The organism is Amycolatopsis sp. WQ 127309 (assembly GCF_023023025.1).
Classification (GTDB): Bacteria; Actinomycetota; Actinomycetes; order Mycobacteriales; family Pseudonocardiaceae; genus Amycolatopsis.
This window is the reverse complement of sequence record NZ_CP095481.1, coordinates 7712223-7942908: the sequence shown is the minus strand read 5'-3', so window position 1 is coordinate 7942908 and position 230686 is coordinate 7712223. Positions and strand designations below refer to the sequence as shown.

General features: G+C 72.2%; 205 protein-coding genes, 7 pseudogenes and 1 riboswitch (2 of these 213 only partly in view). Of the genes and pseudogenes, 113 read left to right on the top strand and 99 right to left on the bottom strand.

Annotated elements, in window-relative coordinates:
• The 7 genes and pseudogenes from sucC to MUY22_RS35850 form a co-directional block, all read left to right on the top strand.
• On the top strand, positions 1-775 hold the 3' portion of the coding sequence (gene sucC / locus MUY22_RS35880; RefSeq protein ID WP_247051610.1) for an ADP-forming succinate--CoA ligase subunit beta. 371 nt of this gene lie to the left of the window's left edge; only the last 775 of its 1146 coding nucleotides appear in the window; the start codon falls outside the window, past its left edge; its stop codon occupies positions 773-775.
• Between the two features lie 3 nt (positions 776-778).
• A complete protein-coding gene (gene sucD, locus MUY22_RS35875; protein WP_247051609.1) occupies positions 779-1660 on the top strand; it encodes a succinate--CoA ligase subunit alpha in 882 nt (293 codons plus the stop codon).
• Entirely contained in the window at positions 1660-2085 is a 426-nt protein-coding gene (locus MUY22_RS35870; RefSeq protein WP_305879324.1) for a carbonic anhydrase, read from the top strand. The genes sucD and MUY22_RS35870 overlap by 1 nt, the downstream gene beginning before the upstream one ends.
• Positions 2085-2210, top strand: a pseudogene (locus MUY22_RS35865) (LysR family transcriptional regulator); the annotation flags it as partial. The gene MUY22_RS35870 and the pseudogene MUY22_RS35865, both read left to right, overlap by 1 nt.
• 395 nt (positions 2211-2605) lie before the next feature.
• Positions 2606-2971, top strand: a complete 366-nt coding sequence (locus MUY22_RS35860) for a LysR substrate-binding domain-containing protein (RefSeq protein ID WP_371827705.1) — start codon at positions 2606-2608, stop codon at positions 2969-2971.
• 4 nt (positions 2972-2975) lie between these two features.
• Complete coding sequence (locus MUY22_RS35855; RefSeq protein WP_247051608.1) at positions 2976-3911, top strand: LysR family transcriptional regulator; 936 nt, start codon at positions 2976-2978, stop codon at positions 3909-3911.
• Positions 3912-4013: 102 nt separating this feature from the next.
• On the top strand, positions 4014-5171 hold the full coding sequence (locus MUY22_RS35850) for an NAD-dependent formate dehydrogenase (protein ID WP_247051607.1): 1158 nt from the start codon (positions 4014-4016) through the stop codon (positions 5169-5171).
• 40 nt (positions 5172-5211) lie between these two features.
• Here MUY22_RS35850 and MUY22_RS35845 read toward each other — a convergent pair whose 3' ends face one another.
• The 3 genes from MUY22_RS35845 to MUY22_RS35835 all read right to left on the bottom strand — a co-directional run bounded on the left by MUY22_RS35845 (position 5212) and on the right by MUY22_RS35835 (position 8338).
• A complete protein-coding gene (locus tag MUY22_RS35845; RefSeq protein ID WP_247051606.1) occupies positions 5212-6507 on the bottom strand; it encodes an OFA family MFS transporter in 1296 nt (431 codons plus the stop codon).
• A gap of 700 nt (positions 6508-7207) precedes the next feature.
• On the bottom strand, positions 7208-7384 hold the full coding sequence (locus MUY22_RS35840) for a hypothetical protein (RefSeq protein WP_247051605.1): 177 nt from the start codon (positions 7382-7384) through the stop codon (positions 7208-7210).
• Positions 7385-7927: 543 nt separating this feature from the next.
• A complete protein-coding gene (locus tag MUY22_RS35835; protein ID WP_247051604.1) occupies positions 7928-8338 on the bottom strand; it encodes an Lsr2 family protein in 411 nt (136 codons plus the stop codon).
• A 208-nt stretch (positions 8339-8546) separates the two neighbouring features.
• On the opposite strand from MUY22_RS35835, the pseudogene MUY22_RS35830 reads away from it, so the two are divergent.
• Positions 8547-9260: pseudogene (locus tag MUY22_RS35830) on the top strand (class I SAM-dependent methyltransferase); the annotation flags it as partial.
• A 206-nt stretch (positions 9261-9466) separates the two neighbouring features.
• Here MUY22_RS35830 and dinB read toward each other — a convergent pair.
• Positions 9467-10657 (bottom strand): DNA polymerase IV, encoded by a 1191-nt coding sequence (dinB, locus tag MUY22_RS35825; RefSeq protein ID WP_247051603.1) that lies wholly within the window; start codon positions 10655-10657, stop codon positions 9467-9469.
• A gap of 154 nt (positions 10658-10811) precedes the next feature.
• Between dinB and MUY22_RS35820 the strand changes: the two genes are divergently transcribed.
• Both MUY22_RS35820 and MUY22_RS35815 read left to right on the top strand, forming a co-directional pair.
• Entirely contained in the window at positions 10812-11231 is a 420-nt protein-coding gene (locus tag MUY22_RS35820) for a hypothetical protein (RefSeq protein WP_247051602.1), read from the top strand.
• An 89-nt stretch (positions 11232-11320) separates the two neighbouring features.
• Entirely contained in the window at positions 11321-11833 is a 513-nt protein-coding gene (locus MUY22_RS35815) for a 2'-5' RNA ligase family protein (RefSeq protein ID WP_247051601.1), read from the top strand.
• 1 nt (position 11834) lies between these two features.
• On the opposite strand, the gene MUY22_RS35810 is transcribed toward MUY22_RS35815, so the two are convergent.
• The 4 genes from MUY22_RS35810 to MUY22_RS35795 all read right to left on the bottom strand — a co-directional run bounded on the left by MUY22_RS35810 (position 11835) and on the right by MUY22_RS35795 (position 16452).
• The gene (locus tag MUY22_RS35810) at positions 11835-12890 is read right to left on the bottom strand and encodes a hypothetical protein (RefSeq protein ID WP_247051600.1); all 1056 of its coding nucleotides are present in this window, start codon (positions 12888-12890) and stop codon (positions 11835-11837) included.
• 9 nt (positions 12891-12899) lie between these two features.
• Positions 12900-13490, bottom strand: a complete 591-nt coding sequence (locus MUY22_RS35805; protein ID WP_247051599.1) for an ImmA/IrrE family metallo-endopeptidase — start codon at positions 13488-13490, stop codon at positions 12900-12902.
• Positions 13491-13517: 27 nt separating this feature from the next.
• Positions 13518-13952 carry an XRE family transcriptional regulator gene (locus MUY22_RS35800; RefSeq protein WP_247051598.1) on the bottom strand — a complete coding sequence of 145 codons (435 nt, stop codon included), beginning with the start codon at positions 13950-13952 and terminating at the stop codon, positions 13518-13520.
• A 367-nt stretch (positions 13953-14319) separates the two neighbouring features.
• On the bottom strand, positions 14320-16452 hold the full coding sequence (locus tag MUY22_RS35795) for a discoidin domain-containing protein (protein ID WP_371827523.1): 2133 nt from the start codon (positions 16450-16452) through the stop codon (positions 14320-14322).
• 217 nt (positions 16453-16669) lie between these two features.
• On the opposite strand from MUY22_RS35795, the gene MUY22_RS35790 reads away from it, so the two are divergent.
• Entirely contained in the window at positions 16670-17602 is a 933-nt protein-coding gene (locus tag MUY22_RS35790; protein ID WP_247051597.1) for a DUF1996 domain-containing protein, read from the top strand.
• The gene (locus tag MUY22_RS35785; protein WP_247051596.1) at positions 17599-18168 is read left to right on the top strand and encodes a DUF305 domain-containing protein; all 570 of its coding nucleotides are present in this window, start codon (positions 17599-17601) and stop codon (positions 18166-18168) included. The genes MUY22_RS35790 and MUY22_RS35785 overlap by 4 nt, the downstream gene beginning before the upstream one ends.
• 237 nt (positions 18169-18405) lie before the next feature.
• On the opposite strand, the gene MUY22_RS35780 is transcribed toward MUY22_RS35785, so the two are convergent.
• Positions 18406-19455, bottom strand: coding sequence for a LacI family DNA-binding transcriptional regulator (locus MUY22_RS35780; RefSeq protein WP_247051595.1), 1050 nt, complete (start codon positions 19453-19455; stop codon positions 18406-18408).
• A gap of 165 nt (positions 19456-19620) precedes the next feature.
• Between MUY22_RS35780 and MUY22_RS35775 the strand changes: the two genes are divergently transcribed.
• From MUY22_RS35775 to MUY22_RS35760, 4 genes are all read left to right on the top strand, one after another.
• Positions 19621-20019 carry a hypothetical protein gene (locus MUY22_RS35775; protein WP_247051594.1) on the top strand — a complete coding sequence of 133 codons (399 nt, stop codon included), beginning with the start codon at positions 19621-19623 and terminating at the stop codon, positions 20017-20019.
• Between the two features lie 25 nt (positions 20020-20044).
• Positions 20045-21151 (top strand): sensor histidine kinase, encoded by a 1107-nt coding sequence (locus tag MUY22_RS35770; protein WP_247051593.1) that lies wholly within the window; start codon positions 20045-20047, stop codon positions 21149-21151.
• Positions 21148-21756 carry a response regulator gene (locus MUY22_RS35765; protein ID WP_247051592.1) on the top strand — a complete coding sequence of 203 codons (609 nt, stop codon included), beginning with the start codon at positions 21148-21150 and terminating at the stop codon, positions 21754-21756. The genes MUY22_RS35770 and MUY22_RS35765 overlap by 4 nt, the downstream gene beginning before the upstream one ends.
• A gap of 107 nt (positions 21757-21863) precedes the next feature.
• Positions 21864-22019, top strand: coding sequence for a hypothetical protein (locus MUY22_RS35760; RefSeq protein WP_247051591.1), 156 nt, complete (start codon positions 21864-21866; stop codon positions 22017-22019).
• Positions 22020-22022: 3 nt separating this feature from the next.
• Here MUY22_RS35760 and MUY22_RS35755 read toward each other — a convergent pair whose 3' ends face one another.
• The 10 genes from MUY22_RS35755 to MUY22_RS35710 all read right to left on the bottom strand — a co-directional run bounded on the left by MUY22_RS35755 (position 22023) and on the right by MUY22_RS35710 (position 34056).
• Positions 22023-22784 carry an NPP1 family protein gene (locus MUY22_RS35755; RefSeq protein ID WP_247051590.1) on the bottom strand — a complete coding sequence of 254 codons (762 nt, stop codon included), beginning with the start codon at positions 22782-22784 and terminating at the stop codon, positions 22023-22025.
• 212 nt (positions 22785-22996) lie between these two features.
• Positions 22997-24352 (bottom strand): rhamnulokinase family protein, encoded by a 1356-nt coding sequence (locus tag MUY22_RS35750; RefSeq protein ID WP_247064274.1) that lies wholly within the window; start codon positions 24350-24352, stop codon positions 22997-22999.
• Between the two features lie 44 nt (positions 24353-24396).
• A complete protein-coding gene (locus tag MUY22_RS35745) occupies positions 24397-25818 on the bottom strand; it encodes an L-fucose/L-arabinose isomerase family protein (RefSeq protein WP_247051589.1) in 1422 nt (473 codons plus the stop codon).
• 8 nt (positions 25819-25826) lie between these two features.
• On the bottom strand, positions 25827-27845 hold the full coding sequence (locus tag MUY22_RS35740) for a bifunctional aldolase/short-chain dehydrogenase (RefSeq protein WP_247051588.1): 2019 nt from the start codon (positions 27843-27845) through the stop codon (positions 25827-25829).
• Positions 27846-27847: 2 nt separating this feature from the next.
• Entirely contained in the window at positions 27848-29005 is a 1158-nt protein-coding gene (gene rhaI, locus MUY22_RS35735) for an L-rhamnose isomerase (RefSeq protein WP_247051587.1), read from the bottom strand.
• A 14-nt stretch (positions 29006-29019) separates the two neighbouring features.
• Positions 29020-29364, bottom strand: coding sequence for an L-rhamnose mutarotase (locus MUY22_RS35730; protein ID WP_247051586.1), 345 nt, complete (start codon positions 29362-29364; stop codon positions 29020-29022).
• Positions 29365-29431: 67 nt separating this feature from the next.
• Positions 29432-30493, bottom strand: a complete 1062-nt coding sequence (gene rhaS, locus MUY22_RS35725) for a rhamnose ABC transporter substrate-binding protein (RefSeq protein ID WP_247051585.1) — start codon at positions 30491-30493, stop codon at positions 29432-29434.
• Between the two features lie 5 nt (positions 30494-30498).
• Positions 30499-31512 (bottom strand): ABC transporter permease, encoded by a 1014-nt coding sequence (locus MUY22_RS35720; RefSeq protein ID WP_247051584.1) that lies wholly within the window; start codon positions 31510-31512, stop codon positions 30499-30501.
• On the bottom strand, positions 31505-32542 hold the full coding sequence (locus MUY22_RS35715; protein ID WP_247051583.1) for an ABC transporter permease: 1038 nt from the start codon (positions 32540-32542) through the stop codon (positions 31505-31507). The genes MUY22_RS35720 and MUY22_RS35715 overlap by 8 nt, the downstream gene beginning before the upstream one ends.
• Positions 32539-34056, bottom strand: a complete 1518-nt coding sequence (locus MUY22_RS35710) for a sugar ABC transporter ATP-binding protein (protein WP_247051582.1) — start codon at positions 34054-34056, stop codon at positions 32539-32541. Before MUY22_RS35710 ends, MUY22_RS35715 begins: the two co-directional genes overlap by 4 nt.
• 174 nt (positions 34057-34230) lie before the next feature.
• Here MUY22_RS35710 and MUY22_RS35705 point away from each other — a divergent pair, with 174 nt between their 5' ends.
• Both MUY22_RS35705 and MUY22_RS35700 read left to right on the top strand, forming a co-directional pair.
• Complete coding sequence (locus MUY22_RS35705) at positions 34231-35268, top strand: LacI family DNA-binding transcriptional regulator (protein ID WP_247051581.1); 1038 nt, start codon at positions 34231-34233, stop codon at positions 35266-35268.
• Positions 35269-35374: 106 nt separating this feature from the next.
• On the top strand, positions 35375-37765 hold the full coding sequence (locus MUY22_RS35700; RefSeq protein ID WP_247051580.1) for a glycoside hydrolase family 2 TIM barrel-domain containing protein: 2391 nt from the start codon (positions 35375-35377) through the stop codon (positions 37763-37765).
• Positions 37766-37776: 11 nt separating this feature from the next.
• Here the strand turns inward: MUY22_RS35700 and MUY22_RS35695 are convergent, their stop codons facing one another.
• The gene (locus tag MUY22_RS35695) at positions 37777-38139 is read right to left on the bottom strand and encodes a DUF488 domain-containing protein (protein WP_247051579.1); all 363 of its coding nucleotides are present in this window, start codon (positions 38137-38139) and stop codon (positions 37777-37779) included.
• A gap of 71 nt (positions 38140-38210) precedes the next feature.
• On the opposite strand from MUY22_RS35695, the gene MUY22_RS35690 reads away from it, so the two are divergent.
• The 5 genes from MUY22_RS35690 to MUY22_RS35670 all read left to right on the top strand — a co-directional run bounded on the left by MUY22_RS35690 (position 38211) and on the right by MUY22_RS35670 (position 43948).
• Positions 38211-38801 carry a hypothetical protein gene (locus tag MUY22_RS35690; RefSeq protein ID WP_247051578.1) on the top strand — a complete coding sequence of 197 codons (591 nt, stop codon included), beginning with the start codon at positions 38211-38213 and terminating at the stop codon, positions 38799-38801.
• A gap of 43 nt (positions 38802-38844) precedes the next feature.
• A complete protein-coding gene (locus MUY22_RS35685) occupies positions 38845-40419 on the top strand; it encodes an acyl-CoA synthetase (RefSeq protein WP_247051577.1) in 1575 nt (524 codons plus the stop codon).
• 212 nt (positions 40420-40631) lie between these two features.
• Positions 40632-40853 (top strand): hypothetical protein, encoded by a 222-nt coding sequence (locus MUY22_RS35680; RefSeq protein WP_247051576.1) that lies wholly within the window; start codon positions 40632-40634, stop codon positions 40851-40853.
• Positions 40854-40960: 107 nt separating this feature from the next.
• Entirely contained in the window at positions 40961-43036 is a 2076-nt protein-coding gene (locus MUY22_RS35675) for a putative Ig domain-containing protein (RefSeq protein ID WP_371827704.1), read from the top strand.
• 54 nt (positions 43037-43090) lie between these two features.
• On the top strand, positions 43091-43948 hold the full coding sequence (locus MUY22_RS35670; protein WP_247051574.1) for a GNAT family N-acetyltransferase: 858 nt from the start codon (positions 43091-43093) through the stop codon (positions 43946-43948).
• Here MUY22_RS35670 and MUY22_RS35665 read toward each other — a convergent pair.
• The gene (locus tag MUY22_RS35665; RefSeq protein WP_247051573.1) at positions 43873-44253 is read right to left on the bottom strand and encodes an MmcQ/YjbR family DNA-binding protein; all 381 of its coding nucleotides are present in this window, start codon (positions 44251-44253) and stop codon (positions 43873-43875) included. The two genes, MUY22_RS35670 and MUY22_RS35665, sit on opposite strands and share 76 nt — an antisense overlap.
• Between MUY22_RS35665 and MUY22_RS35660 the strand changes: the two genes are divergently transcribed.
• Entirely contained in the window at positions 44252-45013 is a 762-nt protein-coding gene (locus MUY22_RS35660) for a fructosamine kinase family protein (RefSeq protein WP_247051572.1), read from the top strand. The genes MUY22_RS35665 and MUY22_RS35660 overlap by 2 nt on opposite strands.
• Here MUY22_RS35660 and MUY22_RS35655 read toward each other — a convergent pair.
• Together MUY22_RS35655 and MUY22_RS35650 are read right to left on the bottom strand one after the other, a co-directional pair.
• Positions 45010-45678, bottom strand: coding sequence for an HNH endonuclease family protein (locus MUY22_RS35655; RefSeq protein ID WP_247051571.1), 669 nt, complete (start codon positions 45676-45678; stop codon positions 45010-45012). The two genes, MUY22_RS35660 and MUY22_RS35655, sit on opposite strands and share 4 nt — an antisense overlap.
• Positions 45679-45767: 89 nt before the next feature.
• The gene (locus tag MUY22_RS35650; RefSeq protein WP_247051570.1) at positions 45768-46724 is read right to left on the bottom strand and encodes a hypothetical protein; all 957 of its coding nucleotides are present in this window, start codon (positions 46722-46724) and stop codon (positions 45768-45770) included.
• A 156-nt stretch (positions 46725-46880) separates the two neighbouring features.
• Here MUY22_RS35650 and MUY22_RS35645 point away from each other — a divergent pair, with 156 nt between their 5' ends.
• The 9 genes from MUY22_RS35645 to MUY22_RS35605 all read left to right on the top strand — a co-directional run bounded on the left by MUY22_RS35645 (position 46881) and on the right by MUY22_RS35605 (position 54783).
• Positions 46881-47732, top strand: coding sequence for an urea carboxylase-associated family protein (locus tag MUY22_RS35645; RefSeq protein ID WP_247051569.1), 852 nt, complete (start codon positions 46881-46883; stop codon positions 47730-47732).
• 25 nt (positions 47733-47757) lie between these two features.
• Positions 47758-48240 carry an NUDIX hydrolase gene (locus tag MUY22_RS35640; protein WP_247051568.1) on the top strand — a complete coding sequence of 161 codons (483 nt, stop codon included), beginning with the start codon at positions 47758-47760 and terminating at the stop codon, positions 48238-48240.
• Positions 48241-48343: 103 nt separating this feature from the next.
• Positions 48344-49957 (top strand): sigma-54-dependent Fis family transcriptional regulator, encoded by a 1614-nt coding sequence (locus MUY22_RS35635; protein WP_247051567.1) that lies wholly within the window; start codon positions 48344-48346, stop codon positions 49955-49957.
• A gap of 95 nt (positions 49958-50052) precedes the next feature.
• A complete protein-coding gene (locus MUY22_RS35630; RefSeq protein WP_247051566.1) occupies positions 50053-51165 on the top strand; it encodes an NDMA-dependent alcohol dehydrogenase in 1113 nt (370 codons plus the stop codon).
• Positions 51166-51188: 23 nt separating this feature from the next.
• Positions 51189-51290, top strand: coding sequence for a mycofactocin precursor MftA (mftA, locus tag MUY22_RS35625; RefSeq protein ID WP_247051565.1), 102 nt, complete (start codon positions 51189-51191; stop codon positions 51288-51290).
• Positions 51280-51576, top strand: a complete 297-nt coding sequence (mftB, locus tag MUY22_RS35620) for a mycofactocin biosynthesis chaperone MftB (RefSeq protein ID WP_247051564.1) — start codon at positions 51280-51282, stop codon at positions 51574-51576. Before mftA ends, mftB begins: the two co-directional genes overlap by 11 nt.
• Positions 51573-52748, top strand: coding sequence for a mycofactocin radical SAM maturase (mftC, locus tag MUY22_RS35615; RefSeq protein ID WP_247051563.1), 1176 nt, complete (start codon positions 51573-51575; stop codon positions 52746-52748). The genes mftB and mftC overlap by 4 nt, the downstream gene beginning before the upstream one ends.
• An 83-nt stretch (positions 52749-52831) precedes the next feature.
• Positions 52832-53926: a calcium:proton antiporter gene (locus tag MUY22_RS35610; protein ID WP_247051562.1), complete on the top strand. Its 1095-nt coding sequence runs from the start codon at positions 52832-52834 to the stop codon at positions 53924-53926.
• Complete coding sequence (locus MUY22_RS35605) at positions 53926-54783, top strand: cobalamin-binding protein (RefSeq protein ID WP_247051561.1); 858 nt, start codon at positions 53926-53928, stop codon at positions 54781-54783. The genes MUY22_RS35610 and MUY22_RS35605 overlap by 1 nt, the downstream gene beginning before the upstream one ends.
• Here MUY22_RS35605 and MUY22_RS35600 read toward each other — a convergent pair.
• The 3 genes from MUY22_RS35600 to MUY22_RS35590 form a co-directional block, all read right to left on the bottom strand.
• The gene (locus tag MUY22_RS35600; protein WP_247051560.1) at positions 54773-57139 is read right to left on the bottom strand and encodes a SpoIIE family protein phosphatase; all 2367 of its coding nucleotides are present in this window, start codon (positions 57137-57139) and stop codon (positions 54773-54775) included. The genes MUY22_RS35605 and MUY22_RS35600 overlap by 11 nt on opposite strands.
• A gap of 13 nt (positions 57140-57152) precedes the next feature.
• The gene (locus tag MUY22_RS35595; RefSeq protein ID WP_247064273.1) at positions 57153-61703 is read right to left on the bottom strand and encodes a HAMP domain-containing protein; all 4551 of its coding nucleotides are present in this window, start codon (positions 61701-61703) and stop codon (positions 57153-57155) included.
• 700 nt (positions 61704-62403) lie between these two features.
• A complete protein-coding gene (locus tag MUY22_RS35590; protein ID WP_247051559.1) occupies positions 62404-64632 on the bottom strand; it encodes a helix-turn-helix domain-containing protein in 2229 nt (742 codons plus the stop codon).
• Positions 64633-64746: 114 nt separating this feature from the next.
• On the opposite strand from MUY22_RS35590, the gene MUY22_RS35585 reads away from it, so the two are divergent.
• The 6 genes from MUY22_RS35585 (at position 64747) to hpaD (ending at position 71444) form a co-directional block, all read left to right on the top strand.
• Positions 64747-65598 carry an ankyrin repeat domain-containing protein gene (locus tag MUY22_RS35585; protein WP_247051558.1) on the top strand — a complete coding sequence of 284 codons (852 nt, stop codon included), beginning with the start codon at positions 64747-64749 and terminating at the stop codon, positions 65596-65598.
• 268 nt (positions 65599-65866) lie between these two features.
• The gene (locus MUY22_RS35580) at positions 65867-67285 is read left to right on the top strand and encodes a fumarylacetoacetate hydrolase family protein (protein ID WP_247051557.1); all 1419 of its coding nucleotides are present in this window, start codon (positions 65867-65869) and stop codon (positions 67283-67285) included.
• On the top strand, positions 67267-67935 hold the full coding sequence (locus tag MUY22_RS35575; RefSeq protein ID WP_247051556.1) for a GntR family transcriptional regulator: 669 nt from the start codon (positions 67267-67269) through the stop codon (positions 67933-67935). The genes MUY22_RS35580 and MUY22_RS35575 overlap by 19 nt, the downstream gene beginning before the upstream one ends.
• Positions 67936-67951: 16 nt before the next feature.
• Positions 67952-68899, top strand: coding sequence for a 4-hydroxy-tetrahydrodipicolinate synthase (dapA, locus tag MUY22_RS35570; protein WP_247051555.1), 948 nt, complete (start codon positions 67952-67954; stop codon positions 68897-68899).
• Positions 68896-70404 (top strand): 5-carboxymethyl-2-hydroxymuconate semialdehyde dehydrogenase, encoded by a 1509-nt coding sequence (gene hpaE, locus MUY22_RS35565; RefSeq protein ID WP_247051554.1) that lies wholly within the window; start codon positions 68896-68898, stop codon positions 70402-70404. The genes dapA and hpaE overlap by 4 nt, the downstream gene beginning before the upstream one ends.
• Positions 70401-71444: a 3,4-dihydroxyphenylacetate 2,3-dioxygenase gene (hpaD, locus tag MUY22_RS35560; protein ID WP_247051553.1), complete on the top strand. Its 1044-nt coding sequence runs from the start codon at positions 70401-70403 to the stop codon at positions 71442-71444. The genes hpaE and hpaD overlap by 4 nt, the downstream gene beginning before the upstream one ends.
• Here hpaD and MUY22_RS35555 read toward each other — a convergent pair.
• The gene (locus MUY22_RS35555) at positions 71422-73221 is read right to left on the bottom strand and encodes a prolyl oligopeptidase family serine peptidase (RefSeq protein WP_247051552.1); all 1800 of its coding nucleotides are present in this window, start codon (positions 73219-73221) and stop codon (positions 71422-71424) included. The genes hpaD and MUY22_RS35555 overlap by 23 nt on opposite strands.
• 79 nt (positions 73222-73300) lie before the next feature.
• Here MUY22_RS35555 and MUY22_RS35550 point away from each other — a divergent pair, with 79 nt between their 5' ends.
• Positions 73301-73741: an ATP-binding protein gene (locus MUY22_RS35550; protein WP_247051551.1), complete on the top strand. Its 441-nt coding sequence runs from the start codon at positions 73301-73303 to the stop codon at positions 73739-73741.
• A 40-nt stretch (positions 73742-73781) separates the two neighbouring features.
• Here the strand turns inward: MUY22_RS35550 and MUY22_RS35545 are convergent, their stop codons facing one another.
• Entirely contained in the window at positions 73782-74201 is a 420-nt protein-coding gene (locus MUY22_RS35545; protein ID WP_247051550.1) for a DUF6292 family protein, read from the bottom strand.
• 163 nt (positions 74202-74364) lie between these two features.
• Here MUY22_RS35545 and MUY22_RS35540 point away from each other — a divergent pair, with 163 nt between their 5' ends.
• From MUY22_RS35540 to MUY22_RS35530, 3 genes are all read left to right on the top strand, one after another.
• Positions 74365-75771, top strand: coding sequence for an FAD-binding oxidoreductase (locus MUY22_RS35540; protein WP_247051549.1), 1407 nt, complete (start codon positions 74365-74367; stop codon positions 75769-75771).
• A gap of 20 nt (positions 75772-75791) precedes the next feature.
• Positions 75792-77057 carry a cyclopropane-fatty-acyl-phospholipid synthase family protein gene (locus tag MUY22_RS35535; RefSeq protein WP_247051548.1) on the top strand — a complete coding sequence of 422 codons (1266 nt, stop codon included), beginning with the start codon at positions 75792-75794 and terminating at the stop codon, positions 77055-77057.
• A gap of 99 nt (positions 77058-77156) precedes the next feature.
• A complete protein-coding gene (locus tag MUY22_RS35530; protein WP_086680104.1) occupies positions 77157-77360 on the top strand; it encodes a cold-shock protein in 204 nt (67 codons plus the stop codon).
• 81 nt (positions 77361-77441) lie between these two features.
• On the opposite strand, the gene MUY22_RS35525 is transcribed toward MUY22_RS35530, so the two are convergent.
• Positions 77442-77669 (bottom strand): hypothetical protein, encoded by a 228-nt coding sequence (locus MUY22_RS35525; protein ID WP_247051547.1) that lies wholly within the window; start codon positions 77667-77669, stop codon positions 77442-77444.
• Between the two features lie 281 nt (positions 77670-77950).
• On the opposite strand from MUY22_RS35525, the gene MUY22_RS35520 reads away from it, so the two are divergent.
• The 3 genes from MUY22_RS35520 (at position 77951) to MUY22_RS35510 (ending at position 80832) form a co-directional block, all read left to right on the top strand.
• On the top strand, positions 77951-78886 hold the full coding sequence (locus tag MUY22_RS35520) for an acyl-CoA desaturase (protein ID WP_247051546.1): 936 nt from the start codon (positions 77951-77953) through the stop codon (positions 78884-78886).
• A 53-nt stretch (positions 78887-78939) separates the two neighbouring features.
• Positions 78940-79485: a polysaccharide deacetylase family protein gene (locus MUY22_RS35515; protein ID WP_247051545.1), complete on the top strand. Its 546-nt coding sequence runs from the start codon at positions 78940-78942 to the stop codon at positions 79483-79485.
• A 288-nt stretch (positions 79486-79773) separates the two neighbouring features.
• Entirely contained in the window at positions 79774-80832 is a 1059-nt protein-coding gene (locus MUY22_RS35510; protein ID WP_247051544.1) for a LacI family DNA-binding transcriptional regulator, read from the top strand.
• A gap of 34 nt (positions 80833-80866) precedes the next feature.
• Here the strand turns inward: MUY22_RS35510 and MUY22_RS35505 are convergent, their stop codons facing one another.
• Genes MUY22_RS35505 through MUY22_RS35490 form a run of 4 tightly spaced genes read right to left on the bottom strand, consistent with a single transcriptional unit; the run spans position 80867 to position 86999 of the window.
• The gene (locus tag MUY22_RS35505) at positions 80867-83896 is read right to left on the bottom strand and encodes a glycosyl hydrolase 115 family protein (RefSeq protein WP_247051543.1); all 3030 of its coding nucleotides are present in this window, start codon (positions 83894-83896) and stop codon (positions 80867-80869) included.
• Between the two features lie 15 nt (positions 83897-83911).
• Entirely contained in the window at positions 83912-84736 is an 825-nt protein-coding gene (locus tag MUY22_RS35500; protein WP_247051542.1) for a carbohydrate ABC transporter permease, read from the bottom strand.
• Positions 84736-85704, bottom strand: a complete 969-nt coding sequence (locus MUY22_RS35495; protein WP_247051541.1) for a carbohydrate ABC transporter permease — start codon at positions 85702-85704, stop codon at positions 84736-84738. The genes MUY22_RS35500 and MUY22_RS35495 overlap by 1 nt, the downstream gene beginning before the upstream one ends.
• Complete coding sequence (locus MUY22_RS35490; protein WP_247051540.1) at positions 85701-86999, bottom strand: extracellular solute-binding protein; 1299 nt, start codon at positions 86997-86999, stop codon at positions 85701-85703. Before MUY22_RS35490 ends, MUY22_RS35495 begins: the two co-directional genes overlap by 4 nt.
• A 133-nt stretch (positions 87000-87132) precedes the next feature.
• On the opposite strand from MUY22_RS35490, the gene MUY22_RS35485 reads away from it, so the two are divergent.
• The 5 genes from MUY22_RS35485 to MUY22_RS35465 all read left to right on the top strand — a co-directional run bounded on the left by MUY22_RS35485 (position 87133) and on the right by MUY22_RS35465 (position 94941).
• A complete protein-coding gene (locus MUY22_RS35485; RefSeq protein ID WP_247051539.1) occupies positions 87133-88143 on the top strand; it encodes a LacI family DNA-binding transcriptional regulator in 1011 nt (336 codons plus the stop codon).
• A 28-nt stretch (positions 88144-88171) separates the two neighbouring features.
• Positions 88172-90478, top strand: coding sequence for a glycoside hydrolase family 3 N-terminal domain-containing protein (locus tag MUY22_RS35480; RefSeq protein WP_247051538.1), 2307 nt, complete (start codon positions 88172-88174; stop codon positions 90476-90478).
• Between the two features lie 696 nt (positions 90479-91174).
• Positions 91175-93031 carry a ThiF family adenylyltransferase gene (locus tag MUY22_RS35475; protein WP_247051537.1) on the top strand — a complete coding sequence of 619 codons (1857 nt, stop codon included), beginning with the start codon at positions 91175-91177 and terminating at the stop codon, positions 93029-93031.
• The gene (locus tag MUY22_RS35470) at positions 93028-94014 is read left to right on the top strand and encodes a 3-oxoacyl-ACP synthase III family protein (protein WP_247051536.1); all 987 of its coding nucleotides are present in this window, start codon (positions 93028-93030) and stop codon (positions 94012-94014) included. Before MUY22_RS35475 ends, MUY22_RS35470 begins: the two co-directional genes overlap by 4 nt.
• Before the next feature lie 204 nt (positions 94015-94218).
• A complete protein-coding gene (locus MUY22_RS35465) occupies positions 94219-94941 on the top strand; it encodes an Asp23/Gls24 family envelope stress response protein (protein WP_247051535.1) in 723 nt (240 codons plus the stop codon).
• A gap of 42 nt (positions 94942-94983) precedes the next feature.
• On the opposite strand, the gene MUY22_RS35460 is transcribed toward MUY22_RS35465, so the two are convergent.
• From MUY22_RS35460 to MUY22_RS35440, 5 genes are read right to left on the bottom strand one after another with little or no spacing between them, the layout of a single operon-like run.
• A complete protein-coding gene (locus MUY22_RS35460; protein WP_247051534.1) occupies positions 94984-95544 on the bottom strand; it encodes a dihydrofolate reductase family protein in 561 nt (186 codons plus the stop codon).
• A 53-nt stretch (positions 95545-95597) separates the two neighbouring features.
• Positions 95598-98783: an ATP-binding protein gene (locus MUY22_RS35455; protein ID WP_247051533.1), complete on the bottom strand. Its 3186-nt coding sequence runs from the start codon at positions 98781-98783 to the stop codon at positions 95598-95600.
• Entirely contained in the window at positions 98783-99412 is a 630-nt protein-coding gene (locus MUY22_RS35450) for a hypothetical protein (RefSeq protein WP_247051532.1), read from the bottom strand. Before MUY22_RS35450 ends, MUY22_RS35455 begins: the two co-directional genes overlap by 1 nt.
• Complete coding sequence (locus MUY22_RS35445; RefSeq protein ID WP_247051531.1) at positions 99409-101043, bottom strand: KGGVGR-motif variant AAA ATPase; 1635 nt, start codon at positions 101041-101043, stop codon at positions 99409-99411. The genes MUY22_RS35450 and MUY22_RS35445 overlap by 4 nt, the downstream gene beginning before the upstream one ends.
• A gap of 3 nt (positions 101044-101046) precedes the next feature.
• Positions 101047-101631: a toll/interleukin-1 receptor domain-containing protein gene (locus MUY22_RS35440; protein ID WP_247051530.1), complete on the bottom strand. Its 585-nt coding sequence runs from the start codon at positions 101629-101631 to the stop codon at positions 101047-101049.
• Between the two features lie 263 nt (positions 101632-101894).
• Here MUY22_RS35440 and MUY22_RS35435 point away from each other — a divergent pair, with 263 nt between their 5' ends.
• On the top strand, positions 101895-102872 hold the full coding sequence (locus MUY22_RS35435; protein WP_247051529.1) for an SEFIR domain-containing protein: 978 nt from the start codon (positions 101895-101897) through the stop codon (positions 102870-102872).
• Positions 102873-102893: 21 nt separating this feature from the next.
• On the opposite strand, the gene MUY22_RS35430 is transcribed toward MUY22_RS35435, so the two are convergent.
• From MUY22_RS35430 to MUY22_RS35420, 3 genes are all read right to left on the bottom strand, one after another.
• Entirely contained in the window at positions 102894-103937 is a 1044-nt protein-coding gene (locus MUY22_RS35430) for an alcohol dehydrogenase catalytic domain-containing protein (RefSeq protein WP_247051528.1), read from the bottom strand.
• A 106-nt stretch (positions 103938-104043) separates the two neighbouring features.
• Positions 104044-104463, bottom strand: coding sequence for a cupin domain-containing protein (locus tag MUY22_RS35425; RefSeq protein WP_247051527.1), 420 nt, complete (start codon positions 104461-104463; stop codon positions 104044-104046).
• Between the two features lie 11 nt (positions 104464-104474).
• A complete protein-coding gene (locus MUY22_RS35420; RefSeq protein ID WP_247051526.1) occupies positions 104475-105017 on the bottom strand; it encodes a TetR-like C-terminal domain-containing protein in 543 nt (180 codons plus the stop codon).
• A gap of 62 nt (positions 105018-105079) precedes the next feature.
• On the opposite strand from MUY22_RS35420, the gene MUY22_RS35415 reads away from it, so the two are divergent.
• On the top strand, positions 105080-106168 hold the full coding sequence (locus MUY22_RS35415) for an amidohydrolase family protein (protein ID WP_247051525.1): 1089 nt from the start codon (positions 105080-105082) through the stop codon (positions 106166-106168).
• Here the strand turns inward: MUY22_RS35415 and MUY22_RS35410 are convergent.
• Positions 106122-106709, bottom strand: a complete 588-nt coding sequence (locus MUY22_RS35410; RefSeq protein WP_371827522.1) for a TetR/AcrR family transcriptional regulator — start codon at positions 106707-106709, stop codon at positions 106122-106124. The two genes, MUY22_RS35415 and MUY22_RS35410, sit on opposite strands and share 47 nt — an antisense overlap.
• A gap of 99 nt (positions 106710-106808) precedes the next feature.
• Between MUY22_RS35410 and MUY22_RS35405 the strand changes: the two genes are divergently transcribed.
• From MUY22_RS35405 to MUY22_RS35370, 8 genes and pseudogenes are all read left to right on the top strand, one after another.
• Positions 106809-108119, top strand: coding sequence for a cytochrome P450 (locus tag MUY22_RS35405; protein WP_247051523.1), 1311 nt, complete (start codon positions 106809-106811; stop codon positions 108117-108119).
• Entirely contained in the window at positions 108116-109006 is an 891-nt protein-coding gene (locus MUY22_RS35400) for an alpha/beta fold hydrolase (RefSeq protein ID WP_247051522.1), read from the top strand. Before MUY22_RS35405 ends, MUY22_RS35400 begins: the two co-directional genes overlap by 4 nt.
• Positions 108990-109738 (top strand): annotated as a pseudogene (locus tag MUY22_RS49840) (SDR family NAD(P)-dependent oxidoreductase). The gene MUY22_RS35400 and the pseudogene MUY22_RS49840 overlap by 17 nt, the downstream one beginning before the upstream one ends.
• On the top strand, positions 109735-111189 hold the full coding sequence (locus tag MUY22_RS35390) for an NAD(P)/FAD-dependent oxidoreductase (RefSeq protein WP_247051521.1): 1455 nt from the start codon (positions 109735-109737) through the stop codon (positions 111187-111189). Before MUY22_RS49840 ends, MUY22_RS35390 begins: the two are co-directional and overlap by 4 nt.
• A 46-nt stretch (positions 111190-111235) precedes the next feature.
• Positions 111236-112102 (top strand): NAD(+)/NADH kinase, encoded by an 867-nt coding sequence (locus MUY22_RS35385; protein WP_247051520.1) that lies wholly within the window; start codon positions 111236-111238, stop codon positions 112100-112102.
• Between the two features lie 186 nt (positions 112103-112288).
• A complete protein-coding gene (locus MUY22_RS35380; RefSeq protein WP_247051519.1) occupies positions 112289-113005 on the top strand; it encodes a DUF998 domain-containing protein in 717 nt (238 codons plus the stop codon).
• A 68-nt stretch (positions 113006-113073) separates the two neighbouring features.
• Positions 113074-114483, top strand: a complete 1410-nt coding sequence (locus MUY22_RS35375) for an MDR family MFS transporter (RefSeq protein WP_247051518.1) — start codon at positions 113074-113076, stop codon at positions 114481-114483.
• 32 nt (positions 114484-114515) lie between these two features.
• Positions 114516-115124, top strand: coding sequence for a TetR/AcrR family transcriptional regulator (locus tag MUY22_RS35370; protein WP_247051517.1), 609 nt, complete (start codon positions 114516-114518; stop codon positions 115122-115124).
• On the opposite strand, the gene MUY22_RS35365 is transcribed toward MUY22_RS35370, so the two are convergent.
• Positions 115121-115474, bottom strand: a complete 354-nt coding sequence (locus MUY22_RS35365) for a DNA polymerase ligase N-terminal domain-containing protein (protein WP_247051516.1) — start codon at positions 115472-115474, stop codon at positions 115121-115123. The genes MUY22_RS35370 and MUY22_RS35365 overlap by 4 nt on opposite strands.
• 107 nt (positions 115475-115581) lie before the next feature.
• On the opposite strand from MUY22_RS35365, the gene MUY22_RS35360 reads away from it, so the two are divergent.
• The 4 genes and pseudogenes from MUY22_RS35360 to MUY22_RS35345 form a co-directional block, all read left to right on the top strand.
• Positions 115582-116019: a Fur family transcriptional regulator gene (locus MUY22_RS35360; protein ID WP_247051515.1), complete on the top strand. Its 438-nt coding sequence runs from the start codon at positions 115582-115584 to the stop codon at positions 116017-116019.
• Complete coding sequence (locus MUY22_RS35355; RefSeq protein ID WP_247051514.1) at positions 116016-117539, top strand: catalase; 1524 nt, start codon at positions 116016-116018, stop codon at positions 117537-117539. Before MUY22_RS35360 ends, MUY22_RS35355 begins: the two co-directional genes overlap by 4 nt.
• A gap of 104 nt (positions 117540-117643) precedes the next feature.
• Positions 117644-118639, top strand: a complete 996-nt coding sequence (locus tag MUY22_RS35350; protein ID WP_247051513.1) for a YdcF family protein — start codon at positions 117644-117646, stop codon at positions 118637-118639.
• A gap of 140 nt (positions 118640-118779) precedes the next feature.
• Positions 118780-119138: pseudogene (locus MUY22_RS35345) on the top strand (transposase); the annotation flags it as partial.
• An 18-nt stretch (positions 119139-119156) separates the two neighbouring features.
• Here MUY22_RS35345 and MUY22_RS49835 read toward each other — a convergent pair.
• The gene (locus MUY22_RS49835) at positions 119157-119876 is read right to left on the bottom strand and encodes a cold-shock protein (RefSeq protein ID WP_371827703.1); all 720 of its coding nucleotides are present in this window, start codon (positions 119874-119876) and stop codon (positions 119157-119159) included.
• 30 nt (positions 119877-119906) lie between these two features.
• Positions 119907-120104, bottom strand: a pseudogene (locus tag MUY22_RS35325) (cold-shock protein); the annotation flags it as partial.
• Positions 120105-120748: 644 nt separating this feature from the next.
• On the opposite strand from MUY22_RS35325, the gene MUY22_RS35320 reads away from it, so the two are divergent.
• The 3 genes and pseudogenes from MUY22_RS35320 to MUY22_RS35310 all read left to right on the top strand — a co-directional run.
• Positions 120749-121081, top strand: a complete 333-nt coding sequence (locus MUY22_RS35320; protein WP_247051512.1) for a hypothetical protein — start codon at positions 120749-120751, stop codon at positions 121079-121081.
• A 16-nt stretch (positions 121082-121097) separates the two neighbouring features.
• On the top strand, positions 121098-122810 hold the full coding sequence (locus tag MUY22_RS35315; RefSeq protein WP_247051511.1) for a fatty acyl-AMP ligase: 1713 nt from the start codon (positions 121098-121100) through the stop codon (positions 122808-122810).
• A 47-nt stretch (positions 122811-122857) separates the two neighbouring features.
• A pseudogene (locus tag MUY22_RS35310) lies at positions 122858-124219 on the top strand (thioesterase domain-containing protein); the annotation flags it as partial.
• Between the two features lie 99 nt (positions 124220-124318).
• Here MUY22_RS35310 and MUY22_RS35305 read toward each other — a convergent pair.
• Together MUY22_RS35305 and MUY22_RS35300 are read right to left on the bottom strand one after the other, a co-directional pair.
• Positions 124319-125281 (bottom strand): alpha/beta hydrolase, encoded by a 963-nt coding sequence (locus tag MUY22_RS35305; RefSeq protein WP_247051509.1) that lies wholly within the window; start codon positions 125279-125281, stop codon positions 124319-124321.
• A 14-nt stretch (positions 125282-125295) separates the two neighbouring features.
• Positions 125296-126195, bottom strand: a complete 900-nt coding sequence (locus tag MUY22_RS35300) for an oxidoreductase (protein WP_247051508.1) — start codon at positions 126193-126195, stop codon at positions 125296-125298.
• A gap of 99 nt (positions 126196-126294) precedes the next feature.
• Here MUY22_RS35300 and MUY22_RS35295 point away from each other — a divergent pair, with 99 nt between their 5' ends.
• The 3 genes from MUY22_RS35295 to MUY22_RS35285 all read left to right on the top strand — a co-directional run bounded on the left by MUY22_RS35295 (position 126295) and on the right by MUY22_RS35285 (position 128222).
• Entirely contained in the window at positions 126295-126861 is a 567-nt protein-coding gene (locus tag MUY22_RS35295) for a TetR family transcriptional regulator (RefSeq protein ID WP_247051507.1), read from the top strand.
• A 186-nt stretch (positions 126862-127047) separates the two neighbouring features.
• Positions 127048-127869: a maleylpyruvate isomerase family mycothiol-dependent enzyme gene (locus MUY22_RS35290; protein WP_247051506.1), complete on the top strand. Its 822-nt coding sequence runs from the start codon at positions 127048-127050 to the stop codon at positions 127867-127869.
• Positions 127870-128066: 197 nt separating this feature from the next.
• Positions 128067-128222, top strand: coding sequence for a DUF6131 family protein (locus tag MUY22_RS35285; RefSeq protein ID WP_247051505.1), 156 nt, complete (start codon positions 128067-128069; stop codon positions 128220-128222).
• A gap of 98 nt (positions 128223-128320) precedes the next feature.
• Here MUY22_RS35285 and MUY22_RS35280 read toward each other — a convergent pair whose 3' ends face one another.
• Together MUY22_RS35280 and MUY22_RS35275 are read right to left on the bottom strand one after the other, a co-directional pair.
• Entirely contained in the window at positions 128321-130534 is a 2214-nt protein-coding gene (locus MUY22_RS35280) for a cation-translocating P-type ATPase (protein WP_247064269.1), read from the bottom strand.
• 125 nt (positions 130535-130659) lie between these two features.
• A complete protein-coding gene (locus MUY22_RS35275) occupies positions 130660-130773 on the bottom strand; it encodes a heavy-metal-associated domain-containing protein (RefSeq protein WP_247051504.1) in 114 nt (37 codons plus the stop codon).
• A 127-nt stretch (positions 130774-130900) separates the two neighbouring features.
• Here MUY22_RS35275 and MUY22_RS35270 point away from each other — a divergent pair, with 127 nt between their 5' ends.
• On the top strand, positions 130901-131476 hold the full coding sequence (locus MUY22_RS35270; protein ID WP_247051503.1) for a sigma-70 family RNA polymerase sigma factor: 576 nt from the start codon (positions 130901-130903) through the stop codon (positions 131474-131476).
• A 20-nt stretch (positions 131477-131496) separates the two neighbouring features.
• Here MUY22_RS35270 and MUY22_RS35265 read toward each other — a convergent pair whose 3' ends face one another.
• Positions 131497-132069 carry a sigma-70 family RNA polymerase sigma factor gene (locus tag MUY22_RS35265; RefSeq protein ID WP_247051502.1) on the bottom strand — a complete coding sequence of 191 codons (573 nt, stop codon included), beginning with the start codon at positions 132067-132069 and terminating at the stop codon, positions 131497-131499.
• A 62-nt stretch (positions 132070-132131) separates the two neighbouring features.
• On the opposite strand from MUY22_RS35265, the gene MUY22_RS35260 reads away from it, so the two are divergent.
• Both MUY22_RS35260 and MUY22_RS35255 read left to right on the top strand, forming a co-directional pair.
• Complete coding sequence (locus MUY22_RS35260; protein WP_247051501.1) at positions 132132-132869, top strand: zf-HC2 domain-containing protein; 738 nt, start codon at positions 132132-132134, stop codon at positions 132867-132869.
• 61 nt (positions 132870-132930) lie between these two features.
• Positions 132931-133080, top strand: coding sequence for a hypothetical protein (locus MUY22_RS35255; protein WP_371827521.1), 150 nt, complete (start codon positions 132931-132933; stop codon positions 133078-133080).
• Here MUY22_RS35255 and MUY22_RS35250 read toward each other — a convergent pair.
• From MUY22_RS35250 to MUY22_RS35220, 7 genes are all read right to left on the bottom strand, one after another.
• Complete coding sequence (locus MUY22_RS35250; RefSeq protein WP_247051500.1) at positions 133061-135301, bottom strand: cation-translocating P-type ATPase; 2241 nt, start codon at positions 135299-135301, stop codon at positions 133061-133063. The genes MUY22_RS35255 and MUY22_RS35250 overlap by 20 nt on opposite strands.
• A gap of 9 nt (positions 135302-135310) precedes the next feature.
• On the bottom strand, positions 135311-137230 hold the full coding sequence (locus tag MUY22_RS35245; protein ID WP_247051499.1) for a cytochrome c oxidase assembly protein: 1920 nt from the start codon (positions 137228-137230) through the stop codon (positions 135311-135313).
• Positions 137231-137311: 81 nt separating this feature from the next.
• Positions 137312-137923 carry a DUF5134 domain-containing protein gene (locus MUY22_RS35240; protein WP_247051498.1) on the bottom strand — a complete coding sequence of 204 codons (612 nt, stop codon included), beginning with the start codon at positions 137921-137923 and terminating at the stop codon, positions 137312-137314.
• Positions 137920-139251 carry a PepSY domain-containing protein gene (locus MUY22_RS35235; protein WP_247051497.1) on the bottom strand — a complete coding sequence of 444 codons (1332 nt, stop codon included), beginning with the start codon at positions 139249-139251 and terminating at the stop codon, positions 137920-137922. The genes MUY22_RS35240 and MUY22_RS35235 overlap by 4 nt, the downstream gene beginning before the upstream one ends.
• Before the next feature lie 478 nt (positions 139252-139729).
• Positions 139730-140398: an NADPH-dependent F420 reductase gene (locus MUY22_RS35230; protein ID WP_247051496.1), complete on the bottom strand. Its 669-nt coding sequence runs from the start codon at positions 140396-140398 to the stop codon at positions 139730-139732.
• A gap of 14 nt (positions 140399-140412) precedes the next feature.
• Positions 140413-141354 (bottom strand): SDR family oxidoreductase, encoded by a 942-nt coding sequence (locus MUY22_RS35225; protein WP_247051495.1) that lies wholly within the window; start codon positions 141352-141354, stop codon positions 140413-140415.
• A 47-nt stretch (positions 141355-141401) separates the two neighbouring features.
• A complete protein-coding gene (locus MUY22_RS35220; RefSeq protein WP_247051494.1) occupies positions 141402-142019 on the bottom strand; it encodes an NADPH-dependent F420 reductase in 618 nt (205 codons plus the stop codon).
• Between the two features lie 189 nt (positions 142020-142208).
• Here MUY22_RS35220 and MUY22_RS35215 point away from each other — a divergent pair, with 189 nt between their 5' ends.
• Positions 142209-143120, top strand: a complete 912-nt coding sequence (locus MUY22_RS35215) for a LysR family transcriptional regulator (protein ID WP_247051493.1) — start codon at positions 142209-142211, stop codon at positions 143118-143120.
• A gap of 34 nt (positions 143121-143154) precedes the next feature.
• On the opposite strand, the gene MUY22_RS35210 is transcribed toward MUY22_RS35215, so the two are convergent.
• Both MUY22_RS35210 and MUY22_RS35205 read right to left on the bottom strand, forming a co-directional pair.
• Positions 143155-145002, bottom strand: coding sequence for a bifunctional sugar phosphate isomerase/epimerase/4-hydroxyphenylpyruvate dioxygenase family protein (locus tag MUY22_RS35210; RefSeq protein ID WP_247051492.1), 1848 nt, complete (start codon positions 145000-145002; stop codon positions 143155-143157).
• A complete protein-coding gene (locus tag MUY22_RS35205) occupies positions 144989-145921 on the bottom strand; it encodes a shikimate dehydrogenase (RefSeq protein WP_247064265.1) in 933 nt (310 codons plus the stop codon). Before MUY22_RS35205 ends, MUY22_RS35210 begins: the two co-directional genes overlap by 14 nt.
• 131 nt (positions 145922-146052) lie before the next feature.
• Between MUY22_RS35205 and MUY22_RS35200 the strand changes: the two genes are divergently transcribed.
• The 8 genes from MUY22_RS35200 (at position 146053) to MUY22_RS35165 (ending at position 152849) form a co-directional block, all read left to right on the top strand.
• Positions 146053-146715, top strand: coding sequence for a TetR/AcrR family transcriptional regulator (locus MUY22_RS35200; protein ID WP_247051491.1), 663 nt, complete (start codon positions 146053-146055; stop codon positions 146713-146715).
• A gap of 135 nt (positions 146716-146850) precedes the next feature.
• Complete coding sequence (locus MUY22_RS35195; RefSeq protein WP_247051490.1) at positions 146851-147588, top strand: dihydrofolate reductase family protein; 738 nt, start codon at positions 146851-146853, stop codon at positions 147586-147588.
• Positions 147589-147593: 5 nt separating this feature from the next.
• Complete coding sequence (locus MUY22_RS35190) at positions 147594-147947, top strand: YciI family protein (protein WP_247064263.1); 354 nt, start codon at positions 147594-147596, stop codon at positions 147945-147947.
• Positions 147944-149155 (top strand): RNA polymerase sigma factor, encoded by a 1212-nt coding sequence (locus MUY22_RS35185; RefSeq protein ID WP_247051489.1) that lies wholly within the window; start codon positions 147944-147946, stop codon positions 149153-149155. Before MUY22_RS35190 ends, MUY22_RS35185 begins: the two co-directional genes overlap by 4 nt.
• Positions 149156-149308: 153 nt before the next feature.
• Positions 149309-150076, top strand: a complete 768-nt coding sequence (locus MUY22_RS35180; protein ID WP_247051488.1) for a glycoside hydrolase family 75 protein — start codon at positions 149309-149311, stop codon at positions 150074-150076.
• Between the two features lie 297 nt (positions 150077-150373).
• Entirely contained in the window at positions 150374-150682 is a 309-nt protein-coding gene (locus MUY22_RS35175; RefSeq protein ID WP_247051487.1) for a hypothetical protein, read from the top strand.
• Positions 150683-150699: 17 nt separating this feature from the next.
• On the top strand, positions 150700-152334 hold the full coding sequence (locus MUY22_RS35170; protein WP_247051486.1) for an alpha/beta hydrolase: 1635 nt from the start codon (positions 150700-150702) through the stop codon (positions 152332-152334).
• 104 nt (positions 152335-152438) lie between these two features.
• Positions 152439-152849: a hypothetical protein gene (locus tag MUY22_RS35165; RefSeq protein WP_247051485.1), complete on the top strand. Its 411-nt coding sequence runs from the start codon at positions 152439-152441 to the stop codon at positions 152847-152849.
• Positions 152850-152891: 42 nt separating this feature from the next.
• Here MUY22_RS35165 and MUY22_RS35160 read toward each other — a convergent pair whose 3' ends face one another.
• Positions 152892-154016: an NAD(P)/FAD-dependent oxidoreductase gene (locus MUY22_RS35160; protein ID WP_247051484.1), complete on the bottom strand. Its 1125-nt coding sequence runs from the start codon at positions 154014-154016 to the stop codon at positions 152892-152894.
• Positions 154017-154109: 93 nt separating this feature from the next.
• Between MUY22_RS35160 and MUY22_RS35155 the strand changes: the two genes are divergently transcribed.
• The 4 genes and pseudogenes from MUY22_RS35155 to MUY22_RS35140 all read left to right on the top strand — a co-directional run bounded on the left by MUY22_RS35155 (position 154110) and on the right by MUY22_RS35140 (position 160076).
• Positions 154110-154805: a TetR/AcrR family transcriptional regulator gene (locus MUY22_RS35155; RefSeq protein ID WP_247051483.1), complete on the top strand. Its 696-nt coding sequence runs from the start codon at positions 154110-154112 to the stop codon at positions 154803-154805.
• Between the two features lie 156 nt (positions 154806-154961).
• The gene (locus MUY22_RS35150) at positions 154962-156875 is read left to right on the top strand and encodes a LamG-like jellyroll fold domain-containing protein (protein WP_247051482.1); all 1914 of its coding nucleotides are present in this window, start codon (positions 154962-154964) and stop codon (positions 156873-156875) included.
• 29 nt (positions 156876-156904) lie between these two features.
• Positions 156905-157654, top strand: a pseudogene (locus MUY22_RS35145) (BTAD domain-containing putative transcriptional regulator); the annotation flags it as partial.
• 1633 nt (positions 157655-159287) lie between these two features.
• A complete protein-coding gene (locus MUY22_RS35140) occupies positions 159288-160076 on the top strand; it encodes a hypothetical protein (protein ID WP_247051481.1) in 789 nt (262 codons plus the stop codon).
• Here MUY22_RS35140 and MUY22_RS35135 read toward each other — a convergent pair.
• The 9 genes from MUY22_RS35135 to MUY22_RS35095 form a co-directional block, all read right to left on the bottom strand.
• A complete protein-coding gene (locus MUY22_RS35135; protein WP_247051480.1) occupies positions 160034-160798 on the bottom strand; it encodes an ABC transporter permease in 765 nt (254 codons plus the stop codon). The two genes, MUY22_RS35140 and MUY22_RS35135, sit on opposite strands and share 43 nt — an antisense overlap.
• The gene (locus tag MUY22_RS35130; RefSeq protein ID WP_247051479.1) at positions 160795-161748 is read right to left on the bottom strand and encodes an ATP-binding cassette domain-containing protein; all 954 of its coding nucleotides are present in this window, start codon (positions 161746-161748) and stop codon (positions 160795-160797) included. Before MUY22_RS35130 ends, MUY22_RS35135 begins: the two co-directional genes overlap by 4 nt.
• 85 nt (positions 161749-161833) lie before the next feature.
• Positions 161834-162517 (bottom strand): cation transporter, encoded by a 684-nt coding sequence (locus MUY22_RS35125; RefSeq protein ID WP_247051478.1) that lies wholly within the window; start codon positions 162515-162517, stop codon positions 161834-161836.
• Entirely contained in the window at positions 162514-162849 is a 336-nt protein-coding gene (locus tag MUY22_RS35120) for a helix-turn-helix transcriptional regulator (protein WP_247051477.1), read from the bottom strand. Before MUY22_RS35120 ends, MUY22_RS35125 begins: the two co-directional genes overlap by 4 nt.
• Positions 162850-162935: 86 nt before the next feature.
• Complete coding sequence (locus MUY22_RS35115) at positions 162936-163703, bottom strand: ABC transporter permease (protein WP_247051476.1); 768 nt, start codon at positions 163701-163703, stop codon at positions 162936-162938.
• Positions 163703-164467, bottom strand: a complete 765-nt coding sequence (locus MUY22_RS35110; protein WP_247051475.1) for an ABC transporter ATP-binding protein — start codon at positions 164465-164467, stop codon at positions 163703-163705. Before MUY22_RS35110 ends, MUY22_RS35115 begins: the two co-directional genes overlap by 1 nt.
• A complete protein-coding gene (locus MUY22_RS35105; RefSeq protein WP_247051474.1) occupies positions 164464-164832 on the bottom strand; it encodes a DUF1048 domain-containing protein in 369 nt (122 codons plus the stop codon). The genes MUY22_RS35110 and MUY22_RS35105 overlap by 4 nt, the downstream gene beginning before the upstream one ends.
• Positions 164833-164834: 2 nt before the next feature.
• Positions 164835-165164 (bottom strand): PadR family transcriptional regulator, encoded by a 330-nt coding sequence (locus MUY22_RS35100; RefSeq protein ID WP_305879322.1) that lies wholly within the window; start codon positions 165162-165164, stop codon positions 164835-164837.
• A 97-nt stretch (positions 165165-165261) separates the two neighbouring features.
• A complete protein-coding gene (locus MUY22_RS35095) occupies positions 165262-166218 on the bottom strand; it encodes an SDR family NAD(P)-dependent oxidoreductase (protein ID WP_247051473.1) in 957 nt (318 codons plus the stop codon).
• Between the two features lie 62 nt (positions 166219-166280).
• On the opposite strand from MUY22_RS35095, the gene MUY22_RS35090 reads away from it, so the two are divergent.
• Positions 166281-166841 (top strand): TetR/AcrR family transcriptional regulator, encoded by a 561-nt coding sequence (locus tag MUY22_RS35090; protein ID WP_247051472.1) that lies wholly within the window; start codon positions 166281-166283, stop codon positions 166839-166841.
• A gap of 9 nt (positions 166842-166850) precedes the next feature.
• Here MUY22_RS35090 and MUY22_RS35085 read toward each other — a convergent pair whose 3' ends face one another.
• Positions 166851-167603 (bottom strand): IclR family transcriptional regulator, encoded by a 753-nt coding sequence (locus tag MUY22_RS35085; protein ID WP_247051471.1) that lies wholly within the window; start codon positions 167601-167603, stop codon positions 166851-166853.
• 78 nt (positions 167604-167681) lie between these two features.
• On the opposite strand from MUY22_RS35085, the gene asnB reads away from it, so the two are divergent.
• From asnB to MUY22_RS35060, 5 genes are all read left to right on the top strand, one after another.
• Entirely contained in the window at positions 167682-169205 is a 1524-nt protein-coding gene (asnB, locus tag MUY22_RS35080; protein ID WP_247051470.1) for an asparagine synthase (glutamine-hydrolyzing), read from the top strand.
• Positions 169206-169265: 60 nt separating this feature from the next.
• Complete coding sequence (locus MUY22_RS35075) at positions 169266-170138, top strand: helix-turn-helix transcriptional regulator (protein ID WP_247051469.1); 873 nt, start codon at positions 169266-169268, stop codon at positions 170136-170138.
• A 22-nt stretch (positions 170139-170160) separates the two neighbouring features.
• Positions 170161-170976, top strand: coding sequence for an oxidoreductase (locus MUY22_RS35070; protein ID WP_247051468.1), 816 nt, complete (start codon positions 170161-170163; stop codon positions 170974-170976).
• Positions 170977-171309: 333 nt separating this feature from the next.
• The gene (locus MUY22_RS35065; protein WP_247051467.1) at positions 171310-172194 is read left to right on the top strand and encodes a hypothetical protein; all 885 of its coding nucleotides are present in this window, start codon (positions 171310-171312) and stop codon (positions 172192-172194) included.
• 2 nt (positions 172195-172196) lie between these two features.
• Positions 172197-172526, top strand: coding sequence for a hypothetical protein (locus MUY22_RS35060; RefSeq protein ID WP_247051466.1), 330 nt, complete (start codon positions 172197-172199; stop codon positions 172524-172526).
• A gap of 52 nt (positions 172527-172578) precedes the next feature.
• On the opposite strand, the gene MUY22_RS35055 is transcribed toward MUY22_RS35060, so the two are convergent.
• Positions 172579-173148, bottom strand: coding sequence for a TetR/AcrR family transcriptional regulator (locus MUY22_RS35055; protein ID WP_247051465.1), 570 nt, complete (start codon positions 173146-173148; stop codon positions 172579-172581).
• 78 nt (positions 173149-173226) lie between these two features.
• Between MUY22_RS35055 and MUY22_RS35050 the strand changes: the two genes are divergently transcribed.
• Together MUY22_RS35050 and MUY22_RS35045 are read left to right on the top strand one after the other, a co-directional pair.
• On the top strand, positions 173227-173844 hold the full coding sequence (locus MUY22_RS35050) for an NAD(P)-dependent oxidoreductase (RefSeq protein WP_247051464.1): 618 nt from the start codon (positions 173227-173229) through the stop codon (positions 173842-173844).
• On the top strand, positions 173841-174746 hold the full coding sequence (locus MUY22_RS35045; protein ID WP_247051463.1) for an SDR family NAD(P)-dependent oxidoreductase: 906 nt from the start codon (positions 173841-173843) through the stop codon (positions 174744-174746). Before MUY22_RS35050 ends, MUY22_RS35045 begins: the two co-directional genes overlap by 4 nt.
• 8 nt (positions 174747-174754) lie before the next feature.
• Here MUY22_RS35045 and MUY22_RS35040 read toward each other — a convergent pair whose 3' ends face one another.
• A complete protein-coding gene (locus MUY22_RS35040) occupies positions 174755-175489 on the bottom strand; it encodes an SDR family NAD(P)-dependent oxidoreductase (protein ID WP_247051462.1) in 735 nt (244 codons plus the stop codon).
• 125 nt (positions 175490-175614) lie between these two features.
• Between MUY22_RS35040 and MUY22_RS35035 the strand changes: the two genes are divergently transcribed.
• From MUY22_RS35035 to MUY22_RS35025, 3 genes are all read left to right on the top strand, one after another.
• Positions 175615-176193, top strand: coding sequence for a TetR/AcrR family transcriptional regulator (locus tag MUY22_RS35035; RefSeq protein WP_247051461.1), 579 nt, complete (start codon positions 175615-175617; stop codon positions 176191-176193).
• Positions 176194-176347: 154 nt separating this feature from the next.
• Entirely contained in the window at positions 176348-177892 is a 1545-nt protein-coding gene (locus tag MUY22_RS35030) for an alpha/beta fold hydrolase (protein ID WP_247051460.1), read from the top strand.
• A 357-nt stretch (positions 177893-178249) separates the two neighbouring features.
• Positions 178250-178990: a ribonuclease activity regulator RraA gene (locus MUY22_RS35025; protein ID WP_247051459.1), complete on the top strand. Its 741-nt coding sequence runs from the start codon at positions 178250-178252 to the stop codon at positions 178988-178990.
• An 8-nt stretch (positions 178991-178998) separates the two neighbouring features.
• Here MUY22_RS35025 and MUY22_RS35020 read toward each other — a convergent pair whose 3' ends face one another.
• From MUY22_RS35020 to MUY22_RS35000, 5 genes are all read right to left on the bottom strand, one after another.
• Positions 178999-180267 carry a mandelate racemase/muconate lactonizing enzyme family protein gene (locus MUY22_RS35020; RefSeq protein ID WP_247051458.1) on the bottom strand — a complete coding sequence of 423 codons (1269 nt, stop codon included), beginning with the start codon at positions 180265-180267 and terminating at the stop codon, positions 178999-179001.
• Positions 180264-182282: an ABC transporter permease subunit gene (locus tag MUY22_RS35015; protein WP_247051457.1), complete on the bottom strand. Its 2019-nt coding sequence runs from the start codon at positions 182280-182282 to the stop codon at positions 180264-180266. Before MUY22_RS35015 ends, MUY22_RS35020 begins: the two co-directional genes overlap by 4 nt.
• The gene (locus tag MUY22_RS35010) at positions 182279-183715 is read right to left on the bottom strand and encodes an extracellular solute-binding protein (RefSeq protein ID WP_247051456.1); all 1437 of its coding nucleotides are present in this window, start codon (positions 183713-183715) and stop codon (positions 182279-182281) included. The genes MUY22_RS35015 and MUY22_RS35010 overlap by 4 nt, the downstream gene beginning before the upstream one ends.
• Positions 183716-183810: 95 nt before the next feature.
• Positions 183811-183972 carry a hypothetical protein gene (locus MUY22_RS35005; RefSeq protein ID WP_247051455.1) on the bottom strand — a complete coding sequence of 54 codons (162 nt, stop codon included), beginning with the start codon at positions 183970-183972 and terminating at the stop codon, positions 183811-183813.
• Between the two features lie 49 nt (positions 183973-184021).
• A complete protein-coding gene (locus MUY22_RS35000) occupies positions 184022-184762 on the bottom strand; it encodes a FadR/GntR family transcriptional regulator (RefSeq protein ID WP_247051454.1) in 741 nt (246 codons plus the stop codon).
• 72 nt (positions 184763-184834) lie between these two features.
• On the opposite strand from MUY22_RS35000, the gene MUY22_RS34995 reads away from it, so the two are divergent.
• Positions 184835-185992 carry a mandelate racemase/muconate lactonizing enzyme family protein gene (locus MUY22_RS34995; protein WP_247051453.1) on the top strand — a complete coding sequence of 386 codons (1158 nt, stop codon included), beginning with the start codon at positions 184835-184837 and terminating at the stop codon, positions 185990-185992.
• A 91-nt stretch (positions 185993-186083) separates the two neighbouring features.
• Here the strand turns inward: MUY22_RS34995 and MUY22_RS34990 are convergent, their stop codons facing one another.
• A complete protein-coding gene (locus MUY22_RS34990; RefSeq protein ID WP_247051452.1) occupies positions 186084-186665 on the bottom strand; it encodes an ABATE domain-containing protein in 582 nt (193 codons plus the stop codon).
• 161 nt (positions 186666-186826) lie between these two features.
• Here MUY22_RS34990 and MUY22_RS34985 point away from each other — a divergent pair, with 161 nt between their 5' ends.
• The 4 genes from MUY22_RS34985 to MUY22_RS34970 all read left to right on the top strand — a co-directional run bounded on the left by MUY22_RS34985 (position 186827) and on the right by MUY22_RS34970 (position 190049).
• Positions 186827-188191, top strand: coding sequence for an MFS transporter (locus MUY22_RS34985; RefSeq protein WP_247064260.1), 1365 nt, complete (start codon positions 186827-186829; stop codon positions 188189-188191).
• Positions 188133-189254: an epoxide hydrolase family protein gene (locus MUY22_RS34980; protein ID WP_247051451.1), complete on the top strand. Its 1122-nt coding sequence runs from the start codon at positions 188133-188135 to the stop codon at positions 189252-189254. The genes MUY22_RS34985 and MUY22_RS34980 overlap by 59 nt, the downstream gene beginning before the upstream one ends.
• 67 nt (positions 189255-189321) lie before the next feature.
• Positions 189322-189774: a hypothetical protein gene (locus MUY22_RS34975; RefSeq protein ID WP_247051450.1), complete on the top strand. Its 453-nt coding sequence runs from the start codon at positions 189322-189324 to the stop codon at positions 189772-189774.
• A gap of 80 nt (positions 189775-189854) precedes the next feature.
• On the top strand, positions 189855-190049 hold the full coding sequence (locus MUY22_RS34970; protein ID WP_247051449.1) for a hypothetical protein: 195 nt from the start codon (positions 189855-189857) through the stop codon (positions 190047-190049).
• Here MUY22_RS34970 and MUY22_RS34965 read toward each other — a convergent pair.
• From MUY22_RS34965 to MUY22_RS34935, 7 genes are read right to left on the bottom strand one after another with little or no spacing between them, the layout of a single operon-like run.
• Positions 190027-191286, bottom strand: a complete 1260-nt coding sequence (locus MUY22_RS34965) for a 2-hydroxyacyl-CoA dehydratase family protein (RefSeq protein ID WP_247051448.1) — start codon at positions 191284-191286, stop codon at positions 190027-190029. The two genes, MUY22_RS34970 and MUY22_RS34965, sit on opposite strands and share 23 nt — an antisense overlap.
• Entirely contained in the window at positions 191283-192299 is a 1017-nt protein-coding gene (locus MUY22_RS34960) for a 2-hydroxyacyl-CoA dehydratase family protein (protein WP_247051447.1), read from the bottom strand. The genes MUY22_RS34965 and MUY22_RS34960 overlap by 4 nt, the downstream gene beginning before the upstream one ends.
• Entirely contained in the window at positions 192296-193534 is a 1239-nt protein-coding gene (locus MUY22_RS34955) for a CaiB/BaiF CoA-transferase family protein (RefSeq protein ID WP_247051446.1), read from the bottom strand. The genes MUY22_RS34960 and MUY22_RS34955 overlap by 4 nt, the downstream gene beginning before the upstream one ends.
• On the bottom strand, positions 193531-194670 hold the full coding sequence (locus MUY22_RS34950; RefSeq protein ID WP_247051445.1) for a CapA family protein: 1140 nt from the start codon (positions 194668-194670) through the stop codon (positions 193531-193533). Before MUY22_RS34950 ends, MUY22_RS34955 begins: the two co-directional genes overlap by 4 nt.
• Positions 194667-195452: an amino acid ABC transporter ATP-binding protein gene (locus tag MUY22_RS34945; RefSeq protein WP_305879321.1), complete on the bottom strand. Its 786-nt coding sequence runs from the start codon at positions 195450-195452 to the stop codon at positions 194667-194669. The genes MUY22_RS34950 and MUY22_RS34945 overlap by 4 nt, the downstream gene beginning before the upstream one ends.
• Positions 195449-196315 carry an amino acid ABC transporter permease gene (locus MUY22_RS34940; protein WP_247051444.1) on the bottom strand — a complete coding sequence of 289 codons (867 nt, stop codon included), beginning with the start codon at positions 196313-196315 and terminating at the stop codon, positions 195449-195451. Before MUY22_RS34940 ends, MUY22_RS34945 begins: the two co-directional genes overlap by 4 nt.
• 5 nt (positions 196316-196320) lie before the next feature.
• The gene (locus MUY22_RS34935) at positions 196321-197241 is read right to left on the bottom strand and encodes a transporter substrate-binding domain-containing protein (protein WP_247051443.1); all 921 of its coding nucleotides are present in this window, start codon (positions 197239-197241) and stop codon (positions 196321-196323) included.
• A gap of 209 nt (positions 197242-197450) precedes the next feature.
• On the opposite strand from MUY22_RS34935, the gene MUY22_RS34930 reads away from it, so the two are divergent.
• The gene (locus MUY22_RS34930) at positions 197451-198434 is read left to right on the top strand and encodes a PaaX family transcriptional regulator C-terminal domain-containing protein (RefSeq protein WP_247051442.1); all 984 of its coding nucleotides are present in this window, start codon (positions 197451-197453) and stop codon (positions 198432-198434) included.
• 67 nt (positions 198435-198501) lie between these two features.
• On the opposite strand, the gene MUY22_RS34925 is transcribed toward MUY22_RS34930, so the two are convergent.
• From MUY22_RS34925 to MUY22_RS34890, 8 genes are all read right to left on the bottom strand, one after another.
• Positions 198502-199707, bottom strand: coding sequence for an MFS transporter (locus tag MUY22_RS34925; protein ID WP_247051441.1), 1206 nt, complete (start codon positions 199705-199707; stop codon positions 198502-198504).
• Positions 199708-199844: 137 nt separating this feature from the next.
• Complete coding sequence (locus MUY22_RS34920; RefSeq protein ID WP_247051440.1) at positions 199845-200870, bottom strand: peptidase; 1026 nt, start codon at positions 200868-200870, stop codon at positions 199845-199847.
• Complete coding sequence (locus tag MUY22_RS34915) at positions 200867-201739, bottom strand: ECF transporter S component (RefSeq protein WP_247051439.1); 873 nt, start codon at positions 201737-201739, stop codon at positions 200867-200869. The genes MUY22_RS34920 and MUY22_RS34915 overlap by 4 nt, the downstream gene beginning before the upstream one ends.
• Positions 201736-203328 carry an ABC transporter ATP-binding protein gene (locus MUY22_RS34910; protein WP_247051438.1) on the bottom strand — a complete coding sequence of 531 codons (1593 nt, stop codon included), beginning with the start codon at positions 203326-203328 and terminating at the stop codon, positions 201736-201738. The genes MUY22_RS34915 and MUY22_RS34910 overlap by 4 nt, the downstream gene beginning before the upstream one ends.
• Positions 203325-204452, bottom strand: a complete 1128-nt coding sequence (locus tag MUY22_RS34905) for an energy-coupling factor transporter transmembrane component T (protein WP_247051437.1) — start codon at positions 204450-204452, stop codon at positions 203325-203327. Before MUY22_RS34905 ends, MUY22_RS34910 begins: the two co-directional genes overlap by 4 nt.
• On the bottom strand, positions 204452-205378 hold the full coding sequence (locus tag MUY22_RS34900) for an ABC transporter substrate-binding protein (protein ID WP_247051436.1): 927 nt from the start codon (positions 205376-205378) through the stop codon (positions 204452-204454). The genes MUY22_RS34905 and MUY22_RS34900 overlap by 1 nt, the downstream gene beginning before the upstream one ends.
• A complete protein-coding gene (locus MUY22_RS34895) occupies positions 205375-206238 on the bottom strand; it encodes a hypothetical protein (protein WP_247051435.1) in 864 nt (287 codons plus the stop codon). Before MUY22_RS34895 ends, MUY22_RS34900 begins: the two co-directional genes overlap by 4 nt.
• A 4-nt stretch (positions 206239-206242) precedes the next feature.
• Positions 206243-208753 (bottom strand): prenyltransferase/squalene oxidase repeat-containing protein, encoded by a 2511-nt coding sequence (locus tag MUY22_RS34890; RefSeq protein ID WP_247051434.1) that lies wholly within the window; start codon positions 208751-208753, stop codon positions 206243-206245.
• A 67-nt stretch (positions 208754-208820) separates the two neighbouring features.
• Positions 208821-208969, bottom strand: a riboswitch (adenosylcobalamin (AdoCbl) riboswitch).
• Positions 208970-209177: 208 nt separating this feature from the next.
• On the opposite strand from MUY22_RS34890, the gene MUY22_RS34885 reads away from it, so the two are divergent.
• Both MUY22_RS34885 and MUY22_RS34880 read left to right on the top strand, forming a co-directional pair.
• Positions 209178-210059, top strand: coding sequence for a hypothetical protein (locus tag MUY22_RS34885; RefSeq protein WP_247051433.1), 882 nt, complete (start codon positions 209178-209180; stop codon positions 210057-210059).
• 101 nt (positions 210060-210160) lie between these two features.
• Positions 210161-211021 carry a serine hydrolase gene (locus tag MUY22_RS34880; protein ID WP_247051432.1) on the top strand — a complete coding sequence of 287 codons (861 nt, stop codon included), beginning with the start codon at positions 210161-210163 and terminating at the stop codon, positions 211019-211021.
• A gap of 6 nt (positions 211022-211027) precedes the next feature.
• Here the strand turns inward: MUY22_RS34880 and MUY22_RS34875 are convergent, their stop codons facing one another.
• Together MUY22_RS34875 and MUY22_RS34870 are read right to left on the bottom strand one after the other, a co-directional pair.
• Positions 211028-211231: a hypothetical protein gene (locus tag MUY22_RS34875; RefSeq protein WP_247051431.1), complete on the bottom strand. Its 204-nt coding sequence runs from the start codon at positions 211229-211231 to the stop codon at positions 211028-211030.
• Positions 211232-211253: 22 nt separating this feature from the next.
• Complete coding sequence (locus tag MUY22_RS34870; protein ID WP_247051430.1) at positions 211254-211664, bottom strand: hypothetical protein; 411 nt, start codon at positions 211662-211664, stop codon at positions 211254-211256.
• A gap of 391 nt (positions 211665-212055) precedes the next feature.
• On the opposite strand from MUY22_RS34870, the gene MUY22_RS34865 reads away from it, so the two are divergent.
• From MUY22_RS34865 to MUY22_RS34850, 4 genes are all read left to right on the top strand, one after another.
• Entirely contained in the window at positions 212056-215469 is a 3414-nt protein-coding gene (locus tag MUY22_RS34865; protein WP_247051429.1) for a S8 family serine peptidase, read from the top strand.
• Between the two features lie 86 nt (positions 215470-215555).
• Positions 215556-215966 (top strand): VOC family protein, encoded by a 411-nt coding sequence (locus tag MUY22_RS34860; protein ID WP_247051428.1) that lies wholly within the window; start codon positions 215556-215558, stop codon positions 215964-215966.
• Between the two features lie 18 nt (positions 215967-215984).
• The gene (locus MUY22_RS34855; protein WP_247051427.1) at positions 215985-216581 is read left to right on the top strand and encodes a TetR/AcrR family transcriptional regulator; all 597 of its coding nucleotides are present in this window, start codon (positions 215985-215987) and stop codon (positions 216579-216581) included.
• Positions 216582-216627: 46 nt separating this feature from the next.
• A complete protein-coding gene (locus MUY22_RS34850; protein WP_247051426.1) occupies positions 216628-218121 on the top strand; it encodes a carboxylesterase/lipase family protein in 1494 nt (497 codons plus the stop codon).
• 9 nt (positions 218122-218130) lie between these two features.
• Here the strand turns inward: MUY22_RS34850 and MUY22_RS34845 are convergent, their stop codons facing one another.
• Together MUY22_RS34845 and MUY22_RS34840 are read right to left on the bottom strand one after the other, a co-directional pair.
• Positions 218131-220695 (bottom strand): ABC transporter substrate-binding protein, encoded by a 2565-nt coding sequence (locus MUY22_RS34845; protein ID WP_247051425.1) that lies wholly within the window; start codon positions 220693-220695, stop codon positions 218131-218133.
• Positions 220696-220843: 148 nt separating this feature from the next.
• Complete coding sequence (locus MUY22_RS34840) at positions 220844-221389, bottom strand: EF-hand domain-containing protein (RefSeq protein ID WP_247051424.1); 546 nt, start codon at positions 221387-221389, stop codon at positions 220844-220846.
• Between the two features lie 236 nt (positions 221390-221625).
• On the opposite strand from MUY22_RS34840, the gene MUY22_RS34835 reads away from it, so the two are divergent.
• Both MUY22_RS34835 and MUY22_RS34830 read left to right on the top strand, forming a co-directional pair.
• On the top strand, positions 221626-222330 hold the full coding sequence (locus MUY22_RS34835) for a DUF6218 family protein (RefSeq protein WP_247051423.1): 705 nt from the start codon (positions 221626-221628) through the stop codon (positions 222328-222330).
• The gene (locus tag MUY22_RS34830; RefSeq protein WP_247051422.1) at positions 222327-223565 is read left to right on the top strand and encodes an exonuclease domain-containing protein; all 1239 of its coding nucleotides are present in this window, start codon (positions 222327-222329) and stop codon (positions 223563-223565) included. The genes MUY22_RS34835 and MUY22_RS34830 overlap by 4 nt, the downstream gene beginning before the upstream one ends.
• A gap of 34 nt (positions 223566-223599) precedes the next feature.
• Here MUY22_RS34830 and MUY22_RS34825 read toward each other — a convergent pair whose 3' ends face one another.
• Both MUY22_RS34825 and MUY22_RS34820 read right to left on the bottom strand, forming a co-directional pair.
• A complete protein-coding gene (locus MUY22_RS34825) occupies positions 223600-224505 on the bottom strand; it encodes a universal stress protein (RefSeq protein ID WP_247051421.1) in 906 nt (301 codons plus the stop codon).
• A gap of 96 nt (positions 224506-224601) precedes the next feature.
• A complete protein-coding gene (locus MUY22_RS34820) occupies positions 224602-229275 on the bottom strand; it encodes an RHS repeat-associated core domain-containing protein (RefSeq protein WP_247051420.1) in 4674 nt (1557 codons plus the stop codon).
• Between the two features lie 304 nt (positions 229276-229579).
• Here MUY22_RS34820 and MUY22_RS34815 point away from each other — a divergent pair, with 304 nt between their 5' ends.
• On the top strand, positions 229580-230686 hold the beginning of the coding sequence (locus MUY22_RS34815; RefSeq protein ID WP_247051419.1) for a LamG-like jellyroll fold domain-containing protein. The gene runs 1995 nt beyond the window's last position; only the first 1107 of its 3102 coding nucleotides appear in the window; the start codon lies at positions 229580-229582; its stop codon lies beyond the right edge, outside the window.

The window sequence follows — 230686 nt, the reverse complement described above, 5'->3', positions numbered from 1 at the left end:
GATCGAGGAGGTCGCCGCGACGAAACCCGAAGCGCTGCTACGGGTTCCGGTGGACGCCGTGCGCGGAGTGGACGCTGCCGCGGTGGCCGAAGCCTTCCCGGCCGACGTCCGGGAGGAGGCCGCGGAGGTCGTCCAGAAGCTGTGGGACGTCTTCGTCGCCGAAGATGCGACGCTCGTCGAGGTCAACCCGCTGGCCCGCACCACCACCGGGATCGTCGCCCTGGACGGCAAGATCACCCTCGACGACAACGCGGACTTCCGCCGCTCGGTGTCGTTCGACGACCCGCATGACGGCGACCCGCTGGAACGGGCGGCCCGGGAGAAGGGCCTCAACTACGTCAAGCTGGACGGCGACGTCGGCGTGATCGGCAACGGCGCCGGGCTCGTCATGTCCACATTGGACGTCGTCGCGGCGGCCGCCGCGGACGTCGGCGCGCGCGGCCCGGCGAACTTCCTCGACATCGGTGGCGGCGCCTCGGCCGAGGTGATGGTCGCCGGGCTGACCGTGATCCTCGGCGACCCGCAGGTCCGCAGCGTGTTCGTCAACGTCTTCGGCGGTATCACCGCCTGCGACGCCGTCGCGACCGGGATCGTGCGCTCGCTGGAGGTCCTCGGCGAGCGGGCCACGAAACCGCTCGTCGTGCGGCTCGACGGCAACAACGTGGCCGAGGGCAGGCGGATCCTCGACCAAGCCGCGCACCCGCTGGTCACCGTGGTGGCCACCATGGACGACGCCGCGCGCGAAGCGGCGAAGCTCGCGATCGCGGAGGTCTGACCCGTGGCCATCTTCCTGGACGAGAACAGCCGGATCGTCGTCTCGGGCATCACCGGCACCGAGGGCGCGAAGCACACCGCGCGGATGCTCGCCGCCGGGACGAACGTCGTCGGCGGGGTGAACCCGCGCAAAGCCGGGCAGCACGTGGAGATCGCGGGTTCGACGCTGCCGGTCTTCGGCAGCGTCGCCGACGCGATGGCCGGGACCGGCGCCGACGTCTGCGTGCTGTTCGTGCCGCCGCCGTTCGTCGAAGGCGCCGTCGTCGAAGCCGTCGACGCCGGGATCGGCCTCGCGGTGGTGATCACCGAAGGCGTCCCGGTGCACGACACCGCGCGGCTGTGGGCGCACGCCGTCGCCGCGGGCGGGCGGACCCGGATCATCGGGCCGAACTGCCCCGGCGTCATCTCCCCCGGCAGGTCCAACGCCGGGATCATCCCCGCCGACATCACCGGGCCGGGGCGGATCGGGCTCGTCTCGAAGTCCGGCACGCTGACCTACCAGCTCATGCACGAGCTGCGCGACATCGGCTTCTCCACGTGCGTCGGGATCGGCGGCGACCCGATCATCGGGACGACGCACATCGACGCCGTCGAGGCGTTCGAGAAGGACCCGGACACCGACCTGATCGTGCTGATCGGCGAGATCGGCGGTGACGCCGAAGAGCGGGCCGCGGAGTACGTGCGCGCCCACGTGTCCAAGCCGGTCGTGGGTTACGTCGCGGGCTTCACCGCGCCCGAAGGCAGGACCATGGGCCACGCGGGCGCGATCGTGTCCGGCTCGTCCGGCACGGCCGAGGCGAAGAAGACGGCGCTGGAGGCGGCCGGGATCCGCGTCGGCCGGACGCCGAGCGAGACCGCGGCCCTCGCCCGCGAAATCCTCGGCTGATGTCGGCGAGACCGCGGCTCGGCCTGGCGGTGCTCGCGTGCATGGACGCGAGGATGAACGTCTACCGCCTGCTCGGGCTCCAGGAGGGTGACGCGCACGTCATCCGCAACGCCGGTGGCGCCGTCACCGACGACGCCATCCGGTCGCTGACCGTCAGCCAGCACCTGCTCGGCACCCGCGAGATCGTGCTGCTGCACCACCACGACTGCGGGATGCGCACCTTCACCGACACGGAGTTCGCGCGGCGGCTGGAAGAACGCACCGGGATCCGGCCGGGCTGGGCAGCGGAGTCGTTCACCGACCCGGCCCAGGACGTCCGCCAGTGCATCGCGCGGCTGCGGGCCAGCCCGTTCCTGCCGCACACCGGCGCGGTGCGCGGGTTCGTCCTCGACGAGCGGACCGGCGTGCTGGACGAGGTGACGTGATGGACCTGCGCCAGCTCGCGGTCGTGGTCGCGGTCGCCGAGGAAGGCGGCTTCACCGCGGCCGCGCTGCGCCTGCACACCGTGCAGTCGACGGTGTCCACCGTCGTGCGGGCGCTGGAACGCGACCTCGGCACGCCGCTGTTCCACCGCACCACGCACCGCGTGGCGCTGACGCCCGCCGGCGAGGCCTTCGTGCCCGCCGCGCGGGCGGCCCTCGAAGCGGTGGAACGCGCCCGCGCGGCGATCTCCCCCGTCCACGGCCGGGTCCGGCTGGGCCTGGTCCCCGGGTTGCTGCTCGACCTGCACCGGGTCCTTTCCGCGTTGCGGCAGGCGCATCCGGGCCTCGTCGTCGAGGTCCGCCAGCTGCCGGCGGACCGGCTGGAGTGCGCGCTCACTGAGTCCACAGTGGACATCGCGCTGGCGGTGTTCACCGGGCCCGGGTTCGCCGATCCACGGGACACGACCGCACCGGGCTCGGCTCGGGTGGGCTCGGATCCGCGTCGCCGCCGGATTCCGGCGGCCTGGTCACCACTCCCCTGGCGTGTGAAGAACTCGTCCTCGCCACCGCCCCCGGCGGCTCCCGCTCCGCGCCCGGTGACCTGTCCGGGCTCTCGCTCGTCGACTTCCCGGCCGGGTGGGCGATCCGGGAGGTCGTCGACCGCGCGTTCGCCGACCGCCGCGTCAGCCTGGAGGCCGACGACCTCACCGCCGCGGCTTCGCTGGTGCGGGCCGGGCTGGCCGCCTGCGTTCTGCCGGCGTCGGCCGCGGCGCGGTTTCCCGAGGTCACCGCGCGGCGGTTCGCCGCTCCCCCGCTCTGGCAGCTCGCCGCGACCCACCGCGAGGAGCCGCCGGCGCCCGTCGCCGCCGTGCTCGCTCACCTAGGCTGAACCCATGCTGCTGCGCCAGCTCGAATACCTCGTCGCGCTGGCCCGCGAGGGACACTTCGCCCGGGCCGCGGAGGCGTGCCACGTGTCCCAGCCGTCGCTCTCGGCCGGGATCCGGAAGCTCGAACGCGAGCTCGGCACCCAGGTCGTCCAGCGCGGCGCGCGGTACGCCGGGTTGACGCCCGAAGGCGAGCGCGTCCTGGTGTGGGCGCAGCGGATCCTGGCCGAGCGCGACGCGCTCAACGAGGACCTCTCGACGATGCGCGACAGTCTCTCGGGGGTGCTGCGCGTCGGCGCCATCCCCACCGCGCTCACCGCCATGTCGATGCTCACCGCGCCCTTCTGCGAGCGGCACCCGCACGCCCGGGTGACGCTGGAGTCGTTGTCCTCCGACGAGATCGCCCGCCGGCTGACCGCGTTCGAGCTCGACGCCGGACTGACCTATGTGGACGAAGAACCACCGCACGGGCTGCGCTGTGTCCCGCTCTACGAGGAGCGGTACCTGCTGCTGACGCCGTCCGACGGTGAGCTGGCCGGACGCCGGCTGGTGCGCTGGGCCGAGGTCGCCACGCTGCCGCTGTGCCTGCTCATGCCGCACATGCGCAACCGCCGCGTGCTCGACGCGCTGTTCGCCGAGGCCGGCGCCACCGTCGTGCCGGCGATCGAGACGGACACCGTTTCCGCGCTCTACTCCCACGTCGCCACGCACCACTGGTCGAGCGTCATCTCCCACGCCTGGCTGCACCTGTTCGGTGTGCCGCCGGGCATGCGGGTGGTGCCGCTCGAAACGCCGTCGCGATCGCACCGGATCGGCCTGGTGGTGACGGCGGGTTCGCCCGAGCCCATCCTCGCCCGCGCGCTGCTGGAGGTCGTCCGCGGCGTCGACGTCCGCGGCACCCTCGACGCGCTGCTGCACCGGCACCTCGCCGAACAGGCCCGATAGCCGGTGCCTATCCCGGGATAGAAACCTTCACGTTGACCCGCTCGCGCGCGCGGAGGACGGTGAAAGTACTTGTCCCGCAACAAAAAACTGGAGTGTGACGCCGTGGCAAAGGTGCTGTGCGTGCTCTACGACGACCCGGTGGACGGCTACCCGAAGACCTACCCGCGTGACGACCTGCCGCACCTGGACGGCTACCCCGGCGGCCAGACCCTGCCCACCCCGCAGGGTGTGGACTTCACCCCCGGGCAACTGCTCGGCAGCGTCTCCGGTGAGCTCGGGCTGCGGAAGTTCCTGGAGTCGCGGGGACACACGCTCGTCGTCACCTCCGACAAGGACGGCGAAGGCTCGGAGTTCGACCGCGAGCTCGCCGACGCCGAGATCGTGATCTCCCAGCCGTTCTGGCCCGCCTACCTCACCCCCGAGCGGATCGCCCGGGCGCCGAAGCTGAAGCTGGCCGTCACGGCCGGGATCGGCTCGGACCACGTCGACCTCGACGCGGCCATCGCCCACGGCGTCACGGTCGCCGAAGTCACCTACTGCAACAGCATCAGCGTCGCCGAGCACGTCGTGATGATGATCCTCTCGCAGGTGCGCAACTACCTGCCGGCGCACCAGGTCGTGCTGGACGGCGGCTGGAACATCGCCGACTGCGTCGCGCGCTCCTACGACGTCGAGGGCATGCACATCGGCACGGTCGCGGCCGGGCGGATCGGCACCGCCGTGCTGCGGCGGCTGGCGCCGTTCGACGTCCACCTGCACTACACCGACCGGCACCGGCTGCCGGCCGAGGTCGAGCGGGAGCTGAACCTCACCTTCCACCCGAGTGCCGCGGAGATGGTGCCGCACTGCGACGTCGTGACGATCAACGCGCCGCTGCACCCGGAGACCGAAGGCCTGTTCGGCGACGAGCTGATCGCGTCGATGAAGCGCGGCGCGTACCTGATCAACACGGCGCGGGCGAAGATCGCCGACCGCGACGCCGTGGTCCGCGCGCTCGAGAGCGGCCAGCTGGCCGGGTACGCGGGCGACGTCTGGTACCCGCAGCCCGCGCCGGCCGACCACCCGTGGCGGACGATGCCGTACCAGGGCATGACCCCGCACATCTCCGGGTCGTCGCTCTCGGCGCAGGCGCGCTACGCGGCGGGGACGCGCGAGATCCTGGAGGACTACTTCGGGGGATCGCCGATCCGCGACGAGTACCTGATCGTCGACGGCGGCAAGCTCGCCGGCACCGGCGCGCACTCCTACTCGACGCGCTGAGCCCGCGTCCGGTGGGCGGGGAGGTCCCCGCCCACCGGGCCTACGCCGCGGGCAGCAGGGACTTCGGCCGGCCGGGCTGGGTGAGACGGCCGGTGAGCAGCGCCCCGGCGAGGCTCAGCACCCCGGCGACGGCGAACGCGCCCAGCAGGCCGACCGCGGCGAGCCCGACCCCGACGACGGCGCCGACGGCCTTGGCGCTGTACAGGATCCCGAAGTTCTGCAGGGCCGACTCTTCCCCGAAGTACTCGCGGACCAGACCGACCAGCAGCGTGTAGCAGCAGCCGTTGCCGAGCCCGGCCAGCATGACGCCGAGCAGCAGGCCGACGGCGTGGCGGTGCTCGCCCGAGTAGTACAGGACGAACTGCGCGACCCCGCCGGCGAGCAGGGCCAGGCGCAGGATCCGGCGGCGGCCGAGCCGGTCGGCGAGCCGTCCGATGAGCAGCCGGCCGGACCCGGTGGCCGCGGCGAGCAGGGCCAGCGCGGCGGCGGCGAGGCCGGGTCCGCTGCGCTCGGCGACGAACGTCGCCAGGTACGCGAGGTCGAACAACAGCACCGCGGCGGCGAGCACAACGACGAGGTACAGCGCGAGGGTGGTGCCGCAGCGGAACAGTTCGGCGGGCCGGTAGTGCCGGATCGCCGGGTGCCGGTTGTGCGTCCTGTCCAGGGCCCACGCGCGCGGCTCCGGCGTCGCGGGCCACCAGTGCCGCGGCGGGTAGCGCAGCAGGGCGCCGCACCCGGCGATCACGACGAGCACCACGGCGGCGGTCGCGTCGAGCAGCACCGGGCGGACGTCCGGCAGCAGGGCGGCCAGCACGACGAAAGGCACGCTCCCCCAGGCGAAGGCGCCGCTGACGACACCCGCGCTCGGGCCGGAGCGGTCCGGGAACCAGGCCAGCACGGCGCCGACGCAGGTGGCGTAGACGAGGCCGGTGCCGAGGCCGCCGAGCACGGAGTAGCCGAGGAACACGGTGAGCAGGCTGCCGGCGTGCCCGAGGGTGACCAGCCCGGCGGCGCACAGGACCGCGCCGAGCGTCATCGCGGCGGGCGCGGGCAGTGTGCCGCGTTCGCGCAGCCACGCGGCGGGGAAGGCGATCCCGGCCTGACAGACGGCCCACAGCGCGAAGGTGAGGACGATCGCGCCGAACGTCCAGCCGTGCGCCCGGCTCAGCTCGGGCACGATCGCGCCGAAGCCGTACTGCTGCACCCCGGCGGCGAGCATCCCCGCCGCGGCGAGCCAGGTGATCCGGCCGCGCGGCCGGCCGAGCAGCTCGAGGTCGGTCTCCCCGACCCGGTACCGGCGTCCGTAGACGTCCCGGAGCTCGCGGACTTGGGACATCACGACCACCACCCGTTTCGACTGCTGATTGTATGCAGTATGGAGTAGTCCGAGTGTGCGCCCTCGACGGCGGCGATGTCCACCCACCGGACCCGTTCGGCGGTCCGCACTGCGAATTTCGCGAGCAGGAGGCGCCGCGAGCACGGGTTTCGGTGCGGTGCGGGGATTCCGGGGTGGCCCGCGCCTGGCGCCGGGCGGAAAGGCGGCCCGGTGGCCATCGAGGGAGGAGGCGGCCACCGGGCCGGTGCTCCGGCGCGGTACCGGCCGCGTTGGAGCACTGACAGTCTGGCCAGCGGAGACCCCCTCCGACAAGCCTTTGGGCACCTGGGAAGTGCCGGTTTTCCAGCCGATCATCGCAGGCCGGACCGGCAGGGGGTCCGATGTGGTCACGCCGAGGAAGCAGCAGACTTCAGTCCGACACGACGGCCGGAGCGGGGCGCCGAAAGGGGCGCGACTCAGGAGCGGGGGTTTGACGACGGTCGTCTCGGCCTGCAGCGACACTCGGTCGGCTGGGCGCTCAACCTGCCGACCGGACACCATCGCGCCGGACTCTCTCGGCCTGCAGCGGCAACTCGATCGACGGACCGCTCAGGTTGCCCACCGGACACCTCGGCCCGGGCTCTCTTCGACCTACAGCAGCAACTCGGTCGGCGGAACACTCAGCCTGCCGATCGGCACCCATGGCGCCGGACTCCTCGCCCTACAACGGCAACTCGATCGGCGAGGCGCTCAACTTGCCGACCGGGCGCCATCGCGCCGGATCCACCTCGGCCTGCAGCAGCAACTCGATCAGCGGAACACTCAGCCTGTCGGCCGGGCGCCATCGCGGCGGACCCTCCACGGCCAGCAGCAACAACTCGATCGGCAGAACGCCCAACCTGCCCGCCGAGCGCCATCGCGCCGGACTCATCTCGGCCTTACCGCAGCAACTCGGTCGACGGAGCGTTCTGCTTGCCGACCAGGCACCGTCGCACTGGACTCTTCTTAGTCTGCAGCCGCAACTCGATCGGAGGAGCCCCCAGCTCGCCTGCAGGGCGTCATCGCGCCGGACCTGCCTCGGCCTACAGCAGCACTGGTCGGCGGGGCACTCAGCTCATCCGCCGGGCGCCATCGGCCCGGACCCTCCTCGGCCTGCAGCGGCAACCCCGATCAGCGGCACGCTCAAGTTGCCTGCCGGGCGCCATCCTGCCGGGCTTTCTCGGCCGACCGGCTTGCGAGCCGGACCGAACGACTTGCCCGTTGCTCAACTCAATCATCCAGCGGGATGAGACAAGCAGTTCGCCGGGTGCCTACCGGGATCCGCGCTGCTGGCAACGCTTCTCCAGGCCGGCACCCGGCGTCCGGAACTTCCTCGACGCGACCACGCCTCGGGTGGCCGGCGCCCCAGGCGCCGGACCCCTTGCGCAGCACGGGATCCGCGTCAGGCCTTCTTGCGGGTTGCGCGCTTGCGAGCCGGCTTGGCTTCTGCCGGTTCGGCCGCCGCGGCCTGGTGTTCCTCGAAACCGGCGATGATCTCGCTGGAGAGGCGGCCGCGCTCGGCTACCTCGTAGCCGTTGTCCTGCGCCCACTCCCGGATCTGCCGGTTGCGCTCGCGGTCGGTGCCCGAGCCCGACGCGCCCGTCAGCGACTGGCCCGTCGCGAGGCGGACCTTGCGGCCGCCGATGCGCCGTGCGGCGCCGACGTAGCGGGCGAGCTCGTCCCGCAGCGCCGAAGCGTTCTCCTCGGAGAGGTCGATCTCGAAGCTCACCCCGTCGAGGGCGAAGGGGACGGTCTGGTTCGCCTCGCTCCCGTCGAGGTCGTCCACCATCTCGACGTGCACCCGTTGCGCCATGGTTCGTCGTTCCTCATCTTCTCCAGAACACGGTCGGACAGACCCTAACCTGTCGAATCCCGTCAAGCACGCGGGGCGTCCACAATGGCCGCTCGGGCGCCGGGGCCGCCCGCGTACAGACGTGATCGCAACCTAGTCGAAATGGGCGTGATCTTGTAGACTTTTTGTTTTCGTGATATGGTCGAAATCAAATCGGTACCGTTGCGGCATGACTTCGCCCGATTCCCCCGGCAATGCGCCCGGTGTCAGCCGCACGGCGTTCACGGCGGCCGCCGCACGGGCCGCACATTTGCTCGTCGACGCCGCACCGCCCCTCTTCTCGGACCCGCTCGCCGCGCCGCTGCTCGGCGCCCGCGCGGAGGAACTGCTGGCGTATCACCGGCTCCACGGCAGCCACCCGGTCCTCGCCGGCGCGCGAGCCGAGGCCGTCTGCCGCAGCCGGTTCGCCGAAGAGCGTCTTCTGCGCGCCAATTCCGGTATATACCAGTATGTGATTCTCGGCGCCGGACTCGATTCGTTCGCTTATCGGACACCGCCCGGCCGGTTCCGCGTGTTCGAGGTCGACCGGGCCGCGACCCAAGCGGCCAAACGCGCACTCCTGGAAGCCGCGGGCATCACCGAGCCGCCGTCGGTGGTCTTCGTCGCGGTCGACTTCGAAACCGACACGCTCGCCGACCGGCTCGTCCAGAGTGGACTCGACCCGCGCCGTCCCGTGTTCGTCAGCTGGCTCGGCGTCACCATGTACCTGACCAGGGCGGCGATCCTGACGACCTTGACCGAGCTCGGCGGCCTCGCCCCCGGCTCGGAAATCGTGGCCGACCACCTGCTCCCCGCGGAACTGCGCGACGCGGCCGGAAACGGTTACGCCGAAGCCGTCGCGCCGATGGCCGCGGCAGAAGGTGAGCCCTGGCGGACGTTCCTCTCCCCCGCCGCCATGGCGGATCTCCTGCGCGGCACCGGTTTCGAAGTGATCGAACAGACCGGTCAGCGCGGCAGCGTGGGCACCGATGAGTGGAATCGCGACGACGCGCTGAAGCCGAGCCGGCTTTCCCACCTGACCCACGCGCGCATTCCCGCACCGCCCCGGGAAAGCTGCACACTTTCCCGACGCACCGTCGCGCTTCTCTGTCAATCGGGCAGCAGCGGCATCTCAGGCTCGGCCGGACGGCCCAGCAGAACCGCGCGGGTGACGGCCGCTTTCCCGAACCGGTCCCGCACCGAGTCCACGGCCGTGTCGAGCTGGGTGGCCCGCCGGCGTTCGAACGGGAGGGCCAGCTGGACGTGGTCGTCACCGGTCAGGTTGGACAGGGACGCGCCGAGCAGCGTGATCCCGCGGTCGGCGATCAGCGGCAGCGCGGCCTCCAGGAGCTCGCGCGCCGCGGCGAGCAGCCGGCCGGTGCCCTCGGTCGGCTCGGTCAGCGTGCACGAGCGCGTCGCCCGGGTGAAGTCGGCGAAGCGCAGGCGGATCGTCACCGTGCGGCAGATGCGGTGGGCGGCGCGCAGCCGCCGGGCGATGCGGTCGATCAGGGCCACGAGGACGACGTCGAGCTCGGCCGGGGTCCGCCGGCCGCGCCCGAGGGCCCGCTGGGCGCCGATCGACCGGCGCCGCACGCCGGTCTCGACGACGCGCGGGTCGCGGTTGTGCGCCAGCGCGTGCAGGTGCCGCCCGGCGCCGCGGCCCAGCAGGCCGGCGAGGTCCACCGGCTCGGACGCGGCCAGCTGGCCCACCGTGGTGATCCCGCACGCCCGCAGCTTCTCCTCGGTCACCTTCCCGACGCCCCACAGCGCCCCGACCGGCAGCGGGTGCAGGAACGCCAGCTCCGCGTCGTGCGGCACGACGAGCAGGCCGTCCGGCTTCGCCACCCGGCTGGCGACCTTGGCGAGGAACTTCGTCCGCGCGACGCCGACCGTGATCGGCAGCCCGGCCCGCTCGGCGACCGCTTGCCGCAGCCGCTCGGCGACCGCGCTCGGCCGTCCGGCGATCTTGGCCAATCCGCCGACGTCGAGGAAGGCCTCGTCGATGGAGATGCCCTCCACCAGCGGGGTGGTGTCGCGGAAGACCTCGAACACCGCCTTGCTCGCGGCCGAATAGGCGGACATCCGCGGCGGCACGACGACGGCGTGCGGGCACAGCCGCCGGGCCTGCGCGCCGCCCATCGCGGTGCGCACGCCGTAGGCCTTGGCCTCGTAACTCGCCGCCAGCACCACCCCGCCGCCGACGATGACCGGCCGGCCCTTCAGTCCCGGGTCGTCGCGCTGCTCGACCGACGCGTAGAAGGAGTCGAGGTCGGCGTGGAGGATGGGGCCCTCGGCGGTCATAGAACACATGTTCGCATACCCGCGCGCCGAAATCCGCTCGTCCGTCCGCCGTCACCGTCGCGCCGTTGGGCGAAACTGAGCGTTTTCCCGGTAGTCCCCGTGCGTGACCGCGCCCACACTCGAAGACATCGACTTACCGGAACTTGGGAGCGACATGACCGAGAAGTGCCGCTGCGGCGACCACCACGCGTGGGCCGGGCCGAACCCGCAGGACAGGCCAGCCGCCCCGCGCCAGCCGCTGCTGGCCACGACGCTGGCCCGCGAGGACCGGGCAGAGGACACCGGCGGGCTCGACCCGACCGACCGGGTCACCTGCCGGACGCACCGCCGCTGGCTGCACGAGTGCGTCTCGTCCCCGGTGCACGCCAACTCCGCGATCGGCTACCGCTGGTGCCGCCGGTGCGACCACCAGGCCCTGGTCGCGGTGGACGAGCTCACCGGCGAGGTCGCCATCCGCTGCGGGCTCTGCGGCCGCAGCCCGCGCAGCCGCGCGAACGACGAGCTGGTCGCACTGTGCCGCCGCAGCCTGGCCCTGTCCCGCGCCAGCCGGTTCCCGGAAAGCGCCGCCGCCTGAGCGGGTTCCGTTCCGAGGGACCCCGCTGGTCCGCGCGCCTGTGCTGCCGCGGGCGGCGGCCCGACCGGGCGCACTGCCATGATGCGAAGGTGCCCCGACCCGGAACCACCGCGCTGGTGATCCTGCTGCCCGCCGCCGAGCCCGTGCTCGCCGCGGCCCGGCGCACCGCCCCCGAGCTGGTCCGCCCCGGCCTGCCCGCCCACGTGACGGCGCTGTACCCGTTCCTCCCCGCGTCCGAGGTGACCGACGAGGACCTCGACGCCGTGCGCGCGCTGGCCGCCGCCGTCGCACCGGTCGGCGTCCCGCTCACCGAACTGGTCACCGCGCCGGGTTTCTCCGCGATCCCCGTACCCGCGCTGCAGGCGATCGCGGACGCGGTCTGCGCGCGCTGGCCGGACGTCCCGCCCTACGGCGGCCGGTTCGGCCCGGCGCCCGACGCCCACCTGACCGTCGCGATGGGCGGCACCGACGCCGACCTCGAGCGGGTCGCGGCCGAGGTCCGGCCGCTGCTCCCGCTGGCCGCCCGCGCGGAGGCCCTGCACCTGGTCGCCCTCGACGACGAGGGCTGGGAAACCCGGCTCACCGCGCCGTTCGGCGCGTGACTCACCCGGCGGTGCCGCTCCGGTAGGCCTTCGCGATCGCCCGCAGCCGCGCGACGTCCGCGGCGAACGGTTCCGCACCGGCGACCGGCGGCGCGGTCTCCCCCGGCTCGTCCGGCAGGTCGCGCACCAGCCGCGCGGCCGCCGGCGCCGCCAGCTCCGGCGTCACCCCGGCGAGGATCAGGCCGTCGTTGGTCTCGCTCATCGCCGTCAGCAGCCGTTCGCGGCGCGATGGGCCGCCCGGGTCGATGCGGACGATCTCCGGGAACCGGCGGGTGAGGTGCTCACGCAGCGGCCGCAGCACACGCAGGGTCCGCGCGTCGCGGCGGCCGGCCGCCAGCCCCGGGATCGACGGGATCGTCAGCCCCAGCACGATCAGCAGCACCGACACCGCCGGGAAGCCGACGTCGAGCGCGCACGGCAGCGTCGAAAACGGCCCGGCGCACAACGCCTTGGCCGGGTGGTCGGCCTGCAGCGCCTTGAGCGTCGCGACGACCTTCCCGCCGAGGTAGGCGACGGCGAACGCGGACGCCAGCAGCAGCAGGGCGAGCCCGGCGCGCAACGCGCCGCCGCTCGCCCGGATCGTCACCGCCGACACGATCCCGATGTCGAGCACCGCGAACCCGAGGTAGACGGTGTAGGCGAAGACGTACACGACCAGCGTCGGGTGGGTCCGGTACAGCTCGTCGAACAACCCGATGCCGCGTGGCAGGTCCGGCGTGCTGAAGAACATCACCACCAGCAGGGTCAACGCCGTGGCCAGTGCGACGAGCCGGGTGCGCCGGCCGCGGTCGCGGGTGCCGCTGATCTCCGCGACGGTCAGCCCGATCCCGTAGGCCGCGACCATGGTCGCGAGGTTCGAGAGCAGCCGGCCGAGGCTCGGGTACAGCTCGCTCTCCAGCACCTGCGCACGATTGGAGAGGAAGCAGAACGCCGCGCCGAGCGCGATGAGCGAAACGGCCAGCCCTGCGCCGGCGCCGGTCCGCCGCGCCCGCACCGCGCGCCAGATCCCGACGGCCAGCGCGAAGAGCCCGACCCCGAGGAACAGAATGTCGATCACGGGACCGGACTATCCCAGCAGCGCCGCCAGCCGCCGCGCCTGGTCCGCCGCACGGCCGGACGCACCGGGCTGGACGGCGAGCGGTTCGCTCGTCGCCGCGCTCATCAGCAGCACGGCGATCAGTTCGGCCTCGTACTCGTCGCGGCCGCTCGTCACGCGCGTGAGCAGGTGCGACAGCGCCCGCGGCGCCAGATCGGGGGCGAGCTCGGCGGCCTCGGACTCCGACATCAGGCAGCTGCCGGTGTGCGCGCACAGCATGTGGGCGAGCTCGTGGGCGATGATGTGGTCCTGGTGCAGCGCCGACGTGTGCTCGGTGTAGGCGATCAGGTCGTACGCCGGGCGGGCCTGCCAGGCGCCGGACGGCTGGCCGGGCCGGTACTCGACCGGCACGAGGTCGATTTCGCGGCCGCGCCACGCCTCCAGGCCGTCGACCCAGCGGTTCATCGACCACGGCCGCGGCAGCGGGACGGCGGTGAGCACCGCCAGCACCCGGGCGCGGGCCCCGGCTCGCAGCTGCGTCAGGCCGTGCGCGTCGATGGGCCCTCCCCGCTGAGCGGGCGCCAGCCGGGTGCACCGGGGCGCGATCACGGACGACGTCATCGTAGCCGACCGCTCACCGCACGCACGTCACTCCGGCTTCCGGCGCCGGCCCTCGCGGCGGCGGGTCTCGTCGTAGCTGCCGAGCTGGTCCATCAGGGCGGTCACGGTCTCGCGGTCGCGCGGCGAGAGCTGCATCGCCCGCTGCGCCATCTTCCGGGCCTCGCCGTCGCGCCAGGCCACGACGTCCTCGACCTGCTGGTCGACCTCGCCGGCCACCTCGTCGTCGAAGAAGTAGGTCACCGGCACGCCGAAGAACTGGGCCAAGGCCTGGATGTGGGACCGCTTGGGGTCCTTGCGCGCGCCGACGGCGAGCTGCTGCACGTGGGTCGCCGACATCGTGACGCCGGTCTGCTCCGCCACGCCGTGCGCGATCTCCCGGTAGGAGTAGGGCTTGCGGTCCGGCGGGTGCACGGTCGCGATCAAGTGCGCCAGCCGTTCGGCGAAACTGCGCTCCTCGCTCACCGCACACCACCCTCAACCGTGAAACGTGACAACAACCAGCCTAGCTGTCCCGAAAACTTGACACAGCATGTACCGGAAAGACTACGATACCGACGGTAGGTGTTTCGGAAACGGAACACCAGCCCGGGCCGGCTCGGCGGCCGCGAGGTGACTCACGTGGCCGCTGGGGGTGGCCACGCGCCGAACCCGCGGCCCCGCGCCGGCCCTCCTCCGTTCGGTGCACGCCCACGGTACGGATCACGGTGTCCGCCACGTGGGCACTTCAGCGGTGCGCCACGCCGTGTGGGTGCGGCAAGAGTGCCGCCGTCCCAACGGATCCGACGACAATGGCCCCTCCCGGTGCGGGAGGGGCCACCACCTTCTGCCGTCAGCTCCGGTAGACGCCGAACTCGTACACCGAATACCCGTACGCCGTCCCGCGCTGGGTGGCGTTCACCCGCACGTACCGGGCGGTGGCCGAGACCGCGAGGTCGTCGGCGCCGCCGTCACCGGTCGTGGTGCCGTAGACCGAGCGCCAGTTCGCCCCGTCGTCGCTGACCTGGATCTCGTACGCCTTGCCGAACGCCGACTCCCAGACCAGCTGGACGTGGTTGAACGCCTGCCGGCTGCCCAGGTCGACCTGCAGCCACTGCGGGTCGGCCCACGCGCTCGCCCAGCGCGTCGCCTGGTTGCCGTCGGTCGCGGCCTGCGGCGGGTAGGGCGCGCCGGGGCCGTCGGCCTGGTAGGTCGACGCCGTGGTCGCCGCGCCGCGGGCCAGGTTGGTGCCCGGCACCGGCGGCGCGACCACGCGCAGCGAGCGCGTCTCGATGCCGACGTTGCCGTGCCCGTCGCGGGCGTAGAGGTAGATCTTCCAGACGCCCAGGTCCTTCGGCGCGGTGACCGTGAACGTGCCGGTGCCGGTGAACTGCGCCGGGATCAGGCCGGCCGCGTTGTTGATGTACTTGCTGTTGTAGCCCATGGTGTAGGTGATCGGGTCACCGTCCGGATCGGACACGTTCGCCGTCACCGTGAAGGTGCCGCCGGCCGGGACGTCGGTGGTGCGGCTGAGGTTCATCGACGAGATCACCGGGGGCGTGTTGCCGCCGGTCTGTCCACTGTAGATCTTGCGGACGGCGTACCAGGACAGCCGCTTCTCGTTGCCCGTCGTGATGTTGAACCAGACGCCGCCGAAGTCGCCTTCGCTGCCGTAGTGGAACAACGTCGCGCCGAGCGCCACGCCCGGGTGGGCCAGCACACAGTTCCAGGCGTTCGTGTAGCCGTCGCGCTTCTGCTGGTCGGTGGGCTCGGCCGGGACGCCGTTGACGTCGTTCGGAACCTCCCACTCGCCGGCCGGGCCGGTCTCGGTGATGATGTAGGGCTTCGTGTAACCGCCGTTGATCCAGTCCTGCTTGACCTGGCAGACCTGCGCGTAGGAGTTCACGGAGTACAGGTCGAGGTTCGGCGTGTAGGCCTTGTAGTACGGCCACGCGCCGGTCCAGGCGTCGGTCGAGGTGACCGGGTGGTTGGCGTCGATCGCGTGGATCGCCTGCGCGGCCTGGTCGACGAACCGGGCGTAGGCGATGCGGTTCTGCTCCAGCAGCGTGCCGGAGTAGCAGTTCTGCATGCCGAGGATCGACTCGTTCCCGACGTTCCACATGAGCACGCCGGCGTTGCCCTTGTAGGCGTTGACCCACTTCTGGATCTCGCCGAGCATCGTGTTCTTGTAGGTCGTGTCGGTGGTGTAGTCGACGCAGCCGCCGCTGCCCGGCCCGCCGCCGGGCTGCAGCCAGAAGCCGGCGACGACCTTGATCCCGTTGGCCGCGGCGGCGTCCAGCAGCGGCTGGCTGCTGCCGTCGGTGCCCCAGGTGCGGACGGTGTTGACGCCGATCGAGTGCAGCTCCGGCATCCGCGACGCGGCTTCGCTGACCGGCGGGCCCCACGTGAGGCCCTTGACGATCCACGGCCGGCCGTCGACGGAGAGCTGCCAGTTGCCCTGGCTGCCGGTCACCTTGGTGACGCCGGGGCCGCCCGGCGTCGTCGTGCCCGGGGTGCCGCTGACCTGGAACTCCCAGAGCGAGTAGCCGTAGCCGCCGACCCGGTGGGTGCCGTAGAAGCGCACGTACCGGCCGTGGCCGCTGACGGCGAGGTTCTGCACACCACCGGTCGCCGTCGTCGTGCTGTAGATCGACGTCCACGACGACGCGTTGTCGGACACCTGGATCTCGTACGCCGTCGCGTAGGCGGATTCCCAGTTCAGGGTCACCTGGCTGATGTCGGCGGCGGCACCGAGGTCGACCTGCAGCCACTGCGGGTCGCTCCAGGCGCTGGCCCAGCGGGTGCCCGCGTTGCCGTCGACCGCGGCGGACGCCGGCGTCGACGCGCCTTCGCTGCTGGAGGCGGTCACGGGTCTGCCTTGGGATAGCAACGTCGCGGCGTGTGCCGGGGTCGGGCCGGCTAGCAGGCCCAGTACCAGCAGGACCACGAGTGCCGGGACGGCACGAAGGGGCAACGGTCGGTCCACGATGACTCCCGCGCGAAAGGGGACGGAGGTTGGAGAGCGCTCTCCGGCACGGCCGATCGTTCGTTACGGCGGCCCGCGTTGTCAAGCTTCCCGTCTGGAAACGGACAATGCCCGTCCGCGACGGGATGCGGGTACTCCTTGACAGGGTGGCAGCACGGTGCGCATGCTCTTGGAGAGCGCTCTCCCATTCCTCAGGCACCCTCACCGTGGAGGACCCTTGGCATCGAAAGCCGCGCTCCTCGCCTGCACCGCCGCCACCGTGCTGGCAGGCGCCTTCCTGACCGCGGCGACGTCGTCGCCGGCCGGAGCCGACAACCTGGTGACGCACCACGAGTTCCAGGTCAACTGCTCCCCCAGTCACCACCAGCCGGACGACCCGATCGTTTTCCCCGGGCTGCCCGGCGCGTCGCACGACCACACGTTCATCGGCAACAAGACCACCAACGCGGCCACGACGACCCAGTCGCTGCAGGCCGCGGGCGTGGGCAACACGACCTGCCTGGCGCCCGACGACCTGTCGGCGTACTGGTTCCCGACGGTCTACAACGGCAACCAGGTGATCCTGCCGAACTTCGCGCAGGTCGTGTACTACAAGTCCGGCATCCTCGACTACACCAAGGTCGTGCCGTTCCCGCCCGGCCTGCGTTACGTCGCCGGGACGGTCACGGCGACGCAGGACCAGTTCCAGAACGCGCCCGGCGCGATCGAGGGCTGGGAGTGCGGCGACACCTTCCACAACTGGGACATCCCGGTGCAGTGCACGCCGGGCAGCCAGCTGAACATCCGGTACCAGGCCCCGAGCTGCTGGGACGGCGTCCACCTGGACTCCGCCGATCACAAGAGCCACATGGCTTACCCGGACAAGACGACGCTGACGTGCCCGGCCGACCACCCGGTCGCGGTGCCGATGCTGGAGTTCAAGATCGCGTTCCCGGTCAGCGGTGACATGTCCGGCGTCCATCTGGCCAGCGGACGCGGGTATTCGTGGCACTACGACTTCTTCAACGCGTGGGACCCGCCCACCCTCGCCGCGCTGGTCACGCACTGCATCAACGGCGGGCTCCAGTGCGACCCGCGCGGGTTCGACCTCTACAAACCGGACCGCGGCACCGTCCTCGGTCCGAACTACCGGCTGCCCGGCCGGCCGTGAGGCGGCGGGCGCCGGTGGTCGCGGCGGTGGTGGTGGCGATGTCCATGGGCGGGTGTGCCACCACCGCCGTGCCGGCGGCCCCGGCGCCGCCGCCCGGCCCCGGGGCGGGTGCCGGCTCCGGGGCGTTCAACCCGACCGACATCGCGTGGTTGCAGCTGACCGTGCCGATGACGGAGAACGCCGTCACCGCGGCCCACCTGGCGGCGGACCACGCGGCGAGCACCGCCGTGCGGTCCGCCGCCTCGGCGCTCGAGCCGGCCCAGGACGGGTTCCTGACCCGCCTGCGGGCGGCTCGTGACCGGGCGGGGTTGCCGGCCGGGAACGTCCACAGTGGACACCAGATGCCGGGGATGATCACCGAAGCCGACCTGGTCGCGCTCCGGACCAGCCACGGCGGCGACTTCGACCAGCGGCTCGTCGCGTTGCTGCGGGCCCACGCGAAGCAGATCGTGGTGCTGGCGAAGGGCGAACAAGCCGCGGGCGCCGACCCGGCGACCCAGGCACTGGCCCGGGACCTCGCCACCGCCGCGACGCGCGAAGCGGAGGTCCTGGACCGGACGAGCTGACCGGAGACCGCCGCCCGGCCCCACTGCCGGGCCCCGGCCGGCCACGGGAGCGGCTCGGCCGGGTGCGCGGACTCCGGTGCAGGTACTCGGCGACGAGTGACGACCAACCCGTCACTCGTCGCCGAGTTGCCGTCGTGCCAGGGGTTCCGGCGAGCGACCGGCGTACCCGGAAGTCGACACGTGTGATTGGAAGGACGACACGGCAAGGCGAACGCGAGCCGACTGGCTGGGTACGGGTCAGGCGGAGTCCCGGACTACCAGCTCCGGGTCGAAGATCACCGATTCCGCGCGCAGCGTGGGGTTCGCCATGCGGTCCAAGACCATCCGCGCCATCGCCGCGCCCATGGCCTCGACCGGCTGGCGGATCGTCGTCAATCGAGGGCGGCAGCTCAGCGCCACGCGGCTGTCGTCGAAGCCGATGACCGCGATGTCGTCCGGGACCCGGCGCCCGGCGTCGGAAAGCACCGACAAAGCCCCGTACGCCATCAGATCATTGGCGACGAACACGCCGTCCAGGTCCGGCTCGGCCGCCAGCAGCCGTTCCATCGCGAGCTCGCCGCCGTGCTGGGTGAAGTCGCCCTCGGCGACCGGCACGTACGCGTGGCCGTGGCGGGCCATCGCGTCGCGGAAGCCCGCCAGCCGGTCGTGGCCCGCCGGGGTGCCGCCCGGGCCGGCGATCGTGGCGACCCGCCGGCAGCCGCGGGCGACGAGCCGGTCCGCCGCGATCCGGGCGCCGTCCTGGTGGGCGACGTCGACGTAGCACACCGGTGCCGGGCGGGCGGGTCGCGCGAACAGCGCCGTCGGGACGCCCGCCTCGGTCAGCATCAGCGGCAGCGGGTCCCGGTCGGGGGCCAGCGAGATCAGCAGCACCCCGCTGACCTGCTCCTGCCGCAGCTTCGCCACGAGCGAAGCGCGCTCGTCCTCGCTGTCGACGAGCATCAGCAGCGGGTGCCGGCCGTGCGGGCGCAGGTGCGCGACGACGCCCTCGACCACCCGGCCGAAGAACGGGTCGCCGAACACGCCGCCGGTGAACGCTTCGGCGTCGATGTGCCGCTCGGGTTCGGACACCACCAGCGCGATCCCGCCGGTGTGCCGCGTGACCAGCGACCGCGCGGCCCGGTTCGGCACGTAGCCGGTGTCGGCGATGGCGCGTTCGACGGTTTCGCGCAGCTTCGGGTCGACGTTGCGCACGCTGTTCACCACCCGCGAGACCGTGGCGCGCGAGACGCCGGCGACCCGCGCGACGTCTTCGAGGGTCGGTGGCGCCGGAGGCGGATGCGTCGTCACCCGTTCTTTGTAGCACCTGTGAGAGCGCTCTCCCAGTCCTGGGCCGACAACACGATGACAAATGTCATGAGCGCCCGGTGCGGGACGGCACTGCCCGCCGGGGGCCCGCGCGACGAGCATTTCCGGGGCAAGCACCTCCGTTCCGCACTCCCCGGGGAGAACACCGTGACCGTCCAGACCACCGCGCCGGCCTTCCGCCGCGTGCTCGCCCTCATCGGCACCTACCTCGGCGTCAGCGTCCTGACGCTCGGCGTGATCGTGCTGTTCCGCGACAACCCCACGATGGTGACCGACGCCGTCTGGGTGCGCGCCACGATCGTCGTCGCCAGCGCGCTCCTGACGCTCTCCTTCGCCCGCCGGGCGGCGCGCGGCTCGAAGAAGGCGTTCCTGCGGTTGCGGATCGTCTCGGGCGTGATGCTGGTGGCGATCGCCGTCATCGTCGCGCTGCCGGGCGCGTTCCCGGTGTGGCTGCGGCTCGAGCAGGCGGTCTGCGGGCTGCTGCTGCTCGGCGTCGCCGTCCTGGTGAACGGCCGCGAGCTGCGGTCGCGGTTCGCGGCCCGCTGACGGCGAGCGCGGTAGCGTGCCGCTGATGAACGACTCGACGGCACCCGCCGACGCGCAGCGGTGGGTGCGCGGCTGGCGGCGGCTGGTCCTCGACGCGGGGCTGCTCGCCTTCCCGATCGTCACGGTGCCGGCGGTGCTGGAGCACTCGAGCGGCGCCGCCGCGGTGGCCGGCTGCGTGCTCGTGGCCGCCTTCGCCGTCGCCTACGTCGTCGGCGCGGTCGCCGCCGCCCGCCGCACCTGGCGGCGGTACTGGGTGTCCCTCGGCGTCTGCACGGTGCTCTTCGCCGCGGCGCTCCCCTTCGCCCACGGGGAGGCCTTCTTCCTCGCCGCGGTCGTCGTTTCACTGGTCGCGCCGCGCATCGGCCGCTACGCCCCGGCGCTGGGCGCCGTCGTCGCGCTGGCCGCCGTCCTGGTCCCGTGGGCCGTGCCGTCGTGGCGGGCCGAACCGGGCTGGCCGCAGGCGATCGCCCTGTTCTTCACCGTGCTCGTGGTCTACGCCTTCGCCGAAGCCATCCACGCCAACATCGCCCTCGTCGAGGCCCGCGCCGAGGTCGCGCGGCTGGCGTCGGAGGCCGAGCGCACCCGGATCGCCCGCGACCTGCACGACCTGCTCGGCCACTCGCTGACCGCGATCACCGTCAAGAGCACGCTGGCCCGGCGGCTGCTCGGCACCGAGACCGCGCGGGCCGGCGAAGAGATGGCGGCCGTCGAGACGCTCGCCCGCCAGGCCCTGACCGACGTCCGGGCCGCCGTGTCGGGCTACCGGGACGTCACCCTCGCCGGGGAGCTGGCCCGTGGCCGCGAACTGCTGCGCGCGTGCGGGGTCACCGCCGACCTGCCCACCGCCGTCGACGTCGTCGGCCCGGACCACCAGGAGCTGTTCGGCTGGGTCGTGCGCGAAGGCCTCACCAACGTGGCCCGCCACGCCCGCGCGACCCGCTGCGCCGTCACGCTTTCCGCGTCGTCGGTCGAGGTGCTCGACGACGGCGTCGGCGGCCCGGCCACCGAAGGCAGCGGGCTCGCGGGGCTGCGCGAACGGGTCGCCGACGCGGGCGGGCGCGTCGAAGCCGGGCCGGCGAGCCCGCGGGGCTGGCGGCTGGCCGTGTCCCTGACACCGGTGGAGGTGCCGTGACCATCCGGCTGCTGCTGGCCGACGACCAGGAGATGGTCCGCCAGGCCCTCGGCACCCTCCTGGACCTGGAGGACGACTTCGCGGTCGTCGCGTCCGTCGGGCGGGGCGACGAGATCGTCGCGGCCGCGCGCGAACACCGGCCCGACGTCGCGCTGCTCGACATCGAGATGCCGGGCCTCGACGGGCTGGCCGCCGCGGCCGTGCTGGCCGCGCAGGTGCCGGACTGCCGCGTCGTCATGCTCACGACGTTCGGCCGCGCCGGCTACCTGCGCCGCGCGATGGAGGCCGGGGCGGTCGGGTTCGTCGTCAAGGACGCGCCGGCCGACGCCCTCGCCGACGCGATCCGCCGGGTCGTGAAGGGCGAGCGCGTGGTCGACCCGGCGCTCGCGGTCGCGACCCTCGCCGCGGGCGAATCCCCGCTGACGGCGCGCGAACGCGACGTCCTCATCACCGCGCGGACCGGCGCGACCGTCGCCGAGATCGCGGCGCGGCTCTACCTGTCCGAAGGCACCGTGCGGAACTACGTCTCCGCGGCGATCACCAAGACCGGCGGGCGCAACCGCGTCGACGCCGTCCGGATCGCCGACGACCGCGGCTGGCTCTGATTGGCCCGGTCCGGCGGCGCGGAATCGGATCTTCTGCCGGGCCGGTCGCCGAGCGGGCGCACGGCAACGACGTCCTGCGCGGCTTCTACACGGCGTTCGGCACCCGCGTGCACCGCGACAAAGCACCGGTCGACCGCCCGGTCGTCAGCCCGGTCCCCCTCGGCGAGGCGGCGGGACGGCTCTGGGACGGCGTCGTGCTCGTGACCGGCACGGCGGGCTTCTTCGAACTGAAGCGCGGCCGCGGCCGGCCGGTCACGAGCTGAGCGTCAGGCGTTCTCGTCGAACGGGATGCCGCCCGGCTTCGCCTTGCCGAGGTTGCCGGCGAACTGGTCGTCCTTGATGCCGAAGGTCGCGCTGCCGAAGTTCGCCGCGACGAGCTTGTCGCGGAGCCCGGCCGGGTAGCCGTCCCAGCCGACCAGGGTCGGGTACTGCCAGACGCCCTTGTGGTTCTCCGGCGGGTCGTCGTTGCCGTTGGCCGAGCGGAAGCAGTGCGTCGAGCCGCCGTCCTTGTGGTAGACGACCTTCGCGTGCGTGCCCTCGAACAGCATGCTCGCGCGGTCGTGCACCGCGAAACCGCCGTGCTGCGACGTCGCCACGTACTCGACCTGGTTGTCCTTGACCCACACGACGATGTGTTCCCAGTCGTGGCGGTGCCCGGCGCTGCCGGGGCCGAGCGAGGCCTGGTCCTTCTCGAAGTAGAGCGTGTACATCACCGCGCACCAGCCGTTGTTGCACTTCTGGCGCGAGTAGGAGTTGGTGTTGTCGAGGTCCCAGGAGTCGCGGCAGTGGCCGTTGGTGTCGCCGCCGAGGGACAGGCCGGGCGCGATGGTCCCGTCCGGCCCGATCGCCGGGGTCGGGTAACAGCCGTCCTTGTCGTAGTCGAAGGCCGGCTGGAACGTCTTCTCGAAGTCGCTCGCGTTGGCGGGCAGGGCGCCGGGCGGGTCGGCGAACGCCGTCGCCGGGAAGGCCACGGCGAGGCCCAGCGCGGCGGCGGCCACAGCGGCCAGGGTGCGGGATCGGTGCGCCATTACGTACTCCCTCGGTCGCGGTCGGAAATTTTCCGACAAGAGATCCGAGGTCAGCGTCCCCACCTCACCAGAGCTCCGCAACGGTACCCACGGCGAGTCTGCCCGCCCGGAACCGTCACCAGGGCACGAACGCGCACTCCTGCCCCGGTCAGCGGCACGTCCGTGAATGCCACATTCACGGACACTATGTCCCTCGATGTGGCATTCACGGACTACCGGAGCCGGGCCTCGGCGGCGGCCCAGTCGGCGTGGGCCGTCGGGTCGTAGCGGCGGACCTCCTGGGTTTCGCGGACCAGGGCGCGCATCGACGGCAGGTCCGGGAGGTCCTCGCCCAGGGCTCGGGCCTGGACCAGGACGTTGCCCAGGGCGGCCGCTTCGACTGGGCCCGCGAGGACCGGGACGCCGCACGCGTCCGCCGTCAGCTGGCACAGGAGTTCGTTGCGGGCTCCGCCGCCGACGATGTGAACCACGTCGAACGAGCGGCCGGAGATCGCCGCGGCCGCGCGGAGGGTGCGGCGGTGGGCCAGGGCCAGACTGTCCACAATGCACCGGACGACCTCGGCCGGCGTTGACGGCGGGCGCTGGCCGGTGGCGCGGCAAGCCGCCGCGATACGGGCGGGCATGTCGCCCGGCGGCAGGAACGCGGGCGCGTCGATGTCCACGACCGCCGCGAGGGCCGGGGCCGAGGCGGCCGCCGCGAGCAGGTCCGGCAGGTCCGTGCGCGACCACGTCCGCAGGGTCTCCGACAGCACCCACAGGCCCATCACGTTGCGCAGGAACCGGATCGTGCCGTCGACGCCGCCTTCGTTGGTGAAGTTCGCGGCCAGCGCTGCGTCGCCCAGCTCAGGTTCGGACAGCTCCAGCCCGGCCAGCGACCAGGTGCCGCAGGAGATGTACGCGAAATTCGTGCCCGGTTCAGCCGGGACCGCGACGACGGCCGACGCCGTGTCGTGCGAGCCGACCGCGATCACCGGCACGCCGGACAGCTCCCGCGCCGGGCCCACCACCGTGCCGGGGTCGCGCAGCGGTGGCAGCAGCCGCGACGGGATGCCCACCCGCGCGGCCAGGTCAGCAGCCCAGGTCCGCGCGCGGACGTCGTAGAGCTGGGTGGTCGACGCGTTGGTGCGCTCGGCGCCGATCTCGCCGGTCAGCCAGTAGTTCAGCAGGTCCGGAATCAGCAGCATAGTGTGGGCCGCGGTGAGCCGGTCCGGTTCGGACACCAGCTGGTACAGCGTGTTGAACGGCAGCTGCTGCAGCCCGGTGACGTCGTACAGCTCGCGGGCGGAGATCGACGCCGCCACCTTCTCGGGCACGCCGTCGGTGCGGGAGTCGCGGTGGTGCACGGGGTTGCCGAGCAACGCGCCGGACTCGTCGAGGAGCCCGTAGTCGACGGCCCAGGAGTCGATGCCGATGCCGTCCAGCGGGCCGGCGTCCCGGATCCCGGCGAGGGTCTCCCGGTACAGCCCCAGGACGTCCCAGTACAGCGCCGGCCCCGCCCGGACGCCGCCGTTGGGGAACCGCCGGACCTCCTCCAGGCTGAGGCGGCCCGGCCCCGCGGTCCCGGCCATCACGCGCCCGCTGGACGCGCCGAGGTCGACGGCCGCGACCCGCGTCACGCCCGCACCACGGTCAGCTCCAGCCCGAGCAGGTCCGCCACCGCCGTCAGCTCGGCGACGCGGTGGCCGGTGCCCAGCGCCCAGTGGTGCGCGATGCCGCTGGCCGACCAGGCGTCGGTCCACTCCCCCGGGTCGCACCCGAAGTCGACGCGGGACGTCGTGTTGCCGATCCGCAGCAGCGGCCCGGGCACGACCGTGCCCTCGGACGCGACGAGCGAGAACGTGCCGTCGAGGCCCTGGGCCAGCCCGCAGAGCGTCACCGGCCCCTGCTTGACGTCGAACTCCACCGAGACGCCCCAGCCGCGCTTGCCGTGGTAGACACCCAGGCCGCGCAGCAGCGGCTTGCGGGCGCTGATGCCGAGGTGGGCCGGGCCGTCGTGGCCCATCTCGACCACGTTGTCGTGGAAGTTCAGCGCCTGCAGCTCGGTGAACGAGCCGCCCGCGCCGAGCCGGTCCATCAGCAGCATGGCCAGCGACGTCCGCAGCTCGTACTCGCCGACGGCGGGGATGCCGCGGGCGGTGAGCAGGGACGCGCCGAGGATGAACCCGGCGCCGACGCGCTCGTGGGTCTCGCCGTCGAGCCCGCGGTGGTAGTACGCGAGGGAGTCGAGGGAGAAGTCCTCGACGAGCCGGTCCAAAGCGACAGAAACGCGAGCACCCCAAGCGAAGTCTTCGTCCACAACGGACTCGTCCACAGTGAACACGTCGCACGCCAGGGCGACGCGGTCGGCCGTCTCGCTTTCGGTGACCTTCTCGACGCGCACGCGCAGGTCGTCGATCTCCAGGATCTCGACGTGCCCGCCGAGCTGGCCGGACACGAGCGTCGGGTCGGTCGAGACGTCCATCATGCCCGGGTAGAGGTGCCCGAGCAGGCCGTGGCGGCCGTGGCGGAACGCCGCCCGCACGCCCGCCGCTTTGATCCAGCGCTCGATCCGCGTCCAGGCGCGCGTGTCCTCCAGGTACCCGGACACCGAGCGGAACTCGACGCCGAGGCGGCGGAACGCGTTGGCCATCTCCGGCAGCGGGCAGGCGCCGCAGTAGGCCAGCCACGCGCCGGTGTCGAAGGACTCGTGGTCCATCGCCTCGGTGGGCTGCAGGTTCAGCAGCAGCACCGGCGCCCCCGACCGCTGGGCGACCGGCGCCAGCATGCTGGACGTCAGGTACGTCGTGAGGAAGCCGATGATCAGGTCGCACCCGGCGACCCTCAGCTTCTCCGCGGCCGCCGCGCTCTCCTGGGCGTCCGAGACGAACCCGACGTCGACGACCTCGCAGTCCATTCCGGACAGTCGTTCGGCGACGCGCCGGGCCGACGCCTGCAGCTGCGGCAGCAGCTTCGGGAACTGCGGCCAGTACGCGCCGAGCCCGCCCGCGACGAGCCCGACGCGGGTCTTGCGCGGCGTGATGCGGTCGAGGGTCATCGTCCTCCTTAGCGCAGGAACGCCGCGGCCACCCCGGCGTCCACCGGCACGTGCAGGCCGGTGGTGTGGGTCAGGTCGCCGCCGGTGAGGGCGAACACCGCCGCCGCGACGTGCTCGGGCAGCACCTCGCGCTTGAGGATGGTCCGCTGGGCGTAGAACTCGCCGAGCTTCGCCTCCTCGACGCCGTACACCGCGGCGCGCTGCGCACCCCAGCCGCCGGCGAAGATGCCGGAGCCCTGGACGACGCCGTCCGGGTTGACGCCGTTGACGCGGATGCCGTACGCGCCAAGTTCGGCGGCCAGGAGCCGGACCTGGTGGGCCTGGTCGGCCTTGGCCGCGCCGTAGGCGACGTTGTTGGGGCCCGCGAACACCGAGTTCTTGGACGAGATGTAGACGATGTCGCCGCCGTTGTCCTGGTCGATCATGGCCTTCGCCGCGGCGCGCGCGACGAGGAACGAGCCCTTGGCCATGACGTCGTGCTGCAGGTCCCAGTCGCGTTCGGTCGTCTCCAGCAGCGGCTTCGAGATGGACAGCCCGGCGTTGTTGACGACCAGGTCGATCCCGCCGAAGGCCAGCACGGTCGCGTCGATCGCGGCCTGCACGGCGTCGGCGTCGGTGACGTCGGCCGTCACCGCGAGACCGCCGATTTCTGCGGCGACTTCAGAAGCGGCGGAAGCGTTCAGGTCGGCGATCGTGACGCACGCGCCCTCGGCGGCGAGCCGCAGCGCGATGGCCTTGCCGATGCCCGAGCCGGCGCCGGTCACCAGCGCGATCCGCCCGGCGAGGGGTTTCGGCTTTGGCATCCGCTGCAGCTTGGCCTCTTCGAGGGCCCAGTACTCGATGCGGAACTTCTCGCTCTCGGCGATCGGCGCGTACGTCGAGACGGATTCCGCGCCACGCATGACGTTGATCGCGTTGACGTAGAACTCCCCCGCCACCCGGGCGGTCTGCTTGTCCTTGCCGAACGAGAACATCCCGACGCCGGGCACGAGCACGATCGCCGGGTCGGCCCCGCGCATCGCGGGCGAGTCCGGGGTCGCGTGCCGCTCGTAGTAGGCACGGTATTCGTCGCGGTACTCGGCGTGCAGTTCCTTCAACCGCGCGACGACGTCCTCCAGGGGCGCCGAGCTGGGCAGGTCGACGACGAGCGGCCGGACCTTGGTGCGCAGGAAGTGGTCCGGGCAGGACGTCCCGAGTGCGGAGAGGGGTGCGAGCTTCTCGCGGGCCAGGAACTCGAGGACGGCGTCGCTGTCGGTGTAGTGCCCGACGACGCGCTGGTCGGTCGACGCGAGTCCGCGGACCACCGGAGCCAACGCGGCCGCGCGCTGCCTACGTGAAGCGTCAGGCAGCGCCTCGAAGCCGGGGACGACGGGACCGAACGGCTCGGCCGAACCCCGCGCGGCCAGGAACTCCTCGGCCGTGCGGATGATGTCGAGGGAGTTGCGCTCGCACTCCTCCGAGGTCGCGCCCCACGCGGTGATGCCGTGGCCGCCGAGGATGACGCCGATGGCCTGCGGGTTGGCCGCCTTGACCGCGGCGATGTCGAGACCCAGCTGGAAGCCGGGACGCCGCCAGTCGACCCACGCGACGCGGTCGCCGAAGCACTCCTTGGTCAGGGCGGCGCCGTCGGCCGCCGTGGCCAGGGCGATGCCGGAGTCCGGGTGCAGGTGGTCGACGTGCGAGGCCTCGACGAGCCCGTGCATCGCGGTGTCGATCGAGGGGGCCGCGCCGCCGCGGCCGTGCAGGCAGTAGTCGAACGCGGCGACCATCTCGTCTTCGCGCTCGACGCCCGGGTAGACGTCGACGAGCGCGCGCAGCCGGTCGAGCCGCAGCACGGCGAGCCCGGACTCCTTGAGCGTCCCGAGGTCGCCGCCGGAGCCCTTGACCCACAGCACCTCGGTCGGCGCGCCGGTGACCGGGTCGGTGAGGTCGCCCTTGGCGGAGGTGTTGCCGCCGGCGTAGTTGGTGTTCCGCGGGTCGGCGCCGAGCGCGTTGCTGCGCGCCACCAGGTCCTCCGGCACGGTCATGCTCATGCTCCCCATCCGGCCTGCGTGCCGCCGGCGCGCTCGGCCACGATCTTGTCCTGGTACCCGCTGCGGTGGTAGGCCGCGACCGGGTCGGGGTCGAGCCCGTCTTCTTCGCGGATTTCGGCCAGCAGCGGCCTGACGTCGGTGTTGTAGGCGTCCATCAGGACGGCGTTGGCTTCGAGGACGTTGCCGGCCTGCTGGGCGGCGCGCAGGTCGTCGCGGTCGACGAGCAGCGCCTTGGCCGTCGCCTCCTGGACGTTGAGCACCGAGCGGATGATCGCCGGGATCTTGGCCTCGATGTTGTGGCACTGGTCGAGCATGAACGCGATGCCGTAGGCCGGGTCGAGGGCGTCGCCGCGGACGATCTCGTACATGATCCGGAACAGCTGGAACGGGTCGGCCGCGCCGGCCATCAGGTCGTCGTCTGCGTAGAAGCGGGAGTTGAAGTCGAACGCGCCGAGCTTCCCGGCGCGCAGCAGGAACGCCACGATGAACTCGATGTTCGTGCCGGGCGCGTGGTGGCCGGTGTCGATGCAGACCGTGGCCTTCTCGCCCAGCTCCATGCAGTGCGCGTACGACGTGCCCCAGTCCGGGACGTCGGTGGCGTAGAAGGCGGGCTCGAACAGCTTGTACTCCAGCAGGATCCGCTGGTCGTCGCCGAGCCGGTCGTAGGTCTCCTTCAGGGCCGCGGCGAGGCGGTCCTGGCGGTCGCGGATGTCGTCCTGGCCCGGGTAGTTGATGCCGTCGGAGAACCACAGCTTCAGGTCGCGGGAGCCCGTGGCGTCCATGATGGAGATCGCCTCGAGCAGGTGGTCGGTCGCCTTGCGGCGGATCCCGGCCTCGGGGTTGGTCACCGAGCCGAGCTTGTAGTCCTCGTCCTGGAAGACGTTGGTGTTGATGGCGCCGATCTCGACGCCGAGGTCGCGCGCGTACGCGGTGAGGGCGCCGTAGTCGTCGACGCGGTCCCACGGGATGTGCAGCGCCACGCTCGGCGCGATGCCGGTGAACCGGTGCACGGTCGCGGCGTCGGCGATCTTCTCTTCGGCCGTGCGCGGGACGCCGGGCTGCGGGAACACCTTGAAGCGGGTGCCCGAGTTGGCGTACGCCCACGACGGCGTCTCGATGCGCTGCGCCCGCAGGGCCTGTTTCACGGCCGTCATGTCGCGCAAGACGATCACTGTCCTTCCCGGACGGAGGGGGTTTCGAGGTGGAAGACCTCGTGCAGCAGCCGGAACCCCTCGTCGGGTGGGCCGCCGTCGAGGCCGGTGAAGAACTCCGCCATCGCCGCCTGCCAGCGGGTGTTGACCTCGGTGCGGGCCATCGCGGCCTGCGCGGCGGCGAGGTCGTCGGCTTCGACGTAGCCGATGAGCAGGCCGTCCTCGCGCAGGAAGAGCGAGTAGTTGCGCCAGCCCGTGTCGTGCAGGGCCTGGCGCATCTCCGGCCACACCGCGCGGTGCCGTTCGGCGTACTCGGCCGCGCGGTCCGGCTTCACCTGCAGGCAGAAGCAGTAACGGGGCATCTTCCGTAGTCCTTTGTGGACCCGCGGCCGGACCGGGGCGGCGATCCGGTCCGGCCGCGGGAGCTGATCAGAAGTTGAACTTGTCGATGTTGTTCGCGTCGAAGGTCGTCGGCGGGCCGAGGACGATCTCACCGCTCGCGCCGATGGTGTACTCACCGAGCTTGCCGGCCTTGAACTTCTGGCCCTCGGCGCCGGTGATCTGGCCGGAGCTGAGCGCGACGCCGGCGTACGCGGCGAGGTAGCCGATGTCGGCCGGGTTCCACAGCGCGAACTGCTTCACGGTGCCGTCCTTGACGAACGCGCGCATCTGGTTCGGCGTGCCGAGCCCGGTCACCGCGACCTTGCCCTTGTAGCTCGACGAGCTGACGTAGCGCGCGGCGGCCGCGATGCCCACGGTGGTCGGCGAGACGATCACCTTGAGGTTCGGGAACGACTGCAGCAGGCCCTGGGCCTCCTGGAACGACTTCTGGTCGTCGTCGTTGCCGTAGGCGATCTTGTCCAGCTTCAGGCCCGCGTAGTCCGGCTTGGCGAGCTCCTTCTTGAGGACCTCGATCCAGGCGTTCTGGTTGGTGGCGTTCGGCGTCGCGGACAGGACCGCGATCTCGCCGGAGCCGCCGGAGAGGTCCTTGGCCTGCTTGGCCAGCGCCTCGCCGATGCCCTGGGTGGTGGCCTGGTTGATGAAGACGTCGCGGCAGTCCTTGGCGGCGTCGGAGTCGAAGGCGACGACCTTGATGCCGGCGGTGCGGGCTTGATTGAGCGACGGGCAGACCGCGTTCGGGTCGTTCGCGGCGATGCCGATCACGTTCTGCTGCTGCTGGATCAGCGTGTTGATGTAGCTGACCTGCGACGACGCGCTCGCGTCGTTCGGGCCGACCAGCTTGTACTCGCCCTTCAGCTCGTCGAGCGCGGTCTTGCCGCCGCTGACCTCGATGTCGCTGTAGGGGTTGTTGAGCTGCTTGGGGAGGAACGCCATCTTGACGCCCTCCTTGGCCGCGGCGTTCGGGTTCGCCGCCGCCGTGGACTGCTGGGCACCGGCATCGGTGCTGTCGTTCTTCGTCGTGCCGCTGCAGGCGGCCAGGACGAGCACCAGCCCGGCCGACACTGCGCCGGTGATGAACCGTCGGGACATCTTCGTCACCTTTCTGGGGATACCGCGCCGGTAGCTGTGGCCCGGTTCCGCCGCCGGAGCGCCGTTCGGGCCGAGGACACGATGTTGGGGAGCAGGACCGACACGATCAGGAGCACGCCGGTCACGATGTTGAGCGCCTCGTTCGAGACGTCCTGCAGGCGCAGGGCGTTCTGCAGGGAGGCCAGCAGCACCACGCCGGCGAGCACGCCGGGCAGGGTGCCCTTGCCGCCGAAGATGGACACGCCGCCCAGCAGGACCGCGGCCACGACGGCGAGTTCGAGGCCGAAGCCGTTGTCCGCGCGGGCGCTGGAGTAACGCAGCGTCCACAGCACGCCGGCGACCCCGGCGACCGCGCCGCTCACGACGTAGAGCCAGAACTTCAGCCGCCCGGTGCGGATCCCGGCGAACCGCGCGGCCTGCTCGCCGGCGCCGGCCGCGAAGACGCTGCGGCCGACCGGCGTCGCGTGCAGCACCAGGCCGAACAGCGCCGCCACCACGATCAGCGGGATCAGGACGTTCGGGATCGGGCCGTCGCCGATGGTCCCGGTGACCCAGCTCGTGTAGTCGCGCGGGAAGTCGGCGACGGCGCCGTCGCCGAGGACGACGAACGCCAGGCCGCGGTACAGCGCGAGCGTGCCGATCGTGACGGCGAGGGCGGGCAGTTTCAGGACGGTGACGAAGAAGCCGTTCACCGCGCCGAGGATCGCGCCGAGCAGGATGCACAGCGGGATGATCGTCTCGATCGAGAGGCCCGCGTCCCACAGCGAGCCCATCACCGCGGACGTCAGCCCGAGCGTGCTCGCCACCGAAAGGTCGATCTCGCCGGTGACGATGATGAACGTCATCGGCAGCGCGATCAGCGCGATCGGCAGCAGGTCGAGCAGCAGGAAGGTGAAGTTGCGGCTGGTGCCGAAGTTCTCGACGGCGCCGGAGGCCACCAGCACCACGACGACCGTCACGAGCACGACCGCGGCGTCCCAGCTGAGCAGCCTGCCGAACCGGTTCCCGGTGTCAGACATGGGAATCCCTCTTCTTCAGTGCTTTGGCGACCCGGACGGCGACCAGCCGGTCGGCGCCGATCGCGAGCAGGATCAGCGCGCCGACGATCGCCTGCTGCCAGAACTGGTTGATGTCGAGCACGGCCAGGGCGCTGCCGATGACCGTGAGCAGCAGCGCGCCGAGGCCGGCACCCCAGACCGAGCCGCTGCCGCCGAACACCGCGACCCCGCCGACGACGGCCGCGGCGACGACGTTCAGCTCGTAGCCGGTGCCCGCGGCGGCGTCGACGGTGCCGAACCGCGCCGCGAACAGCACCCCGGCCAGGCCGGCGAGCGCGCCGCTGACCAGGAACGCGGCGCTGGTGTTGCGGCCGACCTTGATGCCCGCGAGCTGGGCCGCCTGCGGGCTGGAGCCCATGGCGTACAGCTCGCGGCCGGCGCGGTAGCTGCGCAGCACGATCCCGGCGAGCACCAGCACGACCACCGCGATCAGCACCAGCCACGGGATCCCGAGGATCGACGCCGTGCCGAAGTCCAGGAAGGACTGCGGCAGCTTGTCGGCGTTGATCTGCTGGCCGCCGGCCCAGAAGAAGCTGACCCCGCGGAAGGCGTAGAGCGTGCCGAGGGTGACGACCAGCGCCGGCACCTGGCCGAACCGCACGAGCACGCCGTTGAGCAGGCCGCAGACCGCGCCGACGACGATCCCGGCGAGCACCGCGACGATCACCGGCAGGCCCGGGTTGTCGCGCATCAGCGAGCCGACGGCGAACGCCGACAGGCCGAGCACGGACCCGACCGACAGGTCGATGTTGCGGGTGATGATCACGACCGCCTGCCCGACGGCCAGCACCGCGAGGATCGCCGTGCCGAGCAGGATGTCGCGGATGCTCTGCCCGGACAGGAACCGGGAGTTCTGCGTCGCGGTGAACACGACCAGCACGATCAGGGCCAGCACGATCCCGGACTCGCGGGCCTTGAAGACGTTCGCGGTCCACGACTGCCGTTCCCTCAGGGACTCCCGCGGCGGTGCGGCCACCTCGGTCGCGTTCACGCGGCGGCCCCCTGTCCCATCGCGGCGAACATGACCGAGTCTTCGGTGGCTTCGGCGCGCGGGAGCTCGGCGACGATCCGCCCCTCCCGCATCACCAGCACGCGGTCGGCCATGCCCAGCACCTCCGGCAGTTCGGACGACACCATGACGACGGCGACGCCTTCGGCCGCGAGCGACGACATCAGCCGGTGCACCTCGGCCTTCGTGCCGACGTCGATGCCGCGGGTCGGTTCGTCCACGATCAGGACCTTCGGGGCCATCGCCAGCCACTTGGCCAGCACGACCTTCTGCTGGTTGCCGCCGGACAGCGTGCCGACGGGGTCGCCGAGGCGGCGGTACTTGGTGCGCAGCCGCTCGGTCCAGTGCGCCGCCTCTTGCCGTTCGCTCCCGCCGGAGAGGAACCCGAGCTTCGCGAGCGCGCCGGAGCGCGGCAGCGTCACGTTGCGCTCGATCGACAGGTCCATGATCAGGCCCTGCTGGCGCCGGTCCTCGGGGACCAGCGCCATCCCGGCGTTCATCGCGGCCCGCGACGAGTGCGCCTTGAGCTTCTTTCCGTTGACGCGCACGACTCCGGCGTCACGTTCGTCCACTCCGAACACGGCTTGGACGACCTCGGAGCGCCCGGACCCGACGAGCCCGGCGAACGCGACGATCTCCCCCGCGCGCACCGAGAAGGAGATGTCGCGGAAGACGCCTTCCCGGGCCAGGCCTTCGACTTCGAGGACCACGGCGCCGGGTTCCACGTCCTGCTTGGGGAACAACGCGTCCAGGTCGCGCCCGACCATGCGGTGGACCATCTCGTCGACCGTGACGTCGGCGACCAGGTCGGTGGAGACGTGCTTGCCGTCGCGCATGATCGTGACGCGCTGGCAGAGCTCGGTGATCTCCTCGAAGCGGTGCGAGATGAACATGATCGCCGCACCTTCCTCACGCAGCGTCCGCGCGACCGTGAACAGCCGCTCGACCTCGACGCGGCTCAGCGCGGCGGTCGGCTCGTCCATGATCAGCACGCGGGCGTCCGCGCTCAACGCCTTGGCGATCTCGACGATCTGCTGGTCGGCGATCGACAGCCCGCGGGCCGGGCGGGCCGGGTCGATCCGGACGCCGAGCCGCTTGAACAGCCGGTCGGCTTCGGCGCGGATCGCGGCCCGGTCGATGCGGCCGAGGCTCTTGCGCGGGTGACGGCCCATGACGATGTTCTCCGCGACCGAAAGGTCGGGGAACAGCGTGGGCTCCTGGTAGATCACCGCGATGCCGGCGGCCTTGGCGTCGGCCGGGGAGCCGAACGTGACCGGCTCGCCGTCGAGCAGCAGCGTGCCGTCGTCGGGCTTGTGCACGCCGGCCAGCATCTTGACGATCGTCGACTTGCCGGCGCCGTTCTCCCCGACCAGCGCGTGGGCCTCTCCGGCGTGCAGGGGGAACGACACTCCGGCGACCGCCGCGACGGCGCCGAACGACTTGCTCACGCCGCGCACCTCCAGCAGAGGGGCTCGGCCCGGGTCCTGCCGCGTCATCGCGACCTCCGGTTCGAAGGGCTATTGAAAGGTTTCACAAACCTGGCGCGGTGACGCTACTATGCAGCCGAAGAACAAGTCAATGCATCCACCGAACCGTGGCCAAACGTCGTCGGGACCACGCAGTTGGTGGCGATGTTACGTTTCAACGGTGCGTGCTCAGGAGGGGGTCAGATGACGGTCCAGGAGTCCGGCGCCGAGCCGAGAGCGGCGGGCATGAAGGACGTCGCCGCGGCCGCGGGCGTCTCCCTCGGCACGGTGTCCAACGTGCTGAACCGGCCCGACCGCGTCAGCCCCGCCACGCGCGCGAAGGTCGAGGCCGCGATGGCCGAACTCCGCTTCGTGCGCAACGAATCCGCGCGGCAGCTCCGGGCGGGCCGCAGCCGCGTGCTGGCCTACGTGATGCTCGACGGCAGCAACCCCTTCTTCACCGACGTCGCGGCCGGCATGGAAGACGCCGCCGACGAGAGCGACCTCTCCCTGTTCCTCTGCAACAGCGCCCACCAGCCGTCGCGGGAAGAGGCCTACCTCGGCCGCCTCGAACAGCAGCGCGTGCAAGGCATCCTCATCACGCCGGTCGACCCGGACGCGCCGCTGCTGCACGAGATCGCCCGCCGCGGCACGCCGGTCGTCGTCGTCGACCGCACCCCGGACGGCACCGCGCACTGCTCGGTGGCGGTCGACGACGTCTACGGCGGCGAGATCGCCGTCCGGCACCTGATCGAGCAGGGCCACGAGCGGATCGCGTTCATCGGCAACCACACGACGGTCGGCCAGGTGCGCGACCGCCGTCAGGGCGCGCTGCGCGCACTGGCCGCGGCCGGCCTGGCCCCGGACCGCCTGGTCGACCTCACGACGACGGCGCTGACGGTCGCCGACGGCCGCGGCGCCGGCGAGCGCCTGGCGGGCCTGCCGTCGGCGATCCGCCCGACCGCCGCGTTCTGCGCCAACGACCTGGTCGCCCTCGGCCTGCTGCAGACGTGCGCCACGCTGCGCATGCGCGTCCCGGAGGACCTGGCGATAGTGGGCTACGACGACATCGAGTTCGCCGCGGCGGCCGCGGTCCCCCTCACCTCGGTCCGCCAGCCCCGCCACCGCCTCGGCCGCACCGCGGCGGAGCTGCTACTGGCCGAAACCACCGAAACCGCCCACGAGCACCGGCAGGTCGTCTTCACCCCGGAACTGGTGGTACGCACCTCGACCCTGCGCTGACCTGGCCCCCGTAATGGCGTGTTGATCAGGTGCGATGCCACAGTGGGTCCGTTGGGGACACACTGGAGCCGACGAGCGTGGTGCTCGCCCGGGCACGGAGGTCGGCATGGCGGACGGACGGCGGCTCTCGCGGCGCGGGTTCCTCGCCGCGAGCGGGGCCGCGTTCGGGGCCGCCGTCGTGGGGACCACCGTCGCCGGGTCCGCCGGGATGGGGGAACCGGACCCGGATGCCGTGCGGCTGGGCGATTTCTGGCTGTTCGGGCGGTACGAGGACGGCTGCGCCGACGCCGACTTCGACGAAGAAGACCTTTCGCCCGTGCAGCTCCCCCACTGCGTGACGCCGTTGTCGTGGACCGGCTGGGACCCGGCGTCGTGGCAGGACCGGTGGATCTACCGCAAGCACTTCACGGTGTCCCCGGCGATGGTCTCCGAGCGCGTCCGGGCTCGCTTCGACGGCGTCATGACCAACGCGGCCGTGTACCTCAACGGCACGCTCGTCACCTCCCACAACGGCGGCTATCTGCCGTTCGAGGTGGAGCTGCCGCAGGTCACCGCGGGTGACAACATCCTCGCCGTGGTGGTCGACGGGCGGTGGCAGCTCGACGTCCCGCCCAACCTGCCGCGGATGGCCGGCCCGTCGGTGATCGACTTCTACCAGCCGGCCGGGATCTACCGTCCGGCCACGATCGGCACGGTGCCGCGCACCCGCATCACCGACGTCTTCGCGTGCCCCACCGACGTCCTCACCCCGGCCCGGTCGCTGCGCTTGACCTGCGAGCTGGACACGACCGCCGCGATCGCCGAACCGCTGCAGCTCACGGCGTCGGTGAGCCAGGCCGGGCGCGAGCTGGCCCAGGCCGCCACGACCGTCGGGCCGATGCCGGTCGGGACGAAGACCGTCACGTTCGAGGTGGGCGGGCTCGGCGCGGTCCGGCTGTGGGACGTCGCGGATCCCGCGCTGTGTGACGTCACCGTGAGCGTGCGCTCCGGGCCGCGCCGGCTCGACCAGCGCGTGGTGCGCGTCGGGTTCCGCGAAGCCAGGTTCACCCCGGACGGCTTCTTCCTCAACGGCAGCCGGCTCAAGCTGTTCGGCCTCAACCGGCACCAGTGGTACCCGTTCGCCGGCGGCGCGATGCCCGACCGCGTCCAGCGGCGTGACGCCGAGATCCTGCGCCGCGAGCTGAACTGCACGATGGTCCGGTGCTCGCACTACCCGCAGTCGAGCGCGTTCCTCGACGCCTGCGACGAGCTGGGCCTGCTGGTGTGGGAGGAGATCCCGGGCTGGGGCCGCGTCGGCGACGCCGCCTGGCAGCAGCAGAACCTGCGTGACGTCTCCGCGATGGTGATCCGGGACCGCAACCACCCGAGCGTCGTCGTCTGGGGCACCCGCGTCAACGAGGCCGCCGGGACGACCGAGATGTACCTGAAGACCGGCAGGCTGGCGAAGCAGCTGGACCCGTCGCGCCCGACCAGCGGCGCGCTGGCCAGCACCACCGGCGCGCGGCTGGCGCTGCCGCCGGGCACCGACGAGCAGGTCCTCGCCTACAACGACTACACCGCGCACCGCGGCGCGCCGTTCCAGCTCAAGGCGCCGCGCCCCGGGGTGCCGTACCTGGTGACGGAGTCGATCGGCACGCTCGCCGGCGTCCGCGCGTACCGCCGGACCGACCCGAACGCCACGCAGCAGCTGCAGGCCGAGCTGCACGCGAAGGCCCACGACCTGGCCGCGGCCGACGACCACTACAGCGGGCTGCTCGCGTGGTGCGCGTTCGACTACCCGTCGGGCTGGCAGCGCTCACTGGGCGGCTCGAAGTTCGCCGGCGTGTCCGACATCTTCCGGATCCCGAAGCCGGCCGCGGCGTTCTACGCCTCGCAGGGCGACCCGCGGGTGCGCGCGGTCGTCGAGGCCGGGTTCGCGTGGGACGACGGGGTGCCGCTGCCGGGCCCGGGCGCGACGATCTGGTCGAACTGCGACCGCCTGGAGCTGTTCCTCGGCGGCCGGCACGCGGGCACGGCCCGCAGCCGCCGGGCGGACTTCCCCCACCTGGCGCACCCGCCGTTCGCGGTGGACGTCCCGCTGACCCGGGCCGAGCTGCGGATCGACGGCTACCTGGGTGACCGCCTGGTCGTGACCCGGCGCTACAGCGGCGACCGGAGCCGGGACGCGCTGAGCTGCGTCCCGGACGACACGGACCTGCAGGCCGACGGGGCCGACGCGACCCGCGTCGTCGTGGCGGTGACGGACCGCTACGGCACCCTGCGCGCGTCGGCGGGCGGCAAGGTGACGCTGGCGCTGACGGGCCCGGCCGAGCTGGTCGGCGACACCACGCTGGACCTCGCCGCGACCGGCGGCGCGGCGGCGGTGTGGCTGCGCCCGTTCGCGGGACCGGCGGGAACGCTCACGCTGACGGCCCGCCACGACACGCTGGGCACCACGACGGCCACGGTCACGACCCGCGCCCCGGGCGCGGCCCCCACCGCCGCCACCCGGCCGTGACCGCCCGCGGGTCAGGCCTCGCCGGTGAGCACGGCGGCGAGGACGGCGACCTGGCTCAGCGGCAACGTCGGGCTCGCCGTCAGCAGGGTCAGAGGGCCGCCCGCCGCGAGGTCCACCAGCCTCGCCAAGGCCGCCAGCTGGTCCGGCTCGCGCAGTTCCGCGCGGTAGCGCTGCGCGAACTCGGGGAAGCGGTCCGGGTCGTGGCCGTACCAGGTGCGCAGCTCGTCCGAGGGCGCCAGCTGGCGGTACCAGCCGTCCAGCTCGACCGCCCGGGACGCGCCGCGCGGCCAGAGCCGTTCCACGAGCACACGGGTACCGTCGGCGGGCCCGGCCGGGTCGGTCAGGCGCGCCACGCGGACCGGCGTGGGGTGCATGCGCGCATTCTGCGTCGCGCCCGCCCGCTCCGCCACTCCGGACGCCACCACCCGAGACCTGGGAGAACGCCGTGCGCAACCGCGTGACGCCGACCGGCGGGATCGTCGACGTCCCCCTGCGCGGCGCGTGGACCGGCAACCGCGGGGTGCTGCACGAGGGCCACGACATCGTCCGCTTCCACGCCGGCGACCTGTGGATCACCTGCGTGCTCGAGTTCCGCGGCCGGTGGCGCGAGCAGTGGCTGCCAGGCCGCTACACGCACCTGTACTTCCACGACGAGGCCGTCTCGTTCGCCGCCGGGCACCGGCCGTGCGGCGAGTGCCGCCGCGCCGGCTACACCGCCTACCGCGACGCCTGGGGCGGCGAGCCGTCCGCGACGGCGATGAACCGGCAGCTGCACCGCGAACGCCTCCACCGCGGCACCCACCGCCGCCGGCTGCACGAACTGCCCTGGACCGGCCTCCCGGACGGCGTCTTCGTCCTCCGCGGCGACGACCCGGAACTGGTCCTCGGCGACCACCTCACGGAGTGGACGACCACGGGCTACGGCACCCGGCGGCCGCGTCCCGCCACCGGCACCGTCCCGGTCCTCACTCCCCCGGCGACGATCGCCGTGCTGCGCGCCGGCTACCCCGTGCAGATCGACGACACCGCGCGCTGAACCGAGGCTTGCGGGCCGGACCGTCCCGACCGAGACTGCCGGGATGGATCAGGTCACCGCCGCCCTCGTCGACCGCGCCCGGCAGCACGCGCTGGGCGATCTCCTCCGCCGCACCGCGCTGCGGCTGCCGGACAAGCTCGCCGTCGTCTCCGGGGACACGCGGCTCACCTTCGCCGAGTTCGAAGCCGCCGCCAACCGCTGCGCCCACGCCCTCGCCGCGCGCGGCCTGCGCAAGGGCGACCGGCTTGCGCTGCTGAGCCACAACTGCTGGCAGTATGGCGTGCTGGCCTTCGCCACCGCGAAACTCGGCGTGCTCCTGGTCCCGGTCAACTTCATGCTCGGCGCCGACGAGGTCGCCTACATCCTCCGCCACGCCGAAGCCGCCGCCTTCGTCACCGAGGACGCCCTCGAAGCGACCGCCGCCGAGGCCCTCGAACTGTCGGGGTTGAGCGACGTCGTCCGCGGCCGGATCGGCTCCGGCGGCAGCTGGGAGGACATCGGCACGTGGCTGTCCGAAGGAGACGATCAGGCCCCGGACGTCGTCGTCGCCGACGACGACCCGCTGCGGCTGATGTACACCTCCGGGACCGAGTCGCGGCCGAAGGGCGTGCTGCTGTCGAGCCGGTCCCTGATCGCGCAGTACGTCTCGTGCGTGATCGACGGCGGGATGAGCGCCGACGACGTCGAGGTGCACTCGCTCCCGCTCTACCACTGCGCGCAGCTGGACTGCTTCTTCTCCGTCGACGTCTACCTCGGCGCCACCAGTGTCATCCTGCCCGGCCCGGATCCCGCGGCGCTGCTCGCGGCCGTCGAACGGGAGCGGGCGACGAAGCTGTTCGCCCCGCCGACCGTGTGGATCTCCTTGCTGCGTCACGAAAACTTCGACCGCACCGACCTGTCGAGCCTGCGAAATGGGTACTACGGCGCGTCGGCGATGCCGGTCGAGGTCCTGCGCGAGCTGCGACGACGGCTGCCGGACGTCGCGTTCTGGAACTTCTACGGCCAGACGGAAATGGCGCCGCTGGCCACGATCCTGCGCCCGGACGAACAGCTCCCCCACGCCGGCTCGGCCGGGCGGGCGTCGCTCAACGTCGAGACGCGCATCGTCGACGACGAGGACGTCCCGGTGGCGCCGGGCGTCGTCGGCGAGATCGTGCACCGCAGCCCGCACGCCACCCTCGGCTACTACCGGGACGAGGAGAAGACGGCGGAGGCGTTCCGCGCGGGCTGGTTCCACTCCGGCGACCTCGGGGTCGTCGACGAGGACGGCTACCTGTCCGTCGTGGACCGCAAGAAGGACATGATCAAGACCGGCGGCGAGAACGTCGCGAGCCGCGAGGTCGAAGAAGCCCTGTACCTGCTGGACGGCGTCGCCGAGGTCGCGGTGTTCGGGATCGGCCATCCACACTGGATCGAAGCCGTCACCGCGGTGGTCGTGCCACGCGAAAACGTCGAACTGACGGCGGCGCAGGTGATCGACCACGCCCGCACGCGGCTGGCCGGTTACAAATGTCCCAAGTACGTCGTGTTCGCGGACCGGCTTCCCAAGAACCCCAGCGGAAAGATCGTGAAGCGCGAACTGCGGGAGCGACACGCCGGACTGGCCAAGCAGGACTGAACGACCGAATTCCCCTTGATTGACAAGGAAAGCCACGGTTAACGCTGTACAAGAACGCGTCGGCGCGCGGGAACACCAGCCCGGCCGTCCACCAGGGCCGACCGGCCCGGGACCGGGATGTCCAAAAGCCGTGGCGCGGCCCGTCCGTCGGGTCTAGTAATGAGGCCGTCGTCGTTTCCGGCGGCGGAACCCGAGGGGAAGAGGTACAGATCGTGTCCGTTTTCATCGCCGTCCTGCTCGCGCTGGGCGCCGGGCTGCTCGTCGGCGGCCGGGTCCACCACGCCAGGGAGGCCCGCTCCAACTACTCCGCCTACCGCGCCCGGACGGCCAAGGGCTTCGGGGAGATGATCCGCAGCGTCGTCGCCGCCGGCATCGCGGTGATCGGCGCCGTCGCGCTGCTGGTCATCCTGCTCAACGTGCTCCAGCAGGCGTAACCGCACGAACCCGACTCATGGCGGGTTGTTGCCACCGGACCCGCAGAGGACGCTTTCCAAGGCTCCGAGGTGCGGGGCCGCGAAAGGACGACCTCATGAGATCGAGGGTGCTTTCCGCTGCGCTCGGTGTGGCCGCAGGCCTGCTGGGCACAGTCGCCGTCGCCGCGCCGGCGCAAGCCGCCGCCGCGGTCTGCGGCGACCAGCTCGTCGGCAACGGCGGGTTCGAGAGCGGCACCACGCCGTGGACCCAGACCAGTGGTGTCATCTCCGCGGCGACCACCGCGGAACCGGCCCACGGCGGGACGATGGACGCCTGGCTGGACGGCTACGGCACCACCCACACCGACACCCTGTCCCAGGCCCTGACGCTCCCGGCCGGCTGCGCGACGGCCAGCCTGACCTGGTGGTCGCACGTCGACACCAAGGAGACGTCGACGACGACCGCCTACGACAAGCTCGTGGTGCAGGCCGGGACCGACACCCTCGCGAGCTACTCGAACCTCGACAAGAACACCGGCTACGTCCAGCGCACCGTGGACGTCTCGCGCTACCTCGGGCAGACCGTGACCCTCAAGGTCACCGGCACCGAGGACTCGAGCCTGGCCACCAACTTCCTGCTCGACGACTTCGCCCTGACCACGACCGGCACGTCGAACCCGCAGTCCCCGGTCGTCACCTCGCCCGGCAGCCAGACCACCGCCGCCGGCCAGGCGGTGTCGCTGCAGGTCCAGGCCACCGACCCGCAGAACGACGCGCTGACCTGGACCGCGACCGGCCTGCCCGCCGGGCTGGCCATCGGCGCGAGCACCGGCAAGATCACCGGCACGCCGACCACCGCCGGCACGTCGTCGGTCACCGTCACGGCCAAGGACCCGGGCGGCAACAGCGGCAGCGCCACGTTCTCGTGGACGATCGGCTCGGCCCCCGCCGACTCGACGCGCACGCCGATCAACCCGGCCTACACCGTGAACCTGACGTCGAACACCGCCGGCGACACCTGGAACGGGCACCAGTCCGTCAGCTTCACCAACGGCTCGCCGACCGCGCTGCCCGAGGTCTACCTGCGGCTCTGGGACAACTACCACGGCACCTGCCCGACGACGCCGATCACGGTCACCAACGTCACCGGCGGCACGGCGTCGGCGCTGAGCGTGAACTGCACCGCGCTCAAGATCACGCTGCCTGCCCCGCTGGCCCAGGGCCAGTCGGCGTCGATCGGGTTCGACCTGAAGATCGTCGTGCCCAGCGGCGCCGACCGGTTCGGCCACGACGGCGCCTTCAACATGATCGGCAACGCCCTGCCGATCCTGGCGGTCCGCGACGGCGCGGGCTGGCACCTCGACCCCTACACCAACAACGGCGAGGCGTTCTACAGCCTGATCAGCGACTTCGACGTCACCCTCGTGCACCCGAGCACGGTGCTGACCCCCGCCACCGGCACGTCGACCGAGACGACCAGCGGCAGCACGACGACCACCCACGCCGTCGCGAACAAGGTGCGTGACTTCGCCTGGGGCGCCGGGCCGTTCGCGAAGATCAGCACGACGTCCGGCAAGGGCGTGCGGGTCAACGTCTACTCGGTCAGCGGGATCTCCACGAGCAGCGCGAACCAGATGCTGAGCCTGGCCGCCGACTCCATCGACGTCCACTCGGGCCGCTTCGGCGACTACCCGTACGGCGAGGTGGACGTGGTGCTGGACAACAACTTCTGGTTCGGCGGCATGGAGTACCCGGGCTTCGTGATGGACCTCGTGTCGACCACGGCGCTCCCGCACGAGCTGGCCCACCAGTGGTTCTACGGGATCGTCGGCGACGACGAGTACAACTCGCCGTGGCTCGACGAGAGCTTCACCGACTACGCCACCGACCTCTACCGCGGCGTCACCGGCAGCGGCTGCGGCATCACGTGGCAGTCGAGCGCGGAGAAGCTGACCAACTCGATGGCGTACTGGGACGCGCATTCGTCGCGGTACTCCACCGTGGTCTACAACTACGGCAAGTGCACCCTGCACGACCTGCGGCGGCTCATCGGTGACACGCCGATGGCGAACCTGCTGAAGTCGTACGCGCAGTCGCACTGGTACGGGGTGTCGACGACGGCCGAGTTCAAGGCCGCGGCGCAGGCGGCGGCCGGGTCGACCGACCTGACGTCGTTCTGGGCGTCACATCGGGTTGAGGGATAGCGCTGTGGGCTAAATCGGTTGGCTCCCCGCCCGTGCGTCCGGCACGCTGGGCGCATGGGCGGGGACCGGCTTTTCTGTGACGCCGCGCTGGCGGCGCGGATCGAACGCGCCGAGGCGCGGCTGATCGAGGCGTGCCACGAGGCCGGACGCGCACGGCGCGGCGCCGGGTTCGCGCGCCCGCTGGCCGGTGGGGTCGCGAGCCTCGCCGAAGCGGACTCGCCGTTCACCAAGATCGCCGCACTCGGTTTCGGCGGCCTGCCTGACACCGCCGAGCTGGCCGCGGTCGAGCAGGCCTTCGCGGAGCTGGGCGCGCCGGTCCAGGTCGAACTGTGCCAGCTGGCCGATTCCGCGGTCGGCGTGTTCCTCACCGAACGCGGCTACCGGCTGGAGTCGTTCGAGAACGTCCTCGGGCGGCGGCTCGGCGACACGGACGTCCCCGGGGACGTCCGGCTGTGCCGTGACGACGAGCTGGAGCGGTGGCTGGCCGTGGTCGCCGAGGCCAGCGCCGTCGCCGACACCGAGGGGCTGCCCTCGCACGAGGACTTCCCGCGAGAGGCAGTGGTCCGCGCCTTGCGGGACATGGCCGGGGTCCGGCGGTACGTCGCGGTGCGCGACGGCGAGTTCGCCGGCGGCGCCAGTTTCCGCGTCACGGACGGGATCGCGCAGTTCACCGGCGCGGCCACGCTGCCCGCGCACCGGCGCCGTGGCGTTCAGACGGCACTGCTGCGGACCCGGCTCGCCGCGGCCACCGAGGCCGGGTGCGACGTCGCCGTCGTCACCACCCAGCCGGGGTCGAAGTCGCACCAGAACGCGCAGCGGCAGGGGTTCGACCTGCTCTACACCCGGGCGATCCTGGTGAAGGGCACCTCGGCGACCAGCTCTTCGGGCGCCGAGAGCCGCCAGGCCTCGTAGATCAGCTCGGCCAGCTCGTCGGCCTCGATGCCGTCCAGGTACACGACGACCCAGCCGAAGCCGCCCGTCGTGAACTGGACCTCGAAGACGTCCGGACGCTCGGCGACGAGGGCCAGCTGCTCGGAGATCGTCTGCTTGAGGCCGACGGTCCGCGTCCGCGGCCAGTAGTAGCCGAACCGCTTGCCGCGCACGCTGAACGACGAGTAGTCGCGCGCCTCGGAGCGTTCCACGTCCGCCAGCGCGCCGAGCACCCGTTCGAAGTCCTGCACCGGCCCACCGTAGCGCGCCGGTACCGTGCGGGTCATGAGCGACCTGACCGAGGCCGTGCTGGCCGACGGCCGCGCCGTCGTGGTCAAACGCGGCGCCGGGCCGGGCGCGACGGCGGCCGAGGTGGCGGGCCTGCGCTGGCTGGCCGCGGCGGGCGCGGTGCCGGTGCCACAGGTGCACAGCCACGATGACGAGCAGCTCGTCATCGACCGCGTCCCCGCCGGACGCCCGGACGCGGGAGCCGCCGAGCGGTTCGGCCGCGGCCTGGCCCGCCTGCACGCGGCCGGCGCGCCCGCGTTCGGTGCCGCTCCCCCGGGCGGGCCGGTCGACGCCTGGATCGGCCTGGCGCCGATGGCGAACGTCCCGGGTGAGGACTGGCCGTCGTGGTACGCGGCGCACCGCGTCCTGCCCTACGTGCGGCAAGCCGTCGACGCGGGTCTGCTCGAAGCCGCGCCCTTCGAGCGCGCGTGCTCCCGGTTCACCGCTCCCGACGAACCACCGGCGCGGCTGCACGGCGACCTGTGGAACGGCAACGTCCTGTGGGACGGCCGCGACGCGTGGCTGATCGACCCGGCCGCGCACGGCGGGCACCGCGAGACGGACCTGGCGATGCTGCACCTGTTCGGCTGCCCGCACCTGGACCGGATCGTCGCCGCGTACGACGAGACCGCGCCGCTGGCCGACGGCCGGCCCGACCGGATCGGCATGCACCAGCTGTTCCCGCTGCTGGTGCACACCGTCCTGTTCGGACAGTCCTACGCCGGGCAAGCGCTGGAGGCCGCCCGGTCACTCGGTTAACACTTGGCGAGCATGGTCTCCAGGGCGGTCTTCTCCGGCACGGTGATCGTGAGGCCGTAGTTGCGCTTCACGACGATCCAGTCGGTGGCGTAGGTGCACCAGTACGACACGAGCGGCGGCTTCCAGGCGTCCGGCGCCTTGTCGCTCTTCTGCTCGTTGAGGTTGTCGGTCACCGCGTGCAGCTGCGGCCGGACGAGGTCGTTCGCGAACTGCTCGCGGCGTTCCTTCGTCCACTTCTTCGCGCCGCTGATCCAGGCCTGCCCGAGCGGCACCATGTGGTCGATGTCCACATCGGACGCCTTCGTCCAGGTCTGGCCGTCGTAGGCGCTGACCCAGGTACCGGACTTGGCGGCGCACTGGGCGTCCACCGACACGTTCTTGCCGTCCCGCTTGAGGACCTGTTCGCGGGTGTCGCAGGCGCCGTCGACCTTGTCCCAGTGCGGGAACTCGTCGCGGGAGTAGCCGTCCATGGTGCCGCGGACGGCGACCTGCAGCGCGTTCAGCTCGGTGCGGGCCTCGGCGGGCGCGACCGGCGCCGCGGCGGCCGTTCCGCCGGGTTGGCTGCCCTGGCCCCCGGCGGCCAGGTCTTCCGGCTTGCACCCGGTCAGCGCGCTGCCCGCCACGGCGGCCAGCAGGACCAAGGAGAGCGCTTTGGTGCGCGACATCGTGAGCCCCTTTCACGTCTACCGGGTGATGCCCAGGAGACGCGCCGGGGAAACGGTGCAATCGGCCTAGTTGACGCGAACCGAGCGCGTCAGCCGCCGTGGAAGACCTGCGCGACGAACACCGCGGCGACGAGACCGATCGTCACGAGCAGGCTCAGCACCACGACGAGCCCCCACGGCACCTGCCGGATCGGCCGCTGCCGGGGGAACACGGCGGAGACCGGGCCTCGCGGCCGGAGCGGCGCGGGCTCTTCGACCGCCGGCTCGGGCGGTTCCACCACCTCGGCGGCCACCTCCCGCAGCTCCGGGACCGGCTGCAGGACCCGGGCCGCGGTGGGCAGCCGCAGCGGGAACCGTTCGGCCAGCAGCGCGGCCCGCGGCGGCGCGAGGTGGGCCAGGGACAGGGCGTAGCAGGCTTCGAGGACGTCGTCGGCGGTCCAGACGGTCCGCCACCGGTTGTGCTGCGCGATGATCCGCCGCAGCCCGCGCGGATCGGCGAGCACGGTGGCGACGCCCGCTTCGGGTTCGTGCATCGGCAGCAACGGCCACGCGTGCCGGATCCCCGGGAGGCCCGCCGGTGGTGGCGGGGCGGGCAGCGTCCGCTCACCGGGGAACGCGCCGTGGCCGGGTGCCACCAGCTCGGGCCGCCGCGGTTCGACGTCGGCGGCGGCTTCGGTTGCGGCCCAGGGGGAATCCAGCTGCCGCGCCGGCGGCACCACCACGACGAGCCCGGTCACGTACTCGCCCCCGCCGAGCGCGCCCAGCGCACCTTTCACGGCCGCCACCGCCACGCCCACCTGCGGTCCCGGCTCGGCGCCCGTCACCACGCCCGGCTCGTGCGCCGCGAGCACCACCACGCCGCTGCGGGTGAACACCAGCGCGTCGATGAACCGGGGTCCGGCGCGGCTCGGCACGCTGATCCCCGCCAACGCCAGGCCCCGCAGCTGGTCCGGGCCCCAGGACCGCAGCAACCCCACGAGATGCTCCGCGGCGACGGGCAGGCCCTGGTCGCCGGTGCGCTGCTGCGCGACGAGCACGCCGGTCACACCTCCATGACAGCAACGGCGAACGGTCCCTCGACGGTAAGAGCCGGACCGCTTTCCTCCCAGGCGCCGAACGAGTGGTCGATTGCGACGAACCGGGCACCGTCCGTAGCGGGGCATGCTGGACGGGCACCCCGAAGCCAACCAGGGAGATCGCCGATGGGTTCACCGCCACCCGCCTACCGGGCCACCGCCGGCGGCGCGCTCGACGTCGACCGGCCCTTCTACCAGCGGCTCGCCGGCGAAACCGGGCGCGAGCTGGTCGAGCGCCTCGAGGTCCCGATCCGCTCGGGACGCGCGTGGCGGGTGCCGCGCGGGCACCTGTGCCGGCTGCGGACCATCAACGGCCCCCAGGTCGGCGACCTCAACCTGTGGAACGCCGACGACCCGCGCGAGCGCTTCTGGGCCGCGCGCACCCGGCAGCTGCAGCGCGCGCACGTCAGCACGTTCGACCGGCTGTGGTCGACGCTGCCGTTCCTGCGCCCGCTGGCCACCATCACGTCCGACACGCTGGCGGACTACGGCGTCGACGGCGAGGGCGGCCGGGTGCACGACCTGCTCGGCACCCGTTGCGACCCGTACGTCAACCGGATGCTCACCGGCGAGGACTTCGACTTCCACTGCCACTCGAACCTGGTCCGGGCGGTGGCGCCGTTCGGGCTCACCGAGTTCGACGTGCACGACGTGCTGAACGTCTTCCAGTGCACCGGCCTCACCGAGGACGACCGCTACTTCATGAAGGCCTGCCCGGCCCGCCCGGGCGACCACTTCGAGTTCTTCGCCGAGGTCGACCTGCTGTGCGCGCTCTCGACGTGCCCGGGCGGCGACCTGTCGATCCCGCTGTGGGGCCCGGACGCCCGCGACCCGCTGGAGGTCTGCCGCCCGATCGGCGTCGAGGTCTTCAAGCCACCGTCGCACCTGCTCGAGGGCTGGTCGTCCCCGCCGCGAGCGGCTTATCGCGGCCTGCACGGCGTCCGGCAGCCGGAATGGGGTGAACCGGGCTCGGCCTAGACCGGCGGCGGGTTACGTTGCCCGGGTGGAACTCCTGCCTTTCGACGAGTACGTCCGGTCCCTCGACCGCAAGCGGACGGCGGCCGGGGTGCTTCTGCGCGACACGGCGGATCGTGTGTTGTTCGTCCGGCCGTCGTACCAGCCCTTCTGGGAAATCCCGGGCGGCGCCGGCGAGGCGGGTGAGGCCCCGTGGCACACGGCTGTGCGTGAACTGCGCGAAGAACTCGGGCTCGACCGGCCGGCGGCCCGCCTCCTGGTGCTCGACCACCAGCCGGCGGGCCGGCTGCCCGAGGGCCTCAACTTCGTCTTCGACGGCGGCCTGGTGACCGAGGACGACGTCGCCCGCCTGACGTTCACCGACGCCGAGATCGTCTCGGCCCACCTGCTCTCGCTCGCCGACGCGACACCTGGACTCCAGCCGGTCCTCGCCCGTCGGGTCGCCGCCGCGCTGGCCGCCGTCCGATCGGGCGAGCTGCTCCTGTGTGAAGACGGCCACCCGGTCCGATGATCACCGAACCCTTGGACGGGAACGGTTTGCGCGGTTCACCCCGCGCGCGGTCCGTGTGATGATGGGCGGCGGGTACCCGATCGGCTCGACGAGGAGTGCGAAAGTGGACCTGCGGACCGAGATCGCGCAGTCGTGGCGGCGGGCCGAGCTGTCCGGGCTCTCCCCCGGGTCGGCCGTCGACCGGCTGGACGTCACCGACGTCGACAGCCGCAGCCGGCTGCTGCGTGCCGCGTCGCCGGTGCTCGACGAGCTGGCCCGGCAGCTGGCCGGCACCCGGTTCTGCGTCGTGCTGGCCGACCACGAGTGCCGGATCGTCGCGCGGCGGTTCACCGAGCGGTCGGTGGAGCTGGCCCTGGAGGACATCAGCGCAGTGCCCGGCTGCCAGTTCCTGGAGGAGCGGACCGGGACGAACGCCCTCGCGACGCCGTTCGAGACCCGCCGCGGCGTCGCGGTCGACGGCGGTGAGCACTTCCTCGAGGCGATGAAGCAGTTCACCTGCTACGGCCACCCGGTGACGCACCCGGCGACCCGGCGCCTGGCCGGCGTCCTCGACATCACCGGCCCGGCCGGCGACGCGAACCCGCTGCTCGGGCCGTTCCTGCGGCGCGCGGTGTCCGACATCGAACGGCGGTTGCTCGACGGCGCGAAGCTCGCCGAGCAGCAGCTGCTGGCGGCGTTCCAGTCGGTGCAGCACCGGGCGGGCGCGGTGCTGGCCCTCGGCCAGAACGTCGTGCTGGCCAACACCGCGGCGACCGAGCTGGTCGACACCGCCGACCACCGCCTGCTGCAGGAGCTGGGCCGCACCCGCCGCGGCGTCCGGCGGATCCTGCTCACCTCGGGCACGCCGGTCGAGGTGCGGGTCGAGGCGGTGTCGGCGAACGCCGGGCTGCTGTTCGAGCTGGCCCCGGTCCGCCCGGCGAGCCCGGTGGTGTCCCGCCCGCGCGGCACGCGCGAGCTGTTCCCGACGGCGGTGGAGGACCGCCTCCGCAACGCCGGCCGCGCCCGGCGGCGGGTCCTGATCTGCGGCGAGCCGGGCGCCGGCCGCAGCACGGCGGCGCGGGTCGTCGCCGGCGACGCACCGGTGGTCGAGTTCGACGCCTCGGACGTCGTCTCCGGAGCGGCGTCGTGGTGCGCCGGCGTGGAGGCCGCGGCCGGTACGCCCGGCCTGCTGGTGATCGACGGCATCCAGCTGCTGCCCCCCTTGGCCGCGGTGCGCCTGTCCCGGCTCCTGGACACGACCACGGCGTGGTTCGCCCTGGTCAGCGGCCCGGCGTCGGAGCTGCACGGCGAGCAGGCGACCCTCGCGGCACGCGTGCACCGGCGCATCGAGCTGCCGCCGCTGCGGGAGCGCCGCGACGAGATCCCGTCGATCGCCCGCGCGTTGCTGCGGGACTCCGGCGCGTCGCTGCGGCTGACGCCGGGCGCGCTGGAGCTGCTGGGCTCACAGCAGTGGCCGGGCAACCTCCGCGAGCTGGCCGGAGTCCTGTCAGCGGCCGCCGACCGCCGCTCGGCGGGCGACCTGACCGCGGAGGACATCGCCCCGGGCTGCGCGTCGACCGCCCCCGGCGCGGCCCTGAGCGGCTGGGAGCAGGCGGAGTACGACGTCATCGTCCGGACGCTGAGGGCGTGCGGCGGCAACAAGGTCCACGCGGCCAAGCAGCTGGGCATCAGCCGCTCGACGCTCTACAACCGGATGCGCGCGCTCCGGGTCCGCTGACCACGCACTGTCCGGGAATCGGACACTTCACGGCCCTTCCCGCTGCACACAATCGGCTGCGTAGGGGTGCACCGCCGCACGTTGAGGAGATGGCCGTGAAGACCAAGGCAGCCGTGTTGTTCGATGCCGGGAAGCCGTTCGAGCTGATGGAGCTCGACCTCGACGGGCCCGGGCCGGGCGAGGTGCTGATCAAGTACACCGCCGCCGGGTTGTGCCACTCGGATCTGCACCTGATCGACAACGACCTCGTGCCGCGGTTCCCGATCATCGGCGGGCACGAGGGCGCCGGGATCATCGAGGACGTCGGCCCCGGCGTCACGAAAGTCCAGCCCGGCGACCACGTCGTGTGCAGCTTCATCCCGAACTGCGGCACCTGCCGCTACTGCTCCACCGGCCGCCAGAACCTGTGCGACATGGGCGCCACCATCCTCGACGGCCACATGCCGGACGGCACCTTCCGCTTCCACGCCGGCGGCCAGGACTTCGGCGCGATGTGCATGCTCGGCACGTTCTCCGAGCGCGCCACCATCTCGCAGCACTCGGTCGTCAAGGTCGACGACTGGCTGCCGCTGGAGACCGCCGTGCTCGTCGGCTGCGGGGTGCCGACCGGGTGGGCCACGGCCAACTACGCCGGCGGCGTCCGGGCGGGCGACACGACCGTCGTCTACGGGATAGGCGGTATCGGCATCAACGCCGTGCAGGGCGCCGCGCACGCCGGCGCGAAGTACGTCGTCGCCGTGGACCCGGTGGAGTTCAAGCGGGAGGCCGCGCTCAAGTTCGGCGCCACCCACGCGTTCGCCACCGCCGCCGAAGCCGCGGAGAAGGTCAACGAGCTCACCTGGGGCCAGCTGGCCGACCAGGCGCTGATCACCGTCGGCACCGTCGAGGAGGACGTCGTCAGCCAGGCCTTCGACGTCGTCGGCAAGGGCGGCACCGTCGTCATCACCGGGCTCGCCAACCCCGAGAAGCTCACCGTGCACGTCTCCGGCGGCGTGATGACGCTGTTCGAGAAGACGATCAAGGGCACGCTCTTCGGCTCGGCGAACCCGCAGTACGACATCGTCCGCCTGCTGCGGCTCTACGACGCCGGGAAGCTCAAGCTCGACGAGCTGGTGACCCGCAAGTACACCCTCGACCAGGTCAACGAGGGCTACCAGGACCTGCGCGACGGCAAGAACATCCGCGGCGTCATCGTCCACGCCCAGTGAACACCCGACCGGAGGAGGACAGCGTGGCCGAGCAAACCCCGGACATCCAGGAAACCATCGAGGAGCCTGTCGAAGAGCTGCTCGTCGAAGAAGTCTCGATCGACGGTATGTGCGGTGTCTACTGAAACGTCCACAGAGGACTCGCAGCTGAACTTGGACGCCGCGTACCGGCTGAACCCGCAGGTGGCGCTGCGCCCCGAACCGTTCGGGGCGCTCGCCTACCACTTCGGGAACCGCAAGCTGTCGTTCCTCAAGTCCCCGGACCTCGTCGCGTTCGTCCGCGAGCTGGCGACCCACGCCAGCCTGCGCGACGCGCTCGACGCGGCCGAGCTCGGGGAAGCCCGCCGGGCGAGCTTTGTCACCGCCCTCGAATCCCTCGTCGCCACCGACATGATCGTGGAGGACCCGTGAGCGTCCCGGCCCTGGTCGACCAGTTCAAGTACGGCCTCACGGCACCGATCTGCCTGACCTGGGAATGGACCTACGCTTGCAACCTGGCGTGCGAGCACTGCCTCTCGTCCTCGGGGCGGCGCGACCCGCGCGAGCTGTCGACCGCCGAGATCGAGGCGGTGATCGACGAGCTGGAGCGGATGCAGGTCTTCTACGTCAACGTCGGCGGCGGCGAACCGACCGTCCGGAGCGACTTCTGGGAGCTGCTGGACTACGCGATCGCCCACCACGTCGGGATCAAGTTCTCCACCAACGGCGTCAAGATCACCCCGGCGCGGGCGGAACAGCTGGCGAGCACGGACTACGTCGACGTCCAGATCTCGCTCGACGGCGCCACCCGCGAGGTCAACGACGCCGTGCGCGGCCCGGGTTCCTACGACATGGCGATGCGGGCGCTGCGCAACCTGGCCGACGCCGGGATGACGGACTTCAAGATCTCCGTCGTCATGACCCGGCACAACGTCTCGCAGCTCGACGAGTTCAAGCGCATCGCGGACGACTTCGGCGCGCAGCTGCGGATCACCCGGCTGCGCCCGTCCGGGCGCGGCGCCGACGTCTGGGACGACCTGCACCCGGCCGCCGAGCAGCAGCTCGAGCTGTACGACTGGCTGGTGGCCCACGGCGAGGGCGTGCTGACCGGCGACTCGTTCTTCCACCTCAACGCGCTCGGCTCCACGCCCCTGCCCGGGCTGAACCTGTGCGGCGCGGGCCGGGTCGTCTGCCTGATCGACCCCATCGGCGACGTCTACGCCTGCCCGTTCGCCATCCACGACGCGTTCAAGGCCGGCAACGTCCGCGGCGCCGGGTTCGGCCCGGTGTGGCGGGACTCGGCGCTGTTCGCCGACCTGCGCCGGCCGCAGACGGGCGGCGCGTGCTCCTCGTGCGTGGCCTACGACAGCTGCCAGGGCGGCTGCATGGCGGCGAAGTTCTTCACCGGCCTGCCGCTGGACGGCCCGGACCCCGAGTGCGTCAAGGGCCACGGCGACCACGCACTGTCCACACGCGACACTGCCGGGCTGCCGAAGGCGGGCCAGGACCACTCCCGCACGGGAAAGCGGGTACTGCTGGGCCTGCCCGCGGTGCGGGTGCCCGACCGGGCGTGCGACACCAGCCCGCTCGCCGGCCGCCGCTGACCGTCCACACTGGACGGCCGCCGGAAATGTGAGAATGGCCTTACGACCACGCAAAGTGACCGGTGGTGTGACAGGGTGGAGGCATGGCCGCCCTGAGATCCTTCCTGACGTCCTGGACCTCCGTCACCCCGGTGCTGGGGGTGCTCGTGCTGGTCGTGGCCTGGGGTCGCGACCTCGGGCCGGTCTTCGTGGCGATCGTCGCGATCGCGCTCGGCGCCACTGTGCTCTCGGCGGTGCACCACGCGGAGGTCGTCGCCCACCGGGTGGGTGAACCGTTCGGGTCGCTGGTGCTGGCGGTCGCGGTGACCGTCATCGAAGTCGCGCTGATCGTCACGATGATGGTCTCCGGCGGCCCGGACGCGACGTCGCTGGCGCGCGACACCGTGTTCGCCGCGGTGATGATCACGACCAACGGCATCGTCGGCATCTCGCTGCTCGTCGGCGCGCGCCGCTACGGCTCGACGCTGTTCAACCCCGAAGGCAGCGGCGCGGCGATGGCCACGGTCGCGACGCTGGCCACGCTGAGCCTGGTGCTGCCGTCGTTCACCTCGAGCACGCCCGGCCCGGCGTTCTCGAGCGCCCAGCTGACCTTCGCCGCGCTCGCGTCGCTGGTGCTCTACGGGATGTTCGTGCTGACCCAGACCGTCCGGCACCGCGACTTCTTCCTCCCGGTGGCCGCCGACGGCGAGGTCAAGGAGGACGACCACGCCGACCCGCCGACGAGCAGGGCCGCGCTCGGGAGTCTCGCGTTGCTGCTGGTGGCGCTGGTCGCGGTGGTCGGCCTGGCCAAGGTGGAGTCCCCGGCGATCGAGGCGGGCGTGCGCGCGGCCGGGTTCCCGCAGTCGTTCGTCGGCGTCGTGATCGCGTTGCTGGTGCTGCTCCCGGAGACGCTCGCGGCGACCCGCGCGGCCCAGCGCGACCGGATGCAGATCAGCCTCAACCTGGCCTACGGCTCGGCGATCGCGAGCATCGGCCTGACGATCCCGGCGATCGCCCTGGCTTCGATCTGGCTGCCGGGCGAGCTGCTGCTCGGCCTCGGTTCGACGCAGATCGTGCTGCTGGCCCTGACCGTGGTGGTCAGCGTCCTGACGGTCGTCCCCGGCCGCGCCACCCGCCTGCAGGGCGGCGTCCACCTGGTCCTGCTGGCCGGCTTCCTGGTGCTGGCCGTGAACCCCTGATGCGGATCGTCTCGCTGCTGCCCGCCGCGACCGACATCGTCGCGACGCTCGGCCTGCTGCCCGACCTCGTCGGCCGCACCCACGAGTGCGACTGGCCGCCGGGCGAGGTCGAGCGCATCCCGGTCGTGACGCGGGCGGAGTTCGATCCGGACGCGCTGTCCAGCCGCGAGATCTCCGAGGCCGTCGGCGGCGCACGGCACAGCGGCTCGGCGCTCTACACCCTCGACAGCGCACAGCTCGCCGCGGCACGACCCGACGTCGTCCTCACGCAGGACCTCTGCGACGTCTGCGCGGTCTCCTACCAGCGCGTCTCCGAAGCGGTGCGGACATTGGACACCGGGCCGCTCGTCGTCAGCCTCGAACCGGCGACGATCGACGGCGTCCTCGACTGCCTCCGCCGCGTCGGGGACGTCCTCGGCGTCCCGGAGCGGGCCGAAGCCGAGGTCGCCGGGTTGCGGAAACGCCTCGACGCCGTCCGGAAGGCCCCCGGAACGCCCCGCGTGGCCGCCTTGGAGTGGCTCGACCCGATCTGGCCGGCCGGGCACTGGGTACCGGAGCAGATCGGCCTCGCCGGCGGCGAGCCGCTGCTGGCGAAGGCCGGAGAGCACACGCGGCCGATCGCGTGGGACGCCGTCGTCGACGCCCGGCCTGACGTGCTGCTCCTGCTCCCCTGCGGCTTCACCCCGGAGCGCACCCGCGCGGAACTTCCCGCGCTGGCGAAGCGGCCGGGGTGGGCCGAGCTGCCCGCCGTCCGGAACGGCCGGGTCCACGTCCTCGACGGGCCCGCGTACTTCAACCGTCCCGGGCCGCGGGTGGTCGACGGCGCCGGGATCCTCGCCGAAGTCTTCAGCCGGTGACCTCGATGCCGACCACGCAGGTGTCGTCGTCGGTGTCGGCCGTGCTGTAGGTGAGCAGCGTGTCGAGCTGGTGCTCCAGCCCGCCTTCGTGGCCTTCGACCAGCGTGACCAGCCGCGCCACCGACTCCTGCACGGGCGCGTCGCGGCGCTCGATCAGGCCGTCGGTGTAGATCAGCAGAATGTCGCCGTCGGCCAGCTGGACCGTTTCCTCCTGGTAGACGACGTCCCGGAGCGCGCCGAGCAGCGAGCCGCGGATCAGCGGCAACGTCGTCGCCGTGCCGTCGCGGTGCCGCACGATCGGCGGCAGGTGCCCGGCCCGCGCCCAGCGCAGCTTCCGGGTCGCCGGGTCGAACACGGCCGCGACCGCGGTGGCCGTGACGTGGTCGGTGAGGTGGTAGGCCACCAGGTTGAGCCAGGTCAGCAGCTGCGCCGGCCCGGCGCCGGTGGCCGCGAGCCCGCGCAGGGCGTTGCGCAGGCTGACCATGCCGGTGGCGGCGTCGATGCCGTGCCCGGCGACGTCGCCCACGCACAGCAGGATCTCGCCGGTCGGCAACGCGACGGCGTCGTACCAGTCGCCGCCGACCAGGTGCTCCTTCTCCGCGGGGCGGTAGCGGACGGCGGCGCGCAGGCCCAGCATGTCGAGCGGGCCCTTCGCGGGCGGCATGATCGCGTGCTGCAGCTGCAGCGTGAGCCGGTTGCGCTCGATCGCCTCCTGCTCGGTCTCGGCCAGCCTGTCCCGGGTCGCGGCCAGCGCGACCTCGGTCCAGTGCTGCGACGAGACGTCCTGGTAGGCCCCGCGCACGGCGACCAGCTCGCCGCGGCCGTCGACGACCGGCTCGGCGACCACCCGGATGTGCCGGGCGACGCCGTCGGAGCGCTGCAGCCGGAACGCCGTGGACCCCGGGCGCTTGTGGTGCAGGACCGTGCGCAGGAACCGGCCGATCGCCTGGGCGTCGTCGGGGTGCGCGTACCCGGTCAGCTGGTGCAGCGACAGCGGCGAAGCGGTGGGCGGCAGGCCGTAGAGCGCGAACAGCTCGGTGTTCCAGGTGATCGCGCCGGTGACGACGTTCTCCTCGAAGCCGCCGATGCGGCCGAGGCGCTGGGCGTGCTGCAGCAGCACCGCGAGCTTCGCGGCGTCGTCCTGGATGCGCAGGATGAGCAGCACGTTGCCGGCGAAGCGGGTGATGCTGACGTCGGTGAGCACGGTCAGCGGCACCTGGTCGACCAGCGTCGTGACGGCCATGTTGTCGGCGCGGAACGGCTCGCCGGTGGCGTAGACGCGCCGGATCTTGTCCAGCAGCCCGCTTTCCTCGGCCGCGAGCGGGTACGCCTCCAGCAGCCTCGACCCGACGAGCAGGCTGCGCGGCCGGCCGCCCGGGTCCGCGAACCGGACGTTCGCGTGGTGGATGCGGAAGTCGCTGAGCCGGTCGCCGCCGTCGAGGCACGGCGAGAGCAGCACGGCCGGGTCGTGCAGGCCGTCGACGAAGTCCACCAGCTCGCCCAGCAGGTCCCCGGCGCCGCCGGCGGCCAGCGGCGCGACGACGCCGTCCCAGGTGTCGAGGGTGTGCGCGCACAGCTCGGCCAGGGCCTCCAGCTGACGGCGTTCGCGCCCGGGCTCGGCGGGCAGCGGTTCCGGCCAGCACATCTCGACGACGCCGATGATCCGCCCGCCGGTGCCGGTGGGCACCGCGACCCGGCCGCCGCCGGCGAGGGTGTGCTGCCCGATCGACGGCAGCCCGGACGAGGCGAGCGTGGTGAACCATTCGGTGTCCCGCTCGATCAGCGCGCTGCGCGCCGGCGTCGCGACGCCGGGCGGGACGTAGCGCCAGCGCGCGGCTTCCTCGGCCGAGAACCCGGCCGAGCCGGCCAGCGTCAGCGAACCGTCGGGCCCGGCGAGCCAGACCGCGACGGCGGTCGCCCCGAGCGGCCGCAGCGCGTGCTCCAGGATCGACTCCGCGACGCGCTGGGTGTCCCCCGCCGCCAGTGCGCCGCTTTCCGCCGTGCGCAAGCGCACCGCGACGGAGTCCGCTTCCGTGCGGGCGAGGAAGTCCTGCGCCACGTCGGTGATGCGGTCCTCGGCGGCCTCGCCGACGACGTCCGCCGCGAACTCCAGCGGCGTCAGCCCGGACCGCCGCGCGAGCGACTCCAGCTGCTTCGCGGCGTCGGCGGGCGAGCAGTGCAGGCGTTCCATCAGGACGCCCTTGGCCAGCTCGATCAGCGCCCGGCCGTCGGCGACGGCGTGCGCGTGGTCGACCTCGGCGCGCAGGCGGGCGACGGTGTCGGCGAGCCGGGCGAGGTTCGCCGACACCTCGGCGGGCGGCGCCAGCACGGGCACGCCCGGTTCTTCGGAAGGCAAGCGGGCTCCCCGATCAGGCCGTCAGGTGCCGTTTGATGCGGGCGACCAGGTCGTCCGCGTCGACGGGCTTGGTCACGTAGTCGGTGGCGCCCGACGCGAGGCTCTTCTCGCGGTCTCCCGGCATCGCCTTCGCCGTCACCGCCACGATCGGGATCGTGGCGTGCTCCGGCATCGCGCGGATCTTCGCGGTCGCGGTGTAGCCGTCCATCTCCGGCATCATCACGTCCATCAGGATCAGGTCGATGCCGGGGTGCGCCGCGACCGTCTCGACGCCCTTGCGGCCGTCTTCGGCGTGCAGCACCTGCATCCCGTGCAGCTCCAGGATCCCGGTGAGCGCGTAGACGTTGCGCGGGTCGTCGTCGACGATCAGCACCGTGCGCCCGGCCAGCGTGGTGTCCACCTCGCGCGCCGTCACCGGCGCGGCCGGCTCGTCCGCGCGGACCAGCGGCAGCACCGCGCCGGGCTTCTCCGCCGACAGGTGCAGCGCGATCCGCTCCCGCAGCTCGTCGAGGCCGGACAGGACCTCCAGGGCGTGGACGTCCGCCCGGGTCTGCAGCAGCTGCTCCAGCTCGGTGTCGAGGCGGCGGCTGTTGTGCGCGAGCACCGGGACGAGCCGCAGCGCGGCGTCGCCCTGCATCGCGTCGAGGAAGCCGAACGCGGCCCGCTCGGGCAGGTCCAGGTCCAGCACCACGCAGTGGTAGGCGTCGGTGGCCAGCGCGGCCGCGGCCTCCTGGGTGCCGACCGCGGTGACGACCTCGACCTCGGCGGGCGAGATGCCGATGTCGCGACTGTCGGCCAGGTCCGCGGCGGCGCTCTCGGCCACGAGCGTCAGCAGGCCGTGCTGGCGCTCCTCGACCACCAGCAGCCGCCGGTGGGTGCGGGCCGCCGGCACCACGAGCCCGGCGCCGGTGTCCCCGGCCGTCACCGCGGCCCGGGTCTCCTCGCCCGGCGGGCGCGTCTCGAAGTCCGGCCGCGCGACCGGCAGCGAGAAGGTGAACGTGCTGCCCTCGCCGGGCGTGCTCTCCGCGGTGATGAACCCGCCGAGCAGCTGCGCGATCTCGCGGCTGATCGACAAGCCGAGCCCGGTGCCGCCGTACTTGCGGCTGGTGGTGCCGTCGGCCTGCTGGAACGCGCCGAAGATCGACTCCAGCTGGTGCTCGGCGATGCCGATGCCGGAGTCGGCGACGCGGAAGGCGACGGCGGGCCCGTGCGCGCGCAGCGGCCGGGGCAGCCGGTCGGGCTCCACCCGCTCGATGTGCAGCTCGATCACGCCGACCTCGGTGAACTTGACGGCGTTGGACAGCAGGTTGCGCAGCACCTGCCGCAGCCGGGAGTCGTCGGTGAGCAGCTCGGCGGGCGAGCCGGGCGCGACGGTGATCCGGAAGTCGAGGTTGCGCTGCGACGTCATCGGCCGGAACGTCGCCTCGACGTAGTCCAGCAGCCCGCGCAGTGACACTTGTTCCGGGCTGACGTCCATCTTCCCGGCCTCCACCTTGGACAGGTCGAGGATGTCGTTGATCAGCTGCAGCAGGTCCGACCCGGCGGAGTGGATGATGCCCGCGTACTCGACCTGCTTCGCGGTCAGGTTGCGGGTCGGGTTCTGCGCGAGCAGCTGGGCGAGGATGAGCAGGCTGTTGAGCGGGGTGCGCAGCTCGTGGCTCATGTTGGCCAGGAACTCCGACTTGTACTTCGACGCCAGCGTCAGCTGCTGGGCGCGGGCCTCCAATTCCTGGCGGGCCTGCTCGATCTCCAGGTTCTTCGTCTCGATGTCGCGGTTCTGCGTGACCAGCAGCGCGGCCTTCTCCTCCAGCTCGGCGTTGGACGACTGGAGTTCCTCCTGGCGGGCCTGCAGCTCCTCCGAACGCGCCTGCAGCTCGGCGGTCAGCCGCTGCGACTCGCCGAGCAGCTCGTCGGTGCGGGCGTTGGCGACGATGCTGTTGACGTTGACGCCGATCTGCTCCATGAGCAGCTCGAGGAACGCCCGGTGCGCCACGGTGAAGCCGTGCATCGAGGCCAGTTCCAGCACGCCGAGCACCTGGTCCTCGACCACGATCGGCAGCACGATCAGGCTGGCCGGCGCGGTCCGGCCGAGGCCCGAGGAGATCGTGGCGTAACCCGGCGGGACGTCGTCGACCGCGATCGGCCGGCGGCTGCGCGCGGCCTGCCCGACCAGCGACTGGCCGACCCGGAACCGCACCACGGGACCGGCGCCGTCGTCCGGGTGGCCGTACGCGCCGACCAGCCGCAGCTCCGGGATCTCGGCCGTGTCGTCGGCGAGGTAGAACGCGCCGTACTGGGCGTTGACCAGCGGGACGAGCTCGTCCATCACCGCGGCCGCGACGACGGCGAGGTCGCGGCGGCCCTGCATCAGCCCGGTGATCGTGGCCAGGTTGGACTTGAGCCAGTCCTGCTCCTGGTTCGCCCGCGTCGTCTCGCGCAGCGACTCGACCATCGAGTTGATGTTGTCCTTCAGCTCGGCGACCTCGCCGGAGGCGTCGACGGTGATCGAGCGGGTCAGGTCGCCCTCGGCGACGGCGCTGGTCACCTCGGCGATCGCGCGGACCTGGCGGGTGAGGTTCCCGGCCAGCTCGTTGACGTTCTCGGTCAGCCGCTTCCAGGTACCGGAGACGCCTTCGACCTCGGCCTGCCCGCCGAGGCGGCCCTCGCTGCCGACCTCGCGCGCGACGCGCGTGACTTCCGCGGCGAACGCGGAGAGCTGGTCGACCATCGTGTTGATCGTGGTCTTGAGCTCGAGGATCTCGCCGCGGGCGTCGACGTCGATCTTGCGGGTCAGGTCGCCCTGCGCGACGGCGGTGGTCACCTGGGCGATGTTGCGGACCTGCCCGGTGAGGTTGTTGGCCATCGAGTTGACGTTGTCGGTGAGGTCCTTCCAGGTGCCCGCGACGTTCGGCACGCGCGCCTGCCCGCCGAGCATCCCCTCGGTGCCGACCTCGCGGGCGACGCGGGTGACCTCGTCCGCGAACGCCGACAGCGTGTCGACCATCGTGTTGATGACGTCGGCCAGCGCCGCGACCTCGCCCTTGGCCTCGACGGTGATCTTGCGGGACAGGTCGCCGCGGGCGACCGCCGTCGCGACCTGGGCGATCGAGCGGACCTGGCCGGTCAGGTTGGACGCCATCACGTTGACGTTGTCGGTGAGGTTCTTCCAGGTCCCCGAGACGCCGCGGACCGTGGCCTGGCCGCCGAGGTTGCCCTCGGTGCCGACCTCGCGCGCGACGCGCGTGACCTCGTCCGCGAACGCGGACAGCTGGTCCACCATCGTGTTGATGGTGTCCTTCAGCTCGAGGATCTCGCCGCGGGCGTCGACCCGGATCTTCTGCGACAGGTCACCGCGGGCGACGGCGGTGGTGACCTGGGCGATCGAGCGGACCTGCGCGGTCAGGTTGTCGCCCATGACGTTGACCGACTCGGTGAGGTCCTTCCAGGTGCCGGAGACGCCCTTGACGTCCGCCTGCCCGCCCAGCCGGCCCTCGGTGCCCACCTCGCGGGCCACTCTCGTGACCTCGTCCGCGAACGCGGACAGCTGATCCACCATCGTGTTGATGGTGTCCTTCAGCTCCAGGACCTCGCCGCGGGCGTCGACCCGGATCTTCTGCGACAGGTCGCCCTTGGCCACCGCCGTCGCCACCTGGGCGATGTTGCGGACCTGGTCGGTCAGGTTGCCGGCCATGAAGTTCACCGAGTCGGTGAGGTCGCGCCAGGTGCCGGAGACGCCCTTGACGTCCGCCTGGCCGCCGAGGCGCCCTTCCGTGCCGACCTCGCGCGCGACGCGGGTGACCTCGTCCGCGAACGACGACAGCTGGTCGACCATCGTGTTGATCGTGCTCTTGAGCTCAAGGATCTCGCCCCGGGCGTCGACCGTGATCTTCTGCGAGAGGTCGCCCTTGGCCACCGCCGTCGTCACCTGGGCGACGTTGCGGACCTGGTCGGTCAGGTTCCCGGCCATGAAGTTCACCGAGTCGGTGAGGTCGCGCCAGACGCCGCCGACGCCGGGGACCTGCGCCTGCCCGCCGAGCCGGCCCTCGCTGCCGACCTCGCGGGCCACGCGGGTGACCTCGTCCGCGAACGACGACAGCTGGTCCACCATCGTGTTGACGGTGTCCTTCAGCTCCAGGATCTCGCCGCGGGCGTCGACGTCGATCTTCTGCGACAGGTCGCCCTTCGCGACGGCGGTCGCCACCTGGGCGATGTCGCGGACCTGGGTGGTGAGGTTGCCGGCCATGGCGTTGACCGAGTCGGTGAGGTCCTTCCAGGTGCCGGACACGCCGGGGACCTTCGCCTGCCCGCCGAGCTGGCCCTCGCTGCCGACCTCGCGCGCGACGCGGGTGACCTCGGAGGTGAACAGGGACAGCTGGTCGGCCATGCCGTTGAAGACGGTGGCGATCTCGCCGAGCAGGCCGTCGGTCTCGCCCGGCAGCCGGATGCCGAAGTCGCCGTCGCGCACCGCGGTCAGGCCGGCCAGCAGCCGGCGCAGCTCCTGCTCGCCCGCCTCGCCCACGCCTGCGACTGCGCCTTTGGCACCCGGGCGCACGCCTTCGACCATTGCCCCAGCCATCCGCCACCCGTTTCTCCGGTTGCCGGCGCCCCGTGCGCCGGGCCCGGCGCACGCCGGAGGGTCCAGCATAGTGCAGGGGCACTAAGCTGAGCGGCAACGGTTGAGCAACCAGCCGCGCCCGGACCCGGATGCGCAGCCGAGGCGGTGCTCGCGAGCCTTTCCCTTCCCCCGCAGGCCTTCCGGCCCGGTTGACCCGTTCGGCTGAACGCCGCGGCGACGTCCCTCCGGACGCGTCGCGGGCTTCGTCGCGCACAGGCACGCGAGTCTATTGTGGACACTCTGTGCGTCCATTGTGGAGGGTCGGCGGCGCCGCCCGGCCGGCCGCGGGGTGCTCAAGGGCGAACCACAGTTGTATAGGTGCTTTGTAGAGGTTGTCGCTGTCGCGTCCGGCGGCACGCCACGAAGATCGGCGTGCCGTGAAAGTCCCGGACGAGGAAGGCATCGGTGACGACCTCCTGGAGGCTCCTTTCGGCCGCACTGCTCGCGGCCACCTCGCTCGCCGGCGTGCCCGGAACCGCGGCGGCCGCCGCGCCATCGCAGACGCGGCTGCTGTACGTGCAGCGCGTCCGCGACACGATCCTGCTGACCTGCGCCACCGGGGGCAGCGGATCTCAGGACGTCGTCGCCTGCCACGCCGTGCACCGGCCGCGGCCGTTCCTGACCGCCGGGCTCGTCGCCGGGGCCGGCGCTACAGCCGTTCCAGGTCAGCTCGGACCGCTTCGACGCGCTCCTCGCCCCCGTACTCCCGCATCATCGCCAGCGCCTCCGTGAGCACTTCCCGCGCCTGCTCGCGGCCCCCCGACTCCAGGTGCGCGCGGCCCAGCTCGGCGAGCGCCATCGCCTCGTAAAGCCGGACACCCGCGACGCGCCAGAGCCCGGCGCTGCGGCGGAGTTCCCCGAGGGCTTCGGCCGGCCGGCCCGCCTCGCGGTGCACGATGCCGGCCCGCATGCAGCCGTAGGCCATGCCCCGCACGTCACCGGTGTCGCCGGCGACGGCCACCGCGTCGGTCGCGTAGACCAGCTCGCGCTCCCGGTCGCCCCGGCGCCCGTACAGGATGCCGAGGTTGACCAGGTTCAGCGTCTCGACGTGCCGCAGGCCCAGCGACCGGTTGAGCTGCAGGCCGCGCTCCCCGAACTCGATGGCCGAGTCCAGGTCGTCACCGAGGCCGAACACGAAGCAGAGGTTGTTGAGGCTGCTCGCGAGCTGGCGCGGATCCCCGATCGCCTCCCAGTCCGCGAGGCTGCGGCGCATGTGCGCGTGGGCCCGCCGGAAGTCCGGCGCCTCACCGCCGTGGACCAGCTCGGCCTCGGCGACGCCGAGGTCGTTGCGCAGCGTCGCGGCGGCCACCCGGTCGACGCCGTCGACCAGCTCCAGGGCCAGCTCGTCGACGTGGACGGCGTCGCGCCACCGCGCCCGCGCCCGGTGGTACTCGAACAGGCCGAGCCCGATCGCGGCGATCGACTCGGCGGGCACCCCCGGCGTCGCGGCGGCCTGCCGCACGACGGTGACCAGGTGCGGCTGGTGGGCGTCGAGCCAGCCGAACACCTCTTCCGTGGACGCCGGCGCCGGCTCGACCGACCAGCGGCCCGCGGCCCAGTCGTGTCGCTGCGAGGCCGCCGCGACCAGCGCCATGCTCCGCCAGGCCATCGCCGCGCACAGCTCGACGACCCGGGTGATCGCGCCGGCCCGCTCGGCCGTGGTCAGCCGCTCGGCGTGTTCGCGGGCGTAGAGCCGGAGCAGGTCGTGCAGCCGGTACCAGCCGGGCGCGGGCGTGGTCAGCAGGTGCTCGTCGGCGAGCCGTTCCAGCAGTTCTTCGGTCTCGCGTTCGGGCGCGTCGAGCAGCCGGCTCGCGACGGCCACCGACAGCTCCGGGACGTCGAGCAGCGACAGCAGCGGGTACGCGCGGGCGGCGGCCGGGTCACCGGCCTCCAGGCGGCCGAACGCGAGCTCGAAGCTCGTCCGGACGCCGGTTTCGTCGAGGCGGCGGCGCTCGTCGTCGAGCCGGTGCGCGAGGTGGGCGACGGGCCAGTTCGGCCGGGTCGCGAGCCGGGCCCCGGCGAGGTGCAGGGCCAGCGGCAGGTACCCGCACAGCCGGGCGACCGCGCGCGCCGCCGCGGGTTCGGCCGCGACCCGCTCGGCGCCGATCTCCGCGGCCAGCAGCCGCAGCGCGTCGGCCTCGGGCAGCACGTCGAGCAGGACCTGGTGCGCCTGCGGCAGGTCGGGCAGCGCGGCGCGGCTGGTGACGATCGCCCCCGAGCCGCCGCCCCCGGGCAGCAGCGGCGCGACGTGCGCGGCGTCCCGGGCGTTGTCGAGCAGGAGCAGCACGCGTTTCGCGGCGAGCAGCGACCGCAGCCGCGCCGTCGCGGTGTCGAGCGCGAGCGGCGTCGGCGATTCGCCGCCGAGCTCGCGGATCACGCGGTCGACCAGGTCGAGCGGGTCCGGCGGGTCGGCCGCGTGCCCGCGCAGGTCCAGGTGCAGGGAGCCGTCGGGGAAGCGCCGCGCGAGCCGGTGCCCGGCGTGCAGGGCCAGCGCCGTCTTCCCGATCCCGGCCATCCCGGCGACGGCGACCACGACCCCCGGCCGGTCCTCGCCGAAACAGGCCAGGACGCGCTCGATCTCGGCTTCCCGCCCGGTGAACGCGGCGATCTCGCCCGGCAGCTCGCGCGGGACGACGCCCGGTTCCGGCTTGGGCGTGCCGGGCCGGGCGGCGGCCGCGACGAAGGCGTCGCGCTCGTCGCCGTCGAGGTCGAGGGCGTCGGCGAGCCGGTCGAGGGTGGCACGCTGCGGGAACCGCCGGTCCCCGCGTTCGAGCGCGCCGACGGCCTGCCCGCTGAGGCCCGACTTCTCGGCCAGCGCCTCCTGGGTCAGCCCCAGGGCGCGCCGAAGACGGCGCAACCGCGCCCCGAACGAGTCCATCTCCCCTCCCCCTCCGGTACCGAGCATCACACGCGGACTCCGTGCCGCGCTACCCGTCGAATTCGTCGGTGCCGCCCGCTACGGTCGCCGCGAACCGAATTCGAGGGGGAACCGATGACCGCGCTGCAGGACGCCGCCGAACGCGGCACGCCGGAGCAGGTGGCGGAGCTGGCGCGCCAGGCCGCCGACGTCGACGCCGAAACCGGGGGCCACACCGCGTTGTGGTGGGCGGTGCACGCGCGCCGGCCGGAGAACGCCCGCGTGCTGGCCGGCGCGGGCGCGGATCCGTGGCGGCCGGACCCGGCCGGCTGGCCGCCCGGGCGGCTCGCGCTGGCCGGGCCCACCCCGGACCTGTTCGGCGCCCCACCCACCGGGATCGCGCTCAGCGACACCGAGGCCGTCATCGTGGCGGCGGCGCCCGGTCTCGGCGCCGCGCTGCACGGCTGCCTGCTGGAAGGCACCGGACTCGCGTGTGTCGCGGGTGTCGACGCGGCGGAGGCGGCGCGGCGGCTCGACGCCGTCACCGCCGATCCCGCGGTCGGCCGGGCGCTGTCCGCGGATCCGTGGGCGCCCGAGGGCACCGATCAGATCGTCGGGGTCACGGACGTGCCCGGCGGCTGCGTCGTCACCCAGCCGTGGGGTTACCTGCCGCAGACCCCGGTCGTCACCGGGCTCCTGTCGGCGGGCACGGTCTGTTACGGCGTGTACTCGAACCCGAAGAGCGGCAACCAGGGGTGCATCGTCCGCGACGGCGTCACCGAAGGGTCGGACCTGCACCCCGGCGGCGCGCCGTACGTCGACTCCTCGGCCCTGGAGGTACTGCTTTCCTATCTGTACCCGGGAAACGCGGCGGCCTACGCCTGCGCGTACGTGGAGCTGCGGCCGGTCGACGCACGCGCGATCGCCGGGCCGCCCGACACCTGGCTCGTGCCGCCCGAGCGGGACTACTGGCACCACTCAGCGTAACCGGAATGGTACCGCGGGAGCATTGCCGGACAAGATCGTATACGACACTCCCGATGCTGCGAGGTGACCCGCGCCCGCCCCCATGACCCTGATCGCCCGGGACTGCCGCTGCTATAAGGCGTCGGGCTGGGGCCGAGAGATGGGCCCGTGGGCCCTCGACGTCTACACCGAGACCAAGTCCGTGTGGCTCCACTACGGCTGTTGATCAGGCCGCAGATCGTATATTATTTGGGATATTTTCGCCCGAACCGGCAGGCAGGAACCACGGATGACCAGCATCGCGCGGCCCGGCAAGATCATCGCGCTGCACCTGAACTACCGCTCCCGCGCCGCGCAGCGCGGCCGGGTCCCCGAGCAGCCGTCGTACTTCCTCAAGCCGCCGACGTCGGTCGCGGCGAGCGGGGACGTCCTCGAGCGCCCGGCCGGCACCGAGCTGCTCGGCTTCGAAGGCGAGATCGCGCTGGTCATCGGCCGGCTCGCCCGCCGCGTCGCCCCCGAGGACGGCTGGTCGTACGTCGGCGGCGTCACCGCGGCCAACGACTTCGGCGTCTACGACCTGCGCTACGCCGACAAGGGCAGCAACCTGCGGTCGAAGGGCGGTGACGGCTTCACCCCGCTCGGCCCGGCCGTGCTGCCCGCCGCGGACGTCGACCCGGCCGCGCTGCGGCTGCGGACCTGGCTCAACGGCGACCTCGTCCAGGACGACACCACCGCCGACCTGCTGTTCGGCTTCGGCCGGCTCGTCGCCGACCTCTCGCAGCTGATCACCCTCGAACCCGGCGACGTCGTGCTCACCGGCACCCCGGCGGGCGCCTCGGTGGCCGGTCCGGGTCACGTCGTCGAGGTCGAAGTCAGCGCCGGAGAGCACACCACCGGCCGTCTGGTCACGCCGATCGCGGCCGGCACCGTCCCGTTCGGACCGTTCGGCGCGCTCCCCCGCGTCGACGAGCAGCAGCGCGCGGACGCCCACGGGACGGCCGAGCCGGAGTTCACCTTGACGCCGGAACTGCGGGCGCGGATCGAATCCGTCGGCACCGCAACGCTTTCCGTCCAGCTCCGCAAGCGCGGGTACCACGACGTCTTCATCGAGGGCCTCACCTCGACCCGGCCCGGCGCCCGGCTGACCGGCCGCGCGCGGACCCTGCGTTACCTGCCCTACCGCGAGGACCTGTTCCGCGCGCACGGCGGCGGCTACAACGCGCAGAAACGCGCGATCGACGCCCTCGGCCCGGGTGACGTCCTGGTGATGGAGGCCCGCGGCGAGCGCGGCACCGGGACCGTCGGCGACATCCTGGCGCTGCGCGCGCAGGTCACCGGCGCGGCCGGGATCGTCACCGACGGCGGCGTCCGCGACCTGGCTGCGGTGTCCGCTTTGGACATTCCCACCTACCACGCCGGGCCGCACCCGGCGGTGCTCGGCCGGCGGCACGTGCCGTGGGACGCCGACGTCGCGATCGCCTGCGGTGGCGCGGCCGTCTGCCCCGGCGACGTCATCGCCGGCGACGGCGACGGCGTGCTCGTCATCCCGCCGCACCTGGTCGAGGAGGTCGTCGACGCGGCGATCGAGCAGGAGCGGCAGGAGACGTTCATCGCCGAGCAGGTCGCCGCGGGCGAGCGCGTCGAAGGCCTCTACCCGCTCGACGAGCACTGGCGCGGGAGGTACGCCGCATGGCTCGCGCGACGGTGACCGGCGCCGCGCCGAGCAAGTCGCGCATCGCCTACGAGTGGATCAAGGCCCGCATCGGCGACGGCACCTTCTCCCCCGGCTACCGGCTGGTCCTCGGCCAGCTCGCGCAGGAACTCGGCGTCAGCGTGGTGCCCGTCCGCGAAGCGATCCGGCTGCTGGAGGCCGAAGGACTCGTCACGTTCGAACGCAACGTCGGCGCGCAGGTCGCGATGGTCGACGAGCGCGAGTACCAGCACACCATGCAGACCCTCGCGCTGGTGGAGGGCTACGCGGCCGCGCTGGCCGCGCCGCTGCTGCCGCCGGGCGCGCTCGACGAGGCCCGTGCGCTGAACGCCCAGCTGGCGGACAGCCTCGGGCACTTCGAGCCCGCGCGGTTCACCGCGCTCAACCGGGACTTCCACGCGGTGCTGTTCGGCGCCTGTCCCAACCCGCAGGTGCTCGACCTGGTCGAGCGCGGCTGGAACCGGCTCAGCGGCCTGCGGAACTCGACGTTCAGCTTCGTGCCCGGCCGCGCCCACGAGTCGGTGGCCGAGCACGAAGCCATCCTCGGCCTGCTCGACGCCGGCGCCCCCGCCGCCGACGTCGAGCGGGCCGTGCGCGACCACCGGCTGGCCACCCTGAACACCTTCCTGGCCCACCGCCACCCCTGACGCAGAAGGGAAACCCATGCGATTCCGCTCCGACCCCCAGGCCATCCGCGGGTCGATCGCGCCGCTGATGACGCCGTTCACCGCCGACGGCGCGGTGGACCACGACGGCCTCGCCAACCTCGTGCGCTGGCAGCTCGCGTCCGGCACCCACGGCATCTCGATCGGCGGCTCCACCGGCGAGCCCGGGTCCCAGACGGTCGCCGAACGCGCCGAGGCGATCCGCACGGTCGCCGCGGCCGTCGGCGACCGCGTCCCGATCGCCGCGGGCACCGGCTCCGCGAAGCTGGACGAGACCCTGGAGCTGACGGCCGCCGGGCGCGACGCCGGGATCGACGCGGCGCTCGTCATCACGCCGTACTACGCGCGCCCGACCCAGGACGCCCTGTTCGTCTGGTACCGCACGGTCGCCGACGAGGTCCCCGACCTGCCGATCGTCGCCTACAACGTGCCCAGCCGCACCGCCGTGGACCTCGCGCCGGAGACCGTCGCGCGGCTGTTCCGCTCGTGCGACAACTTCGTCGGGATCAAGGAGACGACCAAGGACTTCGAGCACTTCTCGCGCGTGCTGCACCTGTGCGGGCGAGAGCTGATCGTGTGGTCCGGGATCGAGCTGCTCTGCCTGCCGCTGCTGGCGCTGGGCGGCGCCGGGTTCGTCAGCGCGACGGCGAACATCGCCCCCGCCGCCTGCGCCGAGATGTACGAGGCCTGGCAGGCCGGTGACCTCGACCGCGCACGGGAGATCCACTACGGCCTGCACCCGCTGGTCGACCTGCTGTTCGTCGAGACCAACCCGGCGCCCGGCAAGTGGGTCCTCGAGCACCGCGGGCTGATCGGGTCCGGCCACGTCCGGCCGCCGCTGCTCCCGCCGTCCGAAGCCGGCGTCGCCCGGATCAAGGACTTCCTGGCCGAAGGCGCGAAGTACCTCTCGCCGGCCGAAGGCTTCACCGTGGAAGAAAAGTCATGAGTCACCACGTCCCGGAAGGACTGCCGGGCGAACTGAAGCACTACATCGGCGGGCAGCTCGTCGACAGCGTCTCGGGCAAGACCTTCGACGTGCTCGACCCGGTGTCGAACACGCCGTACGTCACCGCCGCCGCGGGCCAGGCCGAGGACGTCGACCGGGCGGTCGCCGCGGCGCGCGCTGCGTTCACCGAGGGCCCTTGGCCACGGCTGGCGCCGCGCGCGCGGGCCCGGGTGCTGAACAAGATCGCCGACGCCGTCGAGGCGCAGGACGCCCGGCTGGCCGAGCTGGAGACGTTCGACACCGGCCTGCCGATCACCCAGGCCCTGGGCCAGGCGCAGCGCGCGGCCGAGAACTTCCGGTTCTTCGCCGACCTCGTCGTCGCGCAGGCCGACGACACCTACCAGGTGCCCGGGCGGCAGGTGAACTACGTGCACCGCAAGCCGGTCGGCGTCGCCGGGCTGATCACGCCGTGGAACACGCCGTTCATGCTGGAGAGCTGGAAGCTCGCGCCCGCGCTGGCGGCCGGCTGCACGGTGGTGCTGAAGCCGGCCGAGTTCACCCCGCTGTCGGCGAGCCTCTGGGCGGCGATCTTCGCCGGCGCGGGCCTGCCCGACGGCGTGTTCAACCTGGTCAACGGCTTCGGCGAGGAAGCGGGCGACGCGCTCGTCAAGCACCCCGACGTCCCGCTGATCTCGTTCACCGGTGAGTCCACGACGGGTCAGACGATCTTCCGCAACTGCGCGACCGGGCTCAAGGGCATGTCGATGGAGCTGGGCGGGAAGTCCCCGGCGATCGTCTTCGCCGACGCGGACCTCGACGCCGCGCTCGACTCGACGTTGTTCGGCGTGTTCTCGCTCAACGGCGAACGCTGCACCGCGGGCAGCCGGATCCTCGTCGAGCGCCCGATCTACGACGAGTTCTGCGAACGCTACGCCGAGCGGGCACGCAACATCGTCGTCGGCGACCCGCACGACCCGGCGACCGAGGTCGGCGCGCTCGTGCATCCCGAGCACTACGCCAAGGTGATGCGCTACGTCGAACTCGGCAAGTCCGAGGGGCGCCTGCTCGCGGGCGGCGGCCGTCCGTCCGGTGTGGACAGTGGCAGCTACGTCGCGCCGACGGTGTTCGCCGACGTCGCGCCGGACGCCCGGATCTTCCAGGAGGAGATCTTCGGCCCGGTCGTCGCGCTGACGCCGTTCGACACCGAAGCGGAGGCCCTGGCGCTGGCCAACGACGTCAAGTACGGGCTGGCCGCCTACCTGTGGACGTCGAACCTGGAGCGGGCGCACACCTTCGCGCAGTCGGTCGAGGCCGGGATGGTCTGGCTGAACTCGCACAACGTCCGCGACCTGCGCACGCCGTTCGGCGGCGTCAAGGCGTCCGGCCTCGGCCAGGAGGGCGGCTACCGCTCGCTCGACTTCTACACCCACCAGCAGGCGATCCACGTCTCGCTCGGGCCGGTGCACACGGCCCGCTTCGGCAGCGTCCGGAAAGGACAGTCATGACCGTCACCCCGCCGGACGTCCTGCGCTGCGCGTACGCCGAACTCGTCGTCACCGATCTAGCCGCCTCACGCGACTTCTACGTCGGCGTGCTCGGGCTCGTCGTGTCCTATGAGGACGACGAGGCGTTGTACCTGCGGGCGTTCGAGGAGTACCTGCACCATTCTCTGGTGCTGCGGAAGGGGGCGACGCCCGCGCTGGCCGTGCTCGGCTACCGCGTCCGCGGCGCGGCCGACCTCGACCTCGCCGAGGCGTACTACCGCGCCCTCGGCTGCCGGGTCGAGCGCCGGGCGGCGGGCGCGACCCGTGGCATCGGCGAAGCGGTCCGCGTCGAAGACCCGCTCGGGTTCCCGGTGGAGTTCTTCTGCGAGGCCGAGCACGTCGAGCGGTTCACCCAGCGCTACGACGTCCACGGCGCCGGCGCGCTGGCGCGGCTGGACCACTTCAACCTCGACACCCCGGACGTCCCGGCGGCCCGGAAGTACTACGAGGGCCTGGGTTTCCGCGTCTCGGAGGACATCCAGGACGACGAGGGCACGGTCTACGCGGCCTGGATGTTCCGCAAGCCGACGGTGCACGACGTCGCCCTCACCGGCGGCGACGGGCCGCGGCTGCACCACATCGCGTTCGCCGGCCACGAGCGGACGCAGATCCTGCACGTCTGCGACCACCTCGGCGCGCTGCGCCGGTCCGGCATGATCGAACGCGGGCCGGGCCGCCACGGCGTGTCGAACGCGTTCTACCTCTACGTCCGCGACCCCGACGGGCACCGGATCGAGATCTACACGCACGACTACTACACCGGCGACCCGGACAACCCGGTGATCACCTGGGACGTCCACGACAACCAGCGCCGCGACTGGTGGGGCAACCCGGTGGTGCCGAGCTGGTACGCCGACGCGTCGGCGGTCCTGGACCTGGACGGGAAGCCCCAGCCGCTGATCGCCCGGGCCGAGGCGCGCGAAGCCGACGTCACCATCGGCGCCGACGGCTTCTCGTACACGTCGAAGGACGCCGAATTCAAGCTGGGCGAACAGGTTTGAGCCACCGGGTGAACCACTCGCGGGTGCGGTGCAGGAAATCGAGCTGGTGCTCGCGGCCGCGCAGCGAGTGGTTCTCCCCGGGGTAGACGGCGAACTCGTGCTCGACGCCGAAGTGGCGCAGCGCGCGGTGGAGGAACTCGGCCTGCGAGAGCGGGACGTTCGTGTCGTCCGCGCCGTGCAGCAGCAGGATCGGCGTCCGGATGTCGGCGGCGTAGGAGATCGGGCTGTTCCGGTCGTGCCGGTGCGGGCCCGGGCCCTCCCAGCCGATGCTGCCGCCCAGCGCCGCCTCGAACGGCGGGCCTTGCTCGCCGGTGGCGGCCAGCATGCCCCAGTCGCTGATGCCCGCGTTGACGTACGCCGCGGCGAAGCGGTCGCTGCGCGCGGCCGCCCAGGCGGCGAGGAACCCGCCGTGGCTCCCGCCGCCGATGCCGAGCCGGTCCGGATCGGCGACACCGGCGTCGATCAGCAGGTCGATGCCGGTGAGGATGTCCGTCCACTCCGCGCCGCCGACCTCACCGGCGACGGATACGGCGAACGCGTGGCCGTGGCCCTGGCTGCCGCGCGGGTTGGGCAGGAAGGCGGCGAACCCGTCGTCGGCCAGCCACCGCGCGACCCGGAACCAGCCGACCATGAAGCGGTCGGCGTAGCGGTCGTACGGGCCGCCGTGCGGCAGCGTGACCAGCGGGAACGGGCCGTCCTGGCGGGTGGTGCCGGGCGGGAGGACCAGCAGGCCGTCCAGCCCCAGGCCGTCGTCGGCGCGGTACGCCAGACGCTCCTGCGGGCCCCAGGTCCTGGCGCGCAGCTCCGGGCTGCAGTCGGTGAGCCGGGTCAGCGGGCCGCCCGGAGGTCCGACGTGGACGTCGTCGGGCTCGGTCGCGGTGCTCGCCACCACGGCGACGACACCGCCGCCGTGGCTCAGGAAGTCGAGGGAGCCCGGCGCGTGGGCGATCTCGGTGAACCTGCGGGTGGCCGGGTCGAGCCGCCGGATCGTGGTGTCGAGGCCTTCGGCGAACAGCGCGAGCGGCGGGCCGTCGTCGACCTGGACGAGTTCCACCGGGCAGACGTCCATCCCCTCGGTGAGGTCGGCGTCGTCCTCGGCGTCGAAGATCGCGTAACCGCCGACGAGCCCGGGCCGGGTCACGCCGCGGTAGAGGAGGCGGTCGCCCCACCAGGCGAGCGCGGACGCCTCGACGGCCGGGGCGGGGAGGTCGCGGCCGCCGACCAGGTGGAGCCGCGGTTCGAGCATGCCGGGATCGGGGTCGGCGACCGGCCAGGTCAGGACGGCGAGGGGGCCGCCGCCGGGGTGGGCCGCGACCTCGACGACGTGCCGGTCACCGAGGTCGCCGTGCGGCCGGACGTCGCCGGTGGCCAGGTCGAGCAGCCACAGCCGGTCGGGCGGGCTCGGCACGCGCAGGTACGGGTCTTTCGCGGGCTCTTCGCCGGGCCCGACGAGGACCACGAGGTCGCCGGGCAGCGGGACGCAGGCGGTGACGGGCCGGTCCGTCAGGCGTTCGGCGTTCCCGGTGAGCGGGACCCGGTGGAGCCGTCCGGCGGCCAGGTAGAACACCGAGCCGGAGTCCGGGGCCCACCGGGGTGCCTCGGCGGTACCGGCCAGCTCGCGCGGTGGCGTGCTGCCGTCGGCGGGGACGAGCCACAGGTCACCGGCCTTCCGGCCCCGGGTCGTCGTCAGGTACACGACCCAGCGGCCGTCGGGGGAGACCCGCGGCTCCCTCGGCACGATCCGGTCGACGACGGCTTCGGCGCTCAGGTTCCCCATGAACGCAGTCTGGCAGCCATCCGCGCGACCGGTGGCGCCGAATCTCCGGTGGGCGTGTCCGGGTGCGAGGGAGCGATGGATGGACGGCGAAGCACTGCCCCCGGGCTGGGACCTGGTCGTGGAGCGGCTCAGCCTGCGGGTCGCCACGGCCGCGGAGCTGACCGTCGACCTCACGACGCGGCCGGCGCTGCGCCGGATCCGCTCGACCGTCGCCGGCTGCCTCGGCTTCGGGCGGACGAAGGACGAGCCGCTCGGCGCGCTGCTGCTCGTGGTCGACGAGCTGGTCGGCAACGCCTACGACCACACCCCGCACCCGTCCTCGCTGCGGGTGACGCGCGAGCTGCGCGGCCTGCTGGTCGAGGTCGTCGACGAAGACCCGTCGGTCGAGCGCGTCGCGGCCGGCGGCGGCCACGGCCTGCAGCTGGTCGAACAGCTGTCGCTGGGGTGGGGCGTGCGCGCGACCGAACCGGGCAAGACGGTGTGGGCGCTCGTCCCGGCCCAGCTGTTCCGCGACCACTGACCGCTCACGGCTCGTTCCCCGGCGTGCGCGGACGGCGCGCTCAGTCCGCCGGGAGCGCGCCGAGCAGCTCCTCGTGGTGGCCCGCCGCCCGCAGGACCGGCGCGTCGAGCAGCCCCGCGGCGGGGTCGCCGGCGCGCACCGCGGCGAGGAACCGCACGACGGCGCGGGGCTCGGGCAGCACTTCGCCGCCGAGGTAGGCCAGCACGACGGCGTCGCCGCCGGAGTCCTCCAACGCGACGGCCCAGCCGTGCACCTCGTCCCAGACGAGGGCGAGATCGTGCCCGGGGAACCGGCGCAGCCGCCAGTCGAGGGCGACGTAGGCCGACACCGGGGTGTCGAGGTCGATGGTGCCGGACTCCGGCCCGACCCCCACGGCCCGGGCGACCGCCCCCAGGTAACCGCGCAACCGCCGCTCGAACGAGAACTCCGTGTCGCGCCCGAAATCGATGGAAATGCTCAACGCCGCCTCGCTTTCCCCGTCGGCGCGGGATCTTCCGCTGCCCGATCGCGGGTACCCCACGCCCCCGTGGATCAACCGCGCCGGCGGGCACCGGTGCCGGCCGATGGGACAGGGAAAGGACAGGCACGGTGCGCTGCCTTCCCCCGTGAGGCAGGATCGGGGTGTGACGATCGATCAGGCCGGTGCGCCCCAGGCCCGCCCGGGCCCGGCCTTCCCCGAACACGAATCCCGCGTCGACGACCTCAGGCGGCAGCTGGCGGCGGTCGCCGGCGAAGCCACGGTCCGGCTGGCGAAGCGGACGTCGAACCTCTTCCGCTCCCGCACCTCGGCCGGGCACCCCGGCCTGGACGTCTCCGGGTTCACCCACGTGCTGCGCGTCGACCCGGAGACGCTGACCGCCGACGTCGAAGGCATGGTCACCTACGAGCAGCTGGTCGACGCCACGCTGCCGCACGGGCTGATGCCCCTGGTGGTCCCGCAGCTCAAGACGATCACCCTCGGCGGCGCGGTCACCGGCCTCGGCATCGAGTCGAGCTCGTTCCGCAGCGGCATGCCGCACGAGTCGGTGCTGGAGCTGGAGATCATGACCGGCGACGGCGGCATCGTCGTCGCCACGCCGGACAACGAGCACCGCGACCTGTTCCACGGCTTCCCGAACTCCTACGGCACGCTCGGGTACGCGCTGCGCCTGCGGATCCGGCTGGAACCGGTGAAGCCGTTCGTGAAGGTGCGCCACGTCCGCCACCACGACCGCGAGGCGCTGTTCGCGGCCCTCGGTGAGGTCTGTACCACTCGGGCGTACGAGGGCGAGGCGGTCGACTTCGTCGACGGCACCGTGTTCGGCCCGGACGAGCTGTACCTCACGCTGGGCACGTTCACCGACACCGCGCCGGCGACGAGCGACTACACCTGGCTCGACATCTACTACCGCTCGATCCAGCGTCGCGAGACCGACCACCTCACCGTCCGTGACTACCTGTGGCGCTGGGACACCGACTGGTTCTGGTGTTCGCGCGCCTTCGGCGTCCAGTCCCGGCTGCCCCGGCTGCTGATGGGCCGCCGGTTGCTGCGCTCTTCGGTCTACTGGAAGCTCGTCGCGCTCGACCGCCGCTTCGGGATCGCCGCCAAGCTCCTCAAGCTCCGGCGGATGCCGCCCGAGGAGACGATCGTGCAGGACATCGAGGTGCCGCTGAGCCGGGCCGCGGACTTCCTCGAGTTCTTCGAGCGGGAGATCCCGATCAGCCCGGTGTGGATCTGCCCGCTGCGCCAGCGCCCCGGCGGGGTGCGCTGGCCGCTCTACGAACTGGACCCCGAGGAGCTCTACGTCAACTTCGGGTTCTGGTCTTCGGTACCCCTCGACCCGGGCGAACGCGACGGCGTTCACAATCGGATGATCGAAGCCGAGGTCACCCGCCTCGGCGGGCACAAGTCGCTCTACTCGGACAGCTTCTACTCCGAGGAAGAGTTCTGGCGCCTCTACAACGGGGACGCCTACCGGGAGCTCAAGCGGGCCTACGACCCGGACGGCCGGTTGCTCGGCCTCTACGAGAAGTGCGTCCGGCGCCGGTGAACGCCCTGAAAGGAACGAACGTGACCAAGGCAACCATCCCGGTCGGCGATGTCTTCGCACGCCTGCTCGGCCCCAGCTCCACGGTGTCCATCACCGCCTACGACGGCACCGGCACCGGCCCGGCCGACGCGCCGGTGGCCATCGAGGTCCGCTCGCCGCTCGCGCTGGACTACCTGATCTCCTCCCCCGGTGACCTCGGCCTGGCCCGCGCCTACGTCGCCGGCGCCATCGACGTCAAGGGCGACCTCTACACGGCGCTGCACGCGCTGGCGGCCCAGGTCGACCAGCTGACCCCGGCCGACCGCGTCTGGCTGCTGCGCAAGCTCGGGCCCGCCCACCTGCGCCGCGTCGAGCCGCCCGCCGAGGAGCTGCCCGGCCGGTTCCGGCGGAGCCTGTCCGGCCTGCGGCACTCGAAGGAGCGCGACAGCAGCGCGATCTCGAACCACTACGACGTCTCCAACCGGTTCTACGAGCTGGTCCTCGGGCCGTCGATGGCCTACACCTGCGCCGTGTTCCCCGAGGACGGCGCCACGCTGGAGCAGGCCCAGGAGCACAAGTTCGACCTGGTCTGCCGCAAGCTCGGCCTCAAGCCCGGCATGAAGCTGCTCGACGTCGGCTGCGGCTGGGGCGGCATGGTCGCGCACGCCGTCCGCCACTACGGCGTCGAGGCGCTCGGGGTCACACTTTCGCGTGAACAGGCGCAGTGGGCGCAGAAGAACATCGTCGCCCTCGGCCTGGCCGACCGCGCCGAGATCCGGCACCTCGACTACCGGGACGTCACCGAAACCGGGTTCGACGCGATCTCGTCGATCGGCCTGACCGAGCACATCGGCGCCCGCAACGTGCCCGGCTACTTCCGCTTCCTGGCCGCCAAGCTGAAGCCGCACGGCCGGCTGCTCAACCACTGCATCACCAACCCGGACTCGAGCGTCGCGCACCGCTCCCGCGGCTTCATCGACCGCTACGTCTTCCCGGACGGCGAGCTGGAGGCCCCCGGCGAGCTGATGACGGCCATGCACGACAGCGGCCTGGAGGTGCGGCACTCGGAGAACCTCCGCGAGCACTACGCGACCACCCTGGCCGGCTGGTGCGCCAACCTCGACGAGCACTGGGACGAGGCCGTCGCCGAGGCCGGGGCGGGCCGGAGCCGGGTGTGGGCGCTCTACCTCGCGGCCTGCCGGCTGGCGTTCGAACGGCGGGAGATCGAGCTGCACCAGATCCTCGGCGTGCGCACCGACAACCAGGGCGGAATGGGGATGCCGCTGCGGCCCGACTGGGGTGTTTGAGACCGGGCGTGCCTCTCGCGCGCACTTCTGCGAGGATGGTCACGAGACCGGGCGTCCGAACGGGGCGGCCAGGCTCACTGATGAGAAGTAGGTATGGGTATGGCTCAGGGCAGTGTCAAGTGGTTCAACGGTGAAAAGGGCTTCGGCTTCATCGCTCAGGATGGCGGGGGTCCGGACGTGTTCGTCCACTACTCCGAGATCCAGGGCACCGGCTTCAAGTCGCTCGACGAGGGCCAGCGTGTGGAGTTCGAGATCGGGCAGGGCCAGAAGGGCCCCCAGGCCCAGCGGGTCAGCGTCATCTGAACCACGCGACATTGGAATGCCCTCGCCCCCTCGGGGCGGGGGCATTCCCCTTTTTCCGGGGCTCTCCGGGGTCGGACGCCGTCAGCGGTTGGACGTCGGGAACCGGCGGCCGGGGGTGCCGAGGGCGACGAGCTCGGTGTACTGGGCCTGCCAGGACTGCTCGGTGGCCAGCAGGTCGGCCAGGCGCTGGGTCCAGCCGGCGTCGACGGTGACCTCGGCGGTGCCGAGGTGCCGGTGGGTCTCGTCGCGGGCCTTGAGCCATTCGGAGAGGGTCGGGTCCAGGGCGGGTCCACCTGCTCGTTCTGCCATCCGCCCACCGTACTGCGCCGGTGCGCCCCAGGTCCGCTCGTTCGCCACACAGCGGGCTCACACGCGGCTCAGGTAGCCTCGGAAGCACGGGAGCACCTCGTAGGCCGGCGCAGTGCCGGGCACACTCCCGTCCCTCGGCCCTTGACGGCCGGGCGCCGGCAGGAGCGGCGACCGTGCGGCGGGCCGCGCGTACACAGCTGATCGAGCCGGGTGTCCCGCGTCCCCGGCCTCCCGCGCAGGACCCCCTCCGCGCGTGGCGAAGACCTCGAAACGAGTGGTGCATGACCTCACCCACCCCGGTGAAACCCCGACCTGCCCCGAAGCCGGTCCTCTCCGGCAAGCAGACCATCCCCGAGCTGCTCACCATCCGCGCCTTCCTCCTCATCCCGTTCCTCGCGCTCGCCGCGGCGGTCCCGGTGTTCTGGGGCTGGGGCGTCAGCTGGCTGGACCTGGCGATCGGCGGCGGCTTCTTCGTCGTCTCGACGCTCGGGATCACCATCGGCTACCACCGCTACTTCACGCACGGAGCGTTCCGGGCGAAGCGGGCGCTGCGCATCGCGCTCGCCATCGCCGGCGGCCTCGCCGCCCAGGGCCCCGTGATCACCTGGGTGGCCGACCACCGCCGCCACCACGCCTTCTCCGACCGCGAGGGCGACCCGCACTCCCCGTGGCTGTTCGGCACGTCCCCGGTCGCGCTGGCCCGCGGCTTCTGGCACGCGCACATGGGCTGGCTCTTCGGCCGCGACAAGACCAACATCGAGCGGTTCGCCCCCGACCTGGCCGCCGACCGCGACATCCGCGTCGTCGACCGCCTCTTCCCGGTGTGGGTGGTGACGAGCCTGCTGCTCCCGGCGCTGCTCGGCGGCCTGATCACGCTGTCGTGGTGGGGCGCGCTGACCGCGTTCCTGTGGGCCGGGCTGGCCCGGATCTCCTTCCAGCACCACGTGACGTGGTCGGTGAACTCGATCTGCCACATGATCGGCGAACGGCCGTTCGCGAGCCGGGACCGCTCGGCGAACTTCTGGCCGCTGGCGATCCTGTCGATGGGCGAGTCCTGGCACAACTCCCACCACGCGGACCCGACGTCGGCCCGCCACGGCGTGCAGCGCGGCCAGATCGACATCTCCGCCCGGGTGATCTGGGCGTTCGAGAAGCTCGGCTGGGCCTGGCAGGTCCGCTGGCCGACGGCCAAGCGCCTCGCCGCCATGGCGCGCTGAAAGCCCGCCGAAACTCCTTGCCGGTCGTCGCGGGCGGGGTGGACCGTGAACGGATGGACACGGTCGCCCTGACCTTCGACGACGGCCCCCACCCGGAGACGACGCCGGCGCTGCTCGCCGCACTGGGCGACGCGCCGGCGACGTTCTTCCTCCAGGGGACGCACGCCGTCGATCACCCGGACCTGGTCCGGGCGATCGCGGCGGCCGGGCACACCATCGGCAACCACAGCTGGACCCACCCGCGGCTGCCGTCGCTCTCCCCCGCGGCCCGGGAGCTGGAGGTGGCGCGCACGCAGGACCTCCTGGCCGGGATCACCGGCACCCGGCCGCGGCTGTTCCGCCCGCCGTACGGCGACACGGACGCTTCGGTGGCGGCCACGATCGCCGGGCACGGGCTCACCGAGGTCCTGTGGACGATCGACACCCGCGACTGGGCCGGGGTTTCGACCGGCGAGATCGTCGACACCGCAGCCGCGGTCGAGCCGGGCGGGATCATCCTGATGCACGACGGCGGTTACGCGTCGACGGTCGCCGCCGTCCCCCGCATCCTGGCCGCGCTCGCTTCCCGGGGCCTGCGCGCGGCCGCGGTCACGGGTTGACGCGCGCGTAGTCCGTCTTCGGCTTTCGGCCTGCCCGCGTACCGTCTGGCCCGTGCCCCATTTCCTCTCGTTCTCCGGCGTCACGTTGTCGGATTCCGAGCGAGGACAGGACGAGCGCCACCAGGGCGCGTTCGACCGGAATTGCGTGCACCATCTCCTGACTCCTCGGGGAAATAGGGAGATTCGACGATAGGAGCCGCCGTCGGTGGCGGTCAAGGTACCTTTCGGAGCAATGCTCGAAAGTTTCGGGCGTGTCCATTCCGCGCCCGATGACCTAGAATCCCCGTCATGCCAGTGAAATCCGACGATCTCGAACCCGCAGCGTCGCGGGTCACCATCGCCCGGATCGCCGCCGAGACCGGCGTTTCCGTGCCGACCGTTTCGAAGGTGCTGAACGGACGTCCGGACGTCGCCGAAAGCACGCGCGCCCGCGTCGAAGCCGTCATCGGGAAATACGGTTACCGGCGGCGCGCCGACGAGCGTTCCCGCCGTTCCCGGCTGCTGGAACTGATGTTCCACGAACTCGAAAGCACGTGGGCGCTCGAAATCATCCGCGGGGTCGAGTACGTCGCCCGCGAAAACGGAATGGCGGTCGTGCTGGCGGAATCGTCGGGGCGGCACACGCCGGGGCAGAGCTGGCTGGAAAGCGTGCTCGCCCGGCGGCCGGTCGGCATCGTTTCGGTGTGTTCCGACTTCACGAGCGGGCAGCTGGCGAAACTGCGCGCGCGGGACATCCCGCTGGTGATCGTCGACCCCGCCGGCGCGCCCGGCCCGGAGACGCCCTCGATCGGGGCGACGAACTGGCAGGGCGGGCTGACCGCGACCCGGCACCTGGTGGAGCTGGGCCACCGCCGGATCGCGATGATCGGCGGCCCGGACGGCGTGCTGTGCAGCCGCGCCCGGATCGACGGTTACCGCACGGCACTGGAGACGGCGGGCCTGGCGTTCGACCCGGCCCTGGTCCGCCGGGGCGACTTCCACGTCCGGTCGGGCTACCGCGAGCTGGCATCACTGCTCACCCTCCCCGACCGCCCGACGGCGGTCTTCGCCGGCAGCGACCTGCAGGCCCTGGGCGTGTACGAGGCAGCCCGCGACGCGGGCCTGAAGATCCCCGCCGACCTGAGCGTGGTCGGCTTCGACGACCTCCCGGTGGCCAGGTGGCTGACCCCGGAGCTGACGACGATCCGCCAGCCCCTGCAGGAAATGGCGGCGGCGGGCGCCCGGCTGGCGATCGCACTGGCCCGCGGCATGGCCCCGGAAGCGAGACGGCTGGAACTGGCGACGAGCCTGGTGGTCCGCCACAGCACCGCGGCCCCGGCGGAGCACGTGATCCCCGCACCGAGATAACCGGGAGGGAGCCGGAAGGCAGCACGGCCGCCGGTCACCTTCCCAGCCTCGTGCTCTCCGGCGGTCCGAGGTAGCTCGGCCGCAGGCCGCCCGTGTCGACCACCAGCTTCTGCACCACCACCGCCGGGTCGATCATCCAGAGCTTCAGCACGTGCGGGCCCGGTGCGGCGACCACGTGCCGCGTCGAGGTCAGGTTGACGTTGTCCGATGTCGTCCGTTCCCACTGGCGGTTCATGGTCGTGTCGTCGGCGCCGGACGCCTTCGTGATGTTGACGACCTGCGGGGCCGCGTCGTCCAGTGAGACCGCGTACCGCAGACCGTCGCCCTGCAGCACGTTGCTGCGCGGGGAAAGGTACGCCCAGACCGTCAACGGCCCGGCCGTGAACAGTGTCATCCGGTACTCCAGCCGCGGGCCCGTACCTGCCGCCCGGCTCGGCGCCGTCACCGGGAACGGCGTCATCCCGGCGCCCGTGCGGCCGAGGTCCGGGATCCGCCGCCACGACACGCCCGCCGCGGGCACGGCGTCGCCGTGGTCGGCCTCCATCGAGACGTGTCCCCCGGCCTCGACGAACCCGTGCCGCCACGTCACCGGGAGCGAGCGGTTGACGACCACGGCGTCCACGACGACCGAGCGTCCGGCGCCCGACACCGTGATCGGCACCGTCGTGGTGCCCTTCGGCGCCCGGGCCCAGTCGATCCGCACCGTCATCCGCAGCTCCTCGTCCACCCGGCCGCCGCGCGGCTCGACGCGTACCCACGGCGCCCCGGCCGTGACGGTGCAGCGGAACGGCGTCCGCCCCCGGTTGAACACGTCGACGTACTGCGCCGGCGTGCTCTGGAACGGGCTGAACTCCGGCAGCACCGGACGTCCCGGCGCCGCGGGCCACCACTGCTCGGACCCGTCGACGGCCACGCCCATCTCGGCGGCGGCGGGAACGGAAACCCGCTGCACCGCCGGGAAGATGACGTCCGGCAGCGCGACGTTGTCCTTCTCCGGCTGCTGCCACGGCGCGTTCGGGCCGTAGCGCGCGACGTCGCCGTAGTCGATGTGCGGCTGCGTCTGGAACCCGTTCCACTTGCCGCCCGCGATGCCGGTGTTGTACTTCGCCGCCAGCGCGAGGTCGTCGGCGAACCGGGCCTCGGTGACGGCGGCCAGGGCGTTCGCCGACGCGCGACCCTGCGCCGCGTACAGCAGGTTCGTGAACTCGGCGCGCCGCAACGCGTACAGGTTCGCCGTCGCCTCGACCTCGTACAGCACCAGCTCGTAGTAGGCGTCGCGGTAGACCGCGGGCAGTCGCGAAGAGATCTTCGACGCACGCGCGGCCAGCGCCTGCCACTCGTCGGTGACCGTGTCCAGTTCGCGGTAGTTGACCAGGCTGAACGGCGTCGCCTGGTCGTCGTACGCGATCGTGCCGTCGGCCTGGAGCGTGATCTTCCGGTTCAGCAGCTCCGGCTTGCGACGCGACTGCAGCCGCCCGTAGTCGTGCAGCACCGACGCGATGTCCGACGCCGGCGCGGCCCCGAAGTTCGTCGCCGCGAAGTTCCGCTCCCATGTGGACAGTTGCGACGCCGGCAGCGCCGACGGATTCCAGGCGTAGTCGAGGAAGAACTGCAGCGGCAGCTCGTTGCCCTTCAGGTCGCCGACGTTCACGACCCACAGCCGGTCGTTGCCGTAGGAGACGGCCTGGTTCAGCTGCTCCCAGGTGTTCGCGATGAGGCTGGTGTCGACCCACTTGTAGTTGCGGCCGCCGCCGACGTAGTCGAAGTGGTAGTACAGCCCGTACCCGCCCGGATGCGGCGGCAACGAGAGATCCGGGTGCTTGCGGATGTTGCCCCAGTTGTCGTCGGTGAACACGACGATGACGTCGTCGGCCGGCCGCAGGCCCTGCGCCCAGTAGCGCTGGACCTCCTTGTAGAGCGTCCACACCTGCGGGACGTCCGTGGTCAGCTCCCGCGCGAGGATCTCCCGTTCGGTGGCCAGGATCTCACGCATCAGCTCGATTCCGTCGCCGTCGGGCAGGCTGACGTCGCCGTTGCCGCGCATACCGAGCGTGACGACGCCTTCGAAGTCCTCGCGGGCCATCCGGCGGATCCCGTCGGCCCAGTAGGCCTTGATCGCTTCGCCGTTGCGGCGGAAGCTCCACTCCCCCGTGCCGCCGTACGGGTCGTGGCCGGGCGTGACGATGGTGCCGGCCGCGTCGCGGACCGCGGCGACCGCGTGCCGGTTCCACTCCTCGATCCCGCGCATCATCGGCGCTTCGTGCGAGGTGCCCATGACGACGCCGTACTCCTTGGCCGTCGCGTGGTTGAGCGGGTCGTCCTCGGCGAACGCGCGGCCCCAGACCGCCGGCCACAGGTAGTTGGCCCGTAACCGCAGCATGGTCTCGAAGACCTTCGCGAAGAACTCGTGGGTGAAGCCGCCCGGGTAGCCCGGGGCCTTGCCCGGCCCGAAGTACGCCGGCGCCCAGGTGCCGAGCGCCGGGTTCTCGTCGTTGATGAAGAACCCGCGGTACTTGACGCGGGGCGTGCCCAGGCTGAACCGCTCGCCCGGCAGGTGCAGCTCCGCGCTGCGCCGCGGCGGAACGTCGGCCCACCAGTACCACGGCGAGACGCCGATGCGCCGCGAGACCTCGTAGACGCCGTAGATCACGCCGCGCTGGTCGCTGCCGGTGAGCACCAGCGTCCCGTCGACGACCTGGCTCAGCGACGTCTCCCACTTGCCCGCGACGCCGGTGACGTCGAGGCGACCCGCGCGGACCAGGTCGTCGACCAGCGGGCTGTGGCCGAGGGTGCCGACCAGCACCACCGGCCCGTGCGCGGGGACGACGTCGATCGAGACGGCGGGCCGCACACCCGTGACGCGCTCGACGTCGGCCGCGAGGTCGCCGGCGACGCGGCGCACCCCCGGCCGATCCCCGGAACCCACCACGATGGTCGCGGCTTTCCCGCGCTCCACCAGGGGAAAGCCCGTGCCGGCCGCGGCGGTTCCCGGCAGCACGGCGGTTCCGGCGCCGGCCACGGCCAGCAGCTGGAGGAAGGCACGGCGGTGTACCTCGGACGTCACGGGAGACCTCCTGAGTCAGCCCTTCACGGATCCGGTGAGCCCGCCGACGATGCGTCGTTCGGCGAGCACGAAGAACGCGAGCGCGGGGATCATCGACAACGCGGTGAACGCGAGCACCCGGGCGGTGTCCTGGGAGTACTGGGACTGGAACGTGGCGACGCCGAGCGGGAGCGTGAAGTGCGCGGAGTCGTTGAACACGAGCAGGGGCAGCAGGTAGGCGTTCCAGCTGGTGACGAAGGCGAGCACGCCGACCGTCGTCAGCGCGGGCGCCGACAGCGGCAGCAGGATCCGCCAGAAGAACCCGAGCCGGCTCGCACCGTCGAGCACCGCGGCGTCCTCCAGCTCGCCGGGGATGGCGTGCATGAACGGACGGAGGATCACGATCGTCACCGGCAGCGAGAACGCCGCCTCGGGGATCGCGACGCCCCAGAAGCTCTCCAGCATGCCGAGCTGGCGCAGCCACAGGTACAGCGGCAGCGTCGCGACGGTGAGCGGGAACAGCAGACCGAGGGTGAACAGCGTGTACAGCGCTTCACGGCCCTTGAAGTGGTACCGCGACAGCGCGAACCCGGCCATCGAGCCCAGGCCGACGGCCACGGCGGTCGCGATCACCGCGATCAGCGCGCTGTTGCCGAGGAACGTCCAGAACGCGCTCGAGCCGAGGACCGAGGCGTAGTTCTCGGTGATCCACGGCCCGGGCAGCCCCGCCGGGTCGGAGTTGATCTGCGCGTTGCTGCGGAACCCGCCGAGCACCACGAACAGCAGCGGCACGAGAGTCACACCGACCACGACGATCGCCGCGAGATACCCCATCGACAGGCCGAACCGGCGCGAGCGCATCAACCCACCATCCTCGTCAGGGCGCCCTGGGTGTCCCGGCGCAGCGCGAACCGCTGGTACAGCAGCGCGAACACGAAGCAGATGACGAAGAGGATCACCGCGACGGCGGAGCCGAACCCGAACTCGTAGCGCTTGAAGCCGTGGTCGACCAGGTAGGTCGCCATCGTCGTCGACGCGTTCGCGGGCCCGCCGAGCGTCATGATCCACACGATGTCGAACAGCTGCAGAGAGCCGATCACCGACAGGAAGATCCAGATCCGGATGGTCGGCCCGAGCAGCGGCAGCACGACGTGGCGGGTGGTCTGCCACGCCGACGCCCCGTCGAGCGCGGCGGCCTCGCGCAGCTCGGCCGGCACCCCCTGCAGCCCGGCCAGCAGCAGGATGATGCCGAAGCCGATGAACTTCCAGGTGATCACCGCGAACAGCGTGTAGAGCACGATGCCCGGGTCGGCCAGCCACTGCCGGACCAGGCCGCCGAGCCCGGCGCCTTCGAGCACCTGGTCGGCGAACCCGCTCGGCTGCAGCATGAGCACCCAGATCACCGCGGTGATCGCCTCGGACAGGACGTACGGCGCGAACACCAGGGACCGCAGCACCGCCCGGCCGCGCAGCTTCCGGTTGAGCAGCAGTGCCAAGCCGATCGACAGCGGCAGCTGCACCACGATCGACAGCCCGGCGATGATCAGGTTGTGCACGATCGCGCTCTGGAACACGTCGCCGCCGAAGGCGTCGACGTAGTTGTCGAAGCCCACGAAGTCGTCGAGCGCGCCGAACCCGTTCCAGTTGAACAGGCTGTAGAACGCGGCGATCCCGATCGGCACCAGGACGAACCCGGCGAACAGCAGCAGCGCCGGGCCGAGCAGCAGCGCCAGCTCGAGCCGCTTGCGCAGGCTCGACCGCCGCTTCCGGACCGGCACCGCCGGTGCGGGCGGTCGCGCCGCCCGCACCGGGCTGGTGGTCGTGGTCACTTGTTGCCCGCCGCGGCCTGGTTGACGGCCGCCACGATGCCTTCAGGGGTGCCCTGGCCGGCGAACATGTTGGCCACCGCGTCGTTCAGCGCGGCGCCGACCGCCGTCGGGAACGCCCGGTCGAAGTACATCTGCAGGTACGGCGACTTCGTGCCGTAGTCGTAGACGGCCTTCAGGGTGTCGGTCTTCAGCGCCTTGGCGGCAACGGTGTTGACGGGCAAGCCGGCGCCCTGCGCGGCGAGCTGCGTCTGCACCGGCTCGCTGCCCAGGTACTGCAGGAAGTCCGCGCACGCCTTCGACGCGCGGGTGGTGCAGGCGAAACCGTCACCGCCGCCGAGCACGGCCGCGGGATCGCCCGCGCCGCCGGGCACGGACGGGAACGGGAACCAGCCGACCTTGGAGTCCAGCTGCTTGTCCTCGGTCAGCGCCGACATCGTGCCGGGCTCCCAGTCGCCCTGCAGCTCCATCGCCGCCTTGCCGTTGGCGACCAGGCCGGCCGAGCTGCCCGCGCCCTGCTGGGCGGCGGTGCCGGCGAACCCGGTCTGGAACGGCTGCGTGGCCAGGAAGTTCTTCAGGTCCTGCCCCGCCTTCGTCCAGCACGGGTCCTCGAGCTTGATCGCCTTCACCGACTGCTTGAGCACGTCGACCGAGCATTCGCGGACGGCGAAGTAGTTGAAGTAGAAGGCATCCGGCCAGCGGTCCTTGCCACCCACCGAAATCGGCGCGACGCCCTTGGCCTTGAGCTTGGTGACGGCGGTGTTCAGGTCGTCGATGGTCTTCGGCGGCTCGGTGATCCCGGCGTCGGAGAACAGGTCCTTGCGGTACCAGAAGCCGACGAAGTGCTGCTCGAACGGCACGCCGTACTGCTTGCCGTCGACCTGCCAGTTTTCGCCGAACTTGCCGGTGGTCGCGGAGATCCACGACTTCGTGGCGTCGGTGATGTCGGCGACCTTGCCCGAAGTGATCTGCGAAGCCAGGTCGCCGGAGCCCCAGGACTGGTAGACGTCCGGCGGCTCGGCCCCCTGCAGGGCGAGGGGCACCTTGGTGGGGAAGTCCTCGTTCTGCAGCGGCTGGGCCTTGATGGTGACGTCCGGGTGTGCTTGGTGGTAGTCGGTGACCACCTTCTCCCAGATCGACTTGATCGGGTCGGTGGTGCCGTTGTGCCACCAGGTGAGGGTGACCGGGCCGCTCGGCTGCGCGGGCGCGTCACTCCCCCCGCCGCTGCACGCCGCGAGGGCGAGCGGTACGACGGCCGCGAGCGCGGCGACTACGGGGATTCGGCGTTTCACAAACATCTTGGGTCCACTCCTGACGACTTCGGCCGAGTTGGACGGGGCGTGACAACGCCCGGGTTGGCGAAGAGTCTGCGCCAGCGAAAAACGGATGTCAATCGTTGTCGATAACGTTTTACATGGCTAGTCTGAGCCGATGCAGCCCAGTTCCAGGGTGACCATCCGTGACGTCGCGGCCCGCGCCGGCGTCTCGGTGGCCACGGTCTCCAAAGTGATCAACGACCGCTACGGCGTCTCCGCCGCGACGCTCGCGAAGGTCCGGGCGGTGATCGAAGAACTCGGCTACGAAGCGAGCCTCGTCGCGCAGAGCCTGCGCAACCACCGGACCAACGTGATCGGCATCCTGGTCGCCGACCTGGAACCGTTCTCGACCGAGCTGCTCAAGGGAGCCGCGGACGCGATCCGCGGCAGTGGCTTCGAGCTCGTCGTCTACTCCGCGGGCGGGCGCACCGGCGACCCGAAGGGCTGGGAGAAGCGCTACCTCTCCCGGCTGAGCGGCACCCTCGTCGACGGCGCCGTGCTGGTCACGCCGGCCGTCTCGCTGGAGGCCGTGCCCGGCACGCCCGTGGTCGCGGTCGACCCGCACACCGGGCCGTCGCACCTGCCCACCATCGACTCCGACAACCTGCGCGGCGCGCAGCTGGCCACCGAGCACCTCCTCGAGCTGGGCCACCGCCGGATCGGCTTCCTCGCCGGCCGGCCCGACCTGCAGTCCGCCGAGCTGCGCAAGACCGGCTACCTGCGCGCCCTGACGGCGGCGGGCGTCGCGGTGGACCAGGCCCTGATCCGGGACGGCGCCTACGACCCGGAGATCTCCGCCGCCTCGGCCCACGAGCTGCTGACCGGGCCCGACCGGCCGACCGCGGTGTTCGCCGCGAACGACATCTCGGCCATCGCGACCGTCGGCGCGGCCCGCGAGCTGGGCCTGTCGGTGCCCGAAGACCTTTCCGTGGTGGGCTTCGACAACGTGCCGGAGTCGGCGCTCTGCAGCCCGCCACTGACCACAGTGGACCAGCCGATCCGCGAGATGGGCCACCGCGCGATCAGCATGCTCATCGCGCTGATCAACGGCGACGCCGTCGAGCGCACCCACCTCACCCTGGACACCGGCCTGGTGGTGCGGCGCTCGACCCGCGCCCTCCCCTGATCTTCTCCCCTACGAAGGGCGGACAGCCTTGACCACGCAGCCCACCGAGGCCACCGGTTCTCCGGAGCCCTGGCGTGACCCCGCCGCCGACCCGGCCGAGCGTGTCCGCGCGCTGATGGCGCGGATGACCCCGCGCGAAAAGCTCGGCCAGCTCTACGGCGTCTGGGTCGGCATCGACGCCGGCGGCGAGATGGCCCCGCACCAGCACGAGTTCGTCGACGCCGTGATCGACCTCGACGACCTGGCCCGGCACGGGATCGGCCAGCTGACCCGGGTGTTCGGCACCCGCCCGGTCGACCCGGTGATCGGCGCCCGCAGCCTGGCGCGCACCCAGCGGCAGATCATCACGAGCAGCCGGTTCGGGATTCCCGCCATGGTGCACGAGGAGTGCCTCACCGGGCTCGCCGCGTGGCAGGCCACCATCTACCCCGCGCCGCTGTCCTGGGGCGCGAGCTTCGACCCGGACCTGGTGCGCCGCATGGCCGAACGGATCGGGCGGACCATGGTGGGCCTCGGCGTGCACCAGGGCCTCGCGCCGGTCCTGGACGTCGCCCGCGACCTGCGCTGGGGCCGCGTCGAGGAGACCATCGGCGAGGACCCGTACCTGGTCGCCACGATCGGCAGCGCCTACGTCGCGGGCCTCGAGGCGGCCGGCGTCGTCGCCACGCTGAAGCACTTCGTCGGGTACTCCGCCTCCCGCGCGGGGCGCAACCTCGCACCGGTTTCCGTGGGACCGCGCGAGATCGCGGACGTCCTGCTCCCGCCGTTCGAGCTGGCCCTGCGCGCGGGCGCCCGCTCGGTGATGAACTCCTACACCGACGTCGACGGCGTCCCGGCCGTCGCCGACCGGGCGCTGCTGACGGACCTGCTGCGCGACACCTACGGGTTCACGGGCACGCTCGTCGCCGACTACTTCTCGGTGGCGTTCCTGCACCGGCTGCACGGCGTCGCCGCCGACCGCGGCGACGCCGCCGGCCAGGCCCTGACCGCGGGCGTCGACGTGGAACTGCCCACCATGGACTGCTACGGCGAGCCGCTGCTCGCCGCGGTGGAAGAGGGCTCGGTCGATGCCGCCGTCGTCGACCGGGCCCTCGAACGCGTGCTGCGCCAGAAGTGCGAGCTGGGCCTGCTCGACGCGGACTGGGCGCCCGAGGTGCCGGAGGAGATCGACCTCGACGACGCGGAGTCCCGGGACCTGGCCCGTGAAGTGGCCGAACGCTCGATCGTGCTGCTGCGCAACGACGGCACGCTCCCCCTGGCCCCCGGCCGCCGGGTCGCCGTCGTCGGCCCGCGCGCCGACGCCGCCGGCGCGATGATGGGCTGCTACTCGTTCCCGCTGCACGTCGGCGTCCACCACCCCGACGTCCCGTTCGGCGTCGAGGTGCCGACGGTCGTCGAGGCCCTGCGGGCCGACCACGACGTCACCTACGCACTGGGCTGCCCGGTGGTCGGCGGGGACGACGACGGGATCGCCGAGGCCGTCTCGGCCGTGGCGGCCGCGGACGTCTGCGTCGCCGTGCTGGGCGACCGGGCCGGACTGTTCGGCGGCGGGACGTCCGGTGAGGGCTGCGACGCGCCCGACCTGCGGCTGCCCGGCCGGCAGGAGGAACTCCTCGAAGCCCTGCTCGCGACGGGCAAGCCGGTGATCCTCATCCTGCTGTCCGGGCGACCGTACGAGCTGTCGCGGCAGGCGGACCGGCTGGCCGCGATCGTCTGCGGCTTCTACCCCGGCGAAGAGGGCGCGCCCGCGCTCGCGAGTGTCCTCAGTGGACGGATCAACCCCTCGGGCCGGCTCCCGGTCGGCTTCCCGGCGGCCGGCGCGAGCCAGCCGTCGACGTACCTGGCGGCCCCGCTGGGCCGGCGCAGCGAGGTCAGCACGGTCGACCCGACACCGCTGTACCCCTTCGGGCACGGGCTTTCCTACGCGCCGGCGACCTGGCAGGACGTCAGCGCGACGGGGTCGCTGTGGCCGACCGACGGCACCTGCCAGGTCCGGGTGACCCTGCGCAACGACCACGACCGGCCGACGTCCGAAGTCGTGCAGGTGTACCTGCACGACCCGGTCGCCGAGGTGGCCCGCCCGGAGCGTCAGCTGATCGCCGCACGCCGGGTCGACCTCGAGCCCGGTGAGGCGAAGGTCCTGGACATCGGCCTGCACGCGGACCTGACGTCCTACACCGGCCGCGCGGGCCACCGCCTGGTCGAGCCGGGCGACGTCGAACTGCGCGTCGGCACGTCGAGCGAGCAGATCGTCGCGACGTTGCACTGCACGCTGTCCGGACCGCGCCGGGAGGTCGGGTTCGATCGCGTGCTCGCGCCGGAGTTCTCAATGTGAAGCACCCCTTCGACGCTTCGCTGCGCCAGACCGCCCACCTCTCCGCGGGCGGCCCCGGATCGGCCTGCGGCTGAGCACACCCCGGAAGTCCGTGAATGCCACATCGAGGGACATGGTGTCCCTCGATGTGGCATTCACGGACTTCGGCGGGCCCTGACGGTTCTCGAACGCTTTCGGCGGCGCGGAAGCCGTCGACGACTCGCTGAGTGACGGCCGGGGCTCGACTTCGACCGCGTGGCCCGCGATCCGGCGGCGCCCGGGCAGCCGCGGCTCGCCCACGACGTCGGCGACCACCTGCACCTCGACCCGGCCGGGCGCTCGCGTCGAGTGTCCCTTTTGGACTGTCGACCACCGCTGACGCTCCCCCGCGGGGGTGAAGACGCGCTTGTGAAGCCGACCACAATCCTCTGTGGAGCGTGGCCGGCTTGATCTTCTCTCCGTCGCCCTGCGAGAGACACCGCCACTCCATCGGGTGGCGGTGTCTCTCGATCTTCATCATTCGTGGTCGTCGTCTGTGACACACCGTCAATTCTCTTGTGAGTAAAGGATTTCCCGGCTGGGCCGAGCGGGAAGATCGCCGCGGCGCACCGCCGGGCCGGGCCGTCCGCCCGCTGCTAGTGTCCCGCCTGCCCTGGTCCGGACCACGCTCGCCGCGGCCGGACAGGTCCCCCGGAACTCCTTGAGAAAAGACGGAACTTGACCGACCTGAACCACCCCGGCCCCCGCGAATCGTGGTCCCCGCAGCCCGGCTCGCCGGACTGGCACGTCACCGCGTTCCTCGGGCCACAGCCGGGCGCCGGCGACCACACCCTGATCGACGCGGTCCGCGGGCTGCGCGCCCGGATCCTGTTCGACCACGGCCGCCGCCCCGCGTTCCTCCGCTCGGACGGCTCCCACGCCGACGACCAGGACCTCGACTTCGGCGCGTGGCACTTCATCGCCCGCCGCAGCCCCGGCGGTGAGCCACTGGGCTACATCCGGCTGTCCACACCGGACTCCGGTGAGCGCTTCCAGTCCCGGGCCTACCTCGGCGACGCGAGCTACGAGGAACTCCTGGCGGCCGAAGGCATTCCGCTGTCCGAGGTGTTCGAGCACAGCCGGCTCGTCGTCGAGCACCGGGCCCGCAAGCTCGGGCTCGGGCAGTACCTCAACGCGCTGGCGATCGGCGCGGCCCACCACCTGGGTGCGCGCGCGATGATCGGTACGTCCGGCACGAAGGACGGCCAGGACCGGTTCCACGAAAGGTTCGGCTTCCGGCCGGTGCCCGGCACCCGCCGCTACGTCCCGCAGTACACCGAGGACGTCGTGATCATGTTCCACCGCGTGCTCGACGGCGCGGGCCGGCAGCACGACCTCGTGACGCGGCTGCGGGACGAGTTCCCGCTCATCGCCGCGAGCGGCCCGTCGCCGCTGCTCCCCGCGCCGCGGGCGCCCCGCGCGGCGCCGCTCACGCTGACCGAGGCCGCCGCGCCCGACCGCGACGTCTGGCGGCCAGTGCTGTTCACCGCGGCCGACCACGACGCCCTCACCCGGCTGCTGGCCTCCGGCGAGGTCCGCGAGGTCCACGACACCCTCGACGAGCAGCTCACCGAACTGGTCCGCAGCCGCGAACCGGCGTGCCGGGACGACGCCGAGATCGACCGCAAGAAGCGCGAGCAGCTGACCGGCGTCGCGGCGTGGGAGTACGGCACCTGGGTGTGGTACCCGTGGTCGGGGCGGCTGGTGCACGTGCTGCCGCGCGAGGAGTTCCGGCTCGTCCGCACCGACCGCAACCGCGGCCGGATCGAGCGGCCGGAACAGCGTGACCTGTTCGGCAAGCGGATCGGGATCATCGGCCTGTCGGTCGGCAACAGCGCGGCGCTGACGTTCGCGCTGGAGGGCATCGGCGGCGCGTACCGGCTGGCCGACTTCGACGACTTCGGGCTGTCCAACCTGAACCGGCTGCGCGCCGGCGTGCACCACCTCGGCGTCAACAAGGCGGTGCTGTCCGCGCGGCAGATGTTCGAGATCGACCCGTACCTCGACATCGAGATCGAGCGCGACGGGCTGACCGCGGACACCATCGAGGACTTCTTCGCCGGCGGGATCGACCTGCTCGTCGAGGAGTGCGACACGCCGTGGGTGAAGATCGCGGCCCGCGAGTACGCGCGTGACCTCGGCATCCCGGTGGTGATGGACTGCAACGACCGCGGCATGCTCGACGTCGAGCGGTTCGACCGGGAGCCCGACCGGGCGCTGCTGCACGGCTTGCTCGGCGACGTGAAGTCCGTGGACCTGGCGAACCTCGGCTACCAGGAGAAGGTCGACCTCATCCTGGCGATGGTCGACGCCGACCGGATCAGCCCCGAGCTGGCCGCGTCGTTCAACGAGCTCGGGCGCACGCTGAGCAGCTGGCCGCAGCTGGCGTCCGGCGTCGCGCTGGGTGGCGCGCTGTGCGCCGAGGCGGCCCGCCGCATCCTGCTCGGCCGCCCGTGCGAGTCGGGCCGGTTCTACACCGACCTTTCCCAGCAGCTCAGCCCGGCGCGCAGCGTTTTCGCGGGCGGTGCGGTGTGAGCGCGCTGGCCGTCCCGGTCACGATCACCGGCACCGGCGTCCACCTGCCGCCGGACGTCGTCACGAACGCGGAGCTGGCCGCGACGCTGGACACGTCGGACGAGTGGATCATCAGCCGCACGGGCATCCGCGTCCGCCGCCGGCTCGCGCCGGACCGCGCGACGTCGGACATGTGCGTGGCGGCGGCCCACTCCGCGCTGGCCGCGGCGGGCAGCACCGCCCGCGACGTCGACGCGATCATCGTCGGGACCTACACCTACGACCAGCCGCTCCCCTCGACGGCGTTGATCGTGAAGGAGCTGCTGGGCGCGGACCGCGCGCTGACGCTGGACATCACGCAGGCGGCGTGCGCGAACGGCGTCCAGGCGTTGTTCCTGGCGGCACACCTGCTGCAGACGTCGGCGGCGTCGACGGTGCTGGTCATCGCCGCGGACTGCGCGTCCCGCGTCACCGACCCGGCCGACCGCACGACCCGCGTGTTCTTCGGAGACGCGGCGGGCGCGGCGGTCCTGACCCGCGCGTCGTCGTCCGGCGGACTGCTGGGCTGGGACTTCGGCACGGAGCTGTCGTACGACGTGGAGATCCCGGCGGGCGGTTCGCGCCTCCCGCCGGCCGCCGCGTCGGCGTCGGACCACTACCTGAAGATGGACGGCCGCGCGGTCTGGAACACCGCGACCCGCTGCCTGCCGGACAGCATCCTGCGGGCGGTCGACGAGGCCGGGTTGTCGGTGGAGGAGATCACGCACTTCTTCCTGCACCAGGCGAACTTGAACATCATCACGGCGGCGCTGGACAAGCTGGGCGTGTCACGCTCGCGGGCGCCGATCACGGTGGACCGCCTGGGCAACACCGGTTCGGCCGGCGTGTTCACGGCGCTGCACTCGGCGTTCGGCCAGGGCGCGGTGCGCCGGGGCGACACGTACGTGGTCTCGTCCATCGGCGCGGGCTTCCAGTGGGGGACGCTGTGCTTCCGCCACGGGTGAGCTGAGCGGGCGCGGCCCCGGCTCCCGAGCCGGGGCCGCGTCACCGCCCGACCACCGCGAGTGACGTCGCGCGGATTGTGGACATCTTTGGGACACAAGGGAAACCCGACGGCGGGGTACGTGATCGGGGTCACGGTCATGCCCTATAGTGGCGCCGTCTTGTTCGTCCCCACCCGAAGTCGTCGCTCCCGAAAAGGGGAACCCATGTCCGACGTCATCAACAGCATCTTCGGCCGCTCCAACTCCGGCACCCCCGCCACCGGCGGGTACCCGCCGGCCGAATCCGCCCCCGAAGTCGTTGCCACCGAAGAGATCGAGGCCGACGCGGCCGAGACCACCGAGCCCGATGAGGACACCGCGACGGATGTCGTGACCGAGGACGCTTCGGTCTCCGAAGACGCCGAAGCCGTCGACACCGAAACCGACGAGTCGGCGGACGACGTCGAAGACGAGGCCGTCACCGAGGAGTCCGACGAGGCGGCCGCGGACTCTGTCGTCGAGGTACCCGAAGAGGAAACCGAACGGGTCGCGACGCCGGTCGAGGCCGAGGCAGTCGTGGTCGAACCCGTAGCGGCGGTCGAGGTCGTAGACGAGGCGGAGCGAGTCGTCGCGGCCGCGGCCCGCCCCGCCGCCGGCACCCGCGGCGCCACCACCATCGGCGACGACGTCGTGGTGAAGATCGTGTACCGGGTGGCCCGCAAGGCCGAGGGCGTCCACGAACTCACCAGCGACGACGTCGAGGTAGCGGTCGACGGCGACGTCGCCACGATCACCATCTCCGTGGTGATCGACTTCGGCCACGCCGTCAAGGCCCTGGCCGAGAAGATCCGCACCGACGTGATCGACGCGGTGGAGAAGTTCCTCGGCCTCGACGTCGAGGGCGTCGACGTCCACATCGCCGACATCCACTTCCCCGACGCCGACTGACACCGACCGCGTTCGGTCCCGGGGTCGTGCCCCGGGACCGGGCTAGCGGGCCACCCGGTAACGGAGGTGGGTCACGCCGTTCCCGTCCAGCCGCCGGACGACGTCCAGCTCGACCCGCTCCGATTCCGCGAACAACCGCCGGCCGCCGCCGAGCAGGACCGGGACCAGGTGGATTTCCAGCTCGTCGAGCAAACCCGCGCGCAGCAACGATTGCGCCGCCCCCGCGCCCTGCACCATGACCGGCCGGTCGCCGGCCGCCTGCACCGCTTCGGTCACGCACGCGACGACGTCCGTGTAGAACCGCGCACTCCCCGGCGGCTCGTCCCCGGGGTCCACGTGGTGCGTCAGGACGTGGATCGGGACACCGTCGTGGTGGTCACCCTGCCAGCGCCCGGCCAGCTCGAACGTCCGGCGGCCGGAGATCACCGCACCGGTGGCCAAGGCCTCGCGGTAGACCTGGCCGTTCACCCCTTCCCCCAGCCGGTCGTCCAGCCAGTCGAACAACCGCCCGCCACCACGGCCGAGCTCCTGGCCGGCCCGATCGTCCGGGCCGGCGATGAAGCCGTCGAGGGACATCGACATGTACAAGATCACCTGGGACACGGGAGAACCTCCTTCACCAAGGCGTCGAACGAGCGACGCCCGGATCGACAGGTTCAGGCTTCCCGGGCCCGGCTGATCACCTCCTCCAGGCGCAACGGGCTCGCCGGGTGGTGGGTCAGGCACAGCGGGGTCGCGACCTGGCGGAAGCCGAACGCCTCCCCCGCCACGTAGAACTGCGCGCGCTCCAGCCTGGAGATGTCCGCGACCGGGCTGCCCTTCGCGCGGGCCAGCTCGTTGGCCGCCGCGATCTGGGCCGGGCTGTTGAGGCGGCCGAAGAACTGCGTCATCGCGTTGCCGACCACCTGGTTGTGCAGCCCCTTCGGCGCCTGCGTCGCGAACAGCAACCCCAAGCCGTACTTGCGCGCCTGGGACGCGAGCACGATCGTGCTGCGCGTGCTCGCCGTCAGCGTGCCCGACGCCGCGAGCATCTGCGCCTCGTCCATCACGAACAGCGCGCCCAGCGGCCGGTCGCCCGCCGGGTTGCGTTTGATCCAGGCGAACAGCTCCATCTGCAGCTGGTTGACGAAGTTCTGCCGCTGTTCCTCCGCCGGCAGCCCGACGAAACTGATCACCGACACCCGGGCCCGGTGCCCCGGCGCCGGCGTCAGCAGCACGCCCGGGTCCACCGGCTCACCGCCGCCGGCGAACAGCGGGTCGTTGACCATCGCCGCCTTCAGCACCTCGGCCAGGTCGGCCGCGATCCGCCTGGCGTCGTTGAGGTTGCTGACGTCGTCGGGCAGGTCCGACAGCAGCTCGATCAGGTCCGGCAGGCTGCGCGACCCGGTCCGCGCGTGGTGGATCACGGCCTGGCGCAACACCGCCAGGCCGATGTTCGCCTTGACCGTGGTCCCGGTGAGCCGCGCCTGCGGCGCCAGCGTCGCCACCGCCACCTCGACGGCCGCCGTGAACTCGTCGGCGTCGTCGAGAACGCCGCCGAAGTCCGGCAGGGGCTGGAACGCGAGCGGCCTCCCGGTCGCCCGCCCGGGCGTCCAGACGACGACGTCCGTCTCCGCCAGGTACCGCTTGGCCAGCTGGGCATCATCGGGCCCCCACCCGGCCGGCGGTTCAGGCCAGGCATCACCGAGGCGGGAGAGGTCGTTGTTCGGGTCCAGAACGATCGCGGAAACCCCCAGCAGAGCGCACTCCTCCACGATCCGCCTGAGCAGCACGGTCTTCCCCGACCCGGACCCGGCGAAGATCGCGGCGTGCTTGCGCAGCGCCGAAAGCCCGATCCGCACCGGCACCCCCGACCCGACGACCGTGCCGAGCGTGATCTCCCCTTCAGCGGGCGGCGGGTGCGCTTCCTCGGCGCGCTTTCCGTTCACCGACGGCGGATGCTTTTCGTCGCCGCGCTGCTCACCCACCACCGGCGGCGGATGGGTCCCTTCGGCAGCCTGCCCCGACGACGGCCCCTTCACCTCGGAGCGCTGCCCGTTCGACGGCGGCGGCAGCACCGCCGACAACAGCTCCGAGCGGCTGGCGGGCCGTCGGTCGACGAGCCATTCGTGCAGCTCGCGACCACCGGTCTCGAGCATCCGGTCGAGCGCCCAGAACGTACGCACGTCCGGGTCGGACAACGGCTTGGTGCGTCCTCCCGCGGTCTCGAAGGCGCCGACCTCTTCCCGGGTCTTCTTGCCCTGCGACCATTTCGGAGCACGGATGATAACGAGGTGCCGGTTGTCCGCGCCCGGCCGTTGCCCTGCAGCCGACCGGGCTTTGCGGAAGCGGCTCAGCGCGGCACGGGCATTCTGGGCGGCGATCGCCCGGAACCCCCAGTGCTCCTGGAGATCGGAAGCCTCGTCGACCGTCCGGGTGAGCCAGGCGTGCAGGTCACCGCGCCCGTTCTGGCGCTCGCACACCCATTCCAGGTTGTCGTCCCCGACTTCGGTGATCCAGCTGCGCAAGGCGGCCGACAGCAGATCGGGCATGACCTTGTCTTCGGTCTTCTCGTTGCGCAGCTTCTCGGGGTCGGCCTCGGCCTTCAGCTTCTCGAACTCGGTGTCAAGCTCGGTGAACTGGTCAGATTCCACGACGATTCGCAACGGCGCCACCGGCAGCGAGGCCCGTTCGTCGAAGGAGGTGAGCTCCCGGACCTGCCCGGAGCGCAGGCACGCGTCGATGTGGGCCCCGATGCGTTTCAGCAGTTCCCGAGGGGTCCACTGTTCCCAAGCCCCGTCGAAAGCTTCCGGCGCGATCGGCCAGGTCGGGTGAGGCGGCGTGAACTCCATGGTCTGGTAGGCCGCCCCGAGCCGCTTTTCCACCAGGGCCCGGCCGAGCCGGGCGTCGGTGATCCGGCCGAGCGTCACGGACTCGCGAAAGCGATCGGGTACCGTGCCGGCCGCCTTCGTCTTGATCTGTTCCCACGTGCTGGGCAGGCAGGCCAGCACCGTCAGGGTCTTGTGGGTGACTTCGCGCAGCCCCATGAGCCCGTCGGCGATCTGCGCCACGAGAAGGTCTTCGTCGGCGCTGTCACCGACCTGCTGGGTGTGCTGCACGGACCGCGCGACGAGAGTGTCGAGCTGGTCCACGGCGATCACGACCGGGCCGGTCAAGGCGAGCAGCCGGGTGATCTCCTGCACGAGGGCGCGCGCGGGCTTCGGTCGCGGCCGGATGCCCCATTCCTTGGCGTCGGACGTGAGCTCATCGTCCCCGTCGAGGTAATCCTCGCCGACGTACCGGGCGCTGCGGTCCCGGCTCGCGAGGAGCACGAGAGCGCGGGCGGTGTCACCGCATTCGTCGGCGACCATTTGGTCGAGGTGAGCCACCCCGTCGACGAAAGCTTCGAGGTCGTCCGCGGTCACGCCTCTGCCTCGCCGGAGCCTCGTCGTGACCTCGGCGTCGACCTGGGCCCGCAGGCACACGCGCAGCAGGAAGCTCTTCAGCTGCGACTCGCCCGACTCGTCCGGGCGGGACAGTCCTCGGCGCAACGCCTCGGCTGTGTTGTCCCAGAACGCGTCCGCCGCGGTGACCTCATCGAGGAAGAAATAGCCGCGCGCCCGGTGCACCTGCCGGCGGACCAGGCCCAGCAGGTGGGTCTTGCCGACTCCTTTCAGCCCGCGCAGGACCAAGCCGATCGGGCTGGGTCCGTCGCTGGCCGCGGCGACGCGGATGCTCGTGTCGAGCGCGGCGAGGGCGTCGGCGTGCAGCCCTTCGACGTGGTACGGCGAATCCCGCCAGACGTGGTCAGGGGTGTCTGCCCAGTCGAACCCCAGCGCCGCCAACGCGGTCAGTTCGTCCATCACAGCGCCTCGATCGAGAGCAGGTGGTTGTCCTCACCACCGATGCGGATCGCCGCCTCGTGGTCGGCGGCGTTGAGGACCTTGCGGTTGTCCTCCGGCACCAAGTGGGCCTGCCCGGTCCGGCTGAGTTCCTTCAGCACGGCATCGACCTCGTCGGCGGGCGCGCCGAGCTTGGGCCGCAGGTCGACGAGCCCGACCCAGCCACGCGGTTCCCTGACCAGTTCCCCGTAGGCGACACGGATCCGCCCCTCGAGATCTTCCGGCTCGACATCGGCCTCGACGCCGAAAACGTCGGCCGGCCGGAGCTTCTCCTGACGCAAGAACCCACTGAGGCCGCCCAGGACCAGGTACAGCGCCGAACAGAGAACGCTCTGCGGTCGCGGCGGTGGCGGGGTCTGTTCCTGCATCTCCGCCTCACACCACGCCCATCCGCTGTCGGTCAGCTGGTGGACGAACGTGCGGCCGACCTTCGCGCTGGCGACGTACCCGGTGTCGTTCAGCTGTGTGCGGTCCTTGCCGGTCAGGGTGAACCCCACTCGTTCCTGCAGTTCGGGGTTGGGCACCTCCCGGCCCAGCACCATCAGCGTCAACATCGCCGCGGTCTGCTTGTGTCCCAAGCGGTCGGTCATCCGAGGTCCTTCCGGTGGTTCGTGTGCTGAAACGTGGTCTTCGCCCGGGCGTCGAGGACGTGGAGAAGCATGTCGATCGACTTGCGGGTCTCGAGGGGAACGCCGTGGTGGCGGTCGCCGTTCGGGGAACGGGGTTTGATGGCCAGGGCGAGGTCCGCCGCGAGGTCCTTGACCCGCGCGTCATCACCGCCGCCGGCGGCCGCGCGCAGGTCCTGGACCAGCTCGTCGACGAGGTCCCACAGCGGTGGGCGCAGCCACGCCTGGAGCGTCTGACGCAGCAGCGCGGCGAGGTCGGGTTCGTCCGCGTCGACGAGCGGGGTGAAGCCCTGGAGCTGGCCCACCAGGTCGCGGGCCACCTCGGCCGGGCCGCGGGACGGACCCAGACGCAGGTAGCGGAGGTTGCCGACGTAACCGGGGAGCGCGTTGGGCTCGGTGCCCGGGGTGAGCACCGGGATGACGCGGCGGTCCTGGCCGAGCGTCCGGTGCAGGAACAGCTCGATCTCCGCCGACTGCCAGCGGCTGACCTTGCCGTCGATCACCAGGCACAGGTGCCGGGCGTCGTCCTCGGCCCGGGCGAGCAGGGAACGGTCGCCCGACAACGACTTCCCGACTCGGACGTCGAGCCGTTCCAGCTCGGCGACCAGCGCGTTCGCGACCTTCACACTGGACCGCGGAATGCTGACCCGGACCTCGTGCGCGAACTCGCGCCGGACTTCGCGGACCGTCGCGACATACGCGTCGCGGTTGCCCGCCAGCAGGTCCGTGCGGTCCAGCCGGTGCCCGATCACCGCGGCCACCGTCTCCAGGGCGAAGCCGATCTGGTCGGCGCTCGGCGTCGCCTCCTCCAGGACCGGCAGCTGCTCGCCGAAGCTCCAGTACGAGACGTAGGGCAGGGTCAGGTGCCGGGACATCGTGTCGGCGTCCACGGTCTGGTCGAGCCACGTCCGGTACAGGTCCGCCGTCTCTTCGACGCAGATGCGCCGCCACTTCTCCGACCGGTCGTACTCTTCGCGGTTGTCGAACCGGGACAGCACCGGCAGCACGGTGAGCCGCGGCCGGTCGAACGGCATCCGGTCGCGGGCGACGTCCGCGCGCCGGGCGAGATCGACGGCCCCGCGGACGCTCTGCATGTTCGCGGTGAACAGGACCACGAGGTGGTCCGGGAGGTGCGCGGTGCAGATGCCACCGATGTCGGAGATCCCGGTGCGGCTGTCGATCAGGACGAAGTCGTACTCGGTCGTCCACCACTCGCGGCACCGCTCGAGGTAGTCGCCGAACCCCTCGTCGTAGAGGCCTTCCCAGTCGATGTCCTGGACCCGCCCGGCGTACCCGGCTCCTTCACGCCCGGCAGCGACGAAGTCGAGCGCGCCGACGCCGGTCAGCCGGGTGATGTGCATCGCCGGGTCGAACCGGCCGGCGCGGAAGTCGTCGACGAGGTCGACGACCCCCCGGAGGGGCGGACCGGTCAGCTTCTCCCGGAAGTAGTCGCTCAGGCCGGGGGCCTCCAGGTCCCAGTCCAGGCACAGCACCCGGTTCCCCCAGCGCGCCAGCAGCACGGCGACGTTGGCCAGGGTGAAGCTGCGGCCGACGCCGCCCTTGTAGGAGTAGAAGGTGAAGACCGACCCCGGCATGCCTCAGAACCTCGGCATCCGGGGCCGGTTCGGCGGCTCCGGCATCGGGGTGTCGACGGGCCAGTCCGGCCGCCAGTCCGGCGCGAGGTCGATCAGCACTTCGAGCTCCTCGGCGATCTTCTCGATCTGCTGGTGGAACTCCAGGTACGCCTGCGAAGCTTGGAAGTGCTCGTAGGGCAGGTTCCATTTCTTCAGGTCCCACATGCTGCGTTCGTGCGCGTACGCCGGGAAGTTCCGCGAGTCGCAGAAGATCACGGGGTAGATCAGCCGCCGCGGCCGCTCCGGCGTCGCGCGGCCGACCAGTTCCTCCCGTTTCGCCATCGAGTGCCATTCGGCGAGGCACCACTCGCTCTGGAAGTACTTCGGAGAACACACCGGCACCAGGATCCGTGTGCGCTGCAGCGCGGTCCGCAGTTCCGCCGGCCAGTGCGAACCGGTGGGCAGGGTCTCGTCGAAGAAGACCTTCACCTCACGGTCGAGATTGCTGTCCAGCAATTCCGACAGCCGCGGATGGAAATGATTCCTGACCCAGGCCGGAACCACCCGGTCGCCACGTTGGTAGCTGATGAAGACGTCGTACTGGTACACGCGTGCCGTCGCTCCTTCACCGCTCCCCACCAGGCGGATCACAGCCTAGATCGACACACCTCGCCGAGATAGACGAGAAACCTGACAGATTCTGGACATTTACTGGCCACGAAACCGGAAGGTCACCGATCAAACCTTGACAGATCCACAGAAAATAGATAGATGACTGCGTAGCGATCAAGTCCGATCGCTCGATAAATGTTTCCGGAAAGACGATGGTCCGGCTCGGTGAATCACCGACCCGCCCTTCAAGAGGAGTGTCGATGCCCGACGACGAGGCGCCGCGGGTGTTCGTCAGCTACTCCCACGACACCCCGGAGCACAAAGAACAGGTCCGGCGGTTCGCGACGTTCCTGCACGGCCGGATCGGGCTCGAAGTCGTGCTGGACCGGTGGTACGACAACGAACGCCGGGACTGGTCCCTGTGGGCGACCGAGCACCTGCGCGACGCGGACTTCATCCTGGTCGTGGCGTCGCGCCTCTACAAGGACCGGGCCGAAGGGCTGGCGCCGCCGGACGAGGGGCGCGGAGCCCAGTTCGAAACCGCGATCATCCGCGACAAGCTGACCAAGGACCTTCGCGACGGCACCAGGCGGGTCCTGCCCGTCGTGCTCCCGGGGCATTCGATCGAGGAGATCCCGACCTTCCTGAACGCCTACTCGACGACGAGGTACGAGATCGAGGAGTTCACGGAAGCCGGAGTGACCGAACTCCTGGCGGCGATCACCGGGCGGGGTCAGTACCCGATTCCCCAGCGAGGGCAGTGGCGTGGAAACGGCGAAGCGCCGGTGAAACAGGTTTCGGCCAGCGAGTTGCCATGGGTCGTGGCCAGCAACGGAATCCGCCGTGGCAGTGCGCTGATCGACGGGATCCGCTACGACAACAGCATCGTGCTGCGGCCCACCAAGCGCCCGACCGAGTCGGACGGGTACGTCGAGATGGATCTCGGCGGCCACTACCAGCGGCTGACCGCGGTCGTCGGAGTGCTCGACGATGCCGCCGACCCGTTCCAGGTCGGGCACTTCCAGGTCTTCCTCGACGGCGCCCCGCAGTCCACCCACCAGGTGGCGCTCGGGAAGCCGGCCACGATCGACCTCGACGTCACCGGGGCGCTCCGGCTGCGGCTGGAGATGTCCCGTCCCGGCGCGGGCGGCTCGCCCTTCGGCGGTGCCGCCGTTTCGGTGCGGCCCCGGGCGGGGCGGCCGGCGGAGCTGGCCTGGGGCGACCCGACGATGACCTGACGCCGAGCCGCCCACCGCGCGTCAGGGGGTGATGACCACCTTCAGCGCCGAGTTGGCGGCCGCGTTGGCGAAGACTTCATACGCCTCGTCCATCTCGGCGAAGGTGAACGTGTGCGTGCCCATCTTCTCCGCCGGGATGCGGCCCGACGACACCATCTTCAGCAGGGTCGGGATCGAGACCGTGTCCACCAGGCCCATCGTCAGCGTGACGTTCTGGATCCACATCTCCTGCATCGGCAGCTCCACCGGGACGCCGTGGACGCCGATGTTCGCGATGCGGCCGCCCGGGCGGACCAGGGACGCCGCCGTCTGCAACGTCTGGGGGTAGCCGACCGCCTCGATCGAGACGTCTACGCCCAGGCCGTCCGTCATGGCCAGGACGTCGGCCTTCGTGTCGGGGCCGGCTTCGATCGCGTCCGTCGCGCCGAAGTCCAGGGCCTTCTCGAGGCGGAACTTGTTGGAGTCCACCGCGATCACCTTCGACGCGCCCCACAGGCCCGTCGTCAGGATCGCCGACAGCCCGACCGCGCCCGCGCCGACCACCGCCACCGTGTCGCCCGGGCGGACGCGGCCGGCCAGGACGCCGACCTCGTAGCCCGTCGGCAACGAGTCGGCCAGGAAGATCGCCTGCTCGTTCGTGACGTCGTCCGGGACCGCGTACAACGACGTGTCCGCGAACGGGACGCGCACCAGCTCGGCCTGGGTGCCGTCGATGAGGTGGCCGAAGATCCAGCCGATCCCGCCCACGGTCTGGCAGTGCGACGGCATCCCGCGCCCGCAGTACTCGCAGCGGCCGCACTGGGTGATCGCCGGGACGAGCACCCGGTCACCGGTCTTGAACGCCCGGACCGCGTCGCCGACCGCCGTCACCGTGCCGACCGCTTCGTGGCCGAGGATCCGGCCGTCGGTCACCGCGGCGACGTCGCCCTGCAGGATGTGCAGGTCGGTGCCGCAGATCGTGGTCGTGTCGACGCGCACGACCACGTCCGTGGGCTCCTGGACGGCGGCGTCCGGGACGTCTTCCCAGGCCTTCGCGCCCGGACCGTGGTAGACCAGCGCCTTCATCGTCGCCTCCGGCGACCGCCCGGCACCCGCGTCCGGGCACGGCCGCCCACCGAACCTAGGACGGTCGCGGCCACCCGGCTGTCGCAATTAGAGACAGTGGCTCAGGTCAGTCGCCCTCGGCGTTGCGGGCCATGAAGCTCTTCGCGTCACCCGCGGCCGGGTCGACGAACACGATGTCGTCCGGGCGACGGCGGGGGACGTCGATCGCCAGGACCACCAACGGTTCCGCGGTGATGCTCGGGAAGCCGTGGACCTTGCGCCGCTCGAAGGCCAGGAACATGCCCGGCCTCGCCTCGAACTCCTCGCCGTCCAGGTGGAACGTGCCGCCGCCGCTGAGCAGGTAGAGGTGCTCGTCGCAGTCGTCGTGGTAGTGCAGCGGGACTTCGCGGTAGATCCGGAAGATCCGCGCGCTGGCCGAAGCCTTGTCGACGAAGTACTTGTCCACCAGCATGGTTTCGGCGGTCCCGGGCAGCGCCGCGGCTTCCGCGAGGACGTCGAACACGCTCTGGGTGTTGTCGCTCTCCATGACCCTCGAACCTAGCCGACCAGCGGCAGGAGCACCTCGTCGACGATCGCGGCGACCTCGGCCTCGGAGACCGGCCCGGACTCGATGTGCGCGACCAGGACCAGCCGCGGCCCGACGGCGGCGAGCCGCGGGGTGCCGGTCTCCCCCAGCAGCTCCAGGATCAGCTCCTGCCGCGGCCGGAACACGAGGTCGCGGACCCGCTCGAACAGCTCCGGGTGCCGACGGCGCTGCGTGATCAGCTGGACCAGCGCCCGTCCGTGCGGCTCGTCGAGGACCCGGGCGAAACCGCCGAGGAGCGCCAGCAGGTCCGTACGCAGATCGCCGGTGCCGGGCGGTGGGGTCTCGCCGAAGCCGGCGACCGGGTCGGAAAGGGCGGCCAGCACCAGCTCCGCGGGCGTCGACCAGCGCCGGTAGAGCGCCGCCTTGCCGGTGTGGGCGCGAAGGGCGATCTTCTCGAAGCTCAGCTCCCCGAAGCCGGCCTCCGCCAGCTCGGCCAGCGTCGACGCGCAGATCGCCCGCACCAGGTCGTCGCCCCGTCGCCGCGTGTCCGGCATCGCCCGCCCTTCCCGTGTACCGTGCTTAGTGAACAGTACCGTTCCTTATCGGGGAGTGTCACATGAGCAGGACCGCCGTCACGAACGTCCGGGTCTTCGACGGCGCCGGGCTCACCGAGCCGCGCACCGTCGTGATCGACGGCGGCACGATCGGCACCGACGCGGCCGGCGCCCAGGAGATCGACGGCGGTGGCGGCGTCCTGCTGCCCGGGCTCATCGACACCCATATCCACCTGCACGGCCCCGAGAACCTCGACCAGCTGGCGCACCACGGCGTCACGACGGCCCTCGACATGGCCACCTTCTCGACCGAACTGCTCGCGTCACTGCGCGACCGGCCGGGCCTGACCGACATCCGCAGCGCCGGGATCCCGGCGATCGGGCCGGGCGGGATGCACGCCCGGATCCCCGGCATGCCCGCCGAAGCCGTCATCACCGATCCCGGGCAGGCGAAGGACTTCGTCGCCGCCCGGGTCGCGGCGGGGTCCGACTACCTGAAGATCGTCCTGGAGGCGCCCGGTGGCGGCGGCCCGGAGCTGCCCGCCGCCCGCGCGCTCACCGACGCCGCGCACGAAGCCGGGCTGCTGGTCGTCGCGCACGCCACTTCCGCCGGGGCGTACACGATGGGCCTCGACGCCGGCGTCGACATCCTCACGCACGCACCGCTGGGCGCCCCGATCACGGCGGACGACGTCGCTCGCGCCCGGATCGTCGCGCCGACGCTGACCATGATGAAGGGCGTGTCCGCGACGGTCGGGCAGCCGCAGCTCTACGAAGGCGCGAAGGCCTCGGTGACTGCGTTGTACCGCGCGGGCGTGCCCATCCTCGCCGGGACGGACGCCAACACCGAGCCCGGTGTGCCGGCCACCGTCGAGCACGGCGTGAGCCTGCACGACGAGCTCGAGCTGCTCGTCGACGCCGGCCTGTCCACTGTGGACGCTCTCCGCGCGGCGACAGCGTTGCCCGCCAAGCACTTCGGCCTCGACGACCGCGGCGCCGTCCGCCCCGGCCTGCGGGCCGACCTGGTCCTGGTCGACGGCGACCCGATCGCGGACATCCGGGCCACTCGCGCGATCACCCGGGTCTGGTGCGCCGGTACCGCCGTCACGGCCCCAGCAGGGCGATGGACGCGCGGACCGCGACCTCTTTGACGTCGCCGGCCCGGCCGCCGTCCTCGACGGTCGTCGCGATCAGCTCGCGCAACCCGCCCAGCAGCATGATCGCCAGCTGCCGGGACAGCGGCCGGATCCCCGCCGCCCGCATCTCGGCCGTGCCGGTCAGCCGCAGCGTCATCGCGATGAAGCCCTCCATCGCCTCGCGCTGCAGCTCGCGGGTCGAGGCGCCGAGCGCGGGGACGTCGCGGATCCAGCTCAGGGTGATCTCCGGCTGCGACTCCGCGGCGGCGATCCACGCCTCGATCGCCTGGCGCACCTGGTCGGCCCACGGCGCGCGCGGGTCGACGGCTTCGGTGATCTGCCGGATCATCTGGCGGTTCGCTTCGGCCAGCAGCGCGACGAAACACGCTTCCTTGCTGGAGAAGTGTTCGTAGAACGTGCGGCGCGAGGTCCGGGCCCGGCGGACGATGCCGGCGACCGTCGTGTCGCGGAAGCCGTCCTCGGTGATCGAGGCGGCCAGGCCGTCGAGCAGCCGCTGCCGGAACCGGTGGGTCTCGACCGTGGTCACCGTCGTCACGCTATACCCCTTCCGCGGCCGGAGCCCCTTGAAACCGGATGGTACCCCGGCGTACCGTACCGACGGTACGTTCGCGTACCACCGAGCGGGGAGATGTCGATGACGACCGTGACACGCCCAGGGCCCGTGACGCTGCCGCCGGGGCCGGCCGCGCCCCGCGCCGTCCAGGGCGCCTACGCGCTGACCAGCCCGCTGCGCGGCATGCGCCGGCTGCGGGAGAAGTACGGGGACGCCTTCACGGTGAACGTGCCGATCTTCGGCCACGCCGTCGTGATCAGCGGCGCGGCCGAGATCAAGCAGCTGTTCATGTCCGGGGCAGACCTGGTCGACAACCAGGAGGTCAACCTCGGGCGCGTGCTCGGTCCGCGGTCGCTGTTCGCCCTCTCGGGCGAGGAACACCGCCGGCAGCGCAAGCTCCTGGTGCCGCCGTTCCACGGCCGCCGGCTCGCCGCGTACGAGAAGATCGTCGAGGAGGAGACCGTCCGGGAGCTGGCGAGCTGGCCGGAGGGCCCCGCGTTCGCGACGCTGCCGTCGATGATGCGGATCACCCTCAACGCCATCCTGCGCGCGGTGTTCGGCGCGGAAGGCGCCGAGTTCGCCGAGCTGCGCGCGCTGCTCCCGCCGTTCGTGACCCTCGGTTCCCGGCTGGCCGTGCTGCCGATCTCCAAGAAGGGCCGCCTGAACCCGTGGCGCCGCTTCGAACGGCTGCGCCGCGACTACGACGCGATCGTCGACCGGCTGATCGCCAAGGCCCGCGCCGACGAGCGTCTCGACGAGCGTGACGACGTTCTCGCCCTGATGCTGCAGAGCCGCTACGACGATGGCGCCGAGCTGAGCCGCGAAGAGATCGCCGACCAGCTGCTGACCCTGCTCACCGCCGGGCACGAGACCACCGCGACCACGCTGGCCTGGGCGGTCGAACGCCTCCGGCGGCACCCCGGCGTGCTGCGGGAACTCGCCGAAGCGACCGACAGCAAGCTCCTCGACGCGACGATCCTCGAAGTCCAGCGCACCCGCCCGGTCATCGACCTCACCGCCCGGCAGGTCAAGCAGGACGGCTTCCGGCTCGGCAAGTGGACGCTGCCGAAGGGGTACGTGGTGCTCGTCAGCATCGCCCTGATCCACGACGACGACACGCTCTTCCCGCACGCCGCGAAGTTCGACCCGCACCGCTTCGCCGGCGCACGACCGGACCTCTACCAGTGGATCCCGTTCGGCGGCGGCACCCGCCGCTGCCTCGGCGCCGCGTTCGCGACGATGGAGATGACCGTCGTCCTGCGCACCCTGCTGCGCGGCTTCACGCTCGAGCCGACCACCGAGGCGGACGAGCGCCGGCACTCCCGGGGCGTCGCCTACGCCCCGGCCAAGGGCGGGCGCGCGGTCGTGCGCCGCCGGGGAGGAATCGCGTGAACGAACAGATCGCCGACGCCGGCCGGGGGATTTCCCTGGCGTACCAACGGATCGGGGACGACGGTGCCGAGCCGCTGGTGCTCGTCGCCGGGCTGGGCCAGCAGCTGCACAGCTGGCCGGACGCCTTCTGCGCCGAGCTGGCCGGGCGCGGGTTCCAGGTCGTCCGCTTCGACAACCGCGACGCCGGCCGCTCGACGCACCCGCGGTTCCGGCCGGCGAAGCTGCCCGCGATGTTCGCCGGCCGCTTCCCGCCGGAGCAGTACGACCTGAGGGACATGGCCGCCGACACCGTGGGCCTGCTCGACGCGCTGGGCCTGGACCGCGTGCACCTCGCGGGCGTGTCGATGGGCGGCATGATCTCCCAGTCGGTGGCGGCGCTGCACCCGGCGCGGGTCCGGACCCTGACGTCGATCATGTCGACGACCGGGTCCCGGCTGATCGGCCGCCCGGCGTTCTCGACGTTGCGGCTGATGGGCGCGAAGCCGCCGAAGTCGCGCGAAGAGGCCGTCGAAAGCGCCGTGAAGATGTTCCGGCACATCAGTTCGCACGGCTTCCCCTTCGACGAGGCCTGGGTGCGTGAAACGGCCGGGGCGGGCTGGGACCGCGACCCGACGGCGGGCGGTGTGGGCCGTCAGCTCGGCGCGATCCTCAAGTCCGGCAACCGGACGGCGTGGCTGAAGAAGATCACCGCGCCCACGCTGGTGGTGCACGGCGACCGCGACCGGATGGTGCACCCGACCGGCGGCGCCGCCACGGCGCGGGCGATCCCCGGGGCCCGCCTCGAAACCGTCCGCGGCATGGGGCACAACCTGCCCGAAGGCGCGTGGCCCGCCGTGCTCGACCTGATCACCGGCCACGCGAGGAGCAGCGATGTCCCGACCACCTAGCCTCACCGGCCGCCCGGTGGTCATCACCGGCGCGGCGTCCGGCATCGGCCGGGCGCTCGCGACGCGGCTGTCCCGGCTCGGCTCCCCCGTCGCCCTCGCCGACGTCGACGAAGCCGGGCTCAAGGCGACCGCGGCCGGCCTGCGCGGACCGGTGCTCACCCGGGTCCTCGACGTCCGCGACGCCGCCGGCCAGCTCCGCTTCGCCGCTGAGGTGCGCGAGTGGCTCCCGGCGCCGCTGGCCGCCGTGTTCACCAACGCCGGCGTCGCGGTGACGTCGAGGGTTCGGGTGCCGTGGTGAACACCTCCAGCGTGTTCGGCCTGGCCGGGATGCCGCACCAGAGCGCCTACTGCGCGGCGAAGTTCGCCGTCCGCGGCTTCACCGAGTCGCTGCGCCACGAGCTGCGCGGCACCGGCGTCCGCGCGATCACCGTGCACCCGGGCGGGATCACCACGAACATCGCGCGCAACGCCCGGGTGCGGCGCGACCCCGAAGGTCGCGGCCGCACCAAGGACGAGATGGCCGCGCAGTTCGAGGCGATGACGATGACGTCGCCCGAACGGGCCGCGGAGATCATCCACACGGGCGTCGACCGCGGGAAGGCCCGTATCCTGGTCGGGCCCGACGCCCACCTGTTCGACGCGCTCACCCGCGTCACCCCCACCCACTACTACGCCGTGCTCTCCCGCCTGCGGAACCGCATGCGTGCCCGGCAGACGGAGGCCGTGAAATGACCGAGCACGTCGACGTGCTGATCGTCGGGGCCGGGCTGTCCGGCGTCGGTGCCGCCCACCACCTGCGGGAAGCGTTCCCGCGCAAGACGTACACGATCCTCGAGGCGCGCGACGCCATCGGCGGCACGTGGGACCTGTTCCGCTACCCAGGCGTGCGGTCCGACTCGGACATGCAGACGCTCGGCTACCGGTTCCGGCCGTGGACCAGCGAGAAGGCCATCGCCGACGGGCCGTCGATCCTGCAGTACGTCCGCGACACCGCGACCGAGGCGGGCATCGACCGGCACATCCGCTTCGGGCACAAGGTGGTCCGCGCGGAATGGTCCACAGAGGACGCGGTGTGGACGGTCGAGGCGACGCACGGCGGCGAGCCCGTCCGCTTCACGGCGAAGTTCCTGTACCTGTGCAGCGGTTATTACGACTACGAAGGCGGCCACACCCCGCGGTTCCCCGGCGTCGAGGAGTTCGGCGGCACCGTGGTGCACCCGCAGCACTGGCCCGAGGACCTCGACTACGCGGGCAAGAAGGTCGTCGTGATCGGCAGCGGCGCGACGGCCGTGACGCTCGTGCCGGCGATGACCGACCGCGCCGAGCACGTCACCATGCTGCAGCGCTCCCCCACCTACATCCTGTCGCTGCCGTCGGAGGACGCGCTGGCCAACCGGCTGCGCGGCCTGCTCGGGCCGAAGCTGGCCTACCCCATCGCGCGCTGGAAGAACGTCGCCGTGAGTACGCTGATCTACCAGCTCAGCCGGCGCCGCCCAGGCGTGGTGAAGGCGATGATCCGCAAGGCCGCGATGAAGCAGCTGCCGCCCGGGTACGCCATCGACACCCACTTCAAGCCGAAGTACCAGCCGTGGGACCAGCGGCTCTGCCTGGTGCCGGACGGCGACCTGTTCCGCTCGATCAAGCACGGCGACGCCTCGATCGTCACCGACCGGATCGCCTCGTTCACGATGACCGGGATCCGGCTGGAGTCCGGCGACGAGCTCGAAGCGGACGTCGTCGTGTCGGCCACCGGGCTGCGGCTGCTGGCCTTCGGCGGCATCGAGCTGGCCGTCGACGGGCACGTCGTCAAGCTGCCGGAAACGATGGCGTACAAGGGGATGATGCTCAGCGGCGTGCCGAACTTCGCGTTCACCATCGGCTACACGAACGCGTCGTGGACGCTCAAGGCCGACCTCGTCGGCGAGTACGTCGTGCGGCTGCTGCGTCACCTCGACCGGACCGGGCAGGACCAGGCCGTCCCGGTGAACGACGACCCGGCGGTCACCGAGCGGCCGCTGCTCGACTTCGACGCCGGGTACGTGCTGCGGGCGATCGACGCGTTCCCGAAGGCCGGGTCGCGGGCGCCGTGGACGCTCGGCATGAGCTACGCGCACGACGTCGTCAAGCTGCGGCACGGCCGGATCGACGACGGCGCGCTGCGGTTCTCGCGGCGGCCCGCCTGAGCGTGCAGACTGGGCGCATGACGCCTTCGCCCCGCCGGGCCCGCTGATGCACAGCGCGGGCCTGGTCCTGCACCCCCGCCGCGACTCCGCGGCCGCCGTCGAGGCGGTGCTCGGCTGGGCCGGGAACCGCGGCATCGAGATCCTCGGCATCGCCGACGAGATCGTCCGGCTGAAGTGCGCCGCCGTCGGCGTGACGTCGGAGGAGCTGGGCCGCCGCTCGGACCTGCTGGTCAGCCTGGGTGGCGACGGCACGATGCTGCGCGCCATGCGGCTGGCCGACGGGCAGCGCGCGCCGGTGCTCGGGGTGAACCTGGGCAAGCTCGGGTTCCTCGCCGAGGTCGACGTGCCGGACCTGCCGGGCGCGCTGTCGGCGATCGACGGCAACGAGTTCACGGTGGAGCCGCGCCTGGCCGTCGACGCCGTGTTCGACGGCCAGCGGATCACGGCGTTCAACGACATCGCGGTGGTCCGCGTCCCCGGCGACGGCAGCGCGGTCGTCGCGGTGCGCGTCAACGGCCAGCCGTTCGTGAGCTACTCGGCGGACGCGGTGATCGTCGCGACCCCGACCGGCTCGACGGCGTACAGCTTCTCCGCGGGCGGCCCGATCACGAGCCCGTCGGTGGAGGCCCTGCTGGTGACGCCGGCGGCACCGCACTCGGCGTACAGCCGGGGCGTGGTGCTCTCGGTGCGCGACACGGTGGCGCTGGAGGTCCTCCCGACGAGCGGCCGCCTCGCGGTGGAGGTGGACGGCCAGGTCGCGGGCTACGTCAACCCGGGCGATCGCTTGGACCTGCGAGGCCGCCCGAGCGCGGCTCGGGTGGTCCGCCTCGGCATGACGACGTTCTACCAGCGGGCGCGCCGCAAGCTGCGCCTCACGGACTCGGCGGAGATCCCCCAGGACGGCGACCACTGACGCATCTTTCCCGGGGAAAGTGCGAGTGTGCGGAACAAAGCGGCACTTTCACGTGAAAGTGCCGCTTCGGGTCGGGCCGAGGCGCCGGGAGTGGGGTCGGTCACAGCGTGGGCGCGTCTGCGATGGTCACGGAATGGTCACGGGTAGCGTCGCCGACTTCGCCTGAACCCGTTGAGCGTCCCCGGAGTGAACCTAGGCATGCTGGCCCCCGCACCGACCCACCTTTCCCTTCGCGCCCGGCTGCTCGTGCCCGGTGCGCAGGCCGCGTTCGCCGCGGCCGTCGTCCTGCTCGCCGTGCTGCACCTCGATCGGCGGCTCGCGCCGCTCGATCCGGTCACCGCGATGCTCAGTGACTACGCCCTGGTTCCCGGCCGCTGGATGTGGGACGGCGCGTTGATCCTCACCAGCACCGGCTCGGCCTTGCTGCTCGTCGCGCTCTACCGCCGCGGCCTGCTGGCCAACCCGGCGCTCGTCGCGGCGAAGGCGCTCTGGTGCGTCAGCCTGCTCACCGTCGCGATCTTCGCGAAGGATCCGCAGGGCGGGGCCATCACCACCACCGGCAAGATCCACCTCTACGCCTCCGCCGTGACGTGCCTCAGCCTGCCGGTCGTCGGCTGGGCGCTGGGGCGGCGGCACCGCGACGACCCGCGCTGGCGCCGCTTCGCCACCTGGTCGCGCCGGCTGGCGCTGGCCGCGATCCCGTTCTACCTGCCGTTCATCGTCCCGTTCGCGGTGAACGTCGTGCTCGGCGGCCACCTGCCGACCGTGGCGACCGGCCTGGTCGAACGCCTGATGATGCTCCTCGAGATCGCCCTGCTCGCCGTCCTCGGCGTCTGGGCGCACCGCGCGGCGACCACGCCCACAATGCGTAAGTCACTTTCGTTATCGCCTGCGTCACACTAGACATCCTGATAAAGCGTAAGTGAGTTACCTTTGAGCATCGCTGAAGTTCGATGCCGAAGGAGACCGCCATGCCAGACCTCGCGACCGGGAAGGGCACCCGCGTCGGGGTGCTGCTCGTCCCGCTCATGCTCGTGCTGTTCATCTCCAACCTCGACCAGACGATCGTCGCCACCGCCCTGCCGAGCATCGCCCGTGACCTGGGCGACGTCGGCGGCGCGTCGTGGATCGCCACCGCCTACCTGCTGACCAGCGCCGTCACCACGCTGCTGTTCGGCAAGCTCGGCGACCTCCACGGCCGCAAACCGGTGTTCCTCCTGAGCGTCGTGATCTTCCTGGTGGGGTCGGTGCTCGCCGGCGCCGCGAACTCCCTCGGCCTGCTGATCGCCTTCCGCGCCCTGCAGGGCATCGGTGGTGGCGGGCTGAACTCGCTGGTCATGGCCATCATCGGCGACGTCGTGCCGGCCCGGGAACGCGGCCGCTACCAGTCTTTGCTCGGCGTCGTCGCGACGCTCGCGCTGATCGCCGGGCCGTTCCTCGGCGGCCTGTTCTCCGACGCGCTGTCGTGGCGGTGGATCTTCTACGTCAACGTCCCGGTCGGCGTCGTCGCGATCATCGCCATCGCCGCGCGCCTGCACCTGCCGAAGCCGGTCGGCCGCGGCCGGGTCGACGTCCTCGGCGGGATCCTCGTCACCGTGGCGACCACGGCGGTGCTGCTGGTGGCGACGCTCGGGCCGGACCGCGGGTGGACCACCACGCCGGTGCTCGCGCTGATCGCCGTCGCCGTCGTGTCGCTCGTGGGCTACGTCCTCGCCGAGCGCCGGGCCGCGGAGCCGATCACGCCGCTGCCGATGTTCCGCAACGGCGTCTTCGTGATCTCCGCCGTCCAGTTCTTCCTCTCGACGCTGGTGCTGTTCGTGGCGATGCTCTACGTCCCGCTGTTCCTGCAGACCGTGCGGCACGCGTCGGCGTTCACCGCCGGGCTGTACGTGATCCCGCTCCTGGTCGGCCTGGTCGCGGCGACCGCGGTGGCCGGGCCGGTGATCGCGAAGACCGGCCGCTACAAGCGCTACCCCGTCATCGGCGCCCTGCTGACCGGCCCGTCGATGGCGTGGCTCGCGGCGGCGCCGTCCTCGCCGTGGCTGATCGCGCCGCTGGTCCTGGCCGGCGCCGGGATCGGGTTCTTCGTCCAGGTTTCGCTGCTGGCCGGGCAGAACGCCGTCGCCTACCGGGACCTGGGCGTCGCCACCGGCGCGCTGAACTTCTTCAAGAGCGTCGGCGGCGGGTTCGGCGCCGCGGTGTTCGGCGCGATCCTCACCTCGGCCGGCGCGGCCACCGCGCACGGCTTCTCGGTCGTCTTCCTCGGCACCGTCCCGATCGCGGCCGTGATGCTGGTGCTCGCGCTGGTCATGCGGGAGAAGCCGCTGTCGGAAGAGATGCGCGAAATCGCCGACGGCACGGCCGAAGCGCCCGAGTACTGATCGTTTCCGGCTGCCTGTGAAAGGGTGAGGGCATGACCGAGGAGCCGCGCGAAGGACTGCGGGAGCGCAAGAAGCGCCTGACCCGCGAGACGCTGGCCGCCAACGCCGAGCGGATGTTCCGGGAGCGCGGCTTCGACCAGGTGACCGTCGCCGAGGTCGCCGGGGCCTCCGACGTGTCGGTGAAGACGTTGTTCGTCTACTTCGACAGCAAGGAGGACCTCGTCTTCGCCGACGAGTACTCCCTGCTCGACCGGATCGAGCAGCGGCTGGCCGGCCGCCCGGCGGGCACCTCGCCCGCCGAGGCGGTCCGCCGCCTGGCCCACGAGCTCATCGACGGGACGCTGCCCGGCGACGACTCCGAGGGCATCGTCGCGTTCGCGCGGCTGATCGGCGAGAACCCGGCGCTGCACAGCCGGCTGCAGCTGATGTGGGAACGCTACGAGCAGCGCCTCGCGGCCACGCTCGCGACCGAGGCGGGCGGCTCCCCGTTCGACCCGGCCACGCGCGCGGCGGCGGCGTTGCTGATCACCCCGTTCCGGGTGCTGACCAGCTCCGACGTCCGCGGCCGCATCCCCGACGACGGCGCCGCGACGTGGATCGACGCCTGCTTCACGCTCATCGAGAAGGGGCTGCCGGGCTAGGCGGGCTGGTCCTTGGTCCGGTGCAGCAGCCAGTCGCGGCCCGTGTCGATCAACGCGTAACGGACGTCACCTTCCCGGCCGTGCAGCGTGAACAGCATTCGCTTGGGCGTGCGGTCGTGCTCCTCCCACCAGCCGGTGTCGGCGACCTTCTTGTGCTCGTCCTCGTAGCCGAGGTGATCCATCGCGTGGTCGGGCACGGCAACCGCGAGCCGGTTGGCGCCCGAGGTCGGCGGCAGGCCGCGCGGGACGGCCCACGACCGCAGCACGCCGTTCTCCTCCAAGCGCAGGTCGAAGTGGTGCCGGGGCCGCCAGTGCTCGTGGAGCACGAACGCCGGGCGCAGGTCTTCCATCCCGCTCACGATGCCAGAAGTTCCTGGCGTGTACCCGGTTTCACCCCTTCGAAACCGTCCTTCCGTGGACTTGACCCAGTCCAGAAACAGGCGCACGGTGGGGAGTCATGAGCGATGCGGCCGGCATGTTACGAGCGGCGGGTCTGCGGGTAACCGCGCCCCGGCGGGCGGTGCTGACCTGGCTGGCGCAGCACCCTCATTCCACTGTGGACGCCATCGGCACCGGCGTCCGCGCCATGCTGGACTCCGTGTCCACCCAGGCGATCTACGACGTCCTGGGCGCGTGCACGGAAGCCGGCCTGATCCGGCGGATCGAGCTGCCCGGGCACCCCGCCCGGTTCGAGCGGCGAGCCGGGGACAACCACCACCACGTCGTGTGCCGCGGGTGCGGGCGGACCGAGGACGTCGACTGCGCGGTCGGCGCCACACCCTGCCTCACCCCCGGCACCGGGCACGGCTTCACCATCGACGAGGCGGAAGTGGTGTTCTGGGGCTTCTGCCCCGGGTGCGCCGCGAACCACCACGCAGAAAGAGGACCGCAGTGACGCAGATCCATCCCGAACCGACCACCACCGACGCCGGCATTCCCGTCGAAAGCGACGAACACTCGCTCACCGTCGGGGCGGACGGCCCGATCCTGCTGCACGACAACTACCTCATCGAGCAGATGGCGCAGTTCAACCGCGAGCGCGTCCCCGAGCGGCAGCCGCACGCCAAAGGCAGTGGTGCCTTCGGGCGGTTCGAGGTGACCGGCGACGTCAGCGCGTACACGAAGGCCGCGGTGTTCCAGCCGGGGACGAAGACCGACCTGCTGATCCGGTTCTCCACCGTCGCCGGCGAGCGGGGCAGCCCCGACACCTGGCGCGACCCGCGCGGCTTCGCGGTCAAGTTCTACACCAGCGAAGGCAACTACGACATGGTCGGGAACAACACCCCGGTGTTCTTCCTGCGCGACCCGTTGAAGTTCCAGCACTTCATCCGCTCGCAGAAGCGCCGCGCCGACAACAACCTGCGCGACCACGACATGCAGTGGGACTTCTGGACGCTGTCGCCGGAGTCGGCGCACCAGGTGACGTGGCTGATGGGCGACCGCGGCATCCCGCGGACCTGGCGCCACATGAACGGCTACAGCTCGCACACCTACATGTGGGTCAACGCCGGCGGTGAGCGCTTCTGGGTGAAGTACCACTTCAAGACCGACCAGGGTGTCGAGACCTTCACCCAGGACGAGGCCGACCAGATGGCCGCCGCCGACACCGACTACCACACGCGCGACCTGTACGAGTCGATCGAGGCCGGCGACCATCCCAGCTGGACGCTCAAGGTCCAGGTCATGCCGTTCGAGGACGCCAAGACCTACCGGTTCAACCCGTTCGACCTCACGAAGGTGTGGCCGCACGCCGACTACCCGCTCATCGACGTCGGCCGGATGACGCTGGACCGGAACCCGACCGACCACCACACCGAGATCGAGCAGGCCGCGTTCGAGCCGAGCAACCTGGTGCCGGGGATCGGCGCGAGCCCGGACAAGATGCTGCTGGGCCGGCTGTTCTCCTACCCGGACGCGCACCGCTACCGGATCGGCGCGAACTACAAGCAGCTGCCGGTCAACGCGCCCGTGTCGCCGGTGCACAGCTACAGCAAGGACGGCGCGATGCGCTACACCAAGGTCGCCGACCCGGTGTACGCGCCGAACTCCAAGAGCGGCCCGCACGCCGATGTCGCGAAGTACGGCCGGCCGGCGGGCTGGCACACCGACGGCGACATGGTCCGCACGGCGTACACGCTGCGCGAGGAGGACGACGACTGGGGCCAGGCCGGCACGATGATCCGTGAGGTCTTCGACGACGCCGGCCGCGAGCGGTTCGTCGACAACGTCGTGGGTCACCTGCTCAACGGCGTCACCGAGCCGGTGCTGCAGCGCGCCTTCGACTACTGGCGCAACGTCGACAAGGACATCGGCGACCGGATCGAGTCGGGCGTCCGCGCCAAGGCCGACGAGAAGGACCCGAAGGCGGCGAAGCAGGCGAACCCCGCCCGGTCGAGCATGCAGAAGAAGGCCTGACGAACGGGGCGAGTCACTCTCCCGGGTGACTCGCCCCGGTTCGCGGCCCCGGAGTCCCTCGGCTACGTTGACTTCCTCGTGGGGGAACAGTCAGGGGAGGCCGGGTGAACTTCGCCGGAGCCGCGCTGCCCTTGGCCGCCGGTGTCGCGCTGCTCGTCTTCCTGATCCGGCTCGCGCGCGAACCGCGCCGGCTCGGGAACGCCGTCTGGCTCGGGGTCGCGTTGCTGCTGACCGGCGCCTGGCTGCTGCGCGAGGCCCTGCACCTCGAGTGGCTGACCCCGATCGTCGCCGTGCTGCTGGCGGCGATCGCGGTGATCGTCGCGCTGGTGCTGCCCGCCGCGCTGATCTTCAACGGCGCGCAGATGTGGCGGAAGGAAGGCCGCAGCAAGGGAAACCTGCTGTCACTGGCCCTGGGCGTCGGGCTGATCACGCTCGAAGTGCTCTTCTTCGTCCCGCTCGGCCGCTGGGGCACGGCACTGGTGGCGATCGCCATCGTGCTCACGAGTTACTTCGGGTTCCTGCTCACGTCGCTGCTGGTCTACTCCGTGCTCTACAGCCGGGTCGGGCGCCACCGGGACGTCGAGGCGATCATCGTCCTCGGCTGCGGGCTCGCCGGCGACCGCGTCCCGCCCCTGCTCGCCGGCCGCCTCGACCGCGCGATCCGGCTCTACGAACGGGAACCCGCGCACCCGCCGCTGCTGGTCGTCTCCGGCGGGAAGGGCCCGGGCGAGAGCGTCACGGAGGCCGACGCGATGCACGGCTACCTGCGCGAGCGCGGCGTCCCGGAGGACCGGATCCGCCGCGAGGACCAGGCGACGACGACCGAGGAGAACCTGCGGTTCTCGGCCGCGCTGCTCCCCCAGTCCGATCGGGCGGGCCGGGTGCTGGCCGTGACGAGCAACTACCACGTCTTCCGCACGGCGGTGGAGTGCCGCCGCCTCGGGCTGCCGATCCACGCGACCGGCTCCCCCACCGCGCGCTACTTCCTGCCGAGCGCCCTGCTGCGCGAGTTCGCGGCGCTGATCCTGCACTACCGCCGCACCACGATCGCGGCGTGCGTCCTGATCACCGGGGCGGGCGTCGCACTCGCCGTCGTCTAGGACGCGTCCGACAAAGTCCTGGTCCAAGTGATCACGGCGTGCAGCACGTCCGCTGAGGGAACCGCGGCGTTTGCGGTGCCCGACCTGAGCGGCCGGCTCGGGAATCACGGCGGGGGTCCTGGTCGTCGATCGTGAGCAGTCGTGGCGAGCTGACCGGCCGGAGCCCCACTGACCGGGGTAAAGCCGGCTCCAAGCACCACGTTCTGTGCGACGCGAACGGGCTACCGCTGCACATCATGTCGTCGGCGGCAAGCACCCGACCGTGCGCGGCCACCACGGCCGGGCGGGCCGGCCACGATGCCGACCGGACAAGCTGCATGCCGACAAGGGCTACGACTACCGCCGCTGCCGCGGCTACCTGACCCGCCGCGGTATCAAGGTCCCTATCGCCCGGCGCGGGATTGAGGGCAAGTCCCGCCTCGGCCGGGTCCGCTGGGTCGTCGAACGCACCATCTCCTGGCTGCTGCGGTTCAAACGCCTCGGGCTGCGCTACGACCGGATCGAACGGGCCGCCTCGTCAGAGGCGTTCGATGCGGTCGGCCTGCGGGCCCCGGTCGCTCTGACGCACCGCGTACCGGACCCGGTCACCCTTCTGCAGCGGCTCCGACCCCGTGATCACGGACGCGTGGGCGAAGAGATCGTCGCCGCCTGCGTCCGGGGTGATGAAGCCGAAGCCGCGGTCGTCGTCGTAGCGCGCGACGACGCCCTCGCCGCCTCGTGCGGGCACGTCCCGCGCCGCCGGCCCTGCGGCCGCGGCAGGTGCCGGCCGCTGCGGCGCCGTCTGGGGCTCGGCGCCCCGGACCAGGTGCACGTCGCGGGCCTGCGGGCCCTTGTCTCCACTGGCCACCTCGTAGGCGACGCGGTCGCCCTCCGCGAGCCACGTCAGCCCCTCCGCCAGGGCCCGGGCGTGAACGAAGACGTCCCCAGCGCCGGAATCGGGGTTGATGAAGCCGAAGCCCTTGTCCTCGTCGTACCAGGCCACCGTGCCGTCGGCACCGTCCGCGATACCGGCCGCAGCGGGTGAGCCGGCCCCTTCTCCCAGCGGGATCACGTGCCCGGCCTGCGGGCCGCGCTCGCCCTCGACGATCAGGAAGGCCACCCGCTGCCCCTCGGTGACCACGCCGCCGGTCACGATGGCGGAGCTGTGCACGAAGATGTCGGCGCCGCCGCCGTCCGGCGACGCGAAGCCGTACCCCTTGCCCGGCTCGTACCAGGTGACGGTGCCGAGCAGGCCCACGGCGCTGCCGGTGGCCGCATCGGCGGTGACGCGAACGTGCAGCGCCTGGGGCCCGCGGTCGTTCTCGCCGACCTCGAACACGACGGCCTGACCCTCGCGGAGCACTTTCGCGCCGCCGTCCCCGACGATCTCGGAGGCGTGCACGAACACGTCCGGCGAGCCGTCCTCGGGCGCGAGGAAGCCGAAACCACGTTCGGCGTCGAACCAACGGACGGTCCCTTGCGGCATCAACGGCTCCAGGTCGAGAGGGCGGGCACTGGCCCCCAGTCTCTCTGACAGACCTCCGGTCCGTCGGGCCGGGTCCACCGGCGGGCGGTGCGGAGCCAGGGGCGGGCCGTTGGCTCACCTAGCGACACGCCGCGGAACAGCGGGACACCTGGTCGGGTCCAGCCGTCCGCGGGTCACCGCCGACGGTGGTCTCGGCGGCGATTTCTGTGCGTGCGTATTCCCTTCTCCGGTCGATCGATCGAATTCGAAAAAGTGACAGCGATCACCCGAAAAACATCCGGGGCATGCGCACAAGCCAGAGGAACCCGGCCTGGAACAGCAATTGTCTTGTCCGCCACCCGGCCGGACAAAGCGAAGGGAAGAGAACAGAAAAGCGAACACTCCCCCACGCGGGTGAGCCTGCGATCACCCATCGTGATCACAGTCGTCGTACCCACGGGTAACCCTTGGGCTTCACCAGCCAAATCATGGTGATTTCGCAGGTCACCCCCAGTAGATGAAGAGCTTTTACGTTTTCTTGACACTCTTCCGGTAACCGATTACTTGTCGTAGCGTTCGCCCTGCGCCGCCGGGTCGACGGCCACCGCACACGCCGTTCCACCGCGGGACCGCGAACCCTAGAATCCACCGGAAAGGGCGGGTCCATGACTGCCCGAAATCATCGCCCGTCCCGTTTTCCGCTGGTGCGCGTCGCGGCCCTGCTGATCGTCGTGGCCGCGGCCGGCACTATTTCCGGCTCGACGGGAGAACCGGAAACAATGCGTCCGGTTTCGCTGCCGCCCGCTGTTCCCGTGGCCGTCCTGCTGCCAGCCGGCGCGGTTCCGCTCGCGCCACGCGGCACCTTCGACGTCGCCAGCGCGGAAACCCCGTCCTACCACCAGGTCCTGACACGACTGCGCACCGTCGCCGGAGCCACCGACCTCGACACCCTGGCCGTCACCGCGTGGCAGCACGCGGCGCCGCGGCCGGCCCGATAGACCGGAGGAGAACCCCATGAACCTGGCCCCGGAGAGCCCGGCGACTGACACCCTGACCGCGTGCCTGCGGCACTGGGCGAAGGTCAAGGCCGACGACCCCGCGCTGACCTTCGCCGACTTCAGCGCCGACCGCGACGGGCGGCGGCGGACCCTCACCTGGCGGGAGCTGGCCCGGCGCGTCGACGCCGCGGCGGGCGCGCTGCCGGTCCGGCCCGGCGACCGGGTGGCCGTGCTCTGCCCGCAGGGCATCGACTACGTCGTCGGGTTCCTCGCCGCGATCGCCGCGGGCGCGATCGCCGTGCCGCTGTTCGCTCCCGGCCTGCCCGGGCGCGCCGGGCGGCTCACCGCGGTGCTCGCCGACTGCGCGCCCGCGGCCGTCGTCACGACGTCCGCCGCGCGGCCCGCCGTCGAGGAGTTGCTCGGAGCCGGCGTGGCCGTCGTGGCCGTCGACCGCGTCGACGCGGTCCGGACGAGGCCCGCCCCGGAAGCGCAGGCAAGCGACGTCGCGTACCTGCAGTACACGTGCGGCTCCACCCGCTCTCCCGCCGGCGTGGTGCTGACCCACGCGAACGTGCTCGCCAACGTGCGGCAGGCCACCCGCGGGCTCGGCCTCGACCCCGAGGAGGCGACGACGGTCTCGTGGCTGCCGCTGTTCCACGAAATGGGTCTGGTCCTCGGCCTGATCACGCCGCTGGTGCTGGGCCTGCGCTCGGTGCTGATGGACCCGCTGGCCTTCATCGAACGCCCGATCCGCTGGCTGGAACTGCTCGGTGACCGGCCCGGCGCGTGGACCGCCGCGCCGAACTTCGCCTTCCGCTACTGCGCGAGCCGCGTGCGGGAAGCCGACCGCGCCCGGCTGCGCCTCGGCGGCGTCGCCGGGATCATCAACGGGGCCGAGCCGATCAACCCGGACTTCCTCGACCGGTTCCACACGGCCTTCGCCGTCGCCGGCTACCGGCCGCGGCAGACGCGCCCGTCCTACGGCCTGGCCGAGGCGACCGTCTTCGTGACCACCGCCGACGCCGCTCCGCGCGTCACGACGTTCGACCGCGACGCGCTCGGCGAAGGCGTCGCGATCGAGGCGGGTGACGGCGTCCGGCTGGTCGCCTGCGGTGCGCCGGCGGGCCAGCACGTGGCGCTCGTCGACCCGGACACCGCCGTCGCGCTCCCGGACGGGGCGGTCGGCGAGATCTGGGTCCACGGCCCCAACGTCGGCGACGGGTACTGGCAGCAGCCGATCGACAGCACGGAAACCTTCGGCGCCCGGCTGACCGGCGACCAACGTGGGTTGCCGGCCGGGCCGTGGCTGCGCACCGGCGACCTCGGCGTCCGCCACGACGGCGCGCTCTACATCGCCGGCCGGCTCAAGGACCTCGTCATCGTCGACGGCCGCAACCACTACCCGCAGGACGTCGAGGCGACCGTCGCCGACGCGAACCAGGCGATCCGCCCGGGCAGCGTGGCCGCGTTCGCCGTCGCGGCGGCCGACACCGGGGGCGCGGTCGTCGTCGCAGAGCACCGCGGCCACGCCGAGCTGTCCGAGCAGTCCGAACGGGACCTGACCGCGACGGTCCGGCGGCTCGTGGCCGCCGCGCACGGGCTGGCGCTGCGCGACGTCGTCCTCGTGCCGCGGGGCCAGGTCCCGCGGACGTCCAGCGGCAAGATCGCCCGCAGCGCCTGCCGCGACCGCTACCTCGCCCACGCGTACGGAAAGGCCTTGGTGCGATGAGAAACCTCTCGCCCGGCGGCGGCGAGCCCGACGTCGTCCCGGCCACGTGCGCGGGGATGCGGGTCACGCCGGCCGAGCCGCGTGACGGGGCCCGGCCGGTGGACGTCCCGCCGATGCGGTGGCGCCACGAGCGGCACTGGTTCACCTCGACGGCCGGGGGGCCTGCCGAGCTGAACCGCGGTTCCGGATCGGGGTCCGGAACCGTGACCGCCGTGGCGCCACCGGGCCGGCGCGGGCCGGCGCCACGCGCGGAGCCCGGCACCGGACCGGATGCCGCGACCGTCCCGCGGGGCACCACCCTCGCCGACCTCAACCGCGATCTCGCCCTCCGGCAAGGCGAGTCCCCGCGACCGGCGCGCGGGCGGGCCTGGGACGCCGCCGACCGGCTGGTCCTGCGGCTGTGGGCCGCGCACACCGGGACCGAGCCGAGCGGCACGCACGTCCTGCTGTCCGGCACCGACCGGCCCGTACGCCTCGCCCAGCTGCTCGCCGATGGGCTCACGACCGAGCTGGACACCCCGGTCGACGCCGTCGACCTGCTGCGGCACGACTCCCTGGCCGCCGTCGCCGACGTCGCGCGGGCCGTCCTCGACACCCGGGAGGAACGCGGGCCGGTCCACGTCCTCGCGCCCGGGGACGCCGGCGTCACGCCGCTGCTGCTGTTCCACCCCGGCGGGAGCACGTGCACGGTCTACCGGCCGCTGCTGGAGCGGCTGCCCGAAGCGCTGCCGTGCGTCGGCTTCGAACGCGTCCCCGGGGGCAGCGTCGAGGAGCGCGTCGACCGGCTGCTGCCGCTGGTGCGCGAGGCCCAGCGGGACGGGCCCTACCGGCTGGCCGGCTGGTCGTTCGGCGGGGCGCTGGCCTACGGCGTCGCCGCGAAGCTCGCCGAGGAGGGCGCGGACGTCGACCTCGTCGCCCTCATCGACACCACGCTGCCCCTGCCGGAACCGGACCTCGACCCGCGGGCGTCGTCGGCGCGGCGGTTCCTGCGGTTCACCGGGTACGTCGAAGGCACCTACGGCCGGGCCGTCCGCCTCGGTCACGACGAGCTCGCGCCGCTGCCCGAGGAGGAGCAGATCGAGCTGACCGTGCGACGGGTCGCCGAGGCCGGGCTGCTCGGCCCCGGCGTGCTGCGGCGCCAGCGTCAGTCCTTTTCGGACACTCTCGCCGCCGAACGCGCGGTGCCGCCGCCCTACGACGGCCGGGTCGTGCTCTACCGGGCGACCGAGCCGTACGCCGCCGGGCTGGCCATGGAACCGCGGTACTCCCGCACCGACGCCGCGGCGGGCTGGGCGGACCTGTGCCCGCGCCTGGAGATCGTGCCGGTGCCCGCGCACCACCTGTCGGTCGTGGACCCGCCGCACGTCGGCGTCATCGCGCGGCACCTGGCGGGCCTGCTGTGGTCGTGACCCGGACTGGTCCGCGCACGCTGGAGCCGCGGCCACAGAGCCCGCCGTCACGAAATTGGCCGCCGCGTTCACCTTCTCCGGCAACGCGGCGGTCGCCTCTCACTCGGCCGGTTGCTTCTCGCTCAGCAGCGCCTTCACCCATGCGTTGATCCGGTGCTGTGCCGGCAGGCCGGTCGGTGGGGTCATTCCGACGAAACCGTGTGGGGACTCCGGCCACACCGCCAGTTCGCTTCGCCCGCCCGCGGCGCGCCAGCGTGCGGCCATGAACAGCGAGTCGTCCAGCAGGGGGTCTCGTTCTCCCACGGTGAACAGGGCCGGCGGCATTCCGTGCAGGTCGGCATAGAGCGGGGAGATACCGCCGTCGCGGAGCTTCTCCTTGTCCAGCCCCGGGAACGCCAGCCCGACAAACTGGTCGAGCCAGCGCGGCGGCAGCACCGGGGTGTCCGGCGTGGCCGAGCGTGAACTCGGCGTGCGCGACAGGTCGTAGACCCCGAACACCAGGCTCGCTCCGACGACTCGTCCGAACAGCTCGGGGAAGCCGTCCCGCAGGAGCAGTAACGTGTGCGCCGCCAGGTTGCCGCCCGCCGAGTACCCGGACACCACGATCCGGTCGGTGCCGAACTCCTCCTCCACCGCGCCCGCCAGCCACACCGCCGCCGCGAGGCAGTCCTCGATCGGAGCGGGGAACGTGTGCTCCGGTGCGAGCCGGTAGCGGGTGGACACCACGGCGACGCCCGCCGTGCGCGCCAGCAGGTCGTTGATCGCGTCGTCGTCCGCGGGCGCGCCGAGCACGAAACCGCCGCCGTGCACGTGGAACACGACGCCGGTCACCGGGCCGGCCGGCCGGATGATCCGCACGGTCGCCTCGCCCGCGGGCCCGGACACCCTGCGGTCGGTCGGAACCAGCTCGGTCGCCGCCGGGACCTGGAACGTCGTTCCGCGCATCACCGCCAGCCCTTCGGCGGTGGTGGGGTCCGGGAGGTCGGCGGCGGCGAGCTGTGCGTTGATCCCGCGCATCTGGTCCAAAGTGGACTCGGACACGGATTCGAACCGGAAGGTCATGGCGGAAAGCCCTTTCACCGGAAGGAGTAGCTGACGTGCGTCAGCTGTTCGGACAGTTCCCACAGCCGACGCCCGACGGCGGGATCGGTGGCGGCCGGGGGCATCTCGGCGACGTGCGGAGCCCCGCGAAGCTCGGCGCGCCCGTCCGGCACGACGAAGTCACCCGCCTTGACGCCGGAGTTCGTCGCGGCATACAGGGACGGCCGGGCCGCGTCGGCCGGGCTCTGGCCCACGAACCGCTCGAGCACCACCGACGCCATGACCTGCATGTACTTCGGCAGGTGCTGCTGCAGCCCCGTGTTGCTCGTGCCCGGGTGCACGGCGACGGCGGTGATCCTGGTTCCGGCCGCCCGTCGCGCCAGCTCCAGCGTGAAGACCACGTTCGCCAGCTTCGACTTCGTGTACGAGGCCATCCCCGAGCCGTAGGACTGCGCGCTCAGCGGATCCTCGAGCGTCGCGCCCTTGTTCCGCGCCACCTTCGCGCTCACCGTCACCACCCGGGCCGCGGGCGCGGCCAGCAGGGCCGGCAGCAGGCGCCCGGTCAGCGCGAAGTGCCCGAGGTGGTTGGTCCCGAAGGTCAGCTCGAACCCGTCCGCGGTCTCCCGCCGCTCGGGCACGGCCATGACGCCCGCGTTGTTGATCAGCAGGTCGAGTGGCTGCCCGCCGGCGAGCACGGCGGAGGCGGCCCCGTCGATCGAGGCCAGCGAGGCCAGGTCGAGCACCAGCCCCTCCACCTTGGCGGTGCCGACGGCCTCGCGCACCGCGGCGACCGCCTGGTCGACCTTGGCCCTCCCCCGGCCGGCGACGACCACCTCGGCCCCGGCCCCGGCCAGCGCCACCACCGTCTCGAACCCGATCCCGCCGGTGCCCCCGGTGACCAGTGCACGCTTCCCGACCTGCGAAGGGATGTCCATCCCAACTCCTAAGTGAACGTTCATTCAATTCGACCCGTCCAGGTAAGCACGGTCCGTCCCAACTTGTCAAATGAACGTTCACTCAATAGCGTGGGTCGCATGACACCCCGAGATCCCGAGGCGAAGCGCCGCGCACTGCTGGAGGCCGCGCTGGCCGAGTTCGCCGAGCACGGCATCGCCGGCGCGCGGATCGACCGGCTCGCCGGCCGGGCCCGGTGCAGCGTGGGCCTCGTCTACACCTACTTCGGCGGCAAGGAGGAACTCTTCCACGCCGTGTTCGACCAGGTCGTCGTGCGGACGACGGAGCAGGCCCCGCTCTCCCCCGACGACCTGCCGGAGTACGCGGGCGCCCTCTTCGACGGGCAGACCGCTCATCCGGAGGTGATGCGCCTCGCCGCGTGGCACCGGCTGGAGCAGCCGGGTCGCCGGCCGGCGATCGAAGCCATCACCAAGGCGAACCGGGCGAAGTTCGACGCGATCCGGCAGGCCCAGGAGGAAGGCAGGCTGTCCACGCGTTTCACCGCCCCGGAACTGCTGATGCTCACCATCAACACCGCCTCGATGTGGGCCCACCAAAACCAGGAGATCAGCGACCTGGGCCCCCAGGAGCACGCGGCCAGACGCGCCACGATCGTCGACGCCGTACGCAGACTGGTCGAGCCGTAGCCGGCAGAGGGCCGCCACTTCTTCGAAAAAGCCTTATGTGGACGGCGGGTCCGTGATTGTCGGCCGAACCGTTTGCGGCAGCGCGCGGAGCGGTACACCGTCAGTCAGGACGCGGTGGCGAGTTCGGCGATCCCCGGATCGGGCGAGCCGTGAACTCGAGCTGATGAAGCACGGAAGGGCGAACACATGATTCCCGAGCTGAACGCGGAACGCTGCCGGCTGGCACTCGAGGACCACGTGCTGCGGCTGGCGAAATCCGCTGTCACGGCCGGTGCCAGGACTTCGGTGCCGACCTGCCCGGACTGGACGGTGAAAGACCTGGTCCAGCACGTCGGCCAGACGCTGCACTGGGTGTCCGAGCTCGTCGAGCGCCGGGTCAGCGACCCGACCGAGCTGCCCAGCGCCGAGAAGCCCAAGGCGCCCAAGGTCGCGGAGTGGCAGGACTGGCTGTCCGACGCCGCCGCCCGCGCGGTCGCGGCCTGCTCCGACGAGGCGCTGGCGGACTCGGTGTTCAACGCCGCCGACGACAAGCGGACCGGCGCGGAGTTCTGGCTGCACAGCCTGCTCAACGAGGCCGTCATCCACGGTTACGACGCGGCCGCGGCCGCGGGCGACGACTACGACCTCGGCTACGACCTCGACGCCGCCACCGCCGCGGATCTCATCACCAACCACCTGGCCATGCTCACCTCGCCGACGTGGGAGCAGCAGAGCCCGGTCTCGGCGAAGGCGATCCGCGGTGGCGGCGAGGTCCTGCACTGGCACGCCACCGACGAACCCGGCCTCGGCAACTCCGGCGAGTGGTACGTCGAGCGCTACGCCGAAGGCACGCGCTGGGACCGCAACGGCACGGCCGACGTGACCGTCAGCGGTCAGGCGAAGTCGCTGCTGTTCGTCATGACGCGCCGGATTCCCCTGACGGGCAAGAAGGCCGGCTACGTCATCACCGAGGGCAAGGTCGCGCTGGCCGAACACTGGCTGAAGCACACCGCCCACGTGTCGGAATAGCGGCACGGTGCGGCGGCGGTGATCCCGAGGTCGGTCGACGGCCCCTGAGCGACGTCCGTCCCGCCGGTCCGTCCCCCGTGGCCCGATGGGATGAAGACGTGTGTTTGACCGCGGAGCTCCCTGGGCACTCCGGGCCCGGGCGAGCGGCCACCACATCCGGTGCCCGGCCCTCCGCGAGCAGAAGGAGCTTCCCGACCGTGATCATCCTCGGCGTCATCCTGATCGTCCTCGGCTTTCTCATCGGCATCCCCGTGCTGTACACGATCGGCATCGTCCTGGCCGTCGCCGGCGTCATCCTCGCCGTCCTGGGTGGGACCGGGCGCAAGGTCGGCGGCCGCGGGCACTGGTACTGAGCGGATCCTCCGGTGAGGACCGGCGGTCCGCGTCCGGCACGCACTGACGCGGGGCCGGGAGCCGCAGCTCCCGGCCCCGAACGCCGGAGCGAACCGCGTCACGCCCTCGGATCGGGTACCGGTGGCCCCACCGCGGTGCCCTGGAACCGCGTCAACCGCAGGCTGTTCGACACGACCAGGCAGCTCGACGCGGCCATCGCCGCACCCGCGATCATCGGGTTCAGCAGGCCCGCCGCCGCCAGCGGCAGCGCCGCCACGTTGTAGGCCAGGGCCCAGAACAGGTTCGCCTTGATCGTCGCCAGCGTGCGGCGGGACAGCCGGATCGCGTCGACCGCGGCCATCAGGTCACCGCGGACCAACGTCAGGTCCGCGGCCTCGATCGCCGCGTCCGTGCCGGTGCCGATCGCCAGGCCGAGATCCGCCGTCGCGAGCGCGGCGGCGTCGTTGACGCCGTCGCCGATCATCGCGACGACCCGGCCCTGCGCCTTCAGGTCGGCGATCACCTCGACCTTCTGCTCCGGCGACACCCCGGCGATCACCTCGGTGATGCCGGCTTCCTGGCCGATCGCCTGCGCGACGGCCTCGTTGTCGCCGGTCAGCAGCACCGGCGTCAAGCCGAGGCGGCGCAGCTGGAAGACCGCCGGGGCCGACGTCGGCTTGACCGTGTCGGCCACCACCAGCACCGCGTGCGCGAAACCGTCCCACGCCAGCAGGACCGCGGTGTTCCCGGCCCGCTCGGCCCGCTGCTTCACCTTGAACAGCGCCGACGGCACCCGCACCGACATCTTCTGCAGCAGCTCGGGCCGGCCGACGACGACGCGGTGGCCGTCCACCCGCCCGAGCACGCCGTACCCCGCGACGGCCCGGAACTCCCGCACCTGGCCGACGTCGCCGAAGCGACGGCGGGCCGCTTCGGTGACCGCGACCGCGATCGGGTGCTCCGACGCGCTTTCCAGCGCGCCGGCCAGCTGCAGGGCCAGGTCCTGCGGCACGCCGTCGACGGTCTTCACCGCGGCCAGGGTCATCTTGCCGGTGGTCACCGTGCCGGTCTTGTCGAGCACGACGGTGTCGACCCGTCGCGTCGACTCCAGCATCTCCGGGCCCTTGACCAGCACCCCGAGCTGGGCGCCGCGGCCGGTGCCCACCAGCAGCGCCGTCGGCGTCGCCAGCCCCAACGCGCACGGGCAGGCGATGATCAGCACGGCGACCGCGGCGGTGAACGCGACCCCGGTCCCGGCGCCGGAGACGAGCCAGAACCCCAGCGTGGCCACGGAAAGACCCAGCACGATCGGCACGAACACCGCGGACACGCGGTCGGCGAGCCGCTGCACGTCGGCCTTGCCGCTCTGGGCGCGTTCCACCATCGCGGCGATGCGCGCGAGCCGCGTCTCGGTGCCGACGCGGGTGGCCCGCACGACGAGCCGTCCGCTCATGCTGACCGTCGCACCGACCACGTCGGCACCGACACCGACCTCGACCGGGACGGCTTCCCCGGTGACCAGGCTGAGGTCGACCGCGGACGCGCCGTCGACGACCACGCCGTCGGTCGCGATCTTCTCCCCCGGCCGGACCACGAAGTGGTCACCGACGCGCAGCCGGTCGACCGGGACGCGCTCCTCGCGGCCGTCGCGCAGCACGGAGACGGACTTGGCGCCGAGGTCGAGCAGCGCCCGCAGCGCCGCCCCGGCCCGGCGTCGCGACCGGGACTCGAAGTAGCGGCCCGCCAGGATGAACAGCGTGACGCCGGTGGCGACCTCGAAGTAGATGCCGTCGACGTCGTGGTCGGTGTAGAGGGTGAGCGCGAACTCGTGGCGCATGCCGATGACCCCGGCGCCGCCGAAGAACAACGCGTAGAGCGACCAGAGGTACGCCGCGGCGACGCCCATCGACACCAGCGTGTCCATCGTCGCGGTGGCGTGCCGCAGGTTCGTCCAGGCCGCGCGGTGCAACGGCCACGCGCCCCAGAGCACCACCGGGGACGCCAGGACGAGGGAACCCCATTGCCAGGCCGGGAACTGCAGCACCGGCACCATCGCCAGCAGGATCACCGGCGCGGCCAGCAATGCCGACAGCTGCAGCCGGCGGCGCAGCGCGTCGGCCGGCAACGGCTCGGCGTCTTCGACGGCTATCGGCGGTTCCGGTGGCGCGGCGGTGTAGCCGGCCGCTTCGACCGCCTGGATCACGTCGTCGACCGTCATCGACGGCGGCACCCGCACGAGCGCCTTCTCCGTCGCGTAGTTGACGCTCGCCTCGACGCCGTCGAGCCGGTTGAGCTTCCGCTCGATCCGCGCGGCGCACGACCCGCAAGTCATGCCGCCGACCACCAGCTCGAACTCCGCACCGGCCGGCGCGGGCGGGGCCACCGCGGCGCGGACGTCGACGCGGCCGAGGGCCCGGATCGGGGCGGTGACGGGGTCGGCGGGACGGCCTCCGGTGGTCATCGGACGAGCTGGCAGCCCGCGACCCGGACCAGCTCGCCGAGCTCCTCGCGGACCGAACTGGCGCAGTGCCCGCAGGTCATCCCGGTCACCGCGTACGTCGTCTGGGTCATCGTCGTCCACCTTCCCGGCCCACGGCCGTGTCGTGCGGGAAGGTCGGGTGCGGGAAGCGTTTGGTTCCCGCCGGTTTTCTTCAAGATCGTTTTCAACCGGATCGGCGTGGGCGACGTAGTAGCGGGTGTGAGGCCAGAACGCGCGAACGACGCCGACATCACGCGGTGGGCCCTGCTCGCCGGCCGCGGCGACGGCCCGGCTCTCGAGCAGTTCCTCCGCGCCACCCAGCCCTTCGTCTGGCGGTTCGTCGCCGGGCTCTGCGACGCGCAGTCGGCGGACGACCTGAGCCAGGAGACCTACCTGCGGGCGCTGGGCAGCCTGCACCGGTTCAAGGGCGACTCCTCGGCCCGGACCTGGCTGCTGTCCATCGCGCGGCGGACGGTCGCCGACCACATCCGCGCGCTGCAGGCCCGGCCGCGCCGGTCGTCGGTGACCGACTGGGAGGCCGCGGCGGAGCGCGCCGAGCCGGCCCGCGCGGCGCGGTTCGACGAGCAGGTCGTGCTCGACCAGCTGGTCCAGGCCCTCGACGTCGACCGGCGCGACGCGTTCGTGCTGACGCAGACGCTGGGACTGTCCTATGCGGACGCCGCGGAAGTCTGCGGGTGTCCCGTGGGCACGATCCGCTCCCGCGTCGCCCGGGCACGGGAAGACCTGCTGGCGGCGATGGCCGGAGTCCGGCCGGGGTATCCGGCGGTCAGCTGAGCGAGTCCACTGTGGACTCCTCAGATGACGTTGCCGCGCTCGTCGCGCGCGGTCAGCAGGTCCTCGCGGGCCCGGGCGACGCGGGAACGCACGGTCCCGATCGGGCAGCCGCAGATCTCGGCGGCCTCGGCGTAGGTGTAGCCGAGCAGCTGGGTCAGCACGAGCGCCTCGCGCCGCTCGCCGTCCAGGTCCCGCAACAACAGCCCGACCTCGACGACCTCTTCGAACCCGGCCGAGCCCGCCCGGCCGCGGGCGGACTGTTCTTCGGCCGCCGCCGTCCAGTCCTGACCGGACAGCCGCGGTCGCGCCGAGCGCGCCCGGAAGTGGTCGACCACGGCCCGGCGGGCGATCGACAGCAGCCAGGTGCGCGACGACGACCGCCCGGCGAACCGGGTGAGCGCGGTCACCGCGCGGGCGTACGTTTCCTGCGTCAGGTCGTCGGCGATCACCGAGTCGGTCAGGTGGGCCACGAACCGCCAGACGTCGGCCTGGGTCGAGCGCACCCAGTCCGCGTAGGCGCGCTGGTCACCGCGCGCCGCGGCGAGGGCGAGCGCGGTGATCCGTTCGTCGTCACGATCCCGGCTGGAGTTCACGGAACGACACCGTAACCCACACCCCCGGGAACTCCGACGGGTCTCCGCGCGACTATGTGGAGGTGAACTGCTCCGACTTCCGCGAAGCGCTCTCGGCCCGGATCGACGGTGAAGCGGGTTCGCTGCCGGACGCGGTGGTGGACCGCCACCTCGCGGGCTGCCCGCACTGCCGGGCGTGGCACGACGACGCCGTGCGGCTGCGGCGGCTGCTGCTGGTCCGCGAGGCACCGCAGGTGCCCGACCTGACCGAGCGCATCCTCACCGAGGTCCCGGCGCCCTCGGCCCAGCGCTGGGGCCTGCGGATCGCGCTGGCCCTCGTCGCGCTGGTCCAGAGCGGCCTCGGGTTCGCCGAGCTCCTCGGCGCGGACGTCGGCCACGCCGGCCACGGCGGGATGATGGCGATGGCGGTGCACCTCGGCAACGAGAGCGCGGCCTGGAACCTCGCGATGGGCTTCGGCCTGCTCTGGGCGGCGCTGCGCCCGGCGACGGCGTCGGGGCTGCTGCCCGCGCTGGCCGGGTTCGTGGCCGTCCTCGGTCTCGTGTCGGGCATCGACCTCTTCGACGGCGAGGTGACCGTGTCCCGGGTGCTGTCCCACGGCCTGCTCGTGGCCGGGGTCGGGCTCCTCTACGGCGTCCGCCGCCAGCACCGCCGCACGTCGACGCCGGGCACGGGCGCCCGCGTCGAGCCCGCGGCGCACGACGACGTCACGCTCGGCTGGGAACCCCGCGCCGAGGACGGCGGTCAGGCCCGGCGCCGCCGGTTCCCGCACCTGCCGGCCAGCCGTCGCCGCGCGGCCTGACGACCTGCGTCACATCGCGACCTTCTGCGGCCCGTGCAACTGCGGCTGCCCGGAGCTGCACGTGGCCGAAGGCGCTCCGCCGGAGCGCGCGACCGTCATCACCGACGACTTCGGCCAGCGGATCGAGATGAGCCTCGACCGGCTGGAGGTACTCGTCGCCGACGTCAAGGCGGGCGTGCTGGACGAGGTCCTCACGCCCTCGGCCGGCTGAACGACCGCAGCCGCAGGCTGTTGGAGACCACCAGGACCGACGACAGCGACATCGCGGCGCCGGCGATCAAGGGGTTGAGCAGGCCGAGCGCGGCCAGCGGGAGCGCGGCCACGTTGTAGCCGAAGGCCCACACGAGGTTGCCGCGGATCGTCCGCAGCGTGTGGTCGGCGAGCCGGATGGCGTCCGGGACGACATTCAGGTCCTCCCGCACGAGGACCACGTCGGCCGAGCGGAGCGCGATGTCGCTGCCGTGGGCCATGGCCATGCCGAGGTCGGCGGTCGCGAGCGCCGGGCCGTCGTTGACGCCGTCGCCGACCACGGCGACCCGGGAGCCCGCGGCGCGCAGCTCCTCGACCGCACGGGCCTTGTCAGCCGGCAGCACGCCCGCCCAGACCTCGTCGACGCCGATCTCGGCGCCGACGGCCCGGGCCGGGATCTCGTGGTCGCCGGTGAGCAGCACGGTCCGCAGGCCCAGCTCACGCAGCGCGGTCACGGCCGCCGCGGCCGAGGGCTTCACGACGTCGCGGACCACGAGCAGCCCGGCCACCTCGCCGTCGACGGCGACGAGCACCGGCACCGCGCCGGCCCGGTGTGCGGCGTCCACGAGCGCCTCGAACCCGGCGTCGAGGACGACGGCGCGGTCGGCGAACAGCTTCGGGCTGCCGGCCAGGACCACGCGACCGTCCACTGTGCCCTGCGCGCCCAGCCCGGGCAGCGCCGTGAACCCGGTGACGTCGGGAAGGTCGGCGAGTTCCGCGCGCGCCGCCGTCACGACGGCCGCGGCGATGGCGTGCTCGGAGCCGGCTTCGGTCGCGCCGGCGAACCACAGCAGGTCGCCGCGGCTGCGGCCGGGCGCCGGGTGGACACCGGTGACGGTCATCCGGCCGGTGGTCACGGTGCCGGTCTTGTCGAGCACGACGGTGTCGATCCGCCGGCCGGCCTCCAGCGCGTCCGGGCCCTTGATGAGGATGCCCAGCTGGACACCGCGGCCGACCCCGGCCATCAGCGCGGTCGGCGTCGCCAGGCCCAGCGCGCACGGGCAGGCGATGATCAGCACCGACACCGCCGCGGTGAACGCGTCACGCACCGGGTGCCCGGTGAGCAGCCACCCGCCGAGGGTGAGCAGCGACAGCACGAGCACGACCGGCACGAACACCGCGCAGATCCGGTCCACCAGCCGCTGCACCGACGCCTTGCGCGCCTGGGCCCGCTCGGCGAGCGCGGTCATCTGCGCGAGCTGGGTGTGGGCGCCGACGGCCGTGGCGCGCACGACCAGGCGGCCGTCCCGGTTCACCGACGCGCCGATCACCCGGTCACCCGGCCCGGCCTCCGCGGGCACCGGCTCCCCGGTGACCGCGCTGAGATCCACAGTGGACTGTCCACTGTCGACCACGCCGTCGGCGGCGAGCGCCTCCCCCGGCTTCACCACGAACAGGTCGCCGACGGCCAGCTCCCCCACCGGCACCATCCGCTCGACGCCGTCGCGCAGCACCCGCACGTCTTTCGCGGCGAGCGCGTCGAGAGCGGCCAGCAGCCCGGCGGCGCTGCGGCGTGACCGGCTCTCGAAGTAGCGGCCGGCCAGCAGGAAGGTCGTCACGCCGGCGGCGACGTCGAGGTAGATCGCGTCCGCGCCGGCCGCGGTCGGCCCGAACCCGACCCAGTAGCCGGGGTCGTGGCCGCCGGCCAAGGTCGCCCACGCCGACCACGTGAAGGAAGCCAGGACACCGAGCGACACCAGCGTGTCCATACTGGACGATCGGTGCCGCAGGTTGCGCAGGGCGGCCCGGTGGAACGGCAGCGCCGCCCAGAACACCACCGGCACCGCGAGGCCGAGGCAGAGCAGCTGCCAGCCGGGGAACCGCAGCGACGGGACCAGGGCCAGGGTGATGGAGAGGTTGCCCAGCGGCACGGCGAGCACCGCCGCGACGACCAGCCGGCGCAGCAGGTCGCGGACCCGCCGCAGCGTGAGGTCCTCGTCGTCGTCACCCCGGAGGCGGGCGCCGTAGCCCGCCTTGCGGATCCGCTCGATCAGCACGTCGTCGTCGAACTCGGCGGGCACCTGCACGGTGGCCCGCTCGGTGGCGTAGTTGACCGAGGCGCGGACGCCGTCGAGCTTGTTCAGGGTGCGTTCGACCCGCGCCGAGCAGGCCGCGCACGTCATGCCCGACACGGCCAGGTCGACCGTGCGGACCGCCCCGGTGACCGGGGTTGCGGTGGTCATGCGTTCTCCTCAGTTCCTTCGTCCCGCGAGCTGGGCGAGCATCGCGTTGTAGGCGTCGAAGTCCCCGTCGCCGCTGCGGTCGGCCCGCCGGGCGCGGCGTTCGTCGTCGCGCGACCACTGCACCAGCAGGGCGACCACCATGACGACCATCGGGATTTCCCCACTGGCCCAGGCGATGCCGCCGCCGAGGCGCTGATCGGCGAGCAGGTCACCGGCCCACGGCAGCGCGAGGTAGTGGTAGTAGGTGGAGGCGATCACGGTCTGTTTGCTCATCAGGATCACGCCGAAGAAAGCGTGGAACGGCATGACCGCGAACACCATCCCCAGCCGCGCGAGGTGCGGCAGCTGCCGGGGTGTCCGGTCCGCACCGACCACGACCCAGGCGAACAGGTAACCCGACGCCAGGAAGTGGGCCTTCATCAGCTGGTGCGCCCAGTGGTAGAGCATCGCCTGACCGAACAGGTCCGAGAAGTAGAGCACGTAGAACGACCCGGCGAACAGGATCGCGGCCACCGCGGGGTGCGCGAAGAACCGGGTCACCGGCGCGTGCAGCAACGACGTCACCCACTCCCGCGCACCGGGGACGTCGCCGTGGGCACCCGCGGGGAGCGCACGCAGCGCGAGGGTGACCGGGCCGCCGAGCACGAGCAGCACCGGCGCGAACATGTTCAACGCCATGTGCGTGACCATGTGCAGGCTGAACGTCCCGGGCGCGTAGACGCCGAGTCCCGAGGACGTCACGACGAGGACGATCGCCCAGCCGGCGAGCCAGGCGACCACCCGCCCCGGCGGCCAGTGGTCACCACGGCGTCGCAGCCGCCGCACTGCGAGCAGGTAGGCCGTCACCGCGATCAGCGCGACGGGCGCGAACAGCAGGTCCGGACGCCACTCCCCGACCAGCCGGGCGAACGTCTGCGGGGCGTCGAGGCCGTAGCCGAGCACGGTTTCCTGCACGGTCGCCGGATGGTTCGGGAAAGCCGGCGGCACGAGCACGGTCAGCGCGGCCGAGCCGCCGGTTCCCAGCGCCAGCAGGAGCAGCTCCGCCACGACCAGCCGGACGCCGCGCTGCCGCCGTCGCCACGCGGCCAGCAGCAGCCCCGCGCCGACGAGCAAAGCGGTCTCGACGGCGAGCACGAGACCGTAGCGGCCGACCAAGCCGTCCGGCCGGGTCAGGACAAGACCGGAGACCGCCCCGGACGTCGCGACCACGGCGAAGCACGTCACCGACAGCCGGTGGTAGCGGCGCAGCACCAAGTCCGGCACCGGCCCCCGGCGCAGCCGGGCCGGCAACGCCACCAGCGCGCCGAGCCAGGCACTCGCCGCCGGCACGTGCCAGAACATCGCGTTGGTCGCCACGTCGTGTCCCGCGCCGACCGACACGTGCCCGACGGCGACCAGCGGGAGCAGCCCGGCGGCGGCGACCACGGCGGCCGCGACGACGGTGCGCCAGGCCATCGCGGGCCAGGCCAGCGCGGTCACCACCGCCGCCGCGACCGCGACGCAGAGCCAGGCCTTCGGTTCCTCGGTGGCGCTGAGCGTCGGCAGGAACACCTCGGGCCGCAGCACGCGCGCGACCGGCAGCCCCGCCGCGACCGCCGCCGAGAACGGCACGGCGACCGCGGCCGCCGCCAGCCAGCACGCCGCACTGCCGGCGGCGAACCGGGAGGCCGCGAAGGCGTCGGCCGACAGGGCCCCGCCCCGTCGTCCGGGCGCGACGAACGCGGCGAACACCAAGCCACCGAACGCTCCTGCGGCCGCGGCGTCGGCCACGAACCGGACCACCGCGAAGCCGTAGGTCGTCAGCGGCCCCGGGTCGGCGTTGCCCAGCGGGCCGTACACATCGCCCGCCGTGGCGACCACGAGCAGCAGCAGCGCCAGCCCGGCCACCACCGCCGTCACGACCACGGCGCGGAACCCGGACGTCTTCACCCCTCAGACGTCGGCCGGAGACCACCCGCGGTTCCGCGTTGTGATCCAGCCCACTTCGGACGTCCACTTCGGACGGTCGTGTCAGGCCATGGTCAGCAGCATCAGGCCCATGCCGAGGGCCATCGCGCCGTCGGCGCCGCGACCCAGGAACCGCAGGGGCGGCCCCGACGCCCGCGCGTCGTCGAACGCCCGGGACAGGAAGACCAGGCCCGCCACCACGAACGCGGCCAGCAGCACGAGCGCGACGACCCGCACGTCGACCGGAGTGCCACTGCCGGAGCCGGCGACGGGCATGGTCATCCCGGGATGCCCAGGCATGTCCATCATCCCGCCGCCGGACATGCCGCTCATCGCCCGCGGCATCACGAACACCATCCACGCCATGGCCGCCATCATCACCACGTGGTAGCTCGCCGCCCGGCGGCCGCCGTGGTCGGCGTGCGCGGCGCCGGTCACCGCCACGCCGGCGAACCACACCGCCGCGAGTCCGAACAGGACGGTCTGCGGTAGCCGCGCGAAGCCCATGCCCGCAGGCCACGCCATCACCACCATCGCGACGCACATGACGACGTGGAGGACGTCGCCGACCCGCTCCGCGGCGGTCCCCTGCCGCGCGCACCGGTAGGCGCAGAACGCCCCGGTGAGCACGAACAACGCCGTCAGGATCCAGCGCAGGCCTTCAGTCGTGATCATGCGTCCACCTTCCGCCGGCGCAGCTCGAGCAGGCCGTCCACGATGACGAAACCCAGCAGTGACAACCCGAACAACGGCAGGTAGTAGCCGACGACGGCGACCACGACCACCGCCGGGGCCAGCACCCGACCCGGGATCCGCCGCCACGCTCCGCGCGCCGGCGGCCGGCCGAACCGGGCCTCGCCGCGCGTCGGCCGCCGCAGCCACCACATCCGGTAGCCCCAGACGATCACGGCGACCAGCACGACCGCCAGCAGCGTCAAGGCGATCTGGTTCCAGATCCCGAAGAGGAAGCCCATGTGGGCGTCGATCCCCCACGTGCTCAGCTTCGCCGCGAGGTTGTAGTCCGCGAACCGCAGGGTGTCGGTGACGGTCCCGGTCGCCGGGTCGACGGCCATCGAATCGGCCCGCACCGGCCAGCTCCGGCCGACCTGCGCCACGACGTAGGCCTTGCCCGGCCCGGCCGGCGGGCGGACCTCGACCGGGTCGGCCAGCCCGGCCCGCAGCGTGGCTTCGCGCGCGCCGTCGAAGCCGATGTCGCGTCCGCTCGACGCGGGGACCGTGGCCGACACCGAAGGTGAGGTCCAGTCCAGCTGCGAGCGCAGTTCGCTGATGCTGTCGCCGGCGTACTGCGACCACGTCAGGCCGGTGGCGGACAGGAACAGCAGCCCGGTCGCGAGAACCAGGCCGGTTCGGCCGTGCCAGGTCAGCAGCTTGGCCCGGGGGCTTGGCGCCGACACGCGCTTGCGGCGGCGCCGGCCGAGCCAGAGCGCCAGGCCGGCCAGCGCGACGACCCACAGCCAGCTGGCGGCCAGTTCGCTGTACAGGCGGCCGAAGTCGCCGAGGTGGAGGCTGCGGTGCAGGACGTCGATCCAGCTCCGCAACGGCATCGCCTGCCCCGAGCCGTAGGTCTCCAGCCGGCCGCGGACGTCGCCGGTGTGCGGGTCGACGAACACCGTCCAGTGGTAGCTGGCTTCCAAACCGGGCCGGTCGAAGATCACCTGCGTCGTGTCGGTCGGCGTCATCCCGGGCCGCACCCCGGTCAGCGTGCCGTCCGGCACGAGGGCCCGCGCCGCCGCGGCCTGCTGGTCCAGCGGGACGGTGCCCGGCGCCGCGGGCACGTGCAGTTCCCGGTCGTAGACGGCCTGTTCCGCCTGCGGTGCCCAGACGTAGGCCAGCCCGGTGACCGCGGCCACGAGCAGGAACGGGCTGATGAAGACACCGGCGTAGAAGTGCAGGCGCAGCACCAGCGGCCGGATCGACGCCCAGCCGGCCCGCGGCTCGGCAACCGGCTCCGGTACGAGCTTTTCGCGCTCTTCGATGGACATCGGGCTCCCTTCAGCCGCCACGTCAACAGTCGGGTCCCGGGCGGCCGGGGTTCCCGGCCACACTGTGACGCGCCTCACTGCGCCGAACCATCCACTGTGGACTTTCGCGGCGGCTCAGACCCGCGCCGAACTGACCCGTTACCTCGTCGCAGTCGTCCTCGTGGAGTAGTCGGCTGCCGGGAGGGTCGGGTTCGAGCCGGACCGGCGTTCGGCTACCGACACCGCCGGCCCGCGTCACGCAGGCCCGGCACCAAGCCGCCGCAAGCCAGCCCCGCCGCACCGGAAGCCACGCAAGCCTCGGAGTTACCGTGGGCGGCCGAAGCCGACCGGAGCGGCCAACACGGTGACCGGGGTGGCCAACACGGTGACCGGGGTTGCCGGGTGGTGGTCCTGTGGCGAGGGCCGTGGCGAGGCCGAGTCTCCCGGCCCGTCGGCCGATCCTGGCCGAGACTGACGTGACTGCCGTACGGCCTCGGCGTTACCGCGTCGCGGCGGCCAGTGCCGCGCGGATGGCGTTCTCGCCGGCCGGTGAGCCCTTCTCGTCGGGGTACGGCCCGTACGGGGTTCCCCACACCGGCGTGCCCGTCGCCTGCCGCCAGCCGTCGGGCAGCGATCCCGCGTCCACCACGCCGTACCCGATGGACTCGACGAACTCGGTCACCGCCGCCTTCGCCGGCGCGGAGTCCCCGGCGATCGGCAGGTACGAACGGTCGGCCGCCCCCACCGGGCGGGCGAGGGCCAGCAGGTGTTTGTGGAAGATGTTGTTGAACGCCTTCACGAGCAGGGCGTCCGGGAGGTACCGCAGCAACAGTTCGCTCGAGGTGAGCGACCCGCTGTCGAGCGCGGCGATGTGCCCGTCACGCTCGGGGCCGTAGTTGCACGTGTCGATGACCGTCTTCCCGGCCAGTGCCGTGGCGGGCAAGTCGGGGAACGCCGTGACCGGCACCGTGACCACCACGATGTCACCGGCCGCCGCGGCCTGCCCGCTCGTCGCCGCGGACGCCCGCGGCCCCAGCTCGGCGACCGCGTCCGCGAGCGTTCCGGGACCGCGTGAGTTGCTGAGCACGACCTGGTGCCCGGCCTCGATCGCGAGCCGCGCGACGGCACTGCCGATGTTGCCACTTCCGATGAATCCCACCGTCGTCATATCGGCGCCTTCCGTCAGCCGGCCGGGAAGTAGTGGCCGTTGTCCAGATCGGTGAGCAGGTCGGGCTCACCGGGCTCCCAGCCGAGGGTCCGGCGGGTGATGCGGCTGGACACCGGAAGGTCCAGCGTGACCACGGCCGCGAGGAACCCGAAGTAGCCCGGCAGCATCAGCTCGTCCAGTGGAATGCTCACGGCGGGCAGGCCGAGACGGCTGCCGATGGCCTCCGCGACCGCGCGGAACGGGATGCCCTCGCTCTCGACGGCGTGCCAGTACCGGCCGGCCGCGCCCTTCTCCAGCGCCAGGCGGAACACGGAGGCGGCGTCGCGGACGTGCACCGCGTTCCACCGGTTCGCGCCGTCTCCAGGGTAGCCGGCGAAACCCTTTTCCTTCGCGACGGCAATCAATGCGGTGAGGAAGCCCGCGTCGGTCGCGCTGTGCATGATGGTGGGAAGCCGCACGACCGAAGACCGCACTCCCCGCTCGGCGAGGCCGACGACAGCGGTTTCCACGACGTTGCGAGCCCGCAGGGTGCCCTGGTGCTCGTCGCCGGCCGGCAGGGCCGGGTCGTCCTCGGTGGCCGGCCGGTCCAGGGTCCGCCCGTTCCCGGGCGAGCCGATGCTCCCGGCCATGACCAGCGGCTTTCCGGTTCCCGCGAGCGCCTCGCCGTACGCGAGCACGATCGGGAGCTCCGCGGCGGCCACGGCGTCCATCCCGCCGGTCGGGAGCAGGTCCTGCCGGTGCGCGACGTGGATGACGCCATCGGAACCGGCGGCCGCCTCCTTGAGCCCGTCGAGGTCCTCGAGGCTGCCGCGGCGCACCTTCGCGCCGAGTGCGGACAACGCCGCCGCGGAAGCGTCCGACCGGGCCAGGCCGGTGACTTCGTGCCCGGCGGCGATGAGGTCCGGGACGAGGTACGAGCCGGCGTGGCCGGTCCCGCCGGTGACGAAAACGCGCATTTTCCTGGTGCTCCTTAATGGGGTTTAGGTGTGCGGTGGTGCGCCGCTCAGTCGAGGATCGTGACGCCGAGCGCGACGTCGAACCCCGCGCCGTTGCGGGCCAGGCCCATCAGCAGCAGGCCGGCGCCCTCCAGCCAGTGCGCCATCGCCAGGCCACCGGCATCCAGCGGGCGCAGCCCGAGGCTTTCGACGAACGCCGACACGCTCGCCTTGGCCACCGCGTCGTCGCCGGCGACGAGCACGTCCAGCGGACCTCCCTTGGCCAGGACGTGCCCGAAGACGGTGTTGAACGCCTTGACCACGTGCGCGCTCGCCGGGGCGGCCTCGGCGATCTCCTGCGCGCCGGAACTGCCCTCGGCGGTGACCAGCACGGTGTCGTCGGGGCCGGCGAACGTGTTGGAGATGTCGACGATGACCTTGCCGGCCAGCGCGTCCCCGTACTGGGTGACCACGGGCACGCCGCCGGCGTGCGGCACGGCGAGGATGACGAGGTCGCCGGCCGGGGTGGCGCCGAAGGTCCCGGCCGTGGCACCGAGGGCCGCGGCCACCTCCTTGGCCTTGACGGCGTCGCGGCCGATGACCTCGACGGTGTGGCCGCCCTCGACCGCGCGGGCGCCGATCGCGCGGGCCATCCCGCCCAGACCGATGATGCTGATGTTGCTCATGATGTGCTACCTCCCGGAGCCGGACAGGACACGTTGTCCCGTCGTCGTCCACTGTCGAGCCGTCGACGCCGCCGGATGACGTGCCCGAACGGCGTCCTGTTCCCGAGGCTGCCAGCGGCCCGAGTGCGTGTCCAAGACCTCTTTCAGCTGCTGCGATACCCTGGAGGCATCGCCGGACCGGGAGGTTCCATGGATCTGGACCTGCGCAAGCTGCGCTACTTCGTCGCCGTCGCCGACAAGCTGCACTTCGGCCGCGCCGCCGATGAGCTGCACATCGCCCAGCCGGTGCTCAGCCGGCAGATTCGCGCGCTGGAGAAGGATCTCGGCGCCGCGCTGCTGGCACGAGACAGCCACGGCGTCACGCTGACCGACGCCGGCCGGCAGCTGCTGGCCGACGCCGGCCCGCTGCTCGCCTCCGCGCAGGCGGCCCGCCACCGGGTGACCGTGGCCGCACGGGGCAGCCGGCGGCTGATGGTCGGCTTCCGCGCGGGTGTCGCGACGGCCCCCGCGGTGAACCTGTTCGCCGCCCGCCACCCGGACGTTCCCGTTGACGTACAACGGATCGAGAGCGACGACCAGGCCCCGATGCTGCTGGACGGCCGCATCGACATCGCCTACGTGCGGCTGCCCATCGACGAGGCAGGCTTGCGCGTCGCCCCGCTCTACACCGAACCCCGGGTGGCGGTCCTTCCCGCCGGCCATCGGTTGGCGGGCAAGGAGGAAGTCACCGAAGCCGACCTGGCCGGCGAGCCGCTGATCTGGCCGGCCGACACCAGCACGCAGCCCACCGGACGCCCTCACCCCAACGCGGGCTACGTGGTGCGCGGGGTGGACGAAACGCTGGAGCACGTCGCGGCCGGCCGGGGCATCTCGTTCCTGGCCCGCTCGGCGACGGTGTTCTACTCCCACCCGGACATCAGCTACGTGCCCATCCCGGATCTGGCGCCCGAACAGGTGTGCCTCGCGGTGGCGGCGTCCCGCACCTCACCGATGGTCGACGACTTCTTCGCCGCGGCCCAGGAGGCAGCCGACATCACGGCGGAGTGCGGCAACTACGACATGTGGCAGCGCGGTGGCGCCGCCGCGGCAAAGCAAGATTGAGCAATCCGACCACGTTCGACGCGATGAAGCCGCATCAGTCCTCTGTGGACGCTTCGCCCCTCGCGTCGCGCTGGCCGCGGTGTGCGGCCATCCGGACCGGGGAGTTCGCCGCGCCGTCGCCCGCGTAGCCGCCGATTCGTTGCACCACCTCGAAGAAGATCCGGCCACCGAGCACCAGCGTGAAGAAGTGCAACAGTTCTCCATGCTCGTCGCGGTCGTAGAGCACCGACTGCCGTCTCAAGGCCGTGAGCAGCTCGGGGTCCGGGGCCAGGCGGGCGTCGAGGTCGTCGTAGTAGTTGCCCGGGATGTCCAGCAGCGGCGCGCCCAGTTCCCGCATCCGCCGCGCGCTCGCGAGCGCGTCATCGCTGGTCAGGGCGATTCGCTGGGGCTCCCGCACGCTCGGTGCCCACTCCCCTCGCCGCAGCAGCGACGACTCCAGAGCGATGCGGACGCGGCCCGAGGCATCGGTCACCGTGCGGCTGCGCACGAGGCCGAACGGCGCCGCGAACTCCGTCACCGGCTCCGGCTCGAGGCCGAGCACCGCGCGGTAGAACAGCGTCGCCTCGTCGAAGTGGTCGAACGGCTGGGTCAGGCCGAGGTAGCCGATCCCGGTCACCCCCGCGCCCGGGCCGGGAGCGTCGGACAGCGTGAAGTCGCCGAGCCAGCTGTCGCCGGTTTCCGCGCCGGTGCGGCAGAAGAAGACCGACGTCCCGTCCGGTGCGGCGATCGCCGAGAGGTCCGCCTCGTCCGCGCGGTGGTCGCGCGGCAGGATCGGCGCCCGCAGCCGCTGGGCGCGCCGGGCCGAGGCGACCGGGTCCGCGCTTTCGACGGCGACCGCGCCGACCGACGCGCTCCCGGTGGGGCCCGGACCGTCGCCGTTGAGCAGGATCCGCGCGTCACCCTGCTGCCACAACCGGACGGGCTTGGACCGGTGCCGGCCCGTCTCGGCGAAACCCAGTCCGCGCAACGCTTCCGCCACCCGCGGCGCCGACACGTCGTCGACGGCCAGCTCGACGAACGTGTGCCCGGCCAGCGCCGGGGCGGGCGGCAGGTCCGCGACCCCGAGGTTCTCCTGCAGGGCCAGCAGGGAGCGCATCGCGTCGACGGCCGCCGGTACCGGGTCGGCCTGGCGGAAGACGTCGTTGAACACCTCGAGCGACAGCGGCCCGCGGTACCCGGCCGCGAGCACGTGCCCGGTGAAGGCGGTCAGGTCGAACGAGCCCTGGCCCGGAAACAGCCGGTGGTGGCGGCTCCACTGCAGCACGTCCATCTGCAGTCGCGGCGCGTCGGCCAGCTGCAGGAAGAACAGCTTCTCGCCGGGGATCGTGCGGATCGCGGCCGGGTCGCTGCCGCGCGAGAGGATGTGGAAGCTGTCGAGGCACAACCCCAGGGCGGGGTGGGCGGCCCGGCGCACGATCCGCCAGGAGTGCTCGTAGGTGTTGACGAACCGGCCCCAGGCCAGCGCTTCGTAGGCGATCCGCAGGCCCCGCGCGGCGGCGTGCTCGGCCAGCAGGTGCAGCTGCTCGGCGGCGAGGTCGTCGTCGTCGACCGCGTCCGGGGACACGGTCGAGCAGACCAGCATCGTGTCGGTGCCCAGCTGCTCCATGACGTCGAACTTCAGCTCCGCGCGCCGGAGGTTCCGCGCGAGCACGGCCGGCGGCACCGCCTCGAAGTCCCGGAACGGCTGGTACAGGTCGATCGACAGACCCAGCTCGGCGCAGTGCTCGCCGACCTCCTTCGCCGACCACGGCGAGGCGACGAGGTCGTTCTCGAAGATCTCCACGCCGTCGAACCCGGCCCGGGCGGCCGCGGTGAGCTTGTCTTCGAGCGTCCCGGACAGGCAGACGGTGGCGATCGAACGGCGGGAGTCAGTCGAGGACATCGGCGGGCTGCCTTTCACGTGGGGTGTCTCCGGTCAGCACGCCGAGGTGACGCAGCATCCGCCCGGCGTCGGGTTCGGCGCCGGTGAACAGGGTGAACGCCTCCGCCGCCTGGAACACGGCCATCCGGCCGCCCTCGAGCACCGGCGCGCCGAGGGCGCGGGCGGTGCGGACCAGCTCCGTTTCGAGCGGGCGGTAGACCACCTCCGCGACCCACAGGCCGGGGCGCAGCAGGCCGGCGGGAAGCGGCAGGCCGGGGTGGGCGGCCATCCCGGTCGGGGTGGCGTGCACGAGGCCGTCCGCGGCCGCGACGTCCGTCGCGAGGTCCGCGCCCGCCGACGCGCGCTCAGCCCCGAAGCGGCCGGCGAGGGCGGCGGCGAGCGCTCCGGCCCGGCCGGTGTCGACGTCGAAGACCCGGACGTGCCCCGCCCCGGCGGTGAGCAGGCCGTGGGTCACCGCGGCACCGGCGCCGCCCGCGCCGAGCACCACGACCGTGCCGAGGTCGACGTCCGGCAGCCCGGTCCGGAGCGCGCGGGCGAAACCGGACCAGTCGGTGTTGTGCCCGATCGCCCGGCCGTCCCGGAAGACGACGGTGTTGACCGCCGCCAGGGCCGTGGCGTCGGCGGACAGCTCGTCCAGGTGCTCCAGAACCAGCTGCTTGCACGGGTGGGTGATGTTGAGCCCGCGGTAGCCGGCGTCGCGGGCCGCGGCCAGCAGCGGGCCGACGGCGGTGGCCGGCACCGCGTGGTCGTCCAGGTCGAACCGCGCGTAGACCAGCTCCAGCCCGAGCCGGCGGGCCTCGGTCTCGTGCAGCGGCGGGCTCAGCGACGGCCCGATGCCCGCGCCGATCAGCCCCGTCAGCACCGTGTCCGGCCGCGCCCGCGACGCGGTGGCGCGGATCGTCTCGACAGCCGAAGACAAGGACACGACCACTCCCGTAATGTACGAACTAGTACGTTATTTGTACCTCATGGCACCGGTGCCGTGAAGGGGCTTCGATCCCTCGCGACGTCCTAGAGTGGGCACACCAGCCGAAGCGAGGAAGGACGTCCGTGGCCGCACCAGCACAGGACGAGGTGGCGAAAGGCGGGCCCGAACGCATCCGCGACGCGGACCGGACCCGCGCCGAGATCCTCGACACGGCCGCCCGCGAGTTCGCCGAAAAGGGCTTCGACGGCGCGCGGGTGGACGAGATCGCCGCGAAGACCCGCACCACCAAGCGGATGATCTACTACTACTTCACCAACAAGGACCAGCTGTTCGTCGAGGTCCTCGAACGGGCCTACATCGTCATCCGCTCCCTCGAGCGGAACCTCGACGTCGACCACCTCGACCCCGCCGAGGCCATCCGGCAGCTCGCGGGGCTCACCTTCGACCACCACGAGTCCCACCCCGACTTCGTGCGGCTGGTCAGCATCGAGAACATCCACCGCGCCGAGCACATCGCGCGCTCGAGCGCGCTGTCCAACCTGGCCAACCCGGCCCTCGACGTGCTCACCCGCATCCTCGCTCGCGGCCGCGAAGCCGGGCAGTTCCGTGACGACGTCGACGCGCTCGACGTGCACATGACGATCAGCGCGTTCTGCGTGTTCCGCACCGCGAACCGCTACACGTTCAACGCCATCTTCGACCGCGACATGCTGGACCCCGCGCACCGCGAGCACCACCGGCGCATGCTCGCCGACATGCTCGTCAGCTACCTGACGACGCGCTGAGCCCGCACGCGATCCGACCGGCGAGCACTTCTCCTCGGAAATTTCTCCCCGGCGCGTGTCGAGAAAGGACGGCCGGCTCCGACCAGTGGGCACCGGCGGCCGAACAGGGTCGCCACCACGGCAGGAGCACGAACGATGACCAAGGTGACCGCGCAGATGTCGATATCCCTCGACGGCTTCTACACCGGACCGCGCGACACGCGAAACCCCCTGGACATGAGCGGCTGGATGCGGGGCCCCGAAGCGCCCGGGTTCTTCCGGGTCACCCGCTGGGTCGTCGACGCCGCGGCCTGGCGCGAGCGACAGGGCTTCGACGGCGGCGAGCGGTCGGTCGACTCGGAGATCATCGAGGAGACGTTCGCCGCGGCCGGGGCCTACGTCATGGGCCGGCGCATGTTCGACGCCGGCGAGTTCCCCTGGGGCGACGAGCCGCCGTTCCACGCGCCGGTGTTCGTCGTCACCCACCGCCCCCGGGAGGTGCTCGAACGCGAGGGCGGCACCTCCTTCACCTTCGTCACCGACGGGCTCGAGCGGGCCGTCGAGCTGGCCCGCGCCGCCGCCGGTGACAAGGACGTCGCGGTGGCCGGCGGCGGGGAGCTCCTGCAGCAGGTGCTGCGCGCCGGGCTGCTCGACCAGCTCGAGCTGCACATCGCCCCGGTGCTGCTCGGCGACGGCCAGCACTTGCTCGGCGCCGGTCTCGGTCTCGGCGCGGACGACGGCATCGAGCTGGTCCCGACCCGGGTTGCCGCGACGCCGGGGGTCACCCATATTCGCTATACCGTCACCGGGCGGTCGAAGCTGGTGCTGGACGATCGCGGGGCCAGCGGCGAGCTGGTCGGACCGGGCCGGCCGGAGCAGAGGAGCGCGCTGTGAAGTACATGCTGCTGATCTACGGCAACGAGGAAGCCTTCACCTCGATCGGCGCGGAGGCCCTCGCCGAGCTCATCCGCGAGACCGACGCCCTCAACCAGGAGCTGTTCGAGTCCGGCGAGCTGGTCGGCGCCTACGGGATGGCCGACCAGATGAACTCCAAGATGGTCCGGGTCACCGGCGGGACGCCGGTGGTGACCGACGGCCCCTTCGCCGAGGCCAAGGAGTACCTGGGCAGCTTCACGATCCTCGACTGCGACAGCCTGGACCGGGCCCTGGAGATCGCGGCCCGCAACCCGTCGGCACGCCACTGGGGTGTCGAGGTCCGGCCGCTCATGCACGAGGCCGACGTCGAGCCGTGACCGACTGGCAGGCCGTCCGGCGGCTGGTCCCGGAGGTGCTCGGTGCGCTGGTGCGCCGCTACGGCCTGTTCGACGCCTGCGAGGACGCCGTCCAGGAGGCCCTGGTGGCGGCCACCACCCAGTGGCCGGTCGAGGGGTGGCCGGAGAGTCCCCGGGCGTGGCTGACGACGGTGGCGACGCGGCGCCTCGCCGACCAGGTGCGCAGCGACGTCGCCCGGCGCCGGCGGGAGGAGGCGGACGCGATCCGCACGCCGCCTCCGCCCGCCGGCGGCGAGGTGCACGCCGGCGACGACACCCTCACGCTGCTGTTCCTGTGCTGCCACCCGGTGCTGACCGCCCCGTCGCAGATCGCGCTGACCCTGCGGGCCGTCGGCGGTCTGTCGACCGCCGAGATCGCCCGGGCCTTCCTTGTGCCCGAGGCGACCATGGGGCAGCGCATCAGCCGGGCGAAGCAACGCATCAAGGCCGCCGGCGCCGGCTTCGCCCTGCCGCCGCCGGCCGAGCAGGCGCAGCGGCTCGGCGTCGTGCTCCACGTGGTCTACCTCGTCTTCAACGAGGGCTACACGGCCACGTCGGGGGCGCGGCTGGTGCGGGCCGAGCTGACGGCCGAGGCCATCCGGCTGGCCCGCGAGCTGCACCGGCTGGTCCCCGGCGACGGCGAAGTGGCCGGGCTGCTGGGCCTGCTGCTGCTGACCGACGCCCGGCGCCGGGCCCGCACGGCCCCGGACGGGTCGCTGGTGCCGCTGAGCGAGCAGGACCGGACGCGCTGGAACACCGAGGCCATCGCCGAAGGCGTGGCGCTGGTGACCGGCGCCCTGTCGCGGGGCCCGATCGGGCCGTACCAGCTGCAGGCCGCCATCGCCGCCGTCCACGACGAGGCGCCCACCGCCGCGGCCACCGACTGGCCGCAGATCCTGGCCCTCTACACGGTTCTCGAGCGCGTGGCCCCCAACCCGACGGTGACCCTCAACCGGGCGGTGGCGGTCGCCGAGGTGCACGGACCCGCGGCCGGGCTGGCCCTGCTCGACGCCGTCTCGGCCGACGAGCGCATCTCCGCGTCCCACCACCTCGTGTCCGTGCGGGCCCACCTGCTGGAGCTGGCCGGCGACCACGACGCGGCCCGCGCCGGCTACCACGAGGCGGCCCGGCGCACCACCAGCGAACCCGAGCGCCGGCACCTCCTGACCCGCGCCGCACGTCTGGGGTGACCGCCGGGATTCTCGCGGTCGGCGGGCTCGTGAGCGTGCCCCGAAGACCGGGACATTTCTCCAAAATATTGGTAAAACTTTCACAAGATCGGGGTCACAGGTGGTTTCCTCTGTTAGGTAACTTTCCTAACTAACGATGGAGGGTCCCCGACCATGTCATCCCGCAAGCGCTTCGCTGTGGTAGCCGCCGCGGCTCTGACGCTCATCGCGCCGCCGCTCGGCGTCAAGGTCGCCGAGGCGGCCACCGCTTCCCCGGCCTCGACGGACAAGACGTACACGGCCGCCGAAGTACTGGCCGGCGTCCAGAAGAACAGCACGACCGCGAACAAGGTCAACTCCAAGCCCCACATCAACACCATGACGCGGTCGCAGAACGTCAACGTGTTCCAGGTGTCGTCGGGCGTCTACGCCTACAGCTCGTCCCTGGCCGTCGACGACGACGGCAGTGACCCCGATTCCGACCCGGACCACCAGGACGAGACGACGTTCCAGGACAGCAACGGCGACCAGCTGGCCGCGCACCACGTGCCGTTCTACGTGCTGGGTGACGACTGCTACGACCGCAAGAGCCCGTGCCCGCACTTCTTCTACAAGGAGCACGGCATCAAGGGGCGCCAGTTCGCGCTGATGTTCTACAAGAGCAAGGTGATCGGCGCGATCTTCGGCGACACGCAGACGGGCAACGACCAGACCACATCGGACAACGACTCCCGCGAACTGGGCGAGGCGTCGGTGAAAGCGGCCTCATCGCTCGGCATCCCCAGCAGCGGCACCACGGGCGGCGTCGACAACGGCGTGACCGTGGTGATCTTCTCCGGCTCGTCCTGGGTCGTGAACGGCGCGAACTCCAGCCTGAACGCCAACGCCCAGGCCTTGGTCCAGAAGGCCCTGGACAGCCTCGGCACCAGCATGGGCATCTGAAGTCCTTGCGAGGAAACAAAGCTGACCGCGACCACCGCCACGAAGGCGACGGCGACCACGGCGGTGGTCGCGGTCGATTCCACCGCAATGCGCATTCAAGATCGCCGCACCAAACGTCCACCGACAGTTCATAAACCCGAATGGCGGTATTCTCCGCCCGAGTCACCACATCCGGTGACGCACATTCAAAAACGGACTGGACAAAAGCTGGACGGTTGTCACTACCGTGCACCCTGCATATTGCACCCCCCCATTCAAGCGGCTTAGTGTGACTGGGCTGCTACGGGGAGGGACGACATGGGGTTTCGCACTGTCCCGGAGGCGTTGCGCGCCGCACGAAGATCCGCCGCTGACGCGGTGGGCGAACTGCGGGCCGTCGACTGCGGGGAACCGGTGGGCACGTTGGCCACGGCGATGCCGGGCGGCACGACCGCCGGCATCGCGCCGGCGTCGGGCCGGTCGTGGACAACAGCCTTCAAAGCCTGGTGCGCCGACGCCGACGCGCACGCCGAGAACCTCGAGACGGCGGCGGACAGCTACCAGCGCGCGGACCAGGCCGGTGGTGACGAGCTGACCGGCGCCGGATCCCTGCGAGGCCCACGCTGATGGTCTCGCTCTCCGACGTGAAACGGTGGAACACCACCCAGCTCGACGAGATCTACACCGCGATCCGGCGTCAGCTCGATGTCCTGATCCATTCGGGTGATGATTTCGGGAAAGCCGTTCCGGTGAACGACTGGACCGGCCCCGCCGCCGACACCGCCGGCTCGGCGCACCGAGCGCTGATGTCCCGCATCGACAAGCTCGCGGCCGGTGCGAGCATCGTCGGCAAGGCCATCACCCAAGCGGCTGATGCGATCACCGGGGTGCAGAACGCGATCACGAACGCGGAAGAATTGGCCCTCAAGTACGGCTATCAGATCACCGATTCCGGGACTGTGACCGACACTTTTCGTGACCGCGAGCCACCGCCGGATCTGCACCCGCAAGATCGGGAACGCGCCTGCCGGCAGGTCGTCGACGACGTCACCCAAGCGTTGCGCACGGCCGAGGACATTGACAGCGATCTCGCGTCCGTGCTCGAACGCGCCGAAACCGGCGAGTTCGGCACCGGTGACGAGACGACCGTGGCCGCCGCGGCCGCGGCCGGCGCGCTCGATCCCGGTCTCACGTTGCCGGAACCACCCGCCGGCGCCACCCCGTCGCAGACCGCGGCCTGGTGGGCGAGCCTCTCCCCCGCCGGCCGCGCGATCCTGCTCCACGACCGGCCGGCGGCCCTCGGCGCCATGGACGGCCTGCCCGCCGAGGTACGCGACAAGGCCAACCGAGACGTCTTCGGTCAGCGGTACTCCGACCTGCGGAGTCAGCGTGACGACCTGCGGCAGCGGATGGCCGCGCTGGACCGGTCCGACCCGACGCAGCAGAGCGAGTACTTCGACCTCGAGCGGGAACTGGCTCCCGTGGACAAGAAACTCCAAGGGCTGGACGCGATCAACGAGCGGCTGACGCAGCCCCTGCCCGGTCAGCCGCCCGCGTTCCTGCTGGGAGTGGACACCAACGGCGCCGGGCACGCCATCATCGCCGTCGGCAACCCGGACCACGCGCAGAACCTGGCCACCTACGTTCCCGGCACCTACGCCGGGCTCGACGGATTCGCCACCGACATCCAGCGGGCCGACATCATGAGCCAGACCGCGAGCATGATCAACCCGGTACCGACCTCGGTGATCACCTGGGCCGGCTACGACGCGCCGCAGAGCATCGTTCCCGACGCCGCCGGCACGAGCTTCGCCGATCACGCCGAGCCCGGCCTGCGGCGCTTCCAGGACGGGCTCGACGCCAGCCACGACCCGATCAGCGTCAACTCCACCGTGATCGGCCACAGCTACGGCACCACCGTGGTCGGCCAGACCGCCCGTGACTTCGGCCTGCCCGCCGACAACCTCGTCATGGTCGCCAGTCCGGGCGTCGGTGTGCAGCACGCCACCGACTTGCGCCTCGACGGCGTCCCGCCCGACCAGATGAGCCACCACCTGTACGCCACGAAATCGGCGATGGACCCGGTCCCCGCCTTGACGAACTTCGACAACCCGGCGCTCGACCGAATCGATCCGCTGGGCCCGGACCCGACCACCGGGTGGTTCGGCGGGCACCCGTTCGACTCGGACCTCACCGGCGGCCACTCCGACTACTGGGATCCGAACTCGAAGTCGCTGCGGGGGATGGCCGCCGTGATAGCAGGTGCGGCTGCGCCGTGATCCCTTCGCCTCGAGGCCCCCTGGGGACGCCGAAGAACCTTCGGTGGCTCCTGGTCCTCGTAGTCCTGTTGGCCAGCACCACTGCCGCATGCGGAGACGATCCCGTGGAACCCACCACCTCCCTCGCCCAGGCGCAGACGTCCGCGACCGACCAGATCCACGAGGCCGCGGCCGCTGTCTTCCCCGGAGGCTTCACGCTGGAGGCGCTGCCACCCCAGCCGTTGAACTGCACGGACGGTTCCGACAAACCCACCGGCCGCGTCCAGCTCGGCGTCGGCTTCTGGGTCAACGGAATCCAGGCCGCGCAGAACGGCGCGTACTTCGACGCGCTCAAGGCCTGGTGGGCGAGCCACGGCTGGGCGCTCGACGCCGACAACCGGCCGGGCGACCTGTTCATGAACGCCCGGCGCGACGGCTACCTCATGAGCCTGCAAGGCAACGTCAACCAGCGGCTGGCGATCGGCAACACCACGCCGTGCGTCTGGCGGAACGGTACCCCCACCGCGAATCTCTGACCGGGAATGTTCGTTCTCTTCGTGGTGGTGGATCGGCCGGCTTCAGGACAGTTTCGCTTCGGGGGCGAAGGCGGGCAGCTTCTCGAGACTGCTGTGCACGGCCTCGGCGCCGTACTCGAACATCCGGCGCTCGTAGTCATCGATTGCGCTCAGCAGGTTCTGGCGGCCTTCGGCCGTCGCGATCAGGTTGCGGCGTAGCAGGTCGGCGTCGCGCAGGGCGGTGTTCGCTCCGTTGCCGCCCGTCGGGGAGGTGGCGTGGATCGCGTCGCCCAGCAACGTGACCGGGCCGGGGGCCCAGCGTGCTCCCGGCTTGACCACCCGGATGGACAGCAGCGTGCTGTTGTCCGGGTCGGCCTGCTCGATCAGTGCTCGCAGCTGCGGGTGCCAACCGTCCATTCTGGACAGTACGGCGTCCTGCGGGGTCAGGTCCGCCAGTGAGCCGTCCGGTGGCAGGATCATGGCCCAGCGCACGTAGTCGCCGATGTCGGGCAGCGTGACTTCGGGGGCCAGACGCTCGGCGGCCTGCTTGGGCGGGGTGCGGAACCGCATCGCGCCCAGCAGGAGGCTGACGCCGTCGCCCGCGATCTTCGAGCCGTACGCCCTGGACAGGCCGGCGAACTCGTCGGTCAGCGGGGTGCGGCCGATGACGAACCGGACGCCGGTGTCGGTCGGGGTGGTCTGCGGCGACAGCACCCCGCGGACCGCGGAGGTGACGCCGTCCGCGCCGACGAGCAGGTCGGCGGTGGCCGGGTCGCGGCGGGCGAACCGGGCGCGGACCTGGCCGCCGGGCAGCACGTCGTAGCCGGTCAGCGCGGCGTCGGCGTGCACGGTGAGGCCGGTCAGCACCAGGTGCCGCAGCACCTGCCGGTCGACCACGATGCCGGTCCGGCCCGCGCCGAGCCTGCCGATCTCGTTGAGCCGCGGGTCCAGGACCAGCTGCTCGGCCGAGGCGTCCATGACGATCTCGTCCAGCAACGGGTGCCAGCGCGCCGGCAGGCAGTCGCGCACCGCCTGGAACCCGATCGGGTTCAGCACGAGCCGGTAGCCCTGGAACCGGGCGACGATGCCCGGGTCGCGCTCGAACACCTCCGCCTCGATCCCGGCACCACGCAGACCCTGCGCGAGAGCCAGCCCTCCCAGGCCGGCTCCGACCACGGAAACTCGCACCACACACCTCCGGAACTCCCGGACGAACTTAGTTCGTCGACCCTTCGAGTTGTACCTAGCGAACTTAGTTCGTGTCAAGTTATAGTGATCGACATGCCCGCCGACTCGCGCCACGCCCGACCAGGGGCGGCGGCACCGCGCAAGAAGCCGATCACCGTCGACCGGATCACCGACGCCGCCCTGGAAGTCGTCGCCACCGAGGGGTACGACGCGCTGACCATCCGCCGGGTCGCCGCCGTGCTCGGCACCGGTCCGTCGTCGCTGTACGCGCACATCGCCACCAAGGACGACATCGACGACCTGCTGATCGGCCGGCTCTACGCCGCGGTGGTGCTCCCCGAACCGGACCCGGCGGCCTGGCGCGGGCAGCTGCTCGGGGTGTACTCGCGGATCCGCGACCTGTACCTCGATTACCCCGGAGTCTCGCGCGCCGCGCTGGCCACGGTGCCGACCAACCGGGAAACGCTGCGGGTCGGCGAAGGGATCCTGGCGATCCTGCTCGCGGGCGGCGTCGCACCGAGGACGGCCGGCTGGGCCCGCGACGCGATGTCCCTCTACGTCAGCGCCTACGCGCTGGAGCAGTCGCTGGTCCGGCAGCGGCGCCGGCACCAGGACCAGGAATGGGTCCTCAGCCACGAGGAGCTGCTGGACCGCTTCACCGCGTTGCCCGCCGAGGAGTTCCCGCAGACCCGACGCCACGCCGCCGAGCTGATCTCCGGTTCCGGGCACGACCGCTTCGAGTTCGCCCTCGGCCTGCTCATGGACAACCTGCGGCCCGAATCCGGGTGAATTCCCCGGACAGGACAGGAATTGTCACCAGTTCCAGGGCCGCGCCGTAAGGGAGCCGACGTGAACAGGCCACCTGGTGTTCGCGTCGGCTCAAGCAGGCGGGAATAGCGTCCGGGTCGCCGAAGGATTCCCCTGCACAACCGAATGAGGCAGATCATGCGCGAAAACCCGGCGGGCCCGAACCGGCGGTCCTTCCTGCGGAACGCGGGGCTGGCCGGCGTCGGCGCGACGGCGCTGGGCGCGCTCGGCGCCGCACCGGCCGAAGCCGACATCGCAAACAGTGCCGACAGAAGCAGGTGGAATCCGGACGGCGAGAGCCGCCAGTTCACCGTCGCCGTGATGCCGGACACCCAGTACCTCTACTGGGGCAGCCAGAACAGCATCAACCCGGAGCCGCAGGAAGCGTCGCTGCGGTACGTGATCGCCAACAGCGGCGCCCCGGACCACAACATCGTCTTCCTGGCCCACCTCGGCGACCTGACGCAGGACGCCGACGTCACGTCGTTCCAGGCCGTGGACAAGACGTTCAAGCAGGCCGACTCGGCCGGTCTCGCCTACAGCGTCCTCGCGGGCAACCACGACGTGTCCGGTGACGACACCCGCGGCACCACGCCGTACCTGCAGACGATGGGCCCGCAGCGGTTCCGCCGGCAGAAGTCGTTCCTCGGCGCCGACGCGAGCGGCTACAACACCGCGCACGTCTTCCGCGCCGCCGGGCGCGAATGGCTGCTGCTGGCCATGGACTGGCGCACCTCGGCCGCCGGCTTCGCGTGGGCCAACGACGTCATCAAGAAGCACCCGAAGCTGCCGGTGATCCTCACCTGCCACGAGATCGTCGCGCCGACCTACGGCGACGAGGTCTACCCGTACGAGTCGGGCGACGCCGAGGACAACGCCGAGATCACCGGCTACGGCCAGACCGTGTGGGACTCGCTGATCAAGGACAACGACCAGATCTTCCTCACGCTCAACGGCCACTACTGGCCCTCGGGCCGCACGACGAAGAAGAACGCCGCCGGCCATGACGTGCACCTGCACATCACGAACTACCAGAACCGGTACATGAGCGGCGGCGGCATGCTGCGCCTGTACCACTTCGACCTCGAGCGCGACACGATCGACGTCGAGACGGTCTCGCCGTGGATCCTCGAGAAGGACCCCGCGAAGCGCAACCGCATGGAGGTGCTGGAGTCGCGGCTCACCACGGCCGTCGACCGCTTCTCGATGCCGTTCGACTTCGAGCGGCGCTTCGCCGGCTTCATCCCCGTGCCGGTCCGCCCGGCGCGACCGGCCGGCAAGGTGCTCGTGCCGGGCACGCTCGCGTACTGGCGCTTCGACGGCGTCGGCGCGAACGGCAGCGCCGTCACCGCCGGCCAGCGGGTGCGCGACCTGTCGGGTCACGGCAACGACCTCACGCTGCAGTCCGTCGCCGGCACCGCCCCCGACGCCCTGACCTGGACCGACGACCACCACCCCGACCAGCCGGGCCACGCCAGCCTCCGGTTCGCCGGCGGCCGGAGCCCGCTGCACGGCGCGTACCTGACCACGGGCCCGGGCGCGCCGCTGAACACCGAGACGTTCAAGCGCGGCTACACCATCGAGACGTTCGTGAAGATCCCGCGCGACTGGGACGGCGGCACCAACGGCAACATGCCCGTCCTGGTCCGCCGCGGCGCGTCCGGCGACGCGGGCAAGCACGGGAAGAACACCGACCCGAAGGAGCCGGTGGCCCAGCTCATGACCACGAACAACGGTCGTGAGGTCCAGTTCAACTGCTACCCGCTCAGCCAGACCTACCCGACCACCAACTGGAGCCACGGCCTGGCCGAAGACCAGTGGTGGCACCTCGCGGTCGTCAACGACGGGCACCGCACCAAGGTCTACGTCGAAAGCTCCCCCGTGGCCGACAACCCGTTCACCGACTCCGTCGGCATCGCCTCCCTCGGCCTCGCGTGGCTCCTCGGCGGCCACGAATACGGCGGCGCGCTCGACAACGTGTTCCACGGCTGGATCGGCGACGTCCGGATCGTCGGCCGGGCACTGCGGCTGGACGAGTTCCTGACCCGGTGATCCACCGGTAGCCGCGGTCGGACCGGAGGATGCCGGTGGGTCGCCCGCGACGTGCGGAATCCGGTCCGATGTGGACGATCCGGTTGCCGGGCACGCTCCCCCGGCCGGCTCCCGGTGCGGCTAGCCTGACGTCCGTGACCGTCGAGCTGACCCTGCTGTCCCGGGTCTCCTTCCGCGGCCGGGAGCTCACCGGCGCCCGGCCGGGCGCGCTGCTGGCGTTGCTCGCCGGCCGCCTGCGCGGCGGGTGCGGCGCGGACCGGCTGGTGGCCGAGCTGTGGCCGTATGACCAGCCCGAGCACCCGGCCAAGGCGTTGCAGATCCTGGTGTCGCGGACCCGGGCGCGGCTCGGCCCGGACGTCATCGTCACCACCCCCACCGGCTACCGCCTCTCCCTGCGCGAAGAGCAGGTCGACGTCTCGGCCGTCCTGCTCCACGCGGCGGCGAGCACGCAGGCCGCCCGCGCCGGCGATCACGCAGGCGCCCTCGAGCACGCCGAAGCCGGGCTCGCGTGGTACGACGGCCCCACGGACCCCACCCTCGACGACCCGTTGTCCACCCTGCGGGCCGCCGCCGTCACGACGTACCGGAGCCTGACCCGTTCCCGGGCGCTCGCCCTGGCCCGGCTCGGCCGGTACGCCGAGGCCGCCGGCCCCCTCGGCGACGTCCGGCAGGACCGGCCGGCGGACGAGGAGGTCCTGCTGGAGCTGCTGCGGTGCGACGCCGTGACCGCCGGCCCGGCCGCGGCCCTGAACCGGTACGAGGACCACCGGCGGACCCTGCGCGACGACCTGGGCAGCGACCCCGGACCCGCGCTCCGGGCGCTGCACCGCGAGCTGCTGCTCGGCGACACCCCCGCGCAGCGGCACGGCGTCCGCCACGAACCGAACCCGCTGCTGGGCCGCGACCAGGACATCGCCGCGGTGACCGCGCTGCTGCGCGCCGCCCGGGTCGTGTCGATCACCGGCCCCGGCGGCCTGGGCAAGACCCGGCTCGCGCACGCCATCGGCCGCCAGGCCGGCCAGCGGGTCGTGCACTTCATCGAACTGGCCGCGCTCACCGCGGACGACGACGTCGCGGGAGCGGTCGCGGCCGGGTTCGGCGTGAGTGGCCCCGCGGTGCTCGCCGGCGTCGTCGAAGCGCTCGGGACCGACCCCGTGCTGCTGGTGCTGGACAACTGCGAGCACGTCGTGCGCGGCGTGGCGGACCTGGTGCACGGCCTGGTGTCGCTGAGCGGCGACCTCCGGGTACTCACCACCAGCCGCGCCCCGCTCGGCCTGTCGGCCGAATCGGTCTACCCCCTGCCCGAACTGGACCTCCCGACCGCCGCCGAGCTGTTCACCCAGCGCGCCCGCGCGGCCCGGCCCGGCGCCGACCTGCCGCCGGACGCCGTCCGGACGCTCTGCGAGCGCTTGGACGGGCTGCCGCTGGCGGTCGAGCTGGCCGCGGCCCGGATCCGGGTCATGTCCGTCGCCGAGATCACCGGGCGGCTGGCGGACCGGTTCGCCGTGCTGCGCGGGTCCTCCCGGGACGCCCCCGACCGGCACCGGACGCTGCACGCCGTCATCGGCTGGAGCTGGCACCTGCTCGACGGCGCCGGGCAGGCCGCCATGCGCGCGCTCTCGGTGTTCCCCGGTGGTTTCACCGCCGACGCCGCCCGCCACGTGCTCGGCGACGACGCCGTGCTGGAGCAGCTGGTCGACCAGTCGTTGCTCAAACCGGTCGACGACACGGCGGGCACCCGGTTCCGGATGCTGGAGACCGTGCGCGAGTTCAGCGGGGCGCGTCGCGCCGAGATCGACGGCGAAACCGAGCGAGTCATCGGCGATTTTCTGGCCTGGGCCCGGGATTTCGGGCTGACGAACCACGATGCGGTCGTCGGTCCCGACCTCGTCCAGGCCGTCGGCCGGATCCGCGTCGAAGAGGACAACCTCGCCTTGGCCCTGCAGCACGGACTCGCTCTCGAAGACGGGGCGGCCGTCGCCGCGATCGCCGCGGTCCTCGGCAGCCTGTGGGTCACCGAGTCGAACTTCACGCGGCTCACCGCGCTGGCCGAGGAGACGGCGTGGCTGCTGTCGCACCACCGCCCGGCCCCGGACGTCCTCGAAGCCACCCGCACCGCGACCGTGCTGGGTGCGCTGATCAGCCTGCTCATGCGCACCACGTCGGCCCGCCGCACCCTGGTCACGCTGCGCCGGCTGCCCGCCGCGCCGCCGGACGACCCCGTCCGGGCCATCCAGGCGGCGTTGTGCGCCCCGGATGAGGCGGCACGGCAACGACTGTGCGACAGCGACCAGCCGGTGCTCGCGGGTATGGCGAACTACATCGCCAGCTACGTCCGGGAAGGCGTCAACGATCTCGACGGCGCGCTGCGGGCGGCTCGCGCGGCTCGAGCACGACGGCACGCCGCTGCCGGTGGCACTCGCGCACGCCCGCGTCGGCGAGCTCTGCCTGCAGGTCGATCCCGGCGACGAGGCCCTCCGGCACATCGACGTCGCGCTGTCGCTGCTCGAAGACCTCGGCGCGCGCTCCACCTCCACCCGGGCGCGCTGGGCGAAGGTGCTGGCCAACCTGCAACGCGGCGCGTTCGACGAAGCCGAACGGGGCCTGCAGCCGGGCGCCGGGGACGACGAGCCGATCGGGTTGCCGATGTTCGACGTCTGCTCCCGCGCCGAGATCCTGCTCAGCCGCGGCGACGTCGACGGCGGGCTGCGCCTGTGGCGGCAGGCCGCCGGCCACCTGCGGACGACCACCGGCGCCGGGCTCTGGACGTGGGAGGTCCAGGCCGTCGCGGTGGTCACCCACGCCCGGCACGACCGCCTGGACCTCGTCGCGGACGTCGTCGCGGGCCTGGCCGGCCCACTGTCCACAATGGTCACCTCCGCGCCCGTCGTGGAGTTTCCGGCGTGTGGCTCGCTCCTGGTGGCGCTGGCCGTGTCCGACCTCGGCCGTGGAGACACGGCGTCGGGTGCGCGGCTGGTCGCGCTCGCCGGGCGGTTCGGGCTGCAGCGGTCGTTCCAGCCGGCGATGTCGATCACACGGCTGCGGGACGTCGCCGAACACGCCGACCCGGCGGCGTACGCCGAGGCCGTCTCGGCGTACGCCGACCTGGACCACGACGGGCTGCGCGCCGCGGCCTCGGCCGAGCTGCGCGCCCGGGATCAGCGCGGATCCCGCCTGAACAGCGCCCGCGCCCAGAAGTAGCCCGCCAGGGCGAGCCCCACGCACCAGCCGACGGCGAGGAAGCCGTGTCCGGCAACGGGAGTACCGAGCAGCAGGCCGCGCAGGGCGTCGATGATCGGGGTGAACGGCTCGTGCGCCGCGAACCAGCGCACCGCGCCCGACATCGCGTCGGGGGCGACGAACGCGCTGCTGAGGAACGGCAGCAGCTGGACCGCGAACGTGAACGGCGCGGTGCCCTCGGCGGTCTTGGCGGCCAGCCCGACCGCGACGCCGAGCCACATCAGGGCGAGCGTGAGCAGGGTGAGGATCCCGAAGGCGGCGAGCCAGCGCAGCGGATCGCCGTCCGGCCGGAAACCCAGCAGCAGCGCGACCGCGACCACCAGGACGGCGCTGACCAGGGTGCGGACGGTCGAGCCGACGACGTGGCCGGTCAGCACGGACGCGCGGGAGATCGCCATCGTGCGGAAGCGGGCGATGATGCCCGCGGTCATGTCCCGGTTGACCGCCATCGCCGTCGTCGTGGCGCCGTAGCCCACGGTCATCAGGAGGATCCCGGCGACGAGGTAGTCGAGGTAGCTGCGGCCCGGCGCCCCCGTCCCGAGCCCCGCGGTCAGCGCGCCGCCGAACACTCCGACGAACAGCAGCAGGAGCACGACCGGCAGCGCGATCGTCATGATCATCGCGCCCGGGTTGCGGAGCGTGTGACGGAAGTTGCGCCGCACCATGGTCGTCGCGTCGCTCATCGGGCCGTCTCCTTCGCGGTGGTGGTGTGGCCGGTGAGGGCGAAGAAGACGTCGTCGAGGTCGGGGGTGTGCACGGACAGCTCGTCCGGGTCGATCCCGGCGTCTTCCAGGCGGTCCAGCACGGCCCGCAGCGCGCGGACCCCGCCGTCGCCCGGCACCTGGAGGGCGACGGTTTCGTCGTCGCGGCGCCCTTCGCCGAACGCCCGCGCGGCCGCGTCGAGGTCGGCGACGTCGCGGAACTGCAGGCGCACGTGGCCGCCGGGCACGCTCCGCTTGAGCTCCTTCGCGGTCCCGGCCGCGACGATCTCGCCGTGGTCGAGGACCGCGATCCGGTCGGCCAGCTCATCGGCCTCGTCCAGGTACTGCGTGGTGAGGAAGATCGTGACGCCGCCGGCGACCAGCTCCCGGATGATCTGCCACATCGTGCGGCGGCTGCGCGGGTCGAGCCCGGTCGTCGGCTCGTCGAGGAAGATCACGCGCGGGTCGCCCACCAGCGTCATGGCCAGGTCGAGGCGACGCCGCATGCCTCCGGAGTACGTCGTCGCCAGGCGTCTCGCCGCATCGGCGAGGTCGAAGCGGTCGAGCAGCTCGGCGACCCGCCGCCGTCCTTCGACGCGGCCGAGGTGGTGCAGGTCGGCCATCAGGACGAGGTTCTCCTCGCCGGTCAGCAGGTCGTCCACGGCCGAGAACTGGCCGGTGACGCCGATCGCGGCCCGCACCGCGTCCGGTTCCGCGGCGAGGTCGTGCCCGGCGATCCGCGCCTGCCCGCCGTCGGCCCGGATGAGCGTGGAGAGGATCCGCACCGCGGTGGTCTTCCCCGCTCCGTTGGGCCCCAGCAGGGCGAACGTCGTCCCGGCCGGCACGTCCAGGTCGATACCGTCGAGCACGATCCGGTCACCGAACGACTTGCGCAGCCCGGTCACCGCGATCGCGGATGCAGCGCTGTCCATGCGCCCCCTTCCGTCGGCGTGGCCGGAGCGGCCACGACACGAGGAGGATGCGGGCAGCGGGATTCACGCCGGTTTCACCGCGGTTTCAGCAGCAGTGCTCGCCGCGCCAAGCCTCGCGGCCTTCCCGCACCGCGACGGCGGCGATCACCAAGGCCACGGCCGGATCGGCCCACGACCAGCCGAACAGTGCGTTCACCAGCAGCCCGAGCAGCAGGACGCCGGAGAGGTAGGTGCACAGCAGCGTCTGCTTCGAGTCGGCGACCGCGCTCGCCGAACCCAGCTCGCGCCCGGCCCGGCGTTGCGCGTGGGACAGGAACGGCATCACCAGCAACGACACCGCCGCCAGCACGATCCCGACGGTGGACTGCCCGGCCGGCTCCGCGCCGAACAGGGCGCGCACCGACTCGACCGTGACGTACGCGGCGAGCGCGAAGAACGACGCCGCGATCACCTTCAGCGCCGTCCGTTCGCGCGCCTGCGGGTCCGGGCCGGAGAACTGCCAGGCGACGGCCGAGGCGGAGGCGACTTCGATGACCGAGTCGAGCCCGAACCCGATCAGCGCCGTCGAGGACGCCACCGACCCGGCCGAGATCGCGATGACCGCCTCGGCCACGTTGTAGCCGATCGTGGCGGCCACCAGCAGCCGCACCCGGCGCGACAGCACCGCCCGGCGGTCGGCGTCCGTCGCTTGGACAGCACAACATCCGTCGGTGCAGCCGCCTTGCGCGATCGGCAGCAGCTCGACGCGTGGTTCGGCGTCGCCGCTCATGCCTTCACCGGCTCGACGTCGTCCACGCAGGGCTGCTCGGGATCGACCGCGAGCACCAGCTGGACCAGCTCGCGGAGCGCGCGAGCCAGGTGCTGGTCCGCCAGTCCGTAGTGGACCTGACGCCCCTGGTAGGTCGCGACGACCAGGCCGCACCCGCGCAAGCAGGCCAGGTGGTTCGAGACGTTGGAGCGGCTCAGGCCCAGTTCCTTGGCGAGCTGACCGGGGTAGTTCGCCCCGTCCAGCAGGGACACGAGGATCTTGCACCGCGTCGGGTCGGCCAGCGCGCGCCCCAGCCGGGCCAGCGCCGCTCCCCGTGTCTCACACGTCAGCATGCGTCGGACAGTACAGCCACGGCTGACACGACAGCAAGGCCGGCGACCTTCTCGATCAGGAGCCTGGCCACCACGTGGTGACGCGTTCAGGCATGCCGAATCCGGCGGCGATAGGTGAGCGTGGCGAAGAAGTACGCGACGACGAGGATGCCGACGCACCACGCGAGGGCGATCCAGATGTCGGAACCGACCGGCTGCTGCGTGAACAGGCTGCGCAGGGCGTTGACGATGGACGTCACCGGCTGGTGTTCGGCGAAGGCGCGCACCGGGCCGGGCATCGTGCCGGTGGGCACGAACGCCGAACTGAGGAACGGCAGGAAGATCAGCGGGTAGGAGAACGCGCTCGCGCCGTCGACCGACTTCGCGGTGAGGCCTGGGATGACGGCGAGCCACGTCAGCGCCAAGGTGAACAGGACCAGGACGCCCAGCACCGCGAGCCACGCCGCCACGCCCGCCCCCGAGCGGAAGCCCATGAGCAGGGCGACGCCCACGACGACCACGAGCGAGATCAGGTTCGCGACGAGCGAGGTCAGCACGTGCGCCCACAGCACGGCCGAGCGTGCGATCGGCATGGACTGGAACCGTTCGAAGATGCCGTTCTTCATGTCCAGGAAGAGCCGGAACGCGGTGTAGGAGATGCCTGAGGCAACGGTGATGAGCAGGATGCCGGGCAGCAGGTAGTTCACGTACGAATCCGAGCCCGCTTTGATCGCGCCGCCGAACACGTAGACGAACAGCAGCAGCATGGCGATCGGCATGATCGCGGTGGTGATGATCGTGTCCACGCTGCGCGTGATGTGCCGCAGGGACCGTCCGAGCAGGACAGCTGCGTCGCCGAAGAAGTGTTTGGTCATCACTGTTCCCCCCGGCCGGCGTTGCCGACGAGGGTGAGGAAGACGTCTTCGAGGGTCGGCTGCTTCTCGACGTATTCGACCTTGGCCGGCGGCAGGAGCCGCCGGAGCTCGGCGAGGGTGCCGTTCACGATGATCCGGCCTCCGTGGAGGATCGCGATCCGGTCGGCGAGGTGCTCGGCCTCGTCCAGGTACTGCGTCGTCAGCAGCACCGTCGTGCCGCGGCCGGCGAGTTCCTTGACGGCCTGCCACACCTCGATGCGCCCCTGCGGGTCGAGCCCGGTCGTCGGCTCGTCGAGGAAGATGACCGGCGGGTTCCCGACCAGGCTCATCGCGATGTCGAGGCGGCGGCGCATGCCTCCCGAGTACGTCGCCACCTTCCGGTCGCCGGCGTCGGTCAGCGAGAAGCGCCGGAGCAGGTCGTCCGCGATCGTGCCCGCTCCCTTGAGGTGCCGGAGCCGGGCGACCAGCACGAGGTTCTCGCGGCCGCTGAGGATCTCGTCGACGGCCGCGAACTGTCCCGTGAGACTGAAGGACGCCCGCACGTCCTCGGCCTGAGTGGCGACGTCGAAGCCGTGCACGACGGCGGTTCCCGCGTCGGACGCGAGCAAGGTGGAAAGGATCTTCACGACGGTCGTCTTGCCGGCCCCGTTCGAGCCGAGCAGGGCGAAGATGCTGCCCCGCGCGACGTCGAAGTCCACGCCGCGCAGCACCTTCAGCGTCTTGTACGACTTCTCCAGACCCTGCACGTGGATCGCGGCCGTCATGATCGAGCCTCGCCGGTCGCTTCTTCGGCGCGCTTGATGCCGTTGGTCAGCCGGTCCCGTTCCCGGATGATCCAGCCACCCTTCGTGTAGTTCTGGATGAACGCCTCGACGAAGTCGACGGGGTCCTCCCCGACGATCTCGCGGATGGGCGTCCCGTCCGCCGCGGCTCGTTCGAACAGGTCGATCAGGTCCTCGAACATCGACGCCGCGCTCTCGCCGTCCGCCGCCCCGAAGAACATCAGGTACCGCTCCAGCGCCGCGACCGCCAGGCGGTAGTTCTCGGGAAGCCTTTTGCTGCGCGCCTTGTACGCCCGCCAGCGCCGTTTGTCGCCGATCACCCTCGCGGTGATATCCGAGATCTTCATCGTCAGTTGCCCCCTTCGCGGAGCTGTTCGAGCCGTTCGGCGAGAAAGCCCCAGGTCTTCCAGAACTCTTCGAGGTGCTGCCGTCCCTGCGCGTTGAGCGAATACACCTTGCGGGGCGGCCCTTTCTCCGACGGCACCTTCTCCACGTCGACGAAGCCGCGTTGCTCGATCCTGACCAGCAGCGCGTAGACCGTGCCCTCGGCGATGTCGGAGAACCCCTGGTCCCGCAGCCACGCCGTGATCTCGTAGCCGTACGCGGCCCGGCGGCCCAGGATCGCCAGGACGATGCCCTCCAGCACCCCCTTGAGCATCTCCGTCACCTGCTTGCCCACGGATCACCTCTCCCCAGTACTCAGTGTCAGTGACTACTGGTAGATAGTATCGCTGAATAGCGAAGACGCAAGGGCCCGGGTGCGTGACCGATCGTCCTCAGCCGTGGATCAACTCGGTGGAGACGTCCCAGAGGCGCTTCGCGGCGGCCGGGTCGAGCGCCCATTCCTTCACGCCGTGCGGGTGGTCGGCGAGGGCGGCGTCGTCCGGCACGGTGTACGCCTCCTGGGCGTCGTCGAGGTAGTGGCCACCGGTGCGGGCGAACTGCGGCGCGACGGCGGCGACGATGGTGGTCGCGGCGCCCTGCTCGACGGTCTTGTAGGTGAAGGTGCCGGCGGCTTCGGCCGCGTCGAGGGACGCCTTCTGCGCCGGGGTGAAGTTCCGCTGCAGCCCGGTCGCGATCCCGCCGGGGTTGACGGCGTTCGCGAAGACGCCGTCGGCGGCCCAGCGGCGGGTCGCTTCGACGGCGAACAGCGAGTTCGCGGTCTTCGACCGGGCGTACGCGAGCTGCGGGTCGTAGGCCTGGCGCGCGAAGTGCGGGTCGTCGAAATCGACGTTCGCGCGCATGTGCGCGGTCGAGCTGAGCGAGACGACGCGCGCTTCGCCGCGGTCGGCGGCCCCACGGGCGAGCGCGTCGTGCAGGCCGGTGGCCAGCGCGAAGTGGCCGAGGTGGTTCGTCGCGAACTGCAGCTCCCACCCTTCCGGCGTCCGCTCCAGGCCGCCGGTGACGACACCGGCGTTGGCGACGAGCAGGTGCAACGGCCCGTTCCAGCCATCGGCAAACCGCCGGACCGCCGCCTGGTCGGCGAGATCGAGCACCGCGACGCGCGTCGTGCCGGTGATGGCGTCGGCGACGGATTGGCCGGCGACCGGGTTCCGGACGGCGAGGGTGACCTCGGCGCCGGCGGCCGCGAGCGCGCGGGCCGTTTCGGCGCCGATGCCCGAGGACGCCCCGGTCACGATCGCGCGGATTCCGGCGAGGTCGACGCCCGCCAGCACCTCGTCCGCGGTGCTGGCGGCGGAGAACTGGGTGGTGATGAGTTCACGTGTGGTCATGGCGCCACTATACGTACTAGACAGTTCTTGTATAGTGAGTCCACGACTCGTAGGATCGGCGCATGGTCGCCCCCGAGACGTCGAACGCCGGTACCGCGGCTCGTCGTGACGCGGTGCTCGAGTCAGCGCTGCTCACCTTCGCCCGCCACGGCTACCGCAAGACGTCCATGGAGGAACTGGCGCGCACGGCCCGGATCTCGCGGCCCGGCCTGTACTTCTTGTTCGAATCGAAGGAAACGCTGTTCCGGGCCGCGTTCACCCGGGCGCTGGAACAGGACCTCGCCGCGGCGCAGGCCGTCCTCGTCGCCGCGGACCGGCCGCTGCGCGAGCGGCTGGCCGGCGCGTTCGACCGCTGGGCCGGCCGCTACGTCGGGCCGCTGGGCCGGGACGTCACGAGCGTCATCGAGCAGAACCCGGACCTGCTCGGCGAGATCGTCGAGACCGCTCCGGCCCGCTTCGCGGAACTCGTCACCGACGCGATCGCCGAGACGGCGGGGCGGGCGGCCGCGATCCAGGTCGCGCAGACGCTGATCAGCGTGTCGATCGGGGTGAAGCACCAGGTCGAGACGCGGGAGGCGTACCTCGGCCGCTTGACCACCGCGGTCGGCCTGCTCGTCGGGTGACGACCCGGCTCACCCCCGGAGGCCGGGCGACAGCTCCGCGGCCGTGGCGGTCACCGCCGCCACGATCCGCGCCAGGCCGTCCTCGGTGAGCCGGAAGCTGGGCACCGACACGTTCACCGCCGCCAGCGGCGTGCCGCGGAAGTCGAGCACGGGGGCCGCGACCGCGGTGAGGCCGATCTCGTACTCCTCCGCGGCGACGACGTAGCCCGCCGGCCGCTCCTCGCGCAGCCGCTTCAGCACCGCGGCGACGGTCCGCGGAGCCCGCCGGGTGCCGGGCAGCGCGCCCGGCCTGGCCGCGAGCAGGGCGGTGATCTCGGCGTCGGCCAAGCCGAACAGCAGCGCCCGCCCACTGGAGGTGCAGCTCAGCGGCGTACCTCGGCCGATCCACTCGCGCGCCTGGACGCTGCGTCCCGCCTGCTCGCTCAGCACGGTCAGGGCCGCGTCACCCTCCCGGACGGTCAGGTACGCCGCCTCCCCCAGCTCCTGGACCAGGGTGCGCAGCGCCCGGGGCGCGTCCTGCCGGAGCCGGCCGTCCCCGGCCGCGCCGGCGAGCGCGTAGAGCTGCCAGCCGAGGCGGTACTCCAGGGTCTTCGGGTCGCGCTCGGCGAACCCCTCCTCGAGCAGCACCTTCAGCGTCCGCGAGATCTGGGTCTTCTCGGCCGCCAGGGCCTCGGCGACCGCCTGGACCCCGAGCGGGCCCGCACCGAGCGTCCGCAGCACATCGAGGGCCCGGTGGACGCTGGTCAGACTGTCGTTCGCCATCGGCCCAGTGTCCGACGGCCGTGCGCGGAGCGCAACTGCGGTTGTCACCGACGCACGGGCCGACCTAGCGTGACCTGCATGTGCGGAATAGTCGCGTGGTTCGCCCCCTCGTCCGAAGCGATCACCTCCGACGTCGTGGCCACCGGCCGGGCCATGCTCACCCGGCTGGCCCACCGCGGTCCCGACGACACCGGCCAGGCCCGCGTCGGCGCACGCGCCTGGCTCGGCCACAACCGGCTGTCGATCGTGGGGCCCGCCAACGGACGGCAGCCGCTCGGCGAGGCCGGGCCGTGGTCGCTGGTCTGCAACGGGGAGATCTACAACGACGCCGAACTGCGCGAAAGCCTGCCCGGCCACCACTTCACCACCGCGTCGGACAGCGAGTCGGCGCTCGCGTTGCTGACCGCCGAAGGGCCGCGCGCGCTCGACCGGCTGGAGGGGATGTGGGCGCTCTGCGCGGCGACCCCGGACGGCCGCTTCGTCGCGGCCCGCGACCGCCTCGGCATCAAGCCCCTCTACTGGGCGCGGGCCGGCGGCCGGTACTACTTCGCGTCCGAAATGCGCGCTTTCCCGGTCACCGTCCAGCACGCGGTGGAGATGTTCCCGCCCGGCTGCTGGTGGACGCCGGAAGACGGCCTGGTCCGGTTCGCCACGGCCGTCACCTTCGCCCCCGTCCAGGACGGCCTCACCGCGGTGGAACTGGAGAGCCGGACGCGCGCCGTGCTCGTCGACTCGGTCCGCCGGCACCTGATGGCCGACGTCGAGGTCGGCGTCTTCCTCTCCGGCGGGCTCGATTCCAGCATCGTCGCCGCCGTCGCCGCGGCCGAGTACGCCCGCGAAGGGCGGCGGTTGAAGACGTTCGCCGTCGGCGTCGAGGGGTCTTCCGACCTCCTCGCGGCCCGGGAAGTCGCGGAATTCCTCGGTACGGAACACCGCGAAACGGTCTTCGACGCCGCGCAGGCCGTGGCGGCCCTCGACGACGTCGTCGCGTCCGTCGAGTCGTTCGACGCCGGCCTCATCCGCAGCGCGGTGCCGAACTGGTTCCTCGCCGAACTGGCCGCACAGCACGTCAAGGCGGTGCTGACCGGCGAAGGCGCGGACGAGCTCTTCGCCGGCTACAGCTACTACCACGAACGTCACCGCGACCCCGCGGCGCTGCACCGCGAGCTGCGGCGCACCATCGAGCAGCTGCACGGGCTCAACCTCCAGCGCTGCGACCGCGTCACGATGGCGCACGGCCTGGAAGCGCGGGTGCCCTTCCTCGACGCCCGCGTGGTCGACCACGCGATGTCCTTGCCGGACAACGTGAAATCCCTCGAAGCCGACGGCCTCGAGAAAGGCCACCTGCGCCGCGCGTTCACCGGCTGGCTCCCCGGCCGGCTGCTCTGGCGGCCCAAGCTGGAGTTCGGCACCGGCAGCGGCGCCGCGGACCTGCTGACGCCGTACTGGAACCGGCACATCGGTGACGCCGAGCTGACCGAGCGGCGCGACCCGGCCACCTCGGTGCGGTCCAAAGAGGAACTCGCCTACTACCGCGCGTTCCGCCGGGCCCTGCCCGAGGTCCGGCCGGCCGCGGTGCTGACCCGCTTCGCCGTCGCCTGACCCGGTTCCTCGGGGGACCTGGCAGAGCTACCCGGCTCCGGCGATCCCCGGCTAGCGTCGGTGCGGTCGAAGATCCGCGACGGACAGGAGGTGGTGACCGTGGCGCACGCGGCACCCCGGCTGGGCGAGTTCCTCCGGGCCCGGCGCGCCCTGACCCGGCCGGAGCAGCACGGCATCCCGGACGGCGACCGCCGCACACCCGGGCTGCGCCGGGACGAGGTCGCCATGCTGGCCGGCGTCAGCACGGACTACTACACCCGGCTCGAACAGGGCCGCGACACCCACCCCTCGCCGCAGGTCGTGACGGCTCTCGCCGACGCCCTGCTGCTGGACGACGAGGCCGCCGCCTACCTCCGCGGCCTCGCCGCACCGGCGAAACCGCGCAAGGCCCGGCCCGAGCACGCGGCACCGGGACTCGTGGCCCTGCTCGACGCCTGGCCGCACACCCCGGCCCTGGTCTACGGCCGGTACTTCGACCTCCTGGCCGTCAACCCGCTGGGTGAAGCGCTGTTCTCCTGGCTGCGCGGCGAACGGAACCTGCTGCGCGGCATCTTCCTCGAGCCCGGCGCCCGCGTCTTCTACCGCGACTGGGCGAAGATCGCCGAAGGCTGCGTCGCCGCCCTCCGCGCGGCCAACCCGGACCCCGACGACGCCCGCCTCGCCGAACTGGTGGGCACACTGTCGGTCGGCAGCCCCGACTTCGCCCGCCTGTGGGGCAAGCACGAGGTCCGGGCCAAGACCGCGACGGTCAAGCACTTCCACCACGAACTCGCCGGGGACCTGACCCTGCGGTTCGAAAACCTGGCCGTCACCAGCGCGCCGGGGCAGCACCTCGTCGTCTACCACGCCGAGCCGGGAGGCCCGGCCGGCGACGCCCTCGCCCTGCTGGCCGGCTACGCCCTCTCCCTCGCGGACGACCCGCCTGGCCGGTGAGTCCCACGATCACGGAGCAACCATGTCTGTCTGGTTCATCACCGGCGCGTCCCGCGGCTTCGGCCGGGCGCTCACCGACGCCGCCCTCGCCGCGGGCGACCAGGTCGTCGCGGCCGCGCGGAACCCGCCGCCCGGCGACCCGGCCGGGCCGCGGCTGGACGTCCGCCTCGACGTCACCGATCCGGCCCAGGCGCAAGCCGCCGTCGCCGCGGCCGTCGAACGGTTCGGCCGCATCGACGTGCTCGTCAACAACGCCGGTTACGGGCTCTTCGGCGCCGTCGAGGAGGTGCCGGACGCCGACGTGCGCGCGCTGTTCGACACCAACGTCTTCGGGCTGCTCAACGTCACCCGCGCCGCGTTGCCGGTGTTGCGGGCCCAGGGCGCGGGTCACGTCGTGAACATCAGCTCCAGCGCGGGGTTCGCCTCCGGCGCGGGCCGCGGCCTCTACAGCGCAGCCAAGTTCGCCGTCGAAGGCCTCAGCGAGGCGCTGCGCGCGGAGGTCGGGCCGCTCGGGATCGACATCACCGTCGTCGAACCCGGCTCGTTCCGCACGGACTTCCTCGCCCCTGCCAGTCGTCGCCAGGTCGCGGTCACCGTGCCCGCCTACGCCGGCAGCGTCGGCGCCGTGACCTCGGCGATCGAGAAGAACGACGGCCACCAGCCCGGCGACCCGGCTCGCGCGGTCACCGCCATCCGCCGTCTGGTCACGACCGCGGAGCCGCCGTTGCGGCTGCAGCTGGGCAGCGACTGCGTCCGGCTCGTGGAGGACAAGCTGGCCACGGTCGCCGGTGAACTCGACCAGTGGCGTGACCTGGCTCTGTCCACCGACTACCGGTGAGCCGAGCGGCGTTCCACTGGGTGGACCGGCACTAAACCGGATCACCCCGGCGCGCGTGGACCGGTCGTCAGCACGACCGGACCCGGAGGCACGACCATCAGCAGCGATTTCCACGCCGACCCCGAGGCGATCAAGAAGCTCGGCGCGCTGGCCGGGCGGGCCGGCGCCGCGGCCGGGCTCTACCGGGCGGCCGCCACCGCCGGGCCGAACGAGTGGGGTGAAGGGCTGCTCGGCAAGCTCGCCGCGCCGCTCGACCGGTGGCAGGAGCTCGCCGTCGCCAACGGGGGCAAGGCCGAGTCTCTCGCGGACTCTTACGACACCACGCTCGTCGCCGTGGCGAAGCTGTACCGCGAGACCGACCACGAAGCCGCCGCGAAGGCCGACGCGGCCTACCCGGACTCGCTGTCCGAACGGGTCGCGCCCGACGACGTCGCCTCGCCCGAAACCGCGGCGTCCTTCACCGACTTCGACAACGCGTCCCGCAATCCGCGGCACCCCGAGCTCGAGTACACCGGGCCGGACAACCCGGGCGAGGACGCGTTCGGCGGCTGGAACATCGAGGTCCAGCGCATCGCCGACGACATCGCGGGCGGGGCGTCGATCTCCGGGGCGGCGCGGGGGCTGCTGACGAAGCTGGTCGGGATCGACCTGCTGACCGTCGTCGAGAAGCTGGTGGCCGGCGACTGGGACGCGCTGCTGCGGCAGGGCATGGTGTTCGAGGACACCGGGCTCGCGTTCGCCAAGATCAAGCAGAACGTCGACCGCGGGCGTTTCGGCATCCAGGAGCGCTGGACCGGGCACGCCGGCGAGGCCGCGCGCGCCTGGCTGACCGACTACTCCCACGCCTGCGCGGAACACGCCAAGTTCTGCACGGAGGCCGGCCAGAAGATCAAGAACTTCGCCCGCGCGGCCTACGACGCCATGCAGGCGCTCGACATCGCGCTCGAAGGACTGCTCGACGCGTTGCTCGGCAAGGTCCTCAAGCTCGGCAAGGCGCTGGAGCTGTTCCTGCTGGGCATCGCCGGCCTGAGCGACGGCGAGTCCGTGCGCCAGGCGATCGCCGGGATCCTGACCGAGGTGACCCCGCTGCGCACCGCCATCGACACGCTGAACACCCTGGCGCACACGATCGCGTCGATCTCCGAGCTGGTGGCGGGCAACGGCGAAATCGCCGCGAAGGCCTGGCCCGGCGAACCGTACAAGCACCCGGGGACGTGACCGTGGAGATCTCACCGTGGCGCACACCACAGGGCCGGCTCGCGAGGCACAACCAGCTGGTGCTGCTGGCCCGCGGCGAGGGCGACCTGGCCGACTTCGCCCGCGACGTCCTGGCGGGCCACGCGAAGCCGGAAGACCTGCTGTACCGCTCGTACCTGTCCGAGGAGACGCTGAAGGCGGCCCACGCGGGCATCGACGAGTGGCACGCCCTGCCCGAGGCCGATCGGCAAGCAGCCCTCGACGGCGCGGAAGCCGGGGTCCGGGAGGAGATCGCGGCCTTGGCGGCGCTCGATCTTGCGGAACCGGAGATCGCCCCGGAGGACGACGACTAGGGGTTCCGGACGTCCACCTGGTGATCGGGCCACCCTTGCTCGGTCGAGCACACTAAGCGGCGGACCAGGTGCCCAGGGCGGCGATGGCGGCGTCGATGAGGGTGGCGTCGGCCGGGGCGTGCTCGATGGTGCTGCGGTAGTACAGCGGGCCGATCGTCAGGGCTGCGGCGTTGCGGCTGGCCAGCGCAAGGGTGAGCTCGCCGCGCGCCTGGGCGTCGTCCAGGGCGGTTGCCAGGCGGTCGGTGAGGATGGCGGCGAACTGGGCGCGGCGGGCGTCCATGTTCTCGTCCCACAGGGCCGTGTTGGCCAGGGTCGTGGACACGGCGCGGACGTCGTCCAGCTCGAGCTGACGGGCGATGGCGGTCAGCTCCCGGCGCAGCCACTCCCGGGTGGGCCTGGTGGGCTGGTCGAGGAACGGCATCGGGACGGTGGCCATGGCCTCGAGGAGCAGCGGTTCGGCCTGCGGCCAGTGACGGTAGACCGTCGCGCGGCCCACCCCCGCGCGGTCGGCGACCTGCACGTGCGTCACCGCGGTCGGGCCGCTTTCCAGCAGCAGCTCGCGGGCGGCGTTCAGGATCGCTTCCCGGCTTCGCACGGATCGGGGGTCTGTCTCACTGGTCACGAGCCGATCCTATGAGACAACTTGACTCGAAGCACGATGAGTGTGCATGATGGCAATATGAGACATTCTGTATCACAGATGACCGTGACGGTACTCGGAGCGACCGGGGCCACCGGACGCCACGTGGTGTCCACGGCGCTCCGGCGCGGGCACCACGTGGTCGCGCCGGTCCGCCGGGTGGGGACGTTCGCGCCGCACGAAGGGCTTGCCGAAGTGAGCTGGCCCGAAGTCACCGATGTCCCGGCCCTCACCCGCGCCCTGCCGGGCACGAGCGTGGTGATCAGCGCGCTGGGCGGCGCCGGCACCGGGCCGACGACGGTGTGCACCGACGGCGTCCGCTCCGCGGTCACCGCGATGAGGGCGGCGGGGGTGGACCGTCTGATCGCCCTCAGCGCGCACGGCGTGCTGGAGACGCACGACAAGTCGCTGTACTCCTTGGCCGTGTGGGCGAACGTCGCCGAGCGCATGCGCGACAAGGAGGCGATGGAGCCGCTCATCACCGCCTCCGGCCTGGACTGGACGATCGTGCGGCCGCCGAAGCTGGCGGACCACGACGAGATCGGGAAGTACCGGACCGGCACCGACCTGCGGATCCGGTTGTGGAGCTCCATCGGCCGCGCCGATCTCGCCGCGTTCCTGCTCGACGAGGCCGAAACCCCGCGGTACGCCCACGCCTACCCGCGGATCAGCCGGTGAGCGCCGCCGTCCCCGACCTGACCGGGAAGGTCGCCGTCGTCACCGGCGCGACCGGCGGCATGGGTCAGGTCATCGCCGCCGACCTCGTCCGCGCGGGTGCGCACGTGCTCACCGTCGCCCGCGATCCCGCTCGTGCCCACGCTTTGCGCGCACTCCTCGGTGCCCAGGCGAACCGGCTCGACGTCATCCCCGGCGACCTGTCCCGGCGCGCCGACGTCGTGACCGCGGCGAAGACCGTCCTGGAGCGGCACGACCGGATCCACCTCCTCGTCAACAACGCCGGTGCGCACTTCCCCGAACACCGCGTCTCGGCCGACGGCGTCGAGATGCACATCGCCCTCGACTACCTAGCCGCCTACGGCCTCACCACCCTGCTGGACGCGGCGCTGCGCCGCGGCCGGGCCCGCGTGGTGAACGTCGCCAGCGACACGCTCAACGACACCCGGCAGGTCAAGCTCGCCGGCAAGCCGCGGCCGGCGACTCTCGACCTGACCGGCGTCGACGACCTCGCGGAACTCAACCCCGCGGCCGGTTTCGTACCCTTCGAGGCCTACGCACGCGCCAAGCTGATGACCGTCACCGCCGGCTACGCCCTCGCCCGCGACCTCGCCGCCGACGGGGTGACCGTCAACGCCCTGCACCCGGGCATCGTCGCCACCGACATCATCGACGACCTCGTGCCCCCGCTGCTACGCCCCATGCGTGCCCTCATCCGCCGCAGCCTGCTCACCCCCGCCGAAGGAGCGCGAAGCGCCACCCGCATGGCGACCGACCCCGCCATGGCCGGGGTCACCGGCCGCTACTTCAACCGCGACAAGGAAACGAGCACTCCCCCGGTGTCCCACGACCCCGCGACCCAGCGGAAACTCCTTGCGCTGAGCCAGCACCACTTCGCCGGCTGACGACGCGCTCAGATCACCGTGGTGCCGCCGTCGACGACCAGCTCCATGCCGTTGACGTAGCTCGAGTCGTCCGAGGCGAGGAACAACGCGACCGACGCGATCTCTTCGGGGCGGCCCATTTCCCGCCGCGGGATCACGGACTCGAACTGCGCCTTCGTCGCCTCGTCCATCACCTCCGCCAGGATCGGCGTGGCGACCTGGCCGGGGGTCAGCACGTTCACCCGGATCTTCCGGTCCCGCAGCTCGGCCACCCACACCCGGGCGTAGGCGGGCAGCACGGCCTTGCTCGCCGCGTACACGCTCCACTCGGGATAGCCCCGCAGCGACGCGTTCGACCCGGTCATGACGATCGAGCCGCCGTCGTTGAGCAGCGGAAGCGCTTTCTGGATCGTGAACAGCGTGCCGCGCGCGTTCAGCGAGAAGGCGGCGTCGAACTGCTCCGGGGTGATCTCGCCGAGCTTGCCCTGCTCGCCCGTCCCGGCGCTCGCCCACACCACGTCGACCGAACCCTTCTCCCGCTTGACCGTCTCGAACAACCGGTCCAGGTCGTCGAGGTCGGCCGAATCGCCCTGCACGCCGGTGACGTTCCGGCCGATCAGCCTGACGGCGTCGTCCAGCGCGTCCTTCCGCCGGCCCGAAATGAAGACGTGCGCCCCTTCGTCGACGAACAGCTTCGCACCGGCCAGCGCCATCCCGCTCGTCCCGCCGGTGATCACCGCGACCTTGCCATCGAGCTTTCCCACGACCGCTCCATCCACTCACTGTGCCGATGCTATGTACACCGATCTGAGTACCTAACGTAGCGAGCAGCCGAGCGGGACGCAAGCTATGCACACCGAGCGGTACCCGAGTGAGCTAAGCTGGGGATGTGACAGAGGTGGAGAAGGGACCGCGGGGTCTGCGGCGCGGCCGGGGCGCGCGGGAGCGCATCGTCAGCGCGTCACAGCAGCTGTTCCGCGACCAAGGCATCACCAGCACCGGCATGGATCAGCTCTGCGCGGTGGCCGGGGTGTCCAAACGCACGCTGTACCAGCACTTCGCCGGCAAGGACGAGCTGATCGCCGAAGGCCTGCGCCGATTCGACCCCGAGATCCTGCCCGAAGTGTTCGACCGCACCGACCTCACACCTCGCGAGCGGCTCCTCGCCGTGTTCGACGTGCACTCGCCCCTGTGCCCCTTCATCGCGGCGGCCGTCGAAATCCCCGACCCGGGCCACCCCGCACGCGTGCACGCCCGCGACTACAAACTGGGCTTCGCCGCCCGGCTCACCGAGGCCGCCCGCGAGGCCGGCGCCCCCGACCCGGAACAGCTCGGCGAGCAACTGGCGCTGCTCCTGGACGGCGCCTCGGCCCGCAGCCGGGTCCTCGACGCCGAAGCGTTCACCACCGCCGCCGCGGTCGCGGCCGTCCTCGTCGACAACGCCATCCCCGCGGCACCGGCCGCGTAGCACGGCCAACGCCGCTCGCCCACGGCGTGTCCATCCGGGCCGTTGTCCCCCGGGAGAGCTACTCGGGCTGCCCACTCCGGGGTGACGTTCGCGCGGTCCCGCCCTCGCTACCTTCAGCGCCGTCAAAACCATCGAACGGCGGAGGGCGAGCACCATGAGGAAGACACGCGGGTCACGGTTCGCGGCGGCTTTGGCGGTGACCACGCTGACCGTTCTCGGCGCGGCGGCGTGCGACAGCGCGGACGACGAAGACAGCCCGGGGCCGCCCGCGGCGCTCGCGTGGGGACCGTGCCCGGCGGCGGCACCGGGCACGACCCGGGATCCCCGGCTCACCTGCGCGAAAGTGAAGGTACCGCTGGACTACAGCCGGCCGGACCGCGCGTCGATCGAGGTCGTCATCTCCCGGCTGGGGGCCGCCGATCCCGCCAAGCGCCACGGCGTCCTGCTGCTGAACCCGGGTGGTCCGGCGCTGCCGGGGCTCGACACACCCGGCGCGATGGCCCCGACGCTGCCGAAACCCGTCCTGGACGGCTACGACCTGATCGGCTTCGACCCGCGCGGGGTCGGGACCAGCACCCCGCAGAGCTGCGGCCTCGAGAACCCCAGCGTCGCCGCCCTCTTCCCCTACCCCGCCGCCGACGGCTCGATCGACGCGAACGTCCAGGCCGCCCGGGCCACGGCCGCCAAGTGTGCTGCCACGGCCGGGGAGAACCTGCGCTACTTCACCACCGCCAACACCGCCCGCGACCTCGACCGCGTCCGGGAAGCCTTGGGCGAAGCCAAGATCTCGTACTGGGGCCAGTCCTACGGCACCTACCTCGGCACCGTCTACAGTGCACTGTTCCCGGACCGGACCGACCGCGTGATCCTGGAAGGCAACGTCGATCCCGCCCACGTGTGGGCCGGCGAAGCGGCGAGCTGGAGCAAGGGCATGACCGAACGGTTCCCCGACGCGGCCGCCGTCGCCGCCGCGCAGAACGGCGCCCTCGGGCTCGGCGCCACCCCCGCCGAGGTCACCCGGACCTACCTCGCGCTCGCCGACCGGCTCGACCACCAGCCGGCGCCGGTCCCGGGCACGCCGCAGTCGTTGAGCGGGGCGATGCTGCGTGGCGTCACCTACGCGCTGCTCATCCACAACAACACCCTCCCGGTGCTCGCCCAGGTCTGGAAGGCCGCCGGCGACCTGGCCGACGGGCGGGTCACCGACGCCGACGGCGCGGTGCTCAAGCAGGTGTTCGCCGACGGCCCGGCCGCCCCGGGTGTCCCCGCGGACAACCAGGCGACCATGTTCCTGGCCCTCACCTGCGGCGACGCCGAGTGGTCGCACGACGTCGGCGCCTACGCCCGGGCCACCGCCGCCGACCGCACGGCCTGGCCCCTGACCGCGGGCATGCCGGCGAACATCTGGCCGTGCGCGTTCTGGCCGCAACCGGTCGAGAAGCCGGTCACCGTGGCCGGCCAGGGCCCGCGCAACACCCTGATCCTGCAGAACCGCCGCGACCACGCCACGCCGTGGGACTCCGGCCTCGGGCTGCGCCGCGCGCTGGGCACCCGCGCCGCGTTCGTCGGCGTCGGCAACGGCGGGCACTACGTCTACCACGAAGGTTCGGCCTGCGCGGACACCGCCACCACGGCGTTCCTGGACACCGGCCGGCTGCCGGAGAAGGACCTCGACTGCACCGACGTCACAACGCAGTGATCGGCCCGGCGCGGGCGGCCTCTGGACGGAGGCCGCCCGTGCCCTTGACTCTCAACCCGCTCGAGATCCCATAGTGGCGGCATGAAAGAGCTTTACGCCATCGGAGACGTCGTCGCGCCCACTGCCCTCACCGAGGGCGGCTTCCGGCAGTACGACGTGCACGCCGGCCGAAGCGCTGCAGCGACGGGGAACCGCGTTCCCAGTGGACCGCGGAGTCGGTGTTTTGGTGTCGCGGAGGGCAAAACCGCCACCCGGATGACGTCGCGGAAGCACGTCCGCCGGACTAGGCTCGGATCCGGAGTCTCAGCGAAACTCTTCGACAGTCACGGTATCCGCGGACCCGAGGGAGCTATCGACGTGGTCGAGACGCATGACATCGTTCGCCCGCCCGCAGACCTCAGCGCGGCTCTCGCGGCCATCGGCAGCGCGACGGCCAGCGGCGAGCTCAGCCGCATGGGCATCCGCAGCGCGTTCATCAGCGGCCCGGTTTCGGTGACCCCCGGCGTGCGCATGGCCGGCCCGGCGCTGACGCTGCAGTTCCTGCCGAAACGGGAAGACCTCTACCCCGTCGAGGAGTACGAAGAACCGGAGAAGCAGCTGCACCGGCACGTCATGTACCACGCCCGGCCCGGCGACATGATCGTCGTCGACGCGCGCGGCGACATGGAGAGCGGTGTGTTCGGCGAGATGATGCTGACCTACTTCAAGGGCCGCGGCGGCGCCGGCGTCGTGGTCGACGGCTGCCTGCGCGACACCGGCGAGGCCAAGCAGCTCGGCCTCGGGCTCTGGATCCGGGGCGCCACACCGAACTTCCACACCCAGACCGGCATCGTCCCGGCCGCCGTCAACGTGCCGATCGCGTGCGGTGGCACGCTCGTCGAGCCGGGCGACATCGTCGTCGCCGACGACGACGGGGCGGTCGTGGTGCCGGTCAAGCTCGCCCCCGCCCTGGTGGCCCACGCTCGGGAACACGCGGAATGGGAGGAGTTCTCCCGGATCCGGCTGGCCGAGGGCGGCGACATGCGGTTGTACTACCCGCTGTCGGACGAGGCCCGGCCCGAGTACGAGCGGTGGCGCGCCCGGCGGGGCCCGGCCTGACAGCGCTTTCAGCTCCACAACCGGTCGTGGCTCGACTCCCCGTCCCAGTGCGTCGTCTCGGCGAAGAACACCGGGTCGCGGGGGTCGAGGTGGCGGCGCAGCAGCTCCTCGTCGACGTCGCCGAACCCGAGTCCCGGCGTGTCCGGCACGGTGATGTGGCCGTTCCGGATCAGCGGGCGGGGCAGGCCGGTGACGAGGTCGCTCCAGAACCCCACCTCGGCCGCGTGGTGTTCGAGGGCGAGGAAGTTCTCGGTGGCGGCGGCCAAGTGCACGCACGCCATCGTCGCGATGGGCGACGCCGCCAGGTGCAGCGCCATCGCGATCCCGCGTTCCTGCGCGTAGTCGCCGATCCGCTTGGTCTCCGCGATCCCGCCCGCCGTCGCCGGGTCGGGGTGCGCGACGCGGATGGCGCCGGCGTCCAGCAGCGGCCGGAAGCCGTCGAGCAGGTAGATGTCCTCCCCCGTGCACGTCGGGACGTCGACGGCGGTGGTGAGCTGCCGCCACTGGTCGGTCAGCTGCCACGGGATCAGGTCCTCGATCCACGCCAGCGTGAACGGCTCCAGCGCGCGGGCGATCCGGATGGCGGAGTCGAGGGCGATGTGGCCGAAGTGGTCGGCGGCGAGCGCGATGTCGTAGCCGACGACGGAGCGGACGATGTCCACATAGGACACCAGGTGGTCGACGCCCTTCGCGGTGACCTGGATGCCGGTGAACGGGTGCATCGTCGTGGTGTCCGCGCGGGCCCCCGGCGGCGCGATCAGCGCGCCCGGCACGTCCCACAGCAGGTCGATGCCCACGTCCATCTTCAGCATCGTGAACCCGCGCTGCTTGCGGTCCAGCAGCCGGACGCCCATCGCGCGCGGGTCCGGCAGCGACGGCGTGTCCGCGTAGCAGCGGATCTCGTCCCGGAACCGGCCCCCGATCAGCGCGTACGCGGGCACGCCGTACGCCTTGCCCGCCAGGTCCATCAACGCCATCTCGACGCCGGAGACCCCACCGCCCTGGCGGCCGTGGAACCCGAACTGCTTGATCTTGCGGAAGATCTTGTCGACGTCGCAGGGGTTCTCCCCGACGAGCCGGCTCTTGAGCATCAGCGCGTAGGTGGCGCTGGCCCCGTCGCGCACCTCCCCGTAGCCGGACAGGCCCTGGTTGGTGTCGATCCGGATGATCGACGAGCGGAACGGCACCCCGGCCAGGTTGGCCACCCGCAGGTCGGTGATGCGCAGCTTGCTCGGCCGGGACGCCGTCGCGACGTACTCCTCCGTGATCCCGCTCATCCCTTTACCGCTCCCGCGGTGAGCCCCTCGGTCAGGAACCGCTGCCCGAACCCGTACATGAGCACGACCGGGATGCTGACCAGCAGCGACGCGGCGGCCAGCTGCCCCTGCGGGACGACGTCGCCGAAGATCATCGACTGCATGCCGACCGGCAGTGTCTTGTAGTCGTCCTTGGTGATGAACACGAAGGCGAACAGGAACTCGTTCCACGCGTTGGTGAGCGTGAACAGCGCGACCGCGAGCAGGCCCGGTTTGGCCAGCGGCAGCACGATCCGGCGGAACGCCCCGAACCGCGTGCAGCCGTCGACCAGCGCGGCCTCTTCGAGCTCGGCCGGGATCGACTTGAAGTAGCCGACGAGCAGCCACGTCGCGAACGGCAGGGTGAACGTGGGGTAGGCGAGCACGAGCGACCACAGCGAGTCGTTGAGCCCGATCCCGCTCATCAGCTGGTAGAGCGGGATGAACAGCAGCGCGCCCGGCATCACGTAGGTGAGCAGGATCGTCACCGTGAAGCTCTCCGAACCCCGGAACTTCAGCCGGGCCAGCGCGTAGCCGGCGAGCGCCGCGCAGACCAGGGCGATCACGGTGGACGCCACCGACACCAGGATCGTGTTGAGGTACCAGGTGCCGAACGCCCGGCCCGAGAACAGGTTGGTGAACTGCTCGGTGCTCCACGGCGTCGGCCAGAGGTCGTCGCCGCGCGCGACGATCTGGTCGTCGGACTTGAAGGCCGTGACCGTCATCCAGTAGATCGGGGCGAGCACGAAGCCCAGCAGGGCCACGAGCGCGACCCCCGAACCGGTGGCGCCGACCACGCGGGCGGCCAGCCGGTTGCCCCGCGTGGCGAGTACCGAGACCGCCCGGCCGACGACGGCCGCGAGCACCACGAACACGCCCAGCACGAGCGCGGCCTTCCACACGATCTGCGGCGACGCCCAGACCAGCACGAGCACCGAAGCCGCGACGATCACCCACGGCAGGGCCCGGCGCTGGGCGGGACTCAGCCGCCGTCGCCCCATATCCGCGGCGCCCGGCTGGTCGGTGCGCCGCATCATCCGCACGAGGATCACCACGAGGACGGCGATGATCGGCAGCATCACCAGCGTGACCGCGGCGCCCGCACCCAGCTGCAGCTGCTGGATGGCCTTCGAGTAGGCCACCATCACGTACGGGGCGGTGGCGTCGCCCGGGCCACCTTGGGTCATCAGCCAGATCAGGTCGAAGTTGTTGAACGTCCAGATCGACGACAGCAGCACCGTCACGATCATGACCGGCCGCAGCCCCGGCAGCGTGATGTGCACGAAGCGCTGCCACAGCGAGGCGCCGTCCACCATCGCGGCCTCGTGGAGACCGCTGTCGATGGCCTTGAGCCCGGCGAGGAACGTCACCGTGAAGAACGGGACGCCCTTCCAGACGTTGACCAGGATGACCGCCGGCAGCGCGAGCGCGGGATCGGACAGCCACTCCGCCGGCCACTTGTCGACGAGCCCGATCGCGGCGAGGGCGGGCCCGATCCCGGAGTCGGTCAGCAGGACGTTGACGCTGCCGAAGATCGGGTCGAGCAGCGAGCGCCAGGTGAAGGCCGTGACGACCGTCGGGATCACCCACGGCAGCAGGATCACCCCGGCGATGATCGCCCGGCCGCGGCGCATGTGGTGCAGCATCAGCGCCGCGATGAGGCCGAAGACCACCTTGAAGATCTCGGCGTAGGCGGTGAAGACGAACGAGTTGAGCACGCCCTTGTGGAACACGGCGTCGTCGACGAGGGCGGTGTAGTTGTCCAGCCCGACGAAGACCGTGTCCGCACCGTGGCGCTCGGTGGCGCTGGTGACGACCGAGCTGATGATCGGGACCAGGATCAGGCCGGCGACCAGCACCAGCGTCGGCCCGATGAACACCGCCGCGAGGCGCCAGTCGCGCCCGAGCCGCCGCTGGGCCGGGGTGAGCGAGGACGACGCGCCCGGCGCCGGACGGGCCGGCGCCGGGGGTGTCCTCTTCGGACGCAGGACGGTCACTGCCGGTAGCCCTGTTGCTCGAAGATCTGGACGATCCGGGTGTGGGTCGAGGCCACGGCGTCGGCCGGCCGGGTGCCCTGGATGACCGACTGCATCATGTCGGTCAGCAGGTAGGCGGCGGTGGCGGCCTGCTCGCCGGGGCTCGGCGCCTGGGGGAAGGCGTAGCCGGTCTTGGTCTTGATCGGGAGCGCCGCGCGGGTCTGCTCGCGCAGCGCGGCGAAGGCCGGGTCACCGGTGGTGTAGTACGGGTCGGAGTCCCACACCTTGTCCCACGAGGGGTTCACCAGGCACGGCGCTTCCTTCGCGACACCGAGCAGCGCGCTCCCGCCGACCATGAACTTCGCGACCAGCTTGGCGAGGTCGGGGTTCTTCGCCCCCTTGAACACGACGAACGAGTTGGACTCGCCGTACGCGAGCGGCCGGTCGAGCGCCGGTCCGGTGGCGCCGTTGAACGGGTGGGTGTTGGCGTAGACCGGGTTCTTCTTGGTCTTCGAGTCGGCGTAGACGCTGAACTGGTTGAGCGTGAGCCCCAGGATCTGGGCCAGCCAGTTCTCGTTGTTGCTCGAGTCGGTCCAGCTGCCGATCCCGGGTGGCAGCATCGGCGCGTACTTCGGGTTCGTGTAGATGTCGCCGATGAACGTGACGGCTTCGACGGTTTCCGGCGAGTTGAACGTCACCTTCGTGCCGGTGTTGTCCGCGATCGCCCCGCCGTAGGTGTTGATGACGTTCGCGATGAAGCCGTTGGCGTCGCCGGAGCGGTTCACCGTGAGCCCCCAGCCGAAGCGCCGCTTCGCCGGGTCGGAGACGGCCAGCGCGTTGTCGCGCAGCTCTTCCCACGAGTAGTGGGGCTTGAGCGGGAGACCCTTTTCCTGGTACCAGTCCTTGCGCAGGTACATCCCGGTCGCGATGAAGTGGTACGGGATCGCGAACCAGCGCCCGTCGAACACGCAGTAGTTGGCCGCCTCCGTCGCGGGCTCCCCGTAAAGCGCTTTCATCTCGGTGACCACGTCGGTGACGTCGGTGAGGGCGCCGAGGTTGTGGAGCTGGCCGACGAACCGCCGGTCGCTCAGGAAGGCCAGGTCGCGGTTGGTGCCCGCCTTCACCTCGGCGTCCATCTTCGCGACCATGTCACCGGCGTCGCCGGAGACCAGGTCGTTGCGGACCGTGGTGCCGGTGGCCTGCGCGAACACCTGCAACGACTTGTCCAGCGCCTTGTTGGCGGCCTCCGAGTACAGCTTCTGCGAGAGCATCCCCGCCGACCCGCCGCGGAGCGCGGCCGCCTGATCGAGCAGCGCCTTGGGGACCTGGACGTCGACCTGCGGCGCGGGTGCGGGGCCGCTCCCGCACCCGGCGAGGCCGAGCACGCCCAGCGCGCTCACTCCCGCGCTCATCCCGAGGAACGTGCGTCTCGACAGGTCCGTTTTCTCTTCCATGACAACTCCTCTCGCGTCCGATCGAGCGGACGCGTACCGACGGGGCGACGGTGCAACCGGCGGGACAGCGAGGCGAGCGCCCCGCTGCGGGTCGTTCATGCGGCGAAGGACGCCGAACTGTTGCGTGCGGTGTGGGGCACGCCGAAGTCGAGCGAGGCACGGGCGTAGCGCGGGTCGTCGCGGTGGAAGAAGTTCTCGCCCAGCAACAAGGTGCGGTCCGGGTGTCCGGCCGCCGGTGCGAGGAAGGGTGCTGCCATGCCTCGTCCGTCCTCGTCGTCGGTTCCGGATCCCGGTCGTGCGGTGTGGCTAGCGCCGCCCGGTGGCCCGCTTGGTTCGCTGCGTCTGGGCGATGAGCGTGGAGTTGTTGCTCAGGTGCTTGCGCATCGCCGCGCGGGCCCGTTCCGGGTCGCGCGCCACGAGCGCCTCGTAGATGTCCGTGTGGTCGGTGGTGGCGCAGCGCAGCGCGGCCGGCCCCTCGTTGGTGATGCGCCGGCTGGCCGTGCCGAGCCAGCGGGCGGAGTACATGATCCGGTCGAGGATGCGGTTGTCGGCCGCCCGGCAGATCTCCATGTGGAACTCGTGGTCGACCTCGAGGTAGGCCTCGGGATCCGCCTCCAGCACCGACATGCGGTCGATCTCGGCCCGGAGCCGGGCCAGCGTCTCGTCCGTGACGGTGGCCGCGGCCATCGCGGCGAGTTCGGGTTCGAGCAGCACGCGCAGCTGGTGCAGTTCCTGCAGCAGCTCGCCGACGATCTCCGCGGGCAGCCACTCGATCAGCAACGGGCTCAGGTAATCCCACTCAGCGCGGGGACGCACGACGACGCGGCGGCCCTGCGCGACATCGACGATGTCGAGTGAGGCGAGGATCTTGAGCGTCTCCCGCGCCACCACACGGGACACCCCGAACTCCTGGGAGATGTCGAGCTCCGACGGGGCCCGGCCCTCCTCGAACTCGCCGCTGACGATGCGCCGGGTCAGGTGGGCCGCCACCTGCACCGGCAGAGTCCGGACCTTGACAGCGTCCGGTGACTCTTGTCTCCTTTGCATGTCATCAGCTTATCGGACAAGTTGGACCTCGCGACAGTCCATTCGTACGCACTACCCGGCGGCGGGAGAACAATGCGGATCGTGAACGTCACGACGGCGGTGGTGGCCTACCACGGTCAGGCCACGCTGGTGCGGATCGACACCGACGAGGGCATCAGCGGGTTCGGCGAGGCCAATCCCGACGCCGGCGCGGGCGCCGTCGTCGGGATGATCGGCTTCCTGGCGCCCCTCCTGATCGGCGAGGACCCGCGCAACGTCGAGCGGTGCTGGGAGAAACTGCGGCGCAGCAAGGTTTTCGCGGGTGTCCAGGGCGGAGTGTCGGTGATCGCGCTGTCCGGGATCGAGCTCGCGCTGTGGGACATCGCGGGCAAGGCCGCGGGCCAGCCCGTCTACCGGTTGCTCGGCGGGAAGTTCCGCGACCGCATCCGCCTCTACGCCGACTGCGGCGACGGCGACGACCCGGCGGGCTCGATCGCCGGGTGCGTCGACCGGGCCCAGCGGATGGTCGCCGAAGGCTTCACCGCCATCAAGTTCGACATCGACAACCTGCGCCACCCGGCCAAGTTCGACGATTTCAACCACACGATCAACGCCGCCGAGCTGCGCTCGATGGTCGAGCGCGTGGCCGCCGTCCGGGAAGCGATCGGACCGGACGTCGATCTGGCCATCGACCTCCACGCGCGCTACGACGTGCCGAGCGCGTGCCGGATCTCGTGGGAGCTCGAGCCGTTCCGCCTGATGTGGCTGGAAGAACCGCTGCCGGCGGAGAACATCGACGCGCTGGTGCGGGTGCGGGAGCAGACCCGCACGCCGATCTGCGCGGGCGAGAACCTCTACCTGCGGTGGGGATTCCGCGAACTGCTCGAACGCGGCGCCGTCGACGTCATCGAACCGGACGTGCCGAAGTGCGGTGGTCTCGCCGAGGCCAAGAAGATCGCCAACCTCGCGGAGCTGCACTACATCCCGTTCGCACCGCACCTGGTGTCGACGCCGCTGGGCACGATGGCCACGTCGCACATGTGCGGCGCGATCCCCAACTTCCTGGTCCAGGAATGGCACGCCCTCGAGGAGCGCGCGGTGTGGGACAGCTACGTCCACGCCCCCGACGGCAGCGGCTCGATCGTCAAGGACGGCTACATCACGCTTCCCGACACCCCCGGCATCGGCGTGGAGCTCGACATGGACGGCGTCCGGGCCCACGCCGTCGCGGGTTACGGGGTGTTCGAGTAGCCGGTCACGCTAGCCGACCCGGGCACCGTCCGCGCGGTCAGTACACAGTGGAGGGTCGGCTCGTGCTCGGCCGCCTGGTCCGCAAAGCCGGTCAGGACGGCTCGTCGCCCTGGGCGTTCCGGCTGCGGTAGGCCGCGACGCTGGCGCGGTGGGCGCAGGTCCGGGTGCAGTACTGCTTCGAGCCGTTGCGCGAGAGGTCCACGAAGGTGCCCCGGCAGTTCGGTCCGGCGCACACGCCGAGCCGAGCCGGGCCGAGCGTGGCGATCACGGCGGCCAGCGCGCTCAGCGTGGTCGCGGCCAGGTGCGCCGAGCAGCGGTCGGTGCCGGCGGTGACCTCGGTCCACCAGCGGTCGTGGTCGTGGCGCAGCGCCGGGGTGGCGCGGCTGCGGCGCAGGCCGTCGTTGATCAGGGCCGCGGCTCCGGCCGCGTCGGTGGCGGCTCGTTCGAGCACGGCGCGCACCGTCTCGCGCACCGTGCGGACCTCCGCCAGATCGGTGCCGGTGAGCCGCCGCGGACCGGTCGCCTGATCCGCGACCAGGCCTGAATGGGCGTCGAGGAAGTCCCGGAGCTGCGCCACGGTCTCGAGCGCGTCCTCCCCCTTGATCGGCTTCCAGGTGTTGGCGAGATCGACGGCCGCCTGGACCGCCGCGTCGGTGTAACACGCATCGAGCATTTGACGTGTCTCCTCACCGTTCCGTAACGTGACATCCAAAGCAGCTGTCACGTGTCACACCATACCGAGAGGAGACGACGATCCCAGCGGACGGGACCCTCAGCGGCGCATCGGACCACACCCCGGACGGGCGCCGGCTGGGGCTGGTCCTGGGGTTGCTGGTGCTGCCCCAGTACGTCGCACTGGGCGCGCCGTCGGTGGCACTGCCGGCCATCGGCCGCGGGCTCGCGGTGCCGTTCGGGGCCACGGCCTGGATCCTCGCCGCGTGGTCGCTGACGTCCGCGCTCGCGATGCCGGTCGCGGGCCGGCTGATGGGCCGGTGGAGCCCCTTCCGGGTTCTCGTCGCCGGGGTCGTGACCCTCGCCGCGGGCTCGGCGCTCGCGGGAGCCGGCCCGACGCTGCCGGTCGTCATCGCCGGCCGGCTGCTCGGGGGCGCCGGGGCGGGCGCGACCGTGATCGCCGTCTTCGCCGCGGTCACCGCCCTTCCCGGGCGGGAACGGATCCGGGCGCTGGGGATCATCGCCGCCGCCAGTGCGACGGCGTCGGCGTGCGGGACCCTGCTGGGCGGGGCGGTCACCGCCTGGCTGGGGTGGCGGGCCGTGCTCGCGATCCCGGTCGTCGCGCTGCCCCTCCTGCCGGCGGCATGGGCGAGCAGGCGCTCGTTCGCGCCTGCCGGTGGCGGCGAGCCGGCGGGGCGGTTCGACGTCGCCGGCGCGGCCGTGCTGTCGGTGCTCGCCGGCGCGGTGATCACGCTGCTGCAGGCCCACTCGGTCGGCCTGCCCGCTCCGGTGACGCTCGTCGTGGCCGCCGCCGGGGCGCTCGCCGCCGTCGGGCTGTGGTGGCGCGTACGGCGCACGCCCGACGGGTTCGTGCCTCGCCGGGTGATCACGGCCCGCGGCTTCCTGCCGGCCGGGATCATCGGCGGGACGGTCTTCGCCGGCTACTACGGGGTGCTGTTCCTCGCCCCGTCCCTGATCGAGCAGGCCACGGGCGGTGGCGCCCTGGAAGCCGGCGCGCTCCTGGTCCCGGCCGCCGCCTGCTCGGTACTGGCCGGACGGCTGGTCGGCACCCTGACCGGCCGGTTCCCCGGTTGGCGGATATCGGCCGGGCTGGCGGCCCTCACGGTCGTCGGTGTGCTCGTGGTCGCCGTCTTCACCGGGCCGGTCCCGGTCGTCGCCGGCACGGCGCTGACCGTGTGCGGGTTCGCCGGCGCGCAGGCCGTCCTGGTGGGCCTCGCACCGGATCTGGTCGACACGCGCGACCGCGACACCGCGCAGGGCCTGCTCACCTTCATGATTTTCCTGGGCGGCGGGATCGGCCCGGCCGCGGTCGCGGGCCTGTCCGGCGTCGTGCCGGTGCCGGTGGCCCTCGCCGTGCTCGCGGCCCTGCCGCTGGCCGGACTCGTCCTCAGCCTGACCCGGCGCCCCGGCGCCCGACCCGCATCCGATCCGAGAAAGGGAGGCCACTGTGGCCGCCGAACCGTTCGAAGCCAGCGTCACCGAAGCCGAGATCGCGGATCTGCGTGACCGGTTGCGCCGGACGCGGTGGCCCGATCCCGAGCCGGTGGACGACTGGTCGCAGGGCTTGCCGCTGGCCTACGCGCAGGAGCTGTGCCGCAGCTGGGCCGAGGACTACGACTTCGGGTTCGCCGCGCGGCTGAACGTCTTCCCGCAGTACCGCGACACCGTCGACGGGCTGGGCGTCCACTTCCTGCACGTCCGCTCGCCGGAGCCGGGCGCGTTCCCGCTGGTGCTCACGCACGGGTGGCCGGGTTCGGTGCTCGAGTTCCTGGACGTCCTCGGCCCGCTGACCGACCCGCGCGCGCACGGCGGTGACCCGGCGGACGCGTTCCACGTCGTCGCGCCGTCGCTGCCCGGCTACGGCTGGAGCGACAAGCCGTCGACGACCGGCTGGGGCGTCAAGCGCATCGCGCGCGCCTGGGACACCTTGATGGTGTCGCTGGGCTACGAGCGGTACGGCGCGCAGGGCGGCGACTGGGGTTCGGCGGTGTCCGGCGCGCTGGGCGAGGTGGCGCCCGAGCGGGTCGCGGCCGTGCACGTGAACCTGGGGTCCGTCGCGCTGGGGACGTTCGACGACCCGACGCCCGCGGAGCGCGTGAACCTCGCGGCCGCGGAGGAGTTCCAGCGCACCGGCCGGGGGTATTCGGGACAGCAGTCGACCCGGCCGCAGACGCTCGGCTACGGCCTCACCGACTCCCCCGCGGGCCAGGCCGCCTGGATCGCCGAGAAGTTCCGGGCCTGGACGGACAACAACGGCCACGCCGAGGACGCGGTGTCGCGGCAGCAGATCCTCGACGAGATCTCGGTCTACTGGTTCACCGCGTCGGCCACGTCGTCGGCGCGCCTGTACTGGGAGAGCTTCGCCGACTTCCGGGACACGGTCACCGCGCCGTCCGGGGTGTCGGTCTACCCGCGCGACATCACGGTCCCGTCGCGCCGCGAGGCCGAGCGGCGCTTCACCGACCTGCGCTGGTTCGAGGAACTGCCGCGAGGTGGCCACTTCGCCGCATTGGAGCAGCCGGAGTCGCTGGTCGAGCAGGTGCGCGGGTTCTTCCGCCTCTTCCGCTGACGCCACGGAAGCCCGCGCGGTCCCGTGCAACCGCGCGGCCGGGCACTTCCGTCTGGGGAGCGTGCCCATGCGAAGACTGCCCGCCGTGGCCGGCGTCCTGCTCCTCCTCGCCGCCGCCACGGCGTGCGGCCGCACCGAACCGGGGTCCGGAGACCTTCCGGCGCTGTGCTCCCCCGGCTACGAACCCCGGGAACTCGTCGACCGCCCCCTCCAGGTGGCGCTTCCCAGCCTCTCCGGCCGCACCCCGGCCGGAGCCCGCACCACCGACGCGGCGGCGATCAGGAAGATCGCCGCCGCCGCGTGCTCCCTGCCGGCCCCGCCGTCGGACATCGCCTGCACCCTCGAACTCGGCCCGAGCTACGAACTCCGCTTCCTCGACACCCAGAACCGGACCACGACGCTCACCGCCGCCAGTTTCGGTTGCCAGTTCGTCGAAGGGCCGGGCCTCCACCGGTACGACGCGAAACCCCTCTGGGACGCCCTGGCCGCGGCCGGTCTCCCCGCGCCGCAGCCTCGCTGACGCCCGCCGGGAGCTCACCACCTGTAACGGCCCCGCCACCGTTCGCGACCTACGAAGACCAGCTCAGCGAGGAGTGATCGATGGCCGTCGAGGTAAGTACCAGCCGCAGCTACGAAGACAAGTATCCGCACGGCGAGCACTTCGAAGCCTCGCGGCCGGAAGGGATCCTCTACGTCTACGGCGGCAAGGACCCCCAGGGCGACGACAAGGTCCTCGCCATCTACGCGCCGGGGAACTGGCAGTCCGTGAAGATCACGGAGGGCAAGGAGAAGTGAGCGCCCGCCGGAGTTCGTCGAGCCACGCGGTCATCTGCGCGCTCAGGTCGTCCCCGGTGCGGGCGTCGACGTTGTCCGCGTGCAGTTCCAGCACGGGGATCCCCGCGGCGCGCAGAGCGCGGGTGGTGAAGTAGCCGCCGCGGGCGTCGTCGGAAACCAGGTGCACGACGCCGTCGACGCCGTGGTGGCGCGCTTCCTTGACGTACCACCCGGCCGACCACGGCGGCGTGTAGAGCTGGTCGCCGAACGCGGCGAAGCGGGCGGCGAGGGCGCGCAGCGGGTCGTCGCCGTAGCGCAGGTAGCCGTCCGCGGCGATCGCGAGGTACATCGACCAGACGAAGACCGCGCCGTGTGACCGCTGGAACCGCCGGTAGAACTCGAGGTCGAACCACAGGCCGCGGCCGATCCACATCAAGCGCAGCCGCTCGTCCGGGCAGGCCGCGACGCCGGCGTCGATCCGGTCGCGCACCTCGTCGTGGAACGCGCGGGCGGCGTCGCGGGCCCACTCGGTGCCGCGGTGCCACTGGGGCACCATGACGCTCGGGATGCCGTCGGTGACGGCGATCGGGCACGGCCGGGCCGCGGCGATCAGGTCGCGGGTACGGCGGTTCCACTCCTGCTGCTCGTTGACCAGCGCCATGACGTCCCGGAAGCGGGTCTCGGAGAACACCCGTCCGGTGGTCTGCTCCAGGAACCGGATCAGGCCGGTCAGCTCGCCGGTCAGCAGGTCGAGCCGATCGCTCCCGATGGCCTCCTCCCAGCGGTGCGGCATCAGCTCCCACCACCGCTCGGGCACCGCGTTCTCCGCCGCGCTCTCCAGCGGGTAGTACGTGACGCCGGGCTGCGCGTCCCAGACGTCGAAGATCTTCCGGGACGCGTCGCCGGTGGTCTCGCCGAGCACGATCGACGGCGTCGGCAGGCCACCCCACGGCGCCTGACCGGGATCGTCCTCGAACGCCGACGCCAGCGACGTGGCGCTGTACTGCTCGATGTAGTCGGGGTAACCGCGGTCGCGCAGCAGGCCGAGGTAGCGCTGGGTCTGGCGTTTCGCCGCGACGATCGAGGCCCACCACTGGTTGACGACGTACGGGATGCCCATCGCGCGGAAGATCTCCTGGGGCGCGTCCGCGTTGACGAGCGCCAGCGGCGCACCGGCGGCGACGTCGTCGCGCATCCCGGCGAACCACTCGCGCTGGTAGCCGGTCGCGGTGGTCGCCGAGGTCAGCCGGCCGGTCATCCCGCGACCCCGGCCGGGAGGAGCGCCGCGAGGGCGTCGCCGGTCAGCTCGCCGTACGGCTGCCGCTCCGCCAGCACCGCCCGCAGTCCGGTGGCGGCCCGCTGCGCCGGGAAGTCCCACGGCGGGGCGTCGTCGTGGACGCGCACGTAGGAGAACAGGACTTCCGCGTCGCAGGCCCGGGCGGCCGCCGCAGTGTGCGCGGCGCGCTGCCGGATGGACGCGCGGGGCGCGGCCGGGCCGTTGTGCTGGTACCGCTCGGCGAGCGCGAGTCCCGTCGGCGCCGCGCACGTGCGCGCGAAGAGCAGTTCGCCCCAGTCGTGGTCCTCCCCCACGATGAGAAACCCGTTGTCCTCCAACGTTTTGTAGACGCCGGGGTCGTCGTGGGAGCTGCCGGTGAGGAACAGCCGCACCCCCTCGACCTCGGGCGAGTCGTCGGCCACGCGGTCGGCGAGCGCGGTGGCCGCCGTGACCGGCAGCCTGGTGGTCGCGGCGACCAGGGTGAGGAACTCGGTGCCGCTCAGCCGGTTCTCCCGGCGCAAAACAGCGCAGCGGCCGAGCGAGCGCCGCAGGGTGTCGTGCGCGGTGATCGCCGCGGCGAGGTCGTCGTCGGAGATGGGCCGCCAGCGGCCGAGCCACTCGCGCAGCTGGGCGATCTTCGCGTGGACGTACCGGGTGGTCGTGTGGTGCGGCAGGTGCAGGACGTCCACCAAGCGCACCGGCGGCAACCGCAGCTCCGGCTCGACCCGGTGCAGCTCGCGCAAGGCGTAGAACAGGCGCAGCGAGGCTTCGCAGTCGCGGGAGACGACGACGGCTTCGAGCGGCCCGTAACCGCCGGTGAGGATCCGCGTCAGGATCGACCGGGCGACCGGATCCACACCGCGGCCGAGGTAGCGGTCGCCAAGCGTGCTGTCCTCGCCCGGCTTCCCGGTCAGCCGCAGCGGCAGCAACCCGGCCGCGGTGATCAGCTCGACCGGGACGTCCGCGCCGACGTACCCCACCGTCGGCGCGCTCAAATGACCGCCTCCGCGACCAGCTCCGCCAGCTGCTGTTCGGTGTAGCCGAGCAGCTCGCGGTAGACGTGCTCGTTGTGCTCGCCGAGCGCGGGCGCGGGCCGGTCCAAGGCGACGCGGGCGGCGGAGAACCGGATCGGCACGCCGGTCCCCGCCAGGTCGGCCACCGCGCCGTGGCGCGGGTGCCGCAGCGGCACGACCTCCTCGCGCGCCAGGACCAGCGGATCCCGCACCGCCTCACGCGGCTCGCGGACCTCGGCCGCGGGCACCCCTTCGGCGGTGAACGCGGCGAGGATCTCCGCCAGGGGCCGCACCCGGCACCACTCGCGGATGAGGTCGTGCAGCTCGTCGGCGGCCCGCACCCGCTGGTCGCGCGTGCGGTAGCGGTCGTCCTCGGCCAGGTCCGGCCGGCCGATCGCCCGGAGCACGCCGTGGGCGAACGCGTCGGTCGGCGCGCAGAGGGCGAGATAGCCGTCAAGAGCGGGCAGGATCCCGAACGGCGCGAGCCGCGGCACCATCGAGCCGGTGCGCTGGGGCAGACCGACCGCGTCGAAGGCGTCGAACGGCTCGCACGCGACGAGCGAGGTCAGCGCGCCGAGCATCGACACGTCCACGCGCTGGCCCTCGCCGGTGTGCTCGGCCTGCAGCAACGCCGACACCGTGCCGACCACGGCGAACAGCGGGGCCAGCAGGTCGCCGATCGGCAGGCCGAACCGGACCGGGCCCTCGTCGGGCTCCCCGGCGGTCATCATCACCCCGCTCAGCGCCTGGATGATCGAGTCCATCGCCTTGCCCGAGCCCGGGCCGCCCTGGGCGCCGAACCCGCTGATCGAGGTGTAGACGAGCCGCGGGTTGATCTCGCGGACGCTCTCGTAGGAGATGCCGAGCCGCTCGGTGACGCCCGGGCTGTAGTTCTCCACCAGCACGTCGGCGTCGCGGACGAGGTCGGTGAACACGGCGCGAGAGCGCGGGTTCTTCAGGTCGAGGGTGACGCTGAGCTTGTTGCGCCCGCGCAGCAGCATCGACACCGACAGGTCGTCGTCGTGGCGGCGGGCGAGGTTCAGGCCGTCGCGGCCGACGTAGGGCGCGTTGTTGCGCGACGAGTCGCCGCCGGTGGCCGGGTTCTCGACCTTGATCACGGTGGCCCCGAGCCCGGCGAGCAGCAGCGTCGCGTACGGCCCGGCGAGCGCGGTGGTCAGGTCGACGACGACGCGGCCGGCCAGTGGCTGGTCGGTCATGTGGAGGCTCCCTCGGAGAGATCGACGAGCACTTCGGTACCGCGGGTGGTGAACCGGCCGTTGAGGCCCGCGCCGCGGGTGATGTCCTCGACGTACTTCGCCACGGCTTCGCCTTCCGGGGTGCCGCCGACGGGCACCGGACGGCCCTGGTCGTCGACCCGGCAAGGCACGAAACCGGCTTCGTGCAGCCCGGTTTCGTCGAAGCGGCAGAAGGCGATGGCGGTGTTGCGGCTTTCGGGGTGGAACGGGAAGAACGGCATGTCCGGGTCGGGCGCGAAGCCGTAGAGCTTGGTCCGGCGTTCGGCCCACGCGCGGAGTTCGTCGGCCCCCACGCCCGCGCCCGGCGTCAGCGCGTGGGTGACCGTGACGAAGTTGCCGAGCCCGTGGAACACCGGCCGTCCGTTGTAGACCTCGATGCCGCGCATGATGTGCGAGTGGTGGGAGAACACCGCGTCGGCCCCGGCGTCGACCGCGGCGCGGGCGACCGGGCTCTCGTACATCGCGACCACGACCGGGGTGTGCCCGACGCCCTTGTGCAGCGACACGAGCACGATGTCGGCCTCCGCGCGCAGCCGGCGCACGTCGTCGGCCATCGCCGCCAGGCTGTCGGGATCGGCGAAGGTGTAGATCTTCGGCGGGCCGCCCGGGCTCGCGTGGTCGAGCTCGTAGTGGGTGAGCACGTGCACGTACGCGCAGCCGGGCTTGCGGGAGGCGGCCCACGAGTCGCGCGGGCCGACGCAGTTGTAGGACAGCACGCCGATCCGCAGGCCGCCCCGCTTCACGATCGCCGGGCGCCGGGCCCGCGCGAGGTCCGGCCCGGCGCCGGCCGTCAGCAGGCCCGCCGCGCGGGAGTAGGCGATCGTGTCGGCCAGTCCGCCGTCGCCGGCGTCGCAGACGTGGTTGCCCGCCAGGGTGACCACCGCGAAGCCCGCTTGGGCCACCGCCTTCAGCGCCATCGGGTCCGCCGGCGGCGCGGGGACGTCGGTGCTGCTCTGGACGGCCGTCGTGGAGTGGGGAACCTCGATGTGCCCGATCGCCAGGTCCATCTCCCACAGCACCGGCGCGGCGGGCGCGAGGAAGAAATCCGGATCCGGTTCGTCCAGGATGAGGTCGCCGACGGCGCCGACAGTGATCACGAAACACCCTCCTTTTCGGACAGATGGCGGGACAGGAAAGCACGCAGCCGGTCGGTCCGGGGCCGGGTGAACAGCTCCTCCGGCGGGCCTTCCTCGACGATCCGGCCGGCCTCCATGAACACGCACCGGTCGGCCACTTCGCGCGCGAACGCCATCTCGTGGGTGACGACCACCATCGTGGTGCCCGCCGCCGCGAGGTCCCGCAGCACGGCCAGGACCTCGTCGACCAGCTCGGGGTCGAGTGCGCTGGTCGGTTCGTCGAACAGCATGATCCGCGGCCGCACCAGCACGGCCCGCGCGATCGCGACCCGCTGCTGCTGCCCGCCCGAGAGCTGCCGCGGGTAGTGCTGCTCCCGGCCGGCCAGGCCGATGCGCGCCAGCAGCTCCCGCGCCTCACCCTCCACAGTGGACCGATCCCGCCGGTGCACGCGGATCGCCGCGTCGGTGACGTTGCGCAGCACGGTGAACTGCGGGAAGAGGTTGAACTGCTGGAAGACCATGCCCATCCGGCGCCGCTGGGCGGCGATCCGCCGCTCGCTCAGCGGGCGCAGGCCGCCGGGCGAGCGCCGGTGGCCGAGCAGCTCGCCGTCGAGGTACATCGCGCCGCCGTCGACGGACTCCAGCTGGTGGGCGCAGCGGACGAGCGTCGACTTGCCCGAGCCCGACGGCCCGATGACCACGACGGTCTCGCCTTCGTGGACGTCGAGGCTGACCCCCGCCAGCGCGTCGACCGTGCCGAACCGCTTGCGGACGTCGCCGATCCGCAGCACCGGGGCGCTCACCGGGCACTCCGGTGACCACGCGAGAACCGGCGTTCCAGCCGGCGTTGCCCGGCCGTCAGGACGGTGACCACGACCAGGTACCAGAAGCAGGCGACCAGCAGCATCGGCACGATCTCGTAGGTGCGGTTGTAGATCACCTGCACCGAGTGCAGCAGGTCCGACATCGCGATGACCGACACCAGCGCGGTGCCCTTGAGCACGTTGATGAACTGGCTGCCCGCGGGCGGGATGATCACGCGCATCGCCTGCGGCAGCACGATCCGCAGCAGCGTCTGCCCCGGCGGGTACCCCATCGCGCGGGCCGCGTCGCGCTGGCCGGGATCGACCGACGACACCCCGGCGCGGAAGATCTCCGCCAGGTAGGCCGACTCGACCAGCGACAGGCCGATCACCGCGGCGGTCAGCGGCGTGATCACCGCGTTGGCGTCCCAGCTGCCGAAGACCGGGCCGAACGGGATGCCGATCGACAGCCGCGGCAGCAGGTAGGCGAGGTTGAACCAGAAGATCAACTGCACCAGTGGCGGGATGCCGCGGAACAGGCCCACCCACAGCGTCGCCACCCACCGCGCGGGCCCGAACCCGCTCAGCTGCATCGCCGCGACCACCCCGCCGGCCAGCGACCCGAGCACCATCGCCGCGATCGCGAGCACCACCGTGGTGCCCAGCCCCGCCAGGACGCTCTTCTCGAAGAGGTACTTCGCCACGACGTCCCACTGGAAGCGGGAGTTGCCGACCAGGAAGACGACCAGCTGCGCCGCCAGCACCGCGAGCACGAGCACGAACAGCCAGCGCAGCGGCCGGAAGCGGCCGCGCGCGGACGCGACGTCGTCGTGGGCCGCGGCCGTTTCTTCCACAGTGGACATCGCGGTCATTTCGCGGACGCCGCGTCGAACAGCGGCTGCGGGACCGTGACGTCGGCCAGGGCCCACTTCTGCATGATCCGGGTGTAGGTGCCGTTGCGGAACAGCTCCTCGAACGCCTTCTGCAGCACCGGGCCGAGCTTCCCCGCCTTCGGGGTGTACAGCGCGAGGTTGTCCGTCGTGGCGCCCTGCTCCTCGGTCTGCGTCACGTACTGGTACTGCCCCTTCTGCTGGTCGGTCACGTCGATCGCCGCGGCCTGGGTCATGCCGGCGGCCTCGGCCCGGCCGGACTTCGCGGCCAGCAGGATGGCGTTGGTGTCGTCGAGCCCGATCACCTGCACCCCCGGCCGCTGTTCGCGTTCACAGAACGCGGACAGCTTCGCGAGCTGGCCTTCCACGACGCTGGCGGTGACCACGGCGACGCGCTTGCCGCACAGGTCGGCGGTCTGCTTGATGCCGGCGGCGGACCCCTCGGGCACCACGTAGGCGGTGCGCGTGGTCATCCAGGTGACGGTGTCGAACTGCTTCTCGCGCTCGGCGGTGGCCTTGACGGGCCCGTTGAAGGCGTCGTACCGGCCGCTGAGCATGCCCTGCAGCGCGGCCGGGAGCCCGGCGACGATGGTGATTTCCGTGCGCACGCCCAGGATCTGGCCGAGCGCCTGCTGGAAGTCGGGGTCGATGCCGGTGACGGTCTTGCCGTCCGGGCCGACGGTGCGGTACGGCGGGTGGGAGTCCCCGGCGAACCGGAGCACCCCCGCGTCCTTGATCGCTTGCGGCAGCTGGTCGTGCAACGCCGCGACGACGGTGAGCGCGGCCGCGGAGGGCGCGGGCGCCGCCCCGTCGTCGACCGTGCACCCGGCCAGGACGAGTCCCGCGGCGGCGGCCACGGCGAGCGGGCTTCGACGCCATTGACGAAGTGAGGAACCCATGTCGTTTCTTCCTGAGGAAGGCCGTCCGAACCGGGCGGCGCGAGAACCCGAGGGGAGATTGGTTGCTATCTGGGCGCCGATCGTCGCATGATGTGTCGCGTGATTCAACCCCTCGATCCGGCCGCCTGTCCGGCACTGCCACCATGGACACCGGCGGCGGACGACTCCGGCCGATCGCCGGCCCGAACCCCGGAAGAGGCGAGCACGCGATGACGACGGGCCCGCTTCCCCGCTCCCAGCAGGGAGCCGAACCGCAGCTCCTCCTGACGTCCCTGCTCGGCGACTTCTGGTACTGGCGCGACGAGCACATCCCCTCGGCCGCGCTGGTCGAGCTGCTCGGCGAGTTCGACATCAGCGCGGCCAGCGCGCGGGCCGCGATCCGCCGCCTCGCCGCGCGCGGCCTGCTCACCGTGTCGCGGAGCGGGCGGACCACGGCGTACGGCATTCCCGCCCGCACGTCCGAAGTGATCATCGAGCGCACCCACCGGATGCTGACCTTCGGCACGACCGCGCCGGAGTGGGACGGGCAGTGGACGGTCGTCACCTTCTCCGTGCCGGAGCAGGACCGCGGGCTCCGCACGGCACTCCGGTCACGGCTGCGGGTCCTGCGGTTCGCCGCCCTCTACGACGGCGTGTGGGTCAGCCCGCACGACCTGGCCGCCCCCGCACTCGCCGCGCTGCGCGAACTCGGCCTCCGCAGCGCGACGGTCTTCCGCGCCACCGAGGTCCCCGGCGACGCCGGCAGCCCGGTCGCGGCGTTCGACCTCGAGCCACTCGCCCGGGAGTACGAGCAGTTCGCCGAGCGGTACGAACGCGTGCTCACCGGCCTGGACGCCGGTCTGGTCAGCCCGGCGCAGGCGCTGCGCACCCGCACCGAGCTGCGCGTGGACTGGCGCCGGTTCCCGGAGACCGACCCCGACCTGCCCGCCGAGCTGCTGCCCGCCGGCTGGGCGCGCGACCGGGCCCAGAAGGTGTTCCTGCAGATCTACGACCGGCTCGGGCCGCTCGCCGAGCTCCGGTTCCGGCAGGTGCTGGCGGCCACCGACCCGGCGCTGGCCGACTTCGCCGCCCACCACGACTCGGTGAAGGTGGCCGCCCTGTTCGCCGGCCTGGGCGACCACCACGCGGCGGGCGACACGCCGTTCGAACAGGCCGCGCAGGCGCGTCGGCTGGACGAAGCGGGCCACCAGTAAGCGGCACTTGCCGGGCCGGGCGTCCCGGGACATGCGTCAAGGATTGACGTCGTCGGGCCGCAGCGCGTCACCGGGTGCCCGGGCCGGCGCGTGCGGGCCGGGGTATCCACCGCCACAACGCGCCCGCCGCCGCGAAGCCGACCAGGCCGCTCGCCACGATTCCGGCGCCGAGGCCGGCCAGCGCGGTCACCGCGGACAGGATCAGCGGCCCGGCGCCGGCGCCGATGTCCGCGAGCTCGTTCCAGATACCGATGTGCGTCGGCCGTCCGACCGGCGGCGACACGTCGGCGCCGAGCGTCATCACGATGCCCGACCCGATGCCGTTGCCGAAGCCCATCACCATGGCCACCACCACCAGCGCCACCGCGCCGCCCGCGAACGGCATGACGACGAAGGAGACGCCCAGCACGAGCGTCGCGGGCACGGCCACCCACCGCCGCCCGTGGCGGTCCATCACCTTGCCGGCCGGGTAGAACGTCAGCGCGTCGATGGCGCCGGCGACGCCGTAGACGATCGAACTGGCGGTCGGCGACAGCCCGATGTGCGCCGCCCACAGCGGCACCACGGTCTGGCGGGTCTGCCGGATCGCCGACAGCAGCAGGATCCCGACGCCCAGCGTCGCGTACACCCGCCACCGCTGCCGGAGCATCCCCCGCGTCGTGACGGCGGCCGCGTCCACCCGCTCGCCGGTGGTGACCTCCAGGTCGGGCACCCGGAACACCAGGACGGCCGCCGCCACGATCGCGGCCAGGCTCACGTAGTACGCCCCCGGCAGGCCGGCGACCTGCATCGCCCCGGCCCCGGCGAACGGCCCGAGGAACACGCCCACGCGGATGCTCCCGCCCAGCGTCGACAACGCCCTGGCGCGCATGTGCGCCGGGACGATCTCGGTCAGGTACGACTGGCGGGCCAGGCTGTAGACCGCGCTCGCCGCCCCGATCAGCAGGATCCCGCAGCCGTAGAGCAGCAGCGACGCCGGTCCGCGGCCCAGATCGACCAGGCAGGTCACGACGCCGGCGACCATGACGGCCGACGCCAGGAGCATCGACCGGCGCTCGCCGATCCGGGTCGCCAGCATCCCGGCCGGGATGTTCGCGACCAGTGACCCGACGCCGAGCAACGCGGCGATCAGCGCGGCCGTCGAGGTGCTCGCCCCGCGGTCGATCGCGCTCAGCACGACGACCGGCAGCACGGCCCCCTCGGACAGTCCGAACAGGACCGCCGGCCCGTACGCCGCCGCGGCGACCGAGCGCAGGCGGAAGTCCTCAACCATTTCCGGCCATCATGCGTGACCGACGCGGGCGCCCGGAGCCGGGAGTGATCAATGTCGCTTCGTGAATTCACGCGTTGAGCAGGGCACTTCGAACCGGCAGGAGCCCGGCACCTCGCGGGCGCCGGGCTCCCCCGTGGTCACGGGCAGGCCGGCGCCGGCTCCGCGGCGGACGACCCGGCCGACGTCAGCTGGGCCAGGCCGCGGCCGCCGAGCCCGAGGACGGCCTGGGTGGTCGCGCGCACGACGGTGCCGGCGTGGTAGCCGGTGGCGTCGTAGGCGATCGCGCCGCGGTTCGCCGCGACGCCCGCGCAGCCGACCTGGAGGCCGGTGAGGAACGTCTTCGCCTTCTGAGCCGCGGCGAGCCGCAGGCCCGCGCGGAACGCCTGCCCGGCCAGACCGGTCGTGTTGGCGTTCGGCGCGACCGCCGGATCACCGGTGCCGACCGAGATCCCGCCGTTCGCCTGCTGCTTCCCGGCCAGCCAGGTCAGGCCCTGCTGGGCCTGGCCGGGCCGGCCGGTCGCCTGCAGCGCCTGGGCGGCCATCGCCGTCGAGTCGGTGTCGCCGACGCAGGGCGTCACGCCGAAGTCGAGGGGGAAGCCGCCGTCCGCGCACTGCGTCCCGGCGAGGAAGGTCACCGCGGACGCGGGTGCGCCGCCGGGCGTCCGGTCGAGGGCGATGAGCGCGAGCGACTGGCTGAAGGCGTTGCTGTAGTCCCCGTACTGCGACCTGTCCGAGAACCGCCCGGACGGCGCCAGCAACGCGCGCAGCCGGGTGGGCAGGTCGGCGCCGCCGAAGGTGGCCGGGTCCTGGCCGCGGACCTCCGCGGCCAGCGTCGCCTTCGCGGTGGCGCCGGCGTAGGACTCGGTGACGCCGTCACCGACGTAACCGGCGAGGTTCGTCGCGACGTACGTGGTCGCGCGGCCGGCGGCGGTGTTCGCGACGCCGGCGGACGCGAAGGCGAAGATGCCGTCGATCGTCAGGCCGGTGTCCGGATAGGACACTCCGCCGAAGACGGTTTCCAGGTGGTCGCCGCCGGCCAGCTGTCTGGCGAGCCAACCTGCTGCGACGTCGGCGCTGCGCTGCGCCGGGGTCGTGGCGGACGCCGTCGCCGGGACCAGGAGCGTGGCGGCGGTGACGACTGCGGCGAGGTGACGGAGTTTCACGGTTTCTGCCTTTCCGGGATTTGTTCGGGGAGTTCGGCGAAGGTCGGGGCGACGCCGTAGGAGGCCTTGCGCGAGGCCCGCCGCAACGTGGCGAGCACCGCGGGGCCGAGCACGACGATCGCCACGGTGTTGGTGATCGCGCGGCCGGTGTCCCAGCCCGCGGTCGACGTCAGCAGCGTGAACACGGCGAAGCGGTGCAGGTTCTCCCACACCGGATCCCCGGCCACGTACGAGATGTGCCCGTCGTGGTACGGGACTTCGGCGCCGGTGATGAACGGCCAGAACCACAGGTTCATCAGGAACCCGAACAGATAAGCCACGACGATGCCGTAACCGATCAGCATCGCGATCTCGGCCTTGCCCGTCACGCGACGCGGCAGCAGCCCGGCACCCATCCCGATCCACGCCGAGCACAGCATCTGGAACGGCAGCCACGGCCCGACGCCGGCGGTCAGCAGGGCCGAGGCGAACAACGACGTGCAGCCCAGCACGAACCCGAACCCGGCGCCGAACACACGCCCGGCCAGGACGAGCACGAAGAACACCGTCTCGATCCCGGCCGTGCCCGCGCCCAGCGGCCGCAGCGCGGCGTTGACGGCCGAGAGCACGCCGAGCATCGCGAGGGCCTTTGCGTCCATGCCGCCCTCGGACAGCTCGGCGAGCACGATAGCGATCAGGACGGGCAGGATGCCGAAGAAGATGAACGGCGCGTCCGGCCCGTGCTGCATGCTCTGCGGTTCGACCCGCACCAGCAGCGGCCACACGAACATCATCAGCCCGGCCAGCGACGCGAGCCCGAGCACGACGGCTGAGCGCGGGCCGACGCGCACGGCCTGGTCGGCGCGCCCCCACACACGGATCCGCGTCATGAGACCGCCGCCTCGACCTCGGCGACGGTCAGCCAGCCGCCGCCGAGGATCTTGGCCACCTGCGTCGCGAACGCCGGCGATCCGCCGAGCACCTCCGCGGTGGCGCCGTCGGCGACGATCTCCCCCTCGGCCATGACCACGACCCGGTCGGCGACCGTCGCGACGAACTCGACGTCGTGCGTCGCCACGACCACCGCGCACCCCTCGGCGGTCAGCGCGGCGATCATCCCCGCCAGCGCCGCCTTGGCCGGGTAGTCCAGCCCGCGGGTCGGCTCGTCGAGCAGCATGATCGACGGCGACGCGGACAGCTGCACCGCCAGCACCAGCGCGAGCCGCTGCCCTTCGGACAGGTCCCGCGGGTGCCGCCCGGGGTCGATCCCGGGGGCGAGCCGGTCGAGCAGTCCCCGGCAGGAGCCGGGCCCGGCACCGGTCTCGGCATCGGCCGCGGCGCATTCGGCGGCGACGGACTCGAGGTAGAGCAGGTCGCTCGCGGTCTGCGGAACGAGCCCGACGACCTTGCGCGCCTTCGCGCTCGGCAGCTCCCCAGGATCGACCCCGGCGGCACGGACCTTCCCGCCCTGCCGCGGTCCGGACCCCTGCAAAGCCCACAGCAACGACGACTTCCCCGAGCCGTTGCGGCCCATCATCGCGACCACCCGGCCGGGGTGCAGGTCGAGATCGAGCCCGCGGACCGCGACCACCGGCCCGTACCGGACGACCACGCCGGAGGCGGTCAGCACCGGTTCCCCCGGCTCGGCCCCGGCCGGCTCCGGGCGCGAGCCGAGGCGCTCGCGCAGCGGCCGGGCGACCCGGCGGGCGTCGCGCACGGACATCGGCAGCGGGTCCCAGCCGGCGAGGCGGCCGAGCCGCACGATCGGCGGCGCGATGGGCGTGGTGCGCAGGATCTCCGGCGGGGTGCCGTCGGTGACGCTGCCGTCGCCCGGGACGTAGAGCATCCGGTCGGCGAACGGGATCACGCGTTCCATCCGGTGCTCGGCCAGCACGACGGTGGTGCCGAGGTCCTGCACCAGCCGCGCGAGCGTCGCGAGGACCTCCTCGGCCGCGATCGGGTCGAGGGCCGACGTCGGCTCGTCGAGCACGAGGACTTTCGGGTGCATGGTCAGCACCGACCCGACGGCGACGCGTTGCTGCTGCCCGCCCGAGAGTGTCCTCAGTGGACGGCGGCGCAGCTCGGCGATGCCGAGCAGGTCGAGGGTTTCCTCGACGCGGCGGCGCATCACCTGCGGGGCCAGGCCGAGCTGTTCCATGCCGTAGGCGAGTTCGTCCTCGACGACGTCGGTGACGAACCCGGCCAGCGGATCCTGCCCGACGACGCCGACGAGGTGCGCGAACTCCCGCGGCGGCCGGTCCCGCGTCACGACGTCCTCGACCGACACCGTGCCTTCGAGGTGGCCGCCGGTGAAGTGCGGGACCAGGCCGTTGAACGTGCCGAGCAGCGTCGACTTGCCCGAGCCGGTCCGCCCGGCGACGAGCACCAGCTCGCCCTCCCCGATCGACAGCGACACGTCGGCGAGAACGGGTTCCGGTTGCCCGTGGTACCAGAAGGAAACGCGGTCCAGCTCGATCATGCGGGGACTTTCTCGGTCTCGGGCACCGGTTCCGCTTCGAACGGCAGCGCGGGCGGCGGGGTCAGGAACGCGGGCAGGACGCCGAGGAGCACGCCGGCGAGCGGCACCCAGGACAGCAGCGGCCAGGACAGCGTGCTCAGCGACGGGTTGAGGTTCGTCGGGTCCACACTGGACGTCGTGAACAACGCCGCGGCCACCGCGGCACCGCTCGCGGCGGTCACGAACTCGGGCGGGTGCCAGCGATCCGGCCGGTACCGGGTGCGCCGCACGCGCGTCCCCGCGGTCCGGAAGCCGATCAGGCCGAGCACGAGCCCGCCCACCAGGAACGGCGTGGCGAGGAACCGCGGGGTCGAGCCGTCGAGCGTCGCGTAGACCCCGACGCAGATCCCGACCAGGCCGGTGATCATCAGCACGCCGGTGAGCAGCCGGGCACGGGCCCGCACCACCCCGGTGCGGCCGTAGCCGCGGGAGTCCATCGAGGACGCGAGCTGCAGCGACCGGTCGAGCGCGTCCTCCAGCACCGGGATGACGACCGCGTGCAGCGCCCGGAACCGGCGTCCCTTCGCGCCGCCGCGCAGCTTGCGCGCCCGGTGGACGCGCTGGACGCTCTCGGCCAGCTGCGGGAACACCGACAGCGCGACGATCACGGCCGTGCCGACCTCGTAGAGCGCCGGTGGCATCGCCTTGAGCAGCCGTTTCGGGTTGGCCAGGGCGTTGGCCGCGCCGAGGCAGAGCACCATCGTGGCCAGCCGGAGCCCGTCGTAGAGCCCGCCCAGCACGGATTCCGCGGAGACGTCGCCGAGCAGCCGGATGCCCGCGGCCCAGGCGGGCAGCGGGATTTCGGGCAGGCGCAGGATGATCGTCGAGCCTTCGGCGCCGCCGAAGACGATCCGGAAGAACACCCGCACCCCGATGATGACCGCGGCGAGGTAGGCGTACATCCGGAACGCCATGGCCCACGGCGCGTCCGCCCGCCGCGCGATCACGACGTAGCAGAGCACCGCGACGATCGTCAGCAGCAGCCACGGGTTCGTCGTCCGGCTCGCCGCCACCGCCAGCCCGAGCGCCCACACCCACCACGCGGCGGGGTGCAGATCACGTGGCAGGAACCAGGAAGCGAGCATCAGCTGTCCCGGGCGCGCTTGCGGCGCCGCGCGGTGAACCACGCCGCGGCGGCGAGCAGCACGACGGCGCCACCTGCCACCCAGGGCGCGTAGTCACTCGCCCCGGCCTGCTCCTTGATCGCCTGGCCGACGTCCGCGGCCTGCTCGCCGCCGGTGAACGCGACGTTGCCGGCCGGGTCGGCGGCCTGCTGCCCACCCCCGCCGGGCCGCGGTTTGGGCGGCGGCAACGGACGGCCGCTCGCGCCGGGCCGGTCCGGCTGTCCCGGCGGCCCGGCCGTGGTGGCCGGCGCTCCCGAGGGCGGCGCGGCCGGGGCGGTCGTGGCGCCGGGCTGCTTTTCGTTGACGTCGTCGGATGTCGGCGCCGGCTCCGCCGCGGTGACGCACGGCCCCGCGGTGCCGGGCCGGACCGCGGCGATCCGCGGCACCGGGTTCGAGCCGGCCGTCGCGTTCAGCGAGAACGACCAGCCTTCGAAGCCACCCGTGGTGAAGTCGCGGTTCTTCACGCCCCACTGGCTGTACTCCCACGCGCAGTTGTTCCCGGCGTGCCAGTACGACCAGTAGCCCGCTGCGGGCGGTGTGTCGACGCAGGTCTCCTTGTAGTGCTCGTTGCCCTTGACCGGGATCTCCTCGACCGCGGACGGCCGGTTCTCGATGCGGCAGATGAACGCCTCGCCCCACCGCTGGACCCCGGCGATCTGGAAACCCGCGTTCTTCAGCGCGTCCAGGCCGGTGCCACGGCCGGTCTGCGGGTCGCAGCGCACGATGGTCGTGCCGCCCAGCTGCTGGAAGTCGAGCACGACGGTGACCCCGGCGCCGTCGGTGCAGAACCCGGGATGGCCCTTGCCCTGGTCGACGGCGTGCGCGACGCCCGGGGCGAGCGCGGCCGTCAGCACCGCGACGGCCGCCCCCGCGAAGATCCGCCTCACTGCACCGTCAGGGTCGCCGTCGAGTACACCGTGCCGCCGGTGCCGGCCGCCTTGATCGTGTACGTGTAGGTGCCCTTGGCCGTCGGCGTGATCGTCTTCGTCCCACCGGGCACGGCCAGCGACCCCGACCAGGCGCCGCCGCCGGCGGCCGGGGCGACCGACTGCGCGGTGAGCGTCGTGGCGTTGGTGGACGTCCAGGTCAGGGTGGTGCTCTGGCCCAGGGTGATCTTGTGGTCCAGGTCGTCGGCCGACAGGCTCACGGTCGGGTTGGACGCGTTCACGGCCGGGTTGAGCGGGGTCACGCGCGGCACCGGGTTCGTGCTGGCGGACCGGTTCAGGGAGAACGACCAGCCTTCGAAACCGCCGGGGACGACGTTGCGGTTGAGCGCGCCGTAGCTGCTGTAGGTCCAGGTCGAGGTGGCGCCGGTGGCGTTCCAGTACGACCAGTACGCGCCACCCGGCGGCGTCCGCACGCAGGCTTCCTTGTACGTCGGGTTGCCCGAGACCGGGATCGGCTCGGTCGCCGAGGGCCGGCCTTCCAGCCGGCAGACGAACCCGAGTCCCCACTGCGCGACGCCGGCGACGGCGATGCCCGCGTCCTGCAGGGCCTGGATGCCGGTGCGGTCCGTGCCGGGGGCGGCGTTCGGCGAGCAGCGGGTGATCGTCGGCGCGGCGGTGCCGCCGTTGCCGTTCAGCTCCTGGAAGTCGACGACGACGGTGACGCCGCTCAGCGCGTCGTTGCCGGTGCAGATCCCGGTGTAGCCCTTGGCCGGGTCGACCGCCGACGCCGGCGTCGCCGACGACACGACGAGCCCGGCCAGGACGGCGAGACCGGCCAGCAGCGAAGGAAGACGTCTCATGGTGTTACCCCCTGGTGCGTGGTGTGCGGGTGATCAGGTGGCGCAGGCCGGCGGCCAGCGCGAAGGCGAGGACGAGCGCGGCACCGGACAGGCGGAAGGCCAGCCAGAGCGCCGAACCGCCGAGAGCGGCCGGCGCCGCGACGACACCGCCGTGGCCACCCGCGGCGGCGAGCGGCTCGGCCAGCGGCAACCGGACCGCCGTCGTGAGCGGGGAGCCGTCCGCGTCGAGCCAGGTCCGCCCGGCGATCCCGGTCGCCGCGGCGATGCTCGCGCCGGGGTCGCTCGGCCCGCCCGGGCTCTTCGGGAACCCGCCGTCGGCCAGGACGAGCGCGCCGAGGGCCTGTGCGGCCTTGCTCGCGTCGAGCCCGGCGGAGCTGAACCCGCCGGCGACGGCCGCCGTGAGCACGGGATCGGGCTGCCCGTCCGCCGCGGCGACCGTGCCGTCGGGTCCGGTGCGGGTGGTCAGCGCCGCGGCGGCGGACTCGAGGGCCTGCCGGTGTTCGGGCGTCCAGCCGGCCGGCGCGACGTTGCCCGGCGCCCGGCCGTCACGCGGGACGGCGTTCAGCGCCTCGACTGCGGCGGCCGTCGCGGCGAGATCGCCGGTGGCGCACGGCTTCCCGGTCAAGACGGCCGGGAAGAGCCCGTCCGCGCACTGGTGGGCGACGAGTGTCCCGGCCGCGGCATCGGCCGGCGCCGTGGCCGTGGTCGCCAGCGTGGCCCACGCGTGCCGCCGCAGGGATCCGGTGGTGTCGGCGAACTCCCCGGTGTCGGTGAACTCCCCGGACGCGGTGCGCAGCGCGGCGAGGTCGGTGCCCAGCTGGGGGACGGCCGGGTCCGCCACGAAGCGGGCGATGACGTCCAGCTTGGCCAGGGGTTCGGCATAAGCCGCCTGGCCTTGTTCGTAGGGCGCGCCGTGGGCGTAGGCCCGGACCGAGTCCGGGCTCAGCAGGAACCGTGACGCCCGGGCCGCGGCGTCCGGCTGCTGCCCGAGCGTGTGCAGGGCGAGCACGAGATCCGCCGTCAGGTCGTAGTCGACGAAGGTCTTGCCGTCCTGGGCGACCTCGACGTGGTCGCCGTCGACGAGCCGGCTCGCGAGGTAACCGCCCAGCCGGTCGGCCGGGGTCGGGCCGGTCACCGGCGCCGGCGCGTCGGCGGGGACGACCACGGTGCCGCGCGGCGAACCGGGCCGCACCGCCGGGGTGCCGGCCTTCGGGCTGACCGGCGGCTTCACAGCGTGATCCCCCGTCGGCGCGGGCTTTTCGCCGGGCGGCGGCGGTGGCGGAACGGGCAGGCCGCAGCCGGGGTCCGGTGGCCCCTGCGCTCCGGCGTGGCCGAGGGTGAGGTCGTGGAACCCGACCTGGGACAGGCCGAGTGCGGCCTGCGCGCTCGCGCGGATCCAGGTGTCGAGCCCGCCGATCCCGGCGGTGCGCGCGGCTCGGTACTCGGCCGGGGTGTAGGCGATGGCGCCGAGCTGATCCCCGAGCGGGGTGCCCGTGTCGGCCGCGGTCGCTTCGGCGGACCGGAGGAAAGCGGTCCCCGACGCCATCGCGGCGTCCGCGCACCCGGCGTCGGCGAGCGCCTGCAGGATCAGGCCGGTGCTGTTGGTGTTGGGCGCTTCGGTGCCGACGCCGCCGCCCCAGCCGCCACTCGCGGTCTGGTGGGCCTTCAGCCACCTCACGGCCTTGGTGATGGGCGCGTCGAGGTTCGCCGCACCGGCGTCGCGGGCGGCGAGCATCGCCGAGAGCGCGACGCCGGTGGCGTCGCCGTCCGGCGTCGACTGGTCGAACGGCTCGCCCTCGTCACACGTCGAGATCCGGTGGCCGTCCGGTGTCACCTGGTCGCCGGTCTCCGTGGTGGGGATGAGGCCGAAGAAGATCCGGAAGAAGCCGTCCGAGCACTGCTGTTTCAGCATCGTGTCGATCGCGAGCCGATCGGTCAGGCCGGCGCCCGCCAGCCCGATCACAGCCAGGGCCTGGCCGAACACGTTGGCGTTGTTGCTGACGAAGTCCTTGAAGTCGGGGTTCTTCGAGTAGTCGCTGACGCGGCCCTTGTCGACGCCCGAACGCGCGATGGTGCCGAGGGTCTCGGCGACCATGTCGTGCCCACCGAAGGACCTCGGGTCCCGCCCGGCGATCTCCGCGGCGACCAGCACCTTCGCCGCGGCACCACCGGTGATGATCGCGTCGTAGCCCTGGCCGGGGACGAGGCCGTCCCACGTGTAGTAGTCGGTGGCGTGGTGGTCGTCGTCGAGGTACTTCACGATGGGCGCGGCCAGCGCGCCGTCGCCGGAGGCGTACATCGCGAAGAGCGTGTCGATCATCAGCCCGTGGTCGGGCAGCGCGCCACCGAGCGGGTTCTGCAGGGTGCCGTCGGGCGCGAGCTGCGCGGCGAGCCACTTCGACGTCGGCTTCGAGGCCGCGAGGTCACCGGCGAAGGCCGGCGTCACCGAGCCGACGGTGAACACGACGACGGCGGACACCCAGGCCGCGATGGGCCTGAACCGCTTGCCGGCCACGTGATCCTTCCTCTCCCCAGACGCCGGCGCGACACACACAGGGAGAGACCGGCCCCCACGGGAGGCCGGGCGTCCACCCACTGCTGGCGCGACAGCGGTTCGACAAACACCTGCCCGAGGCGGTAATCCGACTCGTCACCCCAAGGTGACCCACGGTTGCGCGACAGTGCCGGACTTCGACCGGCTTCCCCTGCCACGGGCAGAAAACATGAAGTTGTGCTGACTGAGCGAGCCGACACTAACACCTGGTCAGCCGAACGGGAACGGCAGAACTCACGTCGCCTTCACCACACCGGGGACGCGCGCGGCCGTCCGGGCAATCTCGAAGACAACTGCAACAGAACGCGGTGCAGGTGACCTCTTGAGAGGTGTGCGGTGCCTGAGCGCTGCGCGTCCAGCTCGACGAAGGCAAGGAGACCGTGCCATGACCGACCTCGACGAGGTGCGCCGCGCGTCGGACGCCCAGGAGCCGCCGGCGTCCGATCCCGACGCCGTGGTGACCGTCGCCGGCCGCCGGGTCCGGCGGCGCCACACGACCAGCGTCGCCGCCGTGACACTCGCGGTGGCCGCCCTCGGCGCGGGGGTCTTCTGGGCGCAGAACCGAGGTACCGCCGCGGTGCCACCGGCCACGCTCGCGAGCCCGCCGTCCGCCACGGTGACCCAGCCGCCGGCCGCCGGCAAGGTGCCCCCGGCCGCACCGGCGATCAGCCTCGAGGACAGTTCCTGGGACTTGCTGTTCTGGGCCGTCCAGCCGCACTTCGCCGGCCTGCACTACGCGCAGGATCACCGGTACGCGTTCGAGATCGACGTCCGGGACGGCACCGCGCCCCACAGCGCACTGGCCGCGAAACCCTCGTCGGCGGACCAGATCCCGCACCCGCAGTCGGTCATGTGGCAGGACGGCCCGAACCGCTGGATCCGGGTGACGACCACGAAACCGGTGACAGCGGCGGAAATGCTGGCCCTGCTCGGGAAGGTCCACACCACGCCACCGGTGATCGCGTCACCGCTCAAGTCGCTGCAGGTGCCCGACGGGCAGCAGGTCGGCACGTTCACCAGCGAACCCGAAACCAACACCCTCGTGCTCTGCCCGCCCGCCGAGGTCGGGAAGGCCCCGCTCGACCCCCGATGCTTCTCGCTGACAGTGTCGCTGACCAGCAGAGCCGCGGACAGCAGCTTTCCGCAGGACCCGCTGCCCGTGCACCAGCACCGGAAACTCGGGGCCTACACCCTCGAAATCGACAGTTCACGCGCCAACGAACAGGCCGCGCTGGCTTTGCTGAACTCCGTTCAGCTCAATCGCTGAGAATCAGCGTCACCGGCGGAATCCGATCTGTTCCGCATTTCCGAAAGCGCACTCGAATTGCCGTGATTCCGCGGCATCGGTGGCCCAGCCGAGGAGTTTCGATGCGTAATTCCGTGCTCGTCGTCCTGGTCGGTGTCATCCTCGGCGCGCTCGCCGCGGCGGTCTGCGTTCGTTCCGCGAACGTGCCCGCCGCGGCGGGCACGTCACCGGCGCCGGACGTCCCGCCGTCGTTCCCGCGGACACGGGCGGCCACGCCGGTTCCGGGGGCGGCCGAGGTGGCGGTCGACGTCCGGGGCGAATGGTCGTGGGCGTTGCGCGAGACGGACACCGGCACCGTGGTCGGTGCCGGGACCTTGCGCACCACGACCGAATCCATGATCAAGAGCTGGCTCGCGGTGGACTACCTGGCCTCGCGGAAGTCGCGGATCTCGGCCGAGGACGAGGATCGGGTGACCCGCATGATCCGGTCCAGCGACGACCGTGCCGCGCAGACGCTCTACCTCCGGCTCGGCGGCGACGACTCGATCGCCCGGATGATCCGCACCTGCGGCCTGCACGACACGACGATCCACCCGAACTGGTGGTCCAAGACCACGATGCCGGCGACCGAGGCGACCCTGCTCGGCCGGTGCGTGGCCCGCGGTCCGGGCTTGAGCCCGCGGTGGCGGGCCAAGCTGCTGGACCTCATGCGGTCGGCCGACCCCGCGACCGCGTTCGGCATCCCGGAGGCCCCGGCCCTGGCGGGCCTGCACCCGGCCGTCAAGAACGGCTGGACCCGGCACGGCGCCTGGTGGACGGTGAACTGCCTGGCGATGTGGGACCACTGGGTGCTCGCGGTGATGGTGCACTACCCGGACCAGGGCCACGAGCACCACTACGGCGCCGAAGTGTGCAAGTCCGTGGCCCAGCAGCTGTTCGGCCGGATCGACATCGGTTCGACCACGGGCTCGGGAAGCAAGTGACGGGGATCAAGCTGGATCGTCTTCCGTGGTGCCGACCCGGATCTCGACTCGGTGCCGAAGGTAGTCGTCGCTCGACGTGCGGGCGATCCGCACGGCCTCGGCCACCAGGTCGAGCAGGTCCCGCAACCGAGAGCGGTAGGCGGCCGGGCGAGCGATCGTGCGCCCCGGCAGCGGCGAGAGCGGGATCAGCCCTTCGCCGTTCGACGTCACAAGCAGCGGGGTATCGAGCCGGTCAGCAGTAGACGTTGCCGCAGACCGCCAGGATGAACGCCGTTGCGGTCAGGGTTTCGGTGGCGCCGTCCTGGGTCAGGGTGACCGAGACGGTGACTTCGTCGTCGCCGGTCAGGCCGTCGACCCGGCAGCCGGACGTCGTGCCACACAGGCCGGGTGCGGTCTGGTAGCCGGCCGGGACGTGCCAGGTGTAGGTCGTGCCGGCGGCCGCGCCGCCGACGGAGAATCCGGCCGAGTAGGGGCCGTGGAACTTCGCGCTGTTGTGGCAGTTCCCGGTGTAGGAGCCCACCGGGCCCGGCGAGACCTGGCATCCGTAGGTCTCGCCGCCCAGGGCCGCGGCGGGTCCGGCGGTCAGCACACCGATGCCCGCCGCCAGCAGGACGGTCGAAACCAGGGCCGCACTCTTGCGCATGGGTTACCTCCGGAACTGGTGGTTCCTCTGTACGACACAGGGACGATACCCAGCGCAACATCCCGCAGGTAGCGCCGGACGAGTGCGGGGAATTCCGCCGGACGAGCGGCAACCGGACGCCCCGCCGACGTCCTCGGGCCGCAGCGGGGCGGGCGAATTCGTCGATGGGTGTCGGGAATTTTCCAACTCGCCCACAGCCACTCATGACATCGGTCAATGCGGATGTAACGCCCGTTGCGGCACGGAATTGCGTGGAATCGCCGACCATTGTCGCTTGTGGACGGGACGCTGAACCGCAATAGTCGCCAGGCGACGAAATCGAGCCCCGAAAAAGGGAGTCCGATTTAGTCGGATCTGCTGGATTTGAACCCCTACGACCAGGGAGCTGCATATGCGGCGTTCGTCGCTCATACTCCGGCCGGCGGTTCTGGCCGCCGTCGGTGGCTTGGTGCTGGCCGGATCCATTCAGCCGGCCGGTGCGGCCGCGGCCGCGGCGAACGCCGGGACCGCGTCGCAGGCGGTGATCGTGGTGCTGGGCGACCAGATCGCGTCAGCGCCACCGACGAAAGCGGCGTCCGGGAGCAGACGCGACCAAGCGACCAGAGCGCAGAACGCGGTGCTGGGCAAGCTCACCGGGCCGGCGCCGGCCAACGTCAAGCACTTCGCGGTCGGCAACGCCTTCTCCGCGACCGTCAGCCCCGCGCAGGCGGCCGCGCTCGCGCAGGACCCGGCGGTGGCCTCCGTGCTGCCGGACAGCAAGGTCACGCTGCCCACGCCGAGCACACCGCCGGCGGCAGCGAGCGGGACGGCGCCGAGCGCGCAGCCCCGGACGTCGACGGCGCCCGGCGCGATCTGCCCGGCCGACCCCGCGAAGCCGCTGCTGGAACCGGAAGCGCTCACCTCGATCCACGCCTACAGCACCGACGGCTCGAAGAGCGCGTCCGATCTCGCCGACGGTTCCGGCGTGAAGGTCGCGTTCCTCGCCGACAACATGGACCCGGACTACGCCGACTTCATCCGGCCGGACGGCTCCAAGGTGTTCGCGGACTACCAGGACTTCTCCGGGGACGGCCCGGCGACCACGGACGCGGGTGCCGAGGCGTTCGGTGACGCGTCGTCGATCGCCGCGCAGGGCACCGTGGTGCACGACCTGTCGAAGTTCGTGAACCAGGCGCACCCGCTGCCGCCGGGCTGCAACATCGTGGTCAAGGGCGTCTCGCCGGGTGCGAGCCTGGTCGGGCTCAACGTCTTCGGCTCGACCGCGACGAACTCCGCGGTGCTGCAGGCCATCGACTACGCGGTGACGGTCGACCACGTCGACGTCATCAACGAGTCGCTCGGCCTCAACCAGTACCCGGACACCAGCTCGCGCGAGCTGTTCCAGGTGTTCAACGACGAGGCCGTCGCCGCCGGCGTCACGGTCACCACCTCCAGCGGCGACGCGGGCACGACGTCCACCATCGGCAGCCCGGCCACCGACCCGCTGGTCATCTCCGCCGGCGCGACCACGGACAACCGGCTGTACGCGCAGACCACGTACGCGGCTTTCCCGTTCTCCAACGGGAAGTGGGTCAGCGACAACATCTCCGCGCTGTCCTCCTCGGGCATCACGCAGAACGGCCGCACGATCGACCTAGTCGCGCCCGGTGAGGGCAACTGGGCCGACTGCGAACCGGGGTACGCGGAGTGCCAGACGTTCCAGTCGCCGCCGCAGGGCGCGGATCTCGAATCCTTCGGTGGCACCAGCGAATCGGCGCCGCTGACCGCGGGTGTCGCGGCCCTGGTCATCCAGGCCTACCGCGGCACGCACCGCGGCGCGTCGCCGACACCGGCCCTGATCAAGCAGCTGATCACCGGCACCACGCGCGACCTCGGCCTGCCGGCCGACGAGCAGGGCTCCGGCCTGCTGGACGCGCGCGCGGCCGTCGAGGCGGCCTCGACCGCGCCCGGCACCACCGGCGCCCCCGCCGGGGTGTCGTCGAACATCGCGCTCTCGACCGACCAGCTGACCCTGGAAGGCGCGCCCGGCAGCACGCAGACCGCGACGGTCAAGGTGTCGAACGTCGGCACCAAGCCGCTCACGGTGTCCACCGGCACGCGCGGTTTCGCGACGGCGTCGTCGCAGACCCGGACCGTGCCGTTCGACGCGGCCAAGCTGCCGACGTTCCCCTACTACAACGGCGCGCAGTGGGCGCAGAAGACGGTGAAGTTCAGCGTCCCGCCGGCCACCGACCGGCTGCTGTCGCGGATGGCGTGGCAGGGCAGTCCCAAGACGGTCAACGGCGCTTCGGTCACCCCGGTGGTGCGGTTGACGCTGCTCGCGCCGGACGGCACGTTCGTCGCGAACAGCCGCCCGCAGGGTGGCGCGGCGACGGCGAACTACGCCAACGTCGACGTCCGGCACCCGGCCGCGGGCACCTGGACGGCGGTGCTGTACTCGGTCGCCGGCGCGTCCGGGTACACCGGTGACATCCAGCTGGCCGCGGACGCGCAGCGCGCCGTGCCCTACGGCCAGGTCTCGCCCCAGCTCCTGACCCTGGCCCCGGGCCAGACCAAGCCGGTCAAGATCGCCCTGCCGACCCCGGCCTCGGGCGGCGACGCGGACTACTCGGTGACCTTCGGCAGCTCCGACGGCCACCAGACGTCCGTGTCGGCGGTGCTGCGCTCGCTCATCCCGACCGGCAACGGCCCGGGGGCCTTCAGCGGCACCATCACCGGCGGCAACGCCCGCGCGTTCTCCCCCGCGCAGACGTTCAGCTACGAGTTCGACGTGCCCCACGGCAAGAAGGACCTCGACGTCGCCGTGCACCTGGCCGACCCGGGCACCGTCGTCGACGGCGTCCTGGTCGACCCGAACGGCGAGCTCGGCGACGTCACCAGCAACATCTCGCTCGCCTCTCCGACGACCGTGTCGCAGGGCACCGGGCTGCAGCTGACCGACGCGAACCCGCTGCCCGGGCGCTGGCACCTGGTGCTGGTGGTGCAGAACCCGGTGACGGGCAAGCAACTGCAGCAGCCGTTCACCGGCACGGTCGCCTTCGACCGGGTGTCGGTGTCCGCACCGGCGCTGCCGAGCGGCGGGAAGCTGGCCGCCGGCAAGGCGGTCACGGTGCCGGTGACCGTGCACAACACCGGCATCGAGCCGATCGCGATCGGCGTCGATGCCCGCACCAGCACCGCGCAGACGCTGCAGCCGGTCCCGGTCGGCGGCCAGACCGAGGTCGACCTGCCCGAGCCGGGCGCGATCGCGCCGGTCTACGAAGTGCCGCCGGACACGAGCAAGCTGACGGTGGCCACCTCGTCGAGCAGGCCGGCCCAGGTCGAGCTGCAGAGCTCGGCCGCCGGGATCGACGTGCTCGGCGACCTGAAGCAGGCCCAGGGCGGCAGCACCGTCTCGGTCGCCACGATCGGGGAGAAGAAGGGCTACGTCACCAAGGGCATCTGGTTCGCCGACGTGCAGGAGCTCGGCCCGTTCGGGCCGTCCGGCGCCCCCGCCGGGCACGCGAGCTACACCTCGTCCCTGGTGACCGCGGGCTTCGACCACGCCGTGACCTCGTCCACCGGAGACCCGTACGACCAGGCGATCGACCCGGCGGGCACCGGCGGCACGCCGGTGATCATCCAGCCGGGCCGGACGGCCACCATCCAGGTGACGATCACCCCGGCCGGCGCCCGCGGCACCGACGTCACCGGCCACCTCAACCTGGTGACCGTCCCGACCCTGCCCACCGGCTCCACCGGCCTGCCGGAGGAGGGCACCGGCGAGGTCATCACGACCCTGCCGTACCACTACCGGATCGGCTGAGCCGAGCACCGGGCCGCCGGTTCCCCCTCGGGAGCCGGCGGCCCGGCGCCGTCCGGGGCGCGGAACCGCGGGCTAGCGTGAGCGCCATGGACATCACCATCCACACGACGGTCCTCCCCCACGACGACCCGGACGCCTCGCTGGCGTTCTACCGCGACGTCCTCGGCTTCGAGGTCCGCAGCGACGTCGGGAAGGGCAAGATGCGCTGGATCGCGGTCGGCCCGCCCGGCCAGCCCGGCACGTCCCTCCTCCTGGCACCGCCGGGGGCCGACCCCGGCATCACCGACGCCGAGCGCGGCACCATCTCCGAGATGATGGCCAAGGGCACCTACGGCTGGATCATGCTCGCCACCCCCGACCTCGACGCCACCTTCGAGAAGGTGCAGGCCGCGGGGGCCGAGGTCGTCCAGGAGCCGATCGAGCAGCCCTACGGCGTCCGCGACAGCGCCTTCCGCGATCCCGCCGGCAACCTGATCCGCATCCAGGAACAGCGCTGAGCCCGTTAACCTCGGGCCATGGCCACCTCGCAGCCCGCGCCGCTGCCCGTGCAGAAGCGGGCCTGGGACACGCGTGAACGCATCCTGGCCGCCGCGGTCGCCTGTCTCGCCGAGGACGGCTACGCCGCGACGACGACCTCGCGCATCCAGGAACGCGCCGGGGTGTCCCGCGGGAGCCTGCTGCACCAGTTCCCCTCGCGCGACGACCTGCTGATCGCCGCGGTGCAGCACCTCGCCGTCCAGCGCGCGGGCCAGGTCGACGTGCCCGAGGTCGCCGGCACGATCGACGACGCCGTCGAGCAGATCTGGCTCACCTTCCACGGCCCGCTCTTCACCGCCGCCCTGCAGCTGTGGGTCGCGGCGCAGCACAACCCGCACCTCGCGGCGGCGCTGCGGCCCCCGGAGCACGAGCTGGGCCGGCACATCCGCGAGCTGATCACCGGCCTGTTCGGGCCGGAGCGCGTCGCGCACCCCGGCTTCGCCGACCTCGCGCCCGTGCTGCTGGCGAGCATGCGCGGGGTCGCCCTGACCTACACGTTCGAGCCGCGCGACCACCGGAGCGACCCGAACCTCGCGGCGTGGAAGCGGCTGGCCCACCGCATCCTCGACGGGTAAATTAGTACAGCTTGACTAATTGCCTTCGAGTCGGGAGGCTGCGGAGATGACGAGCGTCGCCTTCCCGCGGGTCCGCACCGAGAACGGCGTGGTCCGGGGTCTCGAGATCGACGGCCTGCACCACTTCCGCGGCATCCCTTACGCCGCACCGCCGTTCGGGCCGCGCCGGTTCCTGCCGCCGCGGCCCGCCGCGGACTGGGACGGCGTCCGCGACGCCACCGCGCCGGGGCCCGCCGCGCCGCAGGTGGCGGAGGAGAACCCGCTCGGCGCGGTCTACGCGGCGACCGAGACCGGCGAGGACTGCCTGACCCTCGAGGTGTGGACCCCCGACCCCGGCCGCGCGGGCCTGCCGGTGGTGGTGCACATCCACGGCGGCGGGTACATCTACGGCGCCGGCTCGCTGCCCGGCTACAGCGGCAAGAACTTCGCGCGCGACGGCGTCGTGCACGTCGGCATCAACTACCGGCTGGGCATCGACGGCTTCCTGTACCTCGGCGAGGGTCACGACAACCTCGGGCTGCGCGACCAGTCGGCGGCGCTCGCCTGGGTGCAGCGCAACATCGCCGCGTTCGGCGGGGACCCCGCGCGGGTGACGATCTTCGGCCAGTCCGGCGGCGGCGTCAGCGTGCTGAACCACCTCGCGCTGCCCGCTTCCCGCGGCGCGTTCGCCGGGGCGATCGCCCAGAGCGGGTGCTCGATGGCGTCCGTCGACGTCGACGAGGCGTGGCGGGTGACCCGGCAGGTGGCGCGCGACCTCGGGGTCGCGCCGACCGTGGCGGGCCTGTCGGCGGTCGGCCTGGAACGCACCGCGGCGGCGTCGTTCAAGGCGCTGAAGCGGTACGCCCTGGGCCTGGTCAAGGGTGATCGCCGCGCGCTGCTGCTCAGCCCGTTCCGCGGGGTGCACGGCACGGAGTTCCTGCCGGCGAACCCGGTCCGGTCCGCCGGGGCCGTGCCGGGCGTCCCGCTGCTCGCCGGGACGGTGCGCAACGAGGCCGCGCCGCTGATCGAGGGCATCGCGAGCGTCGCCGGCCCGGTGGCCCCGCTGATCCGCCTGGGCCTGCGCCGCACGCTGGGGATGGACGGCCCGACGGTGCGCGCCTACCGCGACGGCCCCCGCCACGTCCGCGGGCTGGCCGCGCTGGTCGAGGCCGGCTGGACGGACTGGGGGTTCCGGATCCCGACGATCCGCCTGCTCGAAGCGCGTCCCGAACCGTCGTGGCTCTACGAGTTCCGGTGGCAGCGCGAAGGAATCCCGCCGGGCTCCGGCGCGTTCCACGCCGTCGACCTGCCGTTCGTGCGCGACGACCTCGAAACGGTCATGGCGCTGGGAACGCCCGCGATCGCGCAGTTCGGCAGCCGTCCCCCGCAGGAGCTGGCGCGGCGCGTGCACGCCGACTTCGTCCGCTTCGCCACCACGGGCGATCCCGGCTGGCCCCGGTACGACCGCGACGGGCGGACGACCATGGTCTACGACGAGCAGAGCCAGGTCGTCCAGGACGCCGCGGGCGCCGAACGAGCCGCCTGGGACGGCCGCCGGTAGCGGCCCGCCTCAGCCGAAGGCGAACATGAAGACGGTCACGATGCCGAGGAGGTAGACGGGATAGCCGATCCGCGCCGCCCGGCGCAGGGTCTGTTCCGCGTCGTCCCGTTTCAGCGTGGCGAAGCGCTTGCGCAGCATCGCGATCAGCACACAGCCGGCGGCCAGCAGGATGAACGCGTAGTAACCCCATTCGAGCGCCACGATGTAGCTGACCGACGGGAGCTGGGACGTCACGTTGTTGAGCAGGACCGCGGTGCTGAGGATCGCGGTCACGCCCATCGACACCGGCGCGCTGCCGTCGGCGGCCTTGAAGAACAACGACAGGTACGTGACGCAGATCAGCAGGATCAGCGGGAGCAGGTTCTTGATCAGGAACGGCAGCGTGTCCCGCTCGATCTCGATCTCGGCCGCGTACTGGCTGTAGTAGATCCCGGTGGCGGCGCCGGCGGACTGGCCGTCACCCAGGGCGTCACTGCTGCCGACCGTCTGGCGGAAGAAGTGCACCGAGGACGCGACCCAGTTGGGGACCTGGTTGATGGTGGCCTCGGCGTCGGCGCCGCTGCGCAGGTAGGCGCGCGGGTCCTGGTCGAGGATCTCCTTGTCCGTCACGTAGGAGACCTGGTCCGCGGTCTGCGTCCGGTTCTGCAGCAGCACGGTGAGCCGCTGGTGGTCGAACGGGAAGTCGTGGAACTCGAAGCTGCTCTTGAAGCGGTCGGCCACCCGGTAGAGCCGGTAGGTGCGCCCGTCCTCGGTGACGTCGCGCAGCGGCTCCCCCAGCTTCAGGTCGGGTTTGACGGCGTTGACGAACTGCACGTCGGCCGCGCCGTTGTTGCCGGTGTACTTGAGCCAGACGAAGAAGTCCACGAAGTACGTGCCGTCGGTCGTGTCGAGGTCGCGGACCTCGTTGAGGTTGATGCCGGTCGCCACCACCTGGCGCCGGCTCAGGTAGCGGTTCTTGACCGCGATGACCTCGCCGTCGGCCAGCCCCGCCTGCAGCGCGTCACCGGACGGCGGTTCGTAGATCGTGAACTGGACGGGCGCCGAGACGAACCGGGCGCCGTCGCTCGTCACCACCGACACGGCCATCTGCGCCGACCCGCTCGCATTGAAGTACAACGGCCCGAGCAACGCGGGGAAGGAGTTCTTCCGGTCCTTCAACGACGCCAGGGAGTCGCGCACCCGCTGCCGGTCCGCCGCCCGGTGGTTCCCGTCGAAGTCCAGCCCGCCGGCCTCCATCGCGTGCAGCCCGACGTTCAGCGCCTGCCGGGCCGTCGCGGCCTGCCACAGCGGCCGTTCGCCGTAGCGCTGCTCGAAGGCGTCGGCCCACACCTGTGCGGGGCCGGACAGCGAATCCTGGGCCAGCGGCGTCGCCATGAACAGGTTGCCGGTGAGCGCCCCCGGCCGCCCGCTCATGCGCTCGGCTCCGGTCAACGCGTCGTGGAAGGCCCGGGAGCTCAGCGACGAGCTGCCGAGGACGGGCGCCGTCACCCCCGCGGACCGGAGCCGGTCGATCACCTCGAGACCGCTCTTCTCCTTCAGGGCCAGGACGATCGGCTCACGCGGGTCGTGCGCCTCGAGCGCGGCGACCGCGGCGTCGACCGACGCGGCGCGGCTCGCGGGCGCGGCGGAGATCGGCAGCTCGGCGGTCACCCGGCCGAACTCGCCGAAGGACTCCAGGAAGGTGTCGTGCGCCGACCGGCCGTCCTCGTCGTCGTCGTACACGACGGCCGCGGTCTTCGAGCTCAGGACGTGCGAGGCGTACACCGACATGAAGTCGCTCTGCGTCCGGTTGCCGAACATGCTGCGGAAGTACCACTCGCTGCCGTCGGTGATCCGCGACGAGCTGGCCGACGGGGTGATGGCCGGGATCCGGGCCCGCCGGTAGATCGGCGACGCCGCGAGCGCGGTGTCGCTGCTCCCGTGCCCGACGACGTAGAGGACCTTGTCCTCCCGGACGATCTGCTGCGCGATCCCGATCGCCTTGTCGACCCGGTCCGCGTCGTCGTAGACGAGCAGTTCCACCGGGTGCCCGTGGATCCCGCCCGCCGCGTTCACGGTGTCGAGGTGCATCCGCACGGCGTGCTCCATGTGGGCCGAGGTCACCGCGTTGTCCCCGGTCATCCCCGCCACCAGCGCCACGTAGGCGGGTTCGCCCCGCTCGGCTCCCGCCGCCGTCCAGACGCCCAGCACCGAAGCCAGGACCACGGCCGCGCCGACGGCGATCCAGATCTTCTTCCAGCCGCCCTTCGCGCGGCCGGCGCGGACCTTGGCCGGCGGCCGCTCCGGTTCCACCAGGTCGGCGACGTCGGCGGGCGTGCTCGGCGGCGTGGTGCGCACGGCCTTGAGCGCCCGGCCGGTCTCGGGATCGGCTTTGATCTCGTAGGCCCGTTCGAGGCAGAATCGCCGTTCGCCCTCGGTCGCCACCAGTTCGGCGAGCCACCGCCACGCCGGCTCGTAGCCGTCGTCCTTCGCCAGCGCGACACCCAGCAGTTCCCGGGCCCGCGCCGGGTCCGATGCCCGGAGCCCGATCGCCCGATGGGTGAGCGCGACCGCGGTGTCGGGTTTCTCCGGCACGGGGACAGACCTCCGAAATCGGTTTTCGCTGAGCGCCCCACAGTAGGCAGCGCCCGCTTACCCGATCGATGAACCTCTGTCCCCCGATGCGGTCACCACCGCGGTGCCGCCGGCCGACCATTGTGGACGGTCGGCGGCACCCGGGTCGTCAGGCGAGCGGGCCGTAGAGGCTGTTGCCCGGCGCGTCGGCGTCGGTGCTGGTGAAGTACTGCCGGGTGGCGGCGGAGATCTCGTCGTGCGAGAGGTAGCCGCTGCCGTCGGTGTCGAGCAGGCCGAACGTGTACTCCGCGTCGGTCTCGGGAGTGCCGTAGCCGACCTGCAGGCGCACCCACTCCGACCGGCTGAGCTGCCCGTCGCCGTCGGCGTCACCCATCGCCAGCAGCGCGTCGATCGCCGGCTGGAACAGGTCCTGGTAACGGTCTTCGCCGGCGAACACCGTCATGCCGCCGGTGAACTCAGCGCGCGACACCCGGCCGTCACCGTCGGCGTCGAGGTTGCCCACCAAGGACTCCCAGACCCGCTGGAAGCCCGCGGTGACGGCCTGCGCGGCGGCCGTCTCACTGGCGTACCCGAACGCGGCGGCCACCTGCGCACCCCGCTGCACGAAGTCCTCGTGCTCGATGAAACCGTTGCCGTCGGCGTCGAAGTGCCGGAAGAAGTTCGACCACTTGCGCTCGAGGAGATCCTGGGACACGAAGGTCCTTTCGTCGGGGAAACCGTGCGGCGCGTCACGATAATCGGGACCCACCCACCCCCGGCCGAGAACGGTGATCACCACCCAGCGCAACCGAGAGCGGCCGGCAACGCGCTGCCGCATGACCCGTTGGGGAAAGAACCAGCGGAACCGGGCGACGCGGCCTCACCGGATCGATGGTTGTAACAACCGCTGCGCGTCGACGACTTGATGTTGGTCGACGAAGGAGGCGCTCGGTGACGGACCCGGTCACGGTGGAACCGCTCGAAGAACTGACGGCGTTGTGGGCACCCGGAAGCGCGGTGCTGTGCGTGGGGGAAGGCGACGACGGGATCGAGTCGGTGGCGACCTGGCACGTCAGCCCGCCCGGCGACGCGACGGGAGCGTGGATCTACCCCGCCGACGACGTGTTCGGCTCCCAGGACGCGGCACGACGTGTCCTGACGTTCGTCGAGCGCCGGGCGATCGCGTCCGTGCACCCGCAGAGCCTGCGGGAATGGCTCGACCGGCTGACCGCGACGGCGAAGGTGGACATCGAGGACGGCTGGTGGGAGCGGCACCTGTTCTCCCCGGTGGACGCGTTCCGCGAGACGGCCGAGCGGCGGCAGCAGTACGCCGCGACCGTCGAAGCCGCACGCCAGGACAGCAAGACGATCACTCCCCTGGAGTGGACACACGACCTTCCCGACGACGCCGAAGTCCAGGACTTCGCTTCCCTGCAGCGGGTTGCGCGCATTTCGGCCGCGCCCGGGACGCCCGTGGTGTCCGAGGTCCTGTCGATCGCCCGCACGCTGAGGTGGCTGGTGTCCGTCTGGGCGGAGACCGAGCAGGTGAAGAACCGGCGCCGCTACGTGCGGGCCGCGCACGGTGATCCCGATCCGCTGCCGCCCCGGTGGCTGGCCGCGGTGCGATCCGCCAGCACCAACCGGCTGCCGCTGTGAAAGCCGCGCACGGCTACGCCGTCATCGACACCGAGACCACCGGGATCCTCACCGGCTGGCACCACCGCATCGCGGAGATCGCGATCGTCCACGTGGACCCGCATGGCACCATCACCGACGAGTGGGTGACGCTCGTCAACCCCGAGCGCGACCTGGGCCCCCAGGCCATCCACGGCATCCGGGCGGCCGACGCCCGCCGGGCACCCCGGTTCGAGCACCTCGCGAGCGAGCTCGTCGAGCGGCTGAGCGGGCGCGTGGTGGTGGCGCACAACTGGACCTTCGACGCGATGCACCTGCGTGCCGAGTTCAGCCGGCTGGGCATCGACACGCCGTTCGAACCCGACGCCGGGCTGTGCACCATGCGAGCCGCGGGCCGGGCGCGGCTGGGTTCCGGGCGGTCCTTGGTCGACTGCTGTGCGGCCGCGGGCCTGCCCGAGCGTGCGTGGCACACCGCGCTCGCCGACGCGCAAGGCGCGGGCGAGCTGCTCGGCTTCCTCCTGCGGCACGCGCCGGACGCCGTGCGCGTCACCGATGCCCAGCTGAACGCCGCGAACTGGACCTGGCCGCACCTCGAGCGACGCCACACCCCGGCGGCGCACCGCACGGCGATCGGGCACGTCGAACCGCACTTCCTGGCCAAGCTCGTCGAGCGGATGCCGCGGGACGGCGAACCGGCCGTCGACGCGTACTACGCGATGCTCGACGACGCCTTGCTCGACCGGCAGATCTCGGCCACCGAAGGCGACGCGCTCGTCGAGATCGCCCACGACCTCGGCCTGCACAAGAACGAAGTCGTGGCCCTGCACCTGAGCTACCTGCGGGACCTGGCGCGCGAAGCCTGGGCGGACCAGGTGGTCACCGACGAAGAGCGGAACGATCTGCTCACCGTCGCCATCCTCCTGGCGCTCGACCCGGCGATCGTCGAAACGATCCTCGACGAGGAACGCGACGCCGTCCGGGAACCGGGACCGGAACGCCAGATCGGCGGACTCGTCCTGCGACCGGGCGACAAAGTGGTCCTCACCGGTGCCATGCGGCGCGAACGCGCCGACATCGCGGCCGAAGCCGCCGCGGCCGGCATCCGCGTCACCGGATCGGTCAGCAAGCAGACGCGCGTCCTCGCCGCGGCCGATCCGGACTCCATGTCGGGCAAAGCCAAGCGAGCCCGCGAATGTGGCGTCCCGGTCGTGTCGGAGCACGCTTTCCTGCAGGCGCTCGCGCGGCTCGTCGGCTAGGCCGGTCTTTCGCTGCTTCGCCGGTCCGGGTCGGCTACTCCGCCGCCGGGTGGGTGCCGCCGCGGGCTACTACCACCGGGCAGAGTGCGTACGACATCATCGCCTGGCTCGTCGAGCCCAGGGCCAGCGCGGCCAGGCCGCTGCGGCCGCGGCTGCCCACCACGAGCAGCTGGGCCCGGTCGGCCAGGTCGAGCAGGGCCTGCGCCGGGCGGCCGCGCTGGACCAGCCGTTCCACCCGGACGTCCGGGTATCGCTCCTGCCAGCCCGCCAGGCGCTCGTCGAGCAGTTCGTTCGCGGACTGCTCGATCGCGGTGCCGTCCATGGTGCGGCGGCCTTCCTCGAAGACGCCCGCCAGGAACGTGTCGTGCCAGGCGTGGACCGCGACCAGCGGTGCGCCGCGCCAGGACGCTTCGTCGAACGCCACCGCGATCGCGTCCTCGCTCGCCGGGGTGCCGTCGACGCCGACGACCACCGGGCCTTCGGTGGGCGCTTCGTCTTCGGCGACGTGGGGGCGGATCAGCGCGACCGGGCACTCCGCGTGCGCGGCCAGCGCCAGCGACGCCGAGCCGAGCAGCACCCGCGCGGCCGTCGAGAGGCCCGGCGTGCCGAGCACGACCATCGCCGCGGACGCCGACTCGGCGATCAGTCCCTCCGCGGGCTGTTCCGGGCGTAGCACGACTTCGGGGGTCAGGTCCGGCGCGACCTCGGCCACGGCGGCCCGGGCCGCGTCGAGCAGCCGCTGCCCCCGCGCGCCGGCCAGTTCGTAGAGATCGTCGAACGTCCCGCCGACGTGCGGGTAGGCCACCGGCAGTTCCTCCGTGGCGTGCACGAGCCTGAGCCCGCGGCGGCGCGTCGCGGCGGCCCGCGCCGCCCAGCGGACCGCCGTCAACGCCGGCTCCGACCCGTCGACTCCGACCACCAGGTCTGTCGCGCTCGCCATCCGCGTCCCCGCCTTCCTCGTCCGGGACCCGAGTAAAGCACCGAACGCCGCCCGCGGCTCGCGGACGACGCCCGGTGGGGTGACGGCGCCGGGTGGCTACTTCTGCCACTCCCCCGGTTTCGGCACCCCCGGCAGCGCGGTGGTGTTGTTCCAGCTGGTCTGCGGGTTGGCCAGGCCGCCGCCGGGCTGCTTCCACAGCTGGAGGTTGATCGGGCGGCCGCTCTCCATCGCCGCGGCGAAGCTGTGGTGGCCGTCGCCGGCGAGCTTGAGCTGGTTGGAGCCCGGCGGGTAGTAGACCTTGACGTCCAAGGGCTTGTCCATCAGGCCGTCCGCCTTCCACTTCGCGATCTTGTCGTCGATCACGCCCTGGAAGACGTGCTCCTGCATCGGGGTCACGTCGCCGTACTGGCTGCCGCTGATCTTCTGCGGCTCCGGCTTGAACGTGTACTCCCCCTGGAGCTTGCCGTTCGCGCCCGGCGGCGGCTGGTGGAAGTCGTCCCTGCCCGGCGGCGGCTTCGACGCCGGGTTGCCCGTGGTGCCCGGCGCGCCGCCCGCGTCCGGCTTCGGGTTCGACGGCCCGGGGGTGTCCGGGGTGTCGGTCTTGGAGTCGATCTTCGGTTTCGTGCTCTGCGGCGGCGGTTCCGGCCGGGGCGGCTTGCTGCTCGACGGCGTCGTCGTGTCCGGCTTGGGCTTCGGCTTGGGTGGCACGACGGGCCTGCCGTCCGGACCGAGCTGCGGCTTCGGTTTCGGCTTGGGCGGCACGATGGGCCTGCCGTCCGGACCGAGCTTCGGCTTCGGCTTGAGCGGCGGCGGTGTGGGCTTCCCGTCACTGCCACCCGTGTTGCCGGCGTCGTGCCCGCCCCGCGGGGTCTGCGGGGCACCGTTGCCCCCGCCCGCGGACTGCGAGCTGGTGCCGCAGTTCATCAGGCCCAGCGCGTCGAACTCCGCGTACGGATCGGGCACGTAGGCGTACGGGTCCGGTCCCGGTTCCAGGCCCAGCGGGTCCTGGCTCAGGTACCGCGCCGTCGCCGGGTCGTAGTAGCGGAAGACGTTGTAGTGCAAGCCTGTTTCGGCGTCGGCGTACTGGCCGGGGAACCGCAGCGGCGTCGGCGCGGCCGTCAGCTCCCGGCCGTGCGCGGTGCGGCGGCTGGTCCACACCAGCCCGCCCCGCTCGTCGAGCAGGTCGGTCGGCGTGCCGACGGCGTCGGTGACGAACGTGCGCAACCGCGTGCCCTGGGCGTCCCGCTCGCGCTGCACGACCGGGGTGACCGTGCCCGGCAGGTGGTCCCACGTGACGATCCGGCCCGGCCCGGCCTCCTCGATGAGCGTGGTGCCGTCCCAGGTGTAGATCGTGGTGGCGGTGCTGCCGTCGGCGCCGTGGCGGGTCTTGCCGACGCGGCGGCCGAGCGGGTCGTAGTGGTAGCGCCACACCGTGCCGTCCGGCGTGGCCGCCGCCGTGAGGCGGTCGCCGGACCACGTGAACCGCACCGCGCCCTGGGTGACCCGCCGGCCGTAGCCGTCCTCGGTCACCGCGAGGTCCGCCGGCGGGAGCAACGTGCCGCCGTTGTCGTAGCGGTACTCCTCGCGGCCCTGCGCCGAGGTGACGCCGACGACGCGCCCGGCGGCGTCGCGCGTCAGCGCGGTCGTGCCGGTGACGTCGTCGTGCAGCGTCGCGAGCGTCCCGTTGGCCTGGTAGCCGAAGGCCCGCCGCTGCACCGGGACGCTCCCGGCGGCGACGGCCTGCGTGGCGAGCTCGCCCTGGCCGCCGTAGGTCTGGCCGAGCTGGGCGGCGCCGTCGTGGCGGCCGATCACGCGGGACGCGGTGTCGTGGCGGTAGACGATCGCGTGCGGGCCGGCCAGCAGCCCGATCGGCCGGGCGAGGTCGTCGAAGAACCAGGTGCTCTCGGCGTCGCCCGGGGTGCGGCGGTGGATGTAGCCCGACTCGTCGTACTCGAAGCTCACGCTGCGCCCGTCGACGGTCTCGCGCACGACGCGGCCCAGCTCGTCCCGCTCGAACTCCACTGTGGACTCGCCGTTCGCGGCGTGCGCCAGGTGCCCGACGGGGTCGTACCGGTAGGTGGTGGTGCGCTCCGGCGCCCGCACCTCGACGAGGTTGCCGATGACGTCGTGGCGGTAGGTGGTCACCAGCCCCGCCGGGTCGGTGGAGCGGACCAGCTGCCCGGCCGCGTCGTAGGCGTAGGTGCGGGTGCGCCCGGCGAAGTCGGTCTGCGCCTGCAGCCGCCCCAGCTCGTCGTAGCGGTAGAGCCAGGTGCGGCCCTGCGGGTTGGTCACCGAGGTCAGGCGCAGCTCGGTGTCGTAGCCGTACACCGTGCGCGCGCCCGCCGGGTCGGTGAGCGCCGTGAGCACGTCGAACGGGCCGTACTCGCGGCGGGTGACGCGGCCCAGCTCGTCGACGTGCTCGGTCTCGTTGCCTTCCCCGTCGTAGCGCCAGGACGCGCGTTCCTGCCGCGGTCCGACCCGGGCGGCCGAGCGGCCCTCGACGGTCCAGCTGAGCGCGACCGTCCCGGTCGCGGTCGGCAGCGCCCGCGGCCGGCCGAACTGGTCGGGCTCCACGCCTTCGGGCGCGGGCGGCTCGTCGCCGCCGAGCGAGATGGGCGTGGCGACGCCCATCGGGGTGGTCCGCGGATCCGGCGCGTCGTCTTCGTACCGGCGGTGCCAGGTGGTGTCTCCACTGTGGACGGTGATCGCGGCGGGCCCGCCCGCGTCACCCTCGACGAGCACCACGGAGCCGTCGGGCCGGTGCACCTGGGTCAGGGTGCCGTTCTCGTCGTAGCCGTAGCGGGTGGTGCGGCCCAGCGGGTCGGTGCGGGAGAGCAGGCGGTCGTAGCGGTCCCATTCGGAGAGCGTCACGCCGCCGATCGGGTCGACCTCGCGCACGACCTGGCGCGCGTCGTTGAGGTGGAACTCGGTGACGTGCCCGAACGAGTCGGTGTGGCGCGTGAGGTGGTCGTCGTAGGCGAACGTGCCGTCGAGGAAGCCGCCGTCGCCGGTGGTGCGGACGCACCGGCCCCGCTCGTCGTAGGTGTAGGCGTAGTGGACGTCGTTGCGGTCCTGCCACGACGTGAGGCTCCCGGCCTCGTCGTAGCCGAACCGCTGCGCCTGCCCGGAGGAGTTGGTCACCGCGGACAGGTGACCCTGCGGGGAGTACTCGAAGCGCAGCGCCGTGACGTCCGGCAGGCCGTCGCCCAGGACGACGACCTCGCTCACCCGGCCGCGCCGGGTCCGCAGCGCGACGCGGACGCCGTCCTCGCGGCGCAGCAGGGTCGGGGTGCCGAAGTCGTCGTAGAAGACCTCGACCCGCTGCTCGCCGTCGAAGGCGCGCAGCGGCACCACGCGCCCGGAGCCGGAGAACTCCAGCACCGCGTCGTCGGTGGTGAGGGTGAACGTGTCGCCGTCGCGGGTGAGCGGCCAGCGCGCGCCCTCCAGCGGCAGCTGCGCGCCGTCACCGCGCGGGTAGACGAGGATCGTGCCGGCGGGCGAGAAGTAGCAGACGTGCTCGTCGTCCACCTCGAGCCGCTGGTCCACAGTGGACGACCACGAGACGCCGAACCAGTGGCCCGCCCGGTAGGTCGACACGTGCGTGCGCGCCAGCACCAGCGAGCCGAGCTCGAGGTCGAGCTGTTCGAGGATCACCTCGCCGCTCGCGATGTCGACGGGGTCGTCCTTGCAGACGCGGTTGTCCGGGTCGGGAGCGGTGTCGCGCGGGTTGTCCGGCTTGTTCGACGACGGGCTGGTGCCGCCGCCCCCGGACGAGCCCTTCCCGCCGCCGCCGTTCCCGTTGCCACCGCCGTGGCCGCCGGGCGGGGTGTCGCCGTTGGCCCCGTTACCGGACGGCGACGTGCCGTCGTTCTTGGGCGGCGGGCCGTCGTGCTTCGGCGGCGGCGTCCCGTCCGCGCCGGAGGTCGTGGTGCTGTCGCCGCCGCCCTTGGGCTTGGGCTCCGGCGCCTTCGGCGTACCGTCGATCTTCGGGGGCTTCTTCGGCGCGGACACCTTGCCGGGCTTGATGTTCTTCAGCGCCTTCGCGGCGTCGCCGAACAGCGAGCCGGCCCGCTTCAGCAGCGGGATGAGCGCTTTGAGGGCCTTGACGAGCCGGGTGACGAGGTCGGCGATCTTGGACGCCGTCTTCGCGACCGCGCCGATCACCTGCGGCACCACCCAGGTCAGGCCGATGCCGAGGGTGAACACGACCTGCAGCGCCCAGCTGATCAGGTGCCCGACCAGCTCGGCGATGATGTCGCGCACCAGGGACCGGACCGCGCCGACGACCTCGCCGGCGGTCTTCACGCCACTGGAAGCGCCTTCGCAGCCCTTCTGCGCGCTCCCCAGCAGGGCGACGAGGTCCTGCGACTGCTGCCGGTAGGCGTCGGCCGCCGGACCCGTCCACGACTGCAGGTCGGCCTTGACCATGTCGCCGAAGTCGGTGCCGACGCTCTGCAGCTCGCCCGCGATGTTCTTCCACGTCTCCGACTGGGCGGCGATCTCGTCGGCGTTGCCGGTGAGGCCGTTGAGCGCTTCCTTCAGCGGCCCGACGTGCTCGATCAGCCAGCCCACCCCGGCGGCGAGGATCGCGCCGAAGGGGTCCATGGCCATCGACAGCGCGTCGAGGGCGGTGCCGACCGCCCCCATCGCGACCGACGCCCAGTCACCGCTCTCGATCGCGGACTTCAGGTCGTTCGCCGTCTCCAGCAGGGAGATCCCCGAGTACGCCTTCGTCGAATCCTGCGTCGGCGCGATCAACGGGTTGCTCATGTGGTGGAACCATCCTCAGTGGGGGGACCGCTCGCCGGCTCACCCTGACCGGCCCGAGATCTTTTCAAGCTACCAACTTCCCGGGAACCGGCGCCGGGGCCTCCGGATCGGTTGCCCGTCCGATCACCCACGGATGCCCGCGCAGCCTCCTGTTCGGGCGCACCGGCAGTCGAACTCGTCGAACCGGTCGATCGAGCACATCGGGCAGCCGACCTCATGCGGAGGTGTTCCCTTTTGCGCGCTCTTGGGCGATAGTGGTCGAAGCTGTGTTTTACAACGTTGTAAACCCTCTCGTGGAGGTCCGATGCGCGGGCGGCTGTCCTGGAAACGCACCCGGTCGGCGATGACGTGGATAGCCACGCTGAGCCTCGCCGCGCAGCTCGCCCTCAGCGGGGTCAGCGGCGCCGCGGGCGCGGCCGGGGACTCCTCGGCGCGCCCGGCGCCCGGCGGGGGCACCCACTTCCTCGACCACGCCGCCGCCCTCGCCGGCTACTCGGATCCCGCCTGGTACGAAGCGAACATCCCGTTCGTGGACCTGCCCGACGCCACCATGCAGAGCGTCTACTACTACCGCTGGCGCGTCTACAAGGAGCACCTGCGCTACACGAACCCCACCGACGGCTGGATCTCGACGGAGTTCCTCGACTGCTGCGGGTACGCCGCGCCCTACCAGGCGATCGACGCCGCCGCCGGGCACCAGCTGACCGAGGGGCGCTGGCTGCGCGATCCGAGCTACGGCCAGGACTACCTCAGGTTCTGGCTGACCGGCCCCGGCGCGGGCCCCAAGCCCGCCACCGACGACGTCAACGCCGACACGACCGACTGGGCGCACGAGTACAGCGTCTGGCTGGCCACCTCGGCCTACGGCCAGGCCCAGGTGACCGGGGACTTCGCGCCGTTGCGCCAGCTGCTCCCGGCGCTCGTGCGCCAGTACCGCGGCTGGGACAAGCAGTTCGACCCCGGCCTCGGCCTCTACTGGTCGGTGCCGGTCTGGGACGCCATGGAGTTCTCCGCCTCCTCCTACGAATCCGCCGAGCCCTACCACGGCGGCGCCGGCTACCGGCCGACGCTCAACTCCTACCAGTACGGCGACGCCGTCGCGATCAGCCGCATCGCGGACTCGGTCGGCGACCACCGGCTCGCGGCCGAGTACGCCCAGCGCGCCACCCGGCTGCAGGCCGCGATGCAGAAGTGGCTGTGGGACCCGGAACGCGGCTTCTACTACGCCATGGCCCGCGACGACAACCCGGGCCACCGGCTGTCCGGCAGCCGCGAGCAGATCGGCTACCTCCCCTGGACGTTCGGCGCCGCCGGGCCGGCCGACACCACCGCCTGGTCCCAGCTGCTCGACCCCCAGGGGTTCGCGAGCGCCTACGGCCCGACCACGGCCGAGCGCCGCAGCCCGTTCTTC

Bases quoted from the DNA above. Each gene is read 5' to 3' on its own strand.
- MUY22_RS35870 (WP_305879324.1), top strand. From the start codon at position 1,660: ATGTCGGCGAGACCGCGGCTCGGCCTGGCGGTGCTCGCGTGCATGGAC.
- MUY22_RS35855 (WP_247051608.1), top strand. From the start codon at position 2,976: ATGCTGCTGCGCCAGCTCGAATACCTCGTCGCGCTGGCCCGCGAGGGA.
- MUY22_RS35845 (WP_247051606.1), bottom strand. From the start codon at position 6,507: ATGTCCCAAGTCCGCGAGCTCCGGGACGTCTACGGACGCCGGTACCGG.
- MUY22_RS35835 (WP_247051604.1), bottom strand. From the start codon at position 8,338: ATGGCGCAACGGGTGCACGTCGAGATGGTGGACGACCTCGACGGGAGC.
- dinB (WP_247051603.1), bottom strand. From the start codon at position 10,657: ATGACCGCCGAGGGCCCCATCCTCCACGCCGACCTCGACTCCTTCTAC.
- MUY22_RS35820 (WP_247051602.1), top strand. From the start codon at position 10,812: ATGACCGAGAAGTGCCGCTGCGGCGACCACCACGCGTGGGCCGGGCCG.
- MUY22_RS35805 (WP_247051599.1), bottom strand. From the start codon at position 13,490: ATGACGTCGTCCGTGATCGCGCCCCGGTGCACCCGGCTGGCGCCCGCT.
- MUY22_RS35770 (WP_247051593.1), top strand. From the start codon at position 20,045: ATGAACGACTCGACGGCACCCGCCGACGCGCAGCGGTGGGTGCGCGGC.
- MUY22_RS35755 (WP_247051590.1), bottom strand. From the start codon at position 22,784: ATGGCGCACCGATCCCGCACCCTGGCCGCTGTGGCCGCCGCCGCGCTG.
- MUY22_RS35750 (WP_247064274.1), bottom strand. From the start codon at position 24,352: ATGGCCGGGACCGCGGGGCCGGGCCGCCTCAGCCTGGAGGAGGTCCGG.
- MUY22_RS35745 (WP_247051589.1), bottom strand. From the start codon at position 25,818: ATGACCCTCGACCGCATCACGCCGCGCAAGACCCGCGTCGGGCTCGTC.
- MUY22_RS35740 (WP_247051588.1), bottom strand. From the start codon at position 27,845: ATGACCGTGCCGGAGGACCTGGTGGCGCGCAGCAACGCGCTCGGCGCC.
- rhaI (WP_247051587.1), bottom strand. From the start codon at position 29,005: ATGACGGCCGTGAAACAGGCCCTGCGGGCGCAGCGCATCGAGACGCCG.
- MUY22_RS35730 (WP_247051586.1), bottom strand. From the start codon at position 29,364: ATGCCCCGTTACTGCTTCTGCCTGCAGGTGAAGCCGGACCGCGCGGCC.
- rhaS (WP_247051585.1), bottom strand. From the start codon at position 30,493: ATGTCCCGACGGTTCATCACCGGCGCAGTGTCGGCCGGGCTGGTGCTC.
- MUY22_RS35720 (WP_247051584.1), bottom strand. From the start codon at position 31,512: ATGTCTGACACCGGGAACCGGTTCGGCAGGCTGCTCAGCTGGGACGCC.
- MUY22_RS35710 (WP_247051582.1), bottom strand. From the start codon at position 34,056: ATGACGCGGCAGGACCCGGGCCGAGCCCCTCTGCTGGAGGTGCGCGGC.
- MUY22_RS35705 (WP_247051581.1), top strand. From the start codon at position 34,231: ATGACGGTCCAGGAGTCCGGCGCCGAGCCGAGAGCGGCGGGCATGAAG.
- MUY22_RS35700 (WP_247051580.1), top strand. From the start codon at position 35,375: ATGGCGGACGGACGGCGGCTCTCGCGGCGCGGGTTCCTCGCCGCGAGC.
- MUY22_RS35695 (WP_247051579.1), bottom strand. From the start codon at position 38,139: ATGCACCCCACGCCGGTCCGCGTGGCGCGCCTGACCGACCCGGCCGGG.
- MUY22_RS35685 (WP_247051577.1), top strand. From the start codon at position 38,845: ATGGATCAGGTCACCGCCGCCCTCGTCGACCGCGCCCGGCAGCACGCG.
- MUY22_RS35670 (WP_247051574.1), top strand. From the start codon at position 43,091: ATGGGCGGGGACCGGCTTTTCTGTGACGCCGCGCTGGCGGCGCGGATC.
- MUY22_RS35660 (WP_247051572.1), top strand. From the start codon at position 44,252: ATGAGCGACCTGACCGAGGCCGTGCTGGCCGACGGCCGCGCCGTCGTG.
- MUY22_RS35665 (WP_247051573.1), bottom strand. From the start codon at position 44,253: ATGACCCGCACGGTACCGGCGCGCTACGGTGGGCCGGTGCAGGACTTC.
- MUY22_RS35655 (WP_247051571.1), bottom strand. From the start codon at position 45,678: ATGTCGCGCACCAAAGCGCTCTCCTTGGTCCTGCTGGCCGCCGTGGCG.
- MUY22_RS35645 (WP_247051569.1), top strand. From the start codon at position 46,881: ATGGGTTCACCGCCACCCGCCTACCGGGCCACCGCCGGCGGCGCGCTC.
- MUY22_RS35610 (WP_247051562.1), top strand. From the start codon at position 52,832: ATGGCCGCCCTGAGATCCTTCCTGACGTCCTGGACCTCCGTCACCCCG.
- MUY22_RS35605 (WP_247051561.1), top strand. From the start codon at position 53,926: ATGCGGATCGTCTCGCTGCTGCCCGCCGCGACCGACATCGTCGCGACG.
- MUY22_RS35595 (WP_247064273.1), bottom strand. From the start codon at position 61,703: ATGGTCGAAGGCGTGCGCCCGGGTGCCAAAGGCGCAGTCGCAGGCGTG.
- MUY22_RS35590 (WP_247051559.1), bottom strand. From the start codon at position 64,632: ATGGACTCGTTCGGGGCGCGGTTGCGCCGTCTTCGGCGCGCCCTGGGG.
- MUY22_RS35585 (WP_247051558.1), top strand. From the start codon at position 64,747: ATGACCGCGCTGCAGGACGCCGCCGAACGCGGCACGCCGGAGCAGGTG.
- MUY22_RS35580 (WP_247051557.1), top strand. From the start codon at position 65,867: ATGACCAGCATCGCGCGGCCCGGCAAGATCATCGCGCTGCACCTGAAC.
- MUY22_RS35575 (WP_247051556.1), top strand. From the start codon at position 67,267: ATGGCTCGCGCGACGGTGACCGGCGCCGCGCCGAGCAAGTCGCGCATC.
- dapA (WP_247051555.1), top strand. From the start codon at position 67,952: ATGCGATTCCGCTCCGACCCCCAGGCCATCCGCGGGTCGATCGCGCCG.
- hpaE (WP_247051554.1), top strand. From the start codon at position 68,896: ATGAGTCACCACGTCCCGGAAGGACTGCCGGGCGAACTGAAGCACTAC.
- hpaD (WP_247051553.1), top strand. From the start codon at position 70,401: ATGACCGTCACCCCGCCGGACGTCCTGCGCTGCGCGTACGCCGAACTC.
- MUY22_RS35555 (WP_247051552.1), bottom strand. From the start codon at position 73,221: ATGGGGAACCTGAGCGCCGAAGCCGTCGTCGACCGGATCGTGCCGAGG.
- MUY22_RS35550 (WP_247051551.1), top strand. From the start codon at position 73,301: ATGGACGGCGAAGCACTGCCCCCGGGCTGGGACCTGGTCGTGGAGCGG.
- MUY22_RS35530 (WP_086680104.1), top strand. From the start codon at position 77,157: ATGGCTCAGGGCAGTGTCAAGTGGTTCAACGGTGAAAAGGGCTTCGGC.
- MUY22_RS35525 (WP_247051547.1), bottom strand. From the start codon at position 77,669: ATGGCAGAACGAGCAGGTGGACCCGCCCTGGACCCGACCCTCTCCGAA.
- MUY22_RS35520 (WP_247051546.1), top strand. From the start codon at position 77,951: ATGACCTCACCCACCCCGGTGAAACCCCGACCTGCCCCGAAGCCGGTC.
- MUY22_RS35515 (WP_247051545.1), top strand. From the start codon at position 78,940: ATGGACACGGTCGCCCTGACCTTCGACGACGGCCCCCACCCGGAGACG.
- MUY22_RS35510 (WP_247051544.1), top strand. From the start codon at position 79,774: ATGCCAGTGAAATCCGACGATCTCGAACCCGCAGCGTCGCGGGTCACC.
- MUY22_RS35500 (WP_247051542.1), bottom strand. From the start codon at position 84,736: ATGCGCTCGCGCCGGTTCGGCCTGTCGATGGGGTATCTCGCGGCGATC.
- MUY22_RS35490 (WP_247051540.1), bottom strand. From the start codon at position 86,999: ATGTTTGTGAAACGCCGAATCCCCGTAGTCGCCGCGCTCGCGGCCGTC.
- MUY22_RS35485 (WP_247051539.1), top strand. From the start codon at position 87,133: ATGCAGCCCAGTTCCAGGGTGACCATCCGTGACGTCGCGGCCCGCGCC.
- MUY22_RS35465 (WP_247051535.1), top strand. From the start codon at position 94,219: ATGTCCGACGTCATCAACAGCATCTTCGGCCGCTCCAACTCCGGCACC.
- MUY22_RS35455 (WP_247051533.1), bottom strand. From the start codon at position 98,783: ATGGACGAACTGACCGCGTTGGCGGCGCTGGGGTTCGACTGGGCAGAC.
- MUY22_RS35450 (WP_247051532.1), bottom strand. From the start codon at position 99,412: ATGACCGACCGCTTGGGACACAAGCAGACCGCGGCGATGTTGACGCTG.
- MUY22_RS35445 (WP_247051531.1), bottom strand. From the start codon at position 101,043: ATGCCGGGGTCGGTCTTCACCTTCTACTCCTACAAGGGCGGCGTCGGC.
- MUY22_RS35435 (WP_247051529.1), top strand. From the start codon at position 101,895: ATGCCCGACGACGAGGCGCCGCGGGTGTTCGTCAGCTACTCCCACGAC.
- MUY22_RS35430 (WP_247051528.1), bottom strand. From the start codon at position 103,937: ATGAAGGCGCTGGTCTACCACGGTCCGGGCGCGAAGGCCTGGGAAGAC.
- MUY22_RS35425 (WP_247051527.1), bottom strand. From the start codon at position 104,463: ATGGAGAGCGACAACACCCAGAGCGTGTTCGACGTCCTCGCGGAAGCC.
- MUY22_RS35420 (WP_247051526.1), bottom strand. From the start codon at position 105,017: ATGCCGGACACGCGGCGACGGGGCGACGACCTGGTGCGGGCGATCTGC.
- MUY22_RS35415 (WP_247051525.1), top strand. From the start codon at position 105,080: ATGAGCAGGACCGCCGTCACGAACGTCCGGGTCTTCGACGGCGCCGGG.
- MUY22_RS35405 (WP_247051523.1), top strand. From the start codon at position 106,809: ATGACGACCGTGACACGCCCAGGGCCCGTGACGCTGCCGCCGGGGCCG.
- MUY22_RS35390 (WP_247051521.1), top strand. From the start codon at position 109,735: ATGACCGAGCACGTCGACGTGCTGATCGTCGGGGCCGGGCTGTCCGGC.
- MUY22_RS35385 (WP_247051520.1), top strand. From the start codon at position 111,236: ATGCACAGCGCGGGCCTGGTCCTGCACCCCCGCCGCGACTCCGCGGCC.
- MUY22_RS35375 (WP_247051518.1), top strand. From the start codon at position 113,074: ATGCCAGACCTCGCGACCGGGAAGGGCACCCGCGTCGGGGTGCTGCTC.
- MUY22_RS35370 (WP_247051517.1), top strand. From the start codon at position 114,516: ATGACCGAGGAGCCGCGCGAAGGACTGCGGGAGCGCAAGAAGCGCCTG.
- MUY22_RS35365 (WP_247051516.1), bottom strand. From the start codon at position 115,474: ATGGAAGACCTGCGCCCGGCGTTCGTGCTCCACGAGCACTGGCGGCCC.
- MUY22_RS35360 (WP_247051515.1), top strand. From the start codon at position 115,582: ATGAGCGATGCGGCCGGCATGTTACGAGCGGCGGGTCTGCGGGTAACC.
- MUY22_RS35320 (WP_247051512.1), top strand. From the start codon at position 120,749: ATGACTGCCCGAAATCATCGCCCGTCCCGTTTTCCGCTGGTGCGCGTC.
- MUY22_RS35315 (WP_247051511.1), top strand. From the start codon at position 121,098: ATGAACCTGGCCCCGGAGAGCCCGGCGACTGACACCCTGACCGCGTGC.
- MUY22_RS35305 (WP_247051509.1), bottom strand. From the start codon at position 125,281: ATGACCTTCCGGTTCGAATCCGTGTCCGAGTCCACTTTGGACCAGATG.
- MUY22_RS35300 (WP_247051508.1), bottom strand. From the start codon at position 126,195: ATGGACATCCCTTCGCAGGTCGGGAAGCGTGCACTGGTCACCGGGGGC.
- MUY22_RS35295 (WP_247051507.1), top strand. From the start codon at position 126,295: ATGACACCCCGAGATCCCGAGGCGAAGCGCCGCGCACTGCTGGAGGCC.
- MUY22_RS35290 (WP_247051506.1), top strand. From the start codon at position 127,048: ATGATTCCCGAGCTGAACGCGGAACGCTGCCGGCTGGCACTCGAGGAC.
- MUY22_RS35280 (WP_247064269.1), bottom strand. From the start codon at position 130,534: ATGACTTGCGGGTCGTGCGCCGCGCGGATCGAGCGGAAGCTCAACCGG.
- MUY22_RS35275 (WP_247051504.1), bottom strand. From the start codon at position 130,773: ATGACCCAGACGACGTACGCGGTGACCGGGATGACCTGCGGGCACTGC.
- MUY22_RS35250 (WP_247051500.1), bottom strand. From the start codon at position 135,301: ATGACCACCGCAACCCCGGTCACCGGGGCGGTCCGCACGGTCGACCTG.
- MUY22_RS35240 (WP_247051498.1), bottom strand. From the start codon at position 137,923: ATGATCACGACTGAAGGCCTGCGCTGGATCCTGACGGCGTTGTTCGTG.
- MUY22_RS35235 (WP_247051497.1), bottom strand. From the start codon at position 139,251: ATGTCCATCGAAGAGCGCGAAAAGCTCGTACCGGAGCCGGTTGCCGAG.
- MUY22_RS35230 (WP_247051496.1), bottom strand. From the start codon at position 140,398: ATGACGACGGTGGGATTCATCGGAAGTGGCAACATCGGCAGTGCCGTC.
- MUY22_RS35225 (WP_247051495.1), bottom strand. From the start codon at position 141,354: ATGCGCGTTTTCGTCACCGGCGGGACCGGCCACGCCGGCTCGTACCTC.
- MUY22_RS35220 (WP_247051494.1), bottom strand. From the start codon at position 142,019: ATGAGCAACATCAGCATCATCGGTCTGGGCGGGATGGCCCGCGCGATC.
- MUY22_RS35215 (WP_247051493.1), top strand. From the start codon at position 142,209: ATGGATCTGGACCTGCGCAAGCTGCGCTACTTCGTCGCCGTCGCCGAC.
- MUY22_RS35210 (WP_247051492.1), bottom strand. From the start codon at position 145,002: ATGTCCTCGACTGACTCCCGCCGTTCGATCGCCACCGTCTGCCTGTCC.
- MUY22_RS35195 (WP_247051490.1), top strand. From the start codon at position 146,851: ATGACCAAGGTGACCGCGCAGATGTCGATATCCCTCGACGGCTTCTAC.
- MUY22_RS35190 (WP_247064263.1), top strand. From the start codon at position 147,594: ATGCTGCTGATCTACGGCAACGAGGAAGCCTTCACCTCGATCGGCGCG.
- MUY22_RS35180 (WP_247051488.1), top strand. From the start codon at position 149,309: ATGTCATCCCGCAAGCGCTTCGCTGTGGTAGCCGCCGCGGCTCTGACG.
- MUY22_RS35175 (WP_247051487.1), top strand. From the start codon at position 150,374: ATGGGGTTTCGCACTGTCCCGGAGGCGTTGCGCGCCGCACGAAGATCC.
- MUY22_RS35155 (WP_247051483.1), top strand. From the start codon at position 154,110: ATGCCCGCCGACTCGCGCCACGCCCGACCAGGGGCGGCGGCACCGCGC.
- MUY22_RS35150 (WP_247051482.1), top strand. From the start codon at position 154,962: ATGCGCGAAAACCCGGCGGGCCCGAACCGGCGGTCCTTCCTGCGGAAC.
- MUY22_RS35135 (WP_247051480.1), bottom strand. From the start codon at position 160,798: ATGAGCGACGCGACGACCATGGTGCGGCGCAACTTCCGTCACACGCTC.
- MUY22_RS35130 (WP_247051479.1), bottom strand. From the start codon at position 161,748: ATGGACAGCGCTGCATCCGCGATCGCGGTGACCGGGCTGCGCAAGTCG.
- MUY22_RS35125 (WP_247051478.1), bottom strand. From the start codon at position 162,517: ATGAGCGGCGACGCCGAACCACGCGTCGAGCTGCTGCCGATCGCGCAA.
- MUY22_RS35120 (WP_247051477.1), bottom strand. From the start codon at position 162,849: ATGCTGACGTGTGAGACACGGGGAGCGGCGCTGGCCCGGCTGGGGCGC.
- MUY22_RS35115 (WP_247051476.1), bottom strand. From the start codon at position 163,703: ATGACCAAACACTTCTTCGGCGACGCAGCTGTCCTGCTCGGACGGTCC.
- MUY22_RS35110 (WP_247051475.1), bottom strand. From the start codon at position 164,467: ATGACGGCCGCGATCCACGTGCAGGGTCTGGAGAAGTCGTACAAGACG.
- MUY22_RS35105 (WP_247051474.1), bottom strand. From the start codon at position 164,832: ATGAAGATCTCGGATATCACCGCGAGGGTGATCGGCGACAAACGGCGC.
- MUY22_RS35095 (WP_247051473.1), bottom strand. From the start codon at position 166,218: ATGACCACACGTGAACTCATCACCACCCAGTTCTCCGCCGCCAGCACC.
- MUY22_RS35090 (WP_247051472.1), top strand. From the start codon at position 166,281: ATGGTCGCCCCCGAGACGTCGAACGCCGGTACCGCGGCTCGTCGTGAC.
- MUY22_RS35085 (WP_247051471.1), bottom strand. From the start codon at position 167,603: ATGGCGAACGACAGTCTGACCAGCGTCCACCGGGCCCTCGATGTGCTG.
- asnB (WP_247051470.1), top strand. From the start codon at position 167,682: ATGTGCGGAATAGTCGCGTGGTTCGCCCCCTCGTCCGAAGCGATCACC.
- MUY22_RS35070 (WP_247051468.1), top strand. From the start codon at position 170,161: ATGTCTGTCTGGTTCATCACCGGCGCGTCCCGCGGCTTCGGCCGGGCG.
- MUY22_RS35050 (WP_247051464.1), top strand. From the start codon at position 173,227: ATGACCGTGACGGTACTCGGAGCGACCGGGGCCACCGGACGCCACGTG.
- MUY22_RS35030 (WP_247051460.1), top strand. From the start codon at position 176,348: ATGAGGAAGACACGCGGGTCACGGTTCGCGGCGGCTTTGGCGGTGACC.
- MUY22_RS35020 (WP_247051458.1), bottom strand. From the start codon at position 180,267: ATGAGCGGGATCACGGAGGAGTACGTCGCGACGGCGTCCCGGCCGAGC.
- MUY22_RS35010 (WP_247051456.1), bottom strand. From the start codon at position 183,715: ATGGAAGAGAAAACGGACCTGTCGAGACGCACGTTCCTCGGGATGAGC.
- MUY22_RS35005 (WP_247051455.1), bottom strand. From the start codon at position 183,972: ATGGCAGCACCCTTCCTCGCACCGGCGGCCGGACACCCGGACCGCACC.
- MUY22_RS35000 (WP_247051454.1), bottom strand. From the start codon at position 184,762: ATGCAAAGGAGACAAGAGTCACCGGACGCTGTCAAGGTCCGGACTCTG.
- MUY22_RS34995 (WP_247051453.1), top strand. From the start codon at position 184,835: ATGCGGATCGTGAACGTCACGACGGCGGTGGTGGCCTACCACGGTCAG.
- MUY22_RS34990 (WP_247051452.1), bottom strand. From the start codon at position 186,665: ATGCTCGATGCGTGTTACACCGACGCGGCGGTCCAGGCGGCCGTCGAT.
- MUY22_RS34975 (WP_247051450.1), top strand. From the start codon at position 189,322: ATGCGAAGACTGCCCGCCGTGGCCGGCGTCCTGCTCCTCCTCGCCGCC.
- MUY22_RS34970 (WP_247051449.1), top strand. From the start codon at position 189,855: ATGGCCGTCGAGGTAAGTACCAGCCGCAGCTACGAAGACAAGTATCCG.
- MUY22_RS34965 (WP_247051448.1), bottom strand. From the start codon at position 191,286: ATGACCGGCCGGCTGACCTCGGCGACCACCGCGACCGGCTACCAGCGC.
- MUY22_RS34955 (WP_247051446.1), bottom strand. From the start codon at position 193,534: ATGACCGACCAGCCACTGGCCGGCCGCGTCGTCGTCGACCTGACCACC.
- MUY22_RS34940 (WP_247051444.1), bottom strand. From the start codon at position 196,315: ATGTCCACTGTGGAAGAAACGGCCGCGGCCCACGACGACGTCGCGTCC.
- MUY22_RS34935 (WP_247051443.1), bottom strand. From the start codon at position 197,241: ATGGGTTCCTCACTTCGTCAATGGCGTCGAAGCCCGCTCGCCGTGGCC.
- MUY22_RS34930 (WP_247051442.1), top strand. From the start codon at position 197,451: ATGACGACGGGCCCGCTTCCCCGCTCCCAGCAGGGAGCCGAACCGCAG.
- MUY22_RS34925 (WP_247051441.1), bottom strand. From the start codon at position 199,707: ATGGTTGAGGACTTCCGCCTGCGCTCGGTCGCCGCGGCGGCGTACGGG.
- MUY22_RS34915 (WP_247051439.1), bottom strand. From the start codon at position 201,739: ATGACGCGGATCCGTGTGTGGGGGCGCGCCGACCAGGCCGTGCGCGTC.
- MUY22_RS34910 (WP_247051438.1), bottom strand. From the start codon at position 203,328: ATGATCGAGCTGGACCGCGTTTCCTTCTGGTACCACGGGCAACCGGAA.
- MUY22_RS34905 (WP_247051437.1), bottom strand. From the start codon at position 204,452: ATGCTCGCTTCCTGGTTCCTGCCACGTGATCTGCACCCCGCCGCGTGG.
- MUY22_RS34895 (WP_247051435.1), bottom strand. From the start codon at position 206,238: ATGAGACGTCTTCCTTCGCTGCTGGCCGGTCTCGCCGTCCTGGCCGGG.
- MUY22_RS34885 (WP_247051433.1), top strand. From the start codon at position 209,178: ATGACCGACCTCGACGAGGTGCGCCGCGCGTCGGACGCCCAGGAGCCG.
- MUY22_RS34880 (WP_247051432.1), top strand. From the start codon at position 210,161: ATGCGTAATTCCGTGCTCGTCGTCCTGGTCGGTGTCATCCTCGGCGCG.
- MUY22_RS34870 (WP_247051430.1), bottom strand. From the start codon at position 211,664: ATGCGCAAGAGTGCGGCCCTGGTTTCGACCGTCCTGCTGGCGGCGGGC.
- MUY22_RS34865 (WP_247051429.1), top strand. From the start codon at position 212,056: ATGCGGCGTTCGTCGCTCATACTCCGGCCGGCGGTTCTGGCCGCCGTC.
- MUY22_RS34860 (WP_247051428.1), top strand. From the start codon at position 215,556: ATGGACATCACCATCCACACGACGGTCCTCCCCCACGACGACCCGGAC.
- MUY22_RS34855 (WP_247051427.1), top strand. From the start codon at position 215,985: ATGGCCACCTCGCAGCCCGCGCCGCTGCCCGTGCAGAAGCGGGCCTGG.
- MUY22_RS34850 (WP_247051426.1), top strand. From the start codon at position 216,628: ATGACGAGCGTCGCCTTCCCGCGGGTCCGCACCGAGAACGGCGTGGTC.
- MUY22_RS34825 (WP_247051421.1), bottom strand. From the start codon at position 224,505: ATGGCGAGCGCGACAGACCTGGTGGTCGGAGTCGACGGGTCGGAGCCG.
- MUY22_RS34820 (WP_247051420.1), bottom strand. From the start codon at position 229,275: ATGAGCAACCCGTTGATCGCGCCGACGCAGGATTCGACGAAGGCGTAC.